This window comes from Variovorax sp. Sphag1AA (assembly GCF_014192575.1).
Lineage (GTDB): Bacteria > Pseudomonadota > Gammaproteobacteria > Burkholderiales > Burkholderiaceae_C > Variovorax.
The window spans coordinates 386995-615274 of the sequence record NZ_JACHYC010000001.1; the positions used below are offsets into that span (position 1 = coordinate 386995).

Genomic DNA, 228280 nt, shown 5'->3' on the forward strand with positions numbered 1-228280 from the left:
CACCTGGTTCATCGACCTCTTGACCGGTCTCATCATCTCCGCGCCGGTCTACTGGATGTTCACGAAGTTCCTGGCGATCAATCTCCCGGGCCTGACCGCGACGGGGTGGATCTGACATGGAAATCTTCAACGCTCTTTTGCACGGCTTCGCGCTCGCGATCACGCCGGCGAATCTTCTCTGGTGCCTGGTGGGTTGCGCCCTCGGCACGGCGGTCGGCGTGCTGCCCGGCATCGGCCCGGCGGTTGCGGTCGCGATGCTGCTGCCCATCACCGGCAAGGTCGACGTCACCGCGTCGATGATCTTCTTCTCGGGGATCTACTACGGCGCCATGTACGGCGGCTCGACCACTTCCATCCTGCTCAACACGCCCGGCGAAACCGCCAGCATGGTGACCGCGATGGAGGGGAACAAGATGGCCAAGAGCGGCCGGGCCGGCGCCGCGCTGGCGACTGCGGCCATCGGGTCGTTCGTGGCCGGCACCATCGCCACGGTGGTGGTCACGTTGTTCGCGCCGTTCGTGGCCGACTTCGCAGTCCGCCTCGGCCCGCCGGAGTATTTCCTGCTGATGCTCCTGGCCTTCACCACCGTGAGCGCGGTGCTCGGCAAGAGCACCCTGCGCGGCATGACGGCGCTGTTCATCGGCCTCGCGGCTGGCTGCATCGGCCTCGACCAGATTTCGGGGCAGGGCCGCTACACGGGCGGCATCCCCGAACTGCTCGACGGCATCGAGATCGTGCTGGTCGCGGTCGGCTTGTTCGCGGTCGCCGAAGTGCTCTACGCGGTTCTCTATGAAGGCCGTGTCGTCGAAGGGCAGAACAAGCTCAGCCGTGTGCATATGACGGCTCGGGACTGGAAGCGCTCGATCCCGGCATGGCTGCGCGGCACCGCCATCGGCACGCCCTTCGGCTGCATCCCGGCCGGCGGTACCGAGATCCCGACCTTCCTGAGCTATGCGGCCGAAAAGAAGCTGGCAAAGGATCCGGACGCCCGCGCCGAATTCGGCACCAAGGGCGCGATCGAAGGCGTGGCCGGCCCCGAGGCGGCGAACAACGCGACGGTGACTGCGGCGCTCATCCCGCTGCTCACGCTCGGCATCCCGACGTCGAACACCACCGCGATCCTGCTGGGCGCATTCCAGAACTACGGCATCCAGCCCGGCCCGCAACTGTTCACCACGTCGGCCGCGCTGGTGTGGGCGCTGATCGCCTCGCTCTACATCGGCAACGTGATGCTGCTGGTGCTCAACCTGCCGATGGTCGGGCTGTGGGTCAAGCTGCTCAAGATCCCGAAGCCGCAACTCTATGCGGGCATCCTGATCTTCGCGACGGTCGGCGCCTACGGGATGCGGCAGAGCGCGTTCGATCTCGTGCTGCTCTATGCGATCGGTGTGCTGGGCGTCGTGATGCGCCGCTTCGATTTCCCGACCGCGCCGGTGGTGGTCGGCATGATCCTCGGACCGCTCGCCGAAGCGCAGTTGCGCAATGCGATGTCGATTGGTGAGGGCAGTGCAGCGGTGTTCTTCCAGCGCCCCATGTCGATCGTGCTGATCGTCGTGATCGTGGCCGTGCTGGTGCTTCCTCGCTTGGCCAAGCGCATGGGCGCAAAGCGGCAGCTGGCAATGTCTTGATTTCCTCCGCTCCACGAAACAGGCGTCGCCCCACCGGGACGACGCCTGTTTTGCTTATTCGCCCGACGATTCGTGGCCGAATCGGGCTATGCCGAACATCCGGGTGCTTTGGGCGCGCTGCACTTCAGCCATGAATTCCGGACCGTTGCGCATGCGCTGATAGGCGGCCATCTGTTGGCGGAATTCCGCGCTGTTCGGATCGAAGTTGTCGCGGTTTGCAACCTGGCTCATGCCGGAGCGGATCCACAGGCGGTTGTCGGCAGTGACTTCAGCGCGGCTTGCAGCGCCGGTCTTCGGGTCGGCAGGGCCGACGCGGAATTCCGCCGGTGCGCTCGCGAAGTTCGCGCGGTTCGCGGAAAGGTCTGCCGACACTTCGGCGCGGCTGAAGTGGCTGACGGCGGGAATCGGTGCACCGACCCATTGTTCGGCCGGGACGGTCTGGGCGGACACGGCGCCGGCAAGTGTGAGTGCGGAGATACCGAGAAGTAGCTTTGCATTCATGATGAAATCTCCTTGAGGCCTTGATGTGTGACTGCGGAAATCGCTGTATCACGGGCCTTACTGTCGTTTCTGCGTGCCTTTTACGCAGTGCGATTACGCACAGGTTTTCTTAACTGCTCATGAGCATGACGATCCAGCGTTCGAGCCTCGCCCTGCAGCACATCGCGTTGCTGGAGGGGCTGTCGCAGCAGCGGCTCGACGAATTGGCCCAGCGCTGCCAGTGGCAAAGCATTGCTGCCGGCGCGCCGCTAGTGCTGCGCTCGGAGGAGAAGAGCGATGTCTATTTCCTCGTCTCCGGCCAACTGCGTGTCACCACCTATTCGGCCAACGGGCGGCAGATCACCTTCCGCGATCTGAACGAGGGCGAGCACCTCGGCGAGATTGCCGCCATCGACGGCAGACCGCGCTCGGCCGATGTGGTGACGCTCAAGGCGAGCGTGGTTGCGAGCCTGGATCGCGCCGCATTCCTCGAGCTGCTGCGCGACGAACCGATGGTGGCTGAGCGTGTGATGCGCAGCCTCACGTCGCTTGTCCGGCAACTGTCGGAGCGCGTGATCGACCTGAGCACGATGGGCGTTCAGAACCGCGTGCATGCGGAGCTTCTGCGCCTTGCGCGCGAGGCTGGCATCGATGGCAATCGTACGCGCCTGGATCCCGCGCCGACCCATTCAGAGCTCGCGAGCCGCGTCAGTACCAATCGCGAGCAGGTCACGCGTGAACTCAACGCGCTTCAGCGTGCGGGCATTCTGGAAAAGGAGGGAAAGGCGCTGGTCGTGCTCGACGTGCAGCGCCTCGTCGCGATGCTGGCGGAGGTGCGGGGCTTTCCCTGAAGCTCAGTTCTGCGACGGAGCCGGCACCACCACGGTGGAGCGGCCGTCTGGCGAGGTGACGGTCCTCGAGCCTGCGGGTGCAGGCGTGCCCTGCGGCGTCACGACGGTGGAGCGGCGATCGCCCGAACGGACTGTCTTCGTGCCGCTGGGCGCTGGTGAACCCTGGGGCTTGACCACGGTGGAGCGGCGATCTCCTGAGCGCGTCGTCACATTGCTCGGTGGCCCTCCGCGTGCGCGATCCAGCGCTGCGCCGGCATCGCGGATGCAGGCATCGCGCTGGGGGCGGGGCAGGTTGCCGCCGTTGCACTTGGCGACCTGCTCGTCGTGGATCCGCTGGGCCTCCGCAAGATCGGGAGTCTGCGCAACTGCAGCCAACGAGATGCCCAGGAATGCTCCGGAAACCGCCACACGCTGAAGGATGCTGATCACGGTGTACCTCTGTCGATCGACGACGATGGCGCGAGTCTATCTCGCGGTTCGTGATCGTGGCCGTGGTGCACCGCCCCACGAATGCGCTTGACTGTCTTGCGAATCCAGTGCTCGGTGTCGTCGACGTAGGTGAACACGGCCGGCACCACCAGCAGGCTGAGCACGGTGGACGTGATGAGCCCGCCGATCACCGCCATTGCCATCGGCGAGCGGAAACTGGAGTCCGCGGCGCTCCAGCCGAAAGCGATCGGCGCCATGCCCGCGCCCATCGCGAGCGTGGTCATGATGATCGGCCGCGCCCGCTTGTGGCAGGCGTCACGCAGTGCTTCGAAGCGACTCATGCCGTGGTCGCGGCGCGCGACGATCGCGTATTCAACGAGCAGGATCGAGTTCTTCGTCGCGATGCCCATCAGCATGATCAGGCCGATCAGCGAAGGCATCGACAGCGCTTTCTGCCCGACCAGCAGGCCCACGAACGCACCGCCGAGCGCGAGCGGCAGCGCACAGAGGATCGTGATCGGATGCAGGAAGTCCTTGAACAGCAGCACCAGCACGATGTAGATGCACAGAACGCCGGTCAGCATCGCGAGGCCGAAGCTATTGAACAGCTCGGTCATCACTTCCGCATCGCCGACTTCGGCCACGCGCACGCCGGGCGGGAGGCTGCGGATGGAGGGCAGCTTCATCGCCGCGTCCTTCGCATCGCCCAGGCCGACGCCGGACAGTTCGATCTCGAAGTTGACGTTGCGCGAGCGGTCGTAGCGGTCGATCACCGCCGGGCCACCTTCGATCGACAGTGTTGCGACCTGGCCCAGCATCACCGGCCCACGTGTTCCGGGCACCGCGAGGCGTTCGAGCAGTGAGAGATCCTGCCGCGCCGAATCCTCCAGCTTGACCACGATCGGCACCTGCCGCTGGGCGAGGTTGAGCTTGGGAAGGTTCTGGTCGTAGTCGCCAAGCGTGGCGACGCGCAGCGTGTCGGCGATGGCCGTGCTGGTCACGCCGAGATCGGCCGCGCGCGCGAAGTCGGGCCGCACAGCGATCTCGGGACGGATCAGGCTCGCGGTCGAGGTGATGTTGCCGAGGCCGGGAATGGTGCGCAGGTCGCGTTCTACCGCGCGCGCGGCAGTGGTCAACGCATTCGGGTCGTCACCGGAGAGCGCGAGGATGTATTTCTCGCCCGAGCCGCCCAGGCCCACGGTGCTGCGCACGCCGGGCAGCGTTTCCAGCGCAGCGCGGATCTTTTGCTCGATCACCTGCTTGCGCGGCCGGTCGCCGCGCGGATCGAGCTGGATCGTGAGCGTTGCCTTGCGCGTTTCGGGCGTACCGAAGTTCGCGAACGGATCGCCGCCCGCGCTGCCGCCGCCAACAGTGGTGTAGACGCTGCGCACATGCTCCACCGCCATCACGCGGCGGCGCGTCTCGTCCGCCATCGCGGTGGTCTGCGCAAGCGTCGCACCGGGCGCGAGCGAGATGTACACCTGCGTCTGCGAGTTGTCGTCCGGCGGAATGAAGCCGGTCTTGAGCAGGGGGATCATCGCCACCGAACCGAAGAAGAAGAGGGTGGCGAGCACCATCGTCTTGAAGCGGTGCTGCATGCTCCATCCCACCATGCGCATGTACGCCGCGAGCCAGCGCGGCTCCTTCTCGGCGGTGACGATGGGTTTGAGAATGTACGCCGCCATCATCGGCGTGAGCATCCGCGCCACCACCAGCGAGGCGAACACTGCGAGCGACGCGGTCCAGCCGAACTGCTTGAAGAATTTGCCGGCTACGCCGCTCATGAATGCGGTCGGCAGGAACACCGCGATCAGCGTGAAGGTCGTGGCGATCACCGCAAGGCCGATTTCGTCGGCCGCTTCCATCGCGGCCTGGTACGGCGTCTTGCCCATGCGCAAGTGGCGCACGATGTTCTCGACCTCGACGATCGCGTCGTCCACCAGGATGCCGACCACCAGCGACAGCGCGAGCAGCGTCACCACATTGATCGAGAAGCCCAGCAGGAACATGCCCACGAACGCCGGGATCACCGACATCGGCAGCGCCACCGCCGACACGAAGGTCGCGCGCCAGTCGCGCAGGAAGAGCCACACGACGATCACCGCCAGGATGGCGCCTTCATACAGAAGGTGCAGCGAGCCTTCGTATTCCTCGCGCACTGGCTCGACGAAGTTGAAGGCCTCGGTCAAGTGGATGTCGGGGCGCTCGACGCGCATTTGCGCCAGCGCCTTCTGCACCGCATCGCCCACTTCGACCTCGCTCGCGCCGCGGCTGCGCGCGACCTCGAAGCCGACCACCGGCTTGCCGTCGAGGAATGCGGCGGCACGGGGCTCGGCGATGGTGTCGCTGATGCGCGCGACCTGATCGAGCCGGATGCGCCGGCCGTCCGACAGCGAAATCTGGATGTCCGCGATTTCGTCCGCCGATCGCACCGTGGCGAGCGTGCGGACCGGCTGCTCGCTGCCGCCCACGTCGGTGCGGCCGCCGGCACTTTCGATCTGCTGTTGCCGCAACTGGCGCGAAATGTCGGCCGCGGTCGCGCCCAGTGCCTGCAGCTTGGCTGGGTCGAGATCGACATGCACCTGCCGAGTCACGCCGCCCACGCGGTTGACCGCACCCACCCCGCTGATCGCCAGCAGGCGGCGGGTCACGTCGTTGTCGACGAACCATGAGAGTTCCTGGTCGTCCATGCGCGACGACGAGATCGTGAACGCCAGCACCGGCTGGGCCGCGAAGTCCAGCTTGGTGATGACCGGATCGCGCAAATCCGCCGGCAGGTCGGCGCGCACACGCTGCACGGCGGAGCGCACGTCATCGACTGCTTCCTGCACCGGCTTTTCGAGCCGGAATTCGACGATCAGCGTGACCGCGCCGTCCTGCACCTTGGTCGTGATGTGCTTGAGGCCCTGCACGGTCGCGATCGAGTTTTCGATCTTGCGCGCGACATCGTTTTCGAGTTGCGACGGCGAGGCGCCCGGCAGTGCCGCCGACACGGTGACCGTCGGCAGGTCGATGTCGGGGAAGTTCTGCACCTTCATCGCATTGAAGGACAGCAGTCCGGCGAAGGTGAGCAGCACGAACAGCATCACCGCCGGGATCGGATTTCGGATCGACCAGGCGGAGACGTTCATTTGGCGGCTCCGTTCACGGGATTGGCGGGCAGTGCATCAACCACGCGCACCAAGTCGCCATCGTTGAGGAAGCCCGCACCCTGCACGACCACGCGGGCGTCAGGCGGCAGCGGGGTAGTGATCTCCACGCGATCAGCGACGCGGCGGCCGGTCTCGATACGGAGCATCGACACGCGGCTGTCGGCCTGCATCAGCAGCAGGTGATTGAATCCATCGCGCGGCACCACCGAGGCCAGCGGCACGGTGACCGCATGGCTGCGGCCGAGCATGAAATCGCCGTGCGCGAACATGCCGGCCTTGATGCCGGTGTTCTGCTGCACGTCAGGGATGTCCACATAGATCAGCGCCGCGCGCGTCTGAGGATCCACGGTCGGGGCGACGCTACGCACCTTGCCGTTGACCGTCGCGCCGGTCGCGCTCACGACCACGGCGGGCGTGCCGACCACGATGCGCCCGAGGTCGCCGGACATGATCTCCGCGCGCCATTCGAGTCGCCCTCCGCGGATCAGGCGGAAGAGCTCGGTGCCTGCCGAGACCACGCTGCCCACTGTCGCCGTGCGCGAGGAGATGACACCATCGTCCGGCGCCATCACCTTGGTATTGCGGCCGCGAACCTGCTGCGCCGCGAGCACCGCTTCAGCCGCTTCCACCCGGGCCTTGGCGGTCTGCTCGGCGGTCGTGTACTGGTTGATCTGCTGCTGGCTCATCGCACCCGTCGCCTGCAGCGTGCGCGCCCGGTTGGCGGTGCCCGCCGCGTCGGCCGCGGTGGCGCGCGCCTCGGCCAGCGAGGCCTTGGCCTGCGCCACGTCGGCATCCACCGATTCGCCCGAGAACACTGCGAGCACCTGGCCCTTCTTGACCGCATCGCCGACATTGACGCGCACCTCGGCGAGCCGCAGTCCATTTGCCTCGGAGCCGATGCTGGCTTCCTGCCAGGCGGCGACGTTGCCGTTGGCGGACAGCGTGACGTTGAGCTCGTTGGTCTCGGGCTTGGCGACGGTGACGGTCAGCGTCGGGCGAGCGGTCGACGCCGCTTCCTTCATGTCACCCGATGACTTGCCGCGCGACAGCCAGAAGCCCGCGCCGGCAAGAACCAGCACGACCAAAGCGATGACGATGAGGGTAGAGCGCTTCTTCATTCTTTTCATGGTGATGACGGAGCGGCCGCCGGGGCCGTCGTTGCAATCGATTCGGGCCGCGACCAGCCGCCGCCCATGGCGCGATAGAGCGCCACCCAGGCTTCGGCGCGCTCGCGCTGCAGCGACACGCGCGAGGTCTGCGAGACGAACAGCGTGCGCCGCGCGTCCTCCAGATCGAACAGGCTCGCGAGCCCGGTGCTGAAGCGCGCCTGCGTCGCGTCGAACGAGGCCTGGTAGTTGTTCACGGCGGTGTCGGCGTCTTCGGCGCGCTCGTCGGTGCTGCGGAGATTGATCAGTGCCTCTTCGACCTCGCGCACCGCCTGCCGCACGCTCGCGCGGTATTGAGAGACTGCCTCGTCGTAACGCACCTTGGCCGCCGCTTCGTTGGCAGCGAGCGTGCCGCCGTCGAAGATAGGCACGTTGAGCGCCAGCGGGCCGATGGTCCAGGTGTCCAGCGTCTCGCGGAAGCCCCCGGTGCGTACCTGCACCGTGGCGATCGAGCCCTGCAGCGTTAGCCTCGGAAAGCGCTGTGCGAGCGCGGCACCCGCATCGGCGCTTGCTGCGGCGACGCTGAGTTCGGCGGCGTACACATCAGGCCGCTGCGCGAGTGCTTCCGCCGGCACGCTGTGCACCGCCTGCACGGCTGGCAATGCGACATCGATTGGCGCCGCTTCAAGCTTGGCCCTGAGCACCGGTGCTTCGATGCCGGTGAGGGACACCAGCGTCTGTTCGAGCACCGCGCACTGCGCGCGCTGTTGCGTGAGTCGTCCAGAGGCCTCGGCGGCGCTGGCGCGTGCGAGCGCCGCATCCGCCGGTGCGGTGAAGCCGGCTCGCATGGACAGATCGGTAAGTCGCGCGGTTTCGGCACGCGATTTCGCGTCTGATGTCGAGACCACGAGTTGCCGGCGACAGGCACGCTCTGCCAGATAGGTGTTGGCGGTTTCGGCGGCGACCGACACACGTGCGTCGTGCCACTTGGCATCCGCACCCGCGAGCCGCGCCTGGCTCGCGTCGCGGTTCGCGCGAAGACCGCCGAACAAATCGATTTCCCAGCTTGATTGCAGGGCGGCCTGTCCGGTCGTGAGGATCGGCAGGCTGGTGCTCACGCCGTCGCTTCCGGAAGTCGAAGTGCCGGTGAATCCGGTGGTCGGCGAATTGCCGCGGCTGGCCGACAACTGGCCGTTGAGATTCGGAATCAGCGCCGCGCCGGCCGAAACGCGCGTGGCCCGCGCTTCCGCGATGCGAGCACCGGCGCTCGCCACCGTCGGGCTCACCGACTCGGAGGCAAAGATCAGCTCGACCAACAGTGGGTCATGCAACTGCTCCCACCACTGCCCGAGCGTCGGCAGCGAGCCGCCGTGCGGCAGCGGGGCGGTGGAAGCGGGGAGCGGATTGCTCCATGTCGGCGGCGTCGGCGCATCGACCTTTTCAGGCGGACGCGGGACGGCGCAGGCCGAAAGTAACAGCAAAGAGGCAACGAGCGAAAGCGTCGGAAGCCGGGTGGTCCTCATGAGTTCGGGGTTCCGCGTAAAGGGGCGCTGCGGCGACGCGCGGGTCGCTTGGGCGCTTGTCGAGAGGCCAAGAGGCCCTGCAAGGCGCGGAGCATAGCAAGGGCGGTGCAGAGCATCTGTGAGTGTTCGCCGCGACTTGTGGGGCTTTGACGCGGAAGTGGCGCCTGTCAGCTGTTTGACGGCCGACGCAGGGCAAGACGAAAGGCGCGGAGCGATCTTCCCTGTGATGCTGGAACTGGCGTTGACTCCTGCCGCCGGCGACGGCGAGCTGATCAAGCCAGACCTAGGTATGACCCTGGCGGCTGAGACTGGAAGCCGGCGGGCATCGCGTTGTGCTCAGCCCGGTGCAGCGGGAGTTCAGGCAGAGATTGAGAAAGTCGGGCACGACAAGTTCGTCGGCCGCGCACCTCATTCAATGCGAGGACTGCTCAGGCAACGACAGGTGTGCTGGGGCTCGGGGACGGCTCTGATCTCATTTAAAAAAACGACGCGATTCAGGGCAATGCGGACATCGCGTGGTGCGGCCCTGGAATCTCTGCGGATCAGGCCTGGTTCAAGAGGTCGGCAACGATCTTGAAGTGAGCGCCATCGGCTTCGTCAATTGGCCATCGGTATCTCGGCGATCTGGGCCAGTTGGCAGTAGTGCTGCAGCCATCTGAAGATGCGCCAATGCGACGCGGGAGAAGTTGGCGAGTTGCCCCGGAAAAATCCGCGCAACGTCCCGCCGACGCGTTGCGAAGCTCGGGGTAAGCTCGCCGCGTTCGTGAGGAATTCACACGAACGAACGACAAAAATAGTCAGGGAGAAAATCTTGAGCAGCAACCCGAAGCGCGAGCAGCGCTTGGGTGTCGTGCGTGCGCCGATTTCACGGCTACGAACAGGCGCCGCAACGTTCCAGGCGGAACAAGATTCCGTGCAGGCCCGGTCGCGCTCGAGGTCCAGCGACCTGCAGCGTCATCGCGCTTTCGCGCGCTCCAGCTTGAGTCGGCACCCGGGTTGCCTACTTCGCCAATTCACCTTCCCTATTGGCCATGGCGGCGCTCCAAATGCGCCCGCTCAACGTCACCGCCGCGCTGCGGGTTAGGGCGGAGGGGGTTGTCTTGCGCGACAACCTTTCGCTCTGCTGTCTAGCCGGTTGCCAGCTCAATCAATCTTTAGCACTTTCCTGCCTCAGGGGGCAGGCCACTCTATCCGTGGAACTCCAAAAGCAAGTTGTCTGGTGAGTGGGAGGCGAGAAGACTCATCTAAAAGCAATGAATACTATTAAAAAATATTTCCAACAGCATGTTGGGGTGATTTTTCTTTTGATTTCTAAAATTGCAAGAGCGTGGATTGTGGGTGCACTGTGTGTTCTTCATTTGACATCGCACGCCGGAGTTGAGACGCATCTCGTTGGCGACGACGCTGCTGCGGGGCCATTTCCCATTGGTTTTGTGTTTCGATTTTATGGAAAAGAATACACCGAGTTCAATGTAACTACTAATGGCCTGATTCAATTTGCGTCTCACGATAGGGACTACACAAATTACTGCCTGCCAAGTCTTTTGGATACGATATACGTTTTTTGGGATGATTTGAGAACGGATGCGGCAGGGCAGCCCACCGGAAAAATTCAATATCAAACGATCAATGAATACCCAAATAGAAAATTGATTATTCAGTGGACAAACCAGTACTTTTATGGTTCAAATTTGCCGATGGGAACGTTTCAGGCCGTCTTGTCGGAAACGACGAATGAGGTAAAACTTCAGTATCGATTCTTGAGAGAGGATCGAAGCACGGGAGAGTCTGCGACCATCGGAATTCAAGGTGGAACTACTCAGATCATGCAGCACGGCTGCAATCAATCTAATGTCATTTCCCCTGAAATGGCAATCTCCTATATCCCCGATGCTGCTGGTTTGGAATACAAAGTCGACGTGGGTGCACCCTACGGTTTCATCGACATTTCGGATCTGACGCCCAGTCCTCCGATCGCTGCGGCGCGATTTACAAATGGAAGTCCGAGTTGGAGTTGGCAGAAAATCGATGAGCTAAATTCCTATCAGATCGAAATTCAGACAGATGCTGGTGAAACCATTTATGCTGAAGTACTGGGGGATGTGGATTCTTTTACCTGGGGTGGTCGTATGGACTCCGGTGAGAGCTATCGCGCGCGCGTTCGTGGTAGCGTGAATTCCGGGGGGACATGGGAGCTTTGGTCTGGACTCAGTCAAGTGGTGACGATAGATCTGGATGCCCCTGAGGGACGGATGCTTGCTGCCAGTCAAACCGGGCCAGGTTCTGTTCTCTGGCGCTTCCAGGCCTTGGATGATCTAAGTGGTGTTGAAAGTGCTCGGTTACAGATTGCGAGTGATCCTGAGTTTCAGAACGTGCTTTGGGATGATTTTGTCCCTGAGACGCAAACGTCTTATTCCTATGCCGGTGCAGTGCCTAGCCAGCGGCTCTACGGTCGTCTCAATGTTCGGGACAAAGCGGGAAATTTTTCCTCTGAATCCAACATTGTCGACGTCCTTGTTCTCCCGGCACCGACGGCCGATTTCGATCCTACCGTCCTTTCGGGTGAATCTCCCCTCGACGTAGCATTTGGGAATAAGACGACCGGAAGCCCGGCGTCTTATTGGTGGGATTTTGGCGATGGTCGAACGAGCAGTGAAAGCAGTCCGATTGTTCGTTTTTCGCAACCGAACGTCTATGACGTATCTTTGCAAGCAAGCGGCATCGGCGGAACGACAAGAGCCAGCAAAACAATCACTGTCACGCCTGATGTGACCATGCCTTCCATGGAGGTGCTCAATGGGGAAATTGGTGTTGGCGATCAGCTATCTATTGATCAAGCTGTGACCCTTATTTTAAAAGCGTCGGACAAAAACGGAATCAAATCGATCTTTGCAAATTTTGCGGGGAATGCACTTTCGCCGGTGAAGATCGACGACCATGATATTTATCAAATAGTTATTGACCCCCTTCAATATTCGAATGGCATTCATGAGCTACTTGCAGGTGCGGAAGATCAGGCGGGGAATTTTGTTGAACGAAATGTTCGGGTGAATATAAATCTCCCGGCGCCGAGTGCGCCGAATTTAATTGAACCGAAAGAAAAATTAAGAACCAACCAAGACTCCGTAGTTGTACGTGGCACCACGTCGCAGGGAGCTGAGGCTATTCTTATCTTAAATGGCGAACCTCAAGGGGACTGGTTCGGGGTGGTTAATCAGGAATTTCAAGGGGCGATAACACTCGTCGAAGGGAAAAATCGCATAGCCGCCATGGTCAGAAACAATCGCGGTTCCAGTGCAATCAGCACGGAGATTGTGGTGACGCTTGATACATCGAAGCCAAGCGGGCCCACCCTTCTGCGGGCAGTCTCGCAACCCCAAGGCAAGGTTCGCTTAACATGGGCCGCATCTAGCGATCCCAATTCAGCGGGCTATGACCTGTATCGTTCGCAGGCTGCATTTGCGGATATCGGATTCGCGTCTAAAGCAAATGCGTCGTCGATTCGCGGCACCAGCTATGAGGATCTACCTGATCAAGACGGAATCTGGTTCTATCGTGTGGTAGCAGTCAACTCGCTTGGGACCACCTCTGCAGTATCAGATCAGGTTCAGGTCTTTGTGGATAGGGACCCACCCAAAGCCCTGTCGGTCATATACCAGCCTGAAGGCAAGGCCGATACGGCCACAGGCCGTATCGGCCAGGGCAAAGTCAACGTCCAGCTCAAGGTGAGCGAGGAACTACAGGCCGCGCCGTACCTTGCGGTCGTGCCAGCAGGCGGCTCGCCGATCGTCCTCGAATTGACCAAGGGCGACGCCACGACCTACACGAGCGCGTTCTTCGTCAATGCCCAGACGCCATCAGGTATCGCAAATACGCTGTTCTCAGCGCGGGATGCCGTCGGCAATCGTGGCACCGAAATCGATGCGGGTGCAACGCTCAAGATCGACACTGAAGGACCGGCGTTGTCGTCCACCATGCTGAACCCGCCCGCGCCGATCAAGGCGGGTGCGAACACCACGGTGCAGGCGACATTCGTCTTCAGCAAGACGCCGAAGGCAGGCGTTCCGCCACAGATCAAGTACCTGTTGTCCGGTAGTGGCCGTCAGCCGACTGCCATCGCAGGGCTGACATCGGTCGATGCAGTTACCTGGGAGGGCAGCTTCACACTGCCGTCCGACGCCGGCCTGACTGCACCCGAGATACTCAGCTTCAGCAATCAGACCCAGGACGATCTCGACAACGTGTCGACGCAGGTCACCGCGGCCAACCGCTTCCAGGTCTACCAAGGGAATCTTCCCCCTGCAAATGCGCCGCTACTGCTTATCGGAAAGGCCATCCCGGGCGGCAAAGCTGCGCTGACATGGCAGTCCGTCGACGAGGCCTTTGCGTACCAAGTCTATCGAAAGGGCCCGAGCGACGCCGCACTAGAGGTGCTCGCTCGTGCAAGTGGGCCCGAATACGTCGATCAGACCCCGGCAGACGGCAGCTACACCTACGCCGTGGCCTCGATCCGTTCCTCGAACGGAGAAGAGACGGTCTCTAGCCAGAGCGCCACCGTAGACGTGGCGACCATCGCCAATGGACCGGGTGCTCCGCAAAACCTCACGCTGCTGCTTACAGGGCAGGGCATCAAGGCGACCTGGCAGGCACCCGTGGCAAGCCCGGTCGACTACTACAACCTCTATCGTGCGAGCGGCACGAGCATCACGAGCGTCGATGACCTCACGCCGGTCAAGACGCGTGTGAAGAACCCGATTACCTACGATCCGCAACCTTCGCCAAGCCAAAGTGCGTACGTTGTCACGGCAGTCGACGTCGCGGGCAATGAATCGGCGGTGTCCAACTCGGCCTATCTCAACACCAGCCTGCTGCCGGTCGTCAACCTGCGTGTCGAGCAGATCGGCAATACGCTACCGGTCATCTCGTGGCAGGCGCCGAACGGGAACCTCACGGGCTACAACGTGTATGTCGGCCCCGATGCCAATCTCACAAAGTTGACGCCCAGCCCGATCACCGCGACCAGCATCAGCGACAGCGGGTTTTCCGGCGGCGAGCGGCGATACACAGTCGCGAGCGTGGACGCCGCAGGTGAGGAGATCGGCCGCAGCCTGACCCTACCCGCCGTCAGTACACAGATCGTGTCGGGTCTGCCGATTAAGCGCGGGATCATGAATAGGGTGCAGGCGCAGGTGGTCAACACTTCCGCGGAGCCGCTGGTCAATGCGCGGGTGATTGTGCGAATGCCGACTAGCCGTGCTGGCACGCAGTTCGCCGAACACAAGTCTGAGCCCTTTGATCTCGGCAGCAACCAGACGCAGCTTGTCACCGTCGTCATCGGTGGCTATGCGGAGCTGTCCGATCAGGTGCAGGCGATGACTGGCATCGAAAGCAGCCCGCACGAAGGCGAAACCGTTCTTCTCGGCCGCAACCAGACCTTCGACATCGGTGACAGCGCGCTGGTGGTTGGCATGACGACCGGCGAATTCACCCGCGGGGCCACCGGCAAGGTGCGGCTCACGATCGAAAATACCTCTGCGGTGGAAGTCGAATTCCTCACCGCGACCGGTGGCGGAAACAACCCATCGACCGAGCTGCGTTTCAAGATCGTCGACGCCGATGGCAACGTCCTGGCGACCCAGCCGTACAAGCAGTCGGTTGATCTCACGCACGTTCCATTCGACCGTGATGAGGTTGTAGTCAAGGAAGATTGGCTGCGTCTGCGCGATCCCAGGCTTGACCTGCAGGCGCCCCGCAACTTCCTGGTGGTTGTTGGCGCGGGCGCGATAAGCGTACCGACCGGTCGGCACGTTCTGGAAGTAGGCCTCGCCGAGGTTGTCGGTGGTGAGTTGGTAGCTCACGCTCGCCACGTCTTCGTTCTGCAAAGTGATGGTCGCGCCGGCCAGACCCGGAATCAGCTTGCCCTGTTTGTCGAGCGTGGCGGTATAGATGTCGCTCGCGCGGAACAGCACGCCGATGGCCATCTCACGGACTGGAGCGACATCGACGCAACCCGACCCGCAGGCCAGCAAACCACAAGCGCCAAGTTCACCTATGACGACGCCGGCCGCAAGACAAGCGAAACCGTCATATATCCAAATCCTGCGGGCGGCACCTATTCACTGGGCTACACCTACCAGTACAGCCCCGCGGGCTACAAGACCCAACTGACCTGGGCTGACGGAACCCGGATTGGCTACGCCTACAGCCAACACGGCGTATTGGAGACCGTCATCATGCGCCGCGTAGGTACGGCGTTGGCCGCATTGGTCGGCTGCATTGGACTGAACCTCGCGGCACAGGCGCAGGGCGCCGCCACGACAGTGACCCCACCGAATGGCATCCTGAGCGCCGAAGTGGTGGACCTGAGCGTGCAGACCTCCGTTGGCCCGGTGGAATGGAAGCGCACCTTCAACGGCGTGGGCTGCCCCTCCTTCGTCGCGCGATCAGGGATGAACTGGATGACCGGCGGGAGTGCCGCTTGCGGCGGCGCCTGGAATTCGCTGTCGTAGACGCCGGTCGTGTTGACGTCGAAAAAGTTGACGAAATACTCCCACTGCTTCGTATCAGGATTGCGACTGCGCGACAGCCAGACGTTTTCCGGTGGCAACGGCTTCGCATCGGAGCGCATCACGGCTCCGACCGCTTTGGTGCCGCCGAACGGATCGGGCAACTTGGCGTATACAAAGCCGTCCGTGGGCGGCATCGTGAGCTTGTAGGTCGCGACGCCTTGCGTGTTGGTGCCCGCCTGCAGCTGCGCCTCCGCACTGCGATCAGTCACGATCGTGTCGAGCCCTTCCGACTCGTAGATGCGAATCACGTCGCCATCGACCGCAAGGAAATCGCGCACCGTATCGCGCCCCGGGAGGTCCACGCGGACATCGCGGATCAGCACGTGAGCATTGGTCGCCTCCAAGATTGAGGTGACGGTGCCGCCAAGCTCGTCCGCGTGATTGAACGACGCATTGAACTCGGTGAACTTGCCGGAGAGCGAAGTCTCCATGACCCACCGCCCCGTCTTGCTCGACGATGCCGGAATGTCTCCGAAATTCAGCAGCAGCGTGTTCTGCGCGGGCGCATCATCGACATAGCTGCCCGTGAGCTGGAAGTTGATCAGCAGGCGAATACGTCCTGTCCATTGGTGTTCTGAGCCTTAACGAACAGCACGCCGGTGCCAAACTGGCTTCCCGGTCTGGGTCCGTACTGCGTACGGATGACAGGCTCTTGGTCTGCGCTGCTGCTCTGATCGGGCTTGAGCAGAATGCTTTGCGTCGCTTCAGAGATCAAGCCTTCGTCTGCGTACAGATAGTAGGTACGCAAGGCTTGATCCAGCCCCCGTCCAGCCCGGTCGCGGTACTGCTCCTTCCACGTCCTGCGATTGAGCGGGTCATAGCCATAGCGTGCAATCGGGTTGCTCTGCCCATCCTTCACCTCGATCAGCCGGTTGTCGCTGTCATAGACGTAGTGCGTCACCCTGCTGCCTTCAGTCATCTTGATCTGATTGCCGTTCGCGTCGTACTCATAGCTGACTGTGCCTGCCACGCCTGGGCGTTGAAGCAAACGGTTGTTGACGTCGTAAGTCCACTCGCCACTCGCGCGGCTGTGGGCCGTGCGGTTCGTCACCGCGTCAAGCGTGAACGTCTCGGTGTCGCTGAACAATCCGCCGGTGTCGGTCTTGGCCTGCGTCAGACGAATCTCATCGTCGTAGGTGTAGGCAGCATTGCGGGTGCTGCTGGAACCATTGGCAGTATCGATGCGGCTGGTGGTCTTGAGCTCCTGCATCTGTCCATAAGCATTCGTCAGGTTGAGCGTGGTCTGCTGTCCCGGCGTTCGAGCCTTGAGGCTCTCCAGATTGAACAGGCCGTCCCAGGTTCTTTCTTGCGTGCCGCCGCCCGGCAAGGTGACCTTGGCCGGCGCCATCCACTTGAACTGGTTGACGCTGAGAGTGCCTTCGCCCGGAATGGTGGCCGCTTCTTCGTCAATATGTTCAACGACCCTCCAAGCAACTTCAATCTCACGGCTCCGGCACAAAAAGCGGAGGTGTCGTCCGTGATGCCCGTTTTGAGCTGGACGAACGGTGTGGACAAGGACGGCGATGCCATTACCTACCGCGTCATCGTCCACTTGGCCGTCGAGCCTCACTGGGTACTGGAGGCCGAAGGGAACGACATCGAAGAATCGCCAACGGGTACGACGTCCTGGACGGTTCCGATACCTCTGAAGAACCATGCAATCTACGCTTGGCACGTAGAAGCCAGGGATCCTTCTGGCGCCCTCGGGTCGTCGCCAACGTGGGAGTTCAAAGTGAACGTGGGCAACCATGTTCCGACAGAGCCGTCGATCGTTTCGCCACCCGTCGGCGGGCAGAGCAGCAGTGCGAATACCGCGTTGACGATCCTGAACAGCACCGATGAGGACAACGATCTGATCACCCATGTTTTCGAGATCGACTCGGTCAACACGTTCGATTCGTCGGACCGGCGAAATTCCGGTGAGGTCATACCGAATGGTTCAGGCTCTACGACTTGGGTCACGCCGGCCCTCGAGGAAAACAGGCGCTATTGGTGGCGGGTCAAAGCGCAGGACGGACGTTCGGAATCGGCCTGGGTAATCGGGAGCTTTCTCGTGAATGCGGTCAATGAACCTCCGCCCACGCCGACGGTCAAGAATCCTAGCAATGGCGGATGGGTCACGACGAAATCGGCCACCCTGGAGGTCAATCCGGTTGTCGATCCCGACGGGGACGTTGTGCACTACGAGTTCGAGTTGTATTTCGACACGCTCGAGCAGCTCGCCACCAGCCGCTCTTCGGACACCACGGCGCTGATCGTGGGTGTGATCACGGACTCAAGGTACTGGTGGAGGGTCAGGGCTGTTGACACGCACGGCGCTGCAAGTGCGTGGTCGCCGTTCGCAAGCTTTTCTGTGAATGCAGCGGATGCTTTGCCCCCGGCGATTGGGCTGACGGAGCCTTCGCAACCGATCGCGCCAACCGTTGCGATGGTCGACGGAAGCGAACGGAAGCAGGTCACTCTGACGTGGGACGGCGTCAACCCGGCTGCCGAGCAGACTGTGGCGCTTTACTACGCGACGTCGCGTTTCTCACAGGTCGGGACATTGATCGTCGATGGGTTGCGCCAGCCACATGGGGCCACTTCCGGCAGCTATGTATGGGACGTCTCGAAGCTCGGCACTGGGACTTATTACCCGTTTGCGCGGATTTACGACGAGAGGGGCATAGGCCGCGCCGACGCACCGGGCGCTGTCGTCATCCCGTCGGCCCAGCAGGCGGACATCTTGGTCGTGCCGTTCATCAGTCCCATTGGGTCCGTGTCCTCCAATTCGTCTCTGACCTACCTTGTGTATCTCAGCAAGGCGCCCAGCGCCCCGGTGGTAGTGCCCATCGCGTCGACGGATCCGAGCATCGGCGTGGCCGTTCCCGCGCAGCTCGACTTCACCTCAGCCAACTGGAGCGTTCCTCAGCGGGTCCAGGTGACGGCCGCGAACGACTGTGTGCCGACTGACGCGAAGGGCTTTGACGTTCTGCATGGAAAGGTGGTCTCGACCGACCCCAACTACATCGGTGTTTCACGCAAGGCAGCAGTCAACTATCTTGCGGGGCCTCCACCGCAGGCGACTACGACCGATCCAGACATTGGAATCTGCAACATCACGATCGTTTCGGAGCAGATGATTTCGCCCGATGTGTGGGAGTCCACTTGGCGCGCCGAACTCGTCAACAAGGGCAGTACAACGATCAAAGGCGTCACGGCCAAAGTGAGATCGGTTGCCCTCCCCGTCCATCAGTGGATCAACGACGCTCTGGTCTTTGGTGCAGTGGCCCCGGGAGAGACCGTGAAGTCCAACGGCACGTTTGTCGTGCGTACGCCCAATCGACTGATCCCGAATCATCTGTTCATTCCCGCAGTGCCAATGGGAAGGTCGTTTTTCTGGGATGTCACGTCGCAGCGATGACTGAAATGAACTTCCCGTCAAGCGTCTTTCGCTTTCCGCGCTTTTGCCGAGGGCGCGGCTTCACGCTGCTTGAGCTTCTGGTCGTGATCGTCATCATCGGTCTGCTCACGGCGATCGTCGGTCCGCGCTATTTCTCCCAGATCGGCAAGTCTGAGCAGAGCACGGCCAAGGCACAGATCGATGCGCTGGGCAAGGCGCTCGATGCCTACCGCCTGGACACAGGCCACTATCCGGCGACCGAGCAGGGGCTCCATGCGCTCGTCGTCAAGCCCAACGGCGAAAGCAAATGGAACGGGCCCTACATGCAGAAGAAGATCCCGCCCGACCCGTGGGGCAAAGACTACATCTACCGTTCGCCGGGACAGACCGCGGAGTTCGACCTGCTGTCGTACGGCAAGGACGGACAGGCCGGTGGCGAGAAAGAAAACGCCGATGTTTCCTTCCATTGAGGCCTCTGGTCGATGACAGCGATGGGTTTGCGGCTTCGGGTTCAGGAGCGCAATGGGCAGAGCAGGTGGGTGCATTTCGCGGGAACGGACGCTGCCAGCGCCACGCGTCAGGCGCGTCGAGAAGGATTGCGCGTGCTTGAGATCGACAGCACCGGGGTTCCCATCGACGGGAATGCAGGTTCGCGCGCGGACGGTCGTCCTGCAGTGGGCAGCGGTCGCTTCGACCTGCTGCTCTTCAGCCAGGAACTGCACTCGCTGTTGCAGGCCGGCCTCAATCTCGGTGAGGCGCTCGGCACGTTGATGGAGAAATCGCAGGGCGCGACGCGCACCTTGCTTGCTGCCGTTCATGCCGGATTGCGCCAGGGGAAGAACTTCTCGGATGTGCTCGAGGCCCATTCGATTCAGTTCCCACCAGTCTTTGTCGCGACGGTTCGTTCCAGCGAGCGGACCGGTAATTTGCCTGAGGCCATCGAACGCTACGTCGCCTATCAATTGCAGTTCGACGCGTTGCGCAAGAAGCTCGTCGCGGCGGCGATCTACCCGGCGTTGCTGATTGCGGTGGGTTGCTTCGTGACGCTGTTTCTGCTGGGCTACGTGGTGCCGCGTTTCGCTGCCGTCTACGAAAGCTCGGGGCGGGAAATGCCGTGGGCGTCCGGCCTGCTGCTAGGCCTCGGCCATCTGATCGATCGGCATGCGGTGATTGTCCTGAGTCTGCTTGCGGGCGCGTTCGCGGCGGTCGTCTGGCAGTTTCGGCAACCATCCACACGACAGAGGCTGCTGGAGCGGCTGCTGCGTCTGCCGGGCCTGGCGCCGCGCGCAGACTTGTTCAGACTGAGCAGGTTCTATCGCGCATTGAGCCTTCTGTTGTCCGCGGGGATCGCGTTGCCAAGAGCCATGGGCATGGTGGACGGCCTGCTCGGCGCGGGGCAACGATCCTCGCTCGCCGGCGCGCGGGAGCGCATCGAGCAGGGCGGCAGTGTCTCGCAGGCGCTTGTGCAGTTCGGTCTTGCCACGCCGGTCGCGAAGTCGCTGGTGCAGGTGGGTGAGCGTTCCGGCCAACTCTCGACGATGTTCGAACGCGCGGCGCGCTTTCACGACGAGGAGATGGCCCGCTGGATCGATGCAACCACCAAGCTGCTCGAACCAGTCCTGATGTTGTTGATCGGTCTTGTGATTGGGCTGGTAGTGGTCTTGATGTACATGCCGATTTTCGAGTTGGCGGGGAGCCTGCAATGAGTGCCAGCCAACTGGGCGGCATCGCCGAATCGATGGGCCTCGCATGGCTCGACGCCGCGCGTCTGCGTGATCTGAGCGTCCGCTGGGAAGTCGTCGGATACCCCGATGCGGTCGCGCGCAAGGTGGTCGTGCTCCAGGCGCCCCCGGATGATCCGAAAGAGGTTGGGAAGGTCTATCTGTCCCTCACGGATCACCGGGACGCAGCCGCCGAAACCTGGGGCCTGAACCAGTGCCGGCGCCTTGGTATTCGCGACGTGGTCGTAAGCCTCATGGGTCCGGATGACTTCGACGGGCTCATGGCGCAGCAGGAAGGCCAGATGCGAGCGATGGATGGCTTCCAGCCGCAAGAGGCCGAGGGCGACGATTCCGAATTGGCCGCGACCATCAGCATGGTCTCGATCCAGCAGGAAGCGAGTCCCGTCATCAAGCTCGTGAACTCGACGCTCTATGACGCGCTCAAGCTCAACGCGAGCGACATTCACCTCGAATGCGACGCGCAGGGACTGCGCGTGCAGTACAGACTCGATGGCGTGCTCGTGCCCATCACCGAAGTCGCTGGCGCCGATACGGCCGAGCAGGTGATCCAGCGGGTGAAGGTGATGGCGGAACTCGACATCGCCGAGCGCCGCGTGCCGCAGGATGGACGCTTCAAGGTGCGCGTGGGTGACCGCGACATCGACTTCCGCGTCTCGGTGATGCCCAGCATCTTTGGCGAGGACGCGGTGCTGCGTCTGCTCGATCGCAAGGCGCTCACCGAGCAGGCGCAGAGTCTCACGCTCGAAAGCCTCGGCCTTCGCGAGCAGACCAAGTCGGCCATCCGGCGGCTCGCGGCCAAGCCGCATGGGATGTTGCTGGTCACGGGGCCCACAGGCTCGGGCAAGACCACTACGTTGTACGGGACCATTACCGAGATCCATACCGGCCGGGACAAGATCATCACGATCGAGGACCCTGTCGAATACCGGTTGCCGCAGGTGCTGCAGATTCCCGTTAACGAGAAGAAGGGGCTGACCTTCGCACGCGGGCTGCGTTCGATCCTGCGCCACGATCCCGACAAGATCATGGTCGGCGAGATCCGTGACGACGAGACGGCTCAGATCGCGGTGCAGGCTGCGTTGACCGGGCACCTGGTTTTCACCACCGTTCACGCGAACAATGTGTTCGACGTGGTGGGGCGCTTCCTGCACATGGGTGTGGATGCCTACAGTTTCTCGGCGGCCCTGAACGGCATCGTGGCACAGCGGCTGGTGCGAATGAACTGCCGCGTTTGCTCCGAGCCGGTGAAGGCGGTTGCGGAGGTGCTGTCCTCCCTCAGTCTTGACCCGGATGCGATTTCATCCTGGAACCTGCGGGCCGGCAAAGGATGCAGCCACTGCCGCGGAACCGGCTTCAAGGGGCGACGAGCGGTTGCCGAAGTGCTGGTGATGAACGACAGGTTGCGCGAATCGATCGCTGCGCAAGCCTCCATCTCGACTGTGAAGGCGGAAGCAAGACAGGCCGGCTGGACGCCGCTGCTCGAAACGTCTCTGGAGCTTGTCGCAACCGGTGAAACGACGCTCGACGAAGTCGCACGCGTCGCGGGGTAGGGGAGGAAATGTCGAAGCCTCACTTCTATCTCTATCTGGGCGCGCACAGGTTCCAGGCGGCTTGGGCCAAGACGCGCGCAGCTTCGCCCCAGTTGCTGATCGATGCGCCTTGGGGAGGCGCGACCGCTGATGCTCCCATCGCGGCCCATGCATTGCCGCTCGAAAGCGATGCGCTGATGGACGAGCTGCTCGCGCGATGCAAGGCGGAGCCAGCGCTGGGCCGCGCATGTCTGCGTGTGCTGGTCTCCGATCAATGGGCTCCTGGTGCAACGATTCCTTGGGACGGATCGCAATATAGGCATTCAACCGCGCTCGCGGCAGGGCGTGCGCAGTTTGCGGAGGCGGGTCATGACGTGTCGGGCTCTGATCTGATCCGTCTGGATGATGCGCCGCTCAGACAGCCACGGCTTGCCGTGTGTTACCCGCTCGCGCTGATGGAGTTCATCGAGCGATTGGCTGCGGCGCTATCGACGTCGCCGTCGTCGGTCATCACTCTGTCGGCGTTGGCATGGCGTGGCCGCAGCGTATCGAAGTTGCCGACTTCAGAACGCTTGATCGCCATCGTCGAGCCTGGTGAAGAAGCGCTGCGAACAACGGTGCTGCTGCGCGGCCAGCAGGCTTCGGAGTACATCGACGAGGTGATGGTCCGGTCGATCCGGGTCGACAGTTCTCAGCGGCCCGCTCTCACGGCGGCGGCCATCGACGCCATCGTGCAGCGGCTAGGCTGGCAGCCCGCGCCATCGTCCTCGATGGAGGGCAAGGTCGAATATGTCGTTATCGATCTGGCGGCTGGTGAGCGTGTCTCCGGGCCCACCGGACCATTTGCCTGGTGGCTTTCGCAACGCGGTGTGCACAGCGCGCATTCGACGGGTGCGCTGGATGCAGTCACACGCGCGGCGCGACCGTCTGCCGCAAAACTCGGGCTCCTGTTGGGAACGATCGCCAGCGTCGGCTTGCTGTTCACCGCTCTCTGGAGGACGGAACAGCGGCTGCAGTCCGTCCAAGATCGAATCACGGCTCAACGACAAGCCGCTTCGGTGCCCGTCAAGCCGCCGCCCACGCCTGAACAGGCAAAGCGGATCGTGGCGATCAACGGCGTGATTTCGGCGCTCAATACGCCGTTGCCGCGCTTGCTGCGTGCACTGCAGGCGCCCAAGGACCAGCGGGTCGCGCTCCTTGGGCTGGAACTCGTGGCAGGGTCCTCCACCGGAGCCACGGCCCGGCCCACGCTCAAGGTCCACGCCGAAGCGCCGAACAGCATCGACATGACGCGCTATGTCACGTTCCTCTCGGACCGGAAGCCGCTTACGCGCGCCTATCTGATCCGGCATGAGGTTCCCGAGAGTCGGTCACCCAATTCGGAAGGGCAAGCCGCCTATCGATTTACCGTGGAGGTCGCATGGAACGACTGAACGGTAGCCCTCGTTTCTTCATTCCGGACATCGGATGGCAATGCCGCCGAGGCACGCGGCGGCTCTATCGGCGGTTGGGGCTGGATGGCCTGCTGATCCTGGTTGGGCTCTTCTTGGCCGTCATCGTCATCGCGAGACTGGCCCATGCCAGACATGCGTTGAGCGACGCGCGAGGGTTGCTCGCGACGCAGCCGGTTGCTGAAGTCGCGCGGACAACGGCACATGCGCTCACGAACCTCGAGAAGTTCGAGGGCGTGCTGCCCGCGCATGACGGCATTCCAGATGTCGTCAGCCATTTGCTCGAACTCGCGATCGAAGAGCAGTTGGTCCTCTCGCGCGGGGAGTACCGGGCACAGGCGGATGAGATCGGCCGGTTCATGCGATACAGGATGACGATGCCCGTCAAGGGCAGGGCGCCCTCGCTGCAGCGCTTCATTGAACGCGCGCTGGCGGACCAGCGCAGCCTGGTTTTTGAATCGGTGCAATTCAAGCGGGACCGGATTCAATCCGAACAGGTCGAGGCGGTGGTGCAGTGGACGCTGGTCACCGGGCTTCCCGAGACGAAGTCGCTTGACGTCGCGAGCACGTCACCATGACGCGTCGCCATTCTGTATTGGCGATGGCATTCATCGCCACGCTGCTTGCTGTCTACTTTGCGCCGCCGGAGGCGGACGAGGTGGTGCAGGCGTCCCCTTCGGCGAACGTCGCAGTGGCTCGGCCTGGGACAAGGCCTGCTGCATCTGACGTGCTGGCACTGCGCCCGCGCGACCCGGTCGGCGAGAACGACTCCAGTCTTTTCGCGGTTCGAAGCTGGGATGCGCCCGCATCGGAAGGCAGGCCGGCGCCGCTACCGGATGCGTCCTCTGAGGCTGAGCCGCCGCAGGTGCCGTCTGTGCCGTTGCAGCTCATCGGCCGCTACCAGGAAAACGGGCGCATCGCCATGTTCGGCACTTTCAATGGCGACAGCGTGGTGCTGTGGCCGGGCGAAAAAATCAACGCCGAGTGGCGCGTCGATGCCATCGAAGCGGGTCAGGTCGTACTGACATATCTACCGCTCGGACAACAAAAGAGCTTGCCTTGGACGGCGACTCGATGAAGAAAGAAATGACCCCTTTTGCCCACCCGCGTCGCTGGACGACGATCGTAGCGAGCCTCTTGGCATTTGCGTTGCTGGCCGGTTGCGCCAGCCAGATCGCCTACCGGGATGCCAACCGGCTTCTGGCCGACAACAAGCCGACGGAGGGCCTCGCGAAGCTGGAAGAAGCAGTCAAGCTCGACCCGAAGAACGCCGAGTACCGGATGGCGCTGTCGACCACGCGCACGAGCCTGGTCAACCGCTATCTGCGGGCTGCCGAGGCGCATCGCCGTGAAGGCCGGCTGACGGAGGCCGAAAAATGGTACCGACAGGCCATGGCGCTGGACAGCGACAACCCTATGGCACAGCAGGGACTGCAGGCGCTCGTGGTCGAGCGCAAGCATCGGCTGGTTGTCGCGGAAGGTGAAGAGCTGTTGAAGAGAGGCAAGCCGGAGGATCTGACAGCGGCGATCGAGATGCTGCGTCCGGTCCTCATCGAGAACCCGCGACAGCGCGAGGCGCTCAACCTGAAAGAGCGGATTGACGAAGCGCAAAACAAGCAATCGAAGCCCGAGAGCCGGCTGGCAGAGAACTTTCGCAAGACCATCACGCTGGAGTTTCGAGATGCGCCGTTGCGTACGGTCTTCGACGTGATCTCCAAGGTGTCCGGCCTCAACTTCTTCTTCGACAAGGACATTCGCCCAGATCTGAAGGCGAACATCATGGCTCGCAACACCACCATCGAGGATGCGGTGCGGCTGCTGATGGTGACCAACCAGCTCGAACAGAAGGTTCTGAACGAGAACTCGATCCTGATTTATCCGAACACGGCGCAGAAGCTCAAGGACTATCAGACGCTCACAGTGCGGACCTTCTATCTTGCCAACGCGGATGTGAAGGCGGTCTCCAACACCATCAAGACCATCGTCAAGACGAAAGATGTCGTGATCGACGAGCGGCTCGGGCTCATCATCATGCGCGATACGCCGGATGCCATCCGCATGGCCGAGCGCATTGTCGCGCTGCAGGATCTGACCGATCCGGAAGTGATGCTCGAGGTCGAAGTGGTGGAGATGAAGCGCTCCCGCCTGCTGGAGCTGGGCATCAACTGGCCGAACCAGATGTCGCTCTCGCCGCTGCTGGCTGATGGCGTGCCGCTGGTGCTGAGTGACTTGTCCAATCTGAATCGCGACAACATCCAGGTCGGCATTGGGTCGGTGACTATCAATGCGCGCAAAGAGGACGGCGACGTGAGCATCCTCGCGAATCCCCGTATCCGCGTGCGCAACCGCGAGAAGGCGAAGATCCTGATCGGCGACCGGGTGCCCGTGATCACCACCACGTCGAACGTGACGGGGTTCGTTTCGGAGTCGATCAACTATGTGGACGTCGGCCTCAAGCTCGAAGTAGAACCGAACATCTACCTCGATGAGGAGGTGGCCATCAAGGTCAACCTGGAAGTTTCGAGCCTCGTGCGCGAGGTATTCAGCAAGTCGGGTTCGTTGGCCTATCAGATCGGCACGCGCGGCGCGAGCACCGTGCTGCGACTCAAGGATGGTGAAACCCAGATCCTTGCGGGGCTGATCAGCGACGAAGACCGATCGTCTGGAAACAAGGTGCCCGGCCTCGGCGAACTGCCGGTAGCCGGCCGCCTGTTCGGCAGTCAGAAGGACGACACCACGCGCAGCGAGATTCTTCTGTCCATCACGCCCCGTGTGGTGCGTTCGATCCGACGTCCCGATCTGCAGTCTGCCGAGTTCGAGTCGGGCACCGAATCAAACATCGGCGCGCGGCCTTTGCAGTTGGGCAGCCGTGAGCCAGCCTCACCACAGACACAAGGGCCGCCAGCGTCGGCCGCAACCACAAAGCCTCCTGCTGCGCCCGCTGCCGATCCGAGTGCGTCTGCCGTCCCTTCGGCGGCGAGCGCGGTGGCGCCGGTGAATGCCCAGTCGGCATCGAAGGTCGATGCAGCGACTCCGGCGGGCGGCCCGGTGAGCCTCAGTTGGCAAGCGCCAAAACAAGTCAAGGTGGGAGAGCAGTTCAGCGCGGTTCTGCGTGTCAATAGCCAGCAGACGCTGCGGGGTCTGCCGCTTTTGGTCAGCTTCGACCCTCAGGTGATGCAGGTCATGAGTGCGCAGGAGGGCGACTTCTTCAAGCAAGCCGGTGGCAAGAGCAACTTCAAGCATCGGGTCGATGGCGTGCAAGGCAAGGTGTTCATCTCGGCCCTGCGTGAGAACCCGGCCGGTGGAGAGGCGGGCATCAACGGCACAGGGAGCGTGACCACGTTGACATTCAAGGCTGTCAAGGCGACCCATGACGCTCGCCTCAAGCTGCTGTCAGCGACGCCGGAACCGGCTGCTTCCTCGGCGATCCCCGTGCCAATCGAACAGGTCTTCAAAATTGTTCCCTGAACGACGTCCTGTCCGTCGGCAACGGGGCTTCACCTTCGTGGAACTGATCGTCACGCTCGCGATCATGGCGGTTCTTGCCACGGTCGCTGTGCCACTCGTGCAGATCGTGGCGCAACGGCACAAGGAGCAGGAGCTGCGACTGGCGCTCGCGCAGATTCGCGATGCGCTCGATGCCTACAAGCGGGCGTCCGACCAGGGGCGCGTCGAGGTGAAGCTGGGCGAGAGTGGCTTTCCGAAAAAGCTCGACGAGCTGTGGCAGGGCGTCTCCGACCGGCGCAGTCCCAATCAGCAGATGCTCTACTTCTTGCGTGCGCTGCCGCGCGATCCGACATTCGCCGATGCGCGCGTGCCGGCGGCACAGACGTGGGGGCTGAGAAGTTATGCCTCGCCGCCCGATGCGCCTGCCGAGGGCGACGACGTCTTCGATGTGTACTCGCTCTCGAAGAAGGTCGGACTCAACGGGGTCGAATACTCGAAATGGTGAACTCGATGGGAACGATCAAGCCCGCGCCGCGAGGTGGGCGCGGATTCACCCTGATCGAATTGCTGGTGGTGCTTTCTGTCATCGCCGTGCTGCTCACGATCGCGGCGCCACGCTACTTTGGGTCGATCGACAAGTCCAAGGAACAGGCTTTGCGCGAAAACCTGCGCGTGGTTCGCCTCACGCTCGACAAGTTCCGTGCGGACAAAGGGCATTGGCCCAAGTCGCTGGACGATCTCGTCGAGGATCACTATCTGCATGCGGTGCCACTGGACCCCATCACCGAATCGTCCTCCACATGGATTCTTATTCCGCCGCAGGACGCCGAGGAAACGGGAATCGCCGACATCAAGAGTGGTGCATCGGGCCTCACGAGGGGCGGCCTTCCCTATGAGAGCTACTGATACCCCGGCGCCGTGCCGCATGAACGGTCGTATGCAACTCGGCTTCACCTACATCTGGGTGCTGCTGCTCGTCGCGCTCATGGGCGTGGGCTTGACCGTTGCCGCTGAGCTTCAGACCACCGCCATCCGGCGAGACAAGGAAAGGGAGCTGCTTGCGATTGGCGGACAGTTCAGGACGGCGCTGGCCAGCTATCACCAGGCGCGTATGCCCGCTTTGGGCCCTCCAGCGGGCTCCGGCACGTCCGCCGGGACGGGGGTTTCTGCGCCACCGGCGGCGGGCGGAAACGTGGTTGTGCCCGGCACGGCGCCCCAAGGCAGCTTCAGGAGCGATCCTCTGTCCTATCCGGCAACCCTCGAGGATCTGCTGAAGGATGACCGATTTCCCGGTATCAGGCGCCACCTGCGGAAGATCTTCGTGGATCCCATGACCGGAAAGGCCGAGTGGGGGCTCGTCAAGGTCTCCGGCCGGATTGTCGGCATCCATTCCCTTTCGACCAAGGTCCCGATCAAGTTGGCCGGGTTCGAGGGGGAGGATCACGCTTTCAACGGTGCGCGGAGCTACGCAAGTTGGGTGTTCGGTCCTGCCGGTCAGTTGGCGTCGACACAGCCTCCCATATCCCAACGTCAGTGAGCGCATCGCGATGCATCATTCAGTCTTTCTCCGCGCGGCCTTTCTCTTTCTGGTGACGACCCTGACCGGCGCTGCCGACGCGCAAGGGGTTCTTGAACTGCCTTCGGTCCTGCGCGACATGCCACGCGTCGGCTCGATGTGCAAGAACGATCGCCTCCCCGATCTTGAGGAGCCCGGCAAGGCAATCGCGGCACGGCGCGTACAGGCTGCCTGCGTGCTGCGCGTTTCGGAGATTGCGGACTTCCTGCAAAAGAAAGAGCCCGCGGTGATCGACGCGGGGAACGAGGCGGAGTTCTCGCAGTTCCACATTTCCAACGCGATGCGCCTCGACGCGGCGAGCCTGCGCACGCGAGGGCACTTGCGGAACAAGGCGATCCTTCTTGTCGGCGACGGCAAGGCGGATCGCAGGCTCTATGAGGTGTGCAGCGAGCTGCGTTCCAGGGGGTTTCGATCTGTGCAAGTGATGGCGGGGGGCATGACCGCCTATCTGGCGCAGGGGCTGCCCGTCAATGGACAACGCCCGCCATCCGCCGCCGAACTCGCCCATATTGACGCGTCGCAAGCGTGGGCCCAGAGCCAGTTCCCGGAGAGCATCGTCCTTGTTGCCAAGGGCTCGGTCTTGGCCGAAGTGCTGCCGCGTGTGCAGCCGATCGCGTCGGTGACGCCCTCATCGGTCCGAAGTGCCGTCGAGCGGCAGCGCAAACAGCGTGGTGAAAGGCTCGTCAACGTCGTGCTGGCTGTGGAAGCCCCATTCGACGAGGAGACGTTCCTGAAGTACAGCCGGGCCGTTGCGCCGGTGCCCTTGCTCATCTACGCCGGCGGGAGTGGGCCGATGAAGGCTTTCCTCGCCGCTCAGCAAACGGTGTGGAGCAACCACCAAAGAGGACCCAGGCAGCCGCGTTGTGGGTGAACGCCGGTCAGATCGAGCGGTGAATCGCTAGGCGCCTCCGCGCTACGATCCCGCCCATGCCACCCACCACCGCTGCCCCACCCGCTCTTCCGCTCGACGCCGACAGCATCCTCGCGCTTGCGGCGCGGTCGATGTTCCACCTGTTCTCGAGCATCAGCCAGGGCATGTTCCTGGTCGATCGCACCGGGCGGATCGTGTGGGTCAACGAGGGGTATCGGCGATTCCTGCCGGCGCTGGGCTTCTCGTCGATCGACCAGTTCCTTGGTCACATGGTCGAGGACGTCATCCCCAACACCCAGATGCGCCGCGTGCTCGAAACCGGCGAGCCGATCCTGATCGATCTGCTGACGAACAAGGCCGGGACGTTCGTAGTCAGCCGGATTCCGCTGCGCGAGGAAGGCGAGGACGCGGTGCTTGGTGACGTGATTGGCGCGATCGGGATCGTGCTCTTCGACCATCCGGAGACGACGCTGCAGCCGCTGATCAGCAAATTCGCCTTGCTCCAGCGCGACCTTGACGATGCGCGGCGCGAGTTGGCGAGCCAGCGCAACAACCCGCTTTATCAGCAGTCGGCGGACGGCCAGCGGCGGTCCAAGTACACCTTCGCGAGCTTCATCGGCAGCAGTCCGGCTGCGGTGGAGGTCAAACGCCATGCGCGGCGCGCGGCGCAGTCGTCGAGCCCGGTGCTGCTGCTGGGTGAAACCGGCACGGGCAAGGAACTGCTCGCACATGCGATCCACGCAGCGTCGGCGCGGGCGAAGGGGCTTTTCGTCAGCGTGAACATCGCTGCCGTGCCCGACACGCTGCTCGAAGCCGAGTTCTTCGGCGTCGCACCCGGTGCGTTCACCGGCGCGGACCGCAAGGCGCGCGAAGGCAAGTTCAAGCTGGCGGACGGCGGCACGCTGTTCCTCGATGAAATCGGAGACATGCCGCTGGGCCTGCAGGCCAAGTTGCTGCGCGCGCTGCAAGAGGGCGAGATCGAACCGCTGGGATCGAACAAGCTGGTGCCTTTCGACGCCCGCGTGATCGCTGCCACTTCGCGCGATCTGGCCGCGCTGGTGCGGGAAGGGCGCTTTCGCGAAGACCTTTACTACCGCCTCAACGTGCTGCCGGTACGCGTGCCGCCGCTGAGAGAGCGTCGCGGCGACATCCCCGCATTGGTGGAAGCGCTGGGCGAAGACATGGCGTTGCGCAGTGGCGAGGCGCCCCCCGAACTGACGCCCGAAGCGCTCGCCTTGCTGGCCGCGCAGCACTGGCGCGGCAACATCCGCGAGCTGCGCAACGTGCTGGAGCAGGTGACCATGCGCAGCGATTCGCAGCGCATCGACGCGGCGCAACTCGAGCGCATCCTGCGCGAGGCGGGCCAGGAGAACATCGCGCCGCCGACGCGAATGCAGGCGGAACCCGCCACGGAGGCGGAAGAGCGCGCGTTGCTTCTTCGGCCACTCGCGCAGCAAGTCGCGGAACTGGAGCGCAAGGCGATCGCGGCCGCAATGACCGAGACCGGCGGGAACAAGCTCGCGACCTCGCGTCTGCTCGGTATCTCGCGCGCAACGCTCTATGAACGTCTGGAAAACCCTGACTGAAGAACAGTCAATTGCCTGAAACAAAGACACTCTGGTTGTCTTGATTTCAAGCGTTTAGCGGGTAGAGGTACGGGAAAGTCCTTTGTTTTCAAGGTAATGGGACTTGGCATGAACTGTGCAATATTCAGTCACCATTTTCAGGAGACAAAGAATGTACCGTCGCCACCTCGTCGCTCTGGCCGCCATGGCCACCGCCGGAATTGCTGCCTTCACCGCACCGGCCTGGGCGCAGTCCAACGAGATCCGCATCGCCCACATCTACAGCAAGACCGGGCCGCTCGAAGCCTATGGCAAGCAGACGCAGACCGGCCTGATGATGGGCCTGGACTACGCCACGGGCGGGACCATGATGGTCAACGGCAAGAAGCTCGTCGTGATCGAGAAGGACGACCAGGGCAAGCCGGACCTGGGCAAGTCGCTGCTGGCGGCGGCCTACGCTGACGACAAGGCGGCGATCGCGGTCGGCCCGACCTCTTCGGGCGTCGCGCTCGCGATGCTGCCGGTCGCGGAGGAATACAAGAAGATCCTGCTGGTCGAGCCGGCCGTGGCCGATTCGATCACCGGCGACAAGTGGAACAAGTACATCTTCCGCACCGGCCGCAACAGCTCGCAGGATGCGATTTCCAACGCGGTCGCGGTCGACAAGGCCGGCGTCACGGTCGCCACGCTCGCACAGGACAACGCCTTTGGCCGCGATGGCGTGAAGGCATTCAAGGACGCGCTCAAGAAGGCCAAGCTGGTTCACGAGGAATATCTGCCGGCCGCCACGACCGACTTCACGGCCGGTGCGCAGCGCCTGATCGACAAGCTCAAGGACCAGCCGGGCCGCAAGATCATCTGGATCGTGTGGGCGGGCGCGGGTAACCCGTTCAAGATCGTCGACCTCGACCTGAAGCGCTACAACATCGAGATCGCGACCGGCGGCAACATCCTGCCGGCGATGGCGGCCTACAAGGCGCTGCCGGGCATGGAAGGCGCGGCCTACTACTACTTCGGCATCCCGAAGAACCCGGTGAACGAGGCGATGGTCTCGATGCACTACAAGGAGTTCAAGACGCCGCCGGACTTCTTCACGGCGGGCGGCTTCTCGGCCGCAATGGCACTGGTGACTGCGCTGAAGAAGACGGGCGGCGACACCAACACCAACAAGCTCATCTCGACGATGGAAGGCATGAGCTTCGATACGCCGAAGGGCAAGATGACTTTCCGCAAGGAAGACCATCAGGCGATGCAGAGCATGTACCACTTCAAGATCAAGGTGGACCCGGCTTTTGCGTGGGGTGTGCCTGAGCTGGTCCATGAGATCAAGCCCGAGGAAATGGATATCCCAATCCGGAACAAGCGCTAAGCCGCGCATCGGCCTCTGCCAGAGGCCTTCTCCCTAAAAGAACGCTTTCCCCATCTGTCCCCCTCGCAAGAGGGGGACGGTTCAGTGCACCTCGAAAAACCAATGGAGACAACCATGAAGCGCAACTGGATGACGATGAAGATGAGCATGGTCGCGGCCTTCGCCGCGCTGGCGGGCCACGCGGCCACGGCTGCGGTGCCGTTGCCAGCGCTGGGGGCCAATGCCGCGGAGGTCAGCGTGTCCGGCCTGTCGGCGGGCGGGTTCATGGCCGTGCAATTGCACGTTGCCTATTCGGCGACCTTCAAGCGTGGGGCGGGCGTCGTGGCGGGTGGGCCCTACTACTGTGCGGAAGGATCGATCGTCAATGCGACCGGCCGCTGCATGACTCACTACACCAGCATCCCGGTGTCCACGTTGGTCAGCACGACCAACAGCTGGGCCTCGGCCGGCACCATCGATCCGGTGTCGAACCTCGCGAACTCGAAGGTGTATCTCTACTCCGGCACTTCGGACAACACAGTGGTCCAGGCCGTGATGAACGACCTCAAGACTTACTACCAGAGCTTCGTCCCGACGGCCAACACCTTCTACAAGAACAACATCGGCTCCGGCCACGCGATGATCACCGACGACTACGGCAGCAGTTGCAGCACGACGGCTTCGCCCTACATCAACAACTGCGGGTTCGACCTGGCGGGTGACATCCTCCAGTACCTCTACGGCACGCTGAGCGCACGCAACAACGGAACGCTCTCGGGTACCTTCACCGAGTTCAACCAGGCCGAGTTCGTGAGCGGCCACGGCATGGCTGCGACTGGCTGGATCTATGTGCCGCAAAGCTGCAGCAGCACGTCGTGCCGCGTGCACGTGGTGCTTCACGGCTGCAAGCAGAACTACACCGACATCGGCGACAAGTACGTGCGCAACACGGGCTACAACCGCTGGGCCGACACCAACAGCATCATCCTGATCTACCCGCAGACCAGCACGGCGGCGACCAACAGTTGCTTCGACTGGTGGGGTTACGACAACGCGAACTACGCGAAGAAGTCCGGCCCGCAGATGGCCGCGATCAAGGCCATGGTGGATCGCGTGACGAGCGGGTCGACCGGCGGTGGTAGCGGTGGCGGATCGACGCTCGCTGCGCCCACGGGCGTCGGTACGTCCGGCGCCACGAGCAGCAGCATGGTGATCGGCTGGAACGCGGTCTCGGGCGCAGCGAGCTACAACGTCTACCGCAGCGGCAGCAAGGTCAATGCGTCGGCGGTCACCGGCACGACCTACACGGACACCGGGCTCGCCGCGTCGACGACCTACAGCTGGAGCGTGACCGCGGTCGACCCCAGCAACGTCGAAGGCGCGATGTCCACCGCCGCCACTGGCACCACGCTCGCCGCCAGCGGCGGTGGCACCACGCCGGTCTGCTACACCGCGAGCAACTACGCCCACACCACCGCAGGCCGCGCCACGCAGACCGGCGGCTACACCTACGCCAAGGGTTCCAACCAGAACATGGGCCTGTGGAACACCTTCGTCACCACGACCCTGAAGCAGACCGGAACCAACTACTACGTGATTGGCACCTGCTGATTTCAAACCGCGCCGCCGCGAGGCGGCTTCTTTCTTCGATCGATGCTTGAGACCCGAAACCTGACCATCCGCTTCGGCGGCCACGTGGCGGTGAATGCTGTCAGTTGCGCTTTTGCGCCTGGCACGTTGACCGCCATCGTCGGCCCCAATGGCGCCGGCAAGACCACTTACTTCAATCTCATCTCGGGCCAGCTCAAGGCGACCGAGGGCACGGTGACGCTCGACAGGCAATTGCTCTCGGGCCTGCCGGCCTCGGCGCGCACGCGGGCGGGGCTGGGGCGCGCGTTCCAGCTCACCAACCTCTTTCCCAATCTCACCGTGTTGGAGAACGTGCGTCTCGCGGTGCAGGCCACGCGCGAGGGCGCGCACCGCCGCGGTCTCAATCTCTGGAGCATCTGGAGCGACCACCGCGCGCTGACAGAGCGAGCCGACCAGATCCTCACCGACGTGGCGCTCAAGGCCAAGGAGCACGCGACCGTCGCGAGCCTTCCGCACGGCGACCAGCGCAAGCTCGAAGTTGCGCTGCTGATGGCGCTCGAGCCGAAGGTGTTCATGTTCGACGAACCGACCGCCGGCATGAATGCGGCCGAGGCGCCAGTGATCCTCGACCTGATCCGCGCGCTGAAGAAGGACAAGACCAAGACCATCCTGCTGGTCGAGCACAAGATGGATGTGGTGCGTGAACTCGCGGACCGCATCATCGTGCTGCACAACGGCCAGCTCGTGGCCGACGGCGAACCGTCAGAGGTGATTGCCTCGCCGGTGGTGCAGGAGGCCTATCTCGGCGTCGCGAAGGAGGCCGCATGACCACGAACCTGCTTGAACTGAGTGGCGTGCACACGCACATCGGTGCGTATCACATCCTTCACGGCGTCAATCTCGCAGTGCCGAAGGGCCAGCTCACGATGCTGCTCGGTCGTAATGGCGCCGGCAAGACGACCACGCTGCGAACCATCATGGGCCTGTGGCACGCATCGCAAGGCAGCGTGCGCTTCGGCAATACCGACATCACCGCGATGCGCACGCCGCAGATCGCCGAGCTCGGCATCGCCTACGTGCCCGAGAACATGGGCATCTTCTCGGACCTCACGGTCAAGGAGAACATGCTGCTGGCCGCACGCGCGGCGAAGAACGCCGACCAGATGGACGACACGCGTCTGAAGTGGATCTTCAAGCTCTTCCCCGCGGTCGAGAAGTTCTGGAACCACCCGGCGGGCAAGCTGTCAGGTGGGCAGAAGCAGATGCTCGCGGTGTCGCGCGCGATCGTCGAGCCGCGCGAGCTGCTGATCGTCGACGAGCCCAGCAAGGGCCTCGCGCCCGCGATCATCAACAACATGATCGACGCCTTCAGCGAGCTGAAGAAAAGCGGTGTGACGATCCTGCTCGTCGAACAGAACATCAACTTCGCGCAACGGCTGGGCGACACGGTCGCCGTGATGGACAACGGCGTCGTGGTGCACAGCGGCAGCATGGCCGCGTTCTCCGCGGATGAAGCCTTGCAGCAATCCCTGCTGGGGCTCGCACTATGAACAAAGAATTCGACTGGAAACCGCTGGCGCTCGTGCCGGTGCTCGCGTTGATCGCATTGCCCTTGACGGGCTCCGTATCCACCTGGCTCACGCTCACCGTCGCGGGCCTTGCGATGGGGATGATCATCTTCATCATCGCCTCGGGCCTCACGCTGGTCTTCGGGCTGATGGACGTTCTCAACTTCGGTCACGGTGTGTTCATCGCACTCGGCGCTTTCGTTGCGAGCACAGTGCTCGGCAGCATGAGCGACTGGACTGGCTCGCAGGAACTGTGGCGCAACCTCGTGGCCGTCTTCCCGGCAATGCTCGTCGCCATGCTGGTCGCGGGCGCCGTCGGCCTGGCGTTCGAACGCTTCATCGTGCGGCCGGTGTACGGCCAGCACCTGAAGCAGATCCTCATCACGATGGGCGGGATGATCATCGGCGAGGAGCTGATCAAGGTGATCTGGGGCCCGGGGCAGATCCCTTTGCCGCTGCCTGATGCATTGCGCGGCTCGTTGCTCATCGGCGATGCAGCAATCAGCAAGTACCGCATCCTCGCGGTGATCGTCGGCATCTTCGTCTTTGGCCTGCTCGCATGGACGCTGGGGCGGACCAAGATCGGCCTCTTGATCCGCGCCGGCGTGCAGGACCGCGAGATGGTCGAGTCGCTTGGCTACCGCATCGGCCGGCTGTTCATTGGCGTGTTCGTGGTGGGCAGCGCGCTGGCGGGCCTCGGTGGCGTGATGTGGGGGCTGTTCCAGCAGAACCTCATTCCGCAGATGGGCGCGCAGGTCAACGTCCTGATCTTCATCGTGATCATCATCGGCGGGCTCGGCTCGACCACGGGCGCGCTGATCGGCGCACTGCTGGTGGGCCTGATGAACAACTACACCGGCTTCCTGATGCCGACGCTCACGCAGTTCGCGAGCATCTTCCTGATGGTCGCCGTGCTGCTGTGGCGTCCGCAGGGCGTCTATCCCGTCGCGAATCGTTGAAAGGACGACGACCATGATTTCCCGTCTTCTTTCCAACGACATGCCGCGCAACCGCGTGCTCGCGGTGCTGCTGCTCGCAGTCGTGCTGGGACTGGCCTTCGCGCCGTTCATCTTCCCGGGTGTCAAGGCGCTCAGCGTGGCGGCCAAGGTGCTGGTCTTCATCGTGCTGGTCGCGAGCTTCGACCTTCTGCTGGGCTACACGGGCATCGTGAGCTTCGCGCAGACGATGTTCTTCGGCATCGGCGCGTATGGCATCGCGATCTCGGCAACGCGCCTCGGTTCGGGGTGGGGCGCCTTGCTGCTCGGCCTGGGTGCGGCGCTCGTGATCTCGCTGGTGCTGTCGCTGGCGATTGGCCTGTTCTCGCTGCGGGTGCGCGCGATCTTTTTCGCGATGATCACGCTCGCGGTGGCGTCGGCCTTTCAGACGCTGGCGTCTCAGCTGTCTGATTTCACCGGCGGCGAGGATGGCCTGACCTTCAAGCTGCCCGAGCTGATCTCGCCGAGCTTCGAGTTCGCGGAGGAGCCATTTTTCGGCGTCTCACTCGACGGCCGGCTCCTTTGCTACTACATGCTCTTCGTGCTCGCGGTGGTGCTGGTGCTGGCATTGCTGCGCATCGTGAACTCGCCGTTCGGCCGCGTGCTGCAGGCCATTCGCGAAAACGAGTTTCGTGCGGAGGCGATCGGCTATCGCGTGGTGGTGTATCGCACGACCGCGTCGGTGCTCTCGGCACTGTTCGCGACGTTGGCTGGCGCCATGCTCGCGATCTGGCTTCGCTACAACGGGCCGGATACCTCGCTGAGCTTCGAAATCATGATCGACGTGCTGCTGATCGTGGTCATCGGCGGCATGGGCACCATCTACGGCGCGGTGATCGGCAGCGTGATCTTCGTGATCGCGCAGAGCTATCTGCAAGACCTGTTGCGCCTCGGCAGCGAAGCCGTGAGTGGTGTCTCGTGGCTGTCGGCGCTCCTGTCGCCGGATCGCTGGTTGCTATGGCTTGGGGTGCTCTTTGTGCTCTCCGTTTACTACTTCCCAACGGGCATCGTCGGCCGGCTGCGCAAATGAACACGAAGGCGATTGAAATGAACACACCGACTTCCAACTACGCGCAGCTCGCGGGCTACGAGATCCACTGGACGGATTGGGGCCGCGTCGGCGATCCCGTCGTCATCGCCTGGCATGGCCTTGCGCGCACCTGCCGCGACATGGACGAGCTGGCTGCCCACTTCGCGGAGCGCGGCTTCCGCGTGATCTGCCCCGACACCATCGGCCGCGGCCTGAGCCAGTGGAGCAGGGCGCCCGATGACGAATACAAGCTGTCGTTCTACGCCAGGCTCGCATCGGCCTTGTGCGACGAACTGAATCTGACGCGCGTGCATTGGGTCGGCACGTCGATGGGCGGCGCCATCGGAATGGTCTGCGCCGGCGGGCTGGTCGAACCAGCGATGAAGCAGCGCATCGCGAGCCTGGTGTTGAACGACAACGCACCTCAGCTTGCGTCGGAAGCCGTCGCGCGCATCCGTGCCTACGCGGGCCAGCCGCCGGCCTTCGATACGGTTGTCGAGCTCGAAGCCTTCTTCCGCACCGTCTACAAGCCCTATGGCTGGCTGAGCGATGCACAGTGGCGGCGGCTGACCGAGACGTCCACCCGACGCCTGCCCGATGGCCGCGTGACGCCGCACTACGACCCGATGATGGTGCGCCAGTTCATCTCGCACCCCGAGGACTATGTGCTGTGGTCGCACTACGACGCGATCGAGGCGCCGGTGCTGTGCCTTCGCGGCGTGGACTCCGACCTCGTGCTGCGCGACACGCTGGATGAAATGCGCCGCCGCGGTCCCGGCGACAAGCGGCGCCTGCAGATCATCGAAGTGCCCGGCTGCGGACACGCGCCCGCGTTGAACGTGCCGGAGCAGCTGGACCCCATCGAGGCCTTTGTGCGCAGGGCCGGCGCCTGATCCGTGGCGGTCGCACAATCGGGCGGCCACTACAACACGGAGTCAATTCATGGCGCTCTCGTTCTACGACATTTCCGTCCCGGTGTTCACCCGCGGACTGGGCCAGCTTTCATACATCCTCGACAAAGGCCTCGCGCATGCGAAGGAAGCGGGCATCGATCCTTCGCAACTCGTCAACGCGCGCCTGGCGCCGGACATGTTCACGCTTGCGGGGCAAATCCAGAGCGCGAGCGATGCATCGAAGTTCGGTGTCGCGCGTATTGCAGGCGTCACCGGGCCGAGCTTTCCCGATACCGAGGCGACCTATGAGGAACTGCAGGCGCGCGTCGCGAAGACCATCGACTACCTGGGCACCGTGGACCGCGCATTGATCGACGACCACGAGGATCGCGAGGTGATCATGAAGGTCCGCGGCAACGAGCTGAAGTTCACGGCGCAGCGCTACCTGCTGCAGTTCGCGTTCCCGAACTTCTTCTTCCACATCACGACCGCCTACGACATCCTGCGGCACAGCGGCGTGCCGCTCGGCAAGCTCGACTACCTCGGGCGCTACTGACTATTGCGCTCTCGCCCGCGCGTCGGTCGGCCAGCCGGAGAGGTGGCGCTCCGCGATGCCAGCGAGCGCGGTGATCCAGTCGTGACTGTCGTTGAGGCAGGGGATGTAGGTGAACTCCTTGCCTCCCGCGTGCAGGAAGGCCTCGCGGCCTTCCATCGCGATTTCCTCCAGTGTTTCGAGGCAGTCGGCGGGGAAGCCGGGGCACATCACGTCGACGCGCTTGATGCCCTTGGCGCCGAGTTCACGCAGCGTGGGCTCGGTGTAGGGCTCGAGCCACTTCGCGCGGCCGAAGCGTGACTGGAAGGTCACGCGGTACTGGTCGGGCGTGAGTTGCAGGCGTTCTGCCAGCAGGCGCGCGGTGACCACGCATTGCGCGTGGTACGGGTCGCCCAGCCGGATGTTGCGTGCCGGAATGCCATGGAAGCTCATGACGAGTTGATCGGGCCTGCCGTTCTGCTGCCAGTGCCGCACGACGCTGCGCGCGAGCGCATCGATGTAGCCCGTGTCGTCGTGGTAGTCGTTGACGAAGCGGAATTCCGGCACGCGGCGCACGCGTGCGCTCCAGGCGTTGACCTCGTCGATCACGCTGGCCGTTGTGGTTGCGGAGTACTGCGGATAGGCCTGTAGCACCAGCACACGCGTGACGCCTTCCGCCTTGAGCTCGTCGAGCCGGCTCGCGATGGAGGGCTGGCCGTATCGCATCGCGTCGCGGACGGTCAGGCGATGGCCGCGTTCGCCTAGCCAACCCCGCAGCAGGGTGGCCTGCTTCTGCGTCCACACCTTGAGCGGTGAACCCTCGGGCATCCAGATGCTCGCGTACTTGGCGGCTGACTTCGCGGGCCGGGTTCGCAGGATGATGCCGTGCAGGATCGGCATCCACGCCGCCTTCGGAATCTCGACCACGCGCGGATCGGAGAGGAATTCGGCGAGGTAGGGCCGGACGGCCTTCGCCGTCGGTTCATCGGGCGAGCCCAGGTTGCACCAGAGCACGGCGGTGCGCCCTGGGGCCATGTCGGCAGCGGGCGGTTCTTGTCGGAAAGGCATGCGATATTCTCGGCCATGGCTCTCGCGACCCCTGATTCATTGACCCTCGACGTGAAGCGCATCGCCGCGATCTCGCTCGATCTGGACGACACCCTCTGGCCGATCTGGCCCACCATCGAGCGCGCCGAGCGCGTCCTGCATGCATGGCTGGTGCGCGAGGCACCGAAGACTGCGAATCTGCTGGTCACGCCCGGTGTGCTGCGCGAGTTGCGCGAAGCCACCGAGAAGGAGCGCTCCGATCTCGCGCATGACCTGAGCGCGCTGCGCCGCGAATCGATCCGCGCCGCATTGAGGCGCTCTGGCGAAGACCCTGCGCTCGCCGATCCCGCCTTCGACGTCTTCTTCGCGGAGCGCCAGCGTGTGGAGCTCTACGACGATGTGCTCCCAGCGCTCAAGTGGCTCAGCGAGCGCTACCCGCTGGTGGCGGTTTCCAACGGCAATGCCGACGTCAACCGCACGGGCGTCGGACGCTGGTTCCGCACTGCCTTCAACGCGCGCGAATTCGGCAGCGGCAAGCCGCATGCGCCGATCTTCCGGGCTGCGGCGGCATCAGTCGGGCTGCTGCCCAAGGATGTGCTGCATGTCGGCGACGATGCGGCGCTCGACGTGGTCGGTGCGCTCGGCGCCGGCATGCAGGCCGCATGGTTGGTCCGCGACGAGCGCCCATGGGAACACGAAGCGCGCCCGCAACTCATCGTGCCCAATCTGCACGCGCTCTGTGTGGCGCTGGAAGCGGGCGGCGCCTGATCGTCACCGCGAACCGATGGCCGCGGCAATGCTGTCGTTCATCGTCGAGAGGATGTTGAGGCTCCTGACCATCCCCGCCGAGTTGCTCGACGCGTTGATGATCGTCTGATTGACGATGGTCTGGTTGTTCAGCGAGTTCTGGATCACGGTGCCGTAGTTCGAACCGCCGCCTTGCGCCTGAACGGTGTTGCCGGGCCCGTTCTGGACGAGATTCATGCTCGCGAGCTGCTTGTCGAGCTGCGCTGCCTGCACCGGCGTCAGGTCGGAGATGCGGCCGAAGTCGAGCGTCGTCTGCGTCACGAGGTCGCCGTTGATGTAGACCGCGCGCGTGATGCCGAAGCTCACCATCAGCCCGGTGCCAGCCGGATCGAATCCGCCGCGCATTCCGTCGAGGTCATGGTTGCTCGCCGCGATCCAGACTTCTTCCGTTCGTTGCGGCTGCTCGGATTCCGGGTCGTCCGCTCGCGCTGGCGACAGCACGCTTCCCACCAACAGCGCATAAAGCCCGATGACGAGATGGATAAAGGGGAAGCGGCGGGCGGCCATCAGAAGTCTCCCGGTCCCAGCTTGGGCAGCGTGAGCATGTCCATGCCCTCGCGCGAGATGCCCTGGGCAAGCGGACTATGCGGCGCGACGCGCCAGTCGGCGGCGACGTTGAAGCGTGCGATGTCCATCCGGTTGTGGATCACGAAGAGCAGGCCGTTCTGCCATTTTTCGTCGAACTCCTTGCGCGACATGGCGCGCGTGCCCTGCGCCGGATCGCCGATGAGTACGCGGCCCGGCTGCAGTCCCTTCACCACGACAAAGTGGTGATAGCCGTCGGAATTGATCAGCACGATGGCCGGCACACGCGCCTGCGCGAGCTTTTCGAGCGGTTGCTCGAAGCCGTCGGCCTCGAAGCCCAGCGTCTTCAGGTAGCGCTTCATGTCGAGCAGCGAGAAGCCTTCCTGCTGGATCTTGGCCTGATCGCCGTTCTCGTACATCCAGACGAACACCTGCTGCTCGGTGACCGGGTAGTTGAAGTGGTGCGTGAGCAGCGTGGCGACCGCGGCCGAGCCGCAACTGAAGTCGTACTTCTGGATGAGCGTGCGTGCCTGGCGTTGCTTCTTCAGGCTCGTCACGGGTATGTTGAAGTCGCCCATACCCATGGATGGCATATAGGCCCGCTCCTTTTCTTCCTGGGCGGGCGCTGCAGTGGCCACGGCCAGCAGTGCGAGGGAGAGCAGCATGCCGCGCATGTCTGTCTCCTCAGTTCATCTGCACGTGGACGATCACTGCGTTCTGGATCAGTACGTTCGCGCCAGAATTCTGGATCACGACCGGCAGCCCGCTCATGTTGGCGAACGAGCCCGAACTGATGGTGTTGTCCCCTGTGTCGACATTGCGGGCCGAATTCCCGGTCGTCGTGCCGTTCAGGGTCATGTCGTTGCGGACCACTTCGGCTCCGCCCCGATAGCTTGCCAGCTTGTCCGAATCGACCGGCATGGCGACGAACGCCACGGCCTCATCGGTTTTCGCCGTCGTATCGCTGCCTGGCGGGGCGTTTTGCGCCGCGGCCGCAACAGGCAACAGCATCCCCAGGGCCATGCATGCGGTCCCTAGGAGCGTGGTGGATTTCATGGCGTCTCCCTATGACCTGCCGTGAAAGAGGAGCCGGCGGGCGCCGCACAGCCTGACTGCATCAGGCCGCGCGACACTCACCGGGCTTCGCTATCGATCAGTGAACGGTCAGGTTGGCCTGGACGGTCACAGCCTGCTGAACCAGCGACGACAAGCCGCTGTTCTGGTTCATGATCACCACGCCGGCGGCCGATTGAGCGGCGTTGCCCATCGTGTTGGACATGTTGAACGTGCCGGCGTTGACGGACACCGTGCCGCCTGCGCCACCCGTGCCACCGTTGCCGGTGCCGCCGGTGCCGCCATTGGCCGTCTGGGTTCCGCCGCTGCCCGCGCCGCCTGCGCCGCCCGTGCCGCTGCCACCGCTTCCGCCCGCTCCAGCGGTGTTGTTCCCGTTGCTGTCGCTGCCGGCCGTGTTGCCGGCATTCGTGCTCGAGCCGCCTGCACCGCCGGTGCCTGCGCCAGCCGTACGGGTTCCGCCGGACGTGCTGGTCGCTGCGCCGCCGCCACCGCCTGCACCGCCTGCACCGCCTGCGCCGGTAGCGCCGCTCGCGCCGCCTGCACCAGCCGTGCTGGTTCCGGTGCCCGCGCCGCCTGCGCCGCTCGCGCCGCCTGCGCCTGCCGTGGCCGTTCCGGTGCCAGCGCCGCCTGCGCCACTCGCGCCGCCTGCGCCTGCCGTGGCCGTTCCGGTGCCCGCACCGCCTGCGCCGCTCGCGCCGCCTGCACCTGCCGTGCCGCTGGCACCTCCGGCGCCACCTGTACCGCCCGCACCACCGGCGCCGCCCAATCCGCCGTTGCCGCCATTTCCGCCCGAACCAGCAGCGGTCGAGCCAGAACTGCCGCCACCGCCGCCGCCGCCGCTTCTGCCGCCCAGACCGGCTGACAGGCTGCCGCTGCTTCCGCCACGGCCGCTATCGCCGCCACCGGCACCTGCGAGGCTGCCACTGCTTCCGCCGCGGCCGCTGTCGCCGCCGCCGCCGGCTGCGAGGCTGCCACTGCTTCCGCCACGGCCGCTGTCGCCGCTGGAGCCGCCGCGTCCGCCGTCACCACCACTGGAGGAGGCCCGTCCGCTTTCGCTCGAGCCGTTGGCGCCGCCGCCCGTGCCGCGTCCGCCGTTGCCTGCATCACCGGAGTCGCCATTCGACATCGCGCCGCGGGTGATGGCGCCGTTGGAGGCGCTTCCGCCTGTTGCGCCGACTGCACCGTTGCCCACGGCACCGTTACCACCGGTGCCCGAGCCACTGGCTTCGCCGCCCTTGCCGGTGCCACCGTGTCCGCCCCAACCCGTGCCGCCATTGGCCGAGCCGGAGTTCGCGGCGGTATTGCCGATACCGTAGATCCTGTTGTGCGACACGGAGCCATCGAGCTTGCTGATGGCGGTGACCTTCGTGTTGGAGAACGCATCCGTGAAGTTGTTGTTGCTCGACCCGTTGTTCAGGGCAGCGGAGCGTGCAGCATCGGCGTTGGCTTCACCTGTGTCGTTGTGGCTGTCCGTGCGATTGTTCGAACTGGTGTTCGTGCGCGAATTGTTGCTGCTGTTCGAACGCGAGTTGTTGCTGCTGTCCGTACTCGTGTTCGTGCTGGTGTTCGTGCCAGTCGCCGATGTCTGACGCGAACTCTGGTCGGTGTCGCTCGCAAACACAGCGCCACTGAACCCGAAGGCAAGAGCTATGGCCGAAGCCAAGAGTGTCTTTTTCATGAACCCTCCAGTAAAAAGTTAAACAGGCATGGATTGACGTGCGTTGCCGCAAATCGATGGCCGCAGTGCAACTTCAATGCCAGCAAATTACGGCTTGTTTCCCGAGGACCTTTCTTCATAGGGAGCGAATCGAAGATCACGGATTGGCGACAAAGCAACGGGCCTCGAACAGTGGTTGGGAGAGCATTTTTTAAGTGCTGACTGTCACATCAGCTTGACGGTGAACCCCGCGGGATTCGTGGTTCTTTCACTCGCAACGCCAGTACGCGCATTGACTTGAGCCGCGATGCGTGTGGATTCGCGTTCTGTCTCAGTCGTGGTACACGCGCATCAGTTGCTCCGGAAGCCCTCGCATGTCTGCGCACCGAGGCAACGACATCGTGTTTGACTCGTGAACTGCCGCGTTCGCCGGGCGGATTCGCAACGGAACTGCCACATCCCTGAGACAGCATCCGGGAGACGATCGGGCGCTTACTTTTGTTTGCAACTTCCGGCTTTGCGGAGTTCGAGCATTCCGCTTACCCTGCCCGCAGCACGCTTGGCCCACGCCAGGCGCAAGAAGCAGGAAGAGAGGGACATCGATGGAGACTTACCGCTCATACGGGGCGCTCTTGTTGCTTGCCTGTTCCTCGATGGCATGGTCCGATGCCACGGCTCAGTCGCAAGGATCCGAGGGCTCTTCCACTTCCTCCAGCGCCGCCAAGCCCAAGCCGGCGCCGGCGCGACCCACCACCAGCAATACCAATCCAAACAGGCGCGTCGAGGCCCTCCAGAAGCAGGTGACTGAGCAGGGGCAGCAGATCGAGGCGCTGCGCCGCCAGGCCACCGAGCAGGAAACGCGCTACCGCGAGCTGCAGGATCGCCTGTCCTCGCAGGAAGCAAAGAGCGCGGCCCCCGCGAGACCGGTCCCGATGCCCGCGCCGGGCTCGAAGATCGCCGAGGTGCCTGCCGGTGGCGCGGCCGATGCCTCCGACACCTCGACGCGCGCCGTGCGCGTGGGTGTGGCGCCGAGCGACGAAGTGCAGGCGCCGCCGGTGGCCCAGCTCTTCGACGAGCCCAGCATCCTGACGCCACAGGGCCACTTCGTCCTGGAGCCTTCGCTGCAATATGGCTATTCGTCGAACAATCGCGTCGCGCTCGTCGGCTACACGGTGATCCCGGCGATCCTGATCGGCCTCATCGACGTGCGCGAGTTCAAGCGCAACACCTTCATCGGCGCGCTGACGGGCCGTTGGGGCGCGACGAACCGGATGGAACTGGAACTGAAGCTGCCTTACGTCGCGCGCTCGGATTCGACCATCAGCCGCGAGATCTTCACCGGCTCCGCGAACGACAACGTATTCAATACGCACGGCAACGGCATGGGCGACATCGAAGCAGCGATCCGCTACCAGATCGCCGACGGCCGCGACAACAACAAGCCCTATGTGGTTGGCGGGCTGCGCTTCAAGGCGCGCAACGGCACGGACCCGTTCGAAGTGCCGGTCGATTGCGTGACGCGATGCATCGGCAACACGACCGGGACCGGTCTGCCGCTGGAGCTGCCGACGGGCTCGGGCTTCTATTCGCTGCAGCCGAGCCTGACCTTCCTGTTGCCGTCCGATCCCGCCGTGTTCTTCGGCGGCATCAGCTACACCTACAACTTCCAGCGCAACGACGTCAGCCGCACGGTGCTGAACGGGGAGAAGGAGTTTCTCGGCGACGTGAAGGCCGGCGATGTGTGGGGTATCAATTTCGGCATGGGCCTGGCGCTCAATGAGCGCTCGTCGTTCAGCCTGGGCATGGAGCTGTATTCCGTTGCGCCGACGAAGCAGAATGGCCAGACAGTGATCGGCTCGGTGCGCACGCAGCTTGCATCGTTGCTGCTGGGTTATTCGTATCGCTACAGCGCCAAATCCGTGATGAACGTCAGCGTGGGCGCCGGACTGACGCGCGACACACCCGACCTCCAACTGACAGTCAGGTTCCCGATGTCCTTCTGAGTGGGGGCGTATCGGCATGCAGCCGGGAAGCATTCTTTGCGTGACGCTGGGCGGTAATGCGACCCAGGTCCTCGAACCTCTGATCGCCAGAGGCTGGGACGTGACGCAGGCGAGCGACCTCGTCGCCGCGGGCCGCATCCAGGCGCATCGCCATTTCAAGGTGGGTGTGCTGATCGTGGGCGCATCGCTCAACGTGCCCGAAGCTGCCGTCGAAGCCTGCGTCAATGCCTCGCCGGGTTCCGAATGGGTCACCCTCTGCGAGACCGAGGCGCTGGAGCACACGGGCTTTCGCGAACTGGTGCTGGGTTGCTTCTTCGACCATCAGGTGATGCCCATCGACCTCGGCGAGCTCGAAATGACGCTGCAGCGCGCGGACCAGCGTGCGCTCCTGAGATTGCGTCATGACGCGGCGCATCGCCATGCAGTCGATGCGCTCGGCATGGTGGGGCAGGGGCCTGCGATCACGCGGCTGCGCCAGCAGATCCGCAAAGTCGCAGCCACCGACGCGCCGGTGCTGATCGGCGGCGAAAGCGGCAGCGGCAAGGAGCTCGCGGCACGGGCGATCCATCAGTGCTCGCAGCGATCGGCTGGGCCGTTCGTCGCGGTGAACTGCGGCGCGATCTCGCCGAACCTGATCCAGTCCGAGCTCTTCGGGCATGAACGCGGCGCGTTTACCGGTGCGTCGTCGGAACGGCGCGGTCTCATCGAGGCGGCCAACGGCGGCACCATCTTTCTCGACGAGATCGGCGACCTGCCGGTGGAGCTGCAGACCAACCTGTTGCGCTTCCTGCAGGAAAAGACCATCAGCCGCGTGGGCGCGGTCCGCAACCTGCATGTCGATGTGCGCGTGGTCGCGGCATCGCATGTGGATCTGGCGGAAGCGGTGGCGGTGGGGCAGTTCCGCGACGACCTTTTCTATCGCCTGAACGTCCTGTCCATCGAAGTCGCGCCCTTGCGGCGGCGCATGGAGGACGTGCCGATCCTTGCCGAGTATTTCTTCCAGCGCTGCGCCGCGAAGAGCAGGGCGAGGGTCAAGGGCTTCAGCCGGCAGGCGGTCGCGGCGATGCTCGCGCACGCGTGGCCGGGCAATGTGCGCGAGCTCTTCAACCGTGTGCAACGCGCGGTGGTGATGACGGACCGGCGCCTGATCGGTCCGAATGATCTGGGCCTCGCGCCGGCGGACAACCCGGTCGGCATGGGACTCGACGCCGCGCGAACGGTGGCAGAGCGCGACGCGATCGTGCTGACCCTGACGCGGGTCGGTCGCAACATCACGCACGCGGCGCGCGAACTCGGCGTGTCGCGCATGACCCTCTATCGCTTGATGGACAAGCACAGCATCGCGCTGGATTCTGAGGTGCGGCCGCATGTGACCCAGCCTTGGCCGACACCGCAGCCGACGCTGCGCACCGCGCCTGCCGCGTCGGTGAACAATCCGCTGGAGACGATGCTGGGCACGCCGGCGCCCGGTTTCCATGCCGATTGGACCGGCGTGGGCAAGCCGTCCGGACGCGCCTGAAGCTCAGAGCGCCGCAGCAGCGGCGATCGCGCTGCGCACCGCGCCTTCGATCGTGCCCGGGTAGGCGCCGTCGATGTAGTCGCCGCACGCCGTGAGTTGCGGCGCCACCTGTATCGGCGGTCGGACGAGACCCGGCGTGCAGGCGAAGGTCGCGCGCCGCTCTATCACAGTGAGCACGGGCTGGAGCCCGTCCAGTCCGAGCTGTTCGCGGGCCTGAGCCATCACCTGGCGCTGCAGCAGTTCGCGATCGTCCCCGCTCGCGCTGATGACGAAGGCGAACAGACCGCGAGGGCCGCCGAGCTGTCCGCGGTCGAACGCGAATTGCGCTGGCGCTTCGGACGTGCTGCGCAATGCGAGAAAGGGCGCCGGAAGCGCGGCATCACCGTGCAGGTACACGGTGGTGATGGCTTCGTGCGCCAGCGCGTCAGCGGTCGCGGACCATGTCGGCGCGATGTCGGCCGAGATCCGGGCGGCCTCCCAGGGCGAGCACGCCAGCACTACGCGGTCGAAGGTCTCGCCATCGACGCGCCAACCTTGCCCGGCCGGCTCGACCGAGCGCACGCGGCGGCCGAGTTCCGTGCGGGCGCCTCGGTCGCGCAGCCAGCGATCCGCGGCATCCGGAAACAGCGCACCGAGATCGAAGCGAGGCAGCAGAAGCTGAGATCCGCCCGGCGTGCGGAACAGCGCCTCGTCGAGCACGCGAAGAAAGACCTTGCCGCTGGCTTGCGCTGCCGGGGTGTTGAGGGCCGAAACGCACAGCGGCTCGGTGAGTTCCGCACGCACGCGCGGCGTGAGCGAAACGCAGAGATCGGCGACCGTCATATGGTCTGCGCACACAAAGCCTTGTCGCTGCCAGAGGGTCGATGTCTTCAGCAGCGACAACTTGTCTTGCCAAGACCATCCGCGCGCACCGAGCACGCCCGCCAGTACGTCGAGCGGCGCGATGCGACGCGTCGCACGGTCGAGCCATGGCGGAAGGAGCGGCAGCGAGAGGCCGGTGCCGTCCGCAAAGCGCAGGTTCAGGGGAACGCGCTGCAAGGCCTCGTGCGGATCGACGCCGACGCGCGCCATCATGTCCAGCGATGCCGTGTAGGCGCCGATCAGGATGTGCTGGCCGTTGTCGAGCAGGACTTCATTGCCATCGGGCAATGTGGCGGCAACGGCGCGCGCGCGACCACCCCAGTTGCGCGCGGCCTCGAACACGCTGACGGCATGACCGGCGCGAACGGCTTCGACCGCGCAAGCCATGCCGGCCCACCCGCCGCCGATGATCCCGACGCGCTGCAAGCTAGAGCTTTCCGAGTGCCTGCACGCGCCACGCAAGCCACAGCTTGCGGACCGGCGTGAGGCTCACGCGCTGGTTGAGCACCTGGAAGTTGTCGCGTTCGATTTCCGAGAGCAGCGTGCGGTAGATGCTTGCCATCATCAGTCCGGGCTTCTGCGCGCGCCGGTCAGCTGTCGGGAGCAGGCCGAGCGCCTCGTCGTAGGCCGCCTGTGCGCGTGCCGCCTGAAACTTCATGAGCGCGACGAAGCGATCGGAATGCACGCGATTGAGGATCTCGTGCGCCTTGACGTCGAATTGCTGGAGCTCGTTCACCGGCAGGTAGATGCGGCCGCGCAATGCGTCTTCGCCGACGTCGCGGATGATGTTGGTCAATTGCAGCGCCAGGCCGAGCTTGTGCGCATAGGCGGTGGTCTGCGGGTCGGTCTGCCCGAAGATGCGCGCCGCGCCTTCGCCGACCACGCCGGCGACCAGGTGGCAATAGCGGCGCAATGCCGGGAAGTCGAGATAACGGGTCTGTTCCAGGTCCATCTGGCAACCCTGGATCACCTCCTGGAGTTGCCGCTCCTCAATGCCGTATGCGGCGGTGTGCGGCATCAGCGCCTGCATGACCGGGTGATGCGGCTGGCCTGCGAAGGCCTGCGACACCTCGGCACGCCACCAAGCGAGCTTGGTCGCGGCGACACCGGGATCGCTGACTTCGTCGACGACATCGTCGACCTCCCGGCAAAACGCATAGAACGCGGTGATCGCCGCGCGGCGCAGCTTTGGCAAAAACAGGAACGCGTAATAAAAACTGCTGCCCGATGCAGCGGCCTTGTCCTGGACGTACTGCTCGGGTGTCATCGTGCTGGCCTCTTCATGCGGGCGATTGTCTCCGCATACGCAGCGCCCGCCACGCGAGCACCGGCGCATCGGCTTTGCCGACCGTCGGCCGGGCGGCGAAGGTGTCGCAACCGAGCGCCTCGATCTTGTCGAGGATCCGGCGGCCGCCCTGAACCACGAAGCGTAGTTCCCACCCGGCGCGACCGGGCAGCGCGTGGACCAGTGGCGCGCCTTCGTTCATCAGTTCGCGGGACCATTTGACGAGGCTGGCAACCAGCGCGATCGCCTTCGCGGGCGCGGGCGTCGCACCGAGGGGGCGGAAAGTCTCGAAGCTCGATGCGGTCAATCCGTGTTCCGCGCAATCGTCGCGAGGCAGGTAGTAGCGGCCACGCGGCAGATCGACGCTCAGGTCCTGCCAGAAGTTGATGAGCTGCAGTGCGCTGCAGATCGCGTCGCTTTGGCGGAGCGCGCGTTCGTCATTCACGCCATACAGATGGAGCAGCAGGCGACCGACCGGGTTGGCGGAACGGCGGCAGTAGTCGAGCAGCTCGACCCGGTTCGCGTAACCGGCGCGGTCGCGGGTCTTCTCGATGTCCTGCATGAAGGCGGAAAGAAGATCGGCGAGCAGTTGTTCAGGCAGCGCGAACGCCTGCATGGCATGCGCGAGCGGACCGAAGACCTGAGGCCAGCGCGGCGAAGGCGCCATGCCGCGCGCCACCGCTGCGAGGTCCGTGCGAAAGGCGCGAAGCTCGTCGAGGCGCTGCGCGGGACCGGCATCGCCTTCGTCGGCGATGTCGTCCGCCGTGCGTGCGAATACGTAGATGGCGGCGATCGGCGGCCTCAGTCGCGGCGGGCAGAGCCAGGAGGCGACGGGGAAGTTCTCGTAGTGGGTCGGCGGCGCGGCGACGACCGGAGGGGCGCTGGTTGACACGCGGCGGATTGTGCTGCACGACGGGTACGATCCGGCACCGAGGGTTCAAACATCATGAAAACAACGCTGCCGCACCTGGATTCCGGGGATTCCACAGCCCATCCCAAAGGTCCGGCGTTGATGATTGCCGCGCTGGGCGTTGTATTTGGCGACATCGGGACCTCGCCGCTGTACGCGTTCAAGGAAACGCTGAACCCCGAACACGGTATTCCGTTCACGCCGGAAGCAGTGCTCGGCCTGCTGTCGCTCGTGTTCTGGGGCCTGATCGTCGTGGTCACGCTGAAGTACGTGGTGTTCGTCCTGCGCGCCGACCACGACGGCGAGGGCGGCATCCTCGCGCTCCAGGCGTTGGCGCGAAAGGCGGTGACGGAGTCGAAAACCGCGCCCTGGGTGCTACCGCTGATTGCAGCGCTGGGCTTGGTGGGCGCGGCGATGTTCTACGGCGACAGCCTGATTACGCCGGCCATTTCGGTCCTTTCGGCGGTCGAGGGTCTCGAAGTCGAGGCGCCGGGGCTGCAGCCCTTCGTGGTTCCCATTTCGATCGCAATCCTCATCGGTCTGTTCGCGGTCCAGCGTCGGGGAACGGGTGCCGTGGGCAGGATCTTCGGACCGGTGATGCTCCTGTGGTTCATCGTGCTCGCCGTCGCGGGCCTGCAGCAGGTGCTGCTCCAGCCGCAGGTTCTCGCGGCGCTCGACCCGCGCCATGCGGTAGGTTTCCTCTTCGAGCATCGCGCGCAATCGCTGGCGGTGCTGGGTGCGGTGTTCCTGGCCTTCACGGGCGGGGAGGCGCTCTACGCGGACATGGGGCATTTCGGCGCGCGGCCGATCCGCCTCGCATGGCTCTTCATCGCCCTCCCGGCACTGGTGCTGAACTATTTTGGTCAGGGCGCGCTGGTGCTCGGCAATCCGGCCGCGATCGACAACCCGTTCTTCCGGCTCTTTCCGCCGTGGGCAGTGCTGGCGATGGTGGTTCTCGCGGCAATGGCAACGGTCATCGCATCGCAGGCGGTGATCTCCGGCGCTTTCTCCATCACGGCCCAGGCGATGCGCATGGGCTATTTGCCGCGCATGCGCATCGTGCAGACCTCGGGCGCCGCCATCGGCCAGATCTACGTTCCCGGCGTCAATTGGCTGTTGATGGTGGGTGTGGTGCTGCTGGTGCTCGGATTCCGCAGTTCGAGTGCGTTGTCAGCGGCCTACGGCATCGCGGTGTCGATCACGATGGTCACGACCACGCTGCTGGCCGGGATCATCGCCTACAAGCTGTGGCACTGGAACCGCGTGGCCGTGCTGATCGGCGCGGTGCTCTTCGCGTTCGTCGACATGACCTTCGTCGTTGCCAACAGCCTCAAGATCGCGGATGGCGGCTGGCTGACGCTCGCGGTGGCGGTGATCGTGATGGCGATCTTCACGACGTGGGCGACCGGCCGGCGCCTGGGCCTGCAGGCAGCCGAGGCGGAGCGGTTGCCGCTGGTGCCCTTCGTCGAATCGCTTGCAGCCGACATGCCGCACCGGATCAAGGGGACCGCGGTGTTCCTCAACCCCGATGCCGAAACCGTGCCGCATGCGCTGCTGCTCAATCTCAAGCACAACCAGGTGCTGCATTCGCAGGTCATCGTGCTCAGGGTGCAGGCGTGCGACACGCCTCGCGTGGACGCGCGAATGCGCATCGAGGCCGAGCAGCTCGGCCATGGGATCTGGGTCGTGACTGCGCGGCACGGCTTCATGGAGCGGCCCAACGTGCCCGAGTTCATCCGCATCCTGGCCTACCAGAAGGGGCTGGCTTGCGATTCGATGACCACGTCCTACTTCGTGTCGCGCGCATCGGTGGGGGACGACAGGCTGCCTCAGATGAATCCCTTGCGTCGCGCGCTGTTCGGCTGGTTGCAGCGCAACGCCGGGCGCGCCTCGGACTACTTCCAGCTACCCGACAACCGCCTGGTGGAAATGGGCCAGCGAACCTGAAGCGCCCCCGGGGCGGCCGCTGTTTTCGTTGACAGCCCTCAGCGTTTACCCTAGATTACTAACCGGCCGGTCATTAGTGACCCCACTGGTTTATCAAGGGTGATACATGACCGCCTCATCACATCTCCGCGTCCCGCTCTGCATTGGCGTACTGGCCGCTGCCTTCCTTCTTGCGGGTTGCTCGCGACCTCCAGCTGCTGAAGAGCCTGTCCGTGCCGTCAAGGTGATCGCGGTCGGCGTCAGCGGCTATGACACCGAGCCCGAGTTCTCCGGCGAAGTTCGGGCACGGGTCGAGTCGCGGCTTGGCTTCCGTGTCGCGGGCAAGATCACGAAGCGGCAAGCCGAACTCGGCCAGCATGTGCAGGCCGGGCAGGTGCTGGCCCAACTCGATGCGCAGGATTACCGGCTCGCAGCCGAGGGTGCACGCGCACAGCACGCCGCCGCGCTGACCAACCGCGATCTCGCTGCTGCCGACCTCAAGCGCTACCGCGAGTTGCGTCAGCAGAACTTCATCAGCGGCGCCGACCTGGAGCGTCGCGAGACCACTTTCAAGGCCGCGCAGGCCCAGCTCGAACAGGCACAGGCCCAATTGACGACGCAGGGCAACCAGGCCAACTACACCACGCTCGTGGCCGACGTGCCGGGCATCATCACCGCGATCGAGGCCGAGCCCGGGCAGGTGGTCACGGCCGGCGCGCCGGTCGTGCGTGTCGCGCAGGACGGCGCGCGAGACGTCGTGTTTGCGGTGCCCGAGGACAAGGCGGGCCGGATCAAGGCCGGTTCACCCGTCACGGTCCGCGGATGGTCCAACGGCAGTGAGTTCGAAGGACAGGTGCGCGAGGTGGCGGCCAGCGCCGATGCGATCACGCGGACCTACACCGTCAAGGTGACTGTCGATCCCGCGACCGCCCCGGCGCTCGGTGCCACTGTCTATGCACGCCCGAAGGCGCTGTCGAGCAGCGGCGCGCCGGTATTGAAGGTGCCGACCAGTGCACTTCGGCAGGAGGGCAAGGGGACTGCCGTCTGGGTGCTCGACAAGTCCACGATGACCGTGCGCTCGCAGACGGTCGACGTGATGACCGCCGACGGCAACGATGCGGTGATCGCTCGCGGGCTGGAGCCCGGCATGCTGGTGGTTGCGGCGGGCGTGCATGTGCTCCAGCCGGGCCAGAAAGTGACGATCTACCAGGACCGCTCGGCCGCGCCAGCCGCCACGGAATCGGCCGCGACCGCAGTGGGCACGCCCATCGCTCCGGTCGCTACGCGTTGAGGACGCCTCGATGACGTCACCCAACGCTGCCGACGCCGGCAAGTCTGGCTTCAACCTCTCGAAATGGGCGCTCGATCACTCGGCGCTCACGCGCTATCTGATGCTCGTGCTGATGCTGCTGGGATTCGCGTCCTACTTCCAGCTCGGGCAGGACGAAGACCCACCGTTCACCTTCCGCGCGATGGTGGTGCGCACCTACTGGCCCGGTGCCACTGCGCAACAGGTGGCGGAACAGGTCACCGACAAGCTCGAACGCACGCTGCAGGAGGCGCCATACGCCGACAAGATCCGCAGCTACTCAAAGCCTGGCGAGTCGCAGATCATCTTTCAGATCAAGGATTCATCGCCGCCGGGCGATGTGGCGAACGTCTGGTACACGGTGCGCAAGAAGATCGGCGACATGCGCTACACGCTACCTGCGGGCGTGCAGGGGCCATTCTTCAATGACGACTTCGGCGACGTCTACGGCGTGATCTATGCGCTGGAAAGCGAAGGATTCACGTATGCCGAACTGAAGACCTTCGCCGACGATGTGCGGCAGCGGTTGCTGCGCGTGAAGGATGTCGCGAAGGTCGAGCAGTTCGGCGTGCAGGACGAGAAGGTCTTCATCGAGATCTCGCATAAGCGCCTGGCCCAACTCGGGCTCGACTTCAACAACGTGCTCGCGCAACTCGGCTCGCAGAACGCGATCGAGAGTGCCGGGACCATCCAGGCGCCCCAGGACATCGTGCAGGTGCGCGTCGCCGGTCAGTTCACGAATGTCGAGCAGCTGCGCGCGATGCCTATCCGCGGCAGCTCGGGCAACCAGATGCGGCTCGGCGACATCTCGGAGATCCATCGCGCCTACGTCGATCCACCGGCGGTCAAGGTGCGCCACGAGGGCAAGGAAGTGATTGCGCTCGGTGTGTCGATGGCCAAGGGCGGCGACATCATCGCGCTCGGCAAATCGTTGCGCAGTGCGACGGACCAGATCGACAAGCAACTGCCGCTCGGCGTGAAGCTCGTGCAGGTGCAGGACCAGCCCGTCTCGGTATCGCGCTCGGTCAACGAATTCGTGCACGTGCTGATCGAGGCTGTTGCGATCGTGCTCGCGGTGAGCTTCATCTCGCTCGGGCTGCACAAGGGCGGGCGCTTCGGCTGGTACATCGACATCCGGCCAGGGCTGGTGGTGGCGATCACCATTCCGCTCGTGCTCGCGGTGACCTTCCTGGCGATGAACTACTTCGGCATCGGGCTGCACAAGATATCGCTAGGGTCGCTGATCATCGCGCTCGGCCTGCTGGTGGACGACGCGATCATCGCGGTCGAGATGATGGTGCGGAAGATGGAAGAGGGCTACGACAAGGTACGCGCCGCCACCTTCGCTTATGACGTCACGGCCAAGCCGATGTTGACCGGCACGCTGATCACGGCGGCGGGCTTTCTTCCGATCGGTATCGCGAAATCGGTGACCGGCGAATACACCTTCGCGATCTTTGCGGTGACCGTGATCGCACTGGTGCTGAGCTGGCTCGTGTCGGTGTACTTCGTGCCGTACCTCGGGACGATCATCCTGAAGGTCAAGCCGCACGATCCCGACGCGCCGCCGCACGAACTCTTCGACACGCCGTTCTACAACACATTCCGTCGCGCAGTGGACTGGTGCGTGGCGCATCGCTGGATCACCATCGGTGCGACCGTACTGATGTTCGGGCTCGGCATCGTCGGCATGGGCAAGGTGCAGCAGCAGTTCTTCCCCGATTCGAGTCGACCGGAAATCCTCGTTGACCTGTGGTTCCCGGAGGGCACCTCCTTCGCGGCAAACGAGGAAGTCGCCAAGCGCGTCGAACAGCGACTGCGCGAAGAAGAAGGCGTGACGACGGTCACGACCTGGATCGGCTCCGGCGTGCCGCGCTTCTACCTGCCTCTGGATCAGGTGTTTCCGCAGACAAATGTTTCGCAGCTGATCGTGCTCGCGAAGGACTTGCACTACCGCGAGACCTTGCGACTGAAGCTCCCCGGGCTGCTGGCGCAGGAATTCCCCGAGGCGCGGGGCCGCGTGAAGCTCCTGCCGAACGGACCGCCCGTTCCTTATCCGGTGCAGTTCCGCGTGATCGGGACCGACCCTGCGGAACTGCGCGCGCGCGCCGACGAGGTCAAGGCCGTGATGCGCGAGAACCCGAATATGCGCGGCGTCAATGACAACTGGAACGAATCGGTGAAGGTGATTCGGCTCGAAGTCGACCAGGACAAGGCGCGCGCTCTCGGCGTGACCAGCCAGGCGATCGCGCAGGCATCGCGGACCATGTTCAGCGGGACCACCGTCGGGCAGTACCGCGAGAACGATCGACTCATCGACATCGTGCTGCGCCAGTCGCCGGACGAGCGCGAGGCGATTTCCGATATCGGCAACGCCTATCTTCCGACCGCATCGGGGCGTTCGATTCCGTTGACGCAGATCGCCAGGCCTGTCTTCACCTGGGAACCCGGCGTGATGTGGCGCGAGAACCGCGACTACGCAATCACCGTGCAGGGCGACATCGTCGAAGGACTCCAGGGCGCGACAGTGACCAATCAGCTGCTTCCCAAGCTGCGCGAACTCGAAGCCAAATGGCACGCCGCGGGGCAGGGCGCCTATCGCATCGAGGTCGCTGGCGCGGTGGAGGAAAGCAGCAAGGGCTCGGCATCGATCGTGGCTGGCGTGCCGATCATGCTGTTCCTCACGTTCACGTTGCTGATGCTGCAACTGCACAGCTTCAGCCGTTCGGTGCTCGTGTTCATCACGGGGCCGCTGGGCATCGTCGGCGTGGCCGGCGCATTGTTGGCGCTCAACCGGCCTTTCGGCTTCGTCGCGCTGCTGGGCGTGATCGCATTGATGGGCATGATCCAGCGCAACGCGGTGATCCTGATCGACCAGATCGAGCACGACCGCGCGGCCGGCGTGCCGACATGGGACGCGATCGTCGAATCGGCCGTGCGGCGTCTGCGACCGATCGTGCTCACCGCCGCCGCCGCCGTGCTGGCGATGATCCCGCTGTCCCGCAGTGTCTTCTGGGGGCCGATGGCTGTGGCGATCATGGGCGGGCTGATCGTCGCGACCGTATTGACGTTGTTGGCGCTGCCGGCGATGTACGCGGCATGGTTCCGTGTCAGCCGCGAAGAGAGAAACCCGTCGGTTGAGGCAGAAGAGGCCCTCGTTCGCGCTTAAAATACGCGGTTGACCGATTTCAGGCAGACGACTTTCAGAGCCGTCCGCTAGCGAATGGACGAAGGCGGCCCACGGGCCGCTTTCGGGTATTCATCACCTGAAAACACTGGAACCGCGCGGGTGGCGAAATTGGTAGACGCACCAGGTTTAGGTCCTGACGCCAGCAATGGCGTGCCGGTTCGAGTCCGGCCCCGCGCACCAGCACAAGACCCTCACAAGGAAGACTCAAATGACCGTGAACGTTGAAACCCTCGAGAAGCTCGAGCGCAAGATCACGCTGACGCTGCCCGTCGGCGCCATCCAGTCCGAGGTCGATTCGCGCCTCAAGAAGCTGGCTCGCACCGTGAAGATGGACGGTTTCCGTCCCGGCAAGGTGCCGATGAACGTCGTGGCCCAGCGCTACGGTTATTCGGTCCACTACGAGGTCATGAACGACAAGGTCGGCGAAGCCTTCTCCCAGGCTGCCAACGAAGCCAAGCTGCGCGTTGCCGGCCAGCCGCGCATCACCGAGAAGGAAGAGTCGCCCGAAGGCCAGCTCGCCTTCGACGCGATCTTCGAAGTGTTCCCCGACGTCAAGATCAATGACCTGGCCGCCGCCGAAGTCGAGAAGCTCAGCGCCGATGTTGGCGACGACGCGATCGACAAAACGCTCGACATCCTCCGCAAGCAACGTCGCACCTTCGCGCAGCGCGCCCAGGATGCCGCCGTTCAGGACGGCGACCGCGTCAGCGTCGACTTCGAAGGCAAGATCGACGGCGAGCCCTTCCAGGGCGGCAAGGCCGACGACTTCCAGTTCGTCGTCGGCGAAGGCCAGATGCTCAAGGAATTCGAAGACGCGGTTCGCGGCCTGAAGGCAGGCGACAGCCGCACCTTCCCGCTGTCGTTCCCGGCCGACTACCACGGCAAGGATGTGGCCGGCAAGCAAGCCGACTTCATGGTCACCGTGAAAAAGGTCGAATCGTCGAATCTGCCGGAAGTTAACGAGCAGTTCGCCAAGTCGCTCGGCATCGCCGACGCCACGGTCGAAGGCCTGCGCGCCGACATCAAGAAGAACCTTGAGCGCGAAGTCAAGTTCCGCCTCCTCGCACGCAACAAGACCGCTGTGATGGACGCGCTGATGGCGAACGCCGAACTGGATCTGCCCAACTCGAGCGTCCAGGCCGAAGTCGATCGCATGATCGAAGGCGCCCGCGCAGAACTCAAGCAGCGCGGCATCAAGGACGCTGACAAGGCACCGATCCCCGATGACGTGTTCCGTCCGCAGGCAGAGCGCCGCGTACGCCTGGGTCTCGTGGTTGCCGAACTGGTCCGTGCCAACAACCTGCAAGCCAAGCCGGAGCAGATCAAGGCGCACGTCGACGAACTCGCTGCCAGCTATGAGAAGCCGGCCGACGTGGTCCGCTGGTACTTCAGCGACAACCGCCGCCTGGCGGAAGTCGAAGCCGTTGTGATCGAAAACAACGTGACCGATTTCGTGCTGGGCAAGGCGAAGGTCAGCGAGAAGTCGGTATCCTTCGACGAGCTGATGGCCCAACAGGGCTGATCACGGCCGGTCGAATCCATGGGGCTTGTGCTTTGTGGCACGAGCCCCATTTCGTCTGGGTACAGTCAAAATCCCTCTGGAGAGCAAACATGAGCGCACAGGAAATTCAAGGCCTCGGCATGGTCCCGATGGTCATCGAGCAGTCGGGCCGTGGCGAAAGGTCCTACGACATCTATTCGCGCCTGCTCAAGGAGCGGGTGATTTTCCTGGTCGGTGAAGTCAACGACCAGACCGCCAATCTGGTGGTGGCGCAGTTGCTGTTCCTCGAGAGCGAGAACCCCGACAAGGACATCTCGTTCTACATCAACTCCCCTGGCGGAAGCGTGAGCGCGGGCATGGCGATTTACGACACCATGCAGTTCATCAAGCCTGACGTGTCGACGCTGTGCATCGGCTTCGCGGCCAGCATGGGCGCGTTCCTGCTGGCAGCCGGCGCAAAGGGCAAGCGCTTCTCGCTGCCCAATTCGAAGATCATGATTCACCAGGTCCTCGGTGGCGCGCGCGGCCAGGCCACGGACATCGAGATCCATGCGCGCGACATCCTGAAGACCAAGGAACAGATGAACCGCATCCTGGCGGACCGCACGGGTCAGCCGGTCGAGAAGATCGCACGCGACACCGAGCGCGACTACTTCTTGACGGCCGATGAGTCGAAGGAATACGGGCTGATCGACCAGGTGATCTCCAAGCGCAGCTGATCCCCGCGCGAGGCGCCCGAGCAAAGTACGGCGTTTTCCCACACGGGAAACGCCGTTTTTGTTTCGCTATCATTGTTAAAACCCCTGTTACGAGGCATTTGTCCATGGCCGAAAAAAAAGGCTCCTCCAGCGAAAAAACGCTTTACTGCTCGTTCTGCGGGAAAAGTCAGCACGAGGTCAAGAAGCTGATCGCGGGGCCTTCGGTCTTCATTTGCGACGAGTGCATCGATCTCTGCAACGAGATCATTCGTGACGAGCTGCCCACTGGCGAGGAGTCGCGCGAGTCCCGCAGCGATCTTCCGACTCCGTCGGAAATCAAGGCAAACCTCGACAACTACGTGATCGGCCAGGAGCCCGCCAAGCGGATGCTCTCGGTGGCCGTCTACAACCACTACAAGCGCCTGCGCCATAAGGACAAGGCCAAGGGCGATGATGTCGAGTTGAGCAAGAGCAACATCCTGCTGATCGGTCCCACCGGCTCGGGCAAGACGCTGCTTGCGCAAACCCTGGCGCGCATGCTCGACGTGCCTTTCGTGATGGCCGACGCGACAACGCTGACCGAAGCAGGCTACGTCGGTGAGGACGTCGAGAACATCATCCAGAAGCTGCTCCAGAGCTGCAACTACGAGGTCGAGCGTGCGCAGCGCGGGATCGTCTACATCGACGAGATCGACAAGATCTCCCGCAAGTCGGACAACCCGTCGATCACACGTGACGTTTCCGGCGAAGGCGTGCAGCAGGCGCTGCTCAAGCTGATCGAAGGCACCATGGCCAGCGTGCCGCCGCAGGGCGGGCGCAAGCATCCCAACCAGGACTTCCTGCAGATCGACACGACCAACATCCTGTTCATCTGCGGCGGCGCGTTCGCAGGGCTTGAAAAGGTCATCGAAAACCGGACCGAAGCTTCAGGCATCGGGTTCGGCGCGTCGGTCAAGAGCAAGCAGCAACGTAGCCTGACCGAGGTGTTCCGAGAAGTCGAGCCTGAGGACCTGATCAAGTTCGGGCTTATCCCTGAACTCGTGGGTCGGATGCCGGTCGTGGCGTCGCTGGCCGAGCTCTCCGAGGATGCGTTGGTTCAGATCCTGACCGAGCCCAAGAACGCAGTCGTCAAGCAGTTCACCAAGCTGCTGCAGATGGAAGGCGTCGACCTCGAAATTCGACCGGCCGCGCTCAAGGCCATCGCCCGCAAGGCACTCGCGCGCAAGACTGGTGCGCGAGGCCTTCGTTCGATCCTGGAGCAATCGCTGATCGACACGATGTTCGAACTGCCGAACGCGACCAATGTCGACAAGGTGGTGGTCGACGAATCGACCATTGACGAAAGCAAGCCTCCGCTGCTCGTCTACCGCGAAGCCGCAAAGAAGGCGTGATGACAATGCAGCCGGCCGCTTTGAAACAGGCGTCCGGCGTCATTTGCCAAAATCCGCCAACGCGGGCTTGAAAAGCGCGTGCGGCCGACCATCTTTCCATGATCAAGTAAAGGATCCCCATGTCCGGTCATACCCCTCTGCCTGCAACCGAACTCGATCTGCCGCTGCTGCCGCTGCGCGATGTGGTCGTGTTCCCCCACATGGTCATCCCGCTGTTTGTCGGTCGCCCCAAGAGCATCAAGGCGCTCGAACTGGCGATGGAAGCCGAGCGCCGCATCATGCTGGTGGCGCAAAAAGCCGCTGCCAAGGACGAACCTTCCGTCGAGGACATGTTCGAGGTGGGCTGTATCTCGACCATCCTACAGATGCTGAAGCTGCCCGACGGTACCGTGAAGGTGTTGGTCGAAGGCCAGCAACGTGCGCGCGTCAACCGGATCGACGACAGCGAAACGCATTTCTCGGCGAACGTCACGCCGGTGGAAGCTGCCGACACCTCCACCCAGAAGGCGACCGAAGTCGAGGCGCTGCGCCGTGCGGTGATGCAGCAGTTCGACCAGTACGTCAAGCTGAACAAGAAGATTCCGCCCGAGATCCTCACGTCGATTTCGAGCATCGATGATCCGGGCCGCCTTGCGGACACCATTGCCGCCCATCTGCCGCTGAAGCTCGACAACAAGCAGGCAGTTCTGGATCTGGACGACATCAAGGAGCGTCTCGAGAACCTGTTCGGGCAACTCGAGCGCGAGGTCGACATCCTCAACGTCGACAAGAAGATCCGCGGCCGCGTGAAGCGCCAGATGGAGAAGAACCAGCGCGACTTCTACCTGAATGAGCAGGTCAAGGCGATCCAGAAGGAACTCGGCGAAGGCGAAGAGGGTGCGGACATCGAGGAGATCGAAAAGAAGATCAAGCTCGCCAAGATGCCCAAGGACGCTCTCAAGAAAGCCGAGGGTGAACTCAAGAAGCTCAAGCTGATGTCGCCCATGTCGGCTGAAGCGACTGTGGTGCGCAACTACATCGATGTGCTGGTCGGTTTGCCGTGGAGCAAGAAGACCAAGATCAAGCACGACCTCGCGCATGCCGAGGAGGTTCTCAACGAGGACCACTACGGGCTCGAGAAGGTCAAGGACCGCATCCTGGAATACCTCGCGGTGCAGCAGCGCGTCGACAAGGTCAAGGCGCCGATCCTGTGCCTCGTTGGGCCGCCGGGGGTTGGCAAGACCTCTCTCGGGCAGTCGATCGCGAAGGCGACCGGCCGCAAGTACACGCGCATGGCCCTCGGCGGCATGCGCGACGAAGCCGAGATTCGCGGGCACCGCCGCACTTATATCGGCGCGCTGCCGGGCAAGGTGCTGCAGAGCCTGGGCAAGGTCGGCACGCGCAATCCGCTCTTCCTGCTCGACGAGATCGACAAGCTGGGCACCGACTTCCGTGGCGATCCTTCGAGCGCGTTGCTCGAAGTGCTCGATCCGGAGCAGAACCACACGTTCGGCGATCACTACGTCGAGGTCGACTTCGACCTGAGCGATGTGATGTTCGTCGCGACGTCAAATTCGATGAACATCCCGCCGGCGCTGCTGGACCGGATGGAAGTCATTCGGCTCGCGGGCTATACCGAGGACGAGAAGACGCACATCGCGCTGAAGTACCTGCTGCCCAAGCAGATGAAGAACAACGGCGTGAAGGAGGATGAACTCCTCATCACCGAAGAGGCGGTGCGCGACATCGTTCGCTACTACACCCGCGAAGCGGGCGTGCGTTCGCTCGAGCGCGAGTTGTCCAAGATCTGCCGTAAGGTGGTCAAGGGCCTGTTGCTCAAGAAGATGGAGGCGAAGGTCGTGGTGAACGGCCAGAACCTCAACGACTTCCTCGGCGTGCGCAAGTACACCTTCGGTCTCGCAGAAAAGCAGAACCAGGTCGGGCAAGTCGTGGGACTGGCATGGACCGAGGTCGGCGGTGATCTGCTGACGATCGAAGCTGTGACGATGCCCGGAAAGGGCGTGATCAGCCGCACGGGATCGCTCGGCGACGTGATGAAGGAATCGGTCGAGGCAGCCCGCACCGTGGTGCGCAGTCGTGCTCGCCGGCTTGGCATCAAGGACGAGGTCTTCGAGAAGCGCGACATCCATATCCACGTGCCTGATGGCGCGACGCCGAAGGACGGCCCGAGTGCCGGCGCAGCGATGACGACCGCTTTCGTTTCGGCACTGACCGGCATTCCGGTGCGTGCGGATGTGGCGATGACCGGCGAGATCACCCTGCGTGGCGAAGTGACGGCTATCGGCGGCCTGAAGGAGAAGCTGCTTGCAGCCCTGCGTGGCGGCATCAAGACGGTGTTGATCCCCGAAGAGAACGCGAAGGACCTGCAGGACATTCCCGAGAACGTGAAGAACGGCCTCGAGATCGTGCCGGTGAAGTGGATCGACAAGGTGCTTGAGATCGCGCTCGAGAAGACGCCGACCCCGCTTTCCGATGAGGAGGTTGCAGCGTCTGCGGCGGCGATGGCGGAGCAGGCCAAGCAGCGCGCGGCGCAATCCGTTGAAGGTTCGGTAAAGCACTAACCAAATTGCTTGCCGTTTTGTGGAGCCTTGAAAAATTGCTATATAATTCGAGGCTCTGCAGCAAACGGTGCAGTATGCGGGAATAGCTCAGTTGGTAGAGCGCAACCTTGCCAAGGTTGAGGTCGCGAGTTCGAGTCTCGTTTCCCGCTCCAGTTCTAAAAAAGGGAAGCCGGTGCTTCCTTTTTTTTCGCAGGTTCTGCGAGCTACAGAATCTCGGTAACGAGTGCGGCGCGATAGCAAAGCGGTTATGCAACGGATTGCAAATCCGTCTAGTCCGGTTCGACTCCGGATCGCGCCTCCATCGAATCCTCATGTTCCAAAATGCAGTCCCGCCAATACAGATTGACGGGACTGTTTTTGTTTGGGGTATCGTCAACATCCGACCCGAAGCCCGGATGGTGAAATTGGTAGACACATCGGACTTAAAATCCGCCGCTTCCTGCATAAGGGGCGTACCGGTTCGACCCCGGTTCCGGGCACCACCACATTACAAGGGAGCAAGACATGCCTCGCTATAACGCTCCGTTCGAAATCCATGTGCACGGCGATGTGCCGCTGCGCTCCGATGTGAATTTCGAGCAGATTCAGGAAGCTCTCAAGCCGCTCTGGAAATACGCCGGTGCTCGCTCGCTCGCCGACGGCGCGAGCAGCGTGTACGAAGAAGAGCCGGGCATCCGCTTCGAGCAGAAGGACCACATGCTCCAGATCTGCTGGACCGTGGCAGGCGACGAGGACTTTCGCCAGGCACTCGATGAGATGTGCATGGCGCTCAACGAATTGTCCGAGCAGGGGGCCGCGCTGGAAGTCACCTTCTACGACACCGACTTCGATGAGGAAGAGGGTGATCCGGACCAGGAATCGCGAGACGACTTCCTGATGCTCTTCGTCGGCCCGAATCCCGCCGCGATCATGCAGGTCCAGCGCGACTTGCTCGTCGAAGACGTCGTGAACCTGATGGAGCGCCACTTCGACGGCGCCGAGCTAGGTGGCGTCGTTGCCGAGATCGACAAGCTCTTCGGCGACCGCTTCGACGCACTCGTGAACTCCCTCGAGATCGGCAAGCGCCCGCGTGGTGGCACAGGTGGCGCTGGAAGCGGTGGCCACGGTGGTGGCCGCCGGCCGCGTCACCTCCACTAGGACCAGGCGCTTCGGCGCATCAGTCATTCGCGACACGGAGCGGTCAGCCCGCTCCGCTATGCTCGGCGGCGATCTTTCGAGGAGACGTCGCTTGAGCCTTTTCCCCCAGTCAGCCCTGCAGCCCGGCGTTCGCAAACGTGAAGTGCTCGGCTGGGCGATGTACGACTTCGCCAATTCGGGCTACACCACCGTCGTAATCACTGCGGTATTTGCCGCCTATTTCGTCGGTGGCATCGCCCAAGGGGCGCCCTGGGGCGCCTTTGCATGGACCCTCGCACTCAGCATCTCGTATGCCGTCGTCATGGTGACGATGCCTGCGATCGGTGCTTGGGCCGATCTTCATGCCGCCAAGAAGCGCGTGTTGATCCTGGCCACCGCGGGCTGCGTGGTCGGCACCGCAGCCCTCGCTTTCACGCCGCGGGTTGACGGGTTCAGTGGCGTGCTCGTCGCGATGGCGCTGGTGATCGTCTCCAACACCTTCTACTCCTACGGCGAATCGCTGACTGGCGCCTTCCTGCCCGAGTTGGCGACCGCCGATGGCATGGGCAAGGTCAGCGGGTGGGGTTGGGGCTTCGGGTACATCGGCGGCATGCTGGCGTTGGGGCTGTGTCTTGCATACGTGCTGTGGGCGCAGAGCCGAGGATTGCCCGCTGCGCACTTCGTACCGGTGACGATGATCATCACTGCCGGTCTCTATGGCATCGCGGCATGCGCGACCTTCGCCCTGCTGCCCGAGCGCGCGGTACCGCAGCCGCGAGCTGAAGAATCCAGCGCGTGGCAACAGTTGCTCAGCACCTTTCGCGAAGCCCGCAAGTACCGCGACTTCATGTGGCTGCTGGCCTGCACGGTGTCCTACCAGGGTGGTGTGGCGGTCGCCATCACGCTCGCCGCGATCTATGCGGAGCAGGTGATCGGGTTCGTCCAGAACGAGACGATGATCCTCATCTTTGTCCTGAACATCGCTGCAGCGCTCGGCGCCTTTGTCTTCGGCTATTGGCAGGATCGGATCGGCCATCGGCGTTCGCTGGCCGGTACGCTGGTCGCCTGGATCGCCGTGTGTGTGATTGCAGCGTCGGTCACGACCAAGGGCGGCTTCTGGTGGGCGGCATCGATCGCTGGGCTCGCGATGGGGTCCAGCCAGTCCGCGGGCCGGGCGATGACGGGTGTCCTTGCGCCGCCCCGCCAGCTGGCTGAATTCTTCGGGTTGTGGACCTTCGCGACCCGGCTGGCCAGCATCATCGGCCCGTTGAGCTACGGCTTGATTACCTGGATGACGGGTGGCAACCAGCGCATTGCGATTCTTTCGACCGCTGTGCTGTTCATCGCGGGACTTCTGATGCTGCTGCCGATCAACATGCAGAGGGGCCGCGAGGCCGCGCTGCGCGCGTGAGCCTCCGCGAAAGTCAGTCGCGCGCCGCGCGCTTGGGGACCCGGTAGACGCTACCGTCGTAGCGGAGCACGGTGGTGCTCAAAGTCGCCGGACGCTCCTGGGTGACGCACTCTTCTCCCTGGAGCAGGTTACGGCTTCCGGATCGCGTCCGGCGCAGCGTCAGGTCAGCCAATCCACCGCTCGTGCTGCGCATGACCGACAGCGTGCCGCGCGTCGTCTCGAAAGTGCCGGTGCAATTGGTGTCCCACTCACCGCGCTCCAGCGTCATCTCGAGTTCGTCGAGCACCTTGCCAATCTTCTGGCCTTGAGGCAGGTAGAGCGTCAGCGTCTCTCGCGCGTAGGGATTCGCGCGCGACGAGCCCTGGTAGAGCACGCGCAAGCCGAAGGCGCGCGCATCGGGCGCAAGCGTATAGCGCGCAGGGTCCAGCCTGATTTCCGCGATACGGATTGCATCTTCAGTCAGCGCACCCTCATCGAGCAGCCGGCTGACGATCTTCGCCCGCTCGGTGTTGCCGTTGTCGGCTTGCTGAACGACGAGCACATCGAGGTCGAACCGGGTGGTGTCGGGATTCCCGCCGGACTGCGGCATCGGCAGCACGACGATGAAGCGGCTCGGAGAGCCCCTCCAAGGCTCGCATACTGCGCGCTCATGGTCGAGGGTGCGCTTGGGGTGCAGCTTGGCGTGCATCCGCTCTGCGAGGCCGGTATCGCATGCCGCGTGTCCTGCGACACAGGCGAGTCCGAGAAGGCATGCGGCGACGAGTTGGCGGCGCATGCGCGATCGATCAGGCGGCGGTCGTATCGGCGACCCGGGCGCCGATCGCGCGATCGACAGATCCGTCGAGCCAGCGCGCCGCTGCTGCATCGAGTGCCCCGGGCTCGGCGCTGCTCAGCATCAGGACGCCGCCTGTGCCGCCAGCCTGGAGTTGGCCGTCGTTCAGCAGCAGCCGGCGCGTCTGTTGCGCGACCGGCGCGCCGGTATCGATGAAACGCACCGCGTGGCCAGTCCACCTGCGCAACTCACCGGTGATGAACGGATAGTGCGTGCAACCGAGCACCAGCGTGTCGATCTGCCCGGGCTGATCGCCGAAGGCGCCTGCCGCGCCGAGGTACTTCTCGCACAGTGCGGCGATCCGGTCGGATTCCGCTCGCTCGATGGCACCCGCCAGGCCGTCACATGGAACGATGTGGAAATGGGCTTGCGCTGCGAGCGAGCCATGCAGCGCTTCGAACTTGCGACTTTCCAGGGTCACGCGCGTGGCGATGACGGCGATGTGCCCGGTCTTGCTCAGCGCGACTGCCGGCTTGAGGGCAGGTTCGACGCCGATCACGGGCAGGGTGGGATACGCGGCGCGCACCTGATGGATCGCCGCCGCGGTTGCCGTGTTGCAGGCGACGACGAGCGCCTTGATCCCGTGCGCGTCGATCAGGTGGCGCGCGATCGCCGTGGTCCGCTTCGCGACGAAGGCATCGCCGCGCTCGCCGTACGGCGCATGGGCCGTATCGGCGAAGTAGACGAAGCGTTCATGCGGCAGTTCGGCACGCAGGGCGTTGAGGACGCTCAGGCCCCCGACGCCGCTGTCGAAGACGCCGATCGGCCGATCGGCGTCCGACGAGTTCACTGCCGCGCCAGCGCTCAAGCCGGTTCCAGCGTGATGGTCTTGAACTCGCCGCTGGCGATGCGCTTCTGCCACTCGGCCGGGCCGGTGATGTGGGCGCTGGTGCCGCCGGCGTCGACCGCGACGGTGACCGGCATGTCGACCACGTCGAACTCGTAGATCGCTTCCATGCCCAGGTCCGCGAAGCCAACCACCTTGGCCGTCTTGATCGCCTTGCTCACGAGGTAGGCCGCACCGCCAACCGCCATGAGGTAGGCGCTCTTGTGCTTCTTGATCGCTTCGATCGCGACCGGACCGCGCTCGGCCTTGCCGATCATCGCGATCAGGCCGGTCTTGGCGAGCATCATCTCGGTGAAGCCGTCCATGCGGGTAGCGGTGGTCGGGCCCGCGGGGCCGACCGCTTCGTCCCTGACCGGATCGACCGGGCCGACGTAGTAGATCACGCGGTTGGTGAAGTCGACCGGCAGCTTCTCGCCCTTGGCGACCATGTCGCCGATGCGCTTGTGCGCGGCATCGCGGCCGGTGAGCATCTTGCCGTTGAGCAGCAGCGTGTCGCCCGGCTTCCAGCTTGCGACTTCTTCGGGCGTGAGCTTGTCGAGGTCGACGCGCTTGCTCTTGTTGTAGTCCGGCGCCCAGTCGATCTTGGGCCAGAGGTCGAGCGAAGGTGCTTCGAGGTACACCGGGCCGGAGCCGTCGAGCACGAAGTGCGCATGGCGGGTGGCCGCGCAGTTCGGAATCATCGCGACCGGCTTGCTGGCCGCGTGCGTTGGGTACATCTTGATCTTGACGTCGAGCACGGTCGAAAGGCCGCCGAGGCCTTGCGCACCGATGCCGAGCGCATTGACCTTTTCATACAGCTCGATACGCAGCGCCTCGACCTTGGTCAGTTCGGCACCAGACGCCTTCTTGGCCTGCAGTTCGTGCATGTCGAGGTCGTCCATCAGGCTTTCCTTGGCGAGCAGGGTGGCCTTCTCGGCGGTGCCGCCGATGCCGATGCCCAGCATGCCTGGCGGGCACCAGCCGGCGCCCATGGTCGGCACAGTCTTCAGCACCCAGTCGACCACGCTGTCGCCAGGGTTCAGCATCACGAGCTTGCTCTTGTTCTCGCTGCCGCCGCCCTTGGCAGCGACGGTGACTTCGACGGTGTTGCCCGGAACGATCTCGGTGAAGATCACGGCCGGCGTGTTGTCCTTGGTGTTCTTGCGGTCGAACTGCGGATCGGCAACGACCGAGGCGCGCAGCATGTTGTCCGGGTGGTTGTAGCCGCGGCGCACGCCTTCGTTCACGGCGTCTTCCAGGCTGCCGGTGAAGCCGCCCCAGCGGACATCCATGCCCACCTTGAGGAACACGTTGACGATGCCGGTGTCCTGGCAGATCGGGCGATGACCTGTCGCGCTCATCTTGCTGTTGGTCAAGATCTGCGCCATCGCATCCTTGGCCGCCGGGCTCTGTTCGCGCTCGTAGGCCTTGGCCAGGTGGGCGATGTAGTCGGTCGGGTGGTAATAGCTGATGTACTGGAGGGCGGCGGACACCGATTCGATCAGGTCGGCCTGCTGGATGATGGTCATGGCTTTACGTGGGTGGGGGGCAGACAAAACCCCTCGATTATCCGCGCCACGGCCGTGGACTGCCTGGGCCGGGGAGCTCGCCCGAGTACCATGGTCGGCGTTTCGAATCCGACTGGGGACTCTTTTTCATGGCGACATCTTCCAAGACCCGCACCGAACGCGACACTTTCGGACCGATCGACGTGCCGGCCGACAAGCTCTGGGGCGCGCAGACGCAGCGGTCCCTCCAGAATTTCGACATCTCCGGCGAACGGCAGCCCGCCGAGATCATCCGAGCGCTTGCCCAGGTGAAGCGGGCGTCGGCGGTCGTCAATCAAGCCCTCGGCCTGCAAGACGAGAAGAAGACGAAAGCCATTGTTCAGGCCGCCGACGAAGTCATCGATGGCAAGCATCCCGGCGAGTTTCCGCTCGTGGTCTGGCAGACCGGTTCGGGTACGCAGACCAACATGAACGTGAACGAGGTGCTGGCGAACCGTGCGAGCGAGCTGCTGGGCGGTGAGCGTGGAGAAGGGCGCCTCGTCCATCCGAACGACGACGTCAACCGCAGCCAGTCTTCCAACGACGTGTTCCCGACGGCGATGCACGTCGCTGCGGTCGATGCGATCACGCACCGCTTGCTGCCGGCGATTGCCAAGTTGCGCGCCACGCTCGAGAAAAAATCCAAGGACTTCGCCGACATCGTGAAGATCGGGCGCACCCACTTGCAGGACGCGACCCCGCTCACGCTCGGACAGGAGTTCTCGGGCTACGTCGCGCAGCTGGCGCACGGCGAGGCCCATGTGCGCGCTGCGCTTCCGCACCTGTGCGAACTGGCCCTTGGCGGCACCGCGGTCGGCACCGGGCTCAACGCGCCCAAGGGCTATGCCGAGCAGGTGGCGGCCGAACTCGCGAAGCTCACCGGATTGCCGTTTGTGACTGCGCCGAACAAGTTCGAGGGCATGGCTTCGGCCGACGGCCTGGTCCATGCGCATGGCGCGCTGAAGACGCTCGCAGCCAGCATGAACAAGATCGCCAACGACATCCGCTGGCTGGCCAGCGGCCCGCGCAGTGGCATTGGCGAACTATCGATTCCCGAGAATGAGCCGGGCTCTTCGATCATGCCCGGCAAGGTCAACCCGACGCAGAGCGAAGCGGTCACGATGCTCGCCGCGCAGGTGTTCGGCAACGATGTCGCGATCAATATCGGCGGCGCGTCCGGCAACTTCGAGCTGAACGTGTTCCGTCCCATGATCGCCCACAACTTCCTGCAGAGCGTGCGACTGCTGGCCGACGGAATGGTGAGCTTCAACGATCACTGCGCGGTCGGCATCGAACCCAATCGTGAGCGCATCACCGAGCTGGTCCAGCGCTCGCTGATGCTCGTGACAGCACTGAATACGCACATCGGCTACGACAAGGCGGCCTTCATCGCAAAGAAGGCGCACAAGGAGGGGAGCAGCCTGCGCGAGGCGGCGGTCGCCTCCGGGCACCTCACGGCAGAGCAGTTCGATGCCTGGGTGGTGCCCGAAAAAATGACCGGCCGCTGAGCCGGTCCTTGCGGGTCAGTGGTCGTCGCCGGGGACCCGCGCCATCAGCCGGTCCGTCATGGCGATCGCCATTGCAGAGAGCAGGAAGGTGATGTGGATCGCCGTCTGCGCGATCAGCACGCGGTCGGTGTAGTTGTCCGCGTTGATGAAGGTCTTCAGCAGGTGGATCGAGCTGATGCCGATGATCGCGGTCGCCAGCTTGACCTTGAGCACCGAGGCGTTGACGTGGCTCAGCCACTCGGGCTGGTCGCGATGCCCTTCGAGGTTGAGCCGGCTCACGAAGGTTTCGTAACCGCCGACGATCACCATGATCAGCAGATTCGAGATCATCACCACGTCGATCAGCGCCAGCACGACCAGCATGATCACCGTCTCGTTGAGCGTCGCGACTGGCGCGGTGGTCTTGTAGCCGATGCTGGTGATGAGCGCCTGCAACGCGTCCTGGCTGCCGAAGCCCGCCTCGACGAGGTGCAAGAGCTCGACCAGGAAATGCACCACGTACACGGCCTGCGCGACGATGAGACCCAGGTACAGAGGGAGCTGCAGCCAGCGGCTCGCAAAGATCAGGTTTGGCAACGGACGAAGTGGCGAAGCCTTGCCTTCCGGGCGGAGAGGATCTTGGTTTGACATCGGGCGGACGTTTCTTGAACTTCTTTGACAATGATCAGGACGCGCGATTCTAGGGGTCGCGCATCGACCGCCATGTGACGATTCCCCCGTCGGCAAGGCCCGTCAGTCCTCCGTAAGTGCGGGCGCCGACATTCGATTGGCACCGCAATGGGTCGCAGTCTGATGCAGTCGGTAAAGGAGACATACGAATGAGCAGCGCATCCACCATTGAATCCGTCCTGGTCGAAAACCGGGTGTTCCCGCCGGACGCCCGCGCCAGCCAGGGCGCGCGTATTCCGAGCATGGCCGCCTACGAAGCCCTGTGCAAGGAAGCCGCCGACGACTTCGAAGGCTTCTGGGCCCGTCAGGCCAAGGCCAATGTGGTCTGGACCAAGCCCTTCACCCGCGTGCTCGATGAATCCAATGTGCCGTTCTACAAATGGTTCGACGACGGCGAGCTCAACGCTTCGGCCAATTGCCTGGACAAGCACATCGGCACACCGGTCGAGAACAAGACCGCCATCATCTTCGAGGCCGACGACGGCGCCGTCACGAAGGTCAGCTACAAGGAACTGCTGGCCCGCGTCTCGCAGTTTGCCAACGCGCTGAAGGCGCAAGGCATCCAGAAGGGTGATCGGGTCATCATCTACATGCCCATGACCATCGAAGGCGTGGTCGCGATGCAGGCCTGCGCACGCATCGGCGCGACGCACAGCGTGGTCTTTGGCGGCTTCTCGGCCAAGGCGCTGCAGGAGCGGATCATCGATGCGGGTGCGGTTGCGGTCGTCACCGCCAACTTCCAGCTTCGCGGGGGCAAGGAACTGCCGCTCAAGGCGATCGTCGACGACGGCATCGCGCTCGGCGGCTGCGAATCGATCAAGACCGTGCTGGTTTTCGAGCGCACCAAGACGCCGTGCAACATGGTTGCCGGTCGAGACAAGACCTTCGACGAAGTGCTCAAGGGCCAGAGCAGCGAATGCGCGCCGGTGCCGGTGGGGGCGGAGCATCCGCTCTTCATCCTCTACACCTCGGGCTCGACCGGCAAGCCGAAGGGCGTGCAGCACTCGACGGGCGGCTACCTGCTGTGGGCCAAGCTCACGATGGACTGGACCTTCGACATCCGTCCGGAAGACATCTTCTGGTGCACCGCAGACATCGGCTGGATCACCGGTCATTCCTATGTCGCCTACGGTCCGCTCGCCGCAGGCGCGACGCAGGTGGTGTTCGAGGGCATCCCGACCTTTCCGCATGCGGGCCGCTTCTGGCAGATGATCGAGAAACACAAGGTCTCGATCTTCTATACGGCGCCGACCGCGATCCGCTCGCTGATCAAGGCGGCGGACAGCGACGAGAAGGTGCACCCGAAGAACTGGGACCTCACATCGCTGCGCATCCTGGGTACGGTCGGCGAGCCGATCAATCCCGAAGCCTGGATGTGGTACTACCGGAACGTCGGTGGCGAGAAGTGCCCCATCGTCGACACGTTCTGGCAGACCGAGACCGGCGGTCACGTGATCACGCCCCTGCCGGGCGCCACGCCGCTGGTGCCGGGCTCGTGCACGCTGCCGCTGCCGGGCATCATGGCCGCGATCGTCGACGAAACCGGCAAGGACATCCCGCATGGCGCCGGAGGCATGCTGGTCATCAAGCGGCCGTGGCCGTCGATGATCCGGACAATCTGGAACGACCCGGAGCGCTTCAAGAAGAGCTATTTCCCCGAGGAGATGGGCGGCGCCATCTACCTCGCCGGCGACGGTGCGGTGCGCAGCGCCGACCGGACTTACTTCCGCATCACTGGCCGGATCGACGATGTGCTCAATGTGTCCGGCCACCGCCTTGGCACGATGGAGATCGAATCGGCCCTGGTCGCCAAGACCGATCTCGTGGCTGAAGCCGCAGTCGTGGGCCGGCCGGACGACCTGACGGGCGAAGCAGTCTGTGCCTTCGTGGTGCTCAAGCGCGGCCGTCCTTCCGGGGAAGAAGCCAAGCAGATCGCCACGGAGCTTCGCAACTGGGTTGCGAAGGAAATCGGCCCGATCGCCAAGCCCAAGGACATCCGCTTCGGCGAGAACCTGCCCAAGACCCGCAGCGGCAAGATCATGCGACGCCTGCTGCGCAGCATCGCCAAGGGCGAGGCGATTACGCAGGACACGTCTACGCTGGAGAACCCCGCGATCCTCGAGCAGCTCGGTCAGGCGTACTGATCCGGCGCGCGTTCGATCCGCATCGGTTGCACCCCTGTCCGACAGGGGATGCGACCGACATGCGTTACAAATGACCCTCCAATCACAAACCGGAGCAGGTCATGGGGGTCAGAACAGGTGTATTGCTGGTGGTCGTGCTGCTGATTGCCGCACTGGCTGCGCTCAATTGGGGCCTCATCGTCGCGCCTACGACCATGTCGGTCGGCTTCATGCAGGTCACCGCGCCTTTCGGGCTGATCATGCTGGGGTTGACGGCGCTGCTGGGCATCTTCTTCGTTGCCTACGTGGTCTATCTGCAGAGCTCGATCCTTCTGGAGACGCGCCGTCACACCAAGGAAATGCAGGCCCAGCGCGATCTCGCCGACAAGGCGGAAGCCTCGCGCTTTACCGAACTGCGCAACTTCCTCGAAACCCAGGAAAACGCCCATATGACGCGCAATGCCGAGCGGCATGCCGCAATGCTCGCGCGTGTCGAGCAGCTGGAGGTAGCGATGAAGGTGCGGTCAGAGCAACTCGACAACACGTTGGCCGCGCACATCGGCCAACTCGAAGACCGCATGGATCGCCGCGTGACCGGCGCCGCGGCGGGCATGCCGCCGGCGGTCTGATTCGCGGCGTTATTTGGTCGAGAGCACCCAGGCCGCGAGCTTCTTCGCGTCTGCTTCGCTGACCTGGTTGTTTGCCGGCATCGGTACCGGCCCCCAGACGCCGGAGCCGCCCTTCATGATCTTGGTAGCGAGCTGATCGACAGCACCCTTGTTGTCCTTGTACTTGGCGGCCACGTCCTTGAAGGCCGGGCCCAGCACCTTGCGATCGACCGCGTGGCAGCTCATGCAGTTCTTCGAAGTGGCCAGCGCCAGATCGGCGAGGGCGGGCGTGGCACAGCCGACACACAGCGCGGCAGCAAGGAGCGCTCTTTTCATGGGGTTCAAAGGCGTGGTGCGTTAAAGTCGATCCAACGCGATTGTAGGTAGGGCGGTGGACGTCCTTGGCCCGTCGCGTCGCTGACAAAGGACGGAGGAGTTCGCGATGTGGTTCTTGGGTTTGGGCCTGTTGGCCGTGGCGCTCAAGGTGCTCGAGGTCGGCGTTGTCGCCACCTGGAGCTGGTGGGTCGTGCTGACGCCTTTCGCGCTGGCCATCGCCTGGTGGGCCTGGGCCGATGCCTCGGGCTATACCAAGCGCAAGGTCGTCGAAAAGGAGAACGCTCGCCGCCAGGAGCGCATCGATCGCCAGCGCAGCAGGCTGGGCACTTTGAGAAGGAAGTAGCTCGCCCCCAGCCTCGCTCACTTCGTGTAGCTCGGGCACCCCCTACCGGGGGCAATACCGACGGCCCGGCGGAGCCGGTTCCGTGGTGTTTCCCGTGTGGGGCCGCGGTCCCTTTAGAACTTGTCCAGGACGGCGCCGGAGCTGGCGCTGGATGCGTTGAAGGCGAACTTGGCCTGTACGCCGCGGGTGTAGCGGGGGGCAGGGGCCTTCCAGTTGGCACGGCGCTTGGCGATTTCTGCGTCAGGCACGTTCAGTTCTAGCTTCAACTGGTGCGCATCGATCGTGATCGAGTCGCCTTCGTTGACGAACGCAATCGTGCCGCCAGCCGCCGCCTCGGGCGCGACGTGGCCGACCACCATGCCCCAGGTACCGCCAGAGAAACGGCCATCGGTGATGAGGCCGACGCTTTCGCCGAGGCCTGCACCGATCAACGCGCCGGTCGGCGCCAGCATTTCAGGCATGCCCGGGCCGCCCTTCGGGCCGAGATAGCGCAGCACCATCACGTCACCCGCCTTGATCTTGCCGTCGAGAATCGCCTGCAGCGCCGATTGCTCGTCGTCGAACACCCGTGCCGGTCCGGTGATGACCGGGTTCTTGAGGCCGGTGATCTTGGCGACCGCACCTTCGGGCGACAGGTTGCCCTTGAGGATCGCCAGATGTCCTTCGGCGTACATCGGATTGTTGATGGAACGGATCACGTCCTGGTCGGCGCGCGGCTGGTCCGGCACGTCCTTGAGCACTTCGGCGATGGTCTGGCCGGAGATGGTGACGCAGTCCCCGTGCAGCAGGCCGGCGTTCAGCAGAACCTTCATGACCTGCGGGATGCCGCCGGCCTTGTGCAGGTCGACCGCGAGGTACTTGCCGCTCGGCTTCAGGTCGCAGATCACCGGCACCTTCTTGCGCATGCGCTCGAAGTCGTCGATGGACCATTCCACGCCGGCCGCATGGGCGATGGCCAGGAAGTGCAGCACCGCATTGGTCGAGCCGCCGGTGGCCATGATGACGGCGACTGCGTTCTCGATCGCCTTCTTGGTGACGATGTCGCGCGGCTTCAGGTCCTTCTTGATGGCTTCGATGAGTACCTTGGCCGATTCCTTGGCCGAGTTCTGCTTTTCGTCGTGTGGGTTCGCCATGGTGGACGAGTAGGGTAGCGACATGCCTAGCGCTTCGAAGGCGCTCGACATGGTGTTGGCGGTGTACATGCCGCCGCAGGAGCCGGTGCCGGGGATGGCGCGCTTCTCGATTTCCTTCAGGTCCTCGTCGCTCATGTTGCCGGCAGCATTCTGGCCGACCGCCTCGAACACGCTCACGATGTTCAGATCCTCGCCCTTGTACCGGCCCGGGAGGATGGTCCCGCCGTAAACGTAGATCGCGGGCACGTTGGCGCGGAGCATGCCCATCATGCCGCCGGGCATGTTCTTGTCGCAGCCGCCGACCACCAGCACGCCGTCCATCCACTGGCCGCCGACGCAGGTTTCGATGCAGTCCGAGATGACTTCGCGGCTGACCAGCGAATACTTCATGCCCTCAGTGCCCATTGCCATGCCATCGGAGATCGTCGGCGTGCCGAACACCTGGGCATTGCCGCCGGCTTCCTCGATGCCCGCGATAGCCGCGTCGGCCAGCTTCTGCAGGCCCGAGTTGCAGGGCGTGATCGTGCTGTGGCCATTGGCGACGCCGACCATCGGCTTCTTGAAGTCGCCTTCCTCGTAGCCCATGGCATAGAACATCGACCGGTTCGGCGCGCGGCTCTTGCCTTCGACGATGTTGGCGCTTCGGCGGTTGATCTGGATCGGTTTCGTTTCCATCGTGGCTCTCTCGTGATCGGGGGAATTGAGAAATCGGGGGGGACGCCAAGTATCGGACGATTGATTGATTGGTTCCAATCCAATTTTTGCCATGCATTGATATGCTTGGCATATGAAAGAGAGCCCGATCGACCTCCGGGTCTGGCGCCAGTTCCTCGCGGTGGCGGAGGAACTGCATTTCGGCCGCGCGGCGCAGCGTCTGCATATGACGCAGCCGCCGGTGACGCAGGCCATCGCGCAGCTCGAAAAGTCGCTTGGCGTGGTGCTGTTCGACCGGACGCGGCGCCGGGTTGCGCTCACGCCAGCGGGCGAGGCGCTGGTGCCCGAAGTGCGCGAACTCCTCGCTCGGGCGCAAGGCCTGCCGGCGCGTGCGCGCGCGGCGGCGGCGGGCGAGTTGGGGCGTGTGCGACTGGCCTTCGTGTCGACCATCGGCTTCGAACGGCTGCCGGTCTGGGTACGCGAATTTCGCCAGCAATCGCCAGACGTGGCGCTGGAACTGGTCGAAGCCACCGGCGACGTGCAGCTCGAAGCCTTCTCGCGCGGCGAGATCGACGCCGGGCTGATGCTGCATTCACCCGGATCCGCGCCCCCGGGGCTGGAGCGGCTGGCGGTGTCGCAGGAGCCACTGGTGCTTGCGTTGCCCGCCACGCACCCCTTGGCGAAGGCCAGAAAAATCCGGCTCTCGGACGCCCTGGGCGAGCCGGTGGTTATCTTCCCGCGGCGCATCGTGCCTTCGCTGCACGACGCGATCTTCGATCGCTACCACGCAGCTGGCCGCACACCGCGCATCGCGCAGGAAGCGATCCAGATGCAGACCATCGTGAACCTCGTCTGGGGCGGTCTCGGCGTGGCGTGGGTGCCCGAGAGCGTCACGCAGTTCCGGCGTGCCGGCATCGTCTACCGCGGCGCGGCCGAGTTCGAGCCTGAAGGCCGTCGGCGCGCGTCCGTCACGCTGCCGAGCTGCGAGACCAGCCTCGTCTGGGCTGCCGAAGCCGCCAATCCGGCGCTCGCGCGCTTCATCGAGTTCATTGGACAAGGACCGGCCGGGTAGCTGCGCGCGGGGGTGTTTTAATCCCGGTCATGCTCATGTATCCGCAGATCAACCCCGTGGCGCTTCAGCTCGGGCCGATCGCCATTCACTGGTATGGCCTGACCTATCTGGCCGCTTTCGCGCTGTTCTATTTCCTCGGCACGCTTCGGTTGCGGCACGAGCCGTTCCGCTCGACTACCGGCCCCGGCGCCTGGACGCGCAAGGACCTCGAGGACATCCTTTTCCTTGGCGTGCTCGGCGTGATCGTCGGCGGCCGGTTGGGCTACTGCCTGTTCTACAAGCCCGGCTTCTATCTCACCCATCCGCTCGAGATCTTCTTCGTGTGGCAGGGCGGCATGAGCTTCCATGGCGGGTTGCTGGGTGTCATCGCGTCGATGGTCTGGTTCGCGCATTCGCGCAAGCGGCCGTTCTGGCAGGTCACGGATTTCGTCGCGCCCTGCGTGCCAACCGGGCTCGCCGCGGGCCGCGTCGGCAACTTCATCAACGGGGAGCTGTGGGGGCGTTTCGCGCCTGCGGACCTTCCTTGGGGCATGGTGTTTCCACAGAGCGGTTCGATGCTGCCGCGCCATCCTTCGCAGGTGTACCAGTTCCTGCTCGAAGGCTTGCTGCTCTTCGTGATCCTGTGGCTCTATGCACGCAAGGAACGACGCGAGCGCCGCGTTTCGGCGGTGTTCCTGATCGGCTACGGCGCGATGCGCTTCACGGCCGAATTCTTCCGCGAGCCCGATGATTTCCTCGGCCTGCTGGCGCTCAACATGAGCATGGGCCAGTGGCTGTGCGTGCCGATGATCCTCTTCGGCGTGTGGCTCTACCTCAGTGCCCCGGCGCAGCGAAGGGCCACGACCGCGCCGGCGTAAGGGGAATTCCGGCGTCTCCACAGGCGGAAGGAGCGTCCTTTCGGCTAGTGCTTCTGGTGAATGCATCATGCTGCGGTGCGCAGTAGAGTCCCCACGACAGGGAAACTGAAGTGATGCAATGACCTCCGTGTCGGCAATCGATTCGAATTCCGTGCTTGGCCGCCTCCAGGGCCAGGACGATACGGACTCGGCCCCTCTTGAATGGAGCGATTCCGAGCGGGCAACCGTGCACACGCTGCCCGAGGGCATGCGCCTTCTGGACTACGAGATCGTCGGGCCGATCGGTGAAGGTGGATTCGGCATCGTCTATCTCGCGTGGGACCACTCGCTCGAGCAGCACGTCGCGATCAAGGAGTACCTGCCGGCCATCCTCGCCACGCGTGCGAGCGTCTCGTCGGCCGTGGTGGTCAAGTCGCAGCGGCACCGCGACAGCTTCCGCGTCGGCATGCGTAGCTTCCTCAACGAGGCGCGGCTGTTGGCGCGCTTTGATCATCCGTCGCTGGTGCGCGTGCTGCATTTCTGGGAAGACAACGGCACGGCCTACATGGCGATGCCGTACTACGAAGGCCCAACCCTGCAGCATGCGCTTGCCGAGCTCGGCCGCCAGCCGACTGAGGAAGAACTCTGCGACTGGCTGCGCCCCTTGCTCGACGCGCTCGGCACCATGCATGCGGCGAGCTGCTTCCATCGCGACATCGCGCCCGACAACATCCTGCTGACCGATGCCGGCCCGGTGCTGCTCGACTTCGGCGCCGCGCGGCGTGTGATCGACGGCATGGGTTCGTCACCGACGGTGGTGTTCAAGCCCGGCTTCGCACCGATCGAGCAGTACGGAGAAGTCGCCTCGATGCGGCAGGGCGCGTGGACGGACCTCTATGCGCTGGCGGGCGTGGTGTACGCGGCCGTGACCGGGCATGCCCCCATGCCAGCGATCGAGCGACTGATGGACGACCGGCTCCAGCCGCTGTCGGACATTGCAAAAGGCCAGTACAGCGAACCCTTCCTAGCCGCGATCGATGCCGCGCTGTCGCTGCATCCGCGCAACCGGCCACAGAGCGCGGCCGAGTTCTGGACCATGCTGAGCTGCGGCGAGAAGCTGCAGGATCTCGAACTCGTGCGTGCGGTACACCGCAACGACGCGCTGTCCGCGCCCCAGGCCTCCGCTGCGAAGGTGGTGACCGACCGTCCTTCGTTCACCGAACCCGACCCGATCATCGATCGCGAACTGGCGGAAGCCGTGCGTGTTCCGCCCACAATGCCGCCCGCTGCGGTGGAGCATGTGCACACGGAGTCGGACGAGATCGTCGACCGCGAGGAGCCGGTGGTGATCCACTCCCGCCGCAGGGCGCCGGTGTCGAACTGGCCGCCCTTGGTTGGCGCTCCGGCAGCGGCCGGGCAGCGTGCGAAATGGGGAAAGCCCGCCGTGCTGGCAGCGTTGGCTGTGCTGGCATGCGTCATGACCTTCGTCTACTACCGCAGCAACAGCATTTCGTCGACCTCAGGCGTTTCGCCGGCCGGGACGGCCGCACCGGCGCCCACCAAGCCGCGCGCCGTGATCATGCAGGTGGCGCCCCCGGCGCAGGTAATCGAGCCGGTCAAGCCGCCTGAGGCTCGCCAGCAGGTGATCGTGCCCGTGCAGGTGCCGCAGCCGTCGCCGCTGTCACCGCCGTCACCGCCAATGGCCATGCAACCTGCGCCGCGGCCCGAACCCGTAGCGCCCAAGGCTGTCGTGGAAGCACCCGCTCCGATCCCGGCGGCGGTTCCGCCCAAGATCGTCGAGCTCCGCAAGCTAAAGGCCCCCGAGCCGGTGAAGGCGCCAGTCGCTCCCGCGTCGATCGACGAATCCGCGAAGGCTGCCGATCCCGGCCCGGTCGCGACATCGCCGGCCGCCGCCACGCCGTCTCCGAGAACCGCACCGCGTGCGCGCCCGGAACCGAAGCGCCTTGCGCGCCGCGAGCAGCCCGTCGCCGAGCCCGAGTCGGAAATCCGTACCGTCGTCGTGCCGATCGTTCGTCACCCGGCGCCGGCACCGGAACACGCGGCGGGTGGCACGAACTGCACCGACATCCTCCAGCGGGCCTCGCTCGGCTCGCTGTCGCCGGCCGAGGCGGCCCAACTCAGAAAGGGGTGTGAATGATGACCACGACGCTCGCTCGCTGGCTTCAGGCCATGTCGTCATTCGGTCTGGTGGCGCTCTTGGCGGCCTGCGCCGCGCAGCCACCGGCTTCCAAGACGGAGCTTCCGTTCGACCAGGCCGTCGCGCAGGCAACCGACGGACTGATGGTGCAGACCCAGAAGATGCAGAGCCTCCTAACGAGGATGAGCGGCAAGAGCGGGGTGGTGCTGGATCCGATGATCGACGCCGGAAGCGGCCAGCAGACGGCCGCCACCCAGTTGCTCCAGGATCGCGTGACCGAACGGCTGGCCACGCAGGATTCCATCCAGGTCGTGCCCTTCCAGCGCGCGAACCTCGACAAGGCGCGCTACCTGCTGACGGGCACGATGACGCGTCTGCAAGTCGACCAGCCGCGCGGGCCGATGGAGATCAACCTCGCGTTGACCGAACTCGCGAGCGGCAAGGTGATCGCGCAGTCTTCCGCGATCACTCGCGACGAGGGGCTGGACCACACGCCGCTGCTCTACTACCGCGACACCCCGGTGCCCACGAAGGATCGCGTGGTCGACGGCTACGTCCGCACCAGCGCCACCGCACCCGGCCAGAAGGCGGATGCGTACTACCTCGAACGTCTCGCGGTCGCCCCGCTGATCAAGGACGCCACCAGCGCGTACAACGCCGAGCGCTACCAGGACGCACTCGCGGGCTACAACGCCGCCGCCGGCGACAGCGCGGTCGGCGAGCAGCTTCGCGTCCTCAACGGCATCTACCTGAGTTCGGCCAAGCTCGGCAAGACCACGGAGGCCGAGCAGGCCTTCGGCAAGCTCGTGGCTTATGGCATCGCCAACCAGCAACTCGGCGTGAAGTTCCTGTTCAATCCGAACAGCACCGGGTTCTGGTCGGAGCAGAAGATCAGTGGCCCGTATCCGATGTGGCTGCGCGAGATCGCCAAGGCGAGCGCCGGCGCGAAGGTCTGCATGGACATCATCGGCCACACCAGCCACACGGGTTCGGTGGCCTACAACGACACGCTGTCGCTGCAGCGCGCCAAGTTCATCCAGCAGCGGCTGGTGGGTGAAGCGTCCGTGCTTGGCACGCGCACGGCGCCGAGCGGCAAGGGCTTCCGAGAAAACATCATCGGCAGCGGCACCGACGATTCAGTCGATGCGCTGGACCGCCGCGTCGAGTTCAAGATCGTCGATTGCGGCGTAATGCAGGCCGCCCGCTGAGCTCGCCCGACCGGTCCGCGCCTCAGACTTGAGGCGCCGGCCTCTTCTTCCGAACCGTGATCGCCAGCGTGCTGGTGTGATAACCCCAGCGGTTGCGGTTCACGTCGTTCGTCATGTTCGTGACTTCCCAGCCGGCGGCTTCGAGTTCGGCCAGCGAGGTGGTGCCGAAGTTGAAATGGCAGGTGACTTCCCGCGCGTCGCGGGCGAGCGGCGCCGGCTCATCGGTGAGGCGGACCACCGAGCAGAAATCCACCGTGCCGGGACTCGCATCGCGCAACCTTGAGAGACGCTGGACTTCGCGCTGCGCCGCACCCTGGGCGTCTTGCGCGAGGGCCGGGCCGCAGGAGGCCAACACGATCGCCGCGGCAAGACCTGCCCGCAGGCGTTTGGGGTGTTCGATGCGCTTGAAGTGGGGCTGCATGCTGGGGGCTGCGTAGGTTGAAGACCGGTCGGCCGGCAGAGACCGCCGGAGCTCGCAGGGTCTATCGGCAGCCCGCGGAAAAAATTGAGTCGCGGTTCACCTAAGATGCCTCTTTTCGTCAGAGTCACCGTGCGCGAGGAAAGGGTCGAACCGATCTCATGAATGCCAGCGACTGGATCACACGCAATGTCTCGCGCCTGAAGCCGGGCAGTGCCGCGGAAGCGGCCAATACCGTCGGGCCCAGGCCGCTTTCCGAACGTCTCGAAGCCACCCTGCGCCGCTCCGGCGAAGCGCTCGCGCCACGCGCTCTTCGGCGCGCGCTGGTGGAGCTTCAGTCAGTGGTCGACCCGAGCGTGAGCGAAGTCGAGGGCGGCCGCCGCGCCCACGATTTCGTGGCGTGGTATGCGGGTCGCGAGCTCGACGAGCGGCGCGACATCTGGCTGCTCATGAGCGAACGCTTCGCCCCCGATGCGCAAAAACTCAGCAGCGCCCGAGACCGCCACGAGGCCGCAGTCGGCACGCCCGACGAAGGCCAGGCCGAGATCCACCTGCGCCGGGCGCTGGCCTCGCCGCGCGCGCGGCTGCTGCAGCGTTTCGCGATCGAGCCGGATGGCATGCGCTTCCTGGTCGACCTGCGCGCGCAGTTGCTGCCGCATCTCAAGGGCGACCGGCGGCTGCTTCCGCTCGACGCCGAACTCGAACATCTGTTTTCCACCTGGTTCGACGTGGCCTTTCTGGACCTGCGGCGCATCAGCTGGGACTCTCCGGCTTCACTGATCGAAAAACTGATCCAGTACGAGGCTGTTCACGACATCAAGAGCTGGGCCGACGTCAAGAACCGGCTCGACAGCGATCGCCGCTGCTACGGCTTCTTCCATCCGCGCCTGCCGAACACGCCGCTGATCTTCGTCGAGGTGGCGCTGGTCGATCGCATCAGCGAAGGCATCGCGCCGCTGCTGGACGAGGCCGCCGCGCTCACGAAGCCCGACAAGGCGACGACCGCGATCTTCTATTCGATCAGCAACACGCAGACCGGCCTGCGCGGCGTGAGTTTCGGCGACTCGCTGATCAAGCGTGTGGTCGAGACGTTGCAGGAAGAACTGCCGCGCCTGAAGACGTTCGCGACCCTGTCGCCGATTCCGGGTTTCCGTGCATGGCTGGGCAAGCATGCGGGCGACATGCTTTCGCGGCTCGACGAAAAGCGCGCGACCGAGCTCGGCCGCGTGATCGGATCGCTCCCGCCCACGACGGAGCGCTTCCTCGCAGCGGCAGAGGAGGTGGGGGCGCTCGATGCCAAGTCGCCGGTGCGGCAGCTCTTGCTCAACGCAGCCGCCGAATACCTCGGCCGCGCCACCGCCGACGGCAAGCCGATGGACGCGGTGGCGCGCTTCCATCTCGGCAACGGCGCGCGGGTGGAACGGCTCAACTGGGCCGGCGATCCCTCGCCGAAGGGGTTGAAGCAGTCCTACGGGCTGATGGTCAACTACCTCTACGATCTCAAGCGCTTCGACAAGCACCGCGCGCTGTTCGCGCAGGGCAAGGTCGCGGTGTCCGGCGCAATCGACGATCTCTTTTTTCCGGACTGATTTCCAGAGGGCCGAATCATCCTGCGCCGCGGGCCCCGGCGCGTGCAGACCATAACGAGGAGACAAGCAATGAACCCAGGCTTTCAGAGGCGCGACGTGTTGCAGCTCGCGGTGGCGGCGGGTGCCGCGGCCCTGGCCGGCGGCGCGCGCGCGCAGTCGGGCTGGCCGACCAAGCCCGTGACGATGATCGTGCCTTTCCCGGCCGGCGGCGGTACCGATGCCTTCGCCCGGCCGCTCTCGGCGCAGTTCACCCGAATCGTTGGCCAGACGCTGGTGATCGACAACCGCGGGGGCGCGGGCGGCACCGTGGGCGCCAGCGTCGCAGCCAAGGCGCACCCGGATGGCTACACGCTCTTCATGGGGGCGGTCCACCATGCGATCGCGCCATCGGTCTACCCCAAGCTCGACTACGACCTCGAGAAGGACTTCGTGCCCCTGATGCTGCTGGCCGATGTGCCGCAGGTGGTGGTCGTCAATCCGAAGCGCGTGACCGCGCCCAACCTGAAGGCCTTCGTCGCCTACGCCAAGCAGAACCCGGGCAAGCTCAACTACGCCTCGGCGGGCTCGGGCACCTCGCACCATCTGGCGGGCGAGCTCTTCAAGCTCCAGACAGGCACCTTCATCACGCACATCCCGTATCGCGGCGCGGGCCCCGCGCTGCAGGATCTGATCGCCGGCAATGTGGACGTGATGTTCGACGGACTGGGTTCGTCGGCGCAGCACATCAAGGCGGGTCGCATCAAGGCCCTGATGGTGGCCGGCACGAAGCGCAACCCCGCGTTCCCCGACGTGCCGTGCGCGGCGGAAGTGGGCCTGCCCGAGTACACCGTGACCACGTGGTACGGCCTCTGGGCGCCCAAGAGCACCGCCGCCGACGTGCAGGCGCGCGCCATCGACGACATGAAGAAGGCGCTCGCGACCGACGACCTGAAATCGATCTGGGCGGCCAATGGTTCCGAGATCCCGAATCTCATCGGTCCGCAATTCGGCTCCTTCGTGAACGCCGAGATCAAGCGCTGGGCCGCTGTGGTGAAGGAATCCGGGGCCAAGCTCGAATGAGCGATTCGATCACGCTGCACGGCGAGGGGCCGATCGCGTTCGTCACATTGGCGAACGCAGGGCGGCTCAACGCCATGACGCGCGCGATGTGGCGCGAGTTGCGCACAGTCTTCGAGGGACTTGCGCGCGACGCGTCGTGCCGCTGCGTCGTCGTACGCGGGGAGGGCGCTGCCTTCTGCGCGGGCGGCGACATCTCCGAGTACCCGTCGTTCCGCTTCGACGAGGCGAGCCTGCGCGAATTTCACGAGAACGAGGTCTGGGCGGCGCTTGCCGCGATGCTGGCGTGCGAAGTGCCGCTCGTCGCGCAGATCGAAGGTGCCTGCATGGGCGCGGGGATCGAGATCGCGAGCTGCTGCGACATCCGCCTCGCCGGCACCTCGGCGAAGTTCGGCGCACCGATCGCGAAGCTGGGTTTTCCGATGGCGCCGCGCGAGGCCGCGCTCGTGCGCAGTGCCATCGGCGACACGCTTGCGCGCGACATGCTCCTTGCGGCCAGCGTGCACGACGCGCAGCGCCTGTACGACGCTGGCTTTCTCGTGCGGGTGTTGCCCGATGGCGATGTTGCCGGCGAAGCGCTTGCGCACGCGCAACGTGTTGCCGCACTGGCGCCGGAAGCCGCCCGCCTCAACAAACGCACCTTCTCCGCGCTGCGCAGTGCCAGCGGCCAGGACCTGCTGGCGCCGCTCGTAGCCGTGGCCTACGACTACGCCGATTCCGATGAACATCGCGAAGGCATCGCGGCCTTCCTGGGCAAGCGCACCCCCGTCTTCTGAAATCACCATGACCGATACGACAACGAACGCCAATCTCTTCGCCGCGCTGCGCGCCGCCTTTCCTTCGGATCTCGATTCGATCGCGGTCGAGACCGACGATGGCCTGTTCTATTCCTGGCGCGATCTCGACCGCGCGAGCGCGATGATCGCCAACCTGCTTCATGCGCTGAAGCTCAAGGAAGGCGCGCGCATCGCGGTGCAGGTCGAAAAATCCGTCGAAGCCATGCTGCTGTACCTCGCGACGCTGCGTGCGGGCTACGTCTTCCTGCCGCTCAACACGGCCTACCGGCAAGCCGAGATCGAATACTTCATCGGCAACGCGGAGCCGGAGGTCGTGGTGTGCAGCAGCGCCAACGCGGCCTGGGTCGCGCCGATCGCCACCAAGGCCGGCACGCGCCATGTCTTCACGCTCGACGACGATCGCACGGGCACGCTGCTCGAAGTCGCCGCGATGTGCAGCGACCAGCACGACGTCGTGCGCAAGAAGGGCGACGACCTCGCCGCGATCCTCTACACCAGCGGCACCACGGGCCGCAGCAAGGGCGCGATGCTTTCGCACGCCAACCTGCAGTCGAACGCCGAGGTCCTCAAGGACTACTGGGGCTGGCGTTCGTCCAAGCGTGGCGACGGTGACGTGCTGATCCACGCACTGCCGATATTCCATGTGCACGGGCTCTTCGTCGCGATCCATGGCGCGCTGATCAGCGGCAGCCGGATGATCTGGCTCAACCGGTTCGATCCGCGCCGCGTGGTCGCGCGCCTGCCCGAAGCAACCGTCTTCATGGGTGTACCGACCCTCTACGTGCGCATGCTGGCCGAGCCGGGACTCACCCGCGAGGCGTGCAGCAACATGCGGCTCTTCATCTCGGGGTCGGCGCCGCTGCTGATCGAGACCTTCAACGAATGGCGCGACCGCACCGATCACACCATCCTCGAGCGCTACGGCATGAGCGAGACGGCGATGCTTACCTCCAACCCGTACAGCGCGGTGCAGGGCGAGCGCCGCGGCGGCACGGTCGGATTTCCGCTGCCCGGCGTGCGCCTGCGCGTGCGCGACGACCAGGGCAACCCGTGCCCGACTGAGGAGATCGGCCACATCGAGGTCGACGGACCGAACGTGTTCGCCGGCTACTGGCGCATGCCGGAAAAGACCAAGGAAGAGTTCACGCCCGACGGCTACTTCAAGACGGGCGACGTGGGCAAGATCGACGGCCTCGGCTACGTGACCATCGTCGGGCGCAGCAAGGACCTGATCATCAGCGGCGGCTACAACGTCTATCCGGCGGAGATCGAGGGCTTCATCAACGAGATGCCCGGTGTGGCGGAAAGCGCCATCGTCGGCGTGCCGCATCCTGATTTCGGCGAGGTGGGCGTGGCGATCGTGATTCCCAAGGCGGGCACGACGCTCGATGCGGATGCGATCGTGGCCGAGCTCAAGGCCAAGCTCGCGAACTTCAAGATTCCCAAGCGCTGCTTCGTCGTGGCAGAGCTGCCACGCAACGCGATGGGCAAGGTTCAGAAGGCACTGCTGCGCGAACAGCACAAGAGGCTGTTCGCGAGCGCCTGAGCGGCACTACTGCACCAGAAGGACGGTGAGGTCGGTTTCGGCTACTACCTTGGTAGCCACCGACCCCATGAGCGCGCGCGCGAAGAGGCCGTGGCCGTGCGTACCCATGACGATCAACTCGGCGCCGCACTCGGTCGCCGATTTGATGATCTCTTCGGCCGCATGGCCGTGGCGCGTGTCGATGCTGTAGTTCTTGATGTCGTGCTTGGCGAGTTGTGCCTTGACCGGCTCGATGACCTTCGCGGTTTCTTCCTGGTAGTACTCCGCGATCGTTCCCTTGCTCAGATGCCGGGCCACATGCCCCGGCACGCCAATGCAGACGTGGACCACGACGAACTCGTTGCCGTTCACGAACATCTCGCGGTGTTTCGCGAGGTAGTCAATGGCCTTCTGCGTGTGGAGGCTGCCGTCCACGGCGATCAGGATCTTCATTCGCTTCCTTTCGTAGTAGCAGGTACGGCGCTGGTAGTACCGCGCCGTCGTTATAAACCGCGATCAGCGCAGCACCAAAACAGGAAGCTCTGAATGAGTAAGGACATGCTGGGTTTCGCTTCCCAGCAGCAGCCGCTTGATGCCCTTGCGGCCGTGCGACGCCATCACGATCAGATTGCTCTCGTGCTTCTTGGCCGCACCGATGATCGCGTCACCGACGACATCCGAGCTGACGACAGCGGTCTTGATGTTCACGCCGGCCGTCTTGGCCTCGTTCGCGACCGCTTCGAGTGCGGTGTGCGCAGCATCGGACCATTGCTTCTCGATGCGGCCGATGTCCTCGGGCGTGAAGACGGCAGCACCGTCGAAATAGTTGGTGGGATAGCGCGGCACGACGGTCAGCGCGACCAGTTCGGAACCGTTCTGCGCCGCCAGCGCAATGGCGCTCGTTACTGCCTTCTTGGAAAGGGGCGAGCCGTCTGTGGCGACCAGGATCCGCTGGAACATTCAGTTCTCCTTGAGTTGAATGCGGCCACTTTAAGCCGTTCAACGGAGAAGCGCTTGTGCCAGATCAAACTTCAGCCGTGCAGGCCTTTCCAGAGCATGTAGCCCGCGAGCAGATAGAGGATCGTCGCGAACACGCGCTTGAGCTTCGACACGGGCAGGCTGTGCGCCGCTTTCGCGCCGAGTGGCGCGACCAGGAAACTTGTGATCGCGATCGCCGCGAGCGCCGGCAGCCAGATGTAGCCGAACGAGCCGGCCGGCAGCCCTTGCACCGACTGGCCGCTTGCGATGTAGCCCGCCACATTCGCCACCGCGATCGGGAAGCCCAGCGCCGCGCTCGTCGCCACCGCGTTGTGGATCGCCACGTTGCACCATGTCATGAACGGAACGCTGATGAAGCCACCGCCCGCGCCCACGAGACCGGAGATGAATCCGATCACGCCACCAGCCGCGAGCTGGCCGCCGGTGCCTGGCATCTGTCGGGTCGGCTTGGGCTTCTTGTCGAGGAACATCTGCGTAGCGGAGAAGCCGACGAACAACGCAAAGAAGATCGCGAGCGCCGTGCCCTTGAGCAGCGAGAACACGCCCAGGCTGCCGACCAGGCTGCCGATGATGATGCCGGGGGCGAGCCGCTTGACGATGTCCCAGCGCACCGCGCCGCGCTTGTGATGCGCCCGCACGCTCGAGATCGACGTGAAGATGATCGTCGACATCGAAGTCGCGATCGCCATCTTCACTGCAAGATCGGCCGCCACGCCGCGATGGCCCATGATGATCGTGATGAACGGCACCATCAGCATGCCTCCGCCGATGCCGAGCAGGCCGGCCAGGAATCCGGTGCCGACGCCGAGCAGGGCGAGTTCGGCGATCAGCAAGGGTTCGATCGTCATGCAGTGCGAAAGACAGGCCAGAAAAAAGCCACGGCCCCGAAACGGGGGCCGTGGCGATGAGGAATAGGTGTCTGCGAGTGGGCCTGGACTCGCAGCCTGAACCGGGGTTCAGGTGGGCGAGGGCAGCAAGGCTTCGGGTTCATCTGACGCGAGATGATCACACCCGCCGAGCGATATACCAAGCCCTGCTCCGTGGAGCATTGGTACAAGGACATATAGAGCCCAGCGCGCACCGCAGACGAAGCGCATTTTACGCCTGTGCGAAGCACATGACGCGAGTTTCAGAGCAAATGTCCGTCGCCGGCGAGGGCCTGATCGAGACGCTGGACCAACTGTGCGGCGCGTGCATCGTCCGCGGTGGGATCGGTTGCGGCGGCGGGCGCTGCCGGTGGCGGCGCGGCTTCGCGCTGCGCCAGGTCGAACGCGAGGTTCAGCGACGCCAGCACCGCGATGCGGTCGCGCGCCTTCACCTTGCCGGCATCGCGGATCTTGCACATCGCGGCGTCGACACGCTCCACGGCTTCGCGCAACTGGGTTTCACCGCCTTCGGGACAGCCGAGCAGATAGCTCTGGCCCATGATCTGGACTTCGATTTGTTTCATGAGCGGGCGCTCGGGTCTTGCGTGGGATCGGCCGGGAGTTGGTCGAGGAGGGCATCGAGGCGCGTGCGCGCCGCTGCCAGGCGGGACTTGAGCGCATCGCGTTCCCGCGTGAGCGCCTCCACCTGGTCCTGCAGCAACGCATTGGTGCGCTGTACTTCTTCATGGCGCACGAGCAGGCGTTCGACACGCTCGGCGATCTGTTCAATACGGCTCGGTGCAGGCATGGGGGGCGATTGTAGATTCGGGCGCTTGCGGTGTTTCACGAGACTTTACAATCCCGCGCTGTTGGTGCTCGCGAGGTGGTTCACACATCGCAGTTGAACGGGAAGCAGAAGCCGATGCCCTCGCAGGGCTCAGGCCAGCCTGCGCTGCCCCCGCAACGGTCAAGCAGACGGCGTCTTTTTCGGATGCCGCCTTCGTCAATCAGCCACTGGAAGCAATGAAACAGGCTTCTGGGAAGGCGACGAAGGTCGTGCTGCCAGCCCGGATACCGGCCAACGAGGCGGTCGCCGCATGTTCGCGCATGCGTTGTGACCATGACGTCCATGCGCTGGCGGGGAAGCTGGCGAAGGACATTGATCTTTTGTTGCCCCCATGAAAACAAGCGTTTTCTTCCGTCGCACCGACCGGTGCGCTTCGTCGTGGCCGCGCGCGCGCGTCACCCATATTTCCCTCGCCGTGGCCGCGCTGTCTAGCGTGTCATCGGTCGCGATGGCCCAGAGTGCGCCTTCGCTCAGCGAAACCGTGGTGACCGCAACCCGCACTCCGACGCGTGTCGATGACTTGGTCTCCGACACCGTGGTAATCGATCGCGCGCAGATCGAACAGCAGGCCAGCCGCACGCTGCCCGAGATCCTCGCGCGCGTCGCGGGCGTGCAGATTTCGGCCAACGGCGGTGCGGGCAAGTCGAGCAGCGTCTTCATCCGCGGTACCGAGGCGCGCCACACCATCCTGTTGATCGACGGCGTCCGCTACGGCTCCGCGACACTCGGCACGCCGAACTGGGACAACATCCCGGTCGAGATGATCGACCGCATCGAAGTGGTGAAGGGCCCGGCGTCCGCTCTCTACGGCAGCGACGGCGTCGGCGGCGTGGTGCAGATCTTCACCCGCAAGGCTGCGCCGGGCGATTCCGCCTTCATGCCCCGCGCGTCGACGACGCTCGGCAGCGAGAGCTACAAGCAGATCACCGGCGGCTTCAGCGGCGCGTCGGGCGCCGCGACCTACTCGCTTGATGTTCAGCGCACAATCCAGGACAGCTTTTCCGCGACCAACAGCAGGGTGCAATTCGGCAACTACAACCCCGACCGCGACCCGTTCAATCAGAGCGCGGTCAACGGATCGTTCGGCTACCAGCTCAACCCGGACTGGAAGCTCGACGCCGGCCTGCTGTATTCGGACGGCCTGAACCACTTCGATGACGGCCCGGGCCGCGACACGCGCAATACGGTGCGCACGCAGACGGCCTACGCTGGTGCAGCGGGCAAGGTGATGTCGAACTGGTCCACGCAACTGCGCTACTCCCGCAGCGAGGACTACACCCGCAACATCGTGGCGTCGACGTTCAACCTGCCGGGCCTGTTCGAAACCACGCAGAACCAGTACCTCTGGCAGAACGACATCACCACGCCGATCGGCACGGTGATCGCTGGCCTGGAGCGGCTCGAACAGAACGTGAACAGCGATACGCGCTACACCGTCACCGAGCGGGACATCAACTCCGCCTTCGTCGGCCTCAACGGCGACTATGGCCCGCACAGCTGGCAGGTCAATGCGCGGCACGACGACAACTCGCAGTTCGGCGGCAACGACACGTGGTTTGCCGGCTACGGCTACCGCATCACGCAGAACTGGCGCGTGAACGCGTCGCATGGCACCAGCTTCGTGGCGCCGTCGTTCAACCAGCTCTACTACCCCGGCTTCGGCAACCCGAACCTGAAGCCGGAAGAGGGCAAGAACACCGACGTCGGCATTGCCTGGAGCCAGGGCGCCCATACCGTGAAGCTGGTGGGCTACGACAACAAGATCACTGGTTTCATCACCAACGAGACGCTGCCGCAGAACATCCCGCACGCACGGATCCAAGGCGGAACGTTGAGCTATGACGGCCAGTTCGGCAACCTCGGCCTGCATGCGAGCTACGACTCGCTCGATCCGAAGAACGAGGTCACCGGCAAGCTGTTGCCGCGGCGCTCGAAGGACCAGGCCTCGCTCGGCGCCGACTATCAGATCGGTGCGTGGAAGCTCGGTGGCACGGCGCTCTATATGGGCCAACGCTACGACGATGCGGCCAACACGCGCCCGCTCGGCAGCTACACCACGGTCGATCTCTACGCCGAATACCGCGTCGCGAAGGACTGGTCAGTGCAGGGCCGCGTCTCGAACGTGGGCGACGTGCAGTACGAGACCGCCTACGGCTACAACCAGCCCGGCCGCGCGTTCTACGTGACGCTGAGGTGGCAGCCGAAATGAGCGACGTTTGCCGCGAACTGATCCTCGGGGGCCAGAAGAGCGGCAAATCGCGCCGTGGCGAAGAACTCGCCGCGGCGTGGCTCGGGCGTTCGGACACACACCGGGCCGTGCTCATTGCAACTGCCGAGGCGCATGACGACGAGATGCGCGCGCGCATCGCGCGTCATCGCCGCGATCGCGCGCTGCGCGTGCCGGGGCTCGATACGGTGGAGGAACCGCGTGCGCTTGCGGAGGCGATCCGCGCGCACGCTTCGCCGGACGCGATGGTGCTGGTCGACTGCCTCACGCTCTGGTTGACGAACCTGCTGATGCCGGCCAGCGGCAACGCGAGCATGCCGATCGACATCGATGCCGCCGCGGATGCGCTCGTGCTCGAACTCGGCACTGCGTCGGGGCCGGTGGTGCTGATCGGCAACGAGATCGGGCTCGGCGTGATTCCGCTCGGCCGCGAGGTACGGGCCTTCGTCGATGCGCTTGGCATGCTCAACCAGCGTGTGGCGGCAGTATGCGACCGCGTGACCTTGATGGCGGCCGGACTGCCGCTGACCCTGAAAGAACCTGAATGAATTTCCTCGCGAGACTGTCGCTTGTCGCGTTGCTGACCGTGCTCGCGGGATGGGCGCAGGCGGTCGTCGTGACCGACGAACGCGGCGTGGCGGTGGACCTGCCCAAGTCGCCGCAACGCATCGTGACCTTGCTGCCGTCGCTGACCGAAACCGTCTGCACGCTCGGTGCCTGCAATCGGCTGGTCGGCGTGGATCGCTATTCCAACTGGCCCGAATCGGTGCGCGCCCTGCCGCAGGTCGGCGGCGGGATCGATCCGAATGTCGAGGCCATCGTCGGTCTCAAGCCGGACGTGGTGCTGCTCGCGAAGTCATCGCGCGTCACCGAGCGGCTCGAAGGGCTCGGCGTCAAGGTGCTGGTGCTCGAACCCAAGAATCATGCGGATGTTCGCCGCGTGCTCGATGCAGTGGCCCGTGTGATCGGTAGCAACGACGCGCAGCGCGTGTGGCGCGAGATCGACGCGAGCGTTTCAGCGGCCGCGCAGTCTTTGCCGGAACGCGTTGCGCGCACCCGGGTGTACTTCGAAGTCAACAGCACGCCCTATGCAGCGGGCGAGTCTTCGTTCATTGGCGAGACGCTCACGAGGCTGGGCGCGAAGAACATCGTGCCGGCGGCGATGGGTCCGTTCCCGAAGCTCAACCCCGAGTTCGTGGTGCGCGCCGATCCCGACCTGATCATGGTGAGCGCCCGCAGCGGGCAGGGCCTGGAACAGCGCCCCGGCTGGAATCACATCAAGGCCGTGCGCAATGGTCGCATCTGTCGATTCACCGCCGATGAATCCGACGTGCTGGTGCGGCCCGGTCCGCGCATGGGCGAGGCGGCACGCCTGATGGCCCAGTGCCTTTTGTCTAAGGCAGGGGAATGAAGAGCGAGCAGCGACGCGCGTTCGCGCTCGGATTCGCGCTTCTCGCGATCGGCGCCGCCGTGCTGGTGCTCGGCCTGGGCGTGGGCAGCACGGGCTTCGAGAGCATCTTTGCCGCGTGGAACGACCCCGTCGCAATGCAGATCGTCCGCGACATCCGGATGCCGCGCACGCTCGGCGCGTGGCTGGCCGGCGCGCTCCTCGGGCTTGCGGGGGCGGTGGCGCAGGGACTTTTCCGAAATCCTCTGGCCGATCCGTATCTGCTGGGGAGCGCATCGGGAGCGTCGCTTGGCGTGGCGGCGGCGCTGTGGGCGTTCGGCGCTTCGCCCGCGAGCACGCAATGGGCGGTCCGCCTCGGCATGACCGGCGCGGCATTCGTCGGCGCCGTGGTGGCGGTGATGCTCACGCTGCTGTTGGCCCGTGGCGTACAGCAGACGCTGCGCCTCTTGCTCGCGGGCGTGATCGTCGGCGTGGTGCTCGGCGCAGTGAAGGACCTGATCGCGATCGCATCGACCGACATCCTTCAGGCGATGCAGGCCTTCATGCTCGGCAGCACCGGGTTGGTGGGCTGGAGTGCCTGCGCGGTGATGAGCCTGCTGGCCCTCGTGTGCGTGCTGCTTGGATGGGCATTGGCGCCCGTGCTCGACGGATTGGCACTTGGCGAATCCACCGCGAGCAGCCTCGGCTTGCCGCTCGGTGCGATGCGTGCGGCACTGGTGGCGGTGCTCGCGCTGGCGACCGGCGCCGCAGTGGCGCAGACCGGGCTGATTGCTTTCGTCGGCCTTGCGGCGCCCCATCTGGTGCGCTCGGCCGTCAAGACCACGCATGCGCGGCTGATCCCTCTGTCGAGTGCGATGGGCGGCCTGCTCCTCATGTCGGCCGACCTTCTCGCGCGATGGCTGATCGCGCCGCAGGAACTGCCGGTCGGGGTGCTGACTGCGGTGCTCGGCGGTAGCTACCTGTTGTGGCTGATGCATCGGCGGGCCGCGAAAGGCGGTGCGCGATGACGGCGGCGCTGCAAGCCCGGTGCATCGGCGCGCGGCTCGGTCACGTCGAAGTTCTGCACACCATCGACCTGGTTTTGGCGCAACGGCGCTGGACCAGCATCGTCGGCCCCAACGGCGCGGGCAAATCGACCCTGCTGAAGGTGCTTGCAGGCCTGTTGCCGCACGACGGCGAAGTGCAGTTGCTCGGCCAGCCGCTTGCGGCGATGAGCGGACGCGCGCGCGCCCGCCGGCTGTCGTGGCTCGGCCAGGGTGGCGCGGGCGAGGGCAGTGCGGACGACCTTCTGGTCTACGACGTCGCGATGCTTGGCCGTCTGCCGCACCAGCCTTGGCTCGCGTCGCCAAGCGATGCGGATCGCGCGGCGGTCGAACGCGCATTGCGCAGTACGCAGGCATGGGAGTGGCGCGACCGGGCGCTCGGCCAGCTTTCCGGCGGTGAGCGCCAGCGCGTGCTGCTGGCGCGCGCACTCGCCGTCGAAGCCGAGGTGCTGCTGATGGACGAGCCGCTCGCCAATCTCGATCCGCCGCATCAGTCCGACTGGATGCAGACCGTGCGCGAGCTGATCGCTCAGGGCCGCACCGTCATCAGCGTGCTGCACGAGCTCAACGCCGCACTGGCCGCCGACGACATGGTGGTGATGGGGCAGGGGCGCGTGCTGCATCACGGCCAGTGCGATGACGCCGCCACGCACCGCGCACTGGAAGCCGTATTCGACAACCGCGTCAGAGTGCATCAAATGCTGGGCCACTGGCTTGCCGTGCCGCGTTGAGTCCTCGGAAACACACCTATGCAGATCGAAACCCCACCCAGCGAAAAGCCCTATGAAAAGCCCGAAGGCGAACGCCGCGGCATCGTGATCGTCAATACCGGCGACGGCAAGGGCAAGAGCACCGCAGCTTTCGGCCTCGCCCTGCGCGCGCACGGACGCGGCAAGGCAGTGAAGATCTTCCAGTTCATGAAGGTGCCCAGCGCCCGCTTCGGCGAGCATCGGATGTTCGAGCAGATCGGCATCCCGATCGAAGGACTCGGCGACGGCTTCAGCTGGAAGAGCCAGGACCTCGAACGGTCGGCGCAACTTGCGCGCGACGGCTGGGAGAAAGCGAAGGCGGCGATCCTGTCGGGCGAGTACTTCCTGGTGGTGCTCGACGAGATCACCTATCCGCTGATCTACGGCTGGCTGCCGCTCGAGGGTGTGCTGGAGACGCTTCGTACGCGGCCGAAGGAAGTGCACGTCGTGCTGACCGGCCGCCGCTGTCCCGAAGAAATCGTCCAGCTCGCCGACACGGTGACCGAGATGACGATGGTCAAGCACGCGTTCAAGGCCGGAATTCCCGCGCAGCGCGGCATCGAGGACTAGGAAGTCCGCGTTGGCGTCCGTCGCCGCACTCTGGCTTGCGCTGGCGATCGATCGCTGGCTTGGCGAGCCACCTGCAAGGTGGCATCCGGTGGTGTGGATGGGTGGCTATCTGGGCTGGATCGGCGATCGCGTTGCGCCGCCTGATCGGGCGCGGCACCCATTCGCGAGCTTCTGTTGGGGCGCAGTGGCATGGTGTGTCGGCGCGTCGCTGGTGGGAGCCATCGCCGGCGGCTTCGGGCTGATGGCGGAGACGCTGCCTGCATGGGCGGCTGCGTTGTGGATCGGCTTCGCGCTCAAGCCGCTGCTGGCATGGCGCATGTTGCGTGATGAAGTTCTGGCGGTCGAAGCGGCGCTCGGCCGTTCGCTCGACGAGGGGCGCACGCAACTCGGACGGCTGGTGAGCCGCGACGTGAGCGCGCTCAGTGCGGTGGAAGTGCGAGAGAGCGCCATCGAATCGCTGGCCGAGAACCTCAACGATTCGATGGTCGCGCCACTGTTCTGGTTTGCGTTGCTCGGCCTGCCGGGCGCGGCGATCTATCGTTTTGCAAACACGGCCGATGCGATGTGGGGCTATCGCAATGCCCGTTGGGAATGGGCTGGCAAGTGGGCCGCACGGGTGGACGACGTGCTCTCGTGGGTTCCGGCGCGGATCACTGCTGCCTTGCTGGCTGCCGGCTCTTCGCTGCAATTTGCATCGTGCAGGCACGAGGCGCACAGAACGCCGTCGCCCAACGGCGGATGGCCGATGGGCACGATGGCGCTTCTCCTTGGCGTTCGGCTGGCGAAGCCGGGGGTGTATGTGCTCAACGAGCAAGGACGCGAAGCAGTGGCGTCGGACACTGCGCGTGCGATTGCATGCGCATCCCGCGTGGTCGTGCTGTCCGCGATCGGAGCGACGCTGGTGGTTCTCGCCCGGGCGGGATGGGCATGACGCACGGCGGACCCGACGCGCTGGGTGCGGCGCTGCACGATTTCTCGACGAATGCCAATGCATGCGGGCCGTGTCCTCATGCGCTCGCGGCTGTCGAAAGAGCCGATCCTCGCCGCTACCCTGACCCGGCCTACACGGCCTTGTGCGAACAGCTCGCGCAATTCCACCAGGTCGATCCACGGCGGATCGTGATCGCATCGAGTGCGAGCGAATTCATCTCGCGCATCACCGCGGCCGTGGCGCAACGTGGCGGCACGCGCATCCAGGTGCCTCCGCATTGCTATGGCGACTACTTGCGCGCGGCGGCGGCCTGGGGTTTCGAGGTTGTGAGCGACGGCGCCGATCTGGTGTGGTGCTGCGATCCGTCGAGCCCACTCGGCCAGCCGCAGGAAGGGCTCGCAGCCAGCATCGGCAAGCCGGGTGCGGAGACGACCTGTGTGATCGATCTCGCTTACGAGCCCTTGCGCCTGGACGGGGAGCTATTGCTGAGCGCACGACACCTCGATCGGGTCTGGCAACTCTGGACCCCCAACAAGGTACTGGGCCTGACAGGTGTGCGCGCCGCGTATGCCATCGCGCCGCTGGACAGCGCGGAGATGACGGGGCGGCTCACGGCGCTGGCGCCCTCGTGGCCCGTCGGCGCGCATGGCGTCGCGTTGCTCGAATGCTGGACGGGTTTCGAGACCCAACGGTGGGTGGACGAAAGCCGTGCCACCTTGCGCTCATGGAAGGCGTCGCAACGCGAAATGTGCGAATCGCTCGGCTGGACATGCCTGCCCAGCGTCGCCAACTACTTCTGCGCGAAGCCGGACGTGGCGTATTCGGGCGAACGCGCCGCCGCGATGCGCGCAAAGGGCATCAAGCTGCGCGACACGGCTTCCTTCGGTCTGCCGGGGCATGTCCGGCTGGGCGTGCTGCCGACCGCCAGCCAGGAGGCGCTCAGGCAGTCCTGGCGATAGCGGCCGAGGGGGCGGCGACGGGGGCCGCGACAGCGGCAGGGGCGGCCAGAGGCATCGACGCGGTTCGCTGCAACTGCGGGTGCTTCGCGAACAACTCGGCCGCCCAGTCCACGAACGCCCGCACCTTGGCGCTCAGGTGCCGGTTCGGCGGATACACCACGTGCACCGGCAGCGGCGGGCGCGTCCAGTCCTTCAGGATCTGCACCAGCTCTCCGCTTGCGATGTACGGCTCCGCCATATAGGTGATGACCTGCGACAGCCCGTAGCCGCCGAGCACCGCCGTCATGTGTGCGTTGCTGTCGTTCACCGAGACGCGATAGGGCCCGGCGATCTCCAGTTGTTCCTCGCCGCGATGGAATTCGTGCGGGTAAACCCGACGTGTGCTGCCCGAGAAGAAGCTCACCACGAGGTGCCGCTTCTCGATGTCGCTCGGATGCTGCGGAATGCCATAGCGCTTGATGTACGCGGGCGAGGCCACCGTCATCCACGGCAGGTTGCCGATGCGCCGGGCCACCAGCGACTGGTCGGTGAGATCGCCGCCGCGGATCACGCAGTCCACGTTGTCGGTGATCAGGTCGACCGTGCGGTCGCTGACGCCGACGTCCACCTGGATGTCGGGGTATTGGTCGCAGAAGGTCGACAACGCGGGCAGGATCACCAGCCGCGCCATCGATGAGCCCACGTCGATCCGCAGCCGCCCGGTCGGGTTGGATTGCGCGTTCGTCATGCTGGCTTCGATATCGTCGAAATCGTTCAGCAGACGGGCGGTGCGCTCGTAATAGGCCGCGCCGTCGGGTGTCACCGTGACCCGGCGGGTGGTGCGGTTGAGCAACTTGACGCGCAGACGCCCCTCCAGCGCCTGGATCTGCTTGGTGACCGTGCCCTTGGGCAGGCCGAGCGAGTCGGCCGCACGGGTGAAAGTGCCTGCTTCGACGACGCGAACGAAGATCCGCATGCCTTGGATCTGATCCATCTATGCTGCTCCTGAGAGTGCGCTTTTCGGGTGGCCCTGGGGCCGGGGGAGCGGGATTCTCACACGGTCATTTGAGCCGATTGTTAGCCGCTTGGAAACAGAGTGGGGGCTCGTATCCTGTTTGAAGCCTGTGAACGGCGTCTTATATTCCATCCATCGTCCATCCACCGAGACCGCCTAATGTCCACCCGACCGTCCCCGCTATCCGCCGACGCCCCCGCGGTCGCTGCGCGGGGTGCCGAACCCGACATCAGCATCGACCTTCCCGGGCGCGAGCCGGTCAAGGCCCGCATCTACGGCGAGCGCGCCCGTGGCGCGACCGTGCCGTTGGTGCTGCATTTCCATGGCGGAACCTTCGTCTGCGGCGGTCTCGACAACGGCCGTAACGTGGCCCGACTCCTGGCTGGCGCGGGTGCAGTGGTCGTATCCCTCGACTACCCGAAGGCGCCCAAGGCGCCGTTCCCGGAGCCGATCGAAGTGGGCTATGCGGCGCTCGAATGGCTCTACAAGCAGCGCGTGAAGCTCGGTGGCAAGGGCGCCGACCTATTCCTGGCAGGCGAGGAAGCCGGCGGCAATGTGGCGGCGGCGGTGGCGATGATCGCGCGCGACCGTGGGCATCCGCCGCTGGCAGGTCAGATCCTGTTGTCGCCCATGCTCGATCCGTGTGCCGGAACCGCGTCGTTGCGGCAGGCCACGGGCGATGCCGTCCAGTGCCGGTGGGCATCGGGCTGGCGCGAATTCCTGAGCCGGCCGGTCAATGCCACGCACCCCTATGCGGTGCCGGGCGGATCGCTCCGGCTTGCCGAAGTGGCCCGGACGCTGGTGCTGGTCGGCAAGGACGATCCGATGCGCGACGAGGGCATCGCCTTCGCGCAGCGGCTCCAGGACGCCGGCATTCCGGTTACCAGCAGTGTGTTGCCCGGAGCCTCGAACTGGCCCGCTGCACTCTACGAGCCCGAGGGCTCCGGTTGCGCTGAGTGCGAAGCGGCGGTGCAGAAGCACTTCCGCGAATTCTTCAGCGCCGCACCGCCGCCTCACTGAGCGGCGAAGCACGGTTCGCCGTGCGGCCACACATCCCGTAGCGCGGGATCGATCCGAAGGCTGAGGGCCTGATCCCTCTTTCTCCTGCAACGGCACGACCGTCGCAGCGGGGGAGCCCTCGTCCGCGCAACGGCTTTGGCCGCCGACCGCCGCGCTCCCATCCGAATCCGATTTCCCGCCGTCCTGCGCTATCCGCGCGGGAGGGTCCGTTGCATCCCAGAAGTCACCAAAAGGACGTATTCATCATGACGAACAACAAGTCTTCCTCTCCGGCCCGTCGCGGCCTCTGGCCCGCGGTGACCGGCGTCACGGCCCTGGTTGCCATCGCTTCGGCGGTGCTGCTGGGCTTCCATAGTTTCAATGCTGAGGCGAACAACACGCCATCGGCGGCGGCGCCCCAGGCGGTGCCTGTTTCGGTGGCCGCGGTCGCTTCGACAGAGGTCAACACCTGGGACGAGTTCTCGGGCCGACTCGAAGCAGTCGAGCGCGTGGATGTCAGGTCGCGCGTCGCAGGTGCAGTACAGGCGGTGCATTTCCGCGAGGGCGCGTTGGTCAAGCAGGGCGAACTGCTGATCACGATCGACCCGGCTCCGTACGCGGCTGAAGTGGATCGCGCCGAAGCACAGGTCGTGGCCGCGCAGGCCCGCGTGGCCTTCACCCGCAGCGAGACAGAGCGCGCACGCCGCCTCTGGGCGGAACAGGCGATCGCCCAGCGCGAACTCGATGAACGGACGAACGCCAGCCGCGAAGCGGAAGCGAGCCTCCGCGCCGCGCAGGCGCAGCTGCAAAGCGCGCGCCTGAACCTCGGCTACACGCAGGTCCGCGCACCGGTGGCCGGGCGCATCGGCAAGCTCGAAGTCACGGTGGGCAATCTGGTCGCGGCCGGTCCGGGCGCGCCGGTGCTCACGACGCTGGTGTCGGTGAGCCCGATCTACGCGAGCTTCGATGCCGACGAACAAATCGTGGTCCGTGCGCTCAAGGATCTGCCCGGTGGTGCCAGCGCCCGTGCGCGCATCGAAGGCATTCCGGTGCAGATGGGCACCGCCGGAACCGATGGCACGCCGTATGAAGGGCGGCTGCAGCTCATCGACAACCAGGTCGATGCCAAGAGCGGTACGGTGCGTGTGCGCGCGGCCTTCGACAACAAGGACGGCGCCCTGATCCCCGGACAGTTCGCTCGCATCCGCATGGGCCAGGCTCACAACGACTTGGCGCTTCTGGTGAACGAACGCGCCGTCGGCACCGACCAGAACAAGAAATTCGTGATGGTCGTCGGCAGCGACAACAAGGCCGAGTACCGCGAAGTCGCGCTGGGCGCGCCGTTCAACGGCCTGCGCATCGTGACCAAGGGCCTGCAGCCCGGCGAGCGCGTGATCGTCAATGGCCTGCAGCACATCCGCCCCGGTGCGGTCGTGGCGCCGCAGACCGTGACGATGGATGCGAAGGCCGAACTCGCACCGCAAACCCAGCGCGTCGCGCAAGCGAAGCCTGAGAAATCCTGATCCCGTTCGAGGAGGGGAATCATCATGAATCTTTCGAAATTCTTCATCGACCGGCCGATCTTTGCCGGCGTGCTGTCGCTGCTGATACTGATCGGCGGGCTGATCGCATTGCGTGGCCTGCCGATTTCCGAGTACCCGGAAGTGGTTCCACCATCCGTGGTGGTGCGGGCCAACTATCCCGGCGCGAACCCGAAGGTCATCGCTGAAACAGTGGCGACGCCACTGGAGGAGCAGATCAACGGTGTCGAAGGCATGCTCTACATGGGCAGCCAGGCGACCACCGATGGCCTGATGACGCTGACCGTCACCTTCAAGCTCGGCACCGATCCGGACAAGGCCCAGCAGCTCGTGCAGAACCGTGTGGCGCAAGCCGAACCGCGCCTGCCGGAAGAGGTTCGTCGCCTCGGCATCACGACGGTCAAGAGCTCGCCTGACCTCACGATGGTGGTGCACTTGCTGTCACCCAATGGCCGCTACGACATGACCTACCTGCGCAACTACGCGGTGCTCAATGTCAAGGACCGGCTTGCACGCGTGCAGGGCGTGGGCGATGTGCAGCTCTTCGGCTCGGGTGACTACTCGATGCGTGTTTGGCTCGACCCGCAGAAGGTCGCGCAGCGCGGCCTCTCCGCGGGCGATGTGGTGCGCGCGATCCGCGAGCAGAACGTACAGGCCGCGGCCGGTGTGGTCGGCGCTTCGCCGGGGCTGCCGGGCGTGGACATGCAGATCTCGATCAACGCGCAAGGCCGTCTGCAGACTGAAGAAGAGTTCGGCGACATCATCGTCAAGACCAGTTCCGACGGCGCCGTGACGCGCCTGCGCGACGTGGCGCGCCTCGAACTCGGTGCGTCCAGCTATGCGCTGCGTTCGCTGCTCGACAACAAGGACGCGGTCGCGGTGCCGATCTTCGCGGCGCCGGGATCGAATGCGATCCAGATCTCGAACGACGTGCGCGCCACCATGGCCGAGCTCAAGAAGAACATGCCCGACGGCGTGGACTACGACATCGTCTACGACCCGACGCAGTTCGTGCGCGCCTCGATCGAATCGGTGGTGCACACGCTGTTGGAGGCCATCGCGCTGGTCGTGCTGGTCGTGATCCTGTTCCTGCAGACCTGGCGTGCATCGATCATCCCGCTGCTCGCCGTGCCGGTGTCGGTCATCGGCACGTTTGCGGTGATGCATCTCTTCGGCTTCTCGATCAACGCGCTGAGTCTCTTCGGGTTGGTGCTCGCGATTGGGATCGTGGTCGACGACGCGATCGTGGTGGTCGAGAACGTGGAGCGCAACATCGAGGCAGGACTGAGTCCACGCGAGGCCACCTACCGTGCGATGCGCGAGGTGTCGGGGCCGATCATCGCGATCGCGCTGGTGCTGGTGGCGGTGTTCGTGCCGCTGGCCTTCATCAGCGGGCTGACGGGGCAGTTCTATCGCCAGTTCGCGCTGACGATCGCGATCTCGACCGTGATCTCTGCGGTCAACTCGCTCACGCTGTCGCCTGCACTCGCCGCCTTGCTGCTGCGCGACCACAACGCGCCCAAGGATGCGTTGACCCGCGGCATGGACCGCGTGTTCGGCCGCTTCTTCCGCGCCTTCAACCGCGTGTTCCATCGCGGCGCCGAGGGCTACAGCAGCGGCGTGAAGGGCGCGATCTCGCGCAAGGCGCTGATGATGGTGATCTACCTCGCGCTCGTCGGCGTGACCTTCGGCCTTTTCAAGGCGGTGCCAGGCGGCTTCGTGCCGGCGCAGGACAAGCAGTACCTGATCGGCTTCGCGCAGTTGCCCGACGGTGCGACGCTCGACCGCACGGAAGAAGTCACGCGCCGCATGAACGAGATCGTGATGAAGCAGCCTGGCGTGCAGCATGCGATCACGTTCCCGGGCCTGTCGATCAACGGTTTTACCAACAGCTCGAACTCGGGGATCGTGTTCGTGGGCCTCGATGATTTCGACAAGCGCAAGTCCAAGGACCTCAGTGCCGGTGCGATCGCGGGCCAGTTGAACGCGCAGTTCAGCCAGATCCAGGACGCGTACATCGCGATCTTCCCGCCGCCGCCGGTGCAGGGCCTCGGCACGACGGGTGGCTTCAAGCTGCAGCTCGAAGACCGTGGATCGGTCGGCTACGCGGGCATGGACAAGGCGGTGAAGGCGTTCATGGCGAAGGCTTACCAGACGCCGGAGCTCGCGGGCATGTTCACGAGCTGGCAGGTCAACGTGCCACAGCTCTATGCCGACATCGACCGCACCAAGGCGCGCCAGCTCGGTGTGCCGGTGACGGAAGTGTTCGACACCATGCAGATCTACCTCGGCAGCCTGTATGCGAACGACTTCAACCGTTTCGGCCGCACTTACAGCGTGCGGGTGCAGGCGGATGCGCCGTACCGCGCGCGTGCGGAGGACGTGGGCCTGCTCAAGGTACGTTCGACCAGCGGCGAGATGGTGCCTTTGTCGGCGTTGATGAACATCCAGCCCAGCTACGGGCCGGAACGTGCGATGCGCTACAACGGCTTCCTCTCGGCCGACATCAACGGCGGACCGGCTCCGGGCTTCTCGTCCGGACAGGCCCGCGCGGCGATCGAGCGCATCGCGGCGGAGACGCTGCCGCAGGGCGTGAGCTATGAATGGACCGAGCTGACGTACCAGGAAATCCTCGCCGGCAACTCGGCGGTGTGGGTCTTCCCGCTTGCGCTCCTGCTGGTGTTCCTGGTGCTCGCGGCGCAATACGAGAGCCTGACCCTGCCGGTGGCGATCATCCTGATCGTGCCGATGGGCCTGCTGGCTGCGATGACGGGCGTGTGGCTCTCCGGCAGCGACAACAACATCTTCACGCAGATCGGGTTGATGGTGCTTGTCGGGCTATCGGCGAAGAACGCCATCCTGATCGTCGAGTTCGCGCGCGAGCTGGAGTTCGCCGGGCGAACGCCGATACAGGCGGCGATCGAAGCGAGCCGGCTGCGGCTGCGCCCGATCCTGATGACCTCGATGGCTTTCATCATGGGTGTGCTGCCGCTGGTGCTTTCGACAGGCGCGGGCGCGGAGATGCGCCATGCGATGGGCATTGCGGTGTTCTCCGGAATGATCGGCGTGACTGCGTTCGGTCTGTTCCTGACGCCGGTGTTCTACGTACTGCTGCGTCGCATGACGGGCAACCGTCCGCTGAAGCTGCATGGCGAAGTGCCGCATGGCGATGCGTTCGTGTCGGGTGACCACCCGGTCGAGCCTTCGCATGGTGGCGGGCCGCTGCGGCCTTCACCCGCCGCGCCGCTCAAGGCGATCGAGTGACCTTTGTGAATCGAGAAAGCTGATCATGAAAAACGAAACACAAGCCAAGGTGCGGCCGTGGCGGGCCGTGTTGCTGCCGCTGGTGGCGGCGATGGTGCTCGCCGGTTGCGCGACTGCGAAGGTGGAAGCCCCGACCTTCGAGGCGCCTGCACAGTTCAAGGAGCAGCCGGTCGCACAGCGCGATGGCACATGGACGCGTGCCCAGCCGGCCGAAGCGCAACCGCGCGGCGAATGGTGGCGGGCGTTCAACGATCCGGTGCTGGACAAGCTGGTCGAGCGGGCCGTTGCGCGCAACACGAACATCCAGGCTGCGTCGGCACGGCTGGCTGAGGCGCGTGCGTTGGCTCGTAGCGCCGATGCGGAGCGGTCACCGCAGGTGGGCGTCGTCGCCGGCGGCATTCGCAGTGCGGGCCTGGATCGCAACCTGAGCCCGAAGCCGTCGACATTGCTTCAGGCGGGCGTCGCGGCTTCGTATGAGCTCGACCTGTTCGGCAAGCTGTCGCGCGCAAGCGAGGCAGCGCAACTGGATGCCGATGCGCGCGAAGGGCTCTTGCAGAGCACGCGCCTGCTGGTCGAGTCGGATACGGCGCAGACCTACCTGCAGCTTCGGGCGGTTGATGCTGAGCGGGCGCTGGTGCGCGACACGGTCGAGGCGTACCGCGACACGCTGAAGCTGACGCAGAGTCGGCAGCGCGCGGGCGACGTGGCCGAACTGGATGTGGCGCGCGTGGAGACGGAAGTGGCCTCGACGGAATCCGACGCGCTGACGCTGGACCGCCGCCGCGCAGAGCTGGAACATGCGCTCGCGGTGCTGGCGGGCGACGCGGCTTCGGATTTCGGCGTGAACACGGACGAATGGTCCACGGCGTTGCCTACGATCCCTGCGGGCGTTCCGGCGACGGTGCTGACGCGACGGCCTGACATTTCCGCAGCGCAGAAGTCGGTGATGGCGGCGCAAGCGCGAGTCGGCGTGGCGCAGTTGGCGTGGTTCCCGGACATCTCGTTGACGGCCGGTGGCGGCTATGCGTCGCAGGACTTGAGCGATCTGTTCAAGTGGTCGGCCAAGTCATGGGGTATTGGTGCGCTGCTGAACTTGCCGCTTTTCGATGGCGGTCGTCGGGAGGCGGGCGTGCAGAGTGCTTCGGCGCAGCTCGATGGCGCGCTGGCGAGCTATCGAACCCAGGTGCTGGTTGCGTTCAAGGAAGTGGAGGATCAACTTTCTTCGCTGCGCATTCTTGAACAGCAGGCGGACGTGCAGGCGAAGGCTGTGACTTCGGCGAGTCGGGCGACGACTTTGTCCGACTCTCGTTATCGCAACGGGATCGTGAGCCAACTCGATCTGCTCGACGCTCGGCGGCAGGAACTCGCTAACCGCAGGCAGGCGTTGCAGGTGCGGTCGGCGCAGTATCAGGCGACCGTGGGGCTGATTCGGGCGCTGGGGGGGAGTTGGGATGTGAACGTTGCCGACTCCTCCTTGCGTGATCAGAAGGTGGCTGGGCGTTGAGGCTTGCTGGGGTTGAGTGTTGGGGTGGCGGTGGCGGGCGGTGTGCTCTTGGGCGGCCGACGTCACCGGCCGCTTTGCGGCTGCCCTGCGCTGCTCGCGGTACGCGGGGTCCGCGCAAACTCGCTTCGCTCAAACATGCGCGGCCCTGATCCGCGTACCGCTGCGCTGCTCGGCGGCGCCGGAACGGCCGCCCAAAAGCACACCGCCCGCCACCGCTGAAACGGTAGGGAAGAACTGTCCGCCCCCACCAATGTTGGGCGGGAACGATTGGCGACGTCGCAGACGAGCCGAGTCGCTGTACACGCACGACGGAGCCTGGGTTGGGGTGCGGGGCTGGGGGCGCCTCTACGCCGCCGAGGAGCGCAGCCTTTCGCGGATCAGGGCTCGCGCTGTCTGAGCGAAGCGAGTTTGCGCGAGCCCCCGCGAAAGGCGAGCACCGCAGGGCAGCCGCGCAGCGGCCGGCGTAGTGAAGCCCCCAGCCCCGCACCCCAACCCAGGCGGCCCACCCCCTAAAGGATGGTCTCCGAAAACCCCCCAGATTCCGCCACCCGCCGCAGCGCGCTGTACCCCACAGCCAAGGCATTCGAATAAGTGGTCTGCGCCAGAGTCGCAGATCGAATCTTGCGGTAGTGAATAGCTTCCGTCTCGTCGGTGCTTACAGCCTCCAGAAGAACCCAATAGAACTGATTCGTGTCGCGCTCTTCGACAGTGAGAGCAATTTCTCGTAGTGCGGCCATCCGCCGTATCCCTTCATTTCCGGTTGACCAGAAGCTAACGGCGAATTAGGGGAAAGGTTTTACATCGGTCAAATGAGCCGCTCTGATCCGTGATGGACTTCACGTAAAGGACAATCGCGCTCATGAGTCCCGATGTGGTGAATCCGCGAGCGCGTTGCGTCATGGTCCTTGGCACCACCAGTGGCGCCGGCAAGAGCTGGATCGCGACCGCGCTGTGCCGTTGGTATGCGCGCCAGGGCCTCAAGGTTGCTCCCTTCAAGGCTCAGAACATGAGCAACAACGCGCGCGTCGTCGTCGGCGGCGAGATCGGGAGCGCGCAGTACTTCCAGGCCTTGGCCGCTCGCACCGAGCCCGACGTGCGCATGAACCCGCTGCTGCTCAAGCCCGAGCGCGATACCCACAGCCAGGTGGTCTTGATGGGGCAGGTCAGCAACGAACTGTCTTCGCTCCCATGGCGCGGACGAAGCGAGCGCGTGTGGCCGCAGATCGCGCAGGCGCTCGACGAACTTCGCGCCGAGAACGATGTCGTGGTCATCGAAGGCGCAGGGTCGCCGGCCGAGATCAACCTGATGGCCAGCGACATCGTCAACCTGCGCGTCGCACGGCACGCCAACGCGCGATGCCTGCTCGTCACCGACATCGATCGCGGCGGCGCCTTCGCGCATCTCTACGGCACCTGGGCGCTCATGCCGCCGGAAGACCGCGCATTGATGGCCGGCTTCGTGCTCAACAAGTTCCGTGGTGATGCTTCGCTGCTCGCACCCGCGCCGCAGCAACTGCAGGCGCTGACCGGCATACCCACGGTCGCCACGCTGCCGATGTGGTGGCAGCACGGGCTGCCGGAAGAAGACGGCGTCTTCGACGACCGCAGCGTCGCAAGCGGCGAGGTCACGCGGACGATTGCGGTCATCGCCTATCCGCGCATCAGCAATCTCGACGAGTTCCAGCCGCTCAAGAACATCGCAGGCGTTCGGCTGCGGTGGGCTCGCAGTCCGGCCGACGTGGCCGGTGCGGACTGGATCATCCTGCCCGGCTCGAAGAACACCAGCGGCGATCTCGCCTGGCTCCGCGCGCAAGGACTGGATCGCGCGGTGGCTGCGCATGCGGCGCGTGGCGGCGCGGTGCTCGGCGTGTGCGGCGGCCTGCAGATGCTGGGCGAGGCGCTCATCGATCCGCATGGCGTCGACGGCAATGCGCCGGGACTCGGACTCTTGCCAGTGGTCACCGTGTTCGCAGCCGAGAAGACCGTACGACACCGCGAGGCAAGCTTCTCGCGCGTGGGCGGGCCTTGGGCCGCACTCTCCGGCATCACCGTGTACGGCTACGAAATCCACCATGGCCAGACGGCCGAACACAGTGCCATGGCTGCTGCGGGCGACCGCGCCGCGGCCGTCATGGCGGACGATCTGGCATGGCAGAACGGCGCAGGCAATGTGCTTGGCCTGTACCTGCACGGCCTCCTCGAAGACCCTGCGGTGCTCGAGGCGCTCTTCGGCGTCGAAGCACGCACGCTCGACGCAGTGTTCGATGGCCTGGCCGATCACATCGATTCCAACGTTGAACCGGGCGTGCTGCGCTCCCTCATCGAATGACGCTTGAACTTCCCTCCATCGACAGCATCGACGACGCCGCGCTTGCGTCGCAACTCCAGCATGTGCTGGACAACAAGACCAAGCCACTCGGCGCGCTCGGTCGACTCGAGTCGCTGGGCCTTCGCATCGGAACGATCCTCGGTACCACCGCGCCTGCGTTCGTTTCGCCGCAGATGCTTGTTTGCGCGGGCGACCACGGGTTGGCCGCGCGTGGTGTGTCGGCGTATCCGAGCGATGTGACCTGGCAGATGGTCGAGAACTTCCTCGCAGGTGGTGCCGCGGTGAGCGTGCTGGCGCGCCAGCATGGATTGAAGCTCACTGTGGTCGACTGCGGCGTGCGGCATGACTTCGCGCCGCGTGACGGCTTGCTGGTACGCAAGATCGCGCCGGGCACCGCCGATGCGTCGGTCGGTCCCGCGATGAGCATGGCGCAATGCGAAGAAGCGGTCGCGAATGGCATGGCGCTCGTGCGCGAACTGCCGGGCAACGTGGTGCTGCTGGGCGAAATGGGCATCGGCAATTCATCGGCCGCGGCGATGTTGCTCGCGCGTCTCTCCGGCCAGGACATCGATGCATGCACAGGTGCCGGAACCGGCCTGGATGCGGCAGGGCGCGCCCACAAGCGCAAGGTATTGCGTGGTGTGCTCGAACTGCACTCAAGCGCGACGAGCCCGATGGCCGCCCTGGCCGCCTTCGGTGGCTTCGAGATCGCAACGCTGGTCGGCGCGGTGCTGCAGGCGGCCCAGGAGCGCCGGGTGATCGTGCTCGACGGCTTCATTGCCAGCGCTGCGGTGCTCGTCGCGCAGGCGCTGCGGCCGAACGTCCTGCAGCGCTGCGTCGCGGCGCACGAGTCGGCAGAGCCGGGACATCGGCTGCTGTTGCACTACCTGTCACTCCAACCCTTGCTGCAACTCGACCTGCGCCTTGGCGAAGGCTCGGGGGCGGCGCTCGCTTGGCCGCTGCTGGAGTCCGCTTGCCGCATTCTTCGCGAGATGGCGAGCTTCGAATCGGCAGGCGTGTCGAGGCAGGAGCCTGCATGAGCCACCGGGCCGCCCCTAGGCGAACACCGCAGCGCTGTAGCGCGGAGGTCTCCGAATGAACGGGGTGCGCCACTTTCTCCTGGCGCTTCAGTTTTTCACCCGCGTGCCGGTCACGGGGCCGCTGGCGGGATGGGTGGGGTTCAGCCCCGCGATGCTCCGCGCGAGCGCGGCGCACTTCCCTGGGGTCGGCTGGCTCGTGGGCGCCGTGGGCGCAGGCGTGTTCTATCTCGCGAGTTCCGGCTTGCCCGGCCTTGCCGGCGCATTGGTTGCAGCTGTGTTGTCGACGATCGCGACGGTGCTCATGACGGGCGCATTCCATGAGGACGGACTGGCCGACGTAGCCGACGGCCTCGGCGGCCCGGCGGATCGCGCACGGGCGCTCGAGATCATGAAGGACTCGCGCATTGGCGCGTTCGGTGCGATTGCGCTGGTGCTGGCGCTGGGCCTCAAGGTGGTGCTGCTCGCAGCGCTGGCAGGCGAGGGCGCGATGCATGTCGTTCTCGCGCTGGTGAGCGCCCATGTGCTGTCGCGCCTCGCGCCGCTGTTCCTGATCCGCTGGCTGCCCTATGTCGGCGACGAGAACGCAGCCAGCAAGTCGAAGCCGCTCGCTGATGCGATCAGCAATGGTGCCTTGCTGGTCGGCGTGGCATGGTCGCTCCCCGCAATCGCATGGCTCGTGATGGCGCTCGGCATCGCCCGCGGATTGGCTCCTGTGCTGCTTTGCGCCATCGGCGCGCTGTTCGTGGGGCGCTTGCTCTGGCGGCGGCTTCGCGGCTTCACCGGTGACGGCCTCGGCGCGACGCAGCAGGTGTGCGAGCTGGCGATCTATCTCGCGCTCGCGTGGCACGCATGAAGCTCCTGCTCGTCCGCCATGCGCGGACTACCGCGATCGACGGCTACTGCTATGGGCGAACGGACGTGTCCGTGCTGCCCGAAGTGACCCGCGCCGTCGCTGAAAGCGTGGCACCGCTGCTGCCAGAGGGCGTGCCGCTCACCTGTTCGCCGTTGTCCCGCTGCTCCGATCTCGCAAGGAGCATCACCGAGCTGCGTCCCGACCTGCGCGTGCTGCAAACCGATCCGCGCATTGCCGAAATGGATCTGGGCGACTGGGAGACGCAGCTCTGGTCCGCGATCGACCCTGCCGAGCTCGACGCCTGGACGCGCGATTTCGCAGAGACCCGCGCGGGCCGCAGCGGCGAAAGCACGCGGCAGTTTCTGTTGCGAGTGGGTGAAGCCTTCGATACCTGGCGGGCAGGCGGGCGCGATGCGGTCTGGATCACCCATGCGGGCGTGATTCGTGCCGCGTGGCTGCTGCGCGACGGCATCCGTGCGATCGAGCGCTCCGACCAGTGGCCGGCGCAGCCGATCGCGTTCGGCGAGTGCGTGACGATCGAGGTCTGAGCCGCTGTCAGCGCGACTGGCGGAACTCGCCCTGCCAGAGCTTTCGCAGGTCGCCGACCATCTGCGGCGGAGGATCGCCGACCAGCGTGTCGCGGTTCGTGCGGTGGATCAGTGCATAGATCCGTGAATCGGACGGGCTGTAGAGTTGCACCACGTTGTTGTCGTAGCAGTCGTGCGGCTTGCAGAACGAGTGCAGCACGTAGCGCGTTCCGCCGACCGTGACCCAGCGCGGCTCGGGCGCCGGGCCGTCCATGTCGGCAAGCCAGGGTTCGCGCCCGGCGCTGCCGAGCATCGCGCGCCATGTCTTGCCGAAGCGCGGATCGGCGATGAGGACGGCAGGATTGCCTCCTGCCGGTGCAGCCTGCGGAGGAGGAAGAGGAGGAGGCGGCATGTTCGGCCGACCGGCGGACATGGGCGGTGGCTGCGCACCCCCACCCGCCATGGCCGCGCCGTCGCATTGCCTGTATCGCCTTCCTGTCAACGAAGGCCCGAGCGCCGCGCGCACGTTCGGCGCGCCATCGAGCTCGACATAGTTGCCGACCCGATCGCGATACACCATGAACGTCAGCTCCGCCATGCCGCGTACCTGGCTCAGAAGCGCGACCTGGAAGCCTCTCGGCGGCGACTGTCCGAAGAAGCTGTAGGAGGCCTGGGGATCGGTCCCGGTCATGCGCTGGTTGCCCGATTCGACGATCAGCGCGTCGGCAGTCACGCGGAGCCTGGCGGATGTCGGCGTGCCGCAGGCCATCGAATAGGTGCCGCCGAATTGGGCGAGGGTGTCGGCGTTGAGTCTCTCGCGTGCCCATCCCGCGGCATGCGACGCGAGTGCGCAAAGCAGCAGGAGCCGGACGATGGACTGCATGGTCAAACATCATCCGTTGCGCAATCCGAAGCCGCAAGAGGGGCGACCCCGCGTTCAGTCTTCAGGGTGCCGGCGTCTTCGGCTTGTAGTCACAGTAAGGTGACACTGCGCACTGCCAGCACTGCGGCTTGCGCGCGATGCAGGTGTAGCGCCCATGCAGGATCAGCCAGTGGTGCGCGTGCAGCCGGTACTTCTCGGGCACGCGCTTTTCGAGCTTCAGCTCGACTTCCAGCGGTGTCTTGCCGGGCGCGAGGCCGGTGCGGTTGCTGACCCGGAAGATGTGCGTGTCGACCGCCATCGTCGGCTCGCCGAAGGCGACGTTGAGCACCACGTTGGCCGTCTTGCGGCCCACTCCCGGGAGGGCTTCGAGCTCGGCGCGCGTCTTCGGCACTTCGCCGCCGTGATGCTCGACCAGCATGCGCGCGGCTTCGACGAGATGCTTTGCCTTGCTGCGGTACAGGCCGATGGTCTTGATGTATTCCTCCAGCCCCTCGACACCCAGATCGACGATCGCCTGCGGCGTGTTTGCGACGGGGAAGAGCTTGCGCGTCGCCTTGTTCACCCCCACGTCGGTCGCCTGCGCCGAGAGCAGCACGGCGGCGAGCAGCTCGAAGGGCGTGCTGTATTCGAGTTCGGTCTCGGGCGTGGGATTCGCCGCCTCCAGCGTTGCGAAGAAGGGTTCTATGTCGGCTTTTTTCATCGTGGGCGCGAGTTTAGGGCGGGGCGCGCACGGCTGCGACAATCGACGGTCTCCGCCAATCTCCGACAGAAGGTTCCCATGCAATTCGCTTCCCGCCTCGACAACGTCGAAACCTCCGCCATCCGCGAACTCTTCAAGCTGCTCGGCACGCCCGGCATCATCAGCTTCGCGGGTGGCTTTCCGGACAGCGCGATGTTCGACGTCGAAGGGCTGAAGGAAGCCAGTGCCAAGGCCCTCGCGGAAGAGGCCGGCGGCGCATTGCAGTACGGCGCGACCGAAGGCTACGAGCCGCTTCGCTCGCAGCTCAGCGCATTCATGAAGACCAAGGGCGTCGACGTCGACCCCACCGGCCTGATCGTCACCACCGGCAGCCAGCAGGCGCTGGACCTGATCGGCAAGACGTTGATCTCTCCCGGCGACAAGGTGATCGTCGAAGGCCCGACCTTCCTTGCGACCATCCAGTGCTTCCGCCTCTATGGCGCGCAGTTGATCAGCGCGCCGGTCGACGCCAATGGCGTGAAGACCGACGAGCTGGAAGCACTCATTGCGGAACACAAGCCGAAGTTCGTCTACCTGATTCCGACCTTCGGCAATCCGAGCGGCGCGATGCTGAGCCTGGAGCGCCGCAAGAAGGTGCTCGAAATGGCGGTGAAGCACGGCACGGTGATCATCGAGGACGACCCGTACGGCGATCTCTACTTCGACAAGGCCCCGCCGCCGTCGCTCATGTCGTTGACCAAGGAAGTGCCCGGCAGCCGCGAGCTGGTGGTGCACTGCGGCAGCCTCAGCAAGGTGCTGAGCCCCGGCCTGCGCATCGGCTGGATGATCGGCCCCGCCGAACTGCTCGCCAAGGCGACGATGTGCAAGCAGTTCAGCGATGCACACACCAGCACCTTCGCGCAGGCGACTGCGGCGCAATACCTCAAGAGCGGCCGCATGCCTGCGACGTTGGCCAATGTGCGCAAGGTTTACGCCGAACGCGCCGAAGCCATGGGTGCGGCACTGCGCAAGGAGCTCGGCGATGCGATCACCTTCACGCAGCCGGGCGGCGGTCTGTTCTTCTGGGCGCGTCTCACGGGTGCGAACGGCAAGGTCGCAGATGCCAACGTGTTCGCCAAGCGCGCGATCGAAAAGCTCGTGGCCTTCGTTCCTGGCGCGCCGTTCTATGCCGAGAAGCCCGATGTCTCGACGCTGCGCCTGAGCTTTGCCACGGCGAACGTCGAGAAGATCAAGGAAGGCATCGCGCGCCTGGGCTCGGCGCTCTGAGTCGCCGAGCCCGCCCTTCAGTGCATCACGGAGGGCATGCGGCGCCGGCCGTTGCGATATAGGCCCGCAGGTTCTTGGTGCTGGTGCTGTCGTCCACGCCGACGGTGTCCTTGGTGAAGGCGCAGCCGTAGGTCGAAGCCGCCACGGTCGCCGGTGTGACGACATCGTCGCCCGCCGGCTTCACCCCGTCGCGCTCCCACTTGATCATGTCGTCGAAGGCGGTGACCTGTTCGGCAACGGTGAAGTCGCAGTGCGTCGCGCCGCGGATCGCGCGCTGCACAAGCCAGTCGCTGTTGCCCTTGGCGGCAACGCGCTTCTGGTAGATCTGCTCCATGCTGAACGGCACATACAGGTCACCGAGCGTGTGCAGCGTCACCACCGGAATCTTGAACTCGCCGTTGGCCTTCGGAATCCAGCGCAGGCCGTCGGTGCGCAGTCGGTTGGCGTCAGCGACCGCCGTGAGCTTCAGCACCGAGGCGTTGAGCGCGGTCGAGCCCGCCGTGTCGCCATCGATGGTGTAGGTGAAGCGGTTGGTATCGATCACGCTCTTGTTGAGGATGCCGGTGATCGTCCCGTCGCCGCCAAACACGCCCCAGACTGCGGAGAACGAGCCACCAACGGCGAGGCCGATGCTGAACATCGGGCGCGGTCCGCCCGTGAGGTTCTGGATCACCGAGGCGTACTTCGTGCCGGTCGCCGTGAGGGTCACAGGTGTAGCCATGCTCGTGAAGAGCGTGCTGGTGACCTGCGCCGAGATGTCCGACCAGTTGACGAACGGATACTTCGGCAGCCCGGCCAATGCCTGGGCCGTGACTTGCGCGCCGGCAAAGTAGTCGAACAGCTCGGTGTCGCCCACCACGCCGCACATCGGCACCGCGCCGTTGTAGCGGACCTTGTGGTTGGCCGTGGCGTAGGCCTCGTCCTCGATCGCGGCTGCCGTGATGTGGCCGCCCATCGAATGGCCGGTGATGTAGATCTTGCTTGGCGCAGCCAAGGGCCGACCGGCCGCCGCGGCGATCTTGTTGAACTCGAGCGCGAGTGCGTTCGTGTCTTCGACGCCGACGCGCACGTCGTAGTAGTTCTTGCTGTAGCTCGATGCAGCCCACGCGTATCCGTTCTGGATCAGGTAGCGGCGGATCGACGGGTTGCTCACGCCCAGCGCGTTGCCGGTGCCCGCGTAGCCGTGTGCGTACATCACGAGCTTGCCGTTCCAGTTGGCCGGCACTTCGACGCGATAGGCCGCGCCTCCGAGCACGCCGGCCCAGCGGCTGGTGGTCGTGTTGTCGACCGTGTCGGATGCGTCGGCCGCGAGCGCCGTAAAGGTGGTCGCGGTCGGGTCGGCAGGAACGAAGCTGTTGCGGTTGTCCTGCTCTCGCTTTTCTTCTGGGACTGGTGCGGGAGCCGGGGCCACCGCTGCTGCAGGTGCAGGCGCTGGCGCCGGCGCCGGCGCAGGTGCGGCTGCGAAGGGAATGGAATTGCCACTACCACCGCCGCAAGCGGCCAAGGTCAGGGTAGCGGCCAGGGCCAGGAACTGGACACGACTTGATTGCATGGGTTTTTTGTCTCCGGGTTTCTATGGATTTTTGGAAGGCACGAAACACACGAACGCCGGCATGCCGTCGACGTGAGTCGATCGCCACAACCGGCGGACGGAGACTAGTGGTGCGTGTCTGCGGACCATTGCGGAGTTACCCGCGCCCGCTATCGCATTGGTGACACTAGAGCTTGAATATGCGCTGCGCGTTGCCGGATCGCACCGCAGCCATCTGCTCGACCGGCAGGCGGCCGGTGTTGGCGAACGCACCCTTGGTGTCATGCACCTGGTGCGGCCAGTCGGTGCCGAACATCACATGTTCGGCGCCGACCACCGAGATCAGGTACTGCAGCGCGCCAAGGTTGTAGGTGATGCTGTCGTAGTAGATGTGCCGCAGGTAGTCGGTGGGCTTGCGCTTCATCTTGCGCCGGCTCGGGATCTCGACTTCGTCGCCCTTCTCGAAGCGGCCGACCAGATAGGGCAGGGTGCCGCCGCCGTGCGAGGCAATGATCTTCAGGTTCGGGTACTGGTCGAAGAAGCCTTCGAAGATCATGCGTGTGATCGCCAGCGTGGTGTCGAACATGAAGCCGACGGACCAGCTCAGGTCGAACTTCGTCATGTCCATCATGTCGACGCCCGGCGGGTCGGTCGGGTGCACGAGCACCGGCAGGCCACGCTTGTCGATCTCGGCCCAGATCGGCGCGAAGAGCGGATCGGTCAGGCTGCGCCCGGCAATGTTGGCCAGCACCATCACGCCGACTGCGCCGTTGTCGCAGGTTCGCTGCAGTTCCTCGATGGCGCGCTGCGGGTATTCCCACGGCAGCGAGGTGAACCAGCGGATGCGGTCGGGATAGGTCGTCTGCGCCTCGGCCATGGTGTCGTTCGACTCCTGCGCGGCGCGGCAGCTGATGTCCTCGTTGCCCCAGTACACGTTGGGGCAGGTGAGCGAGACCACCGACACATCGATGCCCGCAGCGTCCATGTGCTTGATGCGCAGGTCGTAGTCGAAGTGGCCGCGCTGCGGGATCACGACTGGCGTATCGCCGCGGAAGATCTCCTGCTGGCCGTCCGGCCGCGTCTTGATGTTGTAGATGCCGCCTTCCTTCTTGAGCAGTTCGAGCCACCGGCTGGTGAACATGTGCGTGTGGACGTCGATGACGGTCATGGTTCTTGTCTCCTTGATGTGTGACTGAGGATGGCCGGGTCGGGCTCAGTGCGTGAGCAACTGACCGAGGAAGGTTCGCAGACGTGCGCTCTGCGGCCGGTCGAAGAAGTCGTCGGGCGCCGCGGTCTCGATGACCTGGCCCTGATCCATGAAGATCACACGGTCGGCGACACGGCGTGCAAAGCCCATCTCGTGCGTGACGATCATCATCGTCATGCCTTCGCCGGCCAGCGCTTCCATGGTCTGTAGCACCTCGTTGACCATCTCGGGATCGAGCGAAGCGGTGGGCTCGTCGAACAGCACCACCTGCGGCCGCGTGCACAGGGTGCGCGCAATCGCCACGCGCTGCTGCTGGCCGCCCGAAAGCTGCGCCGGATGCTTGTGCGCGTGCTCGCGCAGGCCGACACGCTCCAGGTAGTGCATGGCGCGCTCGTGCGCCTCCTTGCGGCCCACGCCGCTGCCCCACACCGGACCGACGGTCAGGTTCTGAAGCGCTGTCATGTGCGGGAAGAGGTTGAACTGCTGGAACACCATGCCCACGCGCCGGTTCACTGCTAGCCGCGCTGCGCGGGTGATCTCGTCGGCATCGACATCGACGCCGCACACATGCAGGCGCCCCTGCTGGAAGGGCTCCAGCAGATTGACCGTGCGCACCAGCGTCGACTTGCCCGAGCCCGATGGGCCGCAGATCACGATGCGTTCGCCGGGCGCCACCTGCAGCTCGATGTCGCGCAGCGCGTGGTAGTCGCCGTACCACTTGTTGATGCCGGACATCCGTACCACGGACGCGGTTTGGGGTTCGTTGGAAGGCGTGTTCGTCATCGGCAATTCATTCGAGTCAGCGCGCTGTTTCGAGCCGCCGGCTGTAGCGCGAGAGGCCCCAGCAGATGGCCAGGTAAATCAGCGCCAGGAAGACGTGGCCGGAGGTCAGGATGTTCGCGTCGCCCACCCATCCGGGCGACTTGGCACCGGTCTCCACCGCACCGAGCAGGTCGTTGACGCCGATCACCGACAGCAGCGTCGTTTCCTTGATCACCGCGATCATGATGTTGACGAGCGCCGGCACCACCGCGGTGACGGCCTGCGGCAGCACGATGAGGCGCAGGGCATTGAAGTCGCTCAGGCCGACGGTCGTGGCCGCTTCGAGCTGGCCTCGGCCGATCGATTGCAGCCCGCCGCGGAAGACCTCCGCTGCCATTGCCGCATTGAACAGCGCGAACGCGGCGAGCGCGCGCGAGAAGAGGTCGACGTTCGAGCCTCTGGGCAAGAACATCGGCACCAGCGTGGCGGCGATGAACAAGATGACCAGCAGCGGCACCGAGCGCATGGTTTCGACAAACGCAATGCAGAGCCAGCGCACCACCGGCAGCCGGCGCGAGCGGCGGCCGAGTGCAAGCAGGAGGCCCAACGGGAGCGCGGTCGCGAACGTGGCCAGGGTGACGACGAGCGTCAGCAGCAGGCCGCCCCAGCGCGTCGGCGGCACGAAAGGCAACACGCCACCGCCCAGCAACAGCAGGAAGAACAGCACCGGCATGCAGACGAAGCCCACCAGCACGCGCTGCAGGCTCGCACCGTCCGCGCGACGAACCACCCAGGTCCAGAACAGCGCGAAGGCCGCGAAGCAGGTCCAGGCGCGCCACAACTGGTCCGACGGATAGTCGCCGACCAGCCAGGGCTTCCATCGAGAAATCACGAAGGCCCAGCAGGCGCCTCGGCTGTCGGGGCATGACTCGCTCGATGGGCCTGTCCAGTGCGCATGGACGATCGCCCAGTCGAAGAAGCGCCATATCGCAAACACGAATACGGCCAGCAACACCAGCGAGATCGCTCCCATCACTGGGCCCGGAAACCAAGTCCGTTGCCAACGGGTGAGCGCCGAGGTCGCGCTGACCGGCGCAGCGCGCGGAGCGACGAGTGCCTCGCGTACGAAGCGGCTCATCTCAGCGGCCATGGTGTTTCGTCAGTTGGCGATTCGCGAGGTTCACTACCAACGCGATGACGAGGTTGATGGCTGCATACAGCACGACGACCAAAGCCATCGCTTCGAGCGCCTGCCCGGTCTGACTCAGCACCGTGCCGCCGACGATCTGCATGACATCCGGGTAGCCGATGGCTGCGGCGAGCGACGAGGCCTTGGCGAGCGTCTGGTACTGCCCGCCGGATGCCGGCAACGCGACGCGCAGGGCTTGCGGCAACACGATGAGGAACGCAGCGCGTACGCCGCTCAAGCCCACCGTGGCCGCGGCTTCGGACTGCCCGCGAGGCACCGACAGGATGCCCGCCCGAAAGATCTCCGCGAGGAAGGCGCTGTTGTAGATCGAGAGGCCAAGCGTCAACGCGATGAGTTCCGGAAGCAACGCGATGCCGCCGCTGACGCTGAAGCCTTCGGCGATGGGCATGTCCCATCCACTCGATGTCAGGTGTGGAAGGAACAGCCCCCGGTTGTTCAGCAGCGCAGGGCCGATATGCAGGCTGTCACCGACATCCGGTAGCAGCGCGATTGCAGAGAAGTACCAGAAGAAGATCTGGAGCAGCATGGGGATGTTGCGGAACACCTCCACGTAGGCGGTCGATGCGCTGCGAACCAGCGGATGTGTGCTGAGTCGGCCGAAGGCTATGAGGAGTGCGATGGCCGTGCTCAGCAGGATCGCCAGCGTGACCACCAGCAGCGTGTTGAGGGCGGCAATGACGATTGCATCGCCGTAGGTCGACGATGGGCCGAACGGCACCAGCGTCTGCGCGATCTCGAAGCCCGCGTTGGTCCGCAGGAAGCCCCAGCCGATAGACACCCCCAGCGTGCGAGCGTTGACCACGAAGTTGGCGATGCCGCGCCACGCGAGCCATCCGATCACGGCCAATAGCAGGATCTGCCCGACATAGCCCGGCAACCGTTCCATGAAAACGGCGCGAGACATCTTCGAGCGGCGAGGGGCCGTCATGCACGAACCGGGCGCGCGAGGCGCCGCGTCACAGTCAGCGAACGGGGATCGCCATCATCAGGCCGCCGTTGGCGACCAGCGCATTACGACCGCGGTCAAGGCGCAGAGGCGTCTTGGGGCCGACATTGCGATCCCACACATCGCCGTAGTTGCCCACCGCCTTGATGGCCTTGTAGGCCCAGTCGGCGTTCACACCCAGCTTGACGCCGAGATCACCGTTGACGCCCAGCAGGCGCTGCACGTCAGGGCTTTGCGAATTGCGCTGTTCATCGACATTGGCCTGCGTGACACCGAGTTCCTCGGCCGCCACCAGCGCGTTCATCGTGAAGCGCACCACGGCTTCCCAGCGCGGCTGGCCTTGCGCCACGATCGGCCCGATGGGTTCGTTGGACACCGTCTCCGCCAGCACCTTGTACTCGTCACGGTTCGGCAGCTTGGCGAGGCGGGCGGCGAGGCCCGAGCGGTCGTTGATGGCTGCATCGCAGCGCTTGCCGACGAAGGCGTCCCACGCCTGCTCCTGCGAGGCGAAGGTGACGATCTTGTATTTGAGGTTGTGCGCGCGGAAGTAGTCCGCCACGATCAGTTCCGACGTGCTGCCCTGCGCGGTGCAGATGGTCGCGTTGTTCAGGTCGGCGATCTTGCTGGCCTTCGACTTGGTGGTCACCGCGAAGCCCTGGCCGTCGAAGAACATCACCTTGGGGAACTTGAGGCCGCTCACGTCGCGGCTCTGCGTCCAGGTAAAGCGGTGTGTGAGCACGTCGACCGCACCGGTGGGCAGGCCCGCGAATGCGGTCTTCAGGTCCATCGGCGTGAGTTCGATCTTGGTGGCATCGCCCAGCGTTGCAGCGGCGATGGCCCTGCACAGGTCGATGTCGAAGCCTTCGCGCTTGCCGGCGTTGTCCTCGGCCGAGAAGCCGGGTGCTGCGAGCGTCACGCCGCACTTGACGGTGCCGCGGGCTTTCACGTCATCGAGTACGTCGGCGCGCGCGGCGCCGGTCAATGCCGCGAGGGCGGAGAGTCCGATCAAAGTCTGGCGAGCGTGCGCCGGGATCCTGGGGATGCGCATGTTGTCTCTGATTCTTTGTGGTTGGATCGCGGGCAGCGTAGCACCGGCAATCCATGAATCAGACCCTAGGAAACCCTGTCCGGGGCGCTACTCCCCGCGCAGTGCGCGATCGAAATCCGCGATCAGCTCTTCAGCATCTTCCAGCCCGACCGAGACGCGGACCAGCCCGTCCGCGATGCCCATCTGCGCACGCACCGCGGCGCCGGCTTCCCAGAAGATCGTCGGCGCGACGGGAATGATCAGCGTGCGGTTGTCGCCCAGCCCTGTAGCCTTGATCGGCAGTTGCAGGCGATTGAGCGTCGCCTGCATGTCGAGACCGTCGCGCAGTTCGAACGCCATCAGCCATGAGCCCGCCTTGAAGTGCTTGACCGCAAGCGCGTGCTGCGGATGGCTTTCGAGCATGGGGTAGTGCACTGCCGCAATGGACGGGTGGCTCTGCAGAAAGCGCGCAAGCGACAGCGCGGTGGCGCTGGTCTGCGCGACGCGCAACGCGAGCGTCTCCGCGCCAAGGCTGATGCGGTGCGCCTGTTCCGGCGACAGCGTTGCGCCCATGTCGCGCAGCGCCTTCTTGCGCAACTGCTGCAGCCCCTGCTGACGCGGATCGACATTGCGATAGCTCGGCGAGATGTTGGGATAGGCCGCCCAGTCGAAGAGGCCTGTGTCGGTGACCGCACCGCCAAGAGCTGCACCGTGGCCCGCGATCGTCTTCGTCAGCGAATTGATCACCAGCCCGGCACCGACGGTCTTCGGGCGGAAGATGGCGGGGGAGGTGATGGTGTTGTCCACCACATAAAGGATTCCGCGCTCGCGGCACAGCGCACCGATGGCGTCGAGATCCGGCACCTGCGTGCCCGGATTCGCCACCGTCTCGACGAACACCATCCGCGTATTAGGCTTCAATGCGGCGCGCACGTTTTCGACGGCGCAGGCGTTGACCTTCGACACCTCGATGCCGAGGTCGCCCATCGTGCCGAACAGGCTGTTGGTGTTGCCGAAGACGAACTGGCTCGACACCAGGTGATCGCCCGCGCGCAGCAGCGTGAGGAAGATCGCGGTCAGTGCGGCCATGCCGGTCGAGAACGACACGGTGCCGATGCCGCCTTCCAGCAGGGTGATCTTGTTTTCGAGCGCAGCACTGGTTGGCGTGCCCTGGCGTGCATAGTTGAAGCCGCCCTTGAGCGTGCCCTGGAACACACCGATCAGATCTTCGACACGGTCGAAGCCGTATTGCACCGAGGTGTGAATCGGCTTGTGGATGGCCCCGTGCTCGACGCCGAAGCGGCGGTCGGCATGCACGGTGGCGGATGGGGGCAGTGGGCCCTTGTCGTTTTCAGCGTTGCTCATATCTCACCTCAGCACTTCGAGCAGGCGGTCCAGCCCGCCTTCATTGATCGCGACCATGGCCTGCTCGCGCACCTTCGGCTTTGCGTGGAAAGCCACTGAAAGGCCCGCTTCGCCCATCATCGGCAGGTCGTTCGCGCCGTCGCCGACGGCGATGGCTTCCTGCGGCGAGATACCGAGCAGCGATGCGACTTCGAGCATCGTGCGCCGCTTTTCCGCGCCGTCGCAGATGTCACCCCACGATTGCTGCACCACCTCGCCGGTGAGCTTGCCGTCTGCTTCGTCGAGCAGGTTGGAGCGTGCGAAGTCGATGCCGAGCCGATCCTTCACGCGGTTCGCGAAGAAGGTGAAGCCGCCAGAGACCAGCAGCACCTTGAGGCCGGCGGCCTTGCAGGCGCCCACCAGTTGCTCCGCACCGGGATTGAGCTTCAGGCGCTCGTCGTAGACCTTCTGCAGTGCATCGACCGGCACCCCCTTCAGCAGCGCGACGCGGCGGCGCAGGCTTTCCTTGAAGTCCTTGATCTCGCCGCGCATCGTGGCTTCGGTGATCGCGGCGACCTCGGCCTTCTTGCCGACCGCATCGGCGATCTCGTCGATGCATTCGATGTTGATCAGCGTCGAGTCCATGTCGAAAGCGATCAGCTTGAAATCGGCCAGTGCGAGCGGCGGCGTGAAGCGCTGCACGACGAGGCCGGGAGAGATTTCCTTGGAGGTCATACCGATGCGGTTTCCTGTACTTTGGGCTGGCCCAGACTGCGGAGCACGTCGCGCACCATCTGCGCGCGGTCCTTGGGCTCCTTGAGCTCACGCTCGATGCGCAGCTTTTCGTTGCCGGCGAGCTTGATGTGCCTGTTCTTCTGGATGAGGTTGATGATGTTCATCGAATCGACCGGCGGGTCTTTCTTGAACGTGATGTTGATGACGCCCGGCGCGGCATCGACCTTGGTCACGCCGTAGGGCAGCGCGAGCACACGCAGGCGATGCATGTCGATCAGCGTCTGCGCCTGCGGCGGCAGCTTGCCGAAGCGGTCGACGATCTCTTCGAGCAGCATGTCGATCTGGTCGGAGGTCTTTGCGGTCGCGAGCTTCTTGTAGAACGACAGGCGCAGGTGCACATCGCCGCAGTAGTCGTCGGGCAGCAGGGCGGGGGCGTGCAGATTGATCTCGGTCGTCACCGACAGCGGCGACAGCAGGTCGGGCTCCTTGCCTGCCTTGAGCGAGCGCACCGCCTCGGACAGCATCTCGTTGTAGAGCTGGAAGCCGATCTCCATCATGTTGCCGCTCTGGTTCTCGCCGAGCACCTCGCCCGCGCCCCGGATCTCCAGGTCGTGCATCGCGAGGTAGAAGCCGGAGCCGAGTTCTTCCATCTGCTGGATGGCGTCCAGCCGCTGAGCGGCCTGCTTGGTGAGGCCGTCGATGTCCGGCACCATCAGATAGGCATAGGCCTGATGGTGGCTTCGCCCGACGCGTCCGCGCAACTGGTGCAACTGCGCGAGGCCGAACTTGTCGGCGCGGCTCATCACGATGGTGTTGGCGCTCGGCACGTCGATGCCGGTCTCGATGATGGTCGAGCACAGCAGCATGTTGTAGCGCTGGGCCACGAAGTCGCGCATCACACGCTCCAGCTCGCGCTCGGGCATCTGGCCGTGGGCGACCGCGATGCGGGCCTCGGGCAGGATCTCTTCCAGCTTCTGGCGGCGGTTCTCGATGGTCTCGACCTCGTTGTGCAGGAAGTAGACCTGCCCGCCGCGCTTGAGCTCGCGCAGCACGGCCTCGCGGATCACGCCGGTGCCTTCGTTGCGTACGAAAGTCTTGATGGCCAGGCGCCGCTGCGGCGCAGTGGCGATCACGCTGAGGTCGCGCAGCCCTTCGAGTGCCATGCCCAGCGTTCGCGGGATCGGCGTCGCGGTCAGCGTGAGCACGTCGACCTCGGCACGCATCGCCTTCATCGCTTCCTTATGGCGCACGCCGAAGCGGTGTTCCTCGTCGATGATCAGCAGGCCGAGGTTCTTGAACTGGACCGATTGCGAAAGCAGCTTGTGCGTGCCGACCACGATGTCGACGCTGCCGTCGGCCAGCCCCTTCGCGGCGGTGGTGATTTCCTTGGCCGAACGGAAGCGGCTCATCTCCGCGACCTTGACCGGCCATTTCGCGAAACGGTCGACCAGCGTCTGGTAGTGCTGTTCCGCGAGCAGCGTGGTCGGCGCGAGGAAGGCGACCTGCTTGCCACCCGTCACCGCGACGAAGGCGGCGCGCAACGCAACCTCGGTCTTGCCGAAGCCCACGTCGCCGCAGACGAGGCGGTCCATCGGGCGCGGCGAGATCATGTCCTGGATGACCGCGTGGATCGCAGCCTTCTGATCGGCGGTCTCGTCGAAGCCGAAGTCGTTGGCGAACACCTCGTAGTCGGCTGCGGAGAAGCGGAAGGCATAGCCTTCGCGCGCCGCACGGCGGGCATAGATGTTGAGCAACTCGGCGGCCGAGTCGCGCACCTGCTCGGCGGCCTTGCGCTTGGCCTTTTCCCATTGGCCGGAGCCGAGCTTGTGCAGCGGCGCTTCGTCGGCGCTCACGCCGGTATAGCGGCTGATGAGATGCAACTGCGAGACCGGAACGTAGAGCGTCGCCTTGTCGGCGTATTCCAGATGCAGCATCTCCTGCATCAATGGTTTGCCGTCGGGACCCGTGCCCTGGCCGAGGTCCATGTTGATGAGGCCCCGGTAGCGGCCGATGCCGTGCGCCGAGTGCACGATGGGGTCGCCCACCGCGAGTTCGCTCAGGTCCTTGATCAGCGCTTCGACGTCGCTGACCTGTTCCTGCTTGCGATTGCGCCGGCGCGCTGAGGGCGCAGCGGCAAAGAGTTCGGTCTCGGTAACGAAGTCGATGCCCTGTTCGCGCCACGCGAAGCCGGCGACCAGCGCGGCGGTGGCGATGCCGATCTTTTCATCAGGCGAGGCTTCGAACTCGGCCAGAGAGTCGAAGGCCGGTGGGCCAACGCCGCTGGCTCGCAGGAAGTCCAGCAGGCTTTCACGACGGCCGTCGCTTTCTGCGATGAACAGCACCCGGTGCGGCGTCGCCTTGATGTGGTCCTTGAGCTTGACCAGCGGATCGTCCGCGCCGCGCACCACGGCGAAGGGCGGCAGGACGTCGAATTCCGCATAAGGCGCATCGGTGGGTACGTCGCCGCGCAGCGCAAGCTGGGCGTGCGGCTTGGCGCGCTGATAGAACTGCTCGGCGTTCAGGAACAGCGCCTCGGGCGGCAGCGCAGGGCGCTCCGGATCGCCACGCACGAGGCGGTAGCGTTCGCTGGTGTCCTGCCAGAAGTTCTGGAACGCGGGCTCCAAGTCGCCGTGCAGCACCAGGGTCGCGTCCGTGCCGAGGTAGTCGAACACCGTGGCCGTTTCTTCGAAGAAGAGCGGGAGGTAGTACTCGATCCCGGCGGTGGCGACGCCGTTCCCCATGTCCTTGTAGATGCGGCTGCGGGTGGGGTCGCCTTCGAGCAGCTCACGCCACCGGCTGCGGAATCGCGCGCGGGCGTCGTCGTCCATCGGAAACTCGCGGCCTGGTAGCAGGCGCACTTCCGGCACGGGGTAGAGGCTGCGCTGCGTATCGGGGTCGAAGGTGCGGATGGAGTCGATCTCGTTGTCGAACAGATCGACCCGGTACGGCACCGGCGAGCCCATCGGGAACAGGTCGATCAGCCCGCCGCGCACAGCGTATTCGCCCGGACTCACCACCTGCGTCACGTGGCTGTAGCCGGCCAGCGTGAGCTGGGCCTTGAGCTTGGCCTCTTCCAGCTTCTGACCGCTCTTGAAATGGAAGGTGTAGCCCGCGAGGAAGCCCGGTGGCGCGAGGCGGTAGAGAGCCGTCGTAGCCGGGATGATCACCACGTCGGCATCCTTCTGGCTGATGCGCCAGAGGGTCGCGAGGCGTTCGCTGATCAGGTCCTGGTGCGGCGAGAAGTTGTCGTAGGGCAGCGTTTCCCAGTCGGGGAAGAGCGCGCAGCGCAGCTCGGGCGCAAAGAAGACGATCTCGTCGATCAACCGCTGAGCGTCGTTGGCATCGGCGGTGAAGACGGCGGTCGCGCGACCGGCGGCTTTCTCGCGCCCGGCCAGTTGCGCAAGCATCAGTGCATCGGCCGACAGGGGCGGGCGGGGCAGCGTGAAGCGCTTGCCGGCCGTGAGTTGGGGGAGGTCCATGAAGTGCCTGGAAATGCAGAACACCCCGCGCCGACCGGCGAGGGGTGTGAAAGGCGATTCTAGAATGGCTGCCCCGTTCACGCAGGCCGCTCGCAACCATGTCCGTTTCCCGTCTTTACGTGTTGATTCCCTGCGCCGGCACCGGCAGCCGCGCCGGTGGAAAAGGGCCCAAGCAGTACCAGCGGATCGGGGGCCGGCCCATGGTCGAGCACACCTTGGAGGTCTTCCGGTCCCTCAAGGGCGTCTTTGCCGGCGTCGCGCTGGTGGTTTCTCCGGAGGATTCGGATGTCGGCATCGTTCTGCAGCGCTTTCCGGCCGATGGGGAACATCTGTTCCGCGTCGGTGGCGCCACCCGCGCCGCGACGGTGCGCAACGGGCTGACTTCATTGCGGCAGGCCGGTGCAGGTGCGCACGACTGGGTGCTTGTGCATGACGCGGCGCGCTGCCTCGTCACCCCCACGCAGATCGAAGCGCTGATCGCCGCCTGCGAGCACGATGCCGTCGGCGGGCTGCTCGCGCATCGGCTGGCGGACACGCTCAAGGTCGCATCGCCCGACGGCCGAGTGGCGAGCACTGCGACACGCGCCGACAAATGGCTGGCCCAGACCCCGCAGATGTTCCGCATCGGGATGCTGCTCGACGCGCTCGAGCGCGCCGGCGATTCGGTGACTGACGAGGCCAGTGCGATCGAAGCCCTCGGGCTCGCGCCGCTGCTGGTGCCGGGCAGCGGCCAGAACTTCAAATTGACCTATCCGGAGGATTTCGCGCTCGCGGATGCCATCCTGCGCAGCCGGAAGATCCAACCATGACCCCACTCAATCTGCGAATCGGCGAAGGCTGGGACGTCCATCAGCTCGTCTCGGGGCGCAAGCTCATGCTCGGCGGCGTCGAAGTGCCGCACACCATGGGTTTGCTCGGCCACTCGGATGCCGACGTGCTGCTGCACGCGATCACCGACGCGCTGCTCGGCGCGGCCGGGCTCGGCGACATCGGGCGTCATTTTCCTGACACGGATGCGCAGTACCGCGGCGCCGACTCAGCGGTGCTGCTGGCCGAGGCTGCACGCCGCGTGCGCGCCGCAGGTTGGGAGATCGGCAACATCGACTGCACGGTGATCGCCCAGGCGCCGAAGCTTGCGCCGCACATCTCGGCGATGTGCGAGCGCATCGCGGCGGTGCTCGGCGTCGAAGCCGGTCAGGTGAACGTGAAGGCCAAGACGGCCGAGAAGCTCGGTCCGGTAGGCGAAGGGCGCGCTATGGAGTCGCGCGCCATCGCGTTGATCCACCGCTAGCCGTTACGGCCGCGTTTGCGGCTGTTTGTCCTTGTCCTTCGCCTGCGAGGGATCACCACCCCGCGCCGAGGCTGCGCGCGGCATGCGGATGTGCGCGGCCAGCCCACGACCCGGCGTGCTGGTGAGCGCAAAAGTGCCGCCCATGCGTTCGATGTTCTTGGTGACGATCGACAGGCCAAGACCCGCTCCCGCCGCCGAGGTGCGTGCCACATCGCCGCGGAAGAACGGCTTGCTCAGCTGCGACAGCAGGGCTGGCGCAACGCCCGCGCCATGGTCGCGCACCTTGATCAGCACCGCGTCGTTGTGGGCCTGCGCCTGGATCGTGACGTCGGCGACGCCGGTCGAGGGCGTCTTGCCGTAGCGCCGCGCGTTTTCGACCAGGTTGGAGATCACGCGCTGCAGTTCCACCTCGTCGGCCATGACCCGCAGGTCGGTCGGTACATCGACGGTGATCTTGATGTCTTCATGGTCCTGCACGGCATAGGCGCAGGCGTCGACCACGTCGCGCAGCAGCACGGGTTTGAAATCGACGTGGTCCGGGCGCGCGTAGTCGAGGAACTTGTCGATGATCGCGTCGAGCTGCGCGATGTCGGCGGCCATGTGGTCGCGCGCATCCGGGTCGGCGACGCTCATCTCGGTTTCGAGGCGCAGCCGGGCGAGCGGGGTGCGCAGGTCGTGCGAAATGCCGGCGAGCATCACCGCGCGGTCCTGCTCGATCTTGGCGAGCTGGTCGGCCATGCGGTTGAAGCCGACGTTCACGGCGCGGATCTCGTTGGTCCGCGCGCGCTCGTCGAGTCGATGCGCCTCGTATTCGCCTTCGCGTACCTGCATCGTGGCCTGCGACAACTGCTTGAGCGGCCGGTTGATGAGTCGCGTGATCAGCGCCGCGCCGGCGAGCGAGAGCGCCATCGTTGTCGCCAGCCAGATCAGCCAGGTGCGGCGGTCGAGGCGGCTGAAGCGGGTCGGGTCGACCAGCAGCCAGTAAGTGTCGCTTTCGATGGTGAAGCCGATCCACAGGCCTGGTTCGTCGTTGACGCGGCTGGCGACCGTGGTGCCTTCGCCAAGGCGCGCGATCAGCTCTTCGGTGACGCGCTGGTCCAGCGCGCCGCTGGTGTAGGGCAGGAAGCGGTCGCCCGGCTCCCGGGGCAGGATGCGAACGCCTTCCTGGTCGGCCAGCGTCTTGATCAGCGAAACGCGCGTGATGGCATCGGAATACACGAGCGCCGCGCGCGTGAGGTTCACGAGCGACGCGATCTGGTGCGCGGTCTGGATCGCGCGCGGCTCGTATTCGAGCGCGCGAAAGGTCTGCAGCCACGCGACCGTACAGCCCACGAGCAGCAGGACGAGCAGAAAGAAAGTCCGCCAGAACAGGCTGAGGCCGAGCTGCAGCCGGGTGCGGCGCTTGCGCGAGCCGATCCCGTCAAGCGGGCTCGGCAGCGTGCCCTGGGTGCTGTCCTCTAGCGGGCTTGGCTGTGTGGTCTGGGGGCCGAGCGTCACGGCCACGGACGTCTATGCCTCAGGTCGTGCCGTCCGGCACGAACACGTAGCCGACGCCCCAGACCGTCTGGATGTAGCGCGGCGCCGCGGCGTCGGATTCGACCAACTTGCGCAGGCGCGAGATCTGCACGTCCAGGCTGCGGTCGAAGGGCTCGAACTCGCGGCCGCGAGCGAGCTGGGCCAGCTTTTCGCGCGACAGCGGCTGGCGCGGATGACGCACCAGTGCCTTGAGCATCGCGAACTCGCCGGTGGTGAGCGAGAGCTCTTCGCCGTCCTTCTTAAGGGTCCGCGAGCCGAGGTCGAAGCTGAACGGACCGAAGTTCACTGTCTCGTTGTCGGTCGATGGGGCTCCCGGCGCTTCGAGCGGCGGCCGGCGGCGAAGCACCGCGTGGACGCGAGCAAGCAGCTCTCGCGGGTTGAAAGGCTTGCCGAGGTAGTCGTCGGCGCCGACTTCGAGGCCGACGATGCGGTCGACGTCCTCGCCCTTGGCGGTCAGCATGATGATCGGGGTGCGGTCGTTGGCTGCGCGGAGCCGGCGGCAGACCGAGAGGCCGTCTTCGCCCGGCATCATCAGGTCGAGGACGATCAGGTCGACCGTGTCGCGAAGCAGGATCCGGTTCAGCGCCTTGCCATCTTCGGCCACGATCACCTCGAAACCTTCCTGGGTGAGGTAGCGGCGAAGCAGGTCGCGGATGCGGGCGTCGTCGTCGACGATCACGATCTTGTCAGTGCGAGCTGGAGTCTGATTCATTTTTACAACGCTGAATTTGTAACAGGGCCAATTCTGAGGGTGTTCGCACCCGATGCGTCGCTTTAAGTATTTGTTTGACACTAAGTTACAAAACTTGCGGCCGCTAGCGGGTAGGACGTTCACGCATTGCGTTGCGATGGCAAAGTTGGTTTTGCTGTCCCACAGTCGTTATGAAAAGCAACAAATTCGCACTGTCTTTTGTCTTCGCCTGCGCGTCGTTCGGCCTTGTCGCCGAAGCGGGGCCTGTCAATTTCTTCCCCACTGGCGGTGTTCAGCAGCGCAGCCTGCGCGATGCGGTCGAAGCTCATCGTGCGGCGACCCGCGCTGAAGTCAGGCAGGGCGAGGCGATGGCTGGCCGTCGGCTGACGCCGGCCGAACTCGCGGAGTTGCGTCAACAGGTGCGACAACAATCGGCGCCGCGATCGCTCCCCACAGAATCCGTGCCGGCCGAGCGCATGGTTCCGGCACCCGATTTCAAGGGCGTCGCGCTGGGCAAGTCGCGGCCATGAGTGGTGCCCGCACGGGCACCTTCTCTTTCAACTTCAAAGGAATTCAGTCTTGAACAAAGCCAAATGGTTGGCGGCTTGTGCCGTCCTGATGAGCACCACGGTGGCCTGGTCGCAGGCCGTCACGCTTCCGTCTCCGCAGAACGTACTGCAGTTGTCGGCGAACGCCACGGTGGAAGTTCAGCAGGACCAACTCAGCATGACGCTTTCGACGACGCGCGACGGCACCGACGCAAGCACGGTGCAAGCGCAGCTCAAGTCAGCGCTCGACGCCGCGCTGGCAGAGGCGCGCAAGAGTGCGCAACCCGGGCAACTCGATGTGCAGACAGGCAACTTCACCATGTCGCCGCGCCGCAGCCGCGACGGCAAGCTCACCGGCTGGCAAGGGTCTGCCGACCTGATTCTCGAAGGCCGGGATTTCCCGCGGATCGCCCAGACCGCTGGCCGGATTTCGACGCTGACCGTCCGGAATGTCGGATTCAGCCTGAGCCGCGAACAGCAGGCCAAGGTCGAAGCGGAAGCCCAGGGCCAGGCAATCGACAACTTCAAGCAGCGCGCCGACGAACTGGCCAAGCGGCTCGGCTTTGCCGGCTACACGCTGCGCGAGGTGTCGGTCAACTCGCACCTCGGCGGCCCGATCCAGCCGCGCGTCATGGCGATGGAAATGGCCAAGGCAGCGTCGTCTGATGCGCCGGTGCCGATCGAGGCGGGCAAGACCAGCGTGGTGGTGAACGTCTCGGGATCGGTCCAGCTGAAGTAGCCGGACCGTAGTGCCCGCTTACTGGGCGGTCCAGCCGCCGTCGACCTGCCAGGCCACGCCGCGGACTTGATCCGCCGCCGGGGAGCACAGGAACACAGCCAGCCCGCCTAGCTGCTCGACAGTGGTGAACTGCAGCGAAGGCTGCTTTTCGCCGAGCAGTTCTTTCTGGGCCTGAGCGACCGCGATGCCTTCGCGCGCGGAGCGATCGTCGATCTGCTTCTGCACCAGCGGCGTCAGCACCCATCCGGGGCAGATCGCGTTGCAGGTGACGCCGGTGGTCGCGGTTTCGAGGGCGACCGTCTTCGTGAATCCGACGATGCCGTGCTTGGCTGCGACGTAAGCCGACTTTTGAGCCGAAGCGACGAGCCCGTGCGCGGAAGCGATGTTGATGACCCGGCCCCAGTTGGCCGCACGCATCGCAGGAATCGCGAGACGGGTGGTATGGAACGCGCTGGTCAGATTGATGGCGATGATCGCGTCCCAGCGCTCCGGCGGGAAGTCTTCGACGTTTGCGACGTGCTGGATGCCGGCGTTGTTCACGAGCACATCCACGCGATCGAATTTCGAGGCGGCGAACTTCATCATGTCCGCGATCTGGTCAGGCTTGCTCATGTCGGCACCGTGGTACTCGACATTGACGCCCAGTGCTGCGATTTCCGCGCGTGGCTGTTCGGAATCCCCGAAACCATTGAGCAAGATGTTTGCGCCTTGCTGTGCAAGGGCCTTGGCGATTCCAAGGCCGATGCCACTGGTGGACCCCGTGACGAGCGCGGTTTTGCCTTTGAGCATGATGATGAACTCCGGTTGAAGTAGGATGCAACGAGACCATTATCTTCATCGCGACTTCGCTTTTTCTGACATGACCGCGCCAGCTTTTCATCACGCGCCCCGTGAGGCTTGCCGGCTGGCAGGGCGGTCGAATTTCCGGCGTCCAGAACTGTGAAGCGCGAGCAATCCAACCTTCAGGCGCCATCCACGCCGGAATCGATCGTGGTCGACTACCCGTTGTCGGCCGCAACCGCGGAGCGGTCGCCGGTGATGGAGAACATGCTCGCGCGTGCTCGCGCATTCGCCGAGCCGCTGATCGCCGACGAGATGTTGGACACCGGCGAAAACACGCTGGCGCATGCGGATGCTGTCGCGCATATCGTCGCGTCGATGGGCGGCTCCGAAGCGATGCAGGCTGCCAGCTATCTCGTCTATTCGTGCCAGCACTTGAACCGGCCGCAGGAAGTCATCGCCAAGGTGTTCGGCGACAACTTCGCGGCGCTCGCCGTAGAGACCACCAAGCTGGTCTATGTGCAGAAGCAGGCACGTTCGGCGACGGCGAATGGCCCTCTGAACGACGGCGCGGGCACGCAGACGGAAAACGTGCGCAAGATGCTGCTGGCTTTCTCGCGCGATCTTCGCGTGGTCATGCTCCGGCTGGCGTCGAGGCTTCAGACGTTGCGCTATGCGGCGGCGTCCAAGAATCCCCCGCCCGAGAACGTCGCGCGTGAATCGCTGCAAGTGTTTGCGCCGCTCGCGAATCGGCTGGGCATCTGGCAGGTGAAGTGGGAGATCGAAGATCTTTCGTTCCGATTCCTCGAGCCCGATACCTACAAGCTCATCGCTCGACTTCTCGAAGAAAAGCGCATCGAGCGAGAGAGCTATGTCGAGCAGTTGAGATCGCGGCTCGAGCGCGAACTGGCCGCCGAAGGCATCAAGGCCAAGGTGCAGGGGCGGCCGAAGAACATCTACAGCATCGTCAAGAAGATGCGAGGCAAGTCGCTCGACTTCGAGCAGGTCTTCGACATCATGGCGCTGCGCGTGATCGTCGGTGACGTCAAGGATTGCTACGCCGCTCTCGCCTGGGTGCACTCGCATTTCCAGCCGATCGATGCCGAGTTCGATGACTACATCGCACGGCCCAAACCCAATGGATACCAGTCGCTGCATACGGTGGTGCGCGATGTGATCGACGGACGGGCTGGCAAGCCGATCGAAATCCAGATCCGCACCGAGGAGATGCACGACCATGCCGAGCACGGCGTGGCCGCGCATTGGGCCTACAAGGAAGCAGGCCAGAAGGGCTATGCGGGTGTGTGGGCGACGGGCGAGTACGACGCGAAGATCGCAGTGCTCCGGCAACTTCTTGCGTGGGAGCGCGATCTGTCCGGTGGCCAGCAGGGGCAAGGGCTCTTCGACGATCGGATCTACGTGCTGACGCCCGACGCGGCAATCGTCGAGCTACCGCAGGGCGCGACGGCGGTCGATTTTGCGTACACGGTTCACACCAGCCTCGGTCATCGCTGCCGCGGCGCGCGCGTCGACGGCGTGATGGTGCCGCTCAACACGCCGCTGCAGAACGGCCAGACGGTCGAAATCATTGCCGCGAAGGAGGGCGGTCCGTCGCGCGACTGGCTCAATGCTGAATTGGGCTATCTCGTGAGCCATCGGGCACGGGCGAAGGTCCGGGCCTGGTTCAACGCGCAGATCACGCACGAGACCGTTGCACGTGGCCGCGAGGCGGTCGAGCGGCTTTTGCAGCGCGAAGGAAAGACGGCACTCAAGCTGGAGGACCTCGCTTCGCAACTCGGGTTCAAGTCGGCGGACAACCTGTTCGAGGTGGTCGGCAAGGACGAGTTTTCGCTTCGCAACATCGAAGTGCTGTTGCGACCGCCAGAGCCACCTGCCAGCCCTGACGATGGCGTCATCATCAAGAAGGCGCGCGGGAGCGAGCAGGCCGGGCGCGGCGGCGTGCTGGTGGTCGGCGTGTCGTCGCTGATGACGCAACTCGCCAAGTGCTGCAAGCCTGCGCCGCCCGATGCGATCCGCGGCTTCGTCACGAAGGGGCACGGTGTGAGCATTCATCGCGCCAACTGCAGCAACTTCAGGTCGATGGCGAGCCAGAACGCGGAACGCGTGATCGACGTCGAGTGGGGCGCGCAGAAGGGCGATGGAGCCGCTGTCTATGCGGTCGATGTCGCGATCGAAGCTGCCGACCGGCAGGGCCTGCTGCGCGATATCTCCGATGTGTTCGCGCGCGAGAAGATGAATGTGATCGGCGTGCAGACGCAGTCCGTCAAAGGGACTGCGTGGATGACGTTCACCATCGAGATCGCCGATGCTGCGCGACTCGTACAGGTGCTTGCCGTGGTCGCTACGGTAGTCGGTGTGCGATCAGTTCGACGTCGCTGAAAAAGTGGCTCGTAAAGCCTGCTATACTCTCGCTTCTCGAATACACACAGGCGCGTAGCTCAGCTGGTTAGAGCACCACCTTGACATGGTGGGGGTCGTTGGTTCGAGTCCAATCGCGCCTACCAATTTACTTGGTCGAGTCTGATTAACCACCAGACGCAAACTGATCAAGTCATCCTCTTCCTCCCGTTCCCTCTCTCCGGCTTCCGGCCCAGATCGCTTGTCGGTCTATGCGGTCTATGGCCTTCGGGTGACTGGCGGTTGCCGCGTCAGTTGTGGTAACTTGCCCTCACGTCACCTCAATGCACTCGACTCCAGGGAACAGATGAACACCCCCGCCGCCGAGATCGATCCAACGCTAGAAGAACTTCGCATCGCGGCGCTGGTGCGGCAGGCACCGCTCGAGTTCGCTCGAGTGGTCTATGGGCTCAACGATCGGGCCAACGGCCGTGCCGGCACCATGGCGGCAGAGGAAGTAGCGCGCACCCTTCGTCAGGGCACTCCGGTGACCCGGGAGCGGGCCGAGCAGCGCGCACGCGCGTATCTCCCGGTCGCGGGGCACGAGCACTGTCCGCGCTGTTGGGTGTTCAACGGCATCAAGAGCCCTTTGCAATATCGGGAAGCGACGGACGAGCGCCCCGAGACGGGTGCCTGCAAGATCTGCGGCGCCGAATACGCGACATCGCTGGACTGACGTCTTCTTTTTTTGGTCAGGGTAAACCTTGGCGCGGTGCAATATGGCCGCTCCCTAGAATCGTTTGCACGCCCTGATGCGAAATTAGAAGGAGTCCCTAGTGCAGAGCAAGAAGTCCGGTACCAAGCCGGTCCAGCGGGTCATCAAGAAGTATCCGAACCGAAGGCTCTACGACACGGAAACCTCCAGCTACATCACGCTCGCCGAGGTGAAGCAGCTTGTCATGAACAAGGAATCCTTCGTCGTGCGGGACGCCAAGACCGGCGACGATCTCACGCGCAGCATCCTGCTGCAGGTGATCCTCGAGGAAGAGGCCGGTGGTGCGCCGATGTTCACTGAGCAGGTGCTCGCCAGCATCATCCGCTTCTACGGTCATGCCATGCAGAGTTACATGGGCCCTTACCTGGAAAAGAACATCCAGGCGATGGCCGAGGTGCAGGCGCAGCTCGCGGAAAAGGCCGAGGGCCTGACGCCGGAGATGTGGGCCCGTTTCATGACGCTTCAATCGCCGGTGCTGCAGGGGCTGATGGGCAACTACGTGGAGCAGTCCAAGAACGTGTTTCTGCAGATGCAGGAGCAGATGCAGAAAAATACAGAGCAGGTCTTGGGCGCATTCGGCATCAAGCGCCCCTGAATTCCGCGTGCCGGCCGATAGCTGGGACAATACGGGGATATGAGCGAAGTAGCCTCCCCCGATAGAACGATTGAGCCGACTACCCCCAAGATCGGCTTTGTGAGTCTTGGCTGTCCCAAGGCCCTGACTGATTCCGAACTGATCCTGACCCAACTGAGCGCCGAGGGTTACCAGACCTCGAAGACCTTCGAAGGCGCAGACCTCGTCATCGTGAACACCTGCGGGTTCATCGATGACGCCGTCAAGGAAAGCCTCGACACGATTGGCGAAGCCCTTGCCGAGAACGGCCGCGTCATCGTCACTGGCTGCCTGGGCGCCAAGACGGGCGAGCAGGGCGGCAACCTGGTGCGCGAGATGCATCCGAGCGTGCTGGCGGTGACCGGGCCCCATGCGACGCAGGAAGTGATGGACGCTGTCCATGCGAACTTGCCGAAGCCGCACGATCCGTTCATTGATCTGGTTCCGCAGGCGTTCGGCGTCGCCGGCCTGAAACTCACGCCGCGGCACTACGCCTATCTCAAGATCAGCGAGGGCTGCAACCATCGCTGCACCTTCTGCATCATCCCGTCCATGCGCGGCGATCTCGTGTCGCGGCCGGTTGGCGATGTGCTTTCAGAGGCGAAAGCGCTGTTCGAGGGCGGCGTCAAGGAACTGCTGGTGATCAGTCAGGACACGTCGGCCTACGGCGTCGACGTGAAGTACCGAACAGGCTTCTGGGACGGTAAGCCGGTCAAGACGCGCATGCTCGAACTCGTGCGTACGCTCGGCGAGATCGCCGCGCCCTATGGCGCGTGGGTTCGGTTGCACTATGTGTATCCGTATCCCAGTGTCGACGAGATCATTCCGTTGATGGCAGAGGGCAAGGTTCTGCCGTACCTCGACGTGCCGTTGCAACACAGTCACCCCGATGTGCTGCGTCGCATGAAGCGGCCTGCCAGCGGCGAGAAGAACCTCGAGCGCCTCGCGCGCTGGCGCGAGGTCTGTCCCGAACTGGTGGTTCGCAGCACCTTCATTGCGGGATTCCCGGGCGAGACCGAGGCGGAGTTCGAGCATCTGCTCGACTTCATTCGCGAGGCGGAGATCGATCGGGCAGGGTGCTTCGCCTACAGCCCGGTGGCTGGCGCTGCTGCAAACGACATTCCCGGGATGTTGCCCGAAGCCGAGCGAGAAGCGCGGCGTGCGCGATTCATGGAGGTGGCGGAAGCCGTCTCGATCGCCAAGCTGCAAAGACGCATCGGTGCAACGATGCAGGTCCTCGTGGATTCCGCGCCCGCGATGGGCCGCAAGGGTGGCGTTGGCCGGAGCTATGCAGATGCGCCCGAGATCGACGGCACCGTGCGGCTGCTGCCGCCCGAGAAGATCAGCAAGACGCTGAAGGTCGGTGAGTTCACTCGCGCACGTATCGTGGGTGCAGAGGGGCACGACCTGATCGCGCTACCGATTTGATGCCGCATACGGCCAAGAAAAAAGCCACCGGAGACCGGTGGCTTGAATCGAAAAACCCTGGAAGGGTGAACTTAAACTTGGTGCCCAGAAGAGGACTCGAACCTCCACGATGTTACTCGCTAGTACCTGAAACTAGTGCGTCTACCAATTCCGCCATCTGGGCCCACATATCTGCCGAAGCAGTTATGTTTTGAATTTCAGGAAAGAAGGAGATCATATCAAAAATTTTGGCCATTCCGGCGGATTGCTGGATGAAGTTGAAGGAACGGTTCTTGGACATCGCGACGGACACGGTTTCGTGCAGCGCGATGACGGTGAAGCCGACATCTATTTGCCCCCTAACGAGATGCGCGCGGTCCTGCACAAGGACCGCGTCAAGGCGCGTGTCGTGCGGCTCGATCGACGAGGCCGTCCGGAGGGTCGTGTCGTCGAGATACTTGAGCGGCCCGAGCAGCCCATCATCGGGCGCCTTCTGCACGAAGGCGGCGTGTGGCTTGTGGCGCCGGAGGACAAGCGCTACGGTCAAGACGTGTTGATCCCCAAGGGCGCGACAGGCACTGCGAAGGTCGGGCAGGTCGTGGTCGTGCAGCTCACCGAGCCGCCTGCGCTCTTCGGGCAGCCCGTGGGTCGTGTGAAGGAAGTGCTCGGCGAGATCGACGACCCCGGCATGGAAATCGAGATCGCTGTTCGCAAGTACGGCGTGCCGCACGAGTTCTCCGAAGCGTGTCTCGCGGAAGCGAAGGCGCTGCCCGACAAGGTGCGTCCCGCGGACAAGAAGGGGCGAATCGATCTCACTGACATTCCCCTGGTCACCATCGACGGCGAGGATGCGCGCGACTTCGACGATGCGGTGTACTGCGAGCCCGCCAAGGTCGGCCGGGGCAAGGGCTGGCGTCTGCTGGTTGCGATTGCCGACGTCAGCGCGTATGTGCAGACCGGCTCGGCCATCGACATCGATGCCTACGATCGCGCGACCAGCGTGTACTTCCCGCGCCGCGTGATCCCGATGCTGCCGGAGAAGCTGTCCAATGGCCTTTGCTCCCTCAACCCCGAGGTCGAACGGCTGTGCATGGTCTGCGACATGCTCGTGGCGGCCGATGGCGAGATCTACGCCTATCAGTTCTACCCCGCGGTCATGTGGAGCCATGCGCGTTTCACCTATACCGAGGTCGCCGCGATCCTCGGCAACACGCGAGGACCTGAGGCGCAGAAGCGCAAGGAGCGTGTCAAGGACTTGCTGAATTTGCACGACGTGTATCGCGCGCTGCTTGGCCAGCGTTCGAAGCGTGGCGCAGTGGATTTCGAGACGACCGAAACGCAGATCATCTGCGACGAGGCGGGGCGCATCGAGAAGATCGTGCCGCGCACGCGCAACGAGGCGCATCGCCTGATCGAAGAAGCCATGCTCGCGGCCAACGTCTGTAGCGCGGACTTCATCGCAGAGGGCAAGCATCCAGGCCTGTATCGCGTGCACGAAGGTCCGACGCCTGAGAAGAAGGAGATCCTCCGCGGCTATCTCAAGGCAATGGGCGTTGGCCTCTCGATTACCGACGACCCGAAGCCGGGCGAGTTCCAGGCGATCGCCGATGCAACCAAGGAGCGACCCGACGCCCAGCAGATCCACACCATGCTGCTGCGCTCGATGCAACAGGCGATCTACACGCCGATCAACAGCGGTCACTTCGGGCTCGCGTATGAGGCGTACACCCATTTCACCAGCCCGATCCGCCGCTACCCGGACCTGCTGGTGCATCGCGTGATCAAGGCGATCCTCGGCAAGACCAAGTACCAGTTGCCGATGCTGCCAACGCCGGGCGAGGCCCATGCCAAGCTCGCCAAGCGGCTGGCTTCGCGCGTGAAGTCGCCGAACGCCAGGCCGCAGAAGGCCAACGTTGCGCCGAGCAAGGAGGTGCAGGCCTGGGAAGCGGCCGGATTGCACTGCAGCGCCAACGAGCGCCGTGCCGACGAGGCCAGTCGGGATGTGGAAGCCTGGCTGAAGTGCAAGTACATGCGCGAGCACCTCGGCGAGGAGTATGGCGGCGTCGTGACCGCGGCCACCACCTTCGGCATCTTCGTCACACTCGATGCGATGTACGTTGAAGGACTGGTCCACATCACCGAACTTGGTGGCGAGTACTTCAAGTTCGACGAGCAGCGGCAGGAGTTGCGCGGCGAACGCACGGGGATCCGCTATGCGATCGGCACGCGCGTTCGTGTGCAGGTCAGCCGCGTCGATCTTGACGGCCGCAAGATCGATTTCCGCCTGGTGCGCGAAGGCGAAGAGCTCGGGGCCCGCGCCATGAAGGACAAAGGCGCGGTGCCGAGTGGCGTTCCGGTAAAGGCTTCCGCCAAGCGCAGCGCTCGCAAGAAGCCGGAAGCCGTCGAACAAAGCGAACGCGCGCCAAAATCGGCGATGCAGGCCTTCAAGACTGCGGTCAAGAAGGCGGCCAACAAGATGAAAGTAAAAGGGCGCAAGACGCGCCGTTGACCCAAGGAGATTTTGGAATGAGTGTTGAAAAGAAAAGCCGCATCGCCATCGTCACGGGCGCGGGGAGCGGCATCGGCAAGGCGGCCGCACTGGCCCTGCTCGGCGATGGATGGAGCGTCGCGCTGGCTGGCCGCCGCCTCGAACCGCTGGAACAAGTCGCGCAGGAATCGGGCGCAGGTGAGCGGGCATTCGCGGTGTCGACCGATGTTGCCAACCCGGAATCGGTGAAGGCGCTGTTCGCCGCGGTGGTTGAGCGCTTCGGCCGCGTCGATCTCCTCTTCAACAACGCCGGCGTGGGTAATCCGCCGGGGCCGTTCGAGGACTGGACGCCGGAGCAATGGCGCGGGGTCGTCGACATCAACCTGAACGGCATGTTCTATTGCATCCAGCAGGCGTTCCGCACGATGAGCTCGCAGACGCCGCGTGGCGGGCGGATCATCAATAACGGCTCGATTTCGGCCACGACGCCGCGGCCGAATTCGATCGCCTATACGTCCACCAAGCACGCGGTCGAGGGACTGACCAAGACGGCGTCGCTGGATGGCCGCAAGCACGATATCGCGGTGGGCCAGATCGACGTGGGCAATGCACTGACCGAGTTGGCCGCGCGCATGACCAAAGGGGTGCCGCAAGCCAATGGCGAGATCGCGATCGAGCCGACCATGAATGTGTCGATCGTCGGGCAGTCCGTGCTCTACATGGCCAATCTGCCGTTGGATGCCAACGTGCTCTTCCACACGGTGATGGCGACCAAGATGCCCTTCGTGGGCCGCGGCTGACGGCGCTCAGGGGGCGATTTGCCGGCTGCCGCCGGCGAGCGCCCCTGCCGTGAGTGGAATCTCTGGCGGCCAGCGATCCGCGAGGTCTCCGTGGCGCCAGACGGCGTCGCAAGTGGCCGTCATGGGTGGCAGGCCGGAAGCGAGTGCTGCACCGATCATGCCGGCGAGCACGTCGCCTGTGCCGGCCGTTGCCAAACGCCCATTGCCGGTCGGATTGATCACCGGGGTTCCGTTGGGCTCCGCGATCACTGTGCCGGACCCTTTCAGCGCAACGATCGCGCCGAACCTCGCAGCGAGTTCGCGTGCCGCGGCAAGGCGGTTGTGCTGAACCTCGCGGGCGCTCGATTGCAGCAGGCGAGCTGCTTCGAGCGGGTGCGGTGTCAAGACCGTCGGCCGGTTGTTCGAGGTGCGCGCCTTCAGCAGGCTCTGCAGCGCAGGGTCCGCGGCTATGCAATTGAGCGCGTCCGCATCGAGAACCAGCGCGCTGGCGTTCGGGAGGATTTGCGGCAGCAGTTCGCCCACTGCGTTGCCGCCTCCGCATCCGCACACGACGGCCATGTCTGAAAGATCAAGCGTGTCAGGCCGGCGGAACATGAGCTCGGGCCGCACCTGATCTAGTACCGGCGCACCGGCATCGAGCAGCGCGACGAACACTCGCCCTGCGCCAGCGTTGAGGGCCGCAGAGCCTGCGAGCAGGGCCGCGCCTGTCATTCCGGGTGCGCCGCCAATCACTGCGACGTCGCCGTAGCTTCCTTTGTGCGAGGCATGCGGGCGCTCCGATGCGGAACGGAGGCCGGGCAATCTGGCGATTGGCGCCTCCACGACGCCGGAAATGCCAAGGTCGTCAAACCACACGTCGCCCGCGGCGTCTCGGCCGCTCGCCGTGAAAAGTCCGGGCTTGAGCGTCAGCAGACTCAGGCAAACGCGATGCCCCCGTTCGCTCTTTGTTTGGAGGTAGCTTTCGGCGAGGACGCCGGTATCTGCATCGAGTCCTGAAGGCGTGTCGATGCTGAGCACGGGTGTGACTCCACCGGCCATCCTGTGAAGCCAGTCGAGCATCTCGCCCGACGGCGGCCGGGCAGACCCGATCCCGAGCAGGGCATCCACTGCAAGGCCGTAGTGGGACGGGGGTGCGTCGGCAAACGTGACGCCAGCATCCCGTGCACGCTGGAGCGAAGCTTGCGCATCAGCCGGAAGCCGGGCGTCTTCCCCGATGCGGGTGACGACCGTCCTGAAGCCGCGCCGCTGAAGCTGCGCCGCAGCCTCGAAGCCGTCGCCACCGTTGTTACCCGGTCCGCAGGCAACCCAGATGACGCGCGCGTGGGGCGCCAACGCCATCGCCAGCCGGGCCACCGCCAGGCCCGCGCGCTGCATCAGCGTGTGCGGAGGATGGGCCTTGGCTGCCGCTTCCTCGATCTGGCGCGTGGCCGCGATATCAAACAGATCGGCGGCGGTGGCGGAGGTGATGCGAAGCATGCGGCAGTCCTCGTCAGGTCAATGTTGCAGCAGGCGCTCCATTCCGAGGCCCTCAAGGTCAATGCCGGGGTCGCGGCCCTGCATGAGGTCCGCAAGAACACGTGCGCTGCCGCACGAAAGCGCCCAGCCACTGGATCCATGTCCAAGGTTGAGCCAGACGCCCGGCACGCCGCTGGGGCCGATGATCGGCGGCCCATCCGGCAGCATCGGCCGAGCGCCTTTCCATTGCTGGACGCCCGAGCGAAGCGTCACCGCGCCGGGAAACCAGTCCTGGAGTACCTTGTAGAGCGTCTGCAGCGACGCCGGGTTGATCGTTCCGAGCGACCCGCCGATCTCCGCGCTGCCTGCGACTCGCACCCGGAGGCCGAGCCTGGAGATCGCGACCTTGTATCGCTCGTCCATGACCGCGCTGCGTGGCGCATTGAGCGGCTCCCGGATATTTGCGCTGATCGAGTGGCCGTAGACCGGTGCGAGCGGCACACGCAATCCCAGCGGCCTGAGCAAATCCGCGGAGGCGACGCCGGCGCAGACCACCACCGCGTCGAAGCGATGGCTTTCGGAGCCGGACGCAAGCGAAATCTCGGTAGGGGCCGAACGCCTCAGTGGCGCTAGGTCGCAATTGAAATGGAATTGCGCTCCCAACGCCTCGGCCTCCCACTTGAGCAATTGGGCGAACTGCCGGCAATTGGCAACCTCGTCCTCGGGCAGGTAGATGGCCCCGGCGAGCGAGGTGTCGGCACTGAGCGCGGGCTCGATCTTCCGGGCCTCGTCAGCATCGATCTCCTGGAACTTGGTTCCGGCAGCCCGCAGCACGTCGAGGCCGGCCTGGACCAGCTTCTTCTCGCGCTTGGAACGCATGAGCACTAGGTACCCATCGCTGCGCTCGTAGTCGAGCTCGCAGGCTTCGGTGATGGCGTGAAGGCGAGCCCGACTGTAGAAAGCGAGTCGCTGCAACCGCGTACGGTTGGCGAGATAGGTTTCGAGCTTGCAGGCACGTTGCCAGTGCGCCATCCATCGCATGTCGCGCATGGACAGCGGCCAGCGCAACTTGACCGCACCGTGCGTCGACAGGAGCGAGCGAAGCACCTTGCCGCGCATGCCCGGGGCTGCCCACGGAGTGACGTAGCCCGGGGCGACAACACCGGCGTTGGCAAAACTCGATTCCTCGGCCGCGGCGCCGCGTCGGTCGAAGACCATGACTTCATGGCCGTCCGAGGCCAACTCCCAAGCAGTGGTGACGCCGATGATGCCGGCTCCCACGATCGCTACTTTCATTCGGTACTTTGTAGATATTGAATCGACGCCCAGGGGCGGTGTCGGGCCGGACTACCGGCCGCTGAGCGCGTGCTCGGCTTGTAGCGCTACGGCCAGCACCCCGTCATCGTGAAGCGCAGCGTGCCAGATCATCAGGCCGACCGGCAACTCGCCTTGGGTGTGGCATGGAATCGAGATCGCGCAGCCGTCGAGCATGTTGATCACCGACGGGTTGCGCAAAAGCAGTGCGTTGACGCGGAAGAACTCTTCGTCGCGCTCCTTGCCTGGCGCGACGCTCGCGATGGTCGGCGCCGTGATGGGCACCGTCGGCGAGAGCACCGCGTCGAAAGGCGCGAGCGACAGTTCCATTCGGGCGATCCAGTCCCTCCGGGCATTGCAGAGGTCGATGTACTCGTGCGCCTTCATCGACGCGCCCTTCAGGATCCGCTGTGCGACTCGAGGGTCGTAACCTGCGCCGCTGCGCTCGAGCAGATGGCGGTGCCAGGCATAGGACTCCGCTGCAGAGAAGCCGCCGGTGGCGTTGATCGCCGGCAGATCCGCAAGCGCAGGGAGGCTGATTTCAGTGATCTGCGCACCGGCGTTCCGCAGCGTGCGGAGCGTTCGCTCGAAGGCGCCGGCAACGACCGGATCCATTTCGTTCGGGAAAAGGTCAGAGGAGACTGCAAGACGGTAGGACGCCAGGGGCGCGTTTCCGGCAGTGACGCGGCGATTCGCAAGGATCTCGTGCGCCGTGATCGCATCGCGGACCGAGCGTGTCATCGCGCAAACCGTGTCGAGCGTGGTCGACAACGGGAGAGCGCCGTCGGTCGGGACGAGGCGGGCTGTGTTCTTGAACCCGACGATTCCGTTGAGGGCGGCGGGAATCCGGATCGAGCCACCGGTGTCCGAGCCGAGGCCGATGAACGCTGCACCCGTGGCGACGGAAACTGCAGCACCGGAGGACGAGCCGCCCGGAATGCGCGCCGTGCTCCGATCGCTCGCATTGGCTGGCGTTCCGTGGTGCGGATTGATCCCGACGCCGGAGAAGGCGAACTCCGTCATGTTCGTCCTGCCGAGTAGGGCGCCTCCGGCGGCTCGGAGACGGGCGACCGCGACTGCATCCGCCTTCGCCGGCGGGGCATGCGAGAGCACCGCAGATCCGGCGGGGGTGGCTTGGCCAGCAATGTCGAAAAGGTCCTTCGCCGTGAAAGCGAGCCCCGCCAGCGGTTGTTCCACCCGAGCCCCCATGGAGTCCCGCCGCGCTTCCTCGAACAGGGCGCGCGTGAAGACATGCTCGCAGGCTGCCGATTGGGCGGCTGCGATCGAGTGCTCCATTTCGGTGCGTGTATCGGAGGCGCCCGTCATCAGGGCATGGCGGGCGGCGTTCAGATCGGAGCGCATATTGGGCGGAATGCGGCAGGAAGGGGATGGGGTGCGTGCTATACTCTTTGGGTTTCGCTCCGGGTACTTTTACTCATCTTCCCTGGTGTTTTCCCAGGGCGAAGCGCATCCGCAAACCAGCCCAATCAAGGTGTTGTGAGGCCTCGATCCCATCGAATTCATTGGGTGAGGCGCACAAAACGGGCTGGATTTTAGACCCAACCTTTGGAGTTATCTCTATGTCGACCACCATGCGTGAAATGCTGGAAGCCGGCGTCCATTTCGGACACCAAACCCGCTTCTGGAACCCCAAGATGGCCCCGTACATCTTCGGTCACCGCAACAAGATTCACATCATCAACCTGGAAAAGTCGCTCCCGATGTTCCAGGACGCGATGAAGTACGCCAAGCAACTCACCGCCAATCGCGGCACCATCCTCATGGTCGGCACCAAGCGCCAGGCCCGTGAGATCGTTGCTGCCGAAGCGCGCCGCGCTGGCGTTCCTTACGTCGACACCCGCTGGCTCGGCGGCATGCTGACGAACTTCAAGACCGTCAAGACCTCGATCAAGCGCCTCAAGGACATGAAGGCCCAGCTTGAAGCCGGCCTCGACAGCCTGAGCAAGAAAGAGCAGCTCACCTTCACGCGCGAAATCGAGAAGCTCGAGAAGGACATCGGCGGCATCCAGGATATGGGCGCGCTGCCGGACGCGATCTTCGTGATTGACGTGGGTTTCCACAAGATCGCCGTGGCAGAAGCCAAGAAGCTCGGTATCCCGCTGATCGGCGTGGTGGACTCCAACCACTCGCCCGAAGGTATCGACTACGTGATCCCGGGCAATGATGACTCGTCGAAGGCCGTCACGCTGTATGCGCGCGGCATCGCCGACGCGATCATCGAAGGCCGTGCAAATGCGGTCAGCGATGTGGTCAAGGCTGTGTCCGAAGGCAATGCTGATGAGTTCGTCGAGGTCGAAGAGGGCGCTTCCGCCTGATTTGTGCTCGTCCGAGCCTGAAGAAGGGGCCTCGAAGCCCCTTTTTTTTAATCTGATTTTCGTGGCGCCCGTCAGGGGCGGCAACTGACAAACCGAACGGAGAATACACATGGCAACAATCACCGCAAGCATGGTCGCCGAGCTGCGCGCTAAGACCGACGCTCCGATGATGGAGTGCAAGAAGGCGCTGACCGAAGCCGACGGCAACATGGAAAAGGCCGAAGAGCTCCTGCGAATCAAGCTGGGCAACAAGGCTGGCAAGGCTTCGAGCCGCATCACCGCCGAAGGCGTGGTTGCCGCTTATGCCGAAGGCGACGCGGGCGCGATCGTCGAAATCAATTGCGAGACCGACTTCGTCTCCAAGAACGACAGCTTCCTGGCATTCGCAAACGCTGCCGCGATGCTTGTCGCCAAGCACAATCCCGCCGACCTGAATGCGCTCGCTGCGCTGCCGTATGAGCAGGACAGTTTCGGTCCCACGCTCGAGGACGTCCGCAAGGGCCTCATCGGCAAGATCGGCGAGAACATGACCTTCCGCCGCTTCAAGCGCTTCGCTGGCAACGGCAAGCTAGCTTCGTATCTCCACGGCACGCGTATCGGCGTGATGGTCGAGTTCGAAGGTGACGCAACCGCCGCCAAGGACGTCGCAATGCACGTCGCCGCGATGAAGCCCGTGGCGATCTCGTCGGCCGACGTTCCGGCCGAGTTGATCGAAAAGGAACGTGCAGTCGCTGCTGGCAAGGCGGAAGAAGACCGCAAGGCTGCCGAGGCCGCCGGCAAGCAGCCGCAGCCGGCTGACATCGTCGCCAAGCGCGTCGAAGGCAGCGTGCAGAAGTACCTGAAGGAAGTGTCGCTGCACAATCAGCCGTTCGTGAAGAACGACAAGCAGACCGTGGAGCAGATGCTCAAGGCTGCTGGCACCACCGTCAAGTCGTTCACGTTGTACGTGGTCGGCGAAGGCATCGAGAAGAAGGTCGACGACTTCGCCGCCGAAGTGGCGGCCCAGGTCGCTGCGGCGAAGGCTGCTGCGGCTTAAGTCAAGGCCGATCAGCGGCGGTGCGTGTCTGCGCCGCCGCTGTTTCAATTTCACGTCATAAACTCGCACACGCCCAAATTTCAAAGGAACTCTCCATGCCAGAAACCCGCCCGGCCCACAAGCGAATCTTGTTGAAGCTGTCGGGAGAGGCGTTGATGGGGGATGACGCATTCGGCATCAACCGCGCGACCATCGTTCGGATGGTGGGTGAAGTCGCCGAGGTCGTGAACATGGGCGTTGAGGTCGCCGTCGTCATCGGCGGCGGCAACATCTTCCGCGGCGTCGCTGGCGGCTCGGTCGGCATGGATCGCGCCACGGCCGACTACATGGGCATGCTGGCGACCGTCATGAACTCGCTGGCCCTCGCGGATGCGATGAACAAGCAGGGTCTGATCGCTCGCGTGATGTCCGCGATTGCGATCGAGCAGGTCGTCGAACCCTATGTCCGTCCCAAGGCGCTCCAGTACCTGGAGGAAGGCAAGGTCGTGATCTTCGCCGCCGGGACCGGCAACCCGTTCTTCACAACCGATACCGCCGCTGCCTTGCGCGGCGCCGAGATTGGCGCTGAACTGGTTTTGAAGGCGACCAAGGTCGATGGCGTCTATACGGCGGACCCGAAGAAAGACCTGAGCGCGACCCGATATTCGCGGCTGAGTTTCGACGAAGCCATCGCGCAGAATCTCGGCATCATGGACGCAACGGCCTTCGCGCTGTGTCGCGACCAGAACCTACCGATCAAGGTGTTCTCGATCTTCAAGAACGGTGCGCTCAAGCGCGTCGTGATGGGCGAGGACGAAGGCACGCTGGTGCATGCCTGAGTGGAGAAAGAATATGACCATCGCAGATATCAGGAACACGACCGACACCAAGATGAATCAATCGTTGGCGGCGTTCCAACACAACCTGACCAAGATTCGGACGGGGCGTGCCAATCCTCAGTTGCTCGATTCCATTCACGTCGACTACTACGGCTCAAGCGTGCCGCTCTCGCAGGTTGCGAATGTCTCGCTCATCGATTCCCGCACGATCAGCGTGCAGCCCTGGGAAAAGGGCATGGGCGCCAAGATCGAGAAAGCGATCCGGGAAAGCGACCTGGGCCTCAATCCTGCATCGATGGGCGACCTGATCCGCGTTCCGATGCCGCCCATGAGCGAAGAACGCCGCAAGGAAATGACCAAGCTCGTTCGCAACGAGGGCGAAACCGCCAAGATTGCGACACGCAACCTGCGTCGTGACGCAAACGATGCGATCAAGAAACTGGTCAAGGAAAAGCTGGCCTCAGAAGACGATCAGAAGCGCGCCGAAGCCGAGATCCAGAAGGTGACCGATCGCCACATCGCGGAAATCGACCGCCTCGTGGTGGCAAAGGAAGCCGAAATCATGGCGGTCTGACGATGAGCGCCGCGCCCGCCGTTCCCCATCACATTGCGATCGTCATGGACGGGAACGGCCGTTGGGCGACGCGTCGCTTCTTGCCGCGCGTCGCCGGGCACAAGCAAGGTGTCGAGTCCTTGCGGCGGTGTGTGAAAGCGTGCGCTGCCCGTGGCGTCTCGGTGCTCACCGTCTTCGCGTTTTCGTCCGAGAACTGGAATCGTCCTGTCGAAGAAGTCTCGGGACTGATGGATCTGATGGTCGTGGCCCTCGGGCGCGAGGTGCCCAAGCTCATCCAGGACGGTGTCCGGCTGCACTTCGTTGGCGAGCGCAGTGGCTTGTCCGAGAAAATCGCGGCCGGCCTGATGCAGGCAGAGGCGGCGACGGCCCACAACAGTCGCCTTGTCCTCAACGTGTGCTTCAACTATGGCGGGCGGTGGGACATCGCACGTGCCGCGGCGCAGCTGGCTGCGCGCGGCGAAGAGTTGACCGAGGCCAATCTCGATAGAGCGATGGCGCTGTCGCACGTCCCCGATCCCGATCTGTTCATACGAACGGGCGGCGAACAGCGCCTCTCGAATTTCCTGCTCTGGCAAAGTGCCTACGCCGAGCTGTTCTTCAGCGACCGCCTGTGGCCAGAGTTCGACGAGGCCGCGTTGGATGAGGCCATAGCTGTCTTTCAGAACCGTGAGCGCCGTTTCGGTCAGACCTCCGCTCAGGTCCGGGCGGCGCGCCCCGACCAGCAAGCCGCCTGAGCGAATGCTCAAACAACGCATCATCACCGCGGTCGTTCTGCTGGCGATCCTGCTGCCTGCGCTTTTCTATCCATCCCATATCCCTTTCGCCTGCGTGATGCTGGCGCTGATCGCCGCTGCTGGATGGGAGTGGGGTCGACTCAATGGCTATGGCGGAAACGTCTCGCTATTTCTTGGCGCCGAGATTGCGGTGCTCTGTGCGCTCTCGTGGTGGCTGGGATTGCTCGAGAGCTCTCTGCTTCCCGTCTGGATCGTGGCTAGCGCAGCGTGGGTCCTTGGGGGCGCCGCGCTGTTGCGCGCGGCGGTTCCGGGGTGGCCCCGCATTCCGAGAGGCCTGCGCCTCGTCGGCGGACAGCTCGCGTTGTGGGTCGCATGGCTCGCTGCGGTGCAGGCGAGGATTGTCGGTATCAACTTTCTTCTTTCGGTTCTTGTGCTGGTGTGGGTTGCGGATGTATTCGCGTATTTCTCGGGGCGTGCGTTCGGCCTCAAGTTCACGCGGAACAAGCTTGCGCCGACCATCAGTCCTGGAAAGAGCTGGGAAGGTGTTTGGGGTGGCATGGCAGGTGTCGTGATCCTTGCCCTGGTGTGGACCTGGAGCGATTCGGCCTTGCAGGCGAGCGTCGCAAGCCTGTACTCCCGGCTCGCCGAGCGCGGCTGGTGGCTGCTCGTGATCGGCGTAATATTCCTGGCGGCGATGAGCGTGGTCGGCGATCTTGTCGAGTCGCTGATCAAGCGGAGTGCCGGTGCCAAGGACAGCAGCGCCTTGCTGCCCGGGCATGGTGGCGTTCTTGATCGTGTAGATGCGCTGCTTCCGACGCTGCCCATTGCAATGATGTTGGCTTTCCTGTGAATACAACCAAAAAGCGCGTCACGGTGCTCGGATCGACGGGGTCCGTCGGTGCCAGCACGCTCGACGTGATCGCCCGCCACCCTGACCGATTCGAGGTCTTCGCGCTCTCTGCGGCAACGAAGGTCGACGAGATGCTCGTGCAATGCGCGCGCTTCTTGCCGAAGTTCGCCGTGATGGCGAGCGTCCCGCATGCCGAACTACTCTCCGAAAAGCTGGCCCAGAACGGTCTGCCGACGCGCGTTCTCATGGGTCCTGGCGCGCTCGAATCCATCGCTTCGCACGAGGAAACAGATGCCGTGATGGCTGCCATCGTCGGCGCGGCCGGGCTGGGGCCATGCTTGGCCGCGGCCCGTGCCGGCAAGCGTCTGCTCCTTGCGAACAAGGAGGCGCTGGTGGTCGGCGGTGACCTGTTCATGAACACCGTCCGAGCCGGTGGCGCGACCTTGCTGCCGATCGACAGCGAGCACTCGGCGATCTTCCAGTCGCTGCCTGAGGATCCGTCGACCTGGGCGCGTCGCATCGACAAGGTCATCCTCACTGCGTCTGGCGGGCCATTCCGCACGCGCTTGCCCTCGTCGTTGACGACGGTGACGCCGGAGGAGGCATGCGCGCATCCCAACTGGGTGATGGGCCGCAAGATCTCCGTGGATTCGGCGACGATGATGAACAAGGCGCTTGAGGTCATCGAGGCGCGCCACCTGTTTGGTGTCCTGCCGGAGCAGATCGAAGTAGTCATCCATCCGCAGAGCGTCGTGCATTCGATGGTCCAGTTCACTGATTCGTCGGTGATCGCGCAGCTCGGCACGCCCGACATGCGGGTGCCCATCGCCGTGGGGCTCTCATGGCCCGAGCGAATCGAGAGCGGCGCGAGCCGGCTCGATTTCCGTCAAATGGCGGCGCTCACGTTTGACCCGCCTAACGCAGAACTCTTCCCGGGACTCGACCTTGCCTGGCAGGCGCTGCGCGCTGCTCCCGGGACCACGGCGGTCCTGAATGCAGCCAACGAGGTCGCGGTCGAGGCCTTTCTCGACCGGAGGCTCCGCTTCGACCGGATCCACGCCGTCAACATGGAAACTTTGGAGGCGGTGCATCCCTCCAAGCCGCAGTCGCTCGGGGACCTGCTTGCGCTCGACGCGACCGCTCGAGCCGCGGCCAACGCTGCCGCTATGCGTTTCGCGGCCTGACGTCATCAACTTCCGGGACACCCGATGCTCACAGTCGTTGCCTTCATCGTTGCGCTGGGCTTGTTGATCGCGGTGCACGAATACGGTCACTACCGCGTGGCTGTCGCGTGCGGCGTGAAGGTGCTGCGCTTCTCCATCGGCTTTGGTCCGACGCTTCATCGCTGGAAGCCAAAGCGCCAGCATCCAGGGCAGGACACCGAGTTCGTCATCGGCGCGCTCCCGATTGGCGGCTACGTGAAGATGCTCGACGAGCGCGAGGGCCCGGTCGCACCCGAGGAGCGGCACCGCGCGTTCAACACTCAGCGCCTGCGCTCTCGCACCGCCATCGTCGCTGCAGGTCCGTTGGCCAATCTGCTATTGGCGGTGCTGCTGTACACCTTGGTCAACTGGATCGGCGTGCAGGAACCGGTAGCCAAGCTTGCGCGCCCGGTTGCGGCCTCCCTCGCGGAGACGGCTGGTTTGCGAGGTGGGGAACATGTCACGCGGGCAGGCTTCGACGGCGACCTCGAGAACGTCCAATCCTTTGAGGATCTTCGCTGGCGCATCACGCGAGGTGCGCTGGACCGGCGTGATCTGACCTTGGAGATTGCGGGCGAGGGCGGACGCCCGTCGCGCGAACTGGTGCTGCCCTTGAGCCGTGTCGAGGCCAAGGATGCCGACGCCCAGATGTTCCGGAAGATCGGCGTCGTGGCGCCGCTGACCCGTCCTGAGATCGGCGAGGTGATGCCGAAGAGCGCGGCGGATCGTGCCGGACTTCGCACCGGAGACGTCGTGCGTACGATCGGCAGCGTCGCGATCGTCGATGGCCAGCAGTTGCGCGAAGTCATCCGGGCTTCGGTCGATGGCGACCAACCCCGTAGCCAGACCTGGCAAATCGAGCGAGGAGGGCAACTAGTCAAGATTGACGTTGTCCCTGAAGCGCGCGATGAAGGTGCTGCGAAAGTCGGACGCATCGGCGCCTATGTGGGGGCACCGCCCGAGATGGTCTTGGTGCGACAGGGCGTGGTCGAGGGAATTCGGAACGGTGTCGTCCGCACGTGGGAAGTCTCGGCGCTCACGGTGCGCATGATGGCCAAGATGGTCATCGGCGAAGCATCGCTGAAAAACCTAAGCGGGCCGCTGACGATCGCCGACTACGCAGGCAAATCCGCGAGCCTCGGATTGACCCAGTACCTGGTCTTTCTGGCGCTGATCAGCGTGAGCCTTGGCGTGCTGAATCTCATGCCGCTACCGGTCCTCGATGGAGGGCACCTGATGTATTATCTTTGGGAGGGCCTGACCGGTAGGAGTGTCTCCGACGCATGGATGGAACGGCTTCAACGCGGTGGTGTCGCGTTGCTGCTGGTCATGATGTCGATCGCACTCTTCAACGACGTCACGCGGCTCTTTGGTTAACTATCCGCCAGCCCGTTCCGCGCTGGCTCAATTTCACAGATGAACAAATCATTCAGTCGCTTTCGCCTGCGCAGCGTCGCCGCAGTTGTGGCCAGCGCGATTGCCGCCACGGCGGCCTGGGCGGTCGAACCATTCACGGTTCGCGACATTCGGGTCGAAGGCCTTCAGCGAGTGGAACCGGGGACCATCTTCGCCTCGCTGCCGTTTCGCGTAGGCGATCAGTACAGCGACGAGCGTGGTTCTGCCGCGATCCGTGCGTTGTTCGACCTTGGTTTGTTCAAGGATGTCCGTATCGACGTCAACGGCGATGTGCTCGTCGTGATCGTGGAAGAGCGGCCGACCATCGCCGACGTCGAGTTTGCCGGTACGAAGGAATTCGACAAGGCGGCGCTTCAGAAGGCGCTGCGTGAAGTGGGCCTGGCCGAAGGCCGGCCCTTTGACAAGGCGCTGGCCGATCGCGCCGAGCAGGAGCTCAAGCGCCAATACGTGAGCCGTAGCCTCTACAACGCTCAAGTCGTCACGACGGTCACACCAATCGAGCGCAATCGGGTCAATCTCACTTTTACGGTGACCGAGGGTGAGTCCGCCCGTATTCGCGAAGTGCGCATTGTCGGGAACAAGGACTTCAGCGAGTCGACGCTCCTCAGCCTCTTCGATCAGGACAGCGGCGGCTGGCTGAGTTGGTACACCAAGTCCAACCAGTATTCGCGGGCCAAGCTCAACGCCGACCTGGAGACGCTGCGCTCCTACTATCTGACGCGCGGCTATCTGGAGTTCCACATCGATTCGACGCAAGTCGCGATCTCTCCGGACCGGCAGGATCTTTCAGTCACTGTCAACATCACCGAAGGCCAGAAATTCGTGGTTTCGGGTGTCAAGCTTTCCGGCAATTTCCTCGGTCGTGAAGACGAGTTCAAGTCGCTGGTGACGATCCAGCCCGGCGAGCCCTACAACGGCGAGCAGGTCAACGAGACGATCAAGGCCTTTACCGACTACTTTGCGTCGTTCGGCTACGCCTTTGCGCGTGTACAGGCAGAACCGGAGATCGATCGGGTCAACAACCGCGTTGCGCTGACCTTGAATGCAGACCCCGGCCGGCGTGTTTACGTCCGTCGTATCTCCATTGGTGGCAACAATCGTACGCGGGACGAAGTCATTCGCCGCGAGTTCCGACAATTCGAAGCGTCCTGGTACGACGGCGATCGGATCAAGTTGTCGCGCGATCGCGTCGACCGCCTCGGCTTTTTCACCGAAGTCAATGTCGACACCCAGGAAGTGGCGGGCTCCCCGGATCAGGTGGACCTGGTCATCAATGTGACCGAAAAGCCGACCGGCTCGCTGCAGTTGGGCGCCGGCTTCTCGACCGCGGAAAAGGTCTCCCTGACTTTCGGTATCTCCCAGGAAAACGTCTTCGGCTCGGGCAACTACCTTGGCGTGCAGGTCAACACCAGCAAGTACAACCGTACGATCTCGTTGACGACGGTCGATCCGTACTTCACGAAGGACGGGATTTCTCGTTCCATCAGCTTGTACAGCACCACGACCCGCCCGTACTACACGCAGGACGGTGACTACAAGCTGGTCAATGAGGGGGGCAACATCCGGTTTGGCGTGCCCTTCAGCGAAGTTGATACGGTGTACTTCGGCGCAGGTTTCGAGCGCTACCGGTTCGACCCGGGCAGCAAGATCGCTCTTCTGACGCCGCAGTCTTATCGCGACTATTTCGGTTGCGTCGTTGACTCGACCGGGCAATTCATTGTTTCTTGCCGGGACGAGTCTGTTTGGGGTATTCCCCTGACGGTCGGCTGGTCCCGCGATGATCGCGACAGCGCCCTGGTTCCAACCCGTGGCCGTCTACAGCGCGCCAATCTCGAGGTGGGCTCGGGCGGCGACATGCAGTACTACAAGGCGAACTACCAGTACCAGCAGTTCTTCCCGATCAACAAGCAGTACACGTTTGCGATCAACGGTGAACTCGGCTACGCCGACGCCTACGGGAACAAGGCTTATCCGATCTTCAAGAACTTCTACGCCGGTGGCCTGGGTTCCGTGCGCGGTTTCGAGCAGAACTCTCTCGGCCCGCGTGACAAACCGTTGTACATCGGGCAAGAAACGGCCGCTTTGGGTGGCACCAAGAAGGCGATCTTCAATGCCGAGTTGAGCACCCCGTTCCCCGGTGCCGGCAACGACCGCACGCTGAGGCTCTACGGCTTCGTTGACGTCGGCAATGTGTTTGCGGAGCGGCCCGCAGGTTTCTGGACGGACGCACAGTGGGACGCCATCAAGAAGGTGCGCGCCTCGGTGGGTCTTGGCATCAGCTGGGTTTCGCCACTTGGACCGCTGCGTATTGCCTACGCGCTCCCCGTCAGGTACCAGAAGGCCGAGGGCGATCCGCTCGACCCGACGACCTTCATCCCCGAGGATAGAATTCAACGCTTGCAATTCCAGATCGGAACTTCCTTCTAATGACTGCTTTGCTCCGTGCCGCTGGTGCGCTGTTGCTCCCGGCCCTCATGGCTGTGGGGATGCCGGCACACGCGCAGGAAACCTTCCGTATCGGGTTTGTCAATCCCGACCGCGTTTTGCGTGAGGCGCTGCCTGCAAAGGCGGCCCAGGCCAAGTTGGAGTCCGAGTTCCTCAAGCGTGAAAAGGATCTGACCGCCCAGGGCGAGGCGCTCAAGGCCGCCTCGGAGAAATTCGAGCGCGAGGCGCCGACGCTCTCCGAGACGCAGCGTATCGCCCGTCAGCGTGCTCTAGTCGAACAGGACCGCGACTTTCAACGTCGGCGCCGTGAGTTTCAGGAAGACCTGAACGCGCGCAAGAACGAGGAGCTTCAGCAGGTCTACGAGCGCGCGAATCGCGTGGTCAAGCAGGTCGCCGAGGCTGAGAAGTACGACGCGATTCTGCAGGAAGCGATCTACATCAATCCCAAGCACGACATCACCGAGAAGGTGATCAAGGCGCTGAACGCAACAACTACCAACGGCGGCAAATAGCGCCGCATCTCGGTGTGGCAATTCGGCTAGGCGAAATCGTTGATGCACTCGGGGGCGAACTCGATGGTGATCGGGATCTGTCCATCGAGCGGCTGGCGCCGCTATCGACGGCGCAGCCGGATGCGATCAGCTTCCTGAGCAATCCCAAATACCGCAAGGAACTTGCGGAGTCCAAGGCGGGGTGCGTCATCGTGGCTCCGTCCATGCGCGATGCGGCGGCGGAACGGGGTGCGTTTATCGTCGCGTCCGATCCATATCTCTATTTCGCCCGGCTGACGCAGCTCTGGCGGAAAACCCATGCCAAACCGGACTTGGTTCGGATCCACCCCACAGCCGTCATCGATCCGGACGCCGTGATTGACCCGACGGCGCGCATCGGCCCGCTGTCCGTGGTCGAACGCGGGGCGCGCATTGGCGCCGATACGGTGCTGAAGTCCCGGGTCACGGTGAGTGAGGATTGCGTCATTGGTGACCGCTGCCTCCTTCATCCCGGCGTCGTTATCGGAGCGGACGGATTCGGCCTTGCTCCGCACGAGGGTACCTGGGTCAAGATCGAACAACTGGGTGCCGTTCGCATCGGCAACGACGTGGAGATCGGGGCGAACACGTGCATCGACCGGGGCGCGCTCGACGACACGGTCATCGAGGACGGCGTCAAGCTCGACAACCTGATCCAGATCGGCCACAACGTGCATATCGGCAAGCACACGGCCATGGCGGGCTGCGCAGCCGTGGCGGGAAGCGCCACGATCGGCGCCTACTGCACGATCGGAGGGCGCGCAGGCGTTCTCGGCCACTTGACGATCGCAGATCACGTGCACATCTCGTCGACCTCCCTGGTGACGCGATCCATTCACAAGCCGGGTCACTACACCGGCGTGTTTCCCATCGACGACAATGCCGCCTGGGAAAAGAATGCAGCCACGCTCAAGCAACTGCACAGTCTGCGCGAGCGCCTCAAGGCGCTGGAAAAAATGACGATGCAGGACAAGAAATCATGACGCTCGATATCCACCAAATCCTCAAGCTGCTTCCTCACCGCTACCCGTTCCTGCTTGTGGATCGCGTGATCGATATGGAGAAGGGCAAGCGCATCACGGCGATCAAGAACGTGACGATGAACGAACCGTTCTTCAACGGCCACTTTCCGCATCGGCCAGTGATGCCGGGCGTGCTCATGCTCGAGGCGATGGCGCAGGCGGCGGCGCTGCTTTCGTTCCACTCTCTCGACATCGTTCCGGACGACAACACGATCTACTACTTTGCCGCGATCGATGGCGCGCGCTTCAAGCGCCCCGTTGAACCAGGCGATCAACTGACGCTGGAAGTCGAGATCGAACGCATGAAGGCCGGCATCTCGAAGTTCAAGGGCAAAGCGTCTGTGGGTGCCGAACTGGCGTGCGAGGCCACCCTGATGTGCGCCATGCGCCAGATCAATTGAGCTTCCTCTGCGCATGACCCTGATTCATCCAACGGCCGTCGTCGACCCCGCCGCGCAACTGGACCCCACCGTCAGCGTCGGGCCGTATGCGGTGATTGGTCCGCATGTGCGCGTGGGCGCCGGCACGTCGATCGGCGCGCACTGCGTCGTCGAAGGCCGCACCACCATTGGCCGCGACAACCGGATTTTCCAGTTTGCATCTCTCGGAGCGATTCCGCAGGACAAGAAATATGCCGGCGAGCCGACCGAACTCGTGATCGGTGATCGCAACACCATCCGCGAGTTCTGCACCTTCAATCTTGGGACAGTTCAGGACGCGGGTGCCACGCGCGTGGGCGACGACAACTGGATCATGGCGTATGTGCACATAGCGCACGATTGCCAGCTCGGCAGCCAGATCACCATGGCGAACAACGTGACGTTGGCTGGCCACGTCCAAGTCGAAGACTGGGCGACCGTGGGTGGGCTGACCGGAGTGCTGCAGCGCATGCGGATCGGCGCCCATTCGATGATCGGCTTTGCGAGCCACGTGGCCAAAGACATCCCGCCCTATATGGTCGTCGATGGGAATCCATTGGCCGTGCGCGGCGTCAATCTCGTCGGCATCAGGCGTCGGGATTTCTCGACCGAGCGAATCGCAGCCATTCGGGAGATGCACAAGCTGCTGTACCGCCAGGGCAAGACGCTTGATGAGGCACGCGAAGGCATTCTCGCGCTGGCAGACGAAATGCCCGGCGCGGCGGAAGACGTCGCGCGGATGGATGCCTTCCTGGGCAGTGCCGCGTACGGCATCGCGCGCTGATTTCCCCATGACCGTCGAAGCTGCAACGCGACAGTTCGCGCTGGTCGCAGGCGAGGCATCGGGCGACCTGCTGGCAGGGCTGCTCCTCGATGGGCTGCACGCACGCTGGGCCGACTTGCAGGCGGTCGGAATCGGCGGCCCGCAGATGCTGTCGCGCGGCTTCGAAACGTGGTGGCCGCAAGAGAAGCTTGCGGTTCGCGGCTACATCGAAGTGCTGCGGCACTACGCGGAGATCGCCGGTATTCGCCGCCAACTCAAGGCCAGGCTCCTCGTTGAGCGCCCGGACATCTTCATCGGCGTCGATGCGCCGGATTTCAACCTGGACCTCGAGGCTGGCTTGCGCTCCAGCGGTATCAAGACGGCGCACTTCGTCTGTCCTTCGATCTGGGCGTGGCGGCCCGAGCGTGTGGTGAAGCTGCGCGCCGCGGCCGATCACGTGCTCTGCATTTTTCCGTTCGAGCCAGAGCTACTCGCCAAGCACGGGATCGACGCGACCTACGTTGGCCATCCGCTTGCCAAAGTCATTCCAATGACGCCGGACCGGGCGGCGGCTCGGGCCTCGCTCGGACTCGATGCGGATGCCGCCGTGGTCGCCCTGCTGCCGGGGAGCCGCCGTTCGGAAATCCGTCACATGGCCCCGCGGTTCTTCGCTGCCGCTGCCCTCATGCGGAAGGCCCGACCGTCGCTGCAGTTCATCGTGCCTGTTCTGCCGACACTTCGTGCCGAAGTTGAGCAACTGCTGCAGGCCAGCGGGATGACAGGCCAGGTGACGCTGCTCCATGGCCAGTCCCATGCGGCGTTGGCCGCTTGCGACGTGACCCTGATCGCGAGTGGCACCGCCACGCTCGAAGCCGCGCTTTTCAAGCGACCGATGGTGATTTCGTATCACATGAATTCGTTGACCTGGAACCTGATCATGCGGCACAAGCAGCTTCAGCCCTGGGTCGGCTTGCCGAACATTCTTGCCGGCGAATTCGTCGTGCCTGAAGTGCTGCAGGACCGCGCAACGCCGCAAGCGTTGGCCGACGCAACGCTCGAATGGCTAGACGCGCCCGACAGGATTCACGCCTTGCAACAACGTTTTTGCGCCATGCATTCCGAATTGCTGCGCGATACGCCGACACTCTGCGCTGATGCGATCCAGAAAGTTCTTGAAGGCTGAGCAAGCTACGCTGGCTTGGGACGCGCCGGGCCTAGTGGCCGGCGTCGATGAGGCGGGGCGGGGACCGTTGGCGGGGCCGGTGGTTGCGGCGGCGGTGATCCTCGATGACCAGCGCCCGATCCGTGGATTGGCGGATTCGAAAACGCTGACTGCGCTTCAGCGCGAAAAGCTCAACGACCAAATCCTGGCCAAAGCGCTCTGTTGCTCGATTGCGCAGGCCAGTGTCGAGGAGATTGACACCCACAACATCCTGCAGGCGACCATGCTCGCGATGCGCCGAGCAGTCGAAGGCCTGCGCCTGAAACCGACCAAGGTCCTGGTCGACGGCAACCGGCTACCGACGCTCGACGTATTGGCGGAGGCTATCGTCAAGGGCGATGCCCGCGTCAAGGCGATCTCGGCGGCCTCGATCCTTGCGAAGGTCTACCGGGATCGACTCTGCGAGCAGTTGCATGTCGAGTTTCCGCACTACGGCTTTGCAGGCCACAAGGGTTACGGCACGCCCGAGCACCTCGAAGCGCTGGTTCGCCATGGCGCTTGCGTGCACCATCGGAGATCGTTCAGCCCCGTCGCTGCAGTGCTGGCGCGCGATTCGAGCAACGTCGCGGGCATTCAGGTGGTTACTGACGTCATGCTGGGGGTGGCGGGCGTCGAGGTCCGCATTGCGCCATGAGGTCCGAGCCCAGCCACATCACGTCGCGCGACAACGCACTTCTCAAGGAACTGCGGAAGCTTTCGCACGAGCCTGGCGCCTATCGGAAGGCCGGTCGGATCTGGCTGGAGGGTGACCACCTCTGCGGGGCCGCTCGCGAGCGGGGTGTTCGCGCCGCGATCGCGCTGTTCACGGAATCGAGTTGGACCTCGGCCAGCGCTGAATGGAGCGGCACAGCTGACAAGACCGTCGTCATCGCTGATGAACTGATGGCCGGCATCAGCGGACTCGAATCTCCCGCGCAAATGGGGTTCGTGCTCGATCTACCATCGCGCCCAACCGTTGAGTCCCGGGCGCCGACCGTCGTTCTCGACCGTCTCCAGGACGCGGGGAACGTCGGCTCCATCCTTCGCAGTGCCGCGGCCTTCGGGTTTACGCAGGTCATCGCCCTGAAGGGCACCGCGGCGTTGTGGTCTCCGAAGGTGCTGCGCGCCGGTATGGGCGCGCATTTCGGTCTGAGGTTGATCGAGGGGGTGGAGATCGCCGCGCTCGATGCACTTTCGATCCCCTGCATCGCAACGAGCTCGCATCGCGGTGACTGGTTGCACCGAACTGAATTGCCCTTTCCCTGCGCCTGGTTGATGGGCCATGAAGGGCAGGGCGTTTCTGCTGAGCTGGAAGCCCGGGCGGCCACCCACATGCGGATCGCACAGCCCGGCGGTGAGGAGTCGCTGAATGTCGCTGCCGCGGCTGCAATTTGCTTGCACGCAAGCGCTGTAGGGGCAAAGACGTGACCTTGCGCCGGCTATAATCAAGGGCTTTCCCGAACATACCCCGCCCTCAGCGCACGCAAGCCAACTCCTCGACGAAAGTCGCGACCCGCGAGTCACTTCTTGGGTTCGCTTTGGGCGTCATCCATCCGGAGATCCCAGTGCTTTTGTCTCTCAAGGGAAAATTCCCGTCCGCCATCCTGGCGCTTGCAGACGGCACGGTCTTTCAAGGCAACTCGATCGGCGCCACTGGCGCCACGACCGGCGAAGTGGTGTTCAACACCGCGATGACCGGTTACCAGGAAATCCTGACCGACCCGAGCTATTGCCAGCAGATCGTGACGCTCACGTACCCGCATATTGGCAACTACGGCGTCAACGAGGAAGACATCGAAGCCGACAAGATCCATGCCGCAGGACTCATCATCAAGGACCTGCCTCGCGTCGCATCGAACTTCCGCAAATCCGAAACTCTCAACGAGTATCTCGTGCGGGGCAACACTGTTGCCATTGCCAACATCGATACCCGCAAGCTCACCCGTCACCTGCGTACCAAGGGCGCCCAGAACGGCTGCGTCCTCGGGCTCGCCGAAGGTGAAGCCGTCACCCAGGCACTGATCGACAAGGCGGTCGCTGCAGCAAAAGCCGCTCCCAGCATGTCGGGGCTCGACCTGGCCAAGGTCGTGTCGGTCAAGGAAACCTACGAGTGGACCCAGACGGAGTGGAAGCTTGGCTCGGGCTACGGCGTGCAGATCACGCCCCGGTTCCACGTTGTCGCGTTCGACTACGGCGTCAAGAAGAACATCCTGCGCATGATTGCCCAGCGCGGAGCGCGCATCACAGTCGTGCCTGCGCAAACACCAGCCGCCGACGTGCTGAAGCTGCGTCCGGATGGTGTCTTCCTGGCAAACGGCCCCGGTGACCCGGAGCCTTGCGACTATGCGATCGAGTCGACGCGGCAGCTGATCGAGACCGGGATTCCGGTGTTCGGCATCTGCCTTGGCCACCAGATCATGGCGCTGGCCTCGGGTGCAAAGACCTTCAAGATGAAGTTCGGCCATCACGGCGCCAACCATCCGGTGAAGGATCTCGACAACGGCCGCGTGAGCATCACAAGTCAGAACCACGGGTTCGCGGTCGACGAGAAGAGCCTGCCGGCCAACCTGCGCCCGACACATGTGAGCCTGTTCGACAACACGCTCCAGGGCCTCGCCCGCACCGACAAGCCTGCTTTCTGCTTCCAGGGTCACCCGGAAGCCTCGCCCGGCCCCCACGACATCGGCTACCTGTTCGACCGCTTCACGGCACTCATGCAAACTCACAAAGAGGGACAGAAGAATGCCTAAGCGCACAGACCTCAAGAGCATCCTCATCATCGGCGCCGGCCCGATCATCATCGGTCAGGCCTGCGAGTTTGACTACTCCGGCGTGCAGGCGTGCAAGGCGCTGCGCGAGGAGGGCTACAAGGTCATCCTGATCAACAGCAATCCCGCGACGATCATGACCGACCCGGCTACGGCCGACGTGACCTACATCGAGCCGATCACCTGGCAGACGGTCGAGAAGATCATCGCCAAGGAACGTCCCGACGCCATCCTGCCGACCATGGGTGGCCAGACCGCGCTGAACTGCGCGCTTGACCTGTGGCGCAACGGCGTGCTCGACAAATACAAGGTCGAGCTGATTGGCGCGACGCCCGAAGCGATCGACAAGGCGGAAGACCGCCTGAAGTTCAAGGACGCGATGACGAAGATCGGCCTGGGATCGGCGCGTTCCGGCATCGCGCACTCGATGGACGAGGCGTGGGCGGTGCAAAAGAACGTCGGCTTCCCGACCGTGATCCGCCCGAGTTTCACGCTCGGCGGTACGGGCGGCGGCATCGCCTACAACCCGGAAGAATTCGAGATCATCTGCAAGCGCGGCCTGGAAGCCTCGCCGACCAACGAGCTGCTGATCGAGGAATCGCTGCTCGGCTGGAAAGAGTACGAGATGGAAGTCGTGCGCGACAAGGCCGACAACTGCATCATCGTCTGCTCGATCGAGAACCTTGACCCGATGGGCGTGCACACCGGAGATTCCATCACCGTCGCGCCTGCCCAGACGCTGTCGGACAAGGAATACCAGATCATGCGCAACGCTTCGCTGGCGGTGCTGCGCGAGATCGGCGTCGACACGGGTGGTTCGAACGTCCAGTTCTCGGTCAATCCGAAGGACGGTCGCATGATCGTCATCGAGATGAATCCGCGCGTGTCGCGTTCGTCGGCCCTGGCGTCGAAGGCCACTGGCTTCCCGATCGCCAAGGTCGCGGCCAAGCTGGCCATCGGCTACACGCTCGATGAACTGCGCAACGAAATCACAGGCGGTGCCACGCCCGCGAGCTTCGAGCCCAGCATCGACTACGTCGTCACCAAGATTCCGCGCTTCGCGTTCGAGAAGTTCCCGCAGGCCGATTCGCGCCTGACGACGCAAATGAAGTCCGTCGGCGAAGTGATGGCCATGGGCCGCACCTTCCAGGAGTCGTTCCAGAAGGCGCTGCGCGGCCTCGAAGTCGGCGTCGACGGCCTGAACGAGAAGACACAGGACCGCGAAGTCCTCGAGAAGGAACTCGGCGAACCGGGTCCGGACCGCATCTGGTACGTCGGCGATGCCTTCGCGAAGGGCATGACGGTCGACGAGGTGCACGCGCTGACGAAGATCGATCCGTGGTTCCTCGTGCAGATCGAGGAAATCGTGACGATCGAACTCGAGCTCGAAACCAAGTCGCTCGAAGACATCGACCGCGACACGCTGCTTGCGCTGAAGAAGAAGGGCTTCTCGGACCGTCGCCTCGCGCGCCAGCTCAAGACTACCGACACCGCGATCCGCGAAAAGCGCCGCGCACTCGGCGTGCGTCCGGCCTTCAAGCGCGTCGACACCTGCGCCGCGGAGTTCGCCACGAACACGGCCTACATGTACTCGACCTACGAGGACGAGTGCGAAGCCGAGCCGACGACCAAGAAGAAGATCATGGTGCTCGGTGGCGGTCCCAACCGGATTGGCCAGGGTATCGAGTTCGACTACTGCTGTGTGCACGCGGCACTCGCGATGCGCGAGGACGGCTACGAGACCATCATGGTCAACTGCAATCCCGAGACCGTCTCGACCGACTACGACACCAGCGACCGCCTCTATTTCGAGCCGCTTACGCTCGAAGACGTGCTCGAAATCGTCGACAAGGAAAAGCCGACGGGCGTAATCGTCCAGTACGGCGGCCAGACACCGCTCAAGCTGGCGCTCGACCTTGAAGCCAACGGTGTGCCGATCATCGGCACCTCGCCCGACATGATCGACGCGGCCGAAGACCGCGAGCGCTTTCAGAAGCTGCTGCACGAACTGAAGCTGCGCCAGCCGCCAAACGCGACGGCGCGCACCGAACCTGAAGCGCTCGAAAAGGCTTCCGAACTCGGGTACCCGCTGGTGGTGCGTCCGAGCTACGTGCTCGGCGGCCGCGCGATGGAAATCGTGCACGAACAGCGCGATCTCGAGCGCTACATGCGTGAAGCGGTGAAGGTCAGCAATGATTCGCCGGTGCTTCTCGATCGCTTCCTCAACGACGCGACCGAATGCGACGTGGATTGCCTGCGCGATGCGGACGGCGCGACCCTGATCGGCGGCGTCATGGAACACATCGAGCAGGCCGGCGTGCACTCGGGCGACTCTGCGTGCTCGCTGCCGCCGTACAGCCTGAAGGCCGAGACCGTCGCCGAACTCAAACGTCAGAGCGCTGCCATGGCCAAGGCGCTGAACGTGGTGGGTCTGATGAACGTGCAGTTCGCGATCCAGGAGCGAGAAGGCCAGGACGTGATCTACGTTCTCGAGGTGAATCCGCGCGCTTCCCGCACCGTGCCTTACGTGAGCAAGGCGACGGGCATCCAGCTCGCGAAGGTGGCTGCGCGCTGCATGGCCGGGCAGACGCTCGCTTCGCAGGGTGTCACCAAGGAAGTCACGCCGCCGTACTTCAGCGTCAAGGAAGCGGTGTTCCCGTTCGTGAAGTTCCCTGGCGTGGACACCATCCTCGGCCCCGAAATGAAATCGACCGGCGAAGTGATGGGCGTGGGCAAGACTTTCGGCGAAGCCTTCGTCAAGTCGCAGCTCGGCGCAGGCACGCACCTGCCGAAGTCCGGCCGTGTCTTCATCTCGGTGAAGAACAATGACAAGCCGCGTGCGGTCGAAGTGGCTCGTGGCCTTGCAGCCCTCGGCTTCGAACTCATCGCGACCAAGGGCACTGCCGGGGCGATCAACGCCGCGGGCATTACCTGCGCGGTCGTCAACAAGGTGACCGAAGGGCGTCCGCACATCGTCGACATGATCAAGAACAACGAGATTGCGCTGGTCATCAATACGGTCGAAGAGCGCCGCAATGCCATCGCTGATTCGCGCCAGATCCGTACGTCGGCGTTGTTGGCCCGCGTCACGACGTTCACGACCATCTTTGGCGCAGAAGCGGCCGTGGAAGGCATGCGCCACATGAACGAACTCGACGTGATCTCGGTCCAGGAGATGCACGCCAAGCTCGCGGCGGCGGCGTAACCTCTGAAAGGCGTTCCATGGAATCGCAGCTCGTCGAACTCGATCTGGCCGACTGGAATGCCGCGACGCCCAACGAGGCATGGATCGCGGCACTCGAAGCCGGGAAGGTCCTGTACTTTCCCCGGCTCGGGTTCGACATCCTTCCTGAGGAGCGGGCGCTGCTTTCGCCAGAGGTGCTGTCACCCAAGGTCCGCAACATCAGCCTTGACGCGCAGGGGCGCCTGAAGGGTGTGGAGGGAGATGAGGCGCGGCAGCGGGCGGTGGCTGCGATGGTCGGCCGCTTCCGTGCGCAGGCGCAGCAGCTGATCCACGGACTGTTGCCGCACTACACACCGGCACTGCGACTGGCGCCGACCAGCTACAGGCCTGCACAGGTGGAAACGCGCGTGCAATCGTGGCGGGCGGATGACCGCCGCTTGCACGTCGACGCATTTCCGTCGCGACCCAACTACGGCGAGCGGATCCTTCGCGTCTTCACAAACGCCAACCCGGACAGCGCACCACGGGTGTGGCGCGTCGGGGAGCCATTCGAGGCGATAGCGCGACGCTTCCTGCCGCGCGCCAAGCCGTATTCGCCGTTGCAGGCGCGACTGTTGCGCGCACTGCGAGTGACGAAGTCATACCGCAGTGAATACGACCACCTCATGCTGCAATTGCACGATGGCATGAAGTCGGATCTCGACTATCAGAAGAACTCGGACCAGCAGACCGTGCCGTTCCCGGCAGGCTCGGTCTGGGTCTGCTTTTCGGACCAGACTTCGCATGCGGTCATGTCGGGCCAGTACATGCTCGAGCAGACGCTGCATCTGCCGGCGGCGAGGCAATACAATCCCGAATCGAGCCCGCTCGCCATCCTGAGCCGGCTGACCGGACGCCAGCTCGTCTGATCATTTCTCTCCCATCGACCGCCGAACGGAAGCGTTCGGCGGTTTCGCTTTCTGGAGCAAAACAATGGCCACCATTCCGATTACCAAGCGCGGTGCCGAGAAGCTGCGCGAAGAGCTGCAAAGGCTCAAGACGGTCGACCGACCGGGTGTCATCAACTCGATCGCGGAAGCCCGCGCGCAGGGCGATATCAGCGAAAACGCCGAGTACGAAGCGGCAAAGGATCGCCAGGGCTTCATCGAGGGGCGCATTCAGGACATCGAAGGCAAGCTGTCGGCGGCCCAGATCATCGACCCGTCGCAGCTCGATGCGGGCGGCAAGGTGGTCTTCGGCTCCACGGTTGAGCTCGAGGACGAGAACTCGGGTGAATCCGTCAGGTACCAGATCGTCGGCGAGGACGAAGCCGATCTGAAGCTGGGACTCATCAACGTCTCCAGCCCGATCGCTCGCGCGCTGATCGGCAAGGAAGAGGGCGATACCGCCGAAGTCCAGGCGCCCGGCGGTGTGAAGCGCTACGAGATCGTGGCGGTCAGCTACGTCTGAGCAATCGCTGGATGAAAGACCGGACCGCACTCATGCTCGCCGCCTTGTGGTGGGGCAGTTTGACGACGATCGGCTTTCTGGTCGTGCCGATGCTGTTCGCCCGGCTCGGCAACCCAGCGGTTGCGGGCAATTTCGCGGGGCAATTGTTCGCGTCCCAGACCTGGGTGGCGCTGGGATGCGGGCTGGCACTCCTGGTCTATTTCCGCTCGAAGGCCGACGAAAGACTGACGGATGGCGACCGGAGCGCAGTCGTCCTGATCGTGACTGCGATGCTGCTTGCCTTGCTCCAGCAGTACGCCGTGGCGCCGCACATCCTTGCGCGCGAGAACCTCAAGCTCTGGCATTCGCTCGGAAGCGGCATGTACCTCGCCCAGTGGGTATGCGCCGGCGTGCTGCTGTGGCGCATGGGGCGAGCACGGAACTGAACCCGGGCCCACACTGGCCGGGCTCGTCGGGCTATCAGGTCTGCCAGAACTGCGTGATCCAGCGCGCCGGGCGAATGAACCTGAAACGCCGGTTGCGCCGGCCGGCCAATGCGTCTGGTGGGTTGCATTCCCCGTGGAACACCATGATTTTTGCGCCTTCGGGCACAAAGGGTTCCTTCCAGTAGTTGGTCGGCCACGTCGGGATCCCGTGGTACTTGAAGCTCGGGCACCAGGCTTCGGGCCAGTAGGCGAGTGTGCCCTTGCGGTACATGAAGTCGGACAGGTAGGTCTGTTCGTTGCGGAACTCCTCCTGCACCTTGTCCATGTTCTGGCGAAAGTAGGCCAGCACGTCCGGATGAGCGCCCAGTTCAAAGCGGTAGACCGAGGAGTTCCCGGTAATGCGGCGGCGCCTCCAGGGGCGCTCGTAGTCGTGAATGATCAGGAACTCGCCGGGGTACTCGAAGAATTCGTCCAGATTCCCGACGATCACCACGTCGAGGTCGATGAAGAGCGCCGTTCCGCGCAGACCATGGAGGTCGGCTTCGAAGGTCGTCAGCTTTTTCCAGGCGCGATCGACCTGCCCGGGGGCCAGTTCGAGAGCGAGCGGGGGGATCGGATAGCACTCGACTTCGCTCCGGATGCCCGTGCTGTTATCAGTCAGGCAGACGAACTTGAAGTCGCCGCTCAGGTGCCTGCGCACCATCGCATAGAGGCGATTGACATATTCGGGGCCATATTTGGTGCCCCATTTCATGCAGAGGATGTGGCGTTGCGGGCCTGCCGCGGCTTCGGTCGGCATCCTCAGTCTGCCTGACGCTGCTTCTTGACCGACTTGGGCTTGGGCGCCTTGGCGCGCTTGATGTTGCCGCCGGACGTCAGCCGCTGGTTGCCGAGCACCCGCAGTGTCTTGATTTCGGGCCGCTGACCGCCACGCTTGCTGTACTTGATGACCCGGACATCGCGCGGGCCGGGCATGCGGTCTTCGTCGAGGACGCGCTCTTTCTCGGGGATGGGGCGCCATAGCACGAGCAGCTTGCCGATGTGCTGGATGGGCGCGGCGTCAAGGTCGTCCGCCAGGGTCTGGAGCATGGCTTCTCGCGCAGCCCGGTCATCGGAAAAGACGCGCACCTTGATCAGGCCATGGGCCTTCAGCGCGGCGTCGGCCTCTTTCTTGACGGCGGCGGTGAGACCGTCGCCCCCGATCATGACGATCGGATCGAGGTGGTGCGCTTCGGCGCGATGCACCTTGCGCTGCGCAGGGGTAAGTTGAATGGCGGGCATCCCCGTATTATCGATGTCAATGAATCCCAAACCGAAAGCGAAGAAGGTCAACCGGGCGTGGATACACGACCACGTGAACGACCCGTATGTGAAGCTGGCCACCAAGGAAGGTTATCGGGCGCGCGCCGCCTACAAGCTGAAGGAAATCGACGAAAGCTTGAGCCTGATCAAGCCCGGGCATCTTGTCGTGGACCTGGGCTCGACGCCCGGCGCCTGGAGCCAGTACGTCAGGCGGAGGCTCTCGCCCGACGGGGCCGCCGTGGGCGAACTTGCGGGCACCATCATTGCGCTGGACATCCTGCCCATGGAGCCGATCGAGGGCGTGACCTTCCTGCAAGGTGACTTCCGCGAGGCTGACGTGCTCGATCGGCTGTCCGCCGCGATGGCTGGCCGCAAGGCCGACGTCGTGGTCTCGGACATGGCTCCCAATTTGTCAGGCATCGCCTCGGCCGACACGGCCCGGGTGGCGCATCTCATTGAGCTTGCGATCGATTTCGCCCGCCACCATATGAAACCGGAGGGCGCGCTTGTCGCCAAGCTCTTCCATGGCAGCGGCTACAACGAGCTGACCAAGCTTTTCAAAGACAACTTCCGCGTCGTCAAGCCGTTCAAACCCAAGGCATCGCGCGACAAATCGTCCGAAACTTTCATGGTCGGGATAGGGCTCAAGTCTCCCGATACGAATTGATACCGGTTGCGACATCCATGTCTTCACCTTAAAACCGCTTGCACCCTATGGCTGCTATGGGGAAATCGGCCGTTTTTCCGGGTTGAAAAGCCTAAAATGGCCGCCAATTGCGTGCCCACGGCGCCTTTTTTGTTTTCAGTGCTACGCGTTATCGACTGGAGCTTCGTTTGAACAATCAGTGGTTTTCCAAAGTTGCCGTATGGCTCGTCATCGCGATGGTGTTGTTCACTGTGTTCAAGCAGTTCGACACCCGCGGCGTCGCCGGCGCAGGCAACATCGGGTATTCGGACTTCCTCGAGGAAGTGCGAAACAACCGAATCAAGAGCGCCACGATCCAGGAAGGCCAGGGTGGCAGCGAGATCGTCGCGATCACCACTGACGACCGCAAGATCCGAACCACAGCCACCTATCTCGACCGCGGACTGGTCGGCGACCTGATCGCCAACAACGTCAAGTTCGACGTCAAGCCGCGCGAGGAAGGTTCGTTGCTGATGACCCTGCTGGTGAGCTGGGGCCCGATGCTTCTGCTGATCGGCGTCTGGGTCTACTTCATGCGACAGATGCAGGGGGGTGGCAAAGGCGGGGCCTTCAGCTTCGGCAAGAGCAAGGCTCGCATGCTCGACGAGAACAACAACCAGGTCACCTTTGCCGACGTCGCCGGGTGCGACGAGGCCAAGGAAGAGGTGAAGGAGGTCGTCGACTTCCTGAAGGACCCGGCCAAGTTCCAGAAGCTCGGTGGCCGTATCCCGCGTGGCCTGTTGCTGGTCGGCCCTCCGGGCACCGGCAAGACGCTGCTCGCGAAGAGCATTGCCGGCGAAGCCAAGGTGCCGTTCTTCTCCATTTCGGGCTCCGACTTCGTCGAAATGTTCGTGGGCGTGGGTGCCGCGCGCGTTCGCGACATGTTCGAAAACGCCAAGAAGAACGCCCCTTGCATCATTTTCATCGATGAAATCGACGCGGTTGGCCGCCAGCGCGGCGCCGGTCTTGGCGGTGGTAACGACGAGCGCGAACAAACGCTCAATCAGATGCTGGTCGAGATGGACGGCTTCGAGACCAACCTCGGCGTGATCGTGGTTGCTGCGACCAACCGTCCGGACATCCTTGACGCCGCCTTGCTGCGTCCGGGTCGTTTCGACCGTCAGGTCTACGTGACGCTGCCGGACATCCGCGGCCGCGAGCAGATCCTCAACGTCCACATGCGCAAGGTTCCGCTCGGCCAGGACGTCAACGCGAGCATCATCGCGCGCGGCACGCCGGGCATGTCAGGCGCCGATCTCGCCAACCTGTGCAACGAAGCAGCGCTGATGGCTGCGCGCCGCAATGCGCGCGTGGTCGAAATGCAGGACTTCGAGAAGGCCAAGGACAAGATCTTCATGGGCCCCGAGCGCAAGAGCATGGTCATGCCCGAGGAAGAGCGCCGCAACACGGCGTACCACGAGTCCGGACATGCGCTCATCGGCAAGCTGCTGCCCAAGTGCGACCCGGTCCACAAGGTCACGATCATTCCGCGCGGCCGTGCGCTGGGCGTGACGATGAGCCTGCCTTCGCAGGACCGCTACAGCTACGACCGCGAATACATGCTGAACCAGATCAGCATGCTCTTCGGTGGCCGCATCGCTGAAGAAGTGTTCATGCACCAGATGACCACTGGCGCCAGCAACGATTTCGAGCGTGCGACGCAAATTGCCCGCGACATGGTGATGCGCTACGGCATGACCGAATCGCTCGGCCCGATGGTCTACGCCGAGAACGAAGGCGAGGTGTTCCTGGGCCGCTCGGTCACCAAGACCACGAACATGAGCGAATCGACCATGCAGAAGGTCGACGCGGAAGTTCGCCGCATCATCGACGAGCAGTACGCGCTTGCGCGTCGCCTGATCGAGGAGAACAGCGACAAGATGCACGCGATGGCGAAGGCGCTGCTCGAGTGGGAAACCATCGACACCGAGCAGCTCGACGACATCATGGCCGGCCGCGCGCCGCGTCCGCCCAAGGACTGGACGCCGCGCGTCCCGCCGTCCGGAAGCGGGGGTAGCGGCGGTACGCCGGCGGTCAATCCCGATCCGACGCCGACCGCAGCCTGAGCGTGAAAGAGCTTTGGCAATCAACGGGGCCTCTGGCCCCGTTTTTTCATGGGAGCGTGGCATGACGGCTGTCTGGCAAACCACGCGCTTTGCAATCGACCTTGCGCGCCCGCAGGTGATGGGCATCGTCAACGTGACGCCCGATTCGTTTTCCGATGGCGGTGCACATGCCTCGACCGAGGCGGCCCTTCGTCATTGCGAGCACCTGATCAAGGAAGGCGCGGACATCCTCGACATCGGCGGCGAGTCGACTCGTCCGGGCAGCCCCGCCGTGCCGCTGGAAGAGGAGCTTGCGCGCGTCGTGCCGGTCGTGCGTGAGGCGGTGAAGCTGCGCGTGCCGGTATCGGTCGATACCTACAAGTCCGAAGTGATGCGCGCAGTGCTTGAGCTCGGCGCAGACATCGTCAACGACATCTGGGCCCTGCGGCGCCCTGGCGCGATGGATGCGGTCTCCGCGCATCCGTCGTGTGGGATTTGCCTGATGCATATGCATCGTGATCCGCAGACCATGCAGGTTGCGCCAATGAGCGGGGACGTGGTCCCCGCGGTGCGCGAATTCCTTGAAGAACAGGCGAGGGCACTGGCGGCCCGCGGCGTGCAAAAGGAACGCATCGTCCTCGATCCCGGCATCGGATTCGGCAAGACCGTCGAGCAGAATTTCGCGCTGCTCGCGCGCCAGGCGGAGTTGCTGGCATCAGGCCTGCCGCTGCTGGCGGGATGGTCGCGCAAGTCATCGCTTGGTGCGGTCACCGGCATCGAGGCCGCCGGAGAGCGGATGGTGCCCAGCGTGGCCGCCGCAGTGCTGGCGGCGGACAAGGGAGCGGCGATCGTTCGGGTGCATGACGTGCGCGAGACCGTTGCAGCGCTCGCTGTCTGGCGAGCGATGAGCAGAGAACAACAGAGCTAGGAAACTCAACAATGACAAGACAGTACTTCGGCACCGACGGCATTCGCGGCACCGTTGGGCAAGCGCCCATCACCCCCGATTTCGTGCTCCGCCTGGCGCATGCGGTGGGCCGCGTGCTCAAGCAGTCCGAAGCGCGCCCGACAGTTCTGATTGGCAAGGACACGCGTATCTCGGGCTACATGCTCGAGTCGGCCTTGGAGTCCGGTTTCAACTCGGCCGGCGTGGACGTGGTCCTTCTCGGCCCGCTGCCGACGCCGGGCGTCGCCTATCTCACGCGCGCGCAACGCGCGAGCCTCGGCGTCGTCATCAGCGCCAGCCACAACGCCTATCCGGACAACGGCATCAAGTTCTTCAGCGCGCACGGCACCAAGCTGAGCGACGAGTGGGAACTTGCCGTGGAAGCGGTCCTGAAGGAAGAGCCGGTGTGGGTCGATTCCCGCAATCTCGGCAAGGCGCGGCGCCTCAATGACGCGCCTGGACGCTACATCGAGTTCTGCAAGAGCACCTTCGCCAACGACCTCACGCTGAGGGGTCACAAGCTGGTCGTCGATGCGGCGCATGGCGCGGCGTATCAGGTCGCTCCTTCGGTTTTCCACGAACTGGGTGCAGAGGTGACGAGCATCGGCTGCGCGCCCGATGGCCTGAACATCAACAAGGGATTCGGTGCGACTCATCCGCAGGCACTCATCGAAGCGGTCAAGGCGCAGGGCGCCGACTACGGCATTGCGCTCGACGGCGATGCCGATCGCCTGCAACTCGTGGATGCGGCCGGGCGCCTCTTCAACGGTGACGAACTCGTCTACCTGATGGCGATGGAACGCGTCGCGCGTGGCGAAAAGCCCGCTGGCGTGGTCGGCACCCTGATGACCAACAAGGCGGTCGAGATGGCGCTCAAGGCGCAGGGCATCGAGTTCGTGCGGGCTCGGGTGGGCGACCGCTACGTGCTCGAGGAGCTCGACAAGCGCAACTGGCTGCTCGGCGGTGAAGGCTCGGGCCATCTTCTGGCACTCGACCGCCATACGACGGGTGACGGCATCGTCAGCGCACTGCAGGTGCTGCAGGCCTGCGTCCGCAGCGGCAAGTCGGTGGCCGAGCTGCTCGGCGGCGTGACGCTTTTCCCGCAGACGCTGATCAACGTACGCCTCTCTGGCGATGAGGATTGGAAGTCCAACCAGAACCTTGCCAACGAGATCGATCGGGTGGAAGCCGAACTCGGTGACTCGGGTCGTGTGCTGATCCGGGCGAGCGGTACCGAGCCACTGTTGCGCGTGATGGTCGAGGCCAAGGACGCCGCGCAGTCCGAGGCTTGCGCCAAGCGGCTTGTTGCGGCTGTGGAGGCCGCTTGAGCCCGGTCGTGGTCGACGTTCGGCTCGCCGACTATCGCGATCCTGCGCACACGCGCGCACTGGTGGGTCTGCTGGATGCCTATGCGCGCGATCCTGCCGGCGGCGGCAAGTCGCTCGAACCTCAGGTGCTGGCGGAATTGCCGGCGGCGCTTGCGTCACGTCCGCAAGCCTTCAGCGTCCTCGCATACGACGGCGACCAGCCGGTCGGGCTCGTCAACTGCATCGAAGGCTTTTCCACCTTCGCCTGCAAGCCGCTGGTCAATGTGCACGACGTGGTGGTGTTGGAGAGCCATCGCGGCCAGCGTGTCACGCAGCGCATGCTGGCGCGCGTCGAGCAAGAGGCGCGTGCGCGTGGCGCCTGCAAGCTGACACTCGAAGTGCTTTCAGGCAACAAGAGCGCGATCCGCGCCTACGAACGCGAAGGCTTCGCGAACTACCAGCTCGATCCCGCCTACGGCTCGGCGATGTTCCTGCAGAAGAAGCTGTAAAAAAGCCGCCGGCACTTCGCAGTGCGGCGGCCTTTGTCTTTGAGGTCTTGCTCAGAAGCGCGTGACAGGCATCGCGTCGTCGGTCTTGCCGGTGCCGTGCTTGCCCAGCTCCCACTTCGCGATCGCGTTGCGGTGCACTTCATCCGGGCCGTCCGCGAAGCGCAGCGTGCGCGCGCCTGCGTAGGCGTAGGCGAGCGGGAAGTCGTCGCACATGCCGCCGCCGCCGTGCACTTGCATGGCCCAGTCGATCACCTGGCAGGCCATGTTGGGCGCAACCACCTTGATCATCGCGATCTCGGTCTTCGCTACCTTGTTGCCTGCGACGTCCATGAGCCAGGCGGCCTTGAGCGTGAGCAGGCGGGCCATGTCGATCTTGCAGCGTGCTTCGGCGATGCGCTCCTGCGTCACCGTCTGCGACGCCACCGTCTTGCCGAATGCGACACGCGACGAGGCGCGCTTGCACATCAGTTCGAGCGCGCGCTCGGCGAGGCCGATCAGGCGCATGCAGTGGTGGATACGTCCCGGGCCAAGGCGACCCTGGGCGATCTCGAAGCCGCGACCTTCGCCGAGCAGCATGTTGCCGACCGGCACGCGCACGTTCTCGAAATACATCTCGACGTGGCCGTGCGGGGCGTCGTCGTAGCCCATGACGTTCAGCGGACGCACGATGCGGATGCCCTTCGTGTCAGCCGGCACGATGATCATGCTCTGCTGCGAATGCTTGGGCGCTTCGGGATCCGTCTTGCCCATGGTGATGAACACCTTGCAGCGCGGGTCGGCTGCACCGGAGATCCACCACTTGTGGCCGTTGATGACGTATTCGTCGCCCTGGCGTTCGATGCGCGTCGAGATGTTCGTCGCGTCGCTCGATGCGACTTCGGGCTCGGTCATCGCAAAAGCGGAGCGGATTTCGCCTTCGAGCAGCGGCTTGAGCCAGCGGGCCTTGATTTCCTCGGAGCCGTAGCGTGCGATGGTTTCCATGTTGCCGGTATCCGGCGCCGAGCAGTTGAACGCCTCGCTGGCCCATGGCACACGACCCATGATCTCGGCGAGCGGTGCGTATTCCTGGTTCGTCAGGCCTGCGCCGCTGTAGCCGGATGCGGCCGCACTGTCGACCGGGAGGAAAAGGTTCCAGAGACCTTGGGCCTTGGCCTTGGCCTTGACCTTTTCGACCGTGTTGAGCGCGCTCCAGCGCTTGCCTGCCGCGGTGTTGGCCGCCAGCTCGGCCGAGTACTCGGCTTCAGCCGGGTAGATGTTCTCTTCCATGAAGGCTGTGACGCGCTTCTGCAAGTCTTTGGTTTTGGCCGAGTATTCGAAGTCCATTTCGTCTCCTGTGGGTAAGGGGTTCAGGGCGTTGCCGCGATCAGGCGATCACGCCCGCTGGGCGAATTGCCACGCCATTTCAGCCATCGGGCGCGCACCGCGGCCGGAGGCTACGGCCTGTTCGCTCGAAGCCGTGCCGGCCTCGACTCGCTTGGCGATGCCTTGCAGGATGGCCGCCATGCGGAACAGGTTGTAGGCCTGGTAGAAGTTCCAGTCGGGCGCAAGCGCTTCAGGCGTGGTGATGCCGGTGCGCTCGCAGTACTTGCGGATGTATTCGCTTTCGGTCGGAATGCCGAGGCTCTTCAGGTCGAGTCCGCCGATGCCGCGGAACGATCCCGGCGGGATGTGCCACGACATACAGTGGTAGCTGAAGTCCGCGAGCGGATGGCCGAGCGTCGAAAGCTCCCAGTCGAGCACCGCAATCGCGCGCGGCTCGGTGGCGTGGAACATCAGGTTATCGAGCCGGAAATCTCCGTGGACGATCGACGTCATCTTCTCGTCGCGCGCGCTGGCGGGGATGTGTGCAGGCAGCCATTCCATCAAGCGGTCCATCTCCGGAATGGGCTGCGTGATCGACGCAACGTATTGCTTGCTCCAGCGGCCGATCTGCCGCTCGAAGTAGTTGCCGGGCTTGCCGTAGTCGGCGAGACCGCGCTCGGCGAACTTCACGGTGTGCAGGGCGGCGATCACGCGATTCATCTCGTCGTAGATCGCGCTGCGCTCCGTGTTGCTCATGCCGGGCAGGGACTGGTCCCACAGCACCCGGCCTTGCATGAACTCCATGATGTAGAAGGCACGACCGATGACGGATTCGTCCTCGCACAGGCAGTACATGCGCGGCACCGGCACGTCGGTGCCGGCCAGGCCGCTCATGACCTTGAACTCGCGCTCCACAGCATGTGCGGACGGCAGCAGCTTGGCGACAGGGCCCGGCTTCGCACGCATCACGTAGCTCTGCGTGGGCGTCACCAGCTTGTAGGTCGGGTTGGACTGCCCGCCCTTGAACATCTCTACCGTCAGTGGGCCCTTGAAGCCGTCGAGGTTCTTCTCGAGCCAGGCGGTGAGCGCGTCGACGTCGAACTGGTGCTGCGGGGAGATGGCACGCGTGCCGACGAATTTGTCGAAGTCCTGGGTCATGTCTCTGAGCTTTATTGATCGGATTCCGAAATGCGCATCAGCGCGGCGCGGTCGAGCACCACCAGTCCACCTGGTTCGATGCGAATCGCTTCCTCGCGCTCCATGGCCTTGAGTTCCTGGTTGACCCGCTGCCGGGAGGCACCCAGCAGTTGCGCGAGCTCTTCCTGAGCCAGATGGAGACCGATCCGCATCTGGCTGCCATCCGCAAGATTCGGCACACCGTAGCTGCGCACCAGATGGATGAGCTGCTTCGCCAACCGGGCGCGCAAGGGCAGGGTGTTCAGGTCCTCGACCAGGCCGAAGAGCTGACGAATGCGGCGCGCCTGCAGACGCATCAACGCCTCGTAGAGCTCCACGTGGCTGGCGAGGATCTTCTGGAAGTCCGCGCGCGCCACGCAAAGAATCGTGGAGTCCCCATGCGCGTATGCATCGTGTGTGCGCCTGTCCCCATCGAACATCGCCACGTCGCCGAACCAGATGCCCGGCTCCACGTAGGTCAGCGTCACCTGCTTGCCCGACACCGCGGTCGAGCTCACGCGGACTGCGCCCTTGGCGCAGGCGATCCACTGCTCGGGCGGGTCGCCGCGCGCGCAGATCAGGTCGCCGTCCTTGTATCGCTTGACGAATGCACATCGGAGGATGTCGTGGCGCAGTGATGGAGAAAGAGAAGAAAACCAGCGACCACCATTGATCGCTTCACGTTCTTCGATGGTAAGAATGGGGTCGTCCATGAACTGTCCTGTCGGTGACTGAAATGCCTGGGGTTGTCACGAGAGCGACGCCGCGCTACTCGTAGCGAGGCGTCTCTTTGGAAAGAAATGCCGTGATGCCGATGCCGGCATTGGCGTGATGCAGGTTGCGCACGAAGTGATCGCGCTCCTGCGAGAGATGCGACACCAGCGATGCGCCGCGTGCTTCGCCGAGCAGCTCCTTGATGCTCGCCATCGAGTTCGGCGCGCGTGCGTTGATCTTCTCGGCCAGCGCGAGCGCCCGGGCGAGCGCCTGGCCGTTCTCGGTGAGTTCGTTGACGAGGCCCAGCTCGTGCAGTCGCGCAGGTTCGAGCCGCTCACCCAGCATGAGCCATTCACTGGCGAGCTGCCGGGGCAGCGCGCGTGCCAGATGCCAGCTCAGGCCGCCATCCGGCGAGAGAGCGACGTTGCTGTAGGAAGCCGCAAAGACTGCGTCTCGCGCCGACACCACGAGATCGCAGGCCATCGCGAGCGAAAAGCCCGCGCCGGCCGCTGCGCCTTCGACCGCAGCGATGACCGGCTTCGGGAAAGTACGGATCGTGTCGATCCAGGTGTGAAGTGCCTCGATGCTTTCCGCCTGCACGGCCGGATCGAGTGCGCGGTTGGCCTGCAGCCGCTGCAGCGAGCCGCCGGCGCAAAACCATTTGCCTTCGCCGACCATGATGACGCTGCGGATCTCGGCGTTGTTCTCGGCGCCGTTGAAGGCTTCGATGCCAGCCGCGTACATCTCGGGGCCGAGGGCGTTGCGCTGCGATGGGTTGGACAGGGTCAGCACCATGGTGCTGCCTTCGGTGGTACTTTTGAGCTCTGCGGTCATGGTTGTCGTCTCTTGGTCTCTTACTCTTCTTGATGGGTGAGGCTCAGGCCGAGCGCGCCTCGGCGGCGCAGCCATGGGCTCGGGCGGTAGCGCGGATCGCCGTAAACGGTCTGGAGGTTGAACAGGATTTCGAGCATGTTGGTCGGGCCATAGAGATCGCCCATCGCCAGCGGTCCTTGCGGATAGCCGAGGCCGAGCCGTACCGCGAGGTCGAGATCGGCGGGCGTGCAGACTCCTTGCTGGCACATGTCGCAGGCGATGTTGACGATGGTCGCGACGACCCGCTGCGTGACGAACCCGCCGCTATCGCGGATCACGCTGACTGCCTTGCCGTCACGCGCGAACAGCGCGTGGGCTGCATCGCGCATGTCGCGGCGCGTGGCCGGGTTGGTGGCAAGCACCCGTCGCTTGGTGGCGGCGTCGTCGACCATCATGTCGATGCCGACCGTGCGGGTGGCGTCGAGGCGGTCGACTGCCGCGACGGTCGTGACGTCGAAGCCCAGCGGCGCGACCAGGATCAGGGCAGTGGACGAGGGCGCTGCGCCGCTTTCGAGTTGCGCGCCGAGCGCATGCACCAGCTTCAGCAACTCGGGGCGACGTGCCGCGCGTGGCGATACCCAGACGGGCGGAATCGTATCGACCGAAGGCACCGCGGGTTCGGCCACCTGCTGCATCGCACCATCGGGATAACGGTAGAAGCCTTCGCCACTCTTTCGGCCCAGTGCTCCGGCCGCAAGCCGCTGCGCGGTGATCACGCTCGGGCGATAGCGCGGCTCCTCGTAGTACTGGCGGTAGATGGATTCCATCACCGGATGCGACACATCGAGCGCAGTCAGATCGAGCAGTTCGAACGGCCCGAGGCGGAAGCCGGCCTGGTCCTTGAGGATGCGATCGATGGTGGCGAAGTCGGCCACGCTTTCCCCGGCGACGCGCAGCGCCTCGGTTCCGTAGCCGCGCCCGGCGTGATTCACGATGAACCCGGGGGTGTCTTTCGTTTGCACCGCGCTGTGGCCCATCTGCGTGGCATAGCCGGCGAGCTTGCGGCAGACCTCGGGGTCGGTCTTGAAGCCCGCCACCACTTCGACCACCTTCATCAGCGGTACCGGATTGAAAAAGTGGAAGCCCGCCATGCGCTCCGGATGCTTCAGCGCCGTCGCAATGGTGGTTACCGATAGCGACGAGGTGTTGCTAACCAGCGTTGCAGAGGGAGAGACCACGGCTTCGATCTCGCGAAACAGCTTCCGCTTGACCTCGATGTCCTCGACGATCGCCTCGATCACCAGGTCGCAACTCGCGAGATCCTGCATCGAACCGGCGATCTGCACGCGGCCTGAAAACGCTTCGAGTTGCGCTGCGTCGAGCTTGCCTTTCTCTTGCAGCTTGCGCCATTGGGCAAGGATCGCGTCGCGGCCTCGCTCGGCGGCTCCTTCAAAGGTGTCCAGCAGCAGGACCTGGCTTCCGGCCTGTGCTGCGATCTGGGCGATGCCTCGTCCCATGGCGCCTGCGCCGATCACGGCGGTATTGGAAAAGTTCACGGTCATTTGATAATTGTCTCTCGGTGAATGGGGGGGTCTGACCACCGTGTCAGAATGCGTCAACTTTCGATTGCTTTTTGCATCTCATTTTGCAACTCCCACGCTTAGCGGCGAGCCTGCTCCTTCTTGGAGTCGCCCTCGAATCACCCGCCTTGACGATCGGGCGCCCGCAAGGCGCCGTCTGGATCGGCAAGCCGATCGACATGGTGATTCCCCTGGCGCTCGACGCTGCGGAAACCGGTGGGTCTTTGTGCCTCGGCGCCGAGGTGCTGCAGGGCGACACGCCCATGCTCGAACGCCGGGTGACCGTCTCCCTCGAGTCTGGCAACAGCCCTGGCAATTCCAATATTCGCGTGCGTACGACCGCGCCGGTCGAAGAGCCGGTCGTCACCATCAAGGTGAGTGCGGGCTGCGACATGAAGTCGACGCGCAGCTATGTGCTTCTGGCCGACGTGCCTTCCGACGTCACACCGCCGGGTGTTTCGCTGGCCGGTGCGCGTCCTTCGTCCGATGCCGCGCCGGCGCAAAGATCGACCGCTCGGTCCGCATCTCGCTCGACAGGTGGCGGCGGTGGCGGTGCCGCGAGCCCTGACGGAACGGCAAGCCCGACAGCACGCCGCGCTGCGGCCCGCTCTTCGGCCGAACGCGAAAGCACCGCTCAATCCGCACCTCAAGCCAGCGCACCCGTTGCGCCGGCGCCTCGCCGCGCCGCGCCGGTCATTCCGCGCGCAGTGCCCGCCGCCCGGCCCGCAGCGGTCGCGCCGCCGAAGGCCGAAACCGTTGCGACAGGCCCCCGGCTGCAGGTCGAAGCACTCGAGCCTGAGCCGACCAAGGACAGCGGGCTGAAGACCACGTCCCAACTCGTACCGCCTCCCGCCGAGGATCCGGCGCGCCGCGCGGCTGCCGCTGCGCTGTGGACTGCGATGAATCCCGCAGCCGAGCAGGCTCAGCGCGAAAACCAGCGCAACAAGGAACTGGAAGCTACCCTGGCCGCCTTGCGCGAACAGACCGCGCAGAACCAGCGCGCGCTCCTCGAATTGCGCAGCGAACTCGCGCAGGCGCGCGAAAGCCAGTTCCGCAACCCGCTGGTCTACGCGCTGATTGCCGGGCTGCTGCTCGCGCTGATTGCCTTGCTGTTGCTCTGGCGCGCGAATCGTCGCACCGCCGCCGCTGCATGGTGGCGCGAATCGGTGCTGCAACCTGAAACCGAGGGCGGTTCGAAGCGCCTGCGGCGCAACCGCGGCTTGCTGGACGAAGGGGATGCGGACGCGGATTCCGAAGACGAACCGCCCAGGAAGCGCACGCTCGGCATGACGACCTTCGGCGCTACGCCCTTCGCGCCTCTGGAACCCGACGATGAGGTCGAAGCCGAAGCGCCGCGCGTTCCTGCGCGCCCGCTCGAAAGCGCAACGGCCCGGCCGGTCAACACCGAAGAGCTGTTCGACGTGCAGCAGCAGTCAGATTTCTTTCTCTCGCTCGGCCAGCAGGACCAGGCGATCGACGTGCTCCGCGAGCACATCGCCGCCAATCCAGGGACGAGCGCGTTGGCGTACCTCGACCTGCTGCGCATCTACCATTCGCTCGACCGTCGCGAGGACTATGCGCACCTCGCCGAGGAGTTCGAACATGCCTTCAATGCGGATGTGCCTCCGTTCGACAAGTACACCGATGCGGGCAAGGGCCTGGAGCACTACCGCAGCGCGCTTGCACGCATCGAGTCGCAATGGCCGGCGCCGAGCACGTTGGCGCTGATCGAAGAGCTGATCTTCCGCAAGCCGGGCGTTCATGAGGATGGTGCCTTCGATCTCGCGGCGTACCAGGAGCTTCTGCTGCTCTACGCGCTGGCGAAGGAGGTGATTGAGCCCGACACCGCGCCGCCGCCTGCGACGGTGACGCCTCCACCGTTCAACGACACGCATACAGCGACGGCGACTGCGCCGCTCTGGCCGGACACGATGCCGCCCGTCATGCACGATGGGCCGACGCTGCCTCCCTCGATCTACGGGTCGATCGACGACAGGCTCCATCACGACACGGTGATGGCTCCCGCTCCGGATGCGCCGATCGCGCCGGCGCACGACCAGGAGCGCGAGGCGCCACCGCGAGCTGTGCCGCCGCCCGAACTGGACCTTGCGGAGTTCGACAAGACGGCCTATGAAACCATGCCGACGCCGATCGAGCCCCCCAAGCCGCCGGCACCGTCGAGCGATCCGCACGTCATCGATTTCGAGCTCTTCGATCCGACGACCGAAGCCGAGATCGCGCCGAAGACGAAGTCGATCAAGCGCTGATCGCCGGGGCGTGTCTGTGCGCCCGGTCGACCGAAACGCTCAGTGCGATCGCGGCGAGGACCGTCGCAAAGCCGACCCAGCTCATCCAGCCGATCGCGCCATTGGCGAGCAGCCAGCCGCCTGCACCCGCGCCGATGGCCTGACCGATGTAGATCCCGGAACTGTTCAGCGCCACCGAGCCCGGCGCGAGCGCGGGGGATAGCGACACCAGCCGGGCCTGCTGTGCCGAGTTGGTCGCGAAACAGCCCAACCCCCAAGGCGTGAGCAGCACTGCCAGCCACGCCAGGCTGACCCCCAGAGGCCAGAGGAGCAGGCTCAGCGCGATCAGAGCGGTCGTCAGCAAGACCATGCGCGATGCGCCGTAGCGATCGACATAGCGGCTCACCAGCATGTTGCCCACCACGCCGCAGGCGCCGAACCATGCCCAGATGAGCCCAATCTGCGTCGCATCGGCGCCAAGACGTTCCTTGAGGACCGGGGCGAAGTAACTGAACAGCACGAACTGGCCGGAGCCCTGAAGCGCAGTCACGCAGACCACGCCCATGAGAAGCGGGCTCTTGAAGACGCGCCCCCAGGCATCGCGCGACAACGCAGCGGGGCGGATGCCGGACGGCAGCTTCAGCCAGATCCCGGCGGCGCTAACCAGAGAAAGCACCGCAATCACTGCGAAGGCTGTGCGCCAGCCGAAGTGCCCCCCGATCAGCGCGCCGAGCGGCAAGCCAAGGACAGAAGCCATGGACCAGCCAAGAAAGACGAAAGTCACGGCGCGCCCGCGTTGCTCGGCTGGCACCAGCATGCCTGCGCATGCAGCGGCTTGAGCCGTGAAGATCGCCGGGGCGATCACCGTCAGCATGCGAACCGGCAGCAGGGCGCCGAAGGAAGGCATCAAGGTCGCGAGCAGGTGGCCGCACGCGTACCAGACCATCGTGCATGCAAGAAGTACGCGGCGGTCCCATCCGGCAACCACCGCCGCCAGCAATGGGGCCCCGACGCACATCACCACGGCGGCTGCCGTGATCAGTTGGCCCGCCGTCGCTGCGCTGATCTGGAGCGATGAACTCAGTTCATTGAGTGTGCCGGGCACGACCATCACGCCCGTGCCGATGACAAAGTTGCCCGCCAGCAGGGCCCACAAGGCAGCCGGCAGTGCAGGCTGCTTCAACGGCGGACCTGCAGCGCGCCGGGATTGACGATATTGGTCGGGTTGCCCTTGATGAAGCTCACGACGTTGTCGAACGCTTGGCCGAAGTACATCTCGTAGCTCTCCTGCTCGACATAGCCGATGTGCGGCGTGCAGATGCAGTTCTCCAGGCGGAGGAGGGCATGGCCCTGCAGCGGTGGTTCGCTTTCGAAGACATCGATGGCCGCGAGACCGGGCCGACCGCGATTGAGCGCTGCAAGGAGCGCGTCCTGCTCGACCAGCTCGGCACGCGAAGTGTTCACGAAGAGCGAGGTCGGCTTCATGCGCGACAGGTCCTCGAGCGTGACGAGCGCGCGGGTTTCCTCTGTGAGGCGGAGATGGACCGACAGCACATCAGCCGCAGCAAAGAAGGTTTCACGATTGGGCGCGACCTGAAATCCATCGGACCGTGCCTTGGCAAGACTCTGCTCGCGACCCCAGATGACGACCTGCATGCCGAACGCCTGCCCGTAGCGCGCGACCAATTGACCGATGCGTCCGTAGCCCCAGACGCAGAGCGTCTTGCCCTTGAGCACCGAGCCGAGTCCGAAATTCGCCGGCATGGATGCCGACTTGAGTCCCGACTGCTGCCAGGCGCCGTGCTTCAGGTTGCTGATGTATTGGGGCAAGCGACGCATTGCCGCCATGATCAGTGCCCACGTGAGTTCTGCCGGCGCCTGCGGAGACCCCGTGCCTTCGGCCACCGCGATGCCGAGTTCGGAACATGCATTCACATCGATGTGGCTGCCCACGCGGCCGGTCTGCGAGATGAGCCTCAGCTTGGGGAGCTTCTCGATCAATTGCCGCGAGATGTGGGTGCGTTCCCGGATCAGCACGATCACCTCGGCATCCTTGAGTCGAACCGAGAGCTGACCGATACCCTTGACGGTGTTCGTGTAGACCTTGGCCGCATAGGCGTCGAGCTTGGACGCGCACTGCAGCTTGCGTACCGCGTCCTGATAGTCGTCGAGGATCACAATGTTCATGCCGTGCATTGTGCCTTGCACGACGCGCCGGCTGTGTCGGCGCATTGCCCGGCGTCGCGCGTCGAACACAACGCCGGAGCGGGGTTTCAGTGCATGCGAGCGCAACGCCCGACCGCGTCCGCGGCTTCGAGCGCAGCCAGGCGATCGAGCTCCGCGCACACATCCGCCATGCGACCGGAGATGACCACACGGCCTGGGTGACGGTTGGGCTGCTGAGCATCGACCATGCGAACGACACGCAGCGGACGTGCGCTGGCGGATGCATCCCCGCCCGCAGGACCTTGCCGCGATGCGCAGCTTGGGCGAACACCGACATAGCGCAGTCCCGACGAATTGACGTGACGCGAGCGACGTGCCGGCATCCAGCGATCAGCCAGCGATTGAAGGGGCGTGAACAGGTCGACGATGCTGAGAAGAGCGATTCCCATGTGAACTCCAGAAGGTAGAGATTGAACACAGGCAGGATTGCTTTCATTGCCTCGACAGGGTGATGGCTAACGCCATACGCCCGCCACCTGTCGCGGCTGGTGATGAGGGCTACATCAACATCGTGTTGCGGATCAGCCCGACTGCGAGGCCTTCGATCTCGAAGGGTTCGCCGGGCTGGACAACGATCGTCGGGTAGTCGGGGTTTTCGGCGTGCAGCTCGATGACCTGCTTGTTGCGCTTGAGACGCTTGACGGTGACTTCGTCGCCCAGGCGGGCAACCACGATCTGGCCGTTGCGGGCTTCCTTGGTGGCCTGCACCGCGAGAAGATCGCCGTCCATGATTCCGGCGTCGCGCATGGACATACCACGCACCTTGAGTAGGTAGTCGGGCTGGCGCTGAAACAGCGTGTTCTCGACGTAGTAGGTCTGGTCGGTGTGCTCTTGCGCCAGGATGGGCGAGCCGGCGGCGACCCGGCCGATGAGCGGGAGGGCGAGTTGTGCCATGCCGGGGAGGGACAGCGAATACTGGTTGTTCCGCGACTCGTTGAGCGCACGCAGGGCGTCGCCCTTGAGGCGGATGCCGCGCGAAGTGCCGCTCACCAGTTCGATGACCCCCTTGCGGGCCAGCGCCTGCAGATGCTCTTCTGCAGCATTGGCGGACTTGAAGCCCAGCTCGGCCGCGATCTCCGCGCGTGTCGGCGGAGCGCCGGTGCGGGCGATAGCGCTTTGAATCAAGTCCAGAATCTGCTGCTGACGGGCGGTAAGCTTGACGGCGAACTGCATGGTGGCTCCTGAAGAGGACTGGCTACATATCCAGTACCTGTATTTTTAACCAGTTTTACTGGGGTTGGCAAGCAATGCGTGAAATCATTCAAGGCGGCACTCGGCGTGTCGTCGTTCTGGGTACCGGCGGCACGATCGCAGGACGGGCCAGCCATTCCGGCGACAACATCGGCTACACCGCCGGACAAGTGGGCGTTGCGGATCTGCTTGGCGGCATCGATGCGCCGGAAGGCACAACGCTGATCGCGGAACAGGTCTCACAGATCGACAGCAAGGACATGAGCTTCGAAATCTGGCAGAAGCTGGCGCAGCGCTGCGCCCATTGGCTCGCAAAAGCCGATGTGGCGGGCATCGTCATCACCCACGGGACCGATACGCTGGAGGAGACCGCGTACTTTCTCCAAGCGGTACTGGCGCCTTCCAAGCCGGTGGTGCTGACGTGCGCGATGCGTCCTGCGACTGCCTTGGCGCCCGACGGGCCTCAGAACGTGCGCGATGCCATCGCGGTCGCGGGGACACCGGGCGCGCAAGGCGTTGTCGCGGTCTGTGCCGGCACGGTGCATAGCGCGTTCGACGTGCAGAAGACGCACACCTATCGCCTCGATGCCTTCGGCTCCGGGGATGGCGGCCCGTTGGCCTACGTGGAAGAGGGGAGCGTCCGGGTGCTGCGCAACTGGCCGGGGCCGCAGGCGGCAGCACCCTTATTCGATCGCGTCGTCAGCGCAACGTCATGGCCGCGCGTCGAGATCCTGGTGAGCCACGCCGGTGCGCGGGGCGCGATCGTCGATGCCCTGGTCGTCGAACGTAAGCGAGGTGCCGTGGACGCCGTTCAGGGCCTTGTGCTTGCTGCAACGGGCAATGGCACGCTCCACCACGAACTCGAGGCTGCCGCACTGCGCGCGCAAGCCGAAGGAATTGCAGTGGTGCGTGCGACTCGTTGCACGCAGGGGCGCATCCTTGGGAAACCGAACGATGCGTTGCGCGACCCGGGCTCGCTGACGCCAGTCAAAGCGCGCATCGCGTTGGCGCTGGAGCTTCTCTCCGCAGGCGCATAGTCTTTTGTCAACGGGAGCCAGGCGATGCTCGATGCGCTGCGCACGACAAGCTGGGCCTATCCGATGTTGGAAGTCGTACACATCGTTGGAATCGCGCTGTTGCTCGGCAACCTCGTGGCACTGGAGATGCGCGTGTTCGGACGGGCGGCAATCGTTCCCGTGTATGCCCTAGCACGGCTGTCACTGACCATTGCACTGAGCGGTTTTGCAATCGCGGCGGCCAGTGGCTCGCTGATGTTCGCGACGCAGCCGTCCGAGCTGCTCGCGAACCGGGCCTTCCTCGTCAAAATGGTGCTCCTCGTAGTCGCCGGTTGCAATGCCGTCTGGTTCCATGCTCGTGGCTCGCTAGGCAAACTCGACTCGATGGCGCGGGTACAGATGTTGTCGTCCACTGCGATCTGGCTGGCCGTGGTGTTTTGCGGCCGTTGGATCGCCTATTGAGCAAAAGGACCTCCATGAAACGCCGAAGCCTCGTTCTCGCCGCCGCATCGGTCCCCGCGACGATGTCAACTGCCTGGGCGCATCACGGCTGGGGCAGCTTCGATCAGGATCACCCGCTTTACCTCGAAGGCAAGGTCGTGAGCGTGAAATGGCAGAACCCGCATGTCGAGCTCATGATCGATGTGCCGACGGATCTCAAGGTGCCGGCGGACTTGCCGAAGCGCGCCTTGCCGGCGCAGAGCGCCCCCGTCGACGGCGCGGCGCTCCTGGCGAAAGCGACGCTGCCGAGTCGCAGCGTGCGCCAGTGGGAGCTCGAATTGGCGCCGCTCACGCGAATGGAGGCATGGAAGATCCAGGAGATCAAGCCCGGAACCCAGGTGGCCGCGGTCGGCTTCGGCCAGAAAGACGACAAGGACGCGGTGATCCGTGTCGAATACCTGTTCGTCGATGGGAAGGTCTACGGGCTGCGTTCCAGCCCGGCCTGATCAGCTCGCCAGTGCGGAGAGTGCGCGCTGCGTGATTTCGTCGACGGTGCCGACGCCGCTGATGGAGCGGTACTTCGGGGCCGCAGCCGGCTCGACCTTTGCCCACTGCGAGTAGTAGTCGACCAGCGGACGGGTCTGCTGGCTATAGACGTCGAGACGCTTGCGGACGGTTTCTTCCTTGTCGTCTTCGCGCTGGATCAGGTCTTCGCCGGTCACGTCGTCCTTGCCGGCGACCTTCGGCGGGTTGAACTTCACGTGATAGGTGCGCCCCGACGCCGGATGCGAGCGACGGCCGCTCATGCGTTCGATGATGTCGGAGAAGGGAACGTCGATCTCGAGGACGTAGTCGAGCTTGACGCCGGCCGCCCGCATCGCTTCGGCTTGCGGGATGGTCCGGGGGAAGCCGTCGAACAGGAAGCCCTGCGCGCAATCCGGCTGCGCGATGCGTTCCTTGACGAGGTTGATGATCAGGTCATCGCTAACCAAAGCGCCGGAAGCCATCACGGCTTCGGCCTGCTTGCCGAGCGGCGTACCGGCCTTGACTGCTGCTCGGAGCATGTCGCCAGTGGAAATCTGGGGGATGCCGTACTTCTGGCAAATGAAGGCCGCCTGTGTGCCTTTGCCCGCCCCGGGTGCGCCCAACAATATCAGTCTCATGGTGTCCTCGAAGGTTTTTTGGATTTCTGTCGCGCCGTGCTGATCACGAGTGGCGTCAATGGCGGAGTTCCGTCGAGGATAGCATGGGCCCCCATTGGGACCGGCGGCTAACCTGCCCCGAACAGGGCCCGGACGCGGGCGAGATCTTCCGGCGTATCGATGCCTGGGCCGGGTGCATGCTCGCTGACGTGCACAGCGATGCGGTGGCCGTGCCAGAGGGCTCGCAACTGTTCGAGCGCCTCGGTGCTTTCCACCGGTGCGGGAGGAAGGCTGGGAAACTGCCGGACGAAGCCGGCCCGATAACCGTAGATGCCGATATGCCGCAAGGCCGGCGGCGAAAGCGGCAGTTTGTTCGGTCCGCCATCCGCAAATCCGTCGCGCCACCATGGGATCGGGGCGCGGCTGAAGTAGAGCGCATAGCCGTTTGCATCCAGCACGGTCTTGACCACGTTGGGGTTGGTGAACTCCTGCGGCGAGTCGATCGCATGCGCGGCAGTGCTCATGGCTGCACCAGGGTGCTCAGAGAGCGTTTGCGCAACGGCGTCGATGAGCGAGGGGTCGATCAGCGGTTCATCGCCCTGGACGTTAACCACGATGGCGTCGTCCGCAAGGCCAAGCTGGGCGCAGGCTTCCGACAGGCGATCACTGCCGCTTGCGTGGTCCTTGCGGGTGAGGAGCGCCTCGACGCCGTGGGCCTTGCATGCGTCGATGATGCGGGCGTCGTCGCCCGCCACCACGACGCGTTCGGCGGTCGATTCCCGCGCACGCTGTGCCACGCGCACCACCATCGGCACGCCGGCGATGTCTGCCAGCGGCTTGTCCGGAAGGCGGGTCGACGCGAGCCGCGCCGGGATCAGGACGACGAATTTCGTGCTCAAGATCAGAGACCCAGTTCTTCGTCGGTCAGTGGGCGTGCTTCGTTTTCGAGCAGCACCGGGATGCCGTCTCGCACGGGGTAGGCAAGACGCGCGCTGCGCGAGACGAGTTCCTGCTTGTCGGGATTCCAGGTAAGCGGGCCCTTGGTGACAGGGCAGACGAGGAGTTCAAGCAGCTTGGTATCCATCGGTCGATGATAGCCGTGCATCGAGCGCTGAAAAGAAGGCGGCCTCGGGCTCGAAAAGCAGCGGCACAGCCAGCGCATCCGGCGCCTTGTGCCAGAGTTTCACGGCGTCCTTTTCGGTGCAGAGCAGCGTCTCGCCATACGCTGCAGCGCGCGTCCAGTCCTCGAAATCGTGATGGTCCGGAAGCGCCATGCAGCGTTCAAGGCGCAAGCCGCGCTGTCGCAGCATTTCGAAGAAAGCCTCGGGCTTTGCGATGGCCGCGACGGCAACGAGCTTTCGATCGGCGAGTTTGGCCAGCGGCGTCCGGGTGCCGTCACGCCCCAGTGCGTAGTCGGCAAGCGACCGTGTGGCAGTAAACCCCGCAAAGGCCGGGCGGCTGCCGGTGTGCAGTACCAGATCGCAAGGGCGGGGCCATTTCTCGCGCAACGGACCCGCCGGAAGCAGCCAGCCATTGCTGATGCCGCGGTCGTCGAAGACACAGATCTCGACATCCCGCGCCATTGCAAGATGCTGCATGCCGTCATCGCTGACGATGACCTGGGTATCGGGATAGCCGGCACGAAGAGCTCGCGCGGCCTCGACACGACGCTCGGCGACGAATACGGGGGCGCCAGTCGAGCGCCGTATCAGCAGCGGCTCATCGCCGGTATCGCTGGGCGCGCTGTCGTCCAGCACTTCGCGGCAGCCCGTGGACGATCGGCCATAGCCCCGCGACACGACACCCACCCGGATACCCTGCGATTGAAGGTGGCGAACGATCGCCATGACGACCGGCGTCTTCCCGGAACCGCCGGCAACGACGTTGCCGACGACGACCACCGGTACGTCGAGGCGTTCGGTTTTGAGGATGCCGAGCCGGAAAAGAGCGCGCCGGACGGCGGTCAGCCCGCTATAGAGCAGGGACACCGGCCACAGCAGCCACGCCAGCGTGCCGCGTCGCAGCCAGGCATGCTGCAACGAAGCCAAGGCTATCGTCCCGCCTGGGCGGCCGATTGCGTGGCGAAAGTGATCTGCATGAGCCCCGCGCGCCGTGCGGCTTCCATGACAGTGATCACGGATTGGTGTGCCGCGCTCGCGTCGGCGCTGATGATGACCACGTTGTCCTTTGCTCCGCTGGCTGCTGCGCTCAGGGCCGCCGTGACAGCCTCGACGCTGCGATCGGACAAAGGCGTCTTGTTGATCGTGTAGCGCCCGTCGGCCGACACGGAGACGATCACTTCCTTGGGGTAGTCGCGTTGTGCCTCGGCATCTGCCACGGGCAGACGAAGCTGCATTTCCGTGAACTTGCTGTAGGTGGTCGACAGCATGAGAAAGATCAGCACGACGAGCAGGACGTCGATGAACGGGATCAGGTTGATCTCGGGCTCGTCCCGCGAGCCGTGGCGGAAGTGCATCCTCATCGGCGGAGCGTGTTCAGGTGACGTGCGAAGCGCTCGCCCGCGAGCTCGAGGTTCAGCAGGTACTCATCGACCCGGCTGCGGAAATAGCGCCAGAAGATGAGTGTCGGGATCGCGATGATCAGCCCGAAAGCCGTGTTGTAGAGCGCGATCGAAATGCCATGCGCGAGCTGGGCGGGGTTTCCGGAGCCGACTGCGCCACTGGAAGGTGATTGCGAGCCGAAGATCTCGATCATGCCGATCACGGTGCCGAGCAGGCCCAGCAGCGGCGCGGCGGACGCGATCGTCGCAAGTGCGGGCAAGTAGCGCTCCAGGCGATGTGCCACCACGCGGCCGGCGGCTTCCATCGAGACGCGCAGGTCGTCCTCGCTGGACGCCGGGTTGGAGTTCAGAGCCCGAAAGCCTGCGGCGAGGACTTCGCCGAGGCTGGAGTTCCGCTCCAGCTTCGTCACGACATCCGGTCCCGGGACGGAATTGCGAGAGACGGCGATGGCCTCGTCGAGCAATTTGGGTGGCAAGACTTTCGAGGTTTTCAGGCTGGCGAAGCGCTCGATGACGAGTGCGAGACCAATAACCGAACAAGCGAGCAGCGGCCAGATCGGCCAGCCCGCAGCAACTATGATGGAAAACAAATATTCCTCCGGCCCATCGACTGCAAATGCGCGGCGATTATCTACCGAGCCGGCACATGTTTCGGTGTCCTTCGCTTGTAGGGATTGACGCACAGAAACTGTGGATAACTTTGTGATTAACACGCAGAGCAACTTGGCCAGAGCCGCGCCAGATGGGCGCTTCACTGGATCGAGCGATATTTGAGCAGCACTTTTTCCAATGAAATCAATGGCTTGCACCAGAACATGTGCCTGTGATGCGTATGAGGCGCCCCGCCAGGGTACTCCGCTGGCACTTGTGGAAGATTCGCACCTTGTCACAGCCCTGTGGCATGAATGAACGTGAGCAAACACCTGCGGGCGGCGCGCGCGTCTGGGCCGTGGGCGCACTGTGCCGTGCTGTCGCGGATGCGCTCGAAGCGCGCTTCAATCCGGTCGCTGTCAGGGGCGAGATATCGGGCTTTTCTAGAGCGTCGAGCGGCCACTGCTATTTCTCGCTGAAGGATCAGAACGGGCAACTGCGCTGCGCGATGTTTCGTCGCGCGGCCGGACTGCTGGACTTCATGCCACGCGATGGCGACCAGGTCGAAGTGCGCGGTCGGCTCGGGCTTTACGAGCCACGCGGCGATCTCCAGCTGATCGTGGAGAGCCTGCGTCGGGCCGGGCAGGGAGCCTTGTTCGAGCAATTCCTCCAGCGCAAGGCCAAGCTCGAAGCAGAGGGACTCTTCGACGCGGCGCGAAAGCGTCCTCTGCCGGCGATGCCGCGATCGATCGGGCTCGTTACCTCGCTCGGAGCCGCTGCACTTCACGACGTGGTCACGGCGCTGCGGCGTCGGGTCCCGCACATCCCAGTGGTGCTTGCGCCGGCGGCGGTGCAGGGGGCAAGCGCACCTGCGGAGCTCGTGCGTTCGCTCGAAGCGCTCTATGCGATGGAGCCGCAGGTCGATGTCATCCTGTTGGTGCGTGGCGGCGGGTCGATCGAGGATCTCTGGGCCTTCAACGATGAGGCGCTGGCGCGGACGATCGTCCGGAGCCCGGTGCCGCTCGTTTGCGGTATCGGCCATGAGACCGACTTCACGATCGCCGATTTCTGCGCGGATGTTCGAGCGCCGACGCCGACCGCCGCCGCGGAACTGGTCGCCGCGCCGCGCGACCTTTGGCTCGGTGCGCTCGAGCTGATCGAAGAGCGTTTGCGCGACGCGGTTCTCGCGCGGGTGGACGCGTCGAGCCAGCGACTGGATATTGCTGCGGGGCGGCTTGGCCGTCCCTCGGAACTGGTGGGTCGCCAGCGTTTGCGTCTCTCGCATCACGCGCAGCGCATGCACTTCGCGCTGCAAGCGAAGACGGCGCGGCTCGCTCATGTGCAGCAGGTCCTGCAGGCCGGGTTGCCGGTGCGGCTTCGGCAGGCATTCGAGCGCCACCGGGAGGTGCTCGACCGTGCGTCGCTGCGATTGAAGCTGCTCGACCCGGAACTCGTGCTGCAGAGAGGCTACGCATTCATCACAGACGCGCAGGGGCATGCGGTCACCAGCGTCGATCGACTCTCTGTCGGAGCCGAAGTGCAGGCACATCTTTCCGACGGCCGTGCCGATCTGAAGGTCCTGCAAACTGAGGCCAAGGGAACGCGTCCGACGTCAGGGGTGTGAATTCCTTTCTAGAATCAACCATCCCACAACCAACCCGAGAGAGCAAAAAATGGAACACGTTCTTCCTCCCCTGCCATACGCGATGGACGCACTGGCGCCCGAGTACTCCAAGGAGACTCTCGAGTACCACTATGGGAAGCATCACAACGCCTACGTTGTGAATCTGAACAACCTGCAAAAGGGCACGGAGTTCGAGAACATGACGCTCGAGGACATCGTCAAGAAGTCCAGCGGCGGCATCTACAACAACGCGGCCCAGATCTGGAACCACACCTTCTTCTGGAACTGCATGAAGCCCGCGGGCGGCGGCGACCCGAGCGGTGCGCTCGCCAAGGCGATCGACGCCAAGTGGGGCAGCTACGCGGCATTCAAGGAAGCCTTCGTCAAGTCGGCCGTCGGCAACTTCGGTTCTGGCTGGACCTGGCTGGTGAAGAAGGCGGACGGTTCCGTGGACATCGTGAACACCGGCGCTGCCGGCACGCCGCTCACGACCGCTGACAAGGCGTTGCTGACCGTCGACGTCTGGGAGCATGCCTACTACATCGACTACCGTAACCTGCGTCAGAAGTTCGTCGAGACCTTCCTTGCCAAGCTCGTCAACTGGAGCTTTGTCGAGAAGAACTTCGGCTGATCTCGTCCTCCGGAAACAAAAAAAGCCGACTTTGGGTCGGCTTTTTTGTTGGCCTCAAGGCGCAAGAGTCAGCGGCTCTGCCCGAACAGCTCGCCGCCGAGCTTGGTGCCGGCCTTGATGTTCTTGCGCTCGAACCAACCCTGATTCATCTCGAGGACGAAACGCACCGGTTCCTTGGAACAGTGCGAATCCTCCGTCAACGGCTTCATGTCCGCCAGGTTCACGATGCGCCCGTCGTCCGCCACGAAAGCTGCGGTAAGGGGGATCAGGGTGTTCTTCATCCAGAAGCACTGCGTCGCAGGCTGCTCGAAGACAAAGATCATCCCTTCGGACTGCGGCATCTCCTTGCGGAACATCAAGCCGGTCTGGCGCTGGTCGGGCGTTTTGGCAACCTGGGCATCGATTTGATACATCCCGGCGGTTATCCGAACGTGAGGGAGATTGGTTTGCGGCTCTTGGGCGTGCGCAAAACTCAAAGATGTGGACAACAGGAGAAGGGCGAATAAGCGCTGAAACATGGAACGACTTTCAAACCGGGACAGAAACAACAATGCCCGCGTTCGCGGGCATCGCCAATTTCCGCGAGCTTACCTCTAATTGGGCCGAAATTGCTGTCGGCTGGCTGACGGTCAAGTTGAAGCGTTGGACGAAAAAAAGCGTTCCCAAGGGAACGCTTTTTCATTGGGGACGAGCCCCGACTTACTGAGGCGTGCCGCCTTGCGGGTTCATCTTGCGGACATTGCCCTTGCGGTCGCGGCGGCGATCGCTGCGGGTGTCGGCGCGAGCTTGGCCAGCTGCCGTGGCCTTGTTCTGCGTCAGACCGCCACTGCCTTCGGCCGTCTTGGGCGTGTCGCCGCCTTGCGGACGAACTTCGCCTTGGGGCTTGTCGGCACGGCGTTCCGTGGCGCGTTGCTGCGGACGGGTGTTGGTCGGGGGAGCTGCTTCCTGAGTGGTGGAGCCACCTTGTGCGAATGCACCAACCGAGAACAGACCGGCACCGGCTGCGATCAGGCCGGCCATCGTTGCTGCGAGAACTTTGCTCATTACGGATTCCTCATTGGAAATGGTTGAAAACGCCTCCCGGCCAGCAGAAGGTCTGTCAACAACGGAGCCAATACGGCTGTGGTTGACAGATCCTCAGGCTCCTCCGGTTGCGTCTAAAATTCTAAGGGTATTCAGGCGATTGGAAACGTAGTGTCTTCCAGTCTTCATTTCATCCGGAGCCGGCGTCCACATACATGTCCAGCTATCAGCACATCAAAGTCCCGGCCGAAGGCCAAAAGATCTCGGTGAATGCCGACAACTCTCTGAATGTGCCTGATCAACCGATCATTCCGTTCATCGAAGGGGACGGAACGGGTTTGGACATTACGCCCGTGATGCTCAAGGTGGTCGACGCGGCCGTGGCCAAGGCCTATGGCGGCAAGCGGAAGATCCAATGGATGGAGGTCTACGCCGGCGAAAAGGCGACCAAGGTCTACGGCCCCGACGTCTGGCTGCCTGACGAGACGCTGCAGGTGGTGCGCGAATACGTGGTCTCGATCAAAGGGCCGCTGACGACGCCGGTGGGCGGCGGCATCCGCTCGCTCAACGTTGCATTGCGGCAGGAGCTCGATCTGTACGTCTGCCTGCGGCCGATCCAGTATTTCGAGGGTGTACCGAGCCCGGTGAAAGAGCCGCAGAAGACCAATATGGTGATCTTCCGGGAGAACTCTGAGGACATCTACGCCGGCATCGAATTCGAAGCCGAGAGCGACAAGGCGAAGCGGCTCATCAAGTTCCTCCAGGACGAATTCGGCGTCAAGAAGATCCGCTTCCCGAACACCTCTGGGATCGGCGTCAAGCCGGTGTCGCGGGAGGGCACCGAACGTCTTGTGCGGAAGGCCATCCAGTACGCGATCGACAACGACAAATCCAGCGTGACGCTCGTCCACAAGGGCAACATCATGAAGTTCACGGAGGGTTCGTTCCGTGACTGGGGGTACGGTCTGGCGGCGAAGGAGTTTGGCGCCGAACTCATCGATGGCGGTCCATGGATGAAATTCAAGAGCCCGAAAAGCGGCAAAGAAATTACCGTCAAAGATTCGATTGCTGATGCATTCTTGCAACAGATTTTGCTGCGACCGGCCGAATACAGCGTCATTGCCACGCTGAATCTGAACGGCGACTACATTTCCGACGCGCTGGCGGCGCAGGTCGGTGGCATCGGAATCGCCCCCGGCGCAAACCTGAGCGACACCGTCGCCATGTTCGAGGCGACCCACGGCACGGCGCCCAAGTACGCTGGCAAGGACTATGTGAACCCGGGCTCCGAAATCCTCTCCGCCGAAATGATGCTGCGCCACATGGGTTGGAAGGAGGCCGCCGATCTCATCATCAGTTCCATGGAGAAGTCGATCGTGAGCAAGAGGGTCACCTACGACTTCGCGCGGCTGATGGAAGGCGCAACCCAAGTCAGCTGTTCCGGATTTGGTCAGGTGATGATCGAGAACATGTAAGCGGCGTCCGGACAGTTTCCGGATCGCAAACACGAAGCCCCGGCGCTGCAAGTCGCCAGGGCTTTTTTTTCGCCGCGATCGACCGATATACAAGCGGGGCCATCGTTGCTGGAAGGCATGGCGTTTGCATGAGTCCACGTCCGGTTGCACCCCGATCCGCCTTGAATGTCACAAAGCCGCCACCACTTGTCCCCCTGCCGCAAGTGCAACGCGCGGCTGCTCTATAAAATGATTTTCATGGCTACCAGAATTCCCCCGACCCCCAAGACGCCACCGGCTACGAAGCCGGCCGGCGACGATGGCGACTCGGTCGTTCTTGAACGGCGGCCGCAGAAGACCGCACCACCCCAGATGTACCAGGTGGTGATGCTCAACGATGACTACACGCCGATGGAGTTCGTCATCGTCGTGATTCAGCAGTTCTTCAACAAAGACCGGGAAACAGCCACGCAGATCATGCTCAAGATCCACCTCGATGGGCGCGGCGTTTGCGGTGTTTACTCCCGCGACATGGCAGCGACCAAAGTGAATCAGGTGATGGAAGCAGCCCACCAGGCCGGACACCCGCTGCAGTGCGTCAGCGAACCGGTTGAATAAATCGCTCTCCAACCCATCTGCGGAATATTTACAGCAAGGCCAAAAGGAAATCACATGATTGCCCAGGAACTGGAAGTCAGCTTGCACATGGCTTTTGTCGAAGCCAGGCAGCAGCGCCACGAGTTCATCACGGTGGAGCACCTGCTGCTCGCCTTGCTGGACAACCCGAGTGCCGCGGAGGTCCTGCGCGCATGCTCGGCGAATGTCGACGACCTGCGTGCGTCGCTCACGAACTTCATCAAAGACAACACGCCGCAAGTCGCTGGCACCGACGACGTGGACACCCAGCCTACGCTGGGCTTCCAGCGCGTCATCCAGCGCGCGATCATGCACGTGCAGTCGACCGGCAATGGCAAGAAGGAAGTCACCGGCGCCAACGTGCTCGTGGCGATCTTCGGCGAGAAGGACTCGCATGCCGTGTACTACCTGCACCAGCAGGGCGTGACGCGCCTCGACGTCGTGAACTTCATTGCGCACGGCATCAAGAAGAGCGATCCGCCTGAAGCTGCCAAGGGCAGCAGCGATGCATCGTCTGGCGAGGGCGAAGAGGGTGGTGGCGAGAAGAACGAGAAGTCGTCTCCTCTCGAGCAGTTCACGCAGAACCTCAACCAGCTTTCCAAGGAAGGCAAGATCGATCCGCTGATCGGTCGCGAGTACGAGGTCGAGCGCGTCATCCAGATCCTGTGCCGCCGTCGCAAGAACAACCCGCTGCTGGTCGGCGAGGCTGGCGTTGGCAAGACTGCGATCGCCGAAGGGCTCGCATGGCGCATCACGCAGGGCGACGTGCCGGAAATCCTCGCGGAATCCAACGTGTACTCGCTCGACATGGGCGCGCTGCTCGCAGGCACGAAATACCGCGGCGATTTCGAGCAACGTCTCAAGGGCGTGCTCAAGTCGCTCAAGGACAAGCCCAATGCGATCCTGTTCATCGACGAGATCCACACGCTGATCGGCGCGGGCGCGGCTTCGGGCGGCACCCTGGATGCGTCCAACCTGCTCAAGCCGGCGCTTTCGAGCGGCCAGCTCAAGTGCATCGGCGCGACCACGTTCACCGAATACCGCGGCATCTTCGAAAAGGATGCAGCCCTGTCTCGGCGTTTCCAGAAGGTCGACGTGGTCGAGCCGACGGTGGCCGAGACGGTCGACATCCTGAAGGGCCTCAAGTCGCGCTTCGAAGAGCATCACGGTGTGAAGTACGGCGTGGCTGCCCTGCAGGCTGCCGCCGAGCTGAGCGCCAAGTACATCAATGACCGTCACCTGCCTGACAAGGCGATCGACGTCATCGACGAGGCTGGCGCGGCGCAGCGCATCCTGCCCGCGAACAAGCGCAAGAAGACCATCAGCAAGACCGAGGTCGAGGAAATCGTCGCGAAGATCGCGCGCATTCCCCCGGCCAACGTGTCGAACGACGACCGCGGCAAGCTGCAGACCATCGAGCGCGATCTCAAGAGCGTGGTGTTCGGCCAGGACAAGGCGCTGGAAGTGCTCGCCTCGTCGGTGAAGATGGCCCGCTCGGGCCTGGGCCGCGACGACAAGCCGATCGGCTCGTTCCTCTTCAGCGGTCCCACCGGTGTCGGCAAGACCGAAGCGGCGCGCCAGCTGGCCTACATCATGGGTATCGAGCTGATCCGCTTCGACATGTCGGAGTACATGGAGCGCCATGCCGTGAGCCGCCTGATCGGCGCGCCTCCGGGCTACGTCGGTTTCGACCAGGGAGGTCTCTTGACCGAGGCGATCACGAAGAAGCCGCACGCGGTGCTGCTGCTCGATGAAATCGAGAAGGCGCACCCGGACATCTTCAACGTGCTGCTGCAGGTGATGGACCACGGGACGTTGACGGACAACAACGGCCGCAAGGCCGACTTCCGCAACGTGATCATCGTCATGACCACCAACGCCGGTGCCGAGACGATGAACAAGTCGACCATCGGCTTCACGAACCCGCGCCAGGCTGGCGACGAAATGGGCGACATCAAGCGCCTCTTCACGCCGGAGTTCCGCAACCGCCTGGATGCGATCGTGAGCTTCAAGTCGCTCGACGAGCAGATCATCCTGCGCGTGGTCGACAAGTTCCTGCTGCAACTCGAGACGCAGCTGGCCGAGAAGAAGGTGGATGTCACGTTCACCGACGCTCTGCGCAAGCATCTCGCGAAGAAGGGCTTCGATCCGCTGATGGGTGCTCGCCCGATGCAGCGCCTGATCCAGGACACGATCCGTCGTGCCTTGGCCGACGAGCTCCTGTTCGGTCGCCTGCAGGAGGGTGGTCGTCTGACGGTCGATCTCGACGACAAGGAAGAGGTCGTGCTGGATATCCAGCCGCTGCCCAAGAAGGAAGGCCGTTCCAAGCCCGAGGCGGAAGAGACCGCAGCAGGCTGATGCCCGGGTTCCGCCATCCCGGCGGAATTCCCGCCACACAAGGCCGGTAGCATTGCGCTACCGGCCTTTTTTCTGTTCGCACATCTTTCACCTTGATCCTCCCCGAGCTCAGCCAGGAATGGAGAACGGGCCTCTCCCTAGCGTGGAGCGGCTACATCGCGGTCCTTTCCGTCTGGATCGTGATGCAGAAGCGCGCGCCGGTGTCGACGATGAGCTGGATCCTCTCGCTCGCGTTGCTGCCTTTCGTGGGCTTCCTCATCTACTACTTCCTCGGTCCGCAGCGGCTCAAGAAGCAGCGGCTGAGGCGCCTTCGCAGTCGGGCGTTCGAACAGGCCCCGGGCGACATCGCGAGGCTGCGAGAGGCATCGAAGCACGCACCGCCCACCTTGCGGAAGCTCGCCGCCTTGGGAACAGCGGCCTGCGGTCTGCCGGTGTCGACCGCAACGTCGGTCGAACTGCTGTCGGGCGGGGCGCATACCTTCGACACGATCTTCGACTGCATCCGGCAGGCGAAGGACCACGTGCATCTCGAGTACTACATCTTCGAGCCCGACAACATCGGCACCGCGCTGCGCGACCTGCTGATCGAGCGCGCACGCGAAGGCGTGACAGTGCGCCTGCTGCTCGACGCGCTTGGCTCCAAGCGCGTCGGCCGCAAGTTCATGGCGCCGATGCGCGAGGCGGGCGTCCATGTGGCGCTGTTCCATGACACACGCATTGGGCGCCGCCTGCGCCCCGTGACCAACTACCGGACGCACCGCAAGATCGTCGTCTGCGATGGGCGCATCGGCTTCACCGGCGGCGTCAACATCACGGACGAGGAAGATGCGCGAACGCGCCCGGATGCCTATCACGACGTTCACCTGAAGATCGTGGGGAGCGCCGTCCGGTGGCTCCAGACCACCTTCATCGAGGACTGGACCTACGCCACCGGCGAGACGCTGCGGCACGTGCACAAGGCGATCGACAGCATGTTCCCGCGCGTCGAAGCGGAGGACGGCGTTGGCGACATTCCCGTGCAGATCGTCACCAGCGGACCCGACAGCGCGGTCGAGGCGATTCATCGCATGCAGGTCGATGCGCTCCATGCGGCGGAACAGCGCGCCTGGCTGACCACGCCGTACTTCGTGCCGACGGAGCCGGCGTTGATGGCGCTCACGAGTGCCGCTCTGCGCGGCGTCGACGTACGTCTGCTGGTGCCGCGCCGCAGTGATTCGCTCATCGTGAGTGCGGCAGCGCGCTCCTACTACGACGAGTTGATATCCGCCGGCGTCAAGATCTGGGAATACAAGGCGCGGATGCTGCATTCCAAGACGCTGGTGGTGGACGACAACTGCGCGATGATCGGCACCGCGAACTTCGACAACCGCAGCTTCCGGCTCAACTTCGAAGTGTCTGCCGTGATCTACGGCCCGCTCCTCGCCGGCGCATTGGTGACGCAGTTCCAGACTGACCTGCGCAATTCATCGCCGGTGCGGGCCAACCGGCACCAGACTTTCCCGCGGCGCCTGGCTGAAGCCACAGCGCGTTTGTTTTCCCCTTTGCTTTGACGATGGCTCCTCACACCTTTCTCTGGCACGACTACGAAACCTTCGGGGCCGTGCCACGCCGCGATCGACCGGCGCAGTTCGCCGCGATCCGCACCGATGCCGAACTCAACGAGATCGGCGAGCCATTGATGATCTTCTGCAAGCCCGCCCCGGACTACCTGCCGAGCCCGGAGGCCTGCCTGATCACCGGCATCACGCCGCAGCAATGCCTGGAGCAGGGCCTGCCCGAGCATGAATTCGCAGCGCAGATCGAAAGCGCGTTCTCGCAGCCCGGCACCATCGGCGTGGGCTACAACACGATCCGCTTCGACGATGAAGTGACTCGTTTCCTCTTCTGGCGCAATCTCATCGACCCCTATGCGCGCGAGTGGCAGAACGACTGCGGGCGGTGGGACCTGCTCGATGTGGTGCGCCTGACCTATGCGCTGCGTCCCGACGGCATCGAATGGCCGAAGAAGGCGGACGGAAGCCAGAGCTTCAAGCTCGAAGATCTGAGCCGCGCCAACGGGCTCGTGCATGAAGCAGCGCACGATGCCTTGTCGGACGTTCGCGCGACCATCGCCCTCGCGCGCCTCATCCGCGACCGGCAGCCGCGCCTATTCGACTTTGCCTTCGGACTACACCGCAAGGACCGGGTTGCGAGCGAACTGGGCCTGCCGGCGACGAAGGAGGGCATGCGGCCTTTCCTGCACGTGTCGGGCATGTTCCCTGCCGAACGCGGATGCATCGCAGTGATGTGGCCGCTGGCGACCCACCCGACTAACCGCAACGAACTGCTCGCCTGGGACCTCGCGCACGACCCGAGCGAACTGGCCAGCCTCGACGTCGAGACGATTCGGCTGCGCCTCTTTACGCGGACCGCCGATCTGCCTGAAGGCATGGTGCGGCTTCCGATCAAGGGCATTCACTTGAACAAGTCGCCGATGGTCGTGGGCAACCTTCGCACGCTTGCACCGGCCATGGCCACGCGCTGGGGCATCGACATGGAGACCGCCATGCGCCATGCCGCCATCGCGGCTTCGCTGCCCGACATGAGCAGCGTCTGGTCGCGCGTCTACGAGCGTCCGAAGGAAGGCCCGCCCGATGTCGACGAAGACCTCTACGGCGGATTCGTCGGCAACGGAGATCGTCGGAGGCTCACCCAGTTGCGCAGCCTTTCGCCTGAGCAGCTCGTGCAGGCCCAGGAACGCACTGCCTTCGATGACCCGAGGCTCGAAGAGCTGCTCTTCCGCTACCGCGCCCGCAATTTCGTCGACACGCTGACCGAGGAAGAAGCCGAGCGCTGGGAAGCGCATCGCGTCGCGCGCCTGCTCGAAGGCGAGGGCGGTGCGCGCAATGTCGACGAGCTGTTCGCGCAGATCGACACCCTCGCCGAAAAGGCCGATGAGCGCGGCGAAGAAATCCTTGGGGCGCTCTACGAGTACGCCGAGGCCATCGCACCGGCGGTCTGAGATGACGGTACGTCGCCTGCTCCCTGCCGATGCCGAGGCTTACCGCGCGCTGATGCTCGAGGGCTACACGCGCCATCCGGACGCATTCACATCGACGGCTGCCGAGCGCGAGGCACTCCCGCTCTCGTGGTGGCAGAAGCGCCTCGATGCCTCACCGACCGCCGATCAGGTGGTGTTCGGCGCCTTCGAGGGTGATGCACTGGTGGGCGCCGCTGGCCTGCAGTTCCAGGCGCGCGAGAAGGCGCGCCACAAGGCCGATCTCTTCGGCATGTACGTGGCGCCGTCCGCACGCGGAGGCGGCCATGGGCAAAAGCTGGTTGATGTGCTGCTCGATGAAGCGGCGGCCCGGGAGGGCGTCCGGATCGTCCAGCTCACGGTGACTGAAGGCAACGCGGCAGCCCAGACGCTCTACGAGCGCTGCGGCTTCAAGCCGTTCGGCGTCGAGCCGTACGCGGTCGCGCTCGGCGACGCGTACCTGTCGAAGGTCCACATGTGGTGCGCCGTGGCGGCGCTCGACTGAAAGGGCCGGCCCGGCTTTAGTGCAACGCGCGAGCGGCGCCGAGGATCACGTCTTCCGACGCCAGCTTGCCGATACCGCCCAGGCCTTCGGTGCTGCACTCGATGTCGGCCCACCGCACGATGCCTTCGCGGTCGATCATGAAGTAGGCCTTGAGCTGGGGCCATTGCCTTTCCACATCGACGTTGTCGGTCGGCGTGTTGACGTAGCCGTCGAGGTCCTGCATCGTCTTGGCGAGCTCGGCGATCGGCATCGGCTCGGGCAGATCGCCAAAGGGGTTCACGCGAACCTGTTCCAGTGCCTGGATGAGATCCGGCGTGGGCTCAGGTTTCGGAACGCCGTATGCGCGATGCGTTGACAGCTCGGGGTCGGAGGCCAGCCGCAGCCGCGTCGGCCTGAACTTGAAGTAGCGCCGCGCGTTCTCCGGCGCGGTGGCCACCACCGCGAGGCTTTGCACGCTCAGGGCCTTCAGCTTGTCGTCCAGTGTGCCGAGCTGGACCAGTTGCCGCCGGCAGAAGGGGCACCACAGGCCCACCAGCAGCGCCAGGAACAGCGGGCTTCGTCCGCGATAGTCCGCGAGGGAGATGGTGTCGGCATCGGCGACCGCCGGCAGCGCAAAGTCCGGGGCCGGTTCGCCCGGTGAAACGGGTGGATTCATCGCCATCGTCATAGCGGACTCCTTCGCGCCTGCGACGCGGAAGCAGAGCTACGCAAATTACCACGCAGCGCGCGGCGTCGCCAGAGGGCAGCAACCCGGGGCGCAGGGCGGTTGGTAGCCGTTTGTGACGATCGGCGCGTTCAATTGCGCTGCAGGAAGGCCTCCACGGCTTCGTTGACGACGTCCGGATGCGTGACCGGCCCCATGTGGCCGAGATCGGTGAATTCCGTGACGGTGACCGAAGGCAGCACGCTGGTCAGCAGTCGCGCGACGCCGTGCGTCGAGGCAGGCGACCGGGCGCCGAGCATGTACAGGACCGGAATGTCGAGCGCTGCAAAGTCGCGCAGCAGTGTTGGCTCGGTGAACAGGGCGTGCGCCCAGCCCGCGATGTTGTGCATGCTGCCGGCGATTTGCGCCTGTCGCGCTTCGGGCATCGACTTCCATGTGCCGTCGCCCATCCAGTAGTCGATGAAGCGCTCGCCGGCCGCCATTGGATCGTTCGCGCGAATCGACCTCGCCGCGTCGTCGGCCGCAGAGCGGATGCCGTTCGCGGCTGGTTGCCCCGGCGCTTCCTGCTCGAGCACGGCGAAGAGGGTCGGCTCGTAGAGCACCATCGCGCGGACCCGCTCCGGGAACGACAGCGCGGCGATCAAGGCCACCGCCGCCCCGTACGAGTGGCCGACCAGAAAGAACGGATGTCCCGCGGCCGCGAAGACAGGCTCCAGCAGTGCGACTTCATCGCGCAGCGTGACCGTGCGATTCGCCGGCCATGCGGGGCTTTTCCCGGCGCCGATCGAATCCGCCGCAAGGACGCGAAAGCGCGGACTCATCCGCTCGGTCAACGCGCGCCATTGCGATGACGTACTGGCGTTCGAATGAATGCAGACCACACCGGGCCCGGTGCCGGTTTCGCGGAAGAAAGGGACGTCCTGGAGCATTTCGACGTGCTGGGATGCGAACTGCATGGGGGTCCTCTTTTCGTTCGTGGTTGATCAGGCGCTTTGCGGCGACCGGTGGGCTACTGCGCAGATGCGTTCGACCGCCTCGCGCAGGGTGAGATGCAACACGTCGCGCTGGGCATGGCTGCCCCCGAGCCGATGGGCCAGTGCCGGCAGGCTGGCCAGCAGCGTGACCGCAAGCGTATCGTCGCCACGGCCGAAGGCCATCATCGCGCGGCACGATGCGAGGCCGAGCTCCCGCGTGGCGCTTCCGTGGCGCGTGGGCTTCGATTGCGCGTCGATCAGCGAGGTCTCCAGCCGCCGGGCGAGACCCCACTCGTGGGCACCGACAAAGGCCAGCGCAGCATGCAGGTCATTGAAGCTGCAGAAGCCATCGTCGATGTGCGAGGCCCAGGCGGCGGCGAGTTCGGCCCAGCGCATGCCCAGGTCGGCGCAGTGAAGGTCGAGGCGCCACAGCAGTGCGGCGGCGTCGATCAGGTCCGCGATCTGCGTCGAGTGCCCGGCGCGCACGCGCTGGTCGTACAGCGCCAATGCGTGTCCCCATTCGGCGCGCGCCAGATGAAACAGCGCGAGATGCCACCAGCAGTGCGTCGCGACGATGGTGCCTTCGCTCCACGCGGCGATGTGCCGTCGCATCCAGCGCACGCCGGCATCGGGTTGCTCGGTCATCTCGAAGATGTGCGCCATCGCGTGGTGCGCGCGGGCGTCGTGAGGGTCGAGTTCGAGGGCTGACAGCGCCACGTCCTGTGCACGTGCGTACTCGCCGCTTTCCTCCAGGCTGAAGGCGTGCATCGACAGGATCGTGTGATAGCCCGGCAGGTCACGCGACCACGCCGGCAACACCGATGACACGCGGTCGCGCATCCGCTCCTCGTCTCCGGTGACGTGGTCGAACGCATGCGCTACCTGCAGCGCGAGTGCGTCCCTAGGGTGTTCGTCGAGCAGCTCGCCGAGCCGCACCTTTGCGCCTTCGTAGTCGTCGGCCAGCACGGTGGCGATGGCGGCCAGGTGCATCCGTTCGCGCCCATTGCTTTCGAGCGCCGTCGCGCGGGCAAGCGCCGAATGCGCCTGCCGCACCTGGCGCGGATCGCGGCTGCAGATCAGCTGATAGGCCCGCAGCACGTGCGCCATCACGAAGGCTGGGGCTTCGGCGAGCGCGATCTCCAGTTCCGCGTCAGCGCCGGTGCGCCAGCCCTGGAATGCAGTGAGCGCCCGTTCGTACGCGGCGAGCGCCTCGGGCGTGGCGCCGGTGATGCTGCATCCGCGATGGTCGACGAGGCTCACTGTGGCTCCTACGGTGCGATGTTGAGGTTCATGCGGAACAGGTTGTCGGGGTCGTACTTCCGCTTGGCCGTCTGCAGCCGTGCGTAGTTCGCGCCATAGCTGCCCTCGACCCGCGCCGCCTCGTCTTCCGTCAGGAAGTTGACGTAGCCGCTCGCGGTCGCATGCGGTGCGGCTTCCTGGAACACGCGGCGTGCCCAGTCGCGCACCTTGTCGTCGTCGGCCGGATCGTCCCAGCGGCCATGCACGTTCATGATGTAGTTCGCGTCGCGGCCCGGGAAGGCGGTTTCCGACTGCTTCACCCGCCCCATTGCACCGCCGAGCTGCGCCATGAAGATCTCGCACTGCGGTCCGGGCAGACGGGCGACGTTGGCGATCAGCATGTCGAGCGCTGCGTCGCTGAGTTTGTTGAAGTTGTTGGACTTCCAGTAGTTGCGACTGCCGGGTGCCAGCAGCGGGTCGACCACGGTCTGGAAGCCAGCGTACGGGTTCGCTCCGAGTGCGACCGCGATCGGGTGGCCGAACTTCGTTACCGGTGCGGCAGCGGCTTCGCCGTCCTTCATGTGGCCGCAGTACAGCAGCGGGAAGATCACGACCTCGGTCCCGTGTGCCGATTCGGGGAGGAAGGGCAGCGGCGGCGCCTTGCGCATCACGGTCCACACGCTCAGCTCGTCCGGCGAGGTCAGGTTGAAGTCGCGCCACGCGCGCAGCACCTTCTGCGCCTGCGCGAATGGGTAGACCACCAGTCCCGAATACACCTCCGGCCCGACCGGGTGGAGCTTGAACTCGAACGAGGTCGCCACGCCGAAGTTGCCGCCGCCGCCGCGCATCGCCCAGAAGAGCTCGGGCTCGGAGGTTGCCGAAGCGGTGCGCTTCACGCCATCCGCGGTGACCACGTCGATGCTCAGGAGGTTGTCCACGGTGAGCCCGTAGCGGCGCGTGAGCCAGCCGAAGCCGCCGCCCAGCGTGAGGCCCGCGACCCCTGTCGTGGAGTTGATGCCCAGCGGCGTTGCGAGGCCATGCGCCTGTGCCGCCTTGTCGAAGTCGCTGAGGAGCGCGCCTGCGCCGACGCGCGCGGTGCGTTTCGCTGCGTCGACATCGACGGTCTTCATGCTCGACATATCGAGCATCAGCCCGCCCTCGGCAACCGCATTGCCCGCGATGTGATGCCCGCCGCCGCGCACGCTCAGAAGCATGCGGTGCTTCGTTGCGAATTGCACGCCGGCCTGCACGTCGGCGGTGCTGGTGCACTTGGCGATCAGCGCCGGACGGCGGTCGACGGTGGCATTCCAGATCTTGCGGGCCTCGTCATAGGCCGCGTCGCCCATGCGCAGGACACCGCCCTTGATCTGGGCTGCGAAGGCATCGACGTCGGACTGCTGGACTTGCCGGACGTCCTTGTCCAGCGTAAGGTAGGTCAACGAAGGCATGAGTTGCTCCTGGGATGAAAACGATGAAGACCCGGTCGCCGTGCTCGCAGCGCGGCGAGTGGGATCATTTTTTTCTTTCGGGCGGTTCCGCGCCGCACCTGAAGTCCGCCCGTTTTGTCCGATCGTCCTGCGTTGCGCGGCGGCCGGCACGCGGGTTGACCGATCGTCCGGCCGTCTTGTCCGATCCTCCGCGGTGACCCCGTTATGAGCCAGGACACGCTGTCGGATGTCCTGCGCGGCGTGCGCCTTCGCGGTGCCGTTTTCTTCAGCGTCAGCGGCAGCAGCGATTGGGCCGCCGAGGCGCCACCCGCCCGCGATCTCGCACCGATGCTGATGCGTGGCGTCGATCACGTCATCGAATACCACGCGGTCGCCAAAGGCAGTTGCTGGGCTGGCATCCCGGGCGGACCCTCGGCCCATCTGCTGGCGGGCGACGTCGTCATGTTTCCTCACGGCGATGCCCATGTGGTGTCGAGCTCGCCCGGCATGCGCGGCGACGCCGGACTGGGCTGGTTCCCGGGCATGGACAGCATCGGGCAGCTTCCGCTGGGCGTGGCCTACAACGGTTCCAGCGTCACGCATTCGGCGTCGCCCGAATGGGTGCCGCACGTCGAGGCCGATGCGGAGGTGACGATCGTCTGCGGCTTCCTGGGGTGCGATCTGCAGCCCTTCAATCCGCTGATCGATGCGCTTCCGCGCATGCTGCACCTGCGTGCGAACGGCGAAGGCGCATGGATCGCGCAGTTCACGCAGCAGGCGGTGGCCGAGTCGCACGCCCGGCGTCCCGGTGGCGAGGCCATGCTGGCGCGCATGAGCGAGATGATGTTCGTCGATGCGGTGCGCCGCTATGCCGACAGCCTGCCTTCGCAAAGTGCCGGCTGGCTCGCCGGCCTGCGCGACCGCTTCGTCGGGCGCGCGCTGGCGCTGATGCACGAACAGCCCGCGCAGGACTGGACGATCGACGAACTCGGAAAGCAGGTCGGCCTGTCGCGCTCGGCGCTGCACGATCGCTTCGCGCATCTGGTGGGCATCCCGCCGATCCAGTACCTCGCGCAATGGCGGATGCAGGCCGCCGCGCGACTGCTGCTCGAAACGCGGGCGACTGTTGCGGCGATCGCGCTCGACGTGGGCTACGAGTCCGAAGCCGCCTTTGCGCGCGCCTTCAAGCGGCTGGTCGGCAAGCCGCCGGGGGAGTGGCGCCGCGACCATGATGCGGCGGACGCGGCCTGATGGCCTGAACCGTCAGTCGCGGGGAATCATCCAGGCCGTCGACGCGGCCCGCCCCGATACATGGAGCGCCGCGGTGGCCGCCGGTGTCTCGGCCAGCAGCTTGCCCTTTCGATACACCTTGAGCCGCGTCGCGCGAAGCCGGATCGCTTCCACCGGATCGCGGGCCTGCAGCAGCACGAAGCTCGCATCGCAGCCGGCCTCCAGCCCGTAGCCGTCGAGGTGGAACACCTTCGCGGCGTTGGTCGTGATCGCATCGAAGCACTGGCGGATGCCGCGCTGGCTGGTCATCTGAGCCACGTGCAGGCCCATGTGCGCGACTTCGAGCATGTCGCCCGAGCCCATGCCGTACCACGGGTCCATCACGCAGTCGTGGCCGAAGGCGACGTTGACGCCGGCGGCCATCAGTTCGGGCACGCGTGTCATGCCGCGCCGCTTGGGATAGGTGTCGTGCCGGCCCTGCAGCGTGATGTTGATCAGCGGATTGGCGATCACGCTGACGCCGCTTTCGGCGATGAGCGGCAGCAGCTTGCTGACGTAGTAGTTATCCATCGAGTGCATCGAGGTGCAGTGAGAGCCCGTCGCACGGCCTTGCAGCCCGAGGCGCTGTGCCTCGTAGGCCAGCGTTTCGATGTGGCGCGAGTGCGGGTCGTCCGACTCGTCGCAATGCATGTCCACCAGCTTGCCGCGCTCGGCGGCGATCTCGCAAAGCAGCTTCACGCTCGCGGCGCCGTCGGCCATGGTGCGCTCGAAATGCGGAATGCCGCCGACCACGTCGACACCCTTGTCCAATGCGCGCTTCAGGTTCTCGACGCCGCCCTTGGTGCGCAGAACGCCGTCCTGCGGAAAGGCAACGAGCTGGAGATCGAGATACGGCGCCACTCGGCGCTTGACTTCCAGCAGCGCGTCGACCGCGAGCAGGCTCGGATCGCTGGTGTCCACATGGCTACGGATCGCGAGCAGACCTTTCGCAACCGCCCAGTCGCAGTAGGCCAGGGCGCGTTCGATCAACGCATCCGCCGTGAGCAGTGGCTTGAGTTCGCCCCACAGCGCAATGCCTTCGAGCAGCGTGCCGCTTTCGTTGACGCGCGGCAGGCCATAGCTGAGCGTCGCGTCCATATGAAAGTGCGGGTCGATGAAATGCGGCGTGACCAGGAGGCCTCCTGCATCGACTTTTTCCGCTGCCGGAGCGTCGAGGCCGGGTGTCACTTCGGCGATACAGCCATCCTTCACAGCGATCGACATGCCGGTGCGGCCATCGGGGAGGGTGGCGTTCTGAATAAGAAGATCAAGCATCAGCGCTCTCCTTTTCGATAGGGTTTCATCAGCGCTTGCGGATAGCTCGCCTTGCGCGCGACAAGCACCAGCGCAAGGATCGACAGCAGGTAGGGAAGCATCAGGTAGATCTGGTAGGGCAGCAAGGCATCGCCCGACTGCTGCAGGCGCAACTGGAGCGCATCGAAGAAGGCGAACAGCAGCGCGCCGAGCAGCGCCTTGCCGGGCCGCCACGAAGCGAACACCACCAGCGCGACGCAAATCCAGCCGCGTCCGTTGATCATGTTGAAGAAGAAGGCGTTGAACGCCGACAGCGTGAGGAACGAGCCGGCGATGCCCATCAATGCCGACCCGGCCACGATCGCCCCCGTGCGCGTTGCCGCGACCGACACGCCCTGGCCTTCGGCGGCCTGCGGGTTCTCGCCGACCATGCGCACCGCAAGCCCGAGCGGCGTGCGATAGAGGACATACGCAATCACCGGCACCAGCAGCAGCGCGAACAAGGTCAGTGGCGTCTGAGCACTCAGCACCGGGATATGCAGCCACTCCATCGGCGCGAACGGCGTGACGGTCGGCGGCGTATTGACCTTCGGGAAGCTCACTCGATAGCCGTAATAGCTCAGCGCCGTCGCCAGCAGCGTGATGCCAAGGCCCGACACATGCTGCGAGAGCGCGAGTCCCACCGTGAGGAACGCATGCAGCAGCCCAAACGCCGCGCCCGTCAACGCGGCCACGCCCACGCCGACCCACAGCGGTGCGCCCGCATAGACCGCGAGCCATCCTGCGAAGGCGCCGGCGACCATGATCCCTTCGATGCCGAGGTTCAACACGCCGGCGCGCTCGCACAGCAGGACCCCCAGCGTGCCGAAGATCAACGGCGTGGCGATCCGCAGCACCGCGATCCAGAAGGCGGCGTTCGAGAGGATGTCCGCGATGTCGCTCATCGGGTTACTTCCAGCGCACGCGGTATTGGGTGAGCAGCGTCGCGACCAGCACCGCGATCAGCGATGCGGCGACGATCACGTCCGCGATATAGGTCGGCACGCCGATCGCGCGGCTCATCGTGTCCGCGCCGACCAGTACGCCCGCGACGAAGATCGCGGCGGCGAGCACACCCAACGGGTTCAGCGCCGCAAGCATCGCAATCACGATGCCGCTGTAGCCATAGCCTGGCGACATGTCGAGTGTCACGTAGCTGGTACGCCCCGCGACTTCGATCGCACCGGCCAGCCCGGCGAGTGCGCCGGACATCAGCGCCACCAGCACCACCGTGCGCGTGACCGGCACCCCCGCGAACGCAGCGGCCCGCGCATTCGCACCTACGGCACGGATGTCGAAGCCGATCACCGTGTATTTGAAGAGGGCCCAGACGATCACCGCCAGCGACGCCGCCCACAGCAGCCCGGTGTGCACCCGCGTCTGCGCGATGAGCTTGCCGAGCTCCAGGTCCGATTGCAGCGAGACGCTTTGCGGCCAGCCCATCGCGCTCGGGTCCTTCATCGGCCCGTCGAGCATCGCGGAGACGCCGAGCAGCACGATGAAGTTGATCAGCAGAGTGGTCACGACCTCGTCGACGCCCAGCTTGCTCTTCATCAGCGCCGGCCCAAGCAGGAGCAGGGCGCCCGCGATCGCCGCGGCCAGCATCATCAGCGGGAACAGCAGCCACACGGGCAGATCGAAGCCGGTGCCGCCGTGCATGCCGCCCACGGCCACGGCGGCCAGCGCACCTGCGTAGAGCTGGCCTTCGGCGCCGATGTTGAAGAGCCGCGCCTTGAAAGCCACCGTCGCGGCGAGCCCGGTGAGGATCAGCGGGATCGCGCGGGTGAGCGTCTCGCTCCACGCGAACACCGAGCCGAAGCCACCCTTGAGCAGCAGCGCGTAGGTGCGGCCCACCGGTGCGCCGGCCCAGAGCACGAGCAGCGTGCTCACCAGCAGCGTGAATGCGATCGCGCCGATCGGTGCAACCAGCAGTGCGGTGCGGGAGATCTCGTGGCGGCGCTCGAGCCTCATGCCTTCGATCCCGCCATCGCAAGGCCGATCGCTTCGCGCGTCCACGCCGAGGCGGCGCGCGGCTCACCGAGGTGACCGCCGTGCATCACCGCGACGCGGTCGCCGAGCGTCAGCACCTCGTCGAGATCGTCCGAAATCAGCAGCACCGCCGCGCCCGCATCGCGCGCCGCGACCAACTGCTGCTGCACATAGGCGACCGCACCGATGTCGAGGCCCCAGGTCGGCTGGTGCGCAACGATCAGCCGCGCGAGCCGGCTCTGCGCCGCCACCGATGCCGGTGCCAGCAGCGCGCGCCCGAGGATCAGCTTCTGCATGTTGCCGCCCGAAAGCGAGCGCGCTGGCGTTTCGAGTCCACCGCCGCGCACGTCGTAGGCCTTTTCGACCGCACGTGCATGCGCCTTCGCAGCACCGCGCCGGACCCAGAACCGCCAGCGTGAGAACGCGCGGCTGCGCAGCCGTTCGGAGACCGCGTTTTCCCACACCGGCAGATCACCGATGACGCCGACCGCATGGCGGTCTTCGGGGATGCGTGCGACGCCGCGCAGCACCAATCGCGCAGGCGAGGGCGGCAGGTCGCGCCCCATGAGCTTGACCGTGCCCGCGGTCGGGGGACGCGTGCCGCTGAGCAGTTCGGCCAGCGCAACCTGGCCGTTGCCGGAAACGCCCGCAATCGCGGTGATCTCGCCGCTGCGCAAGGTGAGGGTGACGTCCTGCAGGCGATCGTGTCCGTCGCCGTCGGTGCGCACATGGTCCAGCACGCACACCGCATCGCCGATGCGTTTGGCGGGGCTTCGCGACGTGCCTTCGATGGCGTGTCCGACCATCCAGAGTGCGAGTTCGGCCTGCGTGGTGTCTCGGGTGTGCGTCTCGGCGACCAGCTTGCCACCGCGCAACACCGCGATGCGATGCGACACGCGCATCACCTCCGCAAGCTTGTGGCTGATGAAGATGATTGACAGCCCTTGCGCGACCATCTGCGACAGGGTGCCGAACAGCGCCTCGCTTTCCTGCGGCGTGAGCACTGCGGTCGGCTCGTCAAGGATCAGGATGCGCGCATCGCGGTAGAGCGCCTTGAGGATTTCCACGCGCTGCCGCTCGCCGACCGACAGGGTTCCGACCAGTGCGTCCGGCTGGACCGGCAGGCCGAAACGCTGTGCCACGTCCATGAGCTTGGCTCGTGCTGCAGAACGCCGCGAGAACGGCTGCCAGAGCGATTCCGTGCCCATCAGCACGTTGTCGAGCACGCTGAGGTTGTCAGCCAGCGTGAAGTGCTGATGCACCATGCCGATGCCCGCAGCCAGCGCTGCTTTGGGATTGCCCGGCGCGAGCGGCCGGCCGAAGGCTTCGATATGCCCCGCATCGGCGACGTAGTGCCCAAACAGGATCGACATCAGCGTGGACTTGCCCGCGCCGTTTTCCCCGAGCAATGCGAGCACCTCGCCGGGCTGCAGGTCGAGCGAGATGTCGTCGTTGGCCACCAGCGCTCCGAAGCGCTTGGTGATGCCGCGCAATGACAGGACCGTCACTGGCGGCTTCCTGTGCCGCTCACTTGGCTGTGGATTTCGGTTGGCTGTCGTCCACCTTCACCGTGAACTTGCCGGAGAGGATCTCGGCTTCCCTGGCCTTGACCTTGGCCACGATGTCGGCCGGGACCTTCTTCTCGAAGGTGCCGAGCGGCGCGAGTTCGGAGCCCTTGTACTTCATCATCGAGTACTGGCCGTAGTCCTCCGCCGTGAACTTGCCTTCCTTGACCAGCTTGATCGCACGGTCGGCGGAGGGCTCGAAGTTCCACAGGGCCGACGCGGCCACGGTGTCGGGATATTTGTCCTGCGTGTTGATCACGTTGCCGATCGCGAGCTTGCCGCGCTCCTTGGCCGCATCGCTCACACCGAAGCGCTCGGCATACATCACGTCGGCGCCCTTGTCGATCATCGCGAAGGCGGCTTCCTTGGCCTTTGGTGGATCGAACCAGCTGTTGATGAAGCTCACGCTGAACTCGACCTTCGGATTCACTTCCTTCGCGCCGGCCATGAAGGCATTCATCAGCCGGTTGACCTCGGGAATCGGAAAGCCGCCGACCATGCCGATCTTGTTCGTCTTGGTCAGACCGCCTGCGACCATGCCCGAAAGGTAGGCCGGCTCCTGGATGTAGTTGTCGAAGACCGAGAAGTTCGGCGCCTGTGGCTTGAGCGACGAGCCCATCACGAAGGCTGTTTTCGGGAAGTCCTTCGCGACCTTGCGCGCGGCGGCCTCGACGCCAAAGACTTCGCCGAAGATGAGCTGGTTGCCCGCCTGCGCGTATTCGCGCATCACGCGTTCGTAGTCGGCATTGGCGACGTTCTCCGTCGCGGTGTATTCGATCTCGCCGCGCGCCTCGGCCGCCTTCAGCGCCTTGTGGATGCGCCCGACCCATTGCTGCTCGAACGGCACGGTGTACACCGCCGCCACCTTGAGCTTGGCCTGCGCAAGCGCGAGACCCGGTGCACCGGCCGCGAGCGCGGCGGCAAGGGCGACTGAACGGACGATCATCTGGCGGCGATGGGACACAGGCTTCTCCTCTTGGGTTGGAAATTATTTGGTGCCAAAAATTCTGTCGCCCGCATCTCCCAGGCCCGGCAGGATGTAGCCGTGGCTGTTGAGCTCGCGGTCGATCGCGGCGGTGTAGATCGGCACGTCCGGATGCGCTTCCTGCATGGTCTTGACCCCCTCGGGGCAGGTCAGCAGGCAGACGAACTTGATCGACTTCGGGTTGAGTTCCTTCAGGCGCTCCACTGCCGCGACAGCCGAATTGCCGGTGGCGAGCATCGGGTCGACCACGATCGCATCGCGCTCTTCCATCTCGCCCGGCATCTTGAAGTAGTACTCGACCGCGGTCAGCGTCTTCGGGTCGCGGTACAGGCCGATGTGCCCCACGCGCGCACCCGGGATCACGCTCAGCATGCCGTCGAGGATGCCGGTGCCCGCGCGCAGGATCGACACCAGCACCACCTTCTTGCCGTCGATGACCTTGGCGTGCATGGTCTCCAGCGGCGTCTCGATCTCGATGTCCTGCATGGCCATGTCGCGCGTGACCTCGTAGGCCATCAACATGCTGATCTCATTGAGGAGCCGCCGGAAGCTGTTGGTGCTGGCCTCCTTGCGGCGCATGAGCGTGAGCTTGTGCTGGACGAGGGGATGGTCGAGGAGGTGGACGTTGCTCATGATGATTCGAGGCGCGCCAGGGCGCTCTTGTCGTTGTGAAAAAGGTGTTGAAGTCTAGAAGACGGTGCCGTCGCTCACGATCCGCAATGGTGGTGCACCGTCACGCAAGCGCTGTGCCATCACCCGGCCGGCGGCCCAGGTGCCGCCTTCGAGCATGCGTGCAAGGGGCAGTTCGTCTTCCTTGCGGCCGAGCACTTTGCGCACCACGGGCACGAGTTCGTCGAGCAGGGCGATCGTCAGTGCGCGCCACTCGACGATGAATTCGTCGCCCACTTTCCACTCCCGTGCGAGGAAGGCGGGGTCCTTGGGCACGATCAGGCCGCTGTCGATCAGCAGGCCGCCGTTGCGGTATTCGGGCAGCGCCGTCAGCGCATCGACCTGTCGCACCTTCACGCCAGCCCATTCGAAGGGTTCGAGCAGCGAGTAGGTGAGCCACTGCGAGAGCTTGTGGAAGGGCATCCAGCCATTGGTCAACCCCGGTCCCTGCACGGCGCTGTGGCGCCAGCAGTCACCCAGCGCGAAGGCGGGGTCGCCGGTGCCGGCAGCGTCGCTGCCATCGGCGGCGATGCTGTCGACCGCGTTGGAGGCCGGCCAGATGGCGGACAGCGAATCGAGCAGCAGCGAAAGAATGTCGTGCGCCCGGATCTCGGCGGTCGGCGGTGCGACCGGACCGTGAGGCGAGACCAGTGCATCGAAGATGCCGCCGGGCCGGCCGTCGTCGCCGAAGTATTCCGGCTGCTCGCTCATCGCCTCGCCGAGGCGCCGCAGCAGCGTCGCACGGCCGGCGAGGCCCACCAGCGGGTTGAAGGAGCTGACCTGAAACGCATCACCGAGCCGGTCGGTGACCAGCGCACGCAAGCCGGCCGCATCGGCCTGGAACGGATGCGCCGGATTGGACGAGAACAGCCCACTCGTGAACGCATGGAAGCTCGCAACGCCCAGGCCTTCGGAGCGGGTGTAGCGCTGGCCGGTGGCCGGTTCGACGTAGTGCCAGTCCGGTCCGGCGCCGGCATCGAGCAGGACGCTCACCAGTACCAGGTCGATGTGGGCGCGGGCGCGCTGGGTGGCGTCGATCGGCCCCAGCAGGTCGTCCAGCATCTTCACGCGGTTGATGCCACCCGCCTCGAAGTGCCGCCAGCGGCTGTGATAGGGGATCGGGTTCCACGGATAGCGGTCGCGCGTGACTTCCCCGATGGTGCGCGCGGTGTCTTCCAGCGCATCGGCGTTGCCGATGGTGAACCACTTCGATTCGCCGGCACGCGCACGTGCCAGCAGCATCGCAGCCCGACTGCGGATCGCGGTGGTGGTGCGCAGGTAGGCTGCCGCGCCGGCCGGCTGGTCGGTGTCGAGTTCGAACTCGACAGTGGGATCAACATGGCCCTCTGCATCCGCGCTCTGCACGGCTGCGTTGCGCGTCGGGCGATCCGGATTCAGCCCGTAGTTGTCCTTGCTCATTGATCGAGCCCCCGGCCTTTGGCCTTCTTGAGCTCCTCGGCGTCGGGCACCACGCCGGGCGTGAAGTAGCCGGCGGCCATCTTGGCGTCCATCTCGACGCGCGCGTCCGCGGGGATCAGCTCATCGGGGATGTTGATGCGTTCGCCGATCTCGATGCCCGAGCCGACGATGGCGTCGAACTTCATGTTGCTCATCGAAACCAGCCGGTGGATCTTGCGGATGCCGAGCCAGTGGAAGACGTCGGGCATCAGTTCCTGGAAGCGCATGTCCTGCACACCAGCCACGCATTCGGTGCGGGCGAAATACTGGTCGGCGGTGTCGCCGCCCACCTGGCGCTTGCGCGCGTTGTAGACCAGGAACTTGGTCACTTCGCCGAGCGCGCGACCTTCCTTGCGCGAGTAGGCGATCAGGCCCACGCCGCCGCGCTGCGCGCCGCGGATGCACTCCTCGATGGCGTGCGTGAGGTAAGGGCGGCAAGTGCAGATGTCGGAGCCGAAGACGTCCGAGCCGTTGCACTCGTCGTGGATGCGCGCGGTGAGCTCGACTTCCGGGTTCGCGAGATCGCGCGGGTTGCCGAAGATGTAGAGCGTCTGCCCGCCGATGGGCGGCAGGAAGACTTCCAGGTCGGACCGGGTGACAAGCTCGGGGTACATGCCCCCGGTCTCTTCGAAGAGCACGCGTCGCAGATCGGTTTCGGAGCATCCGAAGCGCTTGGCCACGCCGGGCAAGTACCACACGGGTTCGATCGCGGCTTTGGTGACCATCGCGGCCCCACCCGGCGTGAGGAACTTGCCGTCGGCCTGGAGGCGGCCCTTGTGCAGTGCCTCGATGACTTCCGGAAGGATGACGTGCGCCTTCGTGATCGCGATCGTCGGGCGGATGTCGTACCCGGCCGCGAGCTCTGTCGAAAAGACATCGGCGACCAATGCGCCCCACGGATCGAGCGAGACGATGCGCCCGGGCTCGCTCCACTGCGGATAGGGGCCGATCGCATCGGTCGGCGCGGTGTTGGTCAGGTCGGCCTTGTGATTCGGCGACAGCGCACCGGCGGCCACGGCCAGCGCGCGATAGACGCTGTACGAACCACTGTGCGTGCCGATCACGTTGCGATGCGCGCGCTTGGTGGTGGTGCCGACGACGGGCCCGCGCTCGGCAGGCGTCGCGGCGCCCCACTGGATCGGCAGCGAACCAGAAAGTCCGGCGTGCGACGTCAGTCGGATGTGCTTGCGTGGCGAGGATGAACCGGTCGCCGGGGCGGCCGCTGCGTCAGGGGAGGGCTCGGGAGACGCGGAAGAAACGGAGGAAGAGGATGGAGTCGGAACGGTGTCAACAGACATTGCAGGCCCTCAAAAAACAAAATGTATCGAGGGCTTTCCCAACTGGCAAGCCGGTGCATACGCCATTCGCCGTAGGGCGGGATGGCGTGGTGGCGGCCTCTAGGAGATGCGCAGGAGCCGGTCCAGCGCGAGCGTGCCGCCGCCGCGTCCTGCAAGGTAGAGCAGCAACGCAGCCCACGAGAGATGCGTGGGCCAGGCGTCGGGGTAGACGAAGACCTCGATCACCAGCGTCATGCCGAGCAGCGCGAGCGCGGAAAGCCGGGTGAACAGCCCCAGCACGAGCAGAACCGGAAACAAGTGCTCGGCATAGGCGGCCAGATGCGCGGCGATCTCGGGCGGAACGAGCGGGAGCTTGTATTCGGTACGGAAGAGTTCATAGGCGCCATCGGTGATGTGCAGAAAGCCATCGACCTTGGTCCGGCCGGACATGAAGAAGATCGCCGCGATGGCGAGGCGGCTTGCCAGCGCCAGTAAATCGTGGCTCACGAGACGTGTGAGTCCGGCGGCGATCCGGTTCCATCGCGCGATCAGTCCGTGCTCCTGCGCGTCGCGGCTGACCGTGGGGGAGGCGGTATGGGTGTTCATGGCGTTCTCTCTTCCATGGCTGAGTGAATCGGAGGGCGGGCGAAGGCGCCGGCGCGCAGCAGGCCTTCGAGCAGTGCGGCCAGATCGGCTTCGGGATCGACATCCAGCGCGCGCTCTGCGGCATCGGCGAGTGGCAAGCCGGTGGCGCAGGCATCGAGGAAGGCGCATGCGGCCTTGCTGATGGCGCACGACTGAATGGCATCAAGTGGGCGTGTGATCAATGCGCCTTCGCCACGCCAGATGAGTTCCGTCATGTCGGCCGCATTGCCGTCGGTGCGATTGCGCTGCCAGATCGTGAAGACCGGCTGATCGTGGAACCACGCCCAGCGAGCGGCCGGGTGCGGCGTCAGGACGAGCCGGGCCAGCGCGTCGGGTTCGTGGCGAGCGAACCATGCGGCGTCGAGCGGGGCCGCATCGGCAGCCACGTGGGCTTCGCTCCACATCGCATCCAGTCGCGCGACACCTGCGAGGTAGGGGAGGTCGGAGGCAGGCTCGAAGCTCGCAAGAAAGCCGGGGAACGCGCTGCCATAGTTCACGAGCCGGCCGTCGCGCGGCGGCCCTTCGGCCACGTGAAGCGCAGCCGCTGCGCGGAACCAATCGCTGCCGACCAGCTGCGCGACCGCCGGGAAGTTGGCTTCGAGCGAATCGACGCAGCCTTTCATCACCGTGTTGCGATAGACCGCGAACGCCGGCTGTGCGACGAGCGCTTGCACGGCCGGGTCCGCGATGCCGCCTCCGGCATACAGCGCGGTGGCGAAGGCCGACTGGAATTGGGTGTGGGCGGATGTCATGCCGCGATCTCCTCGCCGCGCATCACGCGCAGGAGTTCGCCTTCGGCGTGTGTGCGCTCGGCCATCAGTTCATCGAAGCCGGGAACGTTGCCGTCACGCTCGATCAGCGTTGGCCGCGCCCCCGCGCGCTCGATGAAACGGCGGTAGAGCCGCCAGACTTCCGGCGCGATCGGCGCGTCGTGCGAATCGATCAGCAGTGCCGGACCCAGATTCGGGTCGTTCGAGTGGCCCGCCAGATGGATCTCGCTGACTCGCGATGCGGGAAAGCGACCCAGCCAGTCGTCAGCCTCGAAGCCGAGGTTGCGCGCAGACACATGCACGTTGTTGATGTCGAGCAGCAGCGTGCAGCCGGTCTGCCGCGCGATCTCATCGAGGAAGTCGATCTCGTCCCATTCGTGCGTCGCGATGCGCAGGTAGTGCGACGGGTTTTCGATCGCGATCGGCCGCTTCAGCGCCGCCTGAACGCGTTCGATGTTGCGCACGATGCAGTGCAGCGCTTCGTCCGTGCGCGGAAACGGCAGCAGGTCTGGAAAGTACCGGCCGTCCCATCGCGACCAGGCCAGGTGCTCGGACACCAGCGCGGGCTCGATGCGGCGCTCCAGCGCGGCCAGGCGCTGAAGCTGCGGTACGTCCGGTTCGGCATCCGACGCGAGCGAGAGCGATACGCCGTGCAGCGACACCGGATGCCGCTCGCGAATCGCCTCCAGCCAGGCGATGCGGGGGCCGCCGTCCACCATGTAGTTCTCAGGATGGACCTCGAACCACAGTCCTTCGGCAGTGGCAGATGCCGCCGCATCGAAATGCTGTGGCTTGAGGCCAAGCCCTGCGGTGATCGTGGCGGACATGGTGGTGGCCTTCGACGGCGATCAGGACTTCATCGGCGTCAGCGAGCCCATGCCCTTGGGCGTCTTGATCGAAGTGCAGGTGCCGACAGGCACGTTTCTCCAGGAGTTGCCCTGGTAGTCCATCTTCGAAGTGCCCGCACAGGTGGTGCCGGGGCCGGCCGCGCAGTCGTTCTTGCCGGCCATCGAGACGCCGTAGCACTTCTCGACCTTGGCCATCGAGTCATCCATCGGCTTCTTGTCCTGCGCCATGGCGGACGAGGCGGCGAGGGCGCCGAGTGCGAGTGCGGTGATTGCGAGGGGACGAGTGATCATTGCGTGCTCCTGTGCTTGAGTGGTTGTTCAACCGCACCGCCTGGCGCGGTCGTCTCTACTTCGCAGTCCGCTCGCGGGGAGTTACAGCGCGCGGCACAATCCGGCCGATTTCTTTTTTTGCATGGCCCTGTAACCAGGTGAGCTGAAAGCACGAATGACCAGTGGGAATCCGCAGCCCAGGAACGACGCCGAGCAGGCGCTGCATGCGCTCTTCATGCGCGGGCTCGATGGCGATGCCGCGGCCTATCACGCCTTCCTGCAGAAGCTGAGCGTGCACCTTCGTGCCTATCTCGCGAGGCGGCTGTTCGGATGGCCCGATGAAGTGGAAGATCTCGTTCAGGAATGCCTTCTCGCCATGCACAACCAGCGCCACACCTACCAGAGCGACCAGCCGCTGACGGCGTGGGTGCATGCGATTGCGCGCTACAAGATGATCGATCTGCTGCGCGCCAAGTCCGCACGCGAGGCGCTGCACGAGCCGCTGGACGATGACCTCGCAGTCTTTGCCGAATCGGCCAACGAGGCCAGCGATGCGCGGCGGGACCTCGCCGGTCTGCTCGACACGCTGCCGGACCGGCACCGCCTGCCGATCGTCCACGTCAAGCTCGAAGGCCTCTCGGTGGCGGAGACGGCGAAGCTCACCGGCATGTCGGAATCGGCGGTCAAGGTGGGCATCCATCGCGGCCTGAAGGCACTCGCGCTGAAGATCAAGGAGGCGATCTGATGAAGACCGACGACCTGATCTCGATGCTTGCCGCCAGCGCAACGCCGGTTCCCAGGCACGTGGCAAGCCGGCGGCTGTCGACTGCCTTGCTGGTCGGTCTGCCGCTGTCCTTCGGCTTCATGCTCGTGGTGTTCGGGCTGCGGCGCGACCTGATGGAAGTGATGGAGCGGCCGATCTTCTGGGTGCGGTTTCTCTTTCCGATCTGCATCGCGGCCGGTGCCTATCTGATGGCCGAGCGACTGTCGCGGCCGGGCGTGCGGGTTCGCAAGGCATGGATCGGGCTGGCCTTGCCGCTGGCCGTGATCTGGAGCATCGCCGCCTATGTGCTGATGTCCGCACCGGCCGGGGAGCGTCCGGCGTTGGTCATGGGGCAGACCTGGCGCACGTGCACGGCCAACATCGCGTTTGTGGCGTTGCCGGTTTTCGTTACGGCGCTCGTCGCGCTCAAGGGGTTGGCACCGACGCGGCCGGCGCTGGCGGGTGCTGCCGCTGGGCTGATGGCCGGAGGGGCGGGCGCCGCGGTCTATGCGTTGCACTGCATCGAATTGGCGGCGCCGTTCTTTGCGGTCTGGTACGTGCTCGGCATCTCGGTGCCGGCGGCGGTGGGCGCGCTGATCGGTCGCCGCTTCCTGCGCTGGTGATTTCGCGCTCGCAGCGCGGGTCGCATCCGCCAGGCCATCTGCCGCTATCCATGCTGCGCAGAAGGCAGTGTCCCTCGGATTGTGGATTGACTTCAGGTGGTTCAGGGACAAAATTCCCGTCGCCGGTGGGTGCGTACCGGCTGGGATCGGCAAGTTCAAGAACTCAAAGGTAATGACGTATGCAGCCCCAATTCGTCACGCCACCCAAGATGACCGTGTCCTTGACGGACACCTGCAATCTCGACTGCGTTCATTGTTATGCCGACTGTGATCGGGACGCTTCGCCCGAAGAGCTTGGTATCGACGAATGGATCCGGTTCGTGGACTATCTCGTTGCCAACGACTTCATCGAGATCTATATCGAGGGCGGCGAGCCTGCGTTGAAAGCGGGATTCGAGCGTCTGCTTGCACATTGCGCGCGCAAGCTGATGACGATGGTGCGGACCCACGGAACGCTTCTCGATGCCGCTGCGGCCGAGCGCTGGAAGGGGTTTGGTGTCGGTCGGGTTTTTGTAGATGTCATGGGCGCAAGCGCCCACACGCACGATGCGCTGACCGGCTTGACCGGCAGCTTTGACAAGTCTTGTAACGCGGTACGGCATCTCGTGGATACGGGCATTCCGGTCGACATGCTGATCATCATGCACCGCCGCAACGTCGACGAATTGCCGGACTACCTGCAACTCGCCAAGGCGCTCGGTGCGGAGCGGGTAGGGCTGTTGCGTCTCTATCCCTTGGGCCGGGCGAAGCGGCGATGGAGCGAACTGGCCCTATCACTGGAAGAGCAGGAGGCCGCTGTGGCTGCATTGCAGCCGCCCGAAGGGCTCAAGCTCATGCAGTCGTGGCACCCCAACGATGCCAATTGCTGCTGGCAGGCGGCCACCGTGAATGCACGCGGCGATTCGATCGGTTGCCCCTACCTGCGCGAGTACGTGAATTTCGGAAACATCCGTTCGACCGAATTCATGGATACATGGCACAACAACGCGCTCTATCGCCAATTGCGATCGGGCCGTGTCGAGCAATCCTCCTGCAGCGATTGCCATGGCACCGAGGGTACGCGCGGGGGATGCCGTTCGACGGCCTACGCCTTCCACGGCAGATGGACCGCGCTCGATCCGTTTTGTCATCACAGCAACCGCGGAGTGAAACTCGATGTCCTCCCCATCCGCTTGCTACAGGCGAGCCCCTGACTTGCGCGTTCGGCCAGTGCCCGAATTGGGCTACTGCCTGGTCTTCACGCCTGATCGGCCGAAGCTCTACACATTGAACGTGGCGGCGTGGTTGCTCCTGGAACTCTGCGACGGGCAAGACAGGGATGTACTGGAATCCGAGTTTCGCCAGGTCTATGAGGAGCAGGGCGCGGGTGCGGGCAATGCTCCCAATGTGCGATTCATCATCGAGGACCTCGAAGACAAGGGGATCCTCCTGCGTCAACCCACGGAGAAGGAAGCACCATGACCGATCGCAAATCTCTCGAAGCCGCCAAGAAGCTTGTTCGTGGAGGTGCCGCCGGTGCGCCTCCGAGTGCCGAAGTCTTTGTCCCTGAGATCCGGTCCAACATCAAATGGACGCCGACGACGAGTTCAGTGACGGCCTTCAGGCCAGAGGCAGCGATCCTTCTCGTCTGGCGCTATGGCGTCCCATTTAAGGACCTTGATGGCCTTCACAGCTGGCTGGCAACGCACGAGGTGGGCATGGCAAATCTTTGCACCACCTCGACAAGCAACAAGGTCGCGTACCTTGGAACATATCTCCATGTCGATACAGGTGCGCCGCGATACCAGACGATGTGGGGCCTGGTCGATGAAGCCGCCGAGCAGGCCTATCTGCTCCCGGCGTTGCAGGGCTCGCAACAGTTCTTCGACTTGGTAAAGACGCTGCGCGGCTACTGGTGTCGCGATCCGAATGCAACGGACCATCGCCTCGGCCAGGCTCGCAACTACATGACCCTGAACACGCTCCCGATCAACAGCGCCTTCTGGGATGTGACCTATCAGGCGCGCAACGACCTGCCGATTCCTTGAGGTGGCCAAAATGATCTCGTTCAAGATCGCGTGGAGTTACTCAAATCTGCCCGACATGCCGCCCGACGTGATCGAGCGCATGAAGCGTCTTTATTTCGAAGATGCAGGGCTGCAATGGGGGTATGTGGTCAAGGGCTGGCCGGACGGTTTGAAACTACCGGATGGATCTCCCTTTGAGGAACTGACGATCGAAGTGAGCTTCCAGGTGTTCAAGGGCGCAGGTGCCGAAGCGGTTGCCCGAGTCCCTGGGGACCAGATCCTTCGAACCGCCGTGTCGGCGTCGCAGCCCATGCCTTTTCCATACGCAGCCAAGATGCAGGTGGACCTCGATGATCTTGACAAGCTGCTGAACGACAGGGAGCGCTTCTTCGATTCGATCGTTCACGAAGTCGGCCATGTACTGGGCATCGGCACGAGCTGGGAAGGGCAAGGGGGAGGGCCGGTGCTGGTCCGCCTCGATCCGGAAATCAAGTACTCGACGAGCGGCTCGGCCGTGGCGATGCCGAAGCGCAGCAAGGTCGCCATGTACATTGGACCGAATGCCCGAGCTGCATACGGGCAGGTCAAGGGGGTGGGCGGCTCTCCGGAGGTGCCTCTGGATACAGAGTACGCAGGATCGACGCGGGCTTTCCATTGGAGCGAGGAGGACTTGAAGTACGAAATCATGTCTTCCAGACTGGACGATCCGACAGTTGGTGTAGGAGCTGTCGGTGGAAGCAATGTGATCAGCGCCGTGAGCGCGGGTGCGCTGGCAGATCTTGGCTATGTGGTTGACATGAGCGGAGCGCAACCGCTTCCCTGACGCCCTAACTCGACTTGGCATGGGCGTCGAGCAAGCGAAGCTGCTCGATCGCCCGCCTTTCGACGCTTCCCGCCCCCTGGGTCCGGGCAAGTTCAAGTGCGGTGTTCGTTGCGGACCGGGCAAGCGATATGTCAGCGCCCGCCGCGTGCAGGAGCTGCCCCTGGAGCCGGCGCAGTTCGGCCGTGTAGAAGTACCCGTCGGCCACTAGCGAATTGTCGAGGGCGAGGCCGATCGTTTCGAGCGCACGGCTGGCATTCCCCACGGCTGCGTAGCATTCTGCGAGCAGCGCGAGCGACGACGCCTCAAACAGTTTGGAGCCCGTCGCCCGATAGGCAGTCAAGCCCTCTTGCAGAGCCAACAGCCCGGTTGTGTGCCGTCCGAGTTGCACAAGGGCCCAGCCCCGCAAGATCGAACCCCACGAGGACCAGTAGGGCATTCCGTGCTTCAAGGCGAGTTCTGTGCCCTCCATGGCTAGTTCGAGAGCATGTTCAGGCTCGTTCAGCAGGCAGCGGACCTTGGCCGACATGATGAGGGCGTACGCCAGAGGAAGCGGTACCTGGAGTTCGCGGGCAAGGTCCAATCCTTCGCGACTGCTTCGCAATGCATGATCCGGATTGCCGGCTAGACATTCAAGCAGGGCCGTATTGACGAATCCGACAACCCAGGGATGCGCCCCTTGCGTGCGCACATGTTCCCGAGCCTGTATGCGGTCGAAGAGCGCCAGCACGATGGAGAGGTGCTCGGCACCAGCCTTGATCTGGCCATTGCAGAAGAGTGACCAGCCCAGGCAGCGGTGCGATTGGGCACGCCAGAGTGGGTCACCCCTCTCCTCGGCGATAGCGACAAGGTCAAGGCCCAGCGCGACGGCGGGTCGCAACATTCCGCGTACTTGGTAGAAACCATGCAGCCCCATGAGTGCGGAATACAACTGTTCCGTGTCGCCCAGCGATTGGCAGAGAGAGTGCGAGCGTGCAAATGCTTCCTCGACCTCCGGCGCGGCATAGCCGTGAGTGGCAGTGAGCGCAGAGCCGAGCGTGGTGAGGCATCTGACCTCCCTCGCGACTTGCTTGTCTCTATCGGGAAGCAGTTCCAGTTGTTGCAAAGCCAACCGCAAGTGAGCTGACGCCTCGACATCTGCCGAAGCTTCCAGTGCACGCTGCCCGGCCCGAAACCAGAAGTCGCAGGCAGATTCGGACTTTCCTGCTGCCGCATAGTGGCGAGCGGCCAGTTCAGGGTGACGATCGATCAAGTCTTCGAAATGTGCGACCAGGACGGTCGCTGCGCGCAGGTGGTAGTCGGCCCGTCGAGCCTTCAGTAGTGACAAATAGGCCGCTTCCTGCACGAGCACATGCTTGAACGCGAAGGTCGCATTGGGCGGCACGCCCCTCTGGAACAGCAGCTCGGCCTCGACGAGTTCTTCTATTGCCTCTTGCAGCCGATCGTCGTCCATGTCCGATACGAGCCGGATCAGTGCATAGCTGAACTCGCGGCCAAGCACCGATGCCAGTTGCGCAATCGATTTCGCGACGTTCAGGTAGTCGAGCCTGGCGGTCAGGGAGCCGCGCAAGGTCTCCGGAATGCTCAGCGAAGCGGTGTCGGACTGCGACGACAGCGACTCCCACCCCTCGCTGCTCCGCGCTTCAAGCAGCATCTTCGTCAGCTCTTCGATGAACAGGGGGACTCCATCGCTGCGAGCCGCGATTCGCTCCAGAACCTCGCTTGGTAGTCCTGCAGCTCCGGCAACGCTCTGCGCCATGCTGCGTGCCTGGGCCGGACTTAGCCTGGAAAGTGCCAGTTCGTCGAACCAGGGTTGGGCGTGCCAAGGAGGAAGGAATTCGGGGCGGTAGGTCAACAGGATAAGAACTCTGCGGGATTGAACGCGCTCCAGGATCAGCCCGAGAAAATCCAAAGTCGATGCATCGGCCCAGTGCAAATCCTCGATGGCCAGTGCGACAGGTACGTCGGCATTGGTCCCGAGTACCCACTGAACAAGCCATTCGAGCGTGCGCTCACGTTGAGCTCTGGCTGAGTCTTCCGGGACGGGCGCGCTGTCCATTGGCAGCGCGAGCAAGTTCCCGATGAGGGGCAACGCATCGGGGGTCGGCACGCTACGGGACGCAAAAGCCGCGCGCAGCGCGGCGGCCTGCTCGGCGGACGATTGTTCGCGATCAAGGCCGAGGTCGCGTTGCAGCAGGTCCATCAGCGGATAGAGGGCACTATTGGCGAACTGCTCTTGACACTGAGTGGTCAGCACGCGGCTGTCCGTCCGGTCAAGCCGGGATAGGAACGCATGCAGCAGACGTGATTTGCCGATGCCAGGCTCGCCCCGGATCAAGACAACTTGTCCGTGTCCTTGGCATGCGAGCTTCCATCGTTGTTCAGACAGGCTGAGTTCTTCACTGCGGCTGATCAGGGGCACAAGCGCCCGGCTGTCGAACTGTTCAACCGTGCTGGCAGGTCCGCGCTGCTGGATGATCCGGAATACTTTGACGGGCCGCGGCAGTCCCTTCAAATTCATCGGGCCGAGCGGCTGAACTTCAAACCTGTGCTCGACGAGACGGATCGTGGTTGCGCTGACGTACAGGTTGCCCGGCGGGGCCAGATCTTGCAGTCGCTTTGCTACGTTCGGTGTTTGCCCGATGACGCGGGGGCTGGGATGTCCTTCCGCGTCCGACTCGCCCGCGACCACTTCGCCGGTATCGACGCCGATATGCACGCTCAGGCGCTGACCTAACCGGTCCCCGAGCTGCGTGACTGCTGAGATGATCTCCAGCGCCGCGAATATGGCGCGGAGCGCATCATCATCGTGCGCGGAGGGATATCCAAAATAGACACGCAGGGAGTCGCCTTCCTCCCGGTCGACGTAGGCCCGATAGCGCTTGAACGTCGAATTGCAAAGATCGAAATAGGCGGCAATCAACTCGCCAAAGTCTTCGGCATCCATCCGTGCGGACAGTGCCGTGGAATCAACGAGATCGCAGAACAGGATCGTCAGTTGACGCCTCTCCCGGTGCGGAACGAGCATGGCGTCCTCGGACTGCCGAGTCGGTGGGAGGCTGGGCAAAGGTTGTCCGCACTGTCCGCAATAGCGGAACTCCGCCGGCGAGCCGAACCCGCACGCAACGCAGATCATGCCCTGCGACATACGTCGGAGCGCGTTGGAGAAGGCGGCACGGCGCCGGCAGCCATGACGGCGGGGTATTGCCGGGCGCGCATCCACGGGTCTTGGGCGGACACTTCACCTCCGAAACCCTACTGATGAGCGAGCCAGTATAGGCGGCGGTTTACGCCTGCGGGTGGAATTGGCGGCGGGGTGATGCTCATTCCGCCAGGGGCAGCGCACTCGTGCACTTGAACTCGTCCAGGCAAACGCTGGAGCGCACACCGTCCACCCCGGGCAGCCGCATCAGCTTCTCGATCAGGAACTGAGACAGCCCCTTCAGGTCGCGAGCGATGACCTTCATCACGAAGTCGTAGTCGCCGGTGATCGAGTAGCACTCCAGCACTTCCGGCAGGTCGGTCACCACGTTGGTGAACTTCGACAGGTCGCGGATGTGGCCCTTTTCCATCGCCACCAGGATGAAGGCGACCACGTGCAGGTCGAGCCGGGCAGGGGCCAGTCGCGTTTCATAGCGGGCGATGTAGCCGGCTTCTTCCAGGCGCCGGTGGCGACGGTGGCACTGCGCGGGCGACAGGCCTGCGGCCTCGGCCAGCTCCAGGTTGGAGGCCCTGCCGTGCTCCTGCAGGAAGGCCAGGATCTTGCGGTCGATACGGTCCAGATCGGCTTCGTACAAGATTTGCTCCTCATTCAGCCTAAAGAAGAAATTCTATTTCTCGCCTGAGGGTTCGCCCGGGTCCCGGATGAAAGCAGATTTTTCGCGTGGAAGTTCAAACTTCTCCCTCTGGAAAGCAGTGATTCGGCGTGGCTCACGAGGCCCTTGTGACGGAGTGCTTTCCTTTATTGAAACCCACTCGACTATTTCTCATCAGGACTTCAAAGTGAAACATTCTTTCGTTCGTTCCACCCTCGGCCTTCTCGCCTTCGCGCTCGCTGGTGCAGCCGCTCCGAGCCACGCTTCCGACAAGACCGTCTCGGTGGCCGTCACCTCGATCGTCGAACACAAGGCTCTCGACGCAGTGCGCGATGGCGTCAAGGATGAGCTGAAGTCCGCAGGCTTCGAAGCCGGCAAGAACCTCAAGTACGAATACCAGAGCGCGCAGGGCAACAACGGCACCGCCGCGCAGATCGCGCGCAAGTACGTCGGCGAGCGTCCGGACGTGATCGTCGCGATCGCCACGCCCTCCGCGCAGGCCGTGGTTGCCGCGAGCAAGGACATCCCCGTGGTCTACAGCGCGGTGACCGATCCGGTCGCGGCCAAGCTGGTGAAGGGCTGGGAGGCCTCGGGCACGAACGTGACCGGCGTTTCGGACCTCTCGCCGCTGGACAAGCACTTGGCCCTGATCAAGCGTGTGGTGCCCAACGCCAAGCGCGTGGGTGTCATCTACAGCCCGGGCGAGGCCAACTCGGTCGCGATCATCGAGGCGCTGAAGAAGGCGATGCCGGCCGCCGGCCTGACGCTGGTGGAAGGCGCCGCGGCGCGCACCGTGGACGTCGCGAGCGCGGCGCAGAGCCTCGTCGGCAAGGTGGACGTGATCTACGCGCCGACCGACAACAACGTGATGTCTGCCTTCGAGGGCATCGTGAAGGTGGCCCAGCAGGCCAAGATCCCGGTCGTGGCGGCAGACACCGATGCCGTCAAGCGCGGCGCGGTCGCGGCGCTGGGCCTCAACTACTACGACATCGGCCACCAGACCGGCAAGATCGTCGTGCGCATCCTGCAAGGCCAGGCGCCGGGCACGATCGCCTCGCAGACCAGCGACAACTTCGAGCTGCACGTGAATCCGGCTGCGGCACAGAAGCAGGGTGTCACGCTCTCGGATGAGCTGGTCAAGTCGGCGCAAGTCGTCGTCAGGTAAGCACGGCTCGCGCTGGCGGAGGCTCGCTCCATGTCACTCATCGCTTCGCTCGGCGCCATCGAGATCGGTCTGATCTTCGGACTGGTCGCGCTCGGCGTCTATCTGTCGTTTCGCATCATCAACTTTCCGGACCTCACGGTCGACGGCAGCTTTCCGCTCGGCGGGGCCGTCGCCGCGGCGCTGATCGTGGCGGGGTGGAACCCCTTCGCCGCGACGGGCGTGGCCATCGCGGCCGGCGCGCTGTCTGGCTGGCTCACCGCTTGGCTGAATGTGCGGCTGCGCATCATGCAGTTGCTCGCCAGCATCCTCGTGATGATCGCGCTGTACTCGGTCAACCTGCGCGTCATGGGCAAGCCCAACATCGCTCTGATCGACGAGCCCACGGTGTTCAGCATGCTGGCGTTCGGCGGCATGCCGGACTACCTGCTCAAGCCGCTGGTGCTGCTGGCCATCGTGGTCGCGGTCAAGGTGCTGCTTGACCTGTTCTTCGCCTCCGAAGCGGGTCTCGCGATGCGCGCCACCGGCAGCAATCCGCGCATGGCACGTGCGCAGGGGATATCGACCGACCGCCAGACCATCTGCGGGTTGGCGCTGTCGAACGGGCTGGTCGCGCTGGCTGGCGCGCTCTTCGTGCAGAGCCAGGGCGGGGCGGACATCTCGATGGGCATCGGCACCATCGTGGTCGGTCTCGCGGCCGTGATCATCGGCGAGACGATCCTGCCGGCGCGCAGCCTGGTTGTGACCACGCTGGCC

Annotated in this window: 205 protein-coding genes, 6 tRNA genes and 1 riboswitch (2 of these 212 running past the window's edge); of the genes, 128 read left to right on the forward strand and 83 right to left on the reverse strand. The window is 64.4% G+C overall.

Going from position 1 to position 228280, the window contains the following annotated elements; translation table 11 throughout:
- Together FHW64_RS01990 and FHW64_RS01995 are read left to right on the forward strand one after the other, a co-directional pair.
- A protein-coding gene (locus FHW64_RS01990; RefSeq protein ID WP_311733245.1) for a tripartite tricarboxylate transporter TctB family protein crosses the window boundary here: on the forward strand, positions 1-115 show its final stretch. The gene continues 413 nt to the left of window position 1, outside the view; the window shows 115 of its 528 coding nt (coding positions 414-528); its start codon lies off the left edge, out of view; it ends in the stop codon at positions 113-115.
- Position 116: 1 nt separating this feature from the next.
- Positions 117-1628 (forward strand): tripartite tricarboxylate transporter permease, encoded by a 1512-nt coding sequence (locus FHW64_RS01995; RefSeq protein WP_184522585.1) that lies wholly within the window; start codon positions 117-119, stop codon positions 1626-1628.
- A gap of 54 nt (positions 1629-1682) precedes the next feature.
- Here the strand turns inward: FHW64_RS01995 and FHW64_RS02000 are convergent, their stop codons facing one another.
- Complete coding sequence (locus FHW64_RS02000) at positions 1683-2129, reverse strand: hypothetical protein (RefSeq protein ID WP_184522587.1); 447 nt, start codon at positions 2127-2129, stop codon at positions 1683-1685.
- A gap of 119 nt (positions 2130-2248) precedes the next feature.
- Between FHW64_RS02000 and FHW64_RS02005 the strand changes: the two genes are divergently transcribed.
- Positions 2249-2959, forward strand: a complete 711-nt coding sequence (locus tag FHW64_RS02005; RefSeq protein WP_184522589.1) for a Crp/Fnr family transcriptional regulator — start codon at positions 2249-2251, stop codon at positions 2957-2959.
- A 3-nt stretch (positions 2960-2962) separates the two neighbouring features.
- Here the strand turns inward: FHW64_RS02005 and FHW64_RS02010 are convergent, their stop codons facing one another.
- From FHW64_RS02010 to FHW64_RS02025, 4 genes are read right to left on the reverse strand one after another with little or no spacing between them, the layout of a single operon-like run.
- Positions 2963-3388 carry a hypothetical protein gene (locus FHW64_RS02010; RefSeq protein WP_184522590.1) on the reverse strand — a complete coding sequence of 142 codons (426 nt, stop codon included), beginning with the start codon at positions 3386-3388 and terminating at the stop codon, positions 2963-2965.
- Positions 3385-6519, reverse strand: coding sequence for an efflux RND transporter permease subunit (locus tag FHW64_RS02015; protein ID WP_184522592.1), 3135 nt, complete (start codon positions 6517-6519; stop codon positions 3385-3387). The genes FHW64_RS02010 and FHW64_RS02015 overlap by 4 nt, the downstream gene beginning before the upstream one ends.
- Positions 6516-7667 carry an efflux RND transporter periplasmic adaptor subunit gene (locus FHW64_RS02020; protein WP_184522594.1) on the reverse strand — a complete coding sequence of 384 codons (1152 nt, stop codon included), beginning with the start codon at positions 7665-7667 and terminating at the stop codon, positions 6516-6518. Before FHW64_RS02020 ends, FHW64_RS02015 begins: the two co-directional genes overlap by 4 nt.
- The gene (locus FHW64_RS02025) at positions 7664-9169 is read right to left on the reverse strand and encodes an efflux transporter outer membrane subunit (RefSeq protein ID WP_184522596.1); all 1506 of its coding nucleotides are present in this window, start codon (positions 9167-9169) and stop codon (positions 7664-7666) included. The genes FHW64_RS02020 and FHW64_RS02025 overlap by 4 nt, the downstream gene beginning before the upstream one ends.
- A 1253-nt stretch (positions 9170-10422) precedes the next feature.
- Between FHW64_RS02025 and FHW64_RS02030 the strand changes: the two genes are divergently transcribed.
- Positions 10423-15678: a PKD domain-containing protein gene (locus FHW64_RS02030; protein WP_184522598.1), complete on the forward strand. Its 5256-nt coding sequence runs from the start codon at positions 10423-10425 to the stop codon at positions 15676-15678.
- Positions 15679-16279: 601 nt separating this feature from the next.
- On the opposite strand, the gene FHW64_RS02035 is transcribed toward FHW64_RS02030, so the two are convergent.
- Positions 16280-17086 carry a hypothetical protein gene (locus FHW64_RS02035; protein WP_184522601.1) on the reverse strand — a complete coding sequence of 269 codons (807 nt, stop codon included), beginning with the start codon at positions 17084-17086 and terminating at the stop codon, positions 16280-16282.
- Between FHW64_RS02035 and FHW64_RS02040 the strand changes: the two genes are divergently transcribed.
- The 21 genes from FHW64_RS02040 (at position 17045) to FHW64_RS02140 (ending at position 39281) form a co-directional block, all read left to right on the forward strand.
- Positions 17045-19141 carry a fibronectin type III domain-containing protein gene (locus FHW64_RS02040; RefSeq protein WP_184522603.1) on the forward strand — a complete coding sequence of 699 codons (2097 nt, stop codon included), beginning with the start codon at positions 17045-17047 and terminating at the stop codon, positions 19139-19141. The genes FHW64_RS02035 and FHW64_RS02040 overlap by 42 nt on opposite strands.
- Before the next feature lie 5 nt (positions 19142-19146).
- On the forward strand, positions 19147-19590 hold the full coding sequence (gene gspG, locus FHW64_RS02045; protein WP_184522605.1) for a type II secretion system major pseudopilin GspG: 444 nt from the start codon (positions 19147-19149) through the stop codon (positions 19588-19590).
- A 132-nt stretch (positions 19591-19722) separates the two neighbouring features.
- Positions 19723-20826 (forward strand): type II secretion system F family protein, encoded by a 1104-nt coding sequence (locus FHW64_RS02050; RefSeq protein ID WP_221210175.1) that lies wholly within the window; start codon positions 19723-19725, stop codon positions 20824-20826.
- Complete coding sequence (locus tag FHW64_RS02055) at positions 20823-22412, forward strand: GspE/PulE family protein (RefSeq protein ID WP_184522609.1); 1590 nt, start codon at positions 20823-20825, stop codon at positions 22410-22412. The genes FHW64_RS02050 and FHW64_RS02055 overlap by 4 nt, the downstream gene beginning before the upstream one ends.
- 176 nt (positions 22413-22588) lie before the next feature.
- A complete protein-coding gene (locus FHW64_RS02060; protein WP_184522610.1) occupies positions 22589-23824 on the forward strand; it encodes a hypothetical protein in 1236 nt (411 codons plus the stop codon).
- Positions 23812-24420, forward strand: coding sequence for a hypothetical protein (locus FHW64_RS02065; RefSeq protein ID WP_184522613.1), 609 nt, complete (start codon positions 23812-23814; stop codon positions 24418-24420). Before FHW64_RS02060 ends, FHW64_RS02065 begins: the two co-directional genes overlap by 13 nt.
- A complete protein-coding gene (locus tag FHW64_RS02070) occupies positions 24417-24920 on the forward strand; it encodes a hypothetical protein (RefSeq protein ID WP_184522614.1) in 504 nt (167 codons plus the stop codon). Before FHW64_RS02065 ends, FHW64_RS02070 begins: the two co-directional genes overlap by 4 nt.
- Before the next feature lie 8 nt (positions 24921-24928).
- Positions 24929-27310, forward strand: a complete 2382-nt coding sequence (locus FHW64_RS02075; RefSeq protein WP_184522617.1) for a secretin N-terminal domain-containing protein — start codon at positions 24929-24931, stop codon at positions 27308-27310.
- A gap of 37 nt (positions 27311-27347) precedes the next feature.
- A complete protein-coding gene (locus tag FHW64_RS02080) occupies positions 27348-27794 on the forward strand; it encodes a type II secretion system protein (RefSeq protein ID WP_409350588.1) in 447 nt (148 codons plus the stop codon).
- A 5-nt stretch (positions 27795-27799) separates the two neighbouring features.
- Positions 27800-28195 carry a type II secretion system protein gene (locus FHW64_RS02085; RefSeq protein WP_184522620.1) on the forward strand — a complete coding sequence of 132 codons (396 nt, stop codon included), beginning with the start codon at positions 27800-27802 and terminating at the stop codon, positions 28193-28195.
- A gap of 31 nt (positions 28196-28226) precedes the next feature.
- Positions 28227-28826 (forward strand): type II secretion system protein, encoded by a 600-nt coding sequence (locus FHW64_RS02090; RefSeq protein WP_184522622.1) that lies wholly within the window; start codon positions 28227-28229, stop codon positions 28824-28826.
- Positions 28744-29736, forward strand: a complete 993-nt coding sequence (locus FHW64_RS02095) for a rhodanese-like domain-containing protein (RefSeq protein ID WP_184522624.1) — start codon at positions 28744-28746, stop codon at positions 29734-29736. Before FHW64_RS02090 ends, FHW64_RS02095 begins: the two co-directional genes overlap by 83 nt.
- Before the next feature lie 56 nt (positions 29737-29792).
- The gene (locus tag FHW64_RS02100; protein ID WP_184522626.1) at positions 29793-31322 is read left to right on the forward strand and encodes a sigma-54-dependent Fis family transcriptional regulator; all 1530 of its coding nucleotides are present in this window, start codon (positions 29793-29795) and stop codon (positions 31320-31322) included.
- 151 nt (positions 31323-31473) lie between these two features.
- Positions 31474-32670 (forward strand): substrate-binding domain-containing protein, encoded by a 1197-nt coding sequence (locus FHW64_RS02105; RefSeq protein ID WP_184522628.1) that lies wholly within the window; start codon positions 31474-31476, stop codon positions 32668-32670.
- Between the two features lie 114 nt (positions 32671-32784).
- Positions 32785-34260: a PHB depolymerase family esterase gene (locus FHW64_RS02110; RefSeq protein ID WP_409350589.1), complete on the forward strand. Its 1476-nt coding sequence runs from the start codon at positions 32785-32787 to the stop codon at positions 34258-34260.
- A 42-nt stretch (positions 34261-34302) separates the two neighbouring features.
- Positions 34303-35067, forward strand: a complete 765-nt coding sequence (locus FHW64_RS02115; protein WP_184522630.1) for an ABC transporter ATP-binding protein — start codon at positions 34303-34305, stop codon at positions 35065-35067.
- A complete protein-coding gene (locus tag FHW64_RS02120) occupies positions 35064-35789 on the forward strand; it encodes an ABC transporter ATP-binding protein (RefSeq protein ID WP_184522631.1) in 726 nt (241 codons plus the stop codon). The genes FHW64_RS02115 and FHW64_RS02120 overlap by 4 nt, the downstream gene beginning before the upstream one ends.
- Entirely contained in the window at positions 35786-36766 is a 981-nt protein-coding gene (locus FHW64_RS02125; RefSeq protein WP_184522633.1) for a branched-chain amino acid ABC transporter permease, read from the forward strand. Before FHW64_RS02120 ends, FHW64_RS02125 begins: the two co-directional genes overlap by 4 nt.
- Positions 36767-36779: 13 nt before the next feature.
- Positions 36780-37832: a branched-chain amino acid ABC transporter permease gene (locus FHW64_RS02130; protein ID WP_184522635.1), complete on the forward strand. Its 1053-nt coding sequence runs from the start codon at positions 36780-36782 to the stop codon at positions 37830-37832.
- A 17-nt stretch (positions 37833-37849) separates the two neighbouring features.
- A complete protein-coding gene (locus FHW64_RS02135; protein WP_184522637.1) occupies positions 37850-38725 on the forward strand; it encodes an alpha/beta fold hydrolase in 876 nt (291 codons plus the stop codon).
- A 49-nt stretch (positions 38726-38774) separates the two neighbouring features.
- The gene (locus FHW64_RS02140) at positions 38775-39281 is read left to right on the forward strand and encodes a DUF1993 family protein (protein WP_184522639.1); all 507 of its coding nucleotides are present in this window, start codon (positions 38775-38777) and stop codon (positions 39279-39281) included.
- On the opposite strand, the gene hemH is transcribed toward FHW64_RS02140, so the two are convergent.
- The gene (hemH, locus tag FHW64_RS02145; RefSeq protein ID WP_184522640.1) at positions 39282-40325 is read right to left on the reverse strand and encodes a ferrochelatase; all 1044 of its coding nucleotides are present in this window, start codon (positions 40323-40325) and stop codon (positions 39282-39284) included.
- Positions 40326-40340: 15 nt separating this feature from the next.
- On the opposite strand from hemH, the gene FHW64_RS02150 reads away from it, so the two are divergent.
- A complete protein-coding gene (locus FHW64_RS02150; protein ID WP_184522642.1) occupies positions 40341-41072 on the forward strand; it encodes an HAD family hydrolase in 732 nt (243 codons plus the stop codon).
- 3 nt (positions 41073-41075) lie between these two features.
- Here the strand turns inward: FHW64_RS02150 and FHW64_RS02155 are convergent, their stop codons facing one another.
- The 4 genes from FHW64_RS02155 to FHW64_RS02170 all read right to left on the reverse strand — a co-directional run bounded on the left by FHW64_RS02155 (position 41076) and on the right by FHW64_RS02170 (position 44388).
- On the reverse strand, positions 41076-41618 hold the full coding sequence (locus FHW64_RS02155; RefSeq protein WP_184522644.1) for a hypothetical protein: 543 nt from the start codon (positions 41616-41618) through the stop codon (positions 41076-41078).
- On the reverse strand, positions 41618-42310 hold the full coding sequence (locus FHW64_RS02160; RefSeq protein WP_184522646.1) for a C39 family peptidase: 693 nt from the start codon (positions 42308-42310) through the stop codon (positions 41618-41620). Before FHW64_RS02160 ends, FHW64_RS02155 begins: the two co-directional genes overlap by 1 nt.
- Before the next feature lie 10 nt (positions 42311-42320).
- On the reverse strand, positions 42321-42692 hold the full coding sequence (locus tag FHW64_RS02165) for a hypothetical protein (protein ID WP_184522648.1): 372 nt from the start codon (positions 42690-42692) through the stop codon (positions 42321-42323).
- A 97-nt stretch (positions 42693-42789) separates the two neighbouring features.
- Positions 42790-44388 carry a hypothetical protein gene (locus tag FHW64_RS02170; RefSeq protein WP_184522650.1) on the reverse strand — a complete coding sequence of 533 codons (1599 nt, stop codon included), beginning with the start codon at positions 44386-44388 and terminating at the stop codon, positions 42790-42792.
- A 581-nt stretch (positions 44389-44969) separates the two neighbouring features.
- Between FHW64_RS02170 and FHW64_RS02175 the strand changes: the two genes are divergently transcribed.
- Together FHW64_RS02175 and FHW64_RS02180 are read left to right on the forward strand one after the other, a co-directional pair.
- Entirely contained in the window at positions 44970-46370 is a 1401-nt protein-coding gene (locus FHW64_RS02175; protein WP_184522652.1) for an acetate kinase, read from the forward strand.
- Between the two features lie 16 nt (positions 46371-46386).
- Positions 46387-47889: a sigma-54 dependent transcriptional regulator gene (locus FHW64_RS02180; RefSeq protein WP_184522654.1), complete on the forward strand. Its 1503-nt coding sequence runs from the start codon at positions 46387-46389 to the stop codon at positions 47887-47889.
- 3 nt (positions 47890-47892) lie between these two features.
- On the opposite strand, the gene hpnE is transcribed toward FHW64_RS02180, so the two are convergent.
- From hpnE to hpnC, 3 genes are read right to left on the reverse strand one after another with little or no spacing between them, the layout of a single operon-like run.
- A complete protein-coding gene (hpnE, locus tag FHW64_RS02185) occupies positions 47893-49176 on the reverse strand; it encodes a hydroxysqualene dehydroxylase HpnE (protein WP_184522656.1) in 1284 nt (427 codons plus the stop codon).
- Position 49177: 1 nt separating this feature from the next.
- On the reverse strand, positions 49178-50017 hold the full coding sequence (gene hpnD / locus FHW64_RS02190; RefSeq protein ID WP_184522658.1) for a presqualene diphosphate synthase HpnD: 840 nt from the start codon (positions 50015-50017) through the stop codon (positions 49178-49180).
- A gap of 13 nt (positions 50018-50030) precedes the next feature.
- Positions 50031-50927 (reverse strand): squalene synthase HpnC, encoded by an 897-nt coding sequence (hpnC, locus tag FHW64_RS02195; RefSeq protein ID WP_184522660.1) that lies wholly within the window; start codon positions 50925-50927, stop codon positions 50031-50033.
- Between the two features lie 54 nt (positions 50928-50981).
- Here hpnC and FHW64_RS02200 point away from each other — a divergent pair, with 54 nt between their 5' ends.
- The 13 genes from FHW64_RS02200 (at position 50982) to FHW64_RS02260 (ending at position 66048) form a co-directional block, all read left to right on the forward strand.
- Positions 50982-52892, forward strand: a complete 1911-nt coding sequence (locus tag FHW64_RS02200) for a potassium transporter Kup (protein ID WP_409350590.1) — start codon at positions 50982-50984, stop codon at positions 52890-52892.
- Between the two features lie 106 nt (positions 52893-52998).
- Complete coding sequence (locus tag FHW64_RS02205; RefSeq protein ID WP_184522662.1) at positions 52999-54162, forward strand: efflux RND transporter periplasmic adaptor subunit; 1164 nt, start codon at positions 52999-53001, stop codon at positions 54160-54162.
- A 10-nt stretch (positions 54163-54172) separates the two neighbouring features.
- The gene (locus FHW64_RS02210; protein WP_184522664.1) at positions 54173-57349 is read left to right on the forward strand and encodes an efflux RND transporter permease subunit; all 3177 of its coding nucleotides are present in this window, start codon (positions 54173-54175) and stop codon (positions 57347-57349) included.
- A 114-nt stretch (positions 57350-57463) separates the two neighbouring features.
- Positions 57464-57550 (forward strand) — tRNA-Leu (locus tag FHW64_RS02215).
- 28 nt (positions 57551-57578) lie between these two features.
- On the forward strand, positions 57579-58892 hold the full coding sequence (gene tig / locus FHW64_RS02220; protein ID WP_184522666.1) for a trigger factor: 1314 nt from the start codon (positions 57579-57581) through the stop codon (positions 58890-58892).
- A gap of 89 nt (positions 58893-58981) precedes the next feature.
- Positions 58982-59590 (forward strand): ATP-dependent Clp endopeptidase proteolytic subunit ClpP, encoded by a 609-nt coding sequence (clpP, locus tag FHW64_RS02225; protein WP_184522668.1) that lies wholly within the window; start codon positions 58982-58984, stop codon positions 59588-59590.
- Positions 59591-59694: 104 nt separating this feature from the next.
- A complete protein-coding gene (gene clpX, locus FHW64_RS02230; RefSeq protein WP_184522671.1) occupies positions 59695-60960 on the forward strand; it encodes an ATP-dependent Clp protease ATP-binding subunit ClpX in 1266 nt (421 codons plus the stop codon).
- Between the two features lie 119 nt (positions 60961-61079).
- Positions 61080-63521, forward strand: coding sequence for an endopeptidase La (gene lon, locus FHW64_RS02235; RefSeq protein ID WP_184522673.1), 2442 nt, complete (start codon positions 61080-61082; stop codon positions 63519-63521).
- A 76-nt stretch (positions 63522-63597) separates the two neighbouring features.
- Positions 63598-63673, forward strand: a tRNA-Gly gene (locus tag FHW64_RS02240).
- A gap of 75 nt (positions 63674-63748) precedes the next feature.
- Positions 63749-63822: transfer RNA gene (locus FHW64_RS02245), tRNA-Cys, on the forward strand.
- 88 nt (positions 63823-63910) lie between these two features.
- Positions 63911-64003: transfer RNA gene (locus FHW64_RS02250), tRNA-Leu, on the forward strand.
- Positions 64004-64025: 22 nt separating this feature from the next.
- On the forward strand, positions 64026-64658 hold the full coding sequence (locus tag FHW64_RS02255) for a DUF6806 family protein (protein WP_184522675.1): 633 nt from the start codon (positions 64026-64028) through the stop codon (positions 64656-64658).
- A gap of 91 nt (positions 64659-64749) precedes the next feature.
- Entirely contained in the window at positions 64750-66048 is a 1299-nt protein-coding gene (locus tag FHW64_RS02260) for an MFS transporter (protein WP_184522677.1), read from the forward strand.
- A 13-nt stretch (positions 66049-66061) separates the two neighbouring features.
- Here FHW64_RS02260 and FHW64_RS02265 read toward each other — a convergent pair whose 3' ends face one another.
- Genes FHW64_RS02265 through FHW64_RS02275 form a run of 3 tightly spaced genes read right to left on the reverse strand, consistent with a single transcriptional unit; the run spans position 66062 to position 69235 of the window.
- Positions 66062-66823 (reverse strand): hypothetical protein, encoded by a 762-nt coding sequence (locus FHW64_RS02265; protein ID WP_184522679.1) that lies wholly within the window; start codon positions 66821-66823, stop codon positions 66062-66064.
- A 10-nt stretch (positions 66824-66833) separates the two neighbouring features.
- Complete coding sequence (gene murI, locus FHW64_RS02270; RefSeq protein WP_221210174.1) at positions 66834-67688, reverse strand: glutamate racemase; 855 nt, start codon at positions 67686-67688, stop codon at positions 66834-66836.
- Positions 67685-69235, reverse strand: a complete 1551-nt coding sequence (locus FHW64_RS02275; RefSeq protein ID WP_184522681.1) for a fumarate hydratase — start codon at positions 69233-69235, stop codon at positions 67685-67687. Before FHW64_RS02275 ends, murI begins: the two co-directional genes overlap by 4 nt.
- 128 nt (positions 69236-69363) lie before the next feature.
- Here FHW64_RS02275 and fumC point away from each other — a divergent pair, with 128 nt between their 5' ends.
- On the forward strand, positions 69364-70761 hold the full coding sequence (gene fumC / locus FHW64_RS02280; RefSeq protein WP_184522683.1) for a class II fumarate hydratase: 1398 nt from the start codon (positions 69364-69366) through the stop codon (positions 70759-70761).
- Positions 70762-70776: 15 nt separating this feature from the next.
- On the opposite strand, the gene FHW64_RS02285 is transcribed toward fumC, so the two are convergent.
- On the reverse strand, positions 70777-71391 hold the full coding sequence (locus FHW64_RS02285; RefSeq protein WP_184522685.1) for a YqhA family protein: 615 nt from the start codon (positions 71389-71391) through the stop codon (positions 70777-70779).
- Positions 71392-71579: 188 nt separating this feature from the next.
- On the opposite strand from FHW64_RS02285, the gene acs reads away from it, so the two are divergent.
- Together acs and FHW64_RS02295 are read left to right on the forward strand one after the other, a co-directional pair.
- Positions 71580-73574: an acetate--CoA ligase gene (acs, locus tag FHW64_RS02290; RefSeq protein ID WP_184522687.1), complete on the forward strand. Its 1995-nt coding sequence runs from the start codon at positions 71580-71582 to the stop codon at positions 73572-73574.
- Positions 73575-73675: 101 nt separating this feature from the next.
- Positions 73676-74182 (forward strand): LapA family protein, encoded by a 507-nt coding sequence (locus FHW64_RS02295; RefSeq protein ID WP_184522689.1) that lies wholly within the window; start codon positions 73676-73678, stop codon positions 74180-74182.
- A gap of 9 nt (positions 74183-74191) precedes the next feature.
- Here the strand turns inward: FHW64_RS02295 and FHW64_RS02300 are convergent, their stop codons facing one another.
- Positions 74192-74497: a c-type cytochrome gene (locus tag FHW64_RS02300; protein WP_184522691.1), complete on the reverse strand. Its 306-nt coding sequence runs from the start codon at positions 74495-74497 to the stop codon at positions 74192-74194.
- 106 nt (positions 74498-74603) lie between these two features.
- Between FHW64_RS02300 and FHW64_RS02305 the strand changes: the two genes are divergently transcribed.
- Positions 74604-74840 carry a TIGR04438 family Trp-rich protein gene (locus tag FHW64_RS02305; protein WP_184522693.1) on the forward strand — a complete coding sequence of 79 codons (237 nt, stop codon included), beginning with the start codon at positions 74604-74606 and terminating at the stop codon, positions 74838-74840.
- Between the two features lie 113 nt (positions 74841-74953).
- Here FHW64_RS02305 and ilvD read toward each other — a convergent pair whose 3' ends face one another.
- Positions 74954-76648 (reverse strand): dihydroxy-acid dehydratase, encoded by a 1695-nt coding sequence (gene ilvD, locus FHW64_RS02310; protein WP_184522695.1) that lies wholly within the window; start codon positions 76646-76648, stop codon positions 74954-74956.
- A gap of 112 nt (positions 76649-76760) precedes the next feature.
- Here ilvD and FHW64_RS02315 point away from each other — a divergent pair, with 112 nt between their 5' ends.
- The 4 genes from FHW64_RS02315 to FHW64_RS02330 all read left to right on the forward strand — a co-directional run bounded on the left by FHW64_RS02315 (position 76761) and on the right by FHW64_RS02330 (position 81901).
- On the forward strand, positions 76761-77699 hold the full coding sequence (locus FHW64_RS02315) for a LysR family transcriptional regulator (RefSeq protein ID WP_184522697.1): 939 nt from the start codon (positions 76761-76763) through the stop codon (positions 77697-77699).
- Between the two features lie 29 nt (positions 77700-77728).
- Complete coding sequence (lgt, locus tag FHW64_RS02320) at positions 77729-78556, forward strand: prolipoprotein diacylglyceryl transferase (RefSeq protein WP_184522699.1); 828 nt, start codon at positions 77729-77731, stop codon at positions 78554-78556.
- A gap of 118 nt (positions 78557-78674) precedes the next feature.
- Complete coding sequence (locus FHW64_RS34190; protein WP_221210173.1) at positions 78675-80693, forward strand: serine/threonine-protein kinase; 2019 nt, start codon at positions 78675-78677, stop codon at positions 80691-80693.
- Positions 80690-81901, forward strand: a complete 1212-nt coding sequence (locus FHW64_RS02330) for an OmpA family protein (RefSeq protein ID WP_184522701.1) — start codon at positions 80690-80692, stop codon at positions 81899-81901. Before FHW64_RS34190 ends, FHW64_RS02330 begins: the two co-directional genes overlap by 4 nt.
- Before the next feature lie 22 nt (positions 81902-81923).
- On the opposite strand, the gene FHW64_RS02335 is transcribed toward FHW64_RS02330, so the two are convergent.
- Entirely contained in the window at positions 81924-82322 is a 399-nt protein-coding gene (locus FHW64_RS02335; protein ID WP_184522703.1) for a hypothetical protein, read from the reverse strand.
- Positions 82323-82480: 158 nt separating this feature from the next.
- Between FHW64_RS02335 and FHW64_RS02340 the strand changes: the two genes are divergently transcribed.
- From FHW64_RS02340 to FHW64_RS02355, 4 genes are all read left to right on the forward strand, one after another.
- On the forward strand, positions 82481-83908 hold the full coding sequence (locus FHW64_RS02340; RefSeq protein WP_184522705.1) for a malonyl-CoA decarboxylase: 1428 nt from the start codon (positions 82481-82483) through the stop codon (positions 83906-83908).
- Positions 83909-83977: 69 nt separating this feature from the next.
- Positions 83978-84967: a tripartite tricarboxylate transporter substrate binding protein gene (locus FHW64_RS02345; protein WP_184522708.1), complete on the forward strand. Its 990-nt coding sequence runs from the start codon at positions 83978-83980 to the stop codon at positions 84965-84967.
- A complete protein-coding gene (locus FHW64_RS02350; RefSeq protein WP_184522710.1) occupies positions 84964-85740 on the forward strand; it encodes an enoyl-CoA hydratase/isomerase family protein in 777 nt (258 codons plus the stop codon). The genes FHW64_RS02345 and FHW64_RS02350 overlap by 4 nt, the downstream gene beginning before the upstream one ends.
- Before the next feature lie 7 nt (positions 85741-85747).
- Positions 85748-87307 carry a malonyl-CoA synthase gene (locus FHW64_RS02355; protein WP_184522712.1) on the forward strand — a complete coding sequence of 520 codons (1560 nt, stop codon included), beginning with the start codon at positions 85748-85750 and terminating at the stop codon, positions 87305-87307.
- Between the two features lie 6 nt (positions 87308-87313).
- Here the strand turns inward: FHW64_RS02355 and FHW64_RS02360 are convergent, their stop codons facing one another.
- From FHW64_RS02360 to FHW64_RS02380, 5 genes are all read right to left on the reverse strand, one after another.
- Entirely contained in the window at positions 87314-87739 is a 426-nt protein-coding gene (locus FHW64_RS02360) for a universal stress protein (protein WP_184522714.1), read from the reverse strand.
- Positions 87740-87802: 63 nt separating this feature from the next.
- Positions 87803-88246 (reverse strand): universal stress protein, encoded by a 444-nt coding sequence (locus tag FHW64_RS02365; protein ID WP_184522716.1) that lies wholly within the window; start codon positions 88244-88246, stop codon positions 87803-87805.
- Between the two features lie 71 nt (positions 88247-88317).
- A complete protein-coding gene (locus FHW64_RS02370) occupies positions 88318-89133 on the reverse strand; it encodes a sulfite exporter TauE/SafE family protein (RefSeq protein ID WP_184522718.1) in 816 nt (271 codons plus the stop codon).
- A gap of 281 nt (positions 89134-89414) precedes the next feature.
- Positions 89415-89735, reverse strand: coding sequence for a cell division protein ZapA (locus FHW64_RS02375; RefSeq protein ID WP_184522720.1), 321 nt, complete (start codon positions 89733-89735; stop codon positions 89415-89417).
- Positions 89732-89959, reverse strand: coding sequence for a DUF904 domain-containing protein (locus FHW64_RS02380; RefSeq protein ID WP_184522722.1), 228 nt, complete (start codon positions 89957-89959; stop codon positions 89732-89734). Before FHW64_RS02380 ends, FHW64_RS02375 begins: the two co-directional genes overlap by 4 nt.
- A gap of 45 nt (positions 89960-90004) precedes the next feature.
- A riboswitch (cobalamin riboswitch) is annotated at positions 90005-90249 on the forward strand.
- Positions 90250-90329: 80 nt separating this feature from the next.
- Between FHW64_RS02380 and FHW64_RS02385 the strand changes: the two genes are divergently transcribed.
- Genes FHW64_RS02385 through FHW64_RS02420 form a run of 8 tightly spaced genes read left to right on the forward strand, consistent with a single transcriptional unit; the run spans position 90330 to position 97885 of the window.
- Positions 90330-92207, forward strand: a complete 1878-nt coding sequence (locus FHW64_RS02385; protein ID WP_260303608.1) for a TonB-dependent receptor domain-containing protein — start codon at positions 90330-90332, stop codon at positions 92205-92207.
- Positions 92204-92773 (forward strand): bifunctional adenosylcobinamide kinase/adenosylcobinamide-phosphate guanylyltransferase, encoded by a 570-nt coding sequence (locus tag FHW64_RS02390; protein WP_184522723.1) that lies wholly within the window; start codon positions 92204-92206, stop codon positions 92771-92773. The genes FHW64_RS02385 and FHW64_RS02390 overlap by 4 nt, the downstream gene beginning before the upstream one ends.
- Positions 92770-93636, forward strand: a complete 867-nt coding sequence (locus tag FHW64_RS02395) for an ABC transporter substrate-binding protein (RefSeq protein WP_184522726.1) — start codon at positions 92770-92772, stop codon at positions 93634-93636. The genes FHW64_RS02390 and FHW64_RS02395 overlap by 4 nt, the downstream gene beginning before the upstream one ends.
- On the forward strand, positions 93633-94640 hold the full coding sequence (locus FHW64_RS02400; RefSeq protein WP_184522728.1) for an iron ABC transporter permease: 1008 nt from the start codon (positions 93633-93635) through the stop codon (positions 94638-94640). Before FHW64_RS02395 ends, FHW64_RS02400 begins: the two co-directional genes overlap by 4 nt.
- The gene (locus tag FHW64_RS02405; RefSeq protein ID WP_184522730.1) at positions 94637-95407 is read left to right on the forward strand and encodes an ABC transporter ATP-binding protein; all 771 of its coding nucleotides are present in this window, start codon (positions 94637-94639) and stop codon (positions 95405-95407) included. Before FHW64_RS02400 ends, FHW64_RS02405 begins: the two co-directional genes overlap by 4 nt.
- 18 nt (positions 95408-95425) lie before the next feature.
- The gene (gene cobO, locus FHW64_RS02410; RefSeq protein ID WP_184522732.1) at positions 95426-95995 is read left to right on the forward strand and encodes a cob(I)yrinic acid a,c-diamide adenosyltransferase; all 570 of its coding nucleotides are present in this window, start codon (positions 95426-95428) and stop codon (positions 95993-95995) included.
- A gap of 10 nt (positions 95996-96005) precedes the next feature.
- Positions 96006-96926 carry an adenosylcobinamide-phosphate synthase CbiB gene (cbiB, locus tag FHW64_RS02415; RefSeq protein ID WP_184522734.1) on the forward strand — a complete coding sequence of 307 codons (921 nt, stop codon included), beginning with the start codon at positions 96006-96008 and terminating at the stop codon, positions 96924-96926.
- Entirely contained in the window at positions 96923-97885 is a 963-nt protein-coding gene (locus FHW64_RS02420) for an aminotransferase class I/II-fold pyridoxal phosphate-dependent enzyme (RefSeq protein ID WP_409350591.1), read from the forward strand. Before cbiB ends, FHW64_RS02420 begins: the two co-directional genes overlap by 4 nt.
- On the opposite strand, the gene FHW64_RS02425 is transcribed toward FHW64_RS02420, so the two are convergent.
- Positions 97866-98858 (reverse strand): LysR family transcriptional regulator, encoded by a 993-nt coding sequence (locus FHW64_RS02425; protein WP_184522738.1) that lies wholly within the window; start codon positions 98856-98858, stop codon positions 97866-97868. The genes FHW64_RS02420 and FHW64_RS02425 overlap by 20 nt on opposite strands.
- Positions 98859-99038: 180 nt before the next feature.
- Between FHW64_RS02425 and FHW64_RS02430 the strand changes: the two genes are divergently transcribed.
- The 4 genes from FHW64_RS02430 (at position 99039) to FHW64_RS02445 (ending at position 106187) form a co-directional block, all read left to right on the forward strand.
- The gene (locus FHW64_RS02430; RefSeq protein WP_184522740.1) at positions 99039-99899 is read left to right on the forward strand and encodes an alpha/beta hydrolase fold domain-containing protein; all 861 of its coding nucleotides are present in this window, start codon (positions 99039-99041) and stop codon (positions 99897-99899) included.
- Positions 99900-100144: 245 nt separating this feature from the next.
- Positions 100145-101401, forward strand: coding sequence for an efflux RND transporter periplasmic adaptor subunit (locus FHW64_RS02435; RefSeq protein ID WP_184522742.1), 1257 nt, complete (start codon positions 100145-100147; stop codon positions 101399-101401).
- 24 nt (positions 101402-101425) lie between these two features.
- Entirely contained in the window at positions 101426-104683 is a 3258-nt protein-coding gene (locus FHW64_RS02440; RefSeq protein WP_184522744.1) for an efflux RND transporter permease subunit, read from the forward strand.
- Between the two features lie 25 nt (positions 104684-104708).
- Positions 104709-106187, forward strand: a complete 1479-nt coding sequence (locus FHW64_RS02445; RefSeq protein ID WP_184522746.1) for an efflux transporter outer membrane subunit — start codon at positions 104709-104711, stop codon at positions 106185-106187.
- 509 nt (positions 106188-106696) lie between these two features.
- On the opposite strand, the gene FHW64_RS02450 is transcribed toward FHW64_RS02445, so the two are convergent.
- Entirely contained in the window at positions 106697-106924 is a 228-nt protein-coding gene (locus FHW64_RS02450) for a hypothetical protein (protein WP_184522748.1), read from the reverse strand.
- 122 nt (positions 106925-107046) lie between these two features.
- Here FHW64_RS02450 and FHW64_RS02455 point away from each other — a divergent pair, with 122 nt between their 5' ends.
- From FHW64_RS02455 to FHW64_RS02470, 4 genes are read left to right on the forward strand one after another with little or no spacing between them, the layout of a single operon-like run.
- Positions 107047-108516 carry a cobyric acid synthase gene (locus FHW64_RS02455; protein WP_260303609.1) on the forward strand — a complete coding sequence of 490 codons (1470 nt, stop codon included), beginning with the start codon at positions 107047-107049 and terminating at the stop codon, positions 108514-108516.
- Positions 108513-109556 (forward strand): nicotinate-nucleotide--dimethylbenzimidazole phosphoribosyltransferase, encoded by a 1044-nt coding sequence (gene cobT, locus FHW64_RS02460; RefSeq protein WP_184522750.1) that lies wholly within the window; start codon positions 108513-108515, stop codon positions 109554-109556. The genes FHW64_RS02455 and cobT overlap by 4 nt, the downstream gene beginning before the upstream one ends.
- A gap of 55 nt (positions 109557-109611) precedes the next feature.
- The gene (locus tag FHW64_RS02465; protein ID WP_184522752.1) at positions 109612-110409 is read left to right on the forward strand and encodes an adenosylcobinamide-GDP ribazoletransferase; all 798 of its coding nucleotides are present in this window, start codon (positions 109612-109614) and stop codon (positions 110407-110409) included.
- Positions 110406-110957 carry a histidine phosphatase family protein gene (locus tag FHW64_RS02470; protein ID WP_184522754.1) on the forward strand — a complete coding sequence of 184 codons (552 nt, stop codon included), beginning with the start codon at positions 110406-110408 and terminating at the stop codon, positions 110955-110957. The genes FHW64_RS02465 and FHW64_RS02470 overlap by 4 nt, the downstream gene beginning before the upstream one ends.
- Positions 110958-110964: 7 nt before the next feature.
- Here FHW64_RS02470 and FHW64_RS02475 read toward each other — a convergent pair whose 3' ends face one another.
- Positions 110965-111819: an Ivy family c-type lysozyme inhibitor gene (locus FHW64_RS02475; protein WP_184522756.1), complete on the reverse strand. Its 855-nt coding sequence runs from the start codon at positions 111817-111819 to the stop codon at positions 110965-110967.
- A gap of 61 nt (positions 111820-111880) precedes the next feature.
- Positions 111881-112519 (reverse strand): endonuclease III, encoded by a 639-nt coding sequence (gene nth, locus FHW64_RS02480; protein ID WP_184522758.1) that lies wholly within the window; start codon positions 112517-112519, stop codon positions 111881-111883.
- Positions 112520-112597: 78 nt separating this feature from the next.
- On the opposite strand from nth, the gene FHW64_RS02485 reads away from it, so the two are divergent.
- The gene (locus FHW64_RS02485) at positions 112598-113785 is read left to right on the forward strand and encodes a PLP-dependent aminotransferase family protein (protein ID WP_184522760.1); all 1188 of its coding nucleotides are present in this window, start codon (positions 112598-112600) and stop codon (positions 113783-113785) included.
- 25 nt (positions 113786-113810) lie between these two features.
- Here FHW64_RS02485 and FHW64_RS02490 read toward each other — a convergent pair whose 3' ends face one another.
- From FHW64_RS02490 to mfd, 9 genes are all read right to left on the reverse strand, one after another.
- Positions 113811-115337: a S9 family peptidase gene (locus FHW64_RS02490; RefSeq protein WP_184522761.1), complete on the reverse strand. Its 1527-nt coding sequence runs from the start codon at positions 115335-115337 to the stop codon at positions 113811-113813.
- A gap of 166 nt (positions 115338-115503) precedes the next feature.
- Entirely contained in the window at positions 115504-116484 is a 981-nt protein-coding gene (locus FHW64_RS02495; protein ID WP_184522763.1) for an amidohydrolase family protein, read from the reverse strand.
- Positions 116485-116529: 45 nt separating this feature from the next.
- The gene (locus FHW64_RS02500; protein WP_184522765.1) at positions 116530-117306 is read right to left on the reverse strand and encodes an amino acid ABC transporter ATP-binding protein; all 777 of its coding nucleotides are present in this window, start codon (positions 117304-117306) and stop codon (positions 116530-116532) included.
- Positions 117307-117322: 16 nt separating this feature from the next.
- The gene (locus FHW64_RS02505; protein ID WP_184522767.1) at positions 117323-118435 is read right to left on the reverse strand and encodes an ABC transporter permease subunit; all 1113 of its coding nucleotides are present in this window, start codon (positions 118433-118435) and stop codon (positions 117323-117325) included.
- The gene (locus FHW64_RS02510) at positions 118425-119381 is read right to left on the reverse strand and encodes an ABC transporter permease subunit (protein WP_184522768.1); all 957 of its coding nucleotides are present in this window, start codon (positions 119379-119381) and stop codon (positions 118425-118427) included. Before FHW64_RS02510 ends, FHW64_RS02505 begins: the two co-directional genes overlap by 11 nt.
- A 76-nt stretch (positions 119382-119457) precedes the next feature.
- Positions 119458-120489, reverse strand: a complete 1032-nt coding sequence (locus FHW64_RS02515; RefSeq protein WP_184522770.1) for an amino acid ABC transporter substrate-binding protein — start codon at positions 120487-120489, stop codon at positions 119458-119460.
- An 87-nt stretch (positions 120490-120576) separates the two neighbouring features.
- Positions 120577-121833: a cystathionine gamma-synthase family protein gene (locus FHW64_RS02520; protein WP_184522772.1), complete on the reverse strand. Its 1257-nt coding sequence runs from the start codon at positions 121831-121833 to the stop codon at positions 120577-120579.
- A 3-nt stretch (positions 121834-121836) separates the two neighbouring features.
- Positions 121837-122547: a phosphoserine phosphatase SerB gene (gene serB, locus FHW64_RS02525; protein ID WP_184522774.1), complete on the reverse strand. Its 711-nt coding sequence runs from the start codon at positions 122545-122547 to the stop codon at positions 121837-121839.
- The gene (gene mfd / locus FHW64_RS02530; RefSeq protein ID WP_184522776.1) at positions 122544-126026 is read right to left on the reverse strand and encodes a transcription-repair coupling factor; all 3483 of its coding nucleotides are present in this window, start codon (positions 126024-126026) and stop codon (positions 122544-122546) included. Before mfd ends, serB begins: the two co-directional genes overlap by 4 nt.
- Positions 126027-126124: 98 nt before the next feature.
- Between mfd and ispD the strand changes: the two genes are divergently transcribed.
- Entirely contained in the window at positions 126125-126835 is a 711-nt protein-coding gene (gene ispD, locus FHW64_RS02535) for a 2-C-methyl-D-erythritol 4-phosphate cytidylyltransferase (protein WP_184522778.1), read from the forward strand.
- Positions 126832-127317, forward strand: a complete 486-nt coding sequence (gene ispF / locus FHW64_RS02540) for a 2-C-methyl-D-erythritol 2,4-cyclodiphosphate synthase (protein ID WP_184522780.1) — start codon at positions 126832-126834, stop codon at positions 127315-127317. Before ispD ends, ispF begins: the two co-directional genes overlap by 4 nt.
- A 3-nt stretch (positions 127318-127320) precedes the next feature.
- On the opposite strand, the gene FHW64_RS02545 is transcribed toward ispF, so the two are convergent.
- Positions 127321-128814 (reverse strand): ATP-binding protein, encoded by a 1494-nt coding sequence (locus FHW64_RS02545; protein ID WP_409350592.1) that lies wholly within the window; start codon positions 128812-128814, stop codon positions 127321-127323.
- 19 nt (positions 128815-128833) lie between these two features.
- Positions 128834-129565, reverse strand: a complete 732-nt coding sequence (gene ompR / locus FHW64_RS02550) for a two-component system response regulator OmpR (RefSeq protein ID WP_088956805.1) — start codon at positions 129563-129565, stop codon at positions 128834-128836.
- Positions 129566-129735: 170 nt separating this feature from the next.
- On the opposite strand from ompR, the gene FHW64_RS02555 reads away from it, so the two are divergent.
- A complete protein-coding gene (locus FHW64_RS02555; RefSeq protein WP_184522782.1) occupies positions 129736-130074 on the forward strand; it encodes a hypothetical protein in 339 nt (112 codons plus the stop codon).
- 88 nt (positions 130075-130162) lie between these two features.
- Positions 130163-130831 carry an SIMPL domain-containing protein gene (locus tag FHW64_RS02560; RefSeq protein ID WP_184524199.1) on the forward strand — a complete coding sequence of 223 codons (669 nt, stop codon included), beginning with the start codon at positions 130163-130165 and terminating at the stop codon, positions 130829-130831.
- An 18-nt stretch (positions 130832-130849) separates the two neighbouring features.
- Here FHW64_RS02560 and FHW64_RS02565 read toward each other — a convergent pair whose 3' ends face one another.
- A complete protein-coding gene (locus tag FHW64_RS02565; RefSeq protein ID WP_184522784.1) occupies positions 130850-131620 on the reverse strand; it encodes a 3-hydroxybutyrate dehydrogenase in 771 nt (256 codons plus the stop codon).
- Between the two features lie 150 nt (positions 131621-131770).
- Here FHW64_RS02565 and FHW64_RS02570 point away from each other — a divergent pair, with 150 nt between their 5' ends.
- The 5 genes from FHW64_RS02570 (at position 131771) to rimO (ending at position 136785) form a co-directional block, all read left to right on the forward strand.
- Positions 131771-134011 (forward strand): bifunctional (p)ppGpp synthetase/guanosine-3',5'-bis(diphosphate) 3'-pyrophosphohydrolase, encoded by a 2241-nt coding sequence (locus tag FHW64_RS02570; protein WP_184522786.1) that lies wholly within the window; start codon positions 131771-131773, stop codon positions 134009-134011.
- A 48-nt stretch (positions 134012-134059) separates the two neighbouring features.
- Positions 134060-134136 (forward strand) — tRNA-Val (locus FHW64_RS02575).
- 200 nt (positions 134137-134336) lie between these two features.
- Positions 134337-134705, forward strand: coding sequence for a hypothetical protein (locus FHW64_RS02580; protein ID WP_184522787.1), 369 nt, complete (start codon positions 134337-134339; stop codon positions 134703-134705).
- Positions 134706-134805: 100 nt separating this feature from the next.
- The gene (gene phaR / locus FHW64_RS02585) at positions 134806-135339 is read left to right on the forward strand and encodes a polyhydroxyalkanoate synthesis repressor PhaR (protein ID WP_184522789.1); all 534 of its coding nucleotides are present in this window, start codon (positions 134806-134808) and stop codon (positions 135337-135339) included.
- A gap of 39 nt (positions 135340-135378) precedes the next feature.
- Positions 135379-136785, forward strand: a complete 1407-nt coding sequence (gene rimO / locus FHW64_RS02590; protein ID WP_184522791.1) for a 30S ribosomal protein S12 methylthiotransferase RimO — start codon at positions 135379-135381, stop codon at positions 136783-136785.
- 78 nt (positions 136786-136863) lie between these two features.
- On the opposite strand, the gene FHW64_RS02595 is transcribed toward rimO, so the two are convergent.
- Positions 136864-136948 (reverse strand) — tRNA-Leu (locus tag FHW64_RS02595).
- 27 nt (positions 136949-136975) lie between these two features.
- On the opposite strand from FHW64_RS02595, the gene rnr reads away from it, so the two are divergent.
- Together rnr and FHW64_RS02605 are read left to right on the forward strand one after the other, a co-directional pair.
- Entirely contained in the window at positions 136976-139273 is a 2298-nt protein-coding gene (gene rnr / locus FHW64_RS02600; protein ID WP_260303611.1) for a ribonuclease R, read from the forward strand.
- Positions 139274-139290: 17 nt separating this feature from the next.
- On the forward strand, positions 139291-140052 hold the full coding sequence (locus FHW64_RS02605; RefSeq protein ID WP_184522793.1) for an SDR family oxidoreductase: 762 nt from the start codon (positions 139291-139293) through the stop codon (positions 140050-140052).
- Positions 140053-140058: 6 nt separating this feature from the next.
- On the opposite strand, the gene FHW64_RS02610 is transcribed toward FHW64_RS02605, so the two are convergent.
- The 3 genes from FHW64_RS02610 to FHW64_RS02620 are packed head-to-tail and all read right to left on the reverse strand — an operon-like array spanning position 140059 to position 144183.
- On the reverse strand, positions 140059-141528 hold the full coding sequence (locus FHW64_RS02610) for an NAD(P)H-hydrate dehydratase (protein WP_184522795.1): 1470 nt from the start codon (positions 141526-141528) through the stop codon (positions 140059-140061).
- Positions 141529-141546: 18 nt separating this feature from the next.
- Positions 141547-142803, reverse strand: a complete 1257-nt coding sequence (locus FHW64_RS02615) for a D-amino acid dehydrogenase (RefSeq protein ID WP_184522797.1) — start codon at positions 142801-142803, stop codon at positions 141547-141549.
- Between the two features lie 51 nt (positions 142804-142854).
- On the reverse strand, positions 142855-144183 hold the full coding sequence (locus FHW64_RS02620) for an amidase (RefSeq protein WP_184522798.1): 1329 nt from the start codon (positions 144181-144183) through the stop codon (positions 142855-142857).
- Between the two features lie 218 nt (positions 144184-144401).
- Between FHW64_RS02620 and rpsB the strand changes: the two genes are divergently transcribed.
- The 21 genes from rpsB (at position 144402) to FHW64_RS02725 (ending at position 165993) form a co-directional block, all read left to right on the forward strand.
- Positions 144402-145157, forward strand: a complete 756-nt coding sequence (gene rpsB, locus FHW64_RS02625) for a 30S ribosomal protein S2 (protein ID WP_184522800.1) — start codon at positions 144402-144404, stop codon at positions 145155-145157.
- A 109-nt stretch (positions 145158-145266) separates the two neighbouring features.
- Positions 145267-146193 carry a translation elongation factor Ts gene (tsf, locus tag FHW64_RS02630; RefSeq protein WP_184522802.1) on the forward strand — a complete coding sequence of 309 codons (927 nt, stop codon included), beginning with the start codon at positions 145267-145269 and terminating at the stop codon, positions 146191-146193.
- 95 nt (positions 146194-146288) lie between these two features.
- Positions 146289-147011, forward strand: coding sequence for a UMP kinase (gene pyrH / locus FHW64_RS02635; RefSeq protein WP_088956818.1), 723 nt, complete (start codon positions 146289-146291; stop codon positions 147009-147011).
- A gap of 13 nt (positions 147012-147024) precedes the next feature.
- Positions 147025-147585: a ribosome recycling factor gene (gene frr / locus FHW64_RS02640; RefSeq protein ID WP_184522805.1), complete on the forward strand. Its 561-nt coding sequence runs from the start codon at positions 147025-147027 to the stop codon at positions 147583-147585.
- Positions 147586-147587: 2 nt separating this feature from the next.
- Entirely contained in the window at positions 147588-148319 is a 732-nt protein-coding gene (gene uppS / locus FHW64_RS02645; protein ID WP_184522807.1) for a polyprenyl diphosphate synthase, read from the forward strand.
- 4 nt (positions 148320-148323) lie between these two features.
- Complete coding sequence (locus tag FHW64_RS02650) at positions 148324-149169, forward strand: phosphatidate cytidylyltransferase (protein WP_184522809.1); 846 nt, start codon at positions 148324-148326, stop codon at positions 149167-149169.
- Positions 149166-150353 carry a 1-deoxy-D-xylulose-5-phosphate reductoisomerase gene (gene ispC / locus FHW64_RS02655; RefSeq protein ID WP_184522811.1) on the forward strand — a complete coding sequence of 396 codons (1188 nt, stop codon included), beginning with the start codon at positions 149166-149168 and terminating at the stop codon, positions 150351-150353. The genes FHW64_RS02650 and ispC overlap by 4 nt, the downstream gene beginning before the upstream one ends.
- 24 nt (positions 150354-150377) lie before the next feature.
- The gene (gene rseP / locus FHW64_RS02660) at positions 150378-151748 is read left to right on the forward strand and encodes an RIP metalloprotease RseP (RefSeq protein WP_184522813.1); all 1371 of its coding nucleotides are present in this window, start codon (positions 150378-150380) and stop codon (positions 151746-151748) included.
- 39 nt (positions 151749-151787) lie between these two features.
- Positions 151788-154214 carry an outer membrane protein assembly factor BamA gene (gene bamA / locus FHW64_RS02665; protein ID WP_184522815.1) on the forward strand — a complete coding sequence of 809 codons (2427 nt, stop codon included), beginning with the start codon at positions 151788-151790 and terminating at the stop codon, positions 154212-154214.
- Complete coding sequence (locus tag FHW64_RS02670) at positions 154214-154744, forward strand: OmpH family outer membrane protein (protein WP_088956825.1); 531 nt, start codon at positions 154214-154216, stop codon at positions 154742-154744. The genes bamA and FHW64_RS02670 overlap by 1 nt, the downstream gene beginning before the upstream one ends.
- A gap of 14 nt (positions 154745-154758) precedes the next feature.
- Positions 154759-155745, forward strand: a complete 987-nt coding sequence (gene lpxD / locus FHW64_RS02675) for a UDP-3-O-(3-hydroxymyristoyl)glucosamine N-acyltransferase (protein ID WP_184522817.1) — start codon at positions 154759-154761, stop codon at positions 155743-155745.
- Complete coding sequence (gene fabZ, locus FHW64_RS02680; protein WP_184522819.1) at positions 155742-156185, forward strand: 3-hydroxyacyl-ACP dehydratase FabZ; 444 nt, start codon at positions 155742-155744, stop codon at positions 156183-156185. Before lpxD ends, fabZ begins: the two co-directional genes overlap by 4 nt.
- 13 nt (positions 156186-156198) lie before the next feature.
- A complete protein-coding gene (gene lpxA, locus FHW64_RS02685; RefSeq protein WP_184522821.1) occupies positions 156199-156987 on the forward strand; it encodes an acyl-ACP--UDP-N-acetylglucosamine O-acyltransferase in 789 nt (262 codons plus the stop codon).
- Positions 156988-156994: 7 nt separating this feature from the next.
- On the forward strand, positions 156995-158149 hold the full coding sequence (gene lpxB, locus FHW64_RS02690) for a lipid-A-disaccharide synthase (protein ID WP_184522823.1): 1155 nt from the start codon (positions 156995-156997) through the stop codon (positions 158147-158149).
- Positions 158121-158822 (forward strand): ribonuclease HII, encoded by a 702-nt coding sequence (rnhB, locus tag FHW64_RS02695; RefSeq protein ID WP_260303612.1) that lies wholly within the window; start codon positions 158121-158123, stop codon positions 158820-158822. Before lpxB ends, rnhB begins: the two co-directional genes overlap by 29 nt.
- Positions 158819-159595: an RNA methyltransferase gene (locus FHW64_RS02700; protein ID WP_184522824.1), complete on the forward strand. Its 777-nt coding sequence runs from the start codon at positions 158819-158821 to the stop codon at positions 159593-159595. Before rnhB ends, FHW64_RS02700 begins: the two co-directional genes overlap by 4 nt.
- A gap of 137 nt (positions 159596-159732) precedes the next feature.
- Positions 159733-160917: a glutamine-hydrolyzing carbamoyl-phosphate synthase small subunit gene (gene carA / locus FHW64_RS02705; protein WP_184522826.1), complete on the forward strand. Its 1185-nt coding sequence runs from the start codon at positions 159733-159735 to the stop codon at positions 160915-160917.
- Positions 160910-164140: a carbamoyl-phosphate synthase large subunit gene (gene carB, locus FHW64_RS02710; RefSeq protein ID WP_184522828.1), complete on the forward strand. Its 3231-nt coding sequence runs from the start codon at positions 160910-160912 to the stop codon at positions 164138-164140. The genes carA and carB overlap by 8 nt, the downstream gene beginning before the upstream one ends.
- A gap of 17 nt (positions 164141-164157) precedes the next feature.
- A complete protein-coding gene (locus tag FHW64_RS02715; RefSeq protein WP_184522829.1) occupies positions 164158-165027 on the forward strand; it encodes a Kdo hydroxylase family protein in 870 nt (289 codons plus the stop codon).
- Between the two features lie 64 nt (positions 165028-165091).
- The gene (greA, locus tag FHW64_RS02720; protein WP_184522831.1) at positions 165092-165568 is read left to right on the forward strand and encodes a transcription elongation factor GreA; all 477 of its coding nucleotides are present in this window, start codon (positions 165092-165094) and stop codon (positions 165566-165568) included.
- Positions 165569-165579: 11 nt separating this feature from the next.
- Positions 165580-165993, forward strand: coding sequence for a DUF4149 domain-containing protein (locus FHW64_RS02725; protein ID WP_184522833.1), 414 nt, complete (start codon positions 165580-165582; stop codon positions 165991-165993).
- Positions 165994-166027: 34 nt separating this feature from the next.
- Here the strand turns inward: FHW64_RS02725 and FHW64_RS02730 are convergent, their stop codons facing one another.
- Together FHW64_RS02730 and FHW64_RS02735 are read right to left on the reverse strand one after the other, a co-directional pair.
- A complete protein-coding gene (locus tag FHW64_RS02730; RefSeq protein WP_184522835.1) occupies positions 166028-166792 on the reverse strand; it encodes a glycosyltransferase in 765 nt (254 codons plus the stop codon).
- A gap of 2 nt (positions 166793-166794) precedes the next feature.
- Positions 166795-167274: a YhbY family RNA-binding protein gene (locus FHW64_RS02735; protein WP_184522837.1), complete on the reverse strand. Its 480-nt coding sequence runs from the start codon at positions 167272-167274 to the stop codon at positions 166795-166797.
- A gap of 19 nt (positions 167275-167293) precedes the next feature.
- Between FHW64_RS02735 and FHW64_RS02740 the strand changes: the two genes are divergently transcribed.
- The 5 genes from FHW64_RS02740 (at position 167294) to FHW64_RS02760 (ending at position 172787) form a co-directional block, all read left to right on the forward strand.
- Positions 167294-167962: an RlmE family RNA methyltransferase gene (locus tag FHW64_RS02740; RefSeq protein ID WP_184524203.1), complete on the forward strand. Its 669-nt coding sequence runs from the start codon at positions 167294-167296 to the stop codon at positions 167960-167962.
- A gap of 167 nt (positions 167963-168129) precedes the next feature.
- Positions 168130-170046, forward strand: a complete 1917-nt coding sequence (ftsH, locus tag FHW64_RS02745; protein ID WP_184522839.1) for an ATP-dependent zinc metalloprotease FtsH — start codon at positions 168130-168132, stop codon at positions 170044-170046.
- Positions 170047-170107: 61 nt separating this feature from the next.
- On the forward strand, positions 170108-170953 hold the full coding sequence (gene folP / locus FHW64_RS02750) for a dihydropteroate synthase (RefSeq protein WP_184522841.1): 846 nt from the start codon (positions 170108-170110) through the stop codon (positions 170951-170953).
- An 11-nt stretch (positions 170954-170964) separates the two neighbouring features.
- Positions 170965-172299, forward strand: a complete 1335-nt coding sequence (gene glmM / locus FHW64_RS02755; RefSeq protein WP_184522843.1) for a phosphoglucosamine mutase — start codon at positions 170965-170967, stop codon at positions 172297-172299.
- Positions 172296-172787 (forward strand): GNAT family N-acetyltransferase, encoded by a 492-nt coding sequence (locus tag FHW64_RS02760; protein ID WP_221210170.1) that lies wholly within the window; start codon positions 172296-172298, stop codon positions 172785-172787. The genes glmM and FHW64_RS02760 overlap by 4 nt, the downstream gene beginning before the upstream one ends.
- Positions 172788-172838: 51 nt before the next feature.
- On the opposite strand, the gene FHW64_RS02765 is transcribed toward FHW64_RS02760, so the two are convergent.
- Genes FHW64_RS02765 through FHW64_RS02785 form a run of 5 tightly spaced genes read right to left on the reverse strand, consistent with a single transcriptional unit; the run spans position 172839 to position 178354 of the window.
- Entirely contained in the window at positions 172839-174110 is a 1272-nt protein-coding gene (locus tag FHW64_RS02765) for an acyl-CoA dehydrogenase family protein (protein WP_184522844.1), read from the reverse strand.
- 48 nt (positions 174111-174158) lie between these two features.
- Positions 174159-175247, reverse strand: coding sequence for a phosphotransferase (locus tag FHW64_RS02770; protein WP_184522846.1), 1089 nt, complete (start codon positions 175245-175247; stop codon positions 174159-174161).
- Between the two features lie 11 nt (positions 175248-175258).
- Positions 175259-175978: a Crp/Fnr family transcriptional regulator gene (locus FHW64_RS02775; protein WP_184522848.1), complete on the reverse strand. Its 720-nt coding sequence runs from the start codon at positions 175976-175978 to the stop codon at positions 175259-175261.
- 55 nt (positions 175979-176033) lie between these two features.
- Positions 176034-176813 carry an oxepin-CoA hydrolase, alternative type gene (locus tag FHW64_RS02780; RefSeq protein WP_184522850.1) on the reverse strand — a complete coding sequence of 260 codons (780 nt, stop codon included), beginning with the start codon at positions 176811-176813 and terminating at the stop codon, positions 176034-176036.
- A 20-nt stretch (positions 176814-176833) separates the two neighbouring features.
- Positions 176834-178354: a 3-hydroxyacyl-CoA dehydrogenase gene (locus FHW64_RS02785; RefSeq protein WP_184522852.1), complete on the reverse strand. Its 1521-nt coding sequence runs from the start codon at positions 178352-178354 to the stop codon at positions 176834-176836.
- Positions 178355-178500: 146 nt separating this feature from the next.
- Between FHW64_RS02785 and FHW64_RS02790 the strand changes: the two genes are divergently transcribed.
- The gene (locus FHW64_RS02790; protein WP_184522854.1) at positions 178501-180639 is read left to right on the forward strand and encodes a FimV family protein; all 2139 of its coding nucleotides are present in this window, start codon (positions 178501-178503) and stop codon (positions 180637-180639) included.
- On the opposite strand, the gene FHW64_RS02795 is transcribed toward FHW64_RS02790, so the two are convergent.
- The 4 genes from FHW64_RS02795 to lexA form a co-directional block, all read right to left on the reverse strand.
- On the reverse strand, positions 180629-181801 hold the full coding sequence (locus FHW64_RS02795; protein ID WP_184522856.1) for an MFS transporter: 1173 nt from the start codon (positions 181799-181801) through the stop codon (positions 180629-180631). The two genes, FHW64_RS02790 and FHW64_RS02795, sit on opposite strands and share 11 nt — an antisense overlap.
- Entirely contained in the window at positions 181798-182805 is a 1008-nt protein-coding gene (locus tag FHW64_RS02800) for a D-2-hydroxyacid dehydrogenase family protein (protein WP_184522858.1), read from the reverse strand. Before FHW64_RS02800 ends, FHW64_RS02795 begins: the two co-directional genes overlap by 4 nt.
- Positions 182806-182891: 86 nt before the next feature.
- A complete protein-coding gene (locus FHW64_RS02805) occupies positions 182892-183233 on the reverse strand; it encodes a hypothetical protein (protein WP_184522860.1) in 342 nt (113 codons plus the stop codon).
- 109 nt (positions 183234-183342) lie between these two features.
- Complete coding sequence (lexA, locus tag FHW64_RS02810; RefSeq protein WP_184522862.1) at positions 183343-184017, reverse strand: transcriptional repressor LexA; 675 nt, start codon at positions 184015-184017, stop codon at positions 183343-183345.
- A 74-nt stretch (positions 184018-184091) separates the two neighbouring features.
- Here lexA and FHW64_RS02815 point away from each other — a divergent pair, with 74 nt between their 5' ends.
- From FHW64_RS02815 to FHW64_RS02825, 3 genes are read left to right on the forward strand one after another with little or no spacing between them, the layout of a single operon-like run.
- Positions 184092-185072, forward strand: coding sequence for an asparaginase (locus tag FHW64_RS02815; protein WP_184522864.1), 981 nt, complete (start codon positions 184092-184094; stop codon positions 185070-185072).
- Between the two features lie 24 nt (positions 185073-185096).
- A complete protein-coding gene (locus tag FHW64_RS02820) occupies positions 185097-185513 on the forward strand; it encodes a hypothetical protein (RefSeq protein WP_184522867.1) in 417 nt (138 codons plus the stop codon).
- Between the two features lie 14 nt (positions 185514-185527).
- On the forward strand, positions 185528-185998 hold the full coding sequence (locus tag FHW64_RS02825) for a DUF6152 family protein (RefSeq protein ID WP_184522868.1): 471 nt from the start codon (positions 185528-185530) through the stop codon (positions 185996-185998).
- Here the strand turns inward: FHW64_RS02825 and adk are convergent, their stop codons facing one another.
- The 6 genes from adk to FHW64_RS02855 form a co-directional block, all read right to left on the reverse strand.
- On the reverse strand, positions 185999-186655 hold the full coding sequence (gene adk, locus FHW64_RS02830; protein ID WP_184522870.1) for an adenylate kinase: 657 nt from the start codon (positions 186653-186655) through the stop codon (positions 185999-186001).
- A gap of 107 nt (positions 186656-186762) precedes the next feature.
- Complete coding sequence (kdsB, locus tag FHW64_RS02835; RefSeq protein ID WP_184524207.1) at positions 186763-187539, reverse strand: 3-deoxy-manno-octulosonate cytidylyltransferase; 777 nt, start codon at positions 187537-187539, stop codon at positions 186763-186765.
- Positions 187536-187718 carry a Trm112 family protein gene (locus FHW64_RS02840; RefSeq protein ID WP_184522872.1) on the reverse strand — a complete coding sequence of 61 codons (183 nt, stop codon included), beginning with the start codon at positions 187716-187718 and terminating at the stop codon, positions 187536-187538. Before FHW64_RS02840 ends, kdsB begins: the two co-directional genes overlap by 4 nt.
- A complete protein-coding gene (gene lpxK / locus FHW64_RS02845; RefSeq protein ID WP_409350599.1) occupies positions 187699-188709 on the reverse strand; it encodes a tetraacyldisaccharide 4'-kinase in 1011 nt (336 codons plus the stop codon). Before lpxK ends, FHW64_RS02840 begins: the two co-directional genes overlap by 20 nt.
- Positions 188685-189110: a biopolymer transporter ExbD gene (locus FHW64_RS02850; protein ID WP_184524211.1), complete on the reverse strand. Its 426-nt coding sequence runs from the start codon at positions 189108-189110 to the stop codon at positions 188685-188687. Before FHW64_RS02850 ends, lpxK begins: the two co-directional genes overlap by 25 nt.
- Before the next feature lie 2 nt (positions 189111-189112).
- Positions 189113-189745, reverse strand: coding sequence for a MotA/TolQ/ExbB proton channel family protein (locus FHW64_RS02855; RefSeq protein ID WP_184524213.1), 633 nt, complete (start codon positions 189743-189745; stop codon positions 189113-189115).
- 311 nt (positions 189746-190056) lie between these two features.
- Between FHW64_RS02855 and xseA the strand changes: the two genes are divergently transcribed.
- Both xseA and FHW64_RS02865 read left to right on the forward strand, forming a co-directional pair.
- Positions 190057-191370 carry an exodeoxyribonuclease VII large subunit gene (gene xseA, locus FHW64_RS02860; protein WP_184522874.1) on the forward strand — a complete coding sequence of 438 codons (1314 nt, stop codon included), beginning with the start codon at positions 190057-190059 and terminating at the stop codon, positions 191368-191370.
- Between the two features lie 49 nt (positions 191371-191419).
- On the forward strand, positions 191420-192001 hold the full coding sequence (locus FHW64_RS02865) for a superoxide dismutase (RefSeq protein ID WP_184522876.1): 582 nt from the start codon (positions 191420-191422) through the stop codon (positions 191999-192001).
- Positions 192002-192069: 68 nt separating this feature from the next.
- On the opposite strand, the gene FHW64_RS02870 is transcribed toward FHW64_RS02865, so the two are convergent.
- Positions 192070-192519, reverse strand: a complete 450-nt coding sequence (locus tag FHW64_RS02870; protein ID WP_184522878.1) for a DUF192 domain-containing protein — start codon at positions 192517-192519, stop codon at positions 192070-192072.
- A gap of 181 nt (positions 192520-192700) precedes the next feature.
- Positions 192701-193045 (reverse strand): cell envelope biogenesis protein TolA, encoded by a 345-nt coding sequence (locus FHW64_RS02875; protein WP_184522880.1) that lies wholly within the window; start codon positions 193043-193045, stop codon positions 192701-192703.
- Positions 193046-193239: 194 nt separating this feature from the next.
- Here FHW64_RS02875 and icd point away from each other — a divergent pair, with 194 nt between their 5' ends.
- From icd to FHW64_RS02905, 6 genes are all read left to right on the forward strand, one after another.
- On the forward strand, positions 193240-194499 hold the full coding sequence (gene icd / locus FHW64_RS02880) for an NADP-dependent isocitrate dehydrogenase (protein WP_184522882.1): 1260 nt from the start codon (positions 193240-193242) through the stop codon (positions 194497-194499).
- 237 nt (positions 194500-194736) lie between these two features.
- On the forward strand, positions 194737-195096 hold the full coding sequence (gene clpS, locus FHW64_RS02885) for an ATP-dependent Clp protease adapter ClpS (protein ID WP_088958998.1): 360 nt from the start codon (positions 194737-194739) through the stop codon (positions 195094-195096).
- 54 nt (positions 195097-195150) lie between these two features.
- Complete coding sequence (gene clpA / locus FHW64_RS02890; RefSeq protein ID WP_184522884.1) at positions 195151-197472, forward strand: ATP-dependent Clp protease ATP-binding subunit ClpA; 2322 nt, start codon at positions 195151-195153, stop codon at positions 197470-197472.
- Positions 197473-197564: 92 nt separating this feature from the next.
- A complete protein-coding gene (gene cls / locus FHW64_RS02895) occupies positions 197565-199022 on the forward strand; it encodes a cardiolipin synthase (RefSeq protein WP_184522886.1) in 1458 nt (485 codons plus the stop codon).
- A 2-nt stretch (positions 199023-199024) separates the two neighbouring features.
- Positions 199025-200473, forward strand: coding sequence for an exodeoxyribonuclease I (sbcB, locus tag FHW64_RS02900; protein ID WP_184522889.1), 1449 nt, complete (start codon positions 199025-199027; stop codon positions 200471-200473).
- 1 nt (position 200474) lies between these two features.
- The gene (locus tag FHW64_RS02905; protein ID WP_184522891.1) at positions 200475-200993 is read left to right on the forward strand and encodes a GNAT family N-acetyltransferase; all 519 of its coding nucleotides are present in this window, start codon (positions 200475-200477) and stop codon (positions 200991-200993) included.
- Between the two features lie 16 nt (positions 200994-201009).
- Here the strand turns inward: FHW64_RS02905 and FHW64_RS02910 are convergent, their stop codons facing one another.
- The 4 genes from FHW64_RS02910 to FHW64_RS02925 all read right to left on the reverse strand — a co-directional run bounded on the left by FHW64_RS02910 (position 201010) and on the right by FHW64_RS02925 (position 205318).
- Positions 201010-201660, reverse strand: a complete 651-nt coding sequence (locus tag FHW64_RS02910; RefSeq protein ID WP_184522893.1) for a redoxin domain-containing protein — start codon at positions 201658-201660, stop codon at positions 201010-201012.
- A gap of 128 nt (positions 201661-201788) precedes the next feature.
- Positions 201789-202613, reverse strand: a complete 825-nt coding sequence (locus FHW64_RS02915; protein ID WP_260303615.1) for an alpha/beta fold hydrolase — start codon at positions 202611-202613, stop codon at positions 201789-201791.
- A gap of 27 nt (positions 202614-202640) precedes the next feature.
- Positions 202641-203891 (reverse strand): tetratricopeptide repeat protein, encoded by a 1251-nt coding sequence (locus FHW64_RS02920; protein WP_184522895.1) that lies wholly within the window; start codon positions 203889-203891, stop codon positions 202641-202643.
- 8 nt (positions 203892-203899) lie between these two features.
- Positions 203900-205318 (reverse strand): FAD-binding oxidoreductase, encoded by a 1419-nt coding sequence (locus FHW64_RS02925; RefSeq protein WP_184522897.1) that lies wholly within the window; start codon positions 205316-205318, stop codon positions 203900-203902.
- 204 nt (positions 205319-205522) lie between these two features.
- On the opposite strand from FHW64_RS02925, the gene FHW64_RS02930 reads away from it, so the two are divergent.
- Entirely contained in the window at positions 205523-206548 is a 1026-nt protein-coding gene (locus tag FHW64_RS02930) for an AraC family transcriptional regulator (protein WP_184522899.1), read from the forward strand.
- 12 nt (positions 206549-206560) lie between these two features.
- Here FHW64_RS02930 and FHW64_RS02935 read toward each other — a convergent pair whose 3' ends face one another.
- From FHW64_RS02935 to FHW64_RS02990, 12 genes are all read right to left on the reverse strand, one after another.
- A complete protein-coding gene (locus FHW64_RS02935; protein ID WP_184522901.1) occupies positions 206561-207841 on the reverse strand; it encodes an amidohydrolase family protein in 1281 nt (426 codons plus the stop codon).
- Positions 207841-208764, reverse strand: coding sequence for an ABC transporter permease (locus FHW64_RS02940; RefSeq protein WP_184522903.1), 924 nt, complete (start codon positions 208762-208764; stop codon positions 207841-207843). The genes FHW64_RS02935 and FHW64_RS02940 overlap by 1 nt, the downstream gene beginning before the upstream one ends.
- 4 nt (positions 208765-208768) lie before the next feature.
- The gene (locus tag FHW64_RS02945) at positions 208769-209830 is read right to left on the reverse strand and encodes an ABC transporter permease (protein ID WP_184522905.1); all 1062 of its coding nucleotides are present in this window, start codon (positions 209828-209830) and stop codon (positions 208769-208771) included.
- Positions 209827-211356, reverse strand: coding sequence for an ABC transporter ATP-binding protein (locus FHW64_RS02950; protein ID WP_184522907.1), 1530 nt, complete (start codon positions 211354-211356; stop codon positions 209827-209829). The genes FHW64_RS02945 and FHW64_RS02950 overlap by 4 nt, the downstream gene beginning before the upstream one ends.
- A gap of 19 nt (positions 211357-211375) precedes the next feature.
- Positions 211376-212359, reverse strand: coding sequence for a BMP family protein (locus tag FHW64_RS02955; protein ID WP_184524217.1), 984 nt, complete (start codon positions 212357-212359; stop codon positions 211376-211378).
- Positions 212360-212401: 42 nt separating this feature from the next.
- Positions 212402-213031: a uracil phosphoribosyltransferase gene (gene upp, locus FHW64_RS02960; RefSeq protein WP_184522909.1), complete on the reverse strand. Its 630-nt coding sequence runs from the start codon at positions 213029-213031 to the stop codon at positions 212402-212404.
- A 54-nt stretch (positions 213032-213085) separates the two neighbouring features.
- Complete coding sequence (locus FHW64_RS02965; RefSeq protein WP_184522911.1) at positions 213086-214486, reverse strand: URC4/urg3 family protein; 1401 nt, start codon at positions 214484-214486, stop codon at positions 213086-213088.
- Positions 214483-215823 (reverse strand): GTP cyclohydrolase II, encoded by a 1341-nt coding sequence (locus FHW64_RS02970; RefSeq protein WP_184522913.1) that lies wholly within the window; start codon positions 215821-215823, stop codon positions 214483-214485. The genes FHW64_RS02965 and FHW64_RS02970 overlap by 4 nt, the downstream gene beginning before the upstream one ends.
- Positions 215824-215922: 99 nt before the next feature.
- On the reverse strand, positions 215923-216408 hold the full coding sequence (locus tag FHW64_RS02975) for a DoxX family protein (RefSeq protein WP_184522915.1): 486 nt from the start codon (positions 216406-216408) through the stop codon (positions 215923-215925).
- Complete coding sequence (locus FHW64_RS02980; RefSeq protein ID WP_184522916.1) at positions 216405-217199, reverse strand: DNA-binding domain-containing protein; 795 nt, start codon at positions 217197-217199, stop codon at positions 216405-216407. The genes FHW64_RS02975 and FHW64_RS02980 overlap by 4 nt, the downstream gene beginning before the upstream one ends.
- Positions 217196-218044 carry a DUF692 domain-containing protein gene (locus tag FHW64_RS02985; protein ID WP_184522918.1) on the reverse strand — a complete coding sequence of 283 codons (849 nt, stop codon included), beginning with the start codon at positions 218042-218044 and terminating at the stop codon, positions 217196-217198. The genes FHW64_RS02980 and FHW64_RS02985 overlap by 4 nt, the downstream gene beginning before the upstream one ends.
- Positions 218045-218065: 21 nt before the next feature.
- On the reverse strand, positions 218066-218356 hold the full coding sequence (locus FHW64_RS02990; protein WP_184522920.1) for a DUF2282 domain-containing protein: 291 nt from the start codon (positions 218354-218356) through the stop codon (positions 218066-218068).
- A gap of 154 nt (positions 218357-218510) precedes the next feature.
- Here FHW64_RS02990 and FHW64_RS02995 point away from each other — a divergent pair, with 154 nt between their 5' ends.
- From FHW64_RS02995 to FHW64_RS03020, 6 genes are all read left to right on the forward strand, one after another.
- The gene (locus FHW64_RS02995; protein ID WP_184522922.1) at positions 218511-219080 is read left to right on the forward strand and encodes a sigma-70 family RNA polymerase sigma factor; all 570 of its coding nucleotides are present in this window, start codon (positions 218511-218513) and stop codon (positions 219078-219080) included.
- Entirely contained in the window at positions 219080-219721 is a 642-nt protein-coding gene (locus tag FHW64_RS03000; RefSeq protein WP_184522924.1) for a DUF1109 domain-containing protein, read from the forward strand. Before FHW64_RS02995 ends, FHW64_RS03000 begins: the two co-directional genes overlap by 1 nt.
- Before the next feature lie 179 nt (positions 219722-219900).
- Positions 219901-220914, forward strand: a complete 1014-nt coding sequence (locus FHW64_RS03005; protein ID WP_184522926.1) for a radical SAM protein — start codon at positions 219901-219903, stop codon at positions 220912-220914.
- A gap of 1 nt (position 220915) precedes the next feature.
- Positions 220916-221182 carry a hypothetical protein gene (locus FHW64_RS03010; protein WP_184522928.1) on the forward strand — a complete coding sequence of 89 codons (267 nt, stop codon included), beginning with the start codon at positions 220916-220918 and terminating at the stop codon, positions 221180-221182.
- Positions 221179-221748 (forward strand): hypothetical protein, encoded by a 570-nt coding sequence (locus FHW64_RS03015; protein ID WP_184522930.1) that lies wholly within the window; start codon positions 221179-221181, stop codon positions 221746-221748. The genes FHW64_RS03010 and FHW64_RS03015 overlap by 4 nt, the downstream gene beginning before the upstream one ends.
- Before the next feature lie 10 nt (positions 221749-221758).
- A complete protein-coding gene (locus tag FHW64_RS03020) occupies positions 221759-222550 on the forward strand; it encodes a hypothetical protein (protein ID WP_184522932.1) in 792 nt (263 codons plus the stop codon).
- Positions 222551-222554: 4 nt separating this feature from the next.
- On the opposite strand, the gene FHW64_RS03025 is transcribed toward FHW64_RS03020, so the two are convergent.
- Together FHW64_RS03025 and FHW64_RS03030 are read right to left on the reverse strand one after the other, a co-directional pair.
- On the reverse strand, positions 222555-225575 hold the full coding sequence (locus FHW64_RS03025) for an AAA family ATPase (protein WP_184522934.1): 3021 nt from the start codon (positions 225573-225575) through the stop codon (positions 222555-222557).
- A 295-nt stretch (positions 225576-225870) separates the two neighbouring features.
- Complete coding sequence (locus tag FHW64_RS03030) at positions 225871-226344, reverse strand: Lrp/AsnC family transcriptional regulator (RefSeq protein ID WP_184522936.1); 474 nt, start codon at positions 226342-226344, stop codon at positions 225871-225873.
- Positions 226345-226549: 205 nt separating this feature from the next.
- On the opposite strand from FHW64_RS03030, the gene FHW64_RS03035 reads away from it, so the two are divergent.
- On the forward strand, positions 226550-227527 hold the full coding sequence (locus FHW64_RS03035; RefSeq protein WP_311733247.1) for an ABC transporter substrate-binding protein: 978 nt from the start codon (positions 226550-226552) through the stop codon (positions 227525-227527).
- A gap of 30 nt (positions 227528-227557) precedes the next feature.
- Positions 227558-228280 carry the 5' portion of an ABC transporter permease gene (locus FHW64_RS03040; RefSeq protein ID WP_184522940.1) on the forward strand. 207 nt of this gene lie beyond the right edge of the window, so the window shows 723 of its 930 coding nt (coding positions 1-723); its start codon is at positions 227558-227560; its stop codon lies beyond the right edge, outside the window.

Bases quoted from the DNA above. Each gene is read 5' to 3' on its own strand.
- FHW64_RS01995 (WP_184522585.1), top strand. From the start codon at position 117: ATGGAAATCTTCAACGCTCTTTTGCACGGCTTCGCGCTCGCGATCACG.
- FHW64_RS02000 (WP_184522587.1), bottom strand. From the start codon at position 2,129: ATGAATGCAAAGCTACTTCTCGGTATCTCCGCACTCACACTTGCCGGC.
- FHW64_RS02005 (WP_184522589.1), top strand. From the start codon at position 2,249: ATGAGCATGACGATCCAGCGTTCGAGCCTCGCCCTGCAGCACATCGCG.
- FHW64_RS02015 (WP_184522592.1), bottom strand. From the start codon at position 6,519: ATGAACGTCTCCGCCTGGTCGATCCGAAATCCGATCCCGGCGGTGATG.
- FHW64_RS02020 (WP_184522594.1), bottom strand. From the start codon at position 7,667: ATGAAAAGAATGAAGAAGCGCTCTACCCTCATCGTCATCGCTTTGGTC.
- FHW64_RS02025 (WP_184522596.1), bottom strand. From the start codon at position 9,169: ATGAGGACCACCCGGCTTCCGACGCTTTCGCTCGTTGCCTCTTTGCTG.
- FHW64_RS02030 (WP_184522598.1), top strand. From the start codon at position 10,423: ATGAATACTATTAAAAAATATTTCCAACAGCATGTTGGGGTGATTTTT.
- FHW64_RS02035 (WP_184522601.1), bottom strand. From the start codon at position 17,086: ATGGCGCCGGCCAAGGTCACCTTGCCGGGCGGCGGCACGCAAGAAAGA.
- gspG (WP_184522605.1), top strand. From the start codon at position 19,147: ATGAACTTCCCGTCAAGCGTCTTTCGCTTTCCGCGCTTTTGCCGAGGG.
- FHW64_RS02055 (WP_184522609.1), top strand. From the start codon at position 20,823: ATGAGTGCCAGCCAACTGGGCGGCATCGCCGAATCGATGGGCCTCGCA.
- FHW64_RS02060 (WP_184522610.1), top strand. From the start codon at position 22,589: ATGGACGAGCTGCTCGCGCGATGCAAGGCGGAGCCAGCGCTGGGCCGC.
- FHW64_RS02065 (WP_184522613.1), top strand. From the start codon at position 23,812: ATGGAACGACTGAACGGTAGCCCTCGTTTCTTCATTCCGGACATCGGA.
- FHW64_RS02070 (WP_184522614.1), top strand. From the start codon at position 24,417: ATGACGCGTCGCCATTCTGTATTGGCGATGGCATTCATCGCCACGCTG.
- FHW64_RS02075 (WP_184522617.1), top strand. From the start codon at position 24,929: ATGACCCCTTTTGCCCACCCGCGTCGCTGGACGACGATCGTAGCGAGC.
- FHW64_RS02085 (WP_184522620.1), top strand. From the start codon at position 27,800: ATGGGAACGATCAAGCCCGCGCCGCGAGGTGGGCGCGGATTCACCCTG.
- FHW64_RS02090 (WP_184522622.1), top strand. From the start codon at position 28,227: ATGCAACTCGGCTTCACCTACATCTGGGTGCTGCTGCTCGTCGCGCTC.
- FHW64_RS02100 (WP_184522626.1), top strand. From the start codon at position 29,793: ATGCCACCCACCACCGCTGCCCCACCCGCTCTTCCGCTCGACGCCGAC.
- FHW64_RS02105 (WP_184522628.1), top strand. From the start codon at position 31,474: ATGTACCGTCGCCACCTCGTCGCTCTGGCCGCCATGGCCACCGCCGGA.
- FHW64_RS02110 (WP_409350589.1), top strand. From the start codon at position 32,785: ATGAAGCGCAACTGGATGACGATGAAGATGAGCATGGTCGCGGCCTTC.
- FHW64_RS02115 (WP_184522630.1), top strand. From the start codon at position 34,303: ATGCTTGAGACCCGAAACCTGACCATCCGCTTCGGCGGCCACGTGGCG.
- FHW64_RS02120 (WP_184522631.1), top strand. From the start codon at position 35,064: ATGACCACGAACCTGCTTGAACTGAGTGGCGTGCACACGCACATCGGT.
- FHW64_RS02125 (WP_184522633.1), top strand. From the start codon at position 35,786: ATGAACAAAGAATTCGACTGGAAACCGCTGGCGCTCGTGCCGGTGCTC.
- FHW64_RS02130 (WP_184522635.1), top strand. From the start codon at position 36,780: ATGATTTCCCGTCTTCTTTCCAACGACATGCCGCGCAACCGCGTGCTC.
- FHW64_RS02135 (WP_184522637.1), top strand. From the start codon at position 37,850: ATGAACACACCGACTTCCAACTACGCGCAGCTCGCGGGCTACGAGATC.
- FHW64_RS02140 (WP_184522639.1), top strand. From the start codon at position 38,775: ATGGCGCTCTCGTTCTACGACATTTCCGTCCCGGTGTTCACCCGCGGA.
- hemH (WP_184522640.1), bottom strand. From the start codon at position 40,325: ATGCCTTTCCGACAAGAACCGCCCGCTGCCGACATGGCCCCAGGGCGC.
- FHW64_RS02150 (WP_184522642.1), top strand. From the start codon at position 40,341: ATGGCTCTCGCGACCCCTGATTCATTGACCCTCGACGTGAAGCGCATC.
- FHW64_RS02155 (WP_184522644.1), bottom strand. From the start codon at position 41,618: ATGGCCGCCCGCCGCTTCCCCTTTATCCATCTCGTCATCGGGCTTTAT.
- FHW64_RS02160 (WP_184522646.1), bottom strand. From the start codon at position 42,310: ATGCGCGGCATGCTGCTCTCCCTCGCACTGCTGGCCGTGGCCACTGCA.
- FHW64_RS02165 (WP_184522648.1), bottom strand. From the start codon at position 42,692: ATGAAATCCACCACGCTCCTAGGGACCGCATGCATGGCCCTGGGGATG.
- FHW64_RS02170 (WP_184522650.1), bottom strand. From the start codon at position 44,388: ATGAAAAAGACACTCTTGGCTTCGGCCATAGCTCTTGCCTTCGGGTTC.
- FHW64_RS02175 (WP_184522652.1), top strand. From the start codon at position 44,970: ATGGAGACTTACCGCTCATACGGGGCGCTCTTGTTGCTTGCCTGTTCC.
- FHW64_RS02180 (WP_184522654.1), top strand. From the start codon at position 46,387: ATGCAGCCGGGAAGCATTCTTTGCGTGACGCTGGGCGGTAATGCGACC.
- hpnD (WP_184522658.1), bottom strand. From the start codon at position 50,017: ATGACACCCGAGCAGTACGTCCAGGACAAGGCCGCTGCATCGGGCAGC.
- FHW64_RS02200 (WP_409350590.1), top strand. From the start codon at position 50,982: ATGAAAACAACGCTGCCGCACCTGGATTCCGGGGATTCCACAGCCCAT.
- FHW64_RS02205 (WP_184522662.1), top strand. From the start codon at position 52,999: ATGACCGCCTCATCACATCTCCGCGTCCCGCTCTGCATTGGCGTACTG.
- FHW64_RS02210 (WP_184522664.1), top strand. From the start codon at position 54,173: ATGACGTCACCCAACGCTGCCGACGCCGGCAAGTCTGGCTTCAACCTC.
- tig (WP_184522666.1), top strand. From the start codon at position 57,579: ATGACCGTGAACGTTGAAACCCTCGAGAAGCTCGAGCGCAAGATCACG.
- clpP (WP_184522668.1), top strand. From the start codon at position 58,982: ATGAGCGCACAGGAAATTCAAGGCCTCGGCATGGTCCCGATGGTCATC.
- clpX (WP_184522671.1), top strand. From the start codon at position 59,695: ATGGCCGAAAAAAAAGGCTCCTCCAGCGAAAAAACGCTTTACTGCTCG.
- lon (WP_184522673.1), top strand. From the start codon at position 61,080: ATGTCCGGTCATACCCCTCTGCCTGCAACCGAACTCGATCTGCCGCTG.
- FHW64_RS02255 (WP_184522675.1), top strand. From the start codon at position 64,026: ATGCCTCGCTATAACGCTCCGTTCGAAATCCATGTGCACGGCGATGTG.
- FHW64_RS02265 (WP_184522679.1), bottom strand. From the start codon at position 66,823: ATGCGCCGCCAACTCGTCGCCGCATGCCTTCTCGGACTCGCCTGTGTC.
- FHW64_RS02275 (WP_184522681.1), bottom strand. From the start codon at position 69,235: ATGACCATCATCCAGCAGGCCGACCTGATCGAATCGGTGTCCGCCGCC.
- fumC (WP_184522683.1), top strand. From the start codon at position 69,364: ATGGCGACATCTTCCAAGACCCGCACCGAACGCGACACTTTCGGACCG.
- FHW64_RS02285 (WP_184522685.1), bottom strand. From the start codon at position 71,391: ATGTCAAACCAAGATCCTCTCCGCCCGGAAGGCAAGGCTTCGCCACTT.
- acs (WP_184522687.1), top strand. From the start codon at position 71,580: ATGAGCAGCGCATCCACCATTGAATCCGTCCTGGTCGAAAACCGGGTG.
- FHW64_RS02295 (WP_184522689.1), top strand. From the start codon at position 73,676: ATGGGGGTCAGAACAGGTGTATTGCTGGTGGTCGTGCTGCTGATTGCC.
- FHW64_RS02300 (WP_184522691.1), bottom strand. From the start codon at position 74,497: ATGAAAAGAGCGCTCCTTGCTGCCGCGCTGTGTGTCGGCTGTGCCACG.
- FHW64_RS02305 (WP_184522693.1), top strand. From the start codon at position 74,604: ATGTGGTTCTTGGGTTTGGGCCTGTTGGCCGTGGCGCTCAAGGTGCTC.
- ilvD (WP_184522695.1), bottom strand. From the start codon at position 76,648: ATGGAAACGAAACCGATCCAGATCAACCGCCGAAGCGCCAACATCGTC.
- FHW64_RS02315 (WP_184522697.1), top strand. From the start codon at position 76,761: ATGAAAGAGAGCCCGATCGACCTCCGGGTCTGGCGCCAGTTCCTCGCG.
- lgt (WP_184522699.1), top strand. From the start codon at position 77,729: ATGCTCATGTATCCGCAGATCAACCCCGTGGCGCTTCAGCTCGGGCCG.
- FHW64_RS34190 (WP_221210173.1), top strand. From the start codon at position 78,675: ATGACCTCCGTGTCGGCAATCGATTCGAATTCCGTGCTTGGCCGCCTC.
- FHW64_RS02330 (WP_184522701.1), top strand. From the start codon at position 80,690: ATGATGACCACGACGCTCGCTCGCTGGCTTCAGGCCATGTCGTCATTC.
- FHW64_RS02335 (WP_184522703.1), bottom strand. From the start codon at position 82,322: ATGCAGCCCCACTTCAAGCGCATCGAACACCCCAAACGCCTGCGGGCA.
- FHW64_RS02340 (WP_184522705.1), top strand. From the start codon at position 82,481: ATGAATGCCAGCGACTGGATCACACGCAATGTCTCGCGCCTGAAGCCG.
- FHW64_RS02345 (WP_184522708.1), top strand. From the start codon at position 83,978: ATGAACCCAGGCTTTCAGAGGCGCGACGTGTTGCAGCTCGCGGTGGCG.
- FHW64_RS02350 (WP_184522710.1), top strand. From the start codon at position 84,964: ATGAGCGATTCGATCACGCTGCACGGCGAGGGGCCGATCGCGTTCGTC.
- FHW64_RS02355 (WP_184522712.1), top strand. From the start codon at position 85,748: ATGACCGATACGACAACGAACGCCAATCTCTTCGCCGCGCTGCGCGCC.
- FHW64_RS02360 (WP_184522714.1), bottom strand. From the start codon at position 87,739: ATGAAGATCCTGATCGCCGTGGACGGCAGCCTCCACACGCAGAAGGCC.
- FHW64_RS02365 (WP_184522716.1), bottom strand. From the start codon at position 88,246: ATGTTCCAGCGGATCCTGGTCGCCACAGACGGCTCGCCCCTTTCCAAG.
- FHW64_RS02370 (WP_184522718.1), bottom strand. From the start codon at position 89,133: ATGACGATCGAACCCTTGCTGATCGCCGAACTCGCCCTGCTCGGCGTC.
- FHW64_RS02375 (WP_184522720.1), bottom strand. From the start codon at position 89,735: ATGAAACAAATCGAAGTCCAGATCATGGGCCAGAGCTATCTGCTCGGC.
- FHW64_RS02380 (WP_184522722.1), bottom strand. From the start codon at position 89,959: ATGCCTGCACCGAGCCGTATTGAACAGATCGCCGAGCGTGTCGAACGC.
- FHW64_RS02385 (WP_260303608.1), top strand. From the start codon at position 90,330: ATGAAAACAAGCGTTTTCTTCCGTCGCACCGACCGGTGCGCTTCGTCG.
- FHW64_RS02390 (WP_184522723.1), top strand. From the start codon at position 92,204: ATGAGCGACGTTTGCCGCGAACTGATCCTCGGGGGCCAGAAGAGCGGC.
- FHW64_RS02395 (WP_184522726.1), top strand. From the start codon at position 92,770: ATGAATTTCCTCGCGAGACTGTCGCTTGTCGCGTTGCTGACCGTGCTC.
- FHW64_RS02400 (WP_184522728.1), top strand. From the start codon at position 93,633: ATGAAGAGCGAGCAGCGACGCGCGTTCGCGCTCGGATTCGCGCTTCTC.
- FHW64_RS02405 (WP_184522730.1), top strand. From the start codon at position 94,637: ATGACGGCGGCGCTGCAAGCCCGGTGCATCGGCGCGCGGCTCGGTCAC.
- cobO (WP_184522732.1), top strand. From the start codon at position 95,426: ATGCAGATCGAAACCCCACCCAGCGAAAAGCCCTATGAAAAGCCCGAA.
- FHW64_RS02420 (WP_409350591.1), top strand. From the start codon at position 96,923: ATGACGCACGGCGGACCCGACGCGCTGGGTGCGGCGCTGCACGATTTC.
- FHW64_RS02425 (WP_184522738.1), bottom strand. From the start codon at position 98,858: ATGGATCAGATCCAAGGCATGCGGATCTTCGTTCGCGTCGTCGAAGCA.
- FHW64_RS02430 (WP_184522740.1), top strand. From the start codon at position 99,039: ATGTCCACCCGACCGTCCCCGCTATCCGCCGACGCCCCCGCGGTCGCT.
- FHW64_RS02435 (WP_184522742.1), top strand. From the start codon at position 100,145: ATGACGAACAACAAGTCTTCCTCTCCGGCCCGTCGCGGCCTCTGGCCC.
- FHW64_RS02440 (WP_184522744.1), top strand. From the start codon at position 101,426: ATGAATCTTTCGAAATTCTTCATCGACCGGCCGATCTTTGCCGGCGTG.
- FHW64_RS02445 (WP_184522746.1), top strand. From the start codon at position 104,709: ATGAAAAACGAAACACAAGCCAAGGTGCGGCCGTGGCGGGCCGTGTTG.
- FHW64_RS02450 (WP_184522748.1), bottom strand. From the start codon at position 106,924: ATGGCCGCACTACGAGAAATTGCTCTCACTGTCGAAGAGCGCGACACG.
- FHW64_RS02455 (WP_260303609.1), top strand. From the start codon at position 107,047: ATGAGTCCCGATGTGGTGAATCCGCGAGCGCGTTGCGTCATGGTCCTT.
- cobT (WP_184522750.1), top strand. From the start codon at position 108,513: ATGACGCTTGAACTTCCCTCCATCGACAGCATCGACGACGCCGCGCTT.
- FHW64_RS02465 (WP_184522752.1), top strand. From the start codon at position 109,612: ATGAACGGGGTGCGCCACTTTCTCCTGGCGCTTCAGTTTTTCACCCGC.
- FHW64_RS02470 (WP_184522754.1), top strand. From the start codon at position 110,406: ATGAAGCTCCTGCTCGTCCGCCATGCGCGGACTACCGCGATCGACGGC.
- FHW64_RS02475 (WP_184522756.1), bottom strand. From the start codon at position 111,819: ATGCAGTCCATCGTCCGGCTCCTGCTGCTTTGCGCACTCGCGTCGCAT.
- nth (WP_184522758.1), bottom strand. From the start codon at position 112,519: ATGAAAAAAGCCGACATAGAACCCTTCTTCGCAACGCTGGAGGCGGCG.
- FHW64_RS02485 (WP_184522760.1), top strand. From the start codon at position 112,598: ATGCAATTCGCTTCCCGCCTCGACAACGTCGAAACCTCCGCCATCCGC.
- FHW64_RS02490 (WP_184522761.1), bottom strand. From the start codon at position 115,337: ATGCAATCAAGTCGTGTCCAGTTCCTGGCCCTGGCCGCTACCCTGACC.
- FHW64_RS02495 (WP_184522763.1), bottom strand. From the start codon at position 116,484: ATGACCGTCATCGACGTCCACACGCACATGTTCACCAGCCGGTGGCTC.
- FHW64_RS02500 (WP_184522765.1), bottom strand. From the start codon at position 117,306: ATGACGAACACGCCTTCCAACGAACCCCAAACCGCGTCCGTGGTACGG.
- FHW64_RS02505 (WP_184522767.1), bottom strand. From the start codon at position 118,435: ATGGCCGCTGAGATGAGCCGCTTCGTACGCGAGGCACTCGTCGCTCCG.
- FHW64_RS02510 (WP_184522768.1), bottom strand. From the start codon at position 119,381: ATGGAACGGTTGCCGGGCTATGTCGGGCAGATCCTGCTATTGGCCGTG.
- FHW64_RS02515 (WP_184522770.1), bottom strand. From the start codon at position 120,489: ATGCGCATCCCCAGGATCCCGGCGCACGCTCGCCAGACTTTGATCGGA.
- FHW64_RS02520 (WP_184522772.1), bottom strand. From the start codon at position 121,833: ATGAGCAACGCTGAAAACGACAAGGGCCCACTGCCCCCATCCGCCACC.
- serB (WP_184522774.1), bottom strand. From the start codon at position 122,547: ATGACCTCCAAGGAAATCTCTCCCGGCCTCGTCGTGCAGCGCTTCACG.
- mfd (WP_184522776.1), bottom strand. From the start codon at position 126,026: ATGGACCTCCCCCAACTCACGGCCGGCAAGCGCTTCACGCTGCCCCGC.
- ispD (WP_184522778.1), top strand. From the start codon at position 126,125: ATGTCCGTTTCCCGTCTTTACGTGTTGATTCCCTGCGCCGGCACCGGC.
- ispF (WP_184522780.1), top strand. From the start codon at position 126,832: ATGACCCCACTCAATCTGCGAATCGGCGAAGGCTGGGACGTCCATCAG.
- ompR (WP_088956805.1), bottom strand. From the start codon at position 129,565: ATGAATCAGACTCCAGCTCGCACTGACAAGATCGTGATCGTCGACGAC.
- FHW64_RS02555 (WP_184522782.1), top strand. From the start codon at position 129,736: ATGAAAAGCAACAAATTCGCACTGTCTTTTGTCTTCGCCTGCGCGTCG.
- FHW64_RS02560 (WP_184524199.1), top strand. From the start codon at position 130,163: ATGAGCACCACGGTGGCCTGGTCGCAGGCCGTCACGCTTCCGTCTCCG.
- FHW64_RS02565 (WP_184522784.1), bottom strand. From the start codon at position 131,620: ATGCTCAAAGGCAAAACCGCGCTCGTCACGGGGTCCACCAGTGGCATC.
- FHW64_RS02580 (WP_184522787.1), top strand. From the start codon at position 134,337: ATGAACACCCCCGCCGCCGAGATCGATCCAACGCTAGAAGAACTTCGC.
- rimO (WP_184522791.1), top strand. From the start codon at position 135,379: ATGAGCGAAGTAGCCTCCCCCGATAGAACGATTGAGCCGACTACCCCC.
- FHW64_RS02605 (WP_184522793.1), top strand. From the start codon at position 139,291: ATGAGTGTTGAAAAGAAAAGCCGCATCGCCATCGTCACGGGCGCGGGG.
- FHW64_RS02610 (WP_184522795.1), bottom strand. From the start codon at position 141,528: ATGCTTCGCATCACCTCCGCCACCGCCGCCGATCTGTTTGATATCGCG.
- FHW64_RS02615 (WP_184522797.1), bottom strand. From the start codon at position 142,803: ATGAAAGTAGCGATCGTGGGAGCCGGCATCATCGGCGTCACCACTGCT.
- FHW64_RS02620 (WP_184522798.1), bottom strand. From the start codon at position 144,183: ATGCGCTCCGATCTGAACGCCGCCCGCCATGCCCTGATGACGGGCGCC.
- rpsB (WP_184522800.1), top strand. From the start codon at position 144,402: ATGTCGACCACCATGCGTGAAATGCTGGAAGCCGGCGTCCATTTCGGA.
- tsf (WP_184522802.1), top strand. From the start codon at position 145,267: ATGGCAACAATCACCGCAAGCATGGTCGCCGAGCTGCGCGCTAAGACC.
- pyrH (WP_088956818.1), top strand. From the start codon at position 146,289: ATGCCAGAAACCCGCCCGGCCCACAAGCGAATCTTGTTGAAGCTGTCG.
- frr (WP_184522805.1), top strand. From the start codon at position 147,025: ATGACCATCGCAGATATCAGGAACACGACCGACACCAAGATGAATCAA.
- uppS (WP_184522807.1), top strand. From the start codon at position 147,588: ATGAGCGCCGCGCCCGCCGTTCCCCATCACATTGCGATCGTCATGGAC.
- FHW64_RS02650 (WP_184522809.1), top strand. From the start codon at position 148,324: ATGCTCAAACAACGCATCATCACCGCGGTCGTTCTGCTGGCGATCCTG.
- rseP (WP_184522813.1), top strand. From the start codon at position 150,378: ATGCTCACAGTCGTTGCCTTCATCGTTGCGCTGGGCTTGTTGATCGCG.
- bamA (WP_184522815.1), top strand. From the start codon at position 151,788: ATGAACAAATCATTCAGTCGCTTTCGCCTGCGCAGCGTCGCCGCAGTT.
- FHW64_RS02670 (WP_088956825.1), top strand. From the start codon at position 154,214: ATGACTGCTTTGCTCCGTGCCGCTGGTGCGCTGTTGCTCCCGGCCCTC.
- fabZ (WP_184522819.1), top strand. From the start codon at position 155,742: ATGACGCTCGATATCCACCAAATCCTCAAGCTGCTTCCTCACCGCTAC.
- lpxA (WP_184522821.1), top strand. From the start codon at position 156,199: ATGACCCTGATTCATCCAACGGCCGTCGTCGACCCCGCCGCGCAACTG.
- lpxB (WP_184522823.1), top strand. From the start codon at position 156,995: ATGACCGTCGAAGCTGCAACGCGACAGTTCGCGCTGGTCGCAGGCGAG.
- rnhB (WP_260303612.1), top strand. From the start codon at position 158,121: ATGCGATCCAGAAAGTTCTTGAAGGCTGAGCAAGCTACGCTGGCTTGG.
- FHW64_RS02700 (WP_184522824.1), top strand. From the start codon at position 158,819: ATGAGGTCCGAGCCCAGCCACATCACGTCGCGCGACAACGCACTTCTC.
- carB (WP_184522828.1), top strand. From the start codon at position 160,910: ATGCCTAAGCGCACAGACCTCAAGAGCATCCTCATCATCGGCGCCGGC.
- FHW64_RS02715 (WP_184522829.1), top strand. From the start codon at position 164,158: ATGGAATCGCAGCTCGTCGAACTCGATCTGGCCGACTGGAATGCCGCG.
- greA (WP_184522831.1), top strand. From the start codon at position 165,092: ATGGCCACCATTCCGATTACCAAGCGCGGTGCCGAGAAGCTGCGCGAA.
- FHW64_RS02725 (WP_184522833.1), top strand. From the start codon at position 165,580: ATGAAAGACCGGACCGCACTCATGCTCGCCGCCTTGTGGTGGGGCAGT.
- FHW64_RS02730 (WP_184522835.1), bottom strand. From the start codon at position 166,792: ATGCCGACCGAAGCCGCGGCAGGCCCGCAACGCCACATCCTCTGCATG.
- FHW64_RS02735 (WP_184522837.1), bottom strand. From the start codon at position 167,274: ATGCCCGCCATTCAACTTACCCCTGCGCAGCGCAAGGTGCATCGCGCC.
- FHW64_RS02740 (WP_184524203.1), top strand. From the start codon at position 167,294: ATGAATCCCAAACCGAAAGCGAAGAAGGTCAACCGGGCGTGGATACAC.
- folP (WP_184522841.1), top strand. From the start codon at position 170,108: ATGACGGCTGTCTGGCAAACCACGCGCTTTGCAATCGACCTTGCGCGC.
- glmM (WP_184522843.1), top strand. From the start codon at position 170,965: ATGACAAGACAGTACTTCGGCACCGACGGCATTCGCGGCACCGTTGGG.
- FHW64_RS02765 (WP_184522844.1), bottom strand. From the start codon at position 174,110: ATGGACTTCGAATACTCGGCCAAAACCAAAGACTTGCAGAAGCGCGTC.
- FHW64_RS02770 (WP_184522846.1), bottom strand. From the start codon at position 175,247: ATGACCCAGGACTTCGACAAATTCGTCGGCACGCGTGCCATCTCCCCG.
- FHW64_RS02775 (WP_184522848.1), bottom strand. From the start codon at position 175,978: ATGGACGACCCCATTCTTACCATCGAAGAACGTGAAGCGATCAATGGT.
- FHW64_RS02780 (WP_184522850.1), bottom strand. From the start codon at position 176,813: ATGACCGCAGAGCTCAAAAGTACCACCGAAGGCAGCACCATGGTGCTG.
- FHW64_RS02785 (WP_184522852.1), bottom strand. From the start codon at position 178,354: ATGACCGTGAACTTTTCCAATACCGCCGTGATCGGCGCAGGCGCCATG.
- FHW64_RS02800 (WP_184522858.1), bottom strand. From the start codon at position 182,805: ATGAACATTGTGATCCTCGACGACTATCAGGACGCGGTACGCAAGCTG.
- FHW64_RS02805 (WP_184522860.1), bottom strand. From the start codon at position 183,233: ATGGGAATCGCTCTTCTCAGCATCGTCGACCTGTTCACGCCCCTTCAA.
- lexA (WP_184522862.1), bottom strand. From the start codon at position 184,017: ATGCAGTTCGCCGTCAAGCTTACCGCCCGTCAGCAGCAGATTCTGGAC.
- FHW64_RS02815 (WP_184522864.1), top strand. From the start codon at position 184,092: ATGCGTGAAATCATTCAAGGCGGCACTCGGCGTGTCGTCGTTCTGGGT.
- FHW64_RS02820 (WP_184522867.1), top strand. From the start codon at position 185,097: ATGCTCGATGCGCTGCGCACGACAAGCTGGGCCTATCCGATGTTGGAA.
- FHW64_RS02825 (WP_184522868.1), top strand. From the start codon at position 185,528: ATGAAACGCCGAAGCCTCGTTCTCGCCGCCGCATCGGTCCCCGCGACG.
- adk (WP_184522870.1), bottom strand. From the start codon at position 186,655: ATGAGACTGATATTGTTGGGCGCACCCGGGGCGGGCAAAGGCACACAG.
- FHW64_RS02840 (WP_184522872.1), bottom strand. From the start codon at position 187,718: ATGGATACCAAGCTGCTTGAACTCCTCGTCTGCCCTGTCACCAAGGGC.
- FHW64_RS02850 (WP_184524211.1), bottom strand. From the start codon at position 189,110: ATGCACTTCCGCCACGGCTCGCGGGACGAGCCCGAGATCAACCTGATC.
- xseA (WP_184522874.1), top strand. From the start codon at position 190,057: ATGAATGAACGTGAGCAAACACCTGCGGGCGGCGCGCGCGTCTGGGCC.
- FHW64_RS02865 (WP_184522876.1), top strand. From the start codon at position 191,420: ATGGAACACGTTCTTCCTCCCCTGCCATACGCGATGGACGCACTGGCG.
- FHW64_RS02870 (WP_184522878.1), bottom strand. From the start codon at position 192,519: ATGTTTCAGCGCTTATTCGCCCTTCTCCTGTTGTCCACATCTTTGAGT.
- FHW64_RS02875 (WP_184522880.1), bottom strand. From the start codon at position 193,045: ATGAGCAAAGTTCTCGCAGCAACGATGGCCGGCCTGATCGCAGCCGGT.
- icd (WP_184522882.1), top strand. From the start codon at position 193,240: ATGTCCAGCTATCAGCACATCAAAGTCCCGGCCGAAGGCCAAAAGATC.
- clpS (WP_088958998.1), top strand. From the start codon at position 194,737: ATGGCTACCAGAATTCCCCCGACCCCCAAGACGCCACCGGCTACGAAG.
- clpA (WP_184522884.1), top strand. From the start codon at position 195,151: ATGATTGCCCAGGAACTGGAAGTCAGCTTGCACATGGCTTTTGTCGAA.
- sbcB (WP_184522889.1), top strand. From the start codon at position 199,025: ATGGCTCCTCACACCTTTCTCTGGCACGACTACGAAACCTTCGGGGCC.
- FHW64_RS02905 (WP_184522891.1), top strand. From the start codon at position 200,475: ATGACGGTACGTCGCCTGCTCCCTGCCGATGCCGAGGCTTACCGCGCG.
- FHW64_RS02910 (WP_184522893.1), bottom strand. From the start codon at position 201,660: ATGACGATGGCGATGAATCCACCCGTTTCACCGGGCGAACCGGCCCCG.
- FHW64_RS02915 (WP_260303615.1), bottom strand. From the start codon at position 202,613: ATGCAGTTCGCATCCCAGCACGTCGAAATGCTCCAGGACGTCCCTTTC.
- FHW64_RS02925 (WP_184522897.1), bottom strand. From the start codon at position 205,318: ATGCCTTCGTTGACCTACCTTACGCTGGACAAGGACGTCCGGCAAGTC.
- FHW64_RS02930 (WP_184522899.1), top strand. From the start codon at position 205,523: ATGAGCCAGGACACGCTGTCGGATGTCCTGCGCGGCGTGCGCCTTCGC.
- FHW64_RS02935 (WP_184522901.1), bottom strand. From the start codon at position 207,841: ATGCTTGATCTTCTTATTCAGAACGCCACCCTCCCCGATGGCCGCACC.
- FHW64_RS02940 (WP_184522903.1), bottom strand. From the start codon at position 208,764: ATGAGCGACATCGCGGACATCCTCTCGAACGCCGCCTTCTGGATCGCG.
- FHW64_RS02945 (WP_184522905.1), bottom strand. From the start codon at position 209,830: ATGAGGCTCGAGCGCCGCCACGAGATCTCCCGCACCGCACTGCTGGTT.
- FHW64_RS02955 (WP_184524217.1), bottom strand. From the start codon at position 212,359: ATGATCGTCCGTTCAGTCGCCCTTGCCGCCGCGCTCGCGGCCGGTGCA.
- upp (WP_184522909.1), bottom strand. From the start codon at position 213,031: ATGAGCAACGTCCACCTCCTCGACCATCCCCTCGTCCAGCACAAGCTC.
- FHW64_RS02965 (WP_184522911.1), bottom strand. From the start codon at position 214,486: ATGAGCAAGGACAACTACGGGCTGAATCCGGATCGCCCGACGCGCAAC.
- FHW64_RS02970 (WP_184522913.1), bottom strand. From the start codon at position 215,823: ATGTCTGTTGACACCGTTCCGACTCCATCCTCTTCCTCCGTTTCTTCC.
- FHW64_RS02975 (WP_184522915.1), bottom strand. From the start codon at position 216,408: ATGAACACCCATACCGCCTCCCCCACGGTCAGCCGCGACGCGCAGGAG.
- FHW64_RS02980 (WP_184522916.1), bottom strand. From the start codon at position 217,199: ATGACATCCGCCCACACCCAATTCCAGTCGGCCTTCGCCACCGCGCTG.
- FHW64_RS02985 (WP_184522918.1), bottom strand. From the start codon at position 218,044: ATGTCCGCCACGATCACCGCAGGGCTTGGCCTCAAGCCACAGCATTTC.
- FHW64_RS02990 (WP_184522920.1), bottom strand. From the start codon at position 218,356: ATGATCACTCGTCCCCTCGCAATCACCGCACTCGCACTCGGCGCCCTC.
- FHW64_RS02995 (WP_184522922.1), top strand. From the start codon at position 218,511: ATGACCAGTGGGAATCCGCAGCCCAGGAACGACGCCGAGCAGGCGCTG.
- FHW64_RS03000 (WP_184522924.1), top strand. From the start codon at position 219,080: ATGAAGACCGACGACCTGATCTCGATGCTTGCCGCCAGCGCAACGCCG.
- FHW64_RS03005 (WP_184522926.1), top strand. From the start codon at position 219,901: ATGCAGCCCCAATTCGTCACGCCACCCAAGATGACCGTGTCCTTGACG.
- FHW64_RS03015 (WP_184522930.1), top strand. From the start codon at position 221,179: ATGACCGATCGCAAATCTCTCGAAGCCGCCAAGAAGCTTGTTCGTGGA.
- FHW64_RS03020 (WP_184522932.1), top strand. From the start codon at position 221,759: ATGATCTCGTTCAAGATCGCGTGGAGTTACTCAAATCTGCCCGACATG.
- FHW64_RS03025 (WP_184522934.1), bottom strand. From the start codon at position 225,575: ATGCTCGTTCCGCACCGGGAGAGGCGTCAACTGACGATCCTGTTCTGC.